Below are 230,686 nucleotides of genomic sequence, written 5' to 3' on the forward strand. Positions count from 1 at the left end.
ACGCGCTCCCAATTCGGTTGCACTTTGCAGTGCACCTTTGTAACGGGAATAAGTGCGTTGGGTTTCATCGGTGATGTTAAGACCTTCAGCAAAAATAGAGAATTGCTCATTAATGTTATAGCTGATGTTCAGATCAACCTGACTGTATTCTTCATTGAACTCTGGGTTCAAGTGTTGACGGTTAGTGTTGATCAGGAACGAATCACGCCAGTTGTATGCCAAACGAATCTGGAACGAGTCTGTTTCATAAAAAGCAACTACGTTCATAGTATCGCTAAGGCCAGTTAAGGCGAATTGTGAGTCAAATTCAGTTACGTCGTATTCAGCATCGCTGTCTACGATGGTGTAGTTGAACTGACCACCGAAACCACTTTCAAGCGTGTGTTGAACAGCGAATTCCAAACCTTTGATTTCAGCACTTCTCTCGTTAACAGGCTTGGTAACGTTGAACTGGATCAATGGATCAGCAGACACTGAGTTAATACGGCTCACGCCATCGGTTGTCTCTGGATAGTTAGCCAAAATGTACTGACGAATTTGCTCGTTGTCAGTAATGCCTGCATCTCTTGCTGCCTGAGCACGAGGACCTGCGGATGGATTACGCAGATCAAACAATGTCTCAGTGGTAGTGGTTATACCAACAAAATTATCAACATCTTTCTGGAAAGCACTCAATGAAACATAACTTGCGTCACCGTAGTACCACTCAACCGAAAGGTCGTAGTTTGTTGATTCATGAGGCAACAAAGTTGGATCACCACGGCTCGCATCACCTTCAGTGTTACGAATAGTGCCCAAAGCTACGCCGCCAGAAATATCATTGTAGTTGGCACGTGCGATTGTCTCACTGATCGAACCTCTAACAATCACATCATTTTCAAACTTCAAACTGATATCAAAGTTTGGCAATACATGATCGTAGCTAGCTTCGTAGTTTGTGAACTCAAATACACCGGGAGTTGATACTGTCGCAAATTCGTTAGCACCGGTCCAAGCAATGCCAGTGTAGGCAGGCACTTTTGCACTGGAGACAACATCGGTCTCTTCGTAACGAACGCCCACGCTACCGTCAGCAACAGCAAAGCCTAAATCGTACTCATAATTAACTTGTGCAAAAACACTGGTATAAGTTTCTTCTGTAGCCTGATCGGTAGTCCAGTTATTGGTTACACAGAAACGATCTTCACAAGGCCAAACGGCAGGATTCACCGGGTTGTTTGAATTGATTGGTGCTTGTACTGCTACAACATCGTCAGCTGCATCTTGGAAAGAGAAGATGAAACCGCGATCAAATTGGGCAAAGGTATTTCCAAACGCATCAACACCTGAGCCGGGGGCAGCATCAAAATCACCGGTGATGCTACGAGCGGTAAAAATCTCATCGCGATGATCAGCGGGATTACCATTCGCCTGAGCCCAGTTGTCGCGCTGAGCAACCATCAAACCACGGTGAATATTGTTGTCGGTTTTACCAACACCAAAGTCGATGCTCTTGATCAAGCCATCATCAAATTTGTAGTTACCAGACAACTGTGTTTGCTGAATATCGTTCTCGAAAATACTGTTGCGCAGAGAACTACCGGTAGGCTGCAGACTAGCAGCAGTGAAGCTGGAGCCATCCAGATAGGTGCCTGGGTTTGCACGTGAAAGCACACCTAATGCTGCGAAATCCTGACTGAAGTCAACGGTTGCACCCATACGCTGGGTGTAATCTGCAGCTTGGATTACGTTGTTGTTACCGTAGGGGCTATCCGCTTTCGATTCTGCATCAGAATCATGGAAGTCCAGGGTCAGGGTCAGGTTGTCAGTTGCTTCCCACTCAACATTCAAACCAACCGAATTATTTTCATTAATTTGTGCGAAGTTACCTACACCAAATACGGTGTCATCGCCGCCCGCATGGGTAAACACAATTGGGTAGTAAACGTTTTTGCCAGTTGCATTATTTTTGCCACCCAACGCCCATTTTGACGTAGTGCCATTCACTCTTTCGCCTTCCCAGAACCAAACGTTAGTGGTGTTTGTTTGAGAGGCAATATCCATATCAGAGTAGGTGTAATCCAATGTCGCCTTGAGTGTATCGATTGGCTGATATTGGAAAACTACCTGAGCGTTGTTGCGCTCACGACGGAATTCGGTGAAGTTGTATTCGATATTTTGTGGGCGCAGGAATTGGTCGCCATCTTGAACAGTGGTAGAGCCTGCGGTGTCAAAGCCACCGAACCAACCGTCACGTTGCGCTGTGCCTTGGGTGTGCCAACCGTCTGGAACAGAAACCTGACGATATCCACCTTCACGCACTTGGTTACTTACAGAGACAGCTACACCAATGGTGTCATCTGCAAATGTTTGGCTGTAAAGACCTGAAATTTCAGGTGTCAGATCTGAGTCTGTGCTGGACTGGTCATAAACGCCTTTAACACCCGCAGTGAATTTCAAACCTGGTGCATCGAGTGGGCGAGTAGTTTTTACATTGACAGTTGCACCCATACCGCCAGTTGCGATGGTAGCGCGCGAGGTTTTGTATACGTCAACACCCGCAATTCCTTCAGAGGCTATGTTGGCAAAATCAAAGGAGCGCGATGCGTTAACCGCTGTACCTTGAAGGCCTGATGTAGGCATCTGGCGACCATTCAAAGTAACCAGGTTGAAATCCGGACCAAGACCACGCACAGTAATCTTTGAACCTTCACCGTTACTACGGTCAATGGATACGCCAGTTACACGCTGCAATGACTCGGCAAGGTTGGTATCAGGGAACTTACCGATGTCTTCGGCATTGATCGAATCTACAACACCCTGTGACTCGCGCTTGATATCCATTGCACGTTGCAAACTAGCCTTAATGCCAGTTACGACAACTTCTTCTACAACACCTTCTTGTGCAAAGGCGATTCCTGAAACACCCATCATCGCCGAAGCAACCGCAGTAGCCACTAACTTTTTCTTGAAGCTGGCCGATTGGTTTATTGTTTGTGTTTTGCTCATGGAGGACTCCATCTATTTTATTGGTATCGATTGGTTGTGCTATCAGCAGCGCCTCTCAACGCTCTTTTGTGCTGTCACAACTCGTTTTCTAGCGAATTCATAATCAGGCTTGCAGATATAGGTGTCGTCCCACCTTGGCAAAATATGAAACCTGACTCATTTCACTTTCAGCTGCACCCAGTGAGACTATTAAAAAATCATTAATTTCAATAAGTTAACTATAAAAAACGAGGCAAAAATGGGTGTGTATTTTCTTCCCAAAAGGAAAAGTGGAACCCAAAAATCAGGAAGTGAGATGTGTTGAAAATAAAGGTGAGATGGGTAGTAAATAAAAGCGGGACACTTTTTTCATTGATTTTGATGCCATCCATAAGTCAGCCCGTAATTACTTAGGCGACAAGACAAGTTCAAGGCAAAAGAATCCGATTGCCTAAAAAAGCAGCACAAATAAACCGGGGCAGAAAAGTGGGGTAAGTTAACGAAGCAGTAAGGGCGTGTCTTTACATTGCCCTGCAGCAGAGAGATAAGGACTTATCAGGCAAAACAGGCGGCGCTGGCGCAATGCCAATAACTCCAGATCTTGCGCGTGATAATGATCGAACAGCGCATCAAAACGGCCATTTTGCATGAGTTTTGCCAAACCCAGCTCCAGACGCTGTGCCAACTCCGGCGTTTTTTTACTGATCTGTAAGTAGATTGGATAGTCGTAATAAATCAGAAGCTTCTGCTCCATTTCCAAAAAGGGGTAGCTGGCCTTTTTCTCTCGCCAGGTGAATGCCACCTCATCGGCACCCAGCGGCAAACATTGGTAGCGCTTAACCGCGAGCATGTCGAAAAGTGCTTCAAAACTGGGACCTTGGCGAACCTCTACCGCATTTGCGCGGTAGATATCCACATCAGACCAATTCAGCCCCTGGCCAATGACCAGCTCTTCCAAGCGCTTGACCTCGGTGGGAAAGTTGTCGGGATTGATCAGGCAGATACGGTAGCCGAGCAGGCCTTTGAGTATGTCGACCGGGATGGAGATAACGTCGGCGCTGGCAATAACGGTTCCGGGAGAGGCCCAGGTTAAATTGAGTACGGTTCCCTCGGAAATTAATAAGGCTTGGCGTTTGGCGCTGGGTTCAGCATCAAAGGGAATAATCCGGTAGTCGCCATATTCGGCGCGGGTGATCTCCAGCAGTTCATGGATCAACTGGAACTTGTAGGCGTGGCGGGCATCTTTTATGCCCCGGTCGTAATAGCGCACCTCCATCACCGGGCTGCTACCAAATGGCTGTTGCTGAGCGCCGGATTGCGCCAACAAAGGGCCAGCAAACCCTAGCAAAAGGCCACAAACCAACCGCAAGATGCTTACCAGCCGTGAAGGATACATACCAACCTCGTGTTTACTACCTTAAGTCTAGTGTACCTGTTGCACTCCAGCGGACCTATTAGCCAACAGCGTAAACCCGGCTGATGAACCTCAGGTTAATCATTTTCAGGATAAAAAAAGGGGGCCGAAGCCCCCGCAAATGAGGAGTCAAACTCCTCCGCAGCACGAGAGTTATAGGGATTTCAAAAAGGCCTGTACGGCGGCTTTTTGGGTAGCTGAAAGCGCGTTGTAACTGGCACGTGAGTTGGCACCTTCACCACCGTGCCATTGAATGGCCTCTTCAATAGTGCGGGCGCGGCCATCGTGCAGGTAGCTTTCTTTGGGTACACAGACTTCCTGACCATCCAAACCAAAGGCGGGTGCATTGCCGCGCAAGCCGGTTACACCGCCGGTCACACAGGCCGATACACCCAAGCCCCAGAGCGGTGCAGTGCGCCATTCAGCGCCGGTCGCTTCGCCTTCACCCAGGCTATCTGCCATTTCTGGCCCCAAATCGTGCAGCAACAAGTCGGTGTAAGGCTGGATCACCTGATTGCGTAACTCGGCAAACGGCGCGTAAGGGCTGGTGGTAAAGCTGGGGGTATGGCAACCCTGACAGCCGATTGATGCAAACAGCGCCTTGCCTTGGATCACTTCAGGCTTGTTGTAGTCGCGCTGGCCGCGCACCCCCAACAGGGCGACATATTTCACCAGGTTGTCCAGGTGTTGGTTGGCGAGTTCAGAACCGCTTGGGCCACAGTTAGTCTGGCTGGAACCACAATCGGGGTTAGGCATAACACTGGTCATCACCCCCATATCGGTATTAAACGCGGCAGCGATTTGATGTTTGAGGCTGCCAGTCGCGGCTTTATAACCAAAGCGGCCCAAGCGGGTTTCGTTGGTCACAGGGTCAATCACTCGCTGGGCTTTGCCGGAGATACCATCGTTATTGCTGTCGTTAGGATCTTCATTGGCGAGAATGGCAGACTCGGGAATCGCCTCCAGCAAACCCATGCCCACTAGCTGCGGCGCTAAACGGGCAGAGAAGGTTTCCGGTTGCACACCGCTGAACTGATAGTTGGGCTTGCGCAGGCCGTTAGTTTCTGTCCAAGACGAGATCACCGCAGCACCTTCGCTGGTGGCACCGCTATTGGCCTCAGGCTGCAACACGCTACCCATCAAGGGGTGCGGATTACCCTGTGCATCACCTACTTTGAACACCCACAAATCCAGTGACTGACCGATGGCTGCTACTTCAGCGCGACCATTGCGCTCATGGCAATCGGCGCAGCGGTCGTTGATGTAGCGGGTGCCTGCTTTGCCAACCATTTCGGTAAATACACCGTTTTCGAAGTTTTCGTCATGTGTACCATCAACAAACGAGGTGTGATGCACGCGGCGCCCCAGCACAAAGGGCTGGCCATTTTCATAACCCAGGTTAGTGGCCATTTGTTGGAAGTGACCATCGGGCTCTGCCGTCATCTGCACGTGCAGGGTGGTATCGCCGCCCAAACGGGCACTCACTGGCAGCGGGATAGAATCGCGCTGCTTGAACAGACCACCGACAAAGGCATTGCGGTCGGTAACATCCCAAGGCACCAAGCCCTGGCCGACGATATAGAGGTAAGTAGTGCCATAGTAGTTGTCGCGGCCGCGCAATACTCCGCCTTTATCAAGGAATTGGCTGATCTCGAACTCCATTTGGTCGCCAATCTGGATGGCACGACCTTCACGGCAGTTCCAGCTGTCCTCTTTGTAATAGTGGAAGCGGCTGTCACCGGGCACGTTGACCCTGTCCATCACCCCGTTGCCACAATATTCGGCGAGGGTATTACGGCCAACGTACCACCAGCGGTTTTCTGCCTGGGCATTGTCCAACAGGCCCTCAGCGCGCACCTTCATCACGATTTTGGTGCCGCCTTTAGCAACATAATCGATGATTTCAACAGCCGCTGTACGCTGTTCCCAGTAGAAGGTCAGGTAGTGATCGTAGGCTTGGAAATGATTTTCCTTGGCGTGACGGTCGCGACCGCGGTCACTAAAGCGGGTCACAAGGGCATCGCCACGGTCATACTGAATAACCGGTTCAAGCGCCGTATTTTGATCAAATAAAGGCGTGATATTACCCAGCGCAACACTACTGGTCACACTGCTGGAGCTGCTGGCTACCGGGCTGGAACTGGGCGTGCTGCTGGAACTTGGAGCAACACTTGAACTGGGTACACTGCTTGAGCTGGGCGCTATGCTGCTGGAGCTGGGAGGCGTGCTACTGGGCTGGGAAGATGAACTGGGCGCAGCAAAGGTGTAGCTGGCCAGCGCCGTTTCACGCGCAAAACCTGCTGCTGTATCCCAGTAGGTGCAGCGATAACTAATCTGGTTGCCTGCACTCAGGCCATTGATCACGTAGCTGTTGTTGCCGCCAGATTGATTCATGCTCACATTGAGCTGACCACCACCGTTTACTGAGTAGTGCAGTGTCGCCCAGCTGCTGCTGGTGAGGTTAACGGTTGCGCTACCGGGGCCAGTTTGTTGGATCTGGCACAGGCTGTTGGCGATGGAACTGCTGGAAGCCACACTGGCACTGGATGGCGCCACTGAGCTAGAGGGAGCCACCGAACTTGAAGGCGCTACCGAGCTGGACGGCGCCACAGAACTGGGGGCCGATGAACTGGCCACTGAAGGCACAGAACTGGAAGACAAACTGCCCAGAGTATAAGTAGCCCAGGGCGATTCCACGGCAAAACTGCCATTGAAATAGGTAAACCGGTATTGGATGGTCGCACCCGCCGGCAAGTTGGACAGGTTGACGACTTTCCGGCCATCCTGCGCGCTCATGGCCACATTCAGCTGACCACCGCCGTTAATAATGTAATGGGCATCGGCCCAGTGAGTGGTATTGACGTAAAGCTGGGCCGAGGTGGCTCCTGTCTGGTTTATACCGGTCACACTCGCAACCGATGCAGTACTACTGGAAGACATTGTCTGTGCCAATACCGAAGGTGCAAAACCGGTAGCACAGGTCACTGTTGCCACCAGCGCCAACCCACCTAGCGACAAGCGGCTGCGATTCAATAATGCATTGTTCATAAATTACCCCAGTGCCTTATTAGTTATTTACAGGGAGTGTTGTTAACAGCAACAGCGGCACTGCGATCAAACCACCACTGAGACTGTTTTCACACTTTCATGCTATCAGCGATTTTTTTACTGTCGTCTCAGTCAACGCGGGATCAGCCCATGGGACTGACTTGCCTGGAGGGAGTGTGTAGATTTTTTAAAATTAACTTGTTTATCAATAAGTTAATAACCTGGGTAGCGTTACCAATAGTGTGTAATTACCACCCAGTGCTAAAAGTGGAACCTGGTTTCAAGGCATGAAAATCATCATTTGAGACTGAATCGAAAAGTCGAACCCATAAAAAAAGCGACCCGCAGGTCGCTTTTTTTGCTGTTTTGAGCTGGATTCAAACAATCACGCCTTGGCGCGTTCTTCCAGAATCGCAACCGCTGGCAACACCTTGCCTTCTACGAACTCAAGGAAAGCACCACCGCCGGTAGACACGTAAGACACCTTGTCAGCCAGGTGCCACTTGTCGATAGCGGCCAAGGTATCGCCACCGCCGGCAACCGAGAAAGCGTCGCTTTCGGCGATAGCACGGGCAACCACTTCGGTGCCTTTAGCAAAGGCGTCAAATTCGAACACACCACAAGGGCCGTTCCACAGGACAGTTTTAGCGTTTTTGATGATCTCGGCAACACGCGCGGCGGTTTCAGGGCCGTAATCCACAATCTCTTCGTCAGCCTGGATTTCGTTAACTTTCTTGGCCACACACACAGAGTTGTGGTTCCACTCTTTAAAGCCTTCTTTAGTCACACGCACGTCAGTGGCAAATACCACTTCAGTTTGCGCGCGCAGGCGCTGGGCTTCAGGAATCAGGTCTTTTTCGTACAGCGAGTTGCCCACTTCGTTACCGGCTGAGGCTACGAAGGTATTGGAAATGCCGCCGCCAACGACCAGCACATCGGCAATTTTGGATACTGCATCCAACACACTCAGTTTGGTGGACACTTTTGAACCACCCACAATCGCAACCAATGGACGCGCTGGGTTATCCAACACTTTGGCCAACGCTTCCAGCTCAGCTGCCAGCAATGGGCCAGCGCAGGCGATAGGGGCGAATTTGGCCACGCCGTGAGTGGAGGCTTGGGCGCGGTGCGCGGTGCCAAAGGCATCCATCACAAACACATCGCACAGCGCTGCCATTTTTTGCGACAGGTCGTCGGCATTTTTGCCTTCGCCCACATTGAAGCGAACGTTCTCCAGCAACACCAGGTCGCCTTCCATCTCGAATCCATCAACCCAATCTTTGACCAGCGGAACAGCACGACCGAGTTTCTCGCTCAGGTATTTAGCTACCGGCGCCAGTGACGCTGACTCATCGTAAACGCCTTCATCAGGGCGCCCGAGGTGCGACATCACCATCACTTTTGCACCCGCCGCCAATGCCGCCTTAATAGTAGGGATAGAGGCGTCGATACGCACCGCGCTGGTGATACGGCCATCTTCCAGCGGCACGTTCAAGTCCTGGCGAATCAATACACGTTTACCAGCGAGATCCTGATCTTTCATCAATTTAACAGTCATGCTTTTCACCTTTTAGAAAGGGCTCCGAATAAAAACCAATGCCATTGTAATCCGATTTACCGCCTGTTTTGCCAATGGGCAAGGCAAAACAAAACACCCGACTCGCGCCGGGTGTTTGTGTGCTTTTAGTCTTCCAACAGTTCTTCTACGGTACTCACGATGTTATCAACCGTGAAGCCGAAGTGTTCGAGCAGTTTATTGCCGGGGGCTGATTCACCGAAGCTGGTCATACCCACGATGCGGCCGTCGAAGCCGACGTATTTGTACCAGTAGTCGGCGTGGGCAGTTTCAACCGCAACACGTGCGCCAACGCTGATCGGCAATACCGATTCTTTGTAGGCCACGTCCTGCTGATCAAACACAGAAGTAGAAGGCATAGAAACCACACGCACGTTGCGGCCTTTGGCTTTCAGTGCTTCGGCTGCTTTTACAGTCACGCCCACTTCTGAACCTGTGGCGATCAAAATAGCTTCTGGCTCGCCCACAGAATCAACCAATACATAACCACCTTTGGCGATGTTGGCGACTTGCTCGGGAGTGCGCGCAAAGAAATCCAGGTTTTGACGGCTGAATACCAAGGCGGCTGGGCCGTCTTTACGCTCAACCGCGGCTTTCCAGGCAACCACAGATTCAGTGCTGTCAGCTGGGCGCCAGGTTTCCAGATTAGGGGTCAGACGCAAAGTGCCCAATACTTCGATTGGCTGGTGGGTTGGGCCGTCTTCACCTTGACCGATGGAGTCGTGGGTGTACACAAACACGTTGCGCAGTTTCATCAGCGCCGACATACGCACCGCGTTGGCCGCGTATTGTTGGAACATCAGGAAGGTCGCGCCGTAGGGGATAAAACCACCGTGGGCCGACACGCCGTTCATGATCGCGCTCATACCAAATTCGCGCACGCCGTAATACACATAGTTACCGCTCGCATCGCCTGCTTCTACGCCCTTGGATTTTTTCACCAAGGTCAGGTTGGAACCGGCGAGGTCAGCGGAACCGCCGAGGATTTCGGGCAGCCACTCAACAAATGCCGCGATAGTGTTTTGTGAGGCTTTACGGCTGGCGATCTTCTCGCCTTTGGCTTGAGTCTCAGCGATAAAGGCTTCAGCTTTGGCAGCAAAGTCAGCTGGCAAGTCGCCTTTGATCACACGGCGTTCAAACTCGGCACCCAGTTCTGGGTAAGCCGCTTTATAAGCAGCCAGTTTTTCGCTCCAGGCTTTTTCTGCCGCTGCACCTTTGGCTTTAGCATCCCAACCTTCGTATACATCGGCTGGAACCACAAAGGGCTCGTATTCCCAGTTAAGGGTTTTACGCACCAGCGCCACTTCTTCCAGACCAAGGGGTGAGCCGTGGCAGTCGTGTGAGGCTTGTTTGTTAGGAGAACCGAAACCGATGATGGTTTTGGTAACGATGAGGGTTGGCTTGCTGGTTTCAGCGCGCGCCGCTTCGATGGCGGCTTTAATCGCTGCTGCATCGTGGCCATCAACCGCCGGGATTACATGCCAGCCGTAAGATTCAAAACGCTTGGGTGTGTCATCGGTAAACCAGCCTTCAACGTGACCATCGATAGAGATACCGTTGTCATCATAGAAGGCAATCAGTTTGCCCAAGCCCAAAGTACCGGCCAAAGAGCAGGCCTCGTGGGAAACACCTTCCATCATGCAGCCATCGCCCAGGAAGCAGTAGGTGAAGTGGTTAACCAGCTCATGGCCATCGCGGTTGAATTGTGCGGCCAGCACTTTCTCGGCCAGCGCCATACCAACGGCGTTAGCAATACCCTGACCCAAGGGGCCAGTCGTGGTTTCAACACCGGGGGTATAACCGCGCTCCGGGTGACCGGGGGTGTTGGAGTGCAATTGGCGGAATTGCTGCAAGTCTTCCATGGAAACGGCATAACCGCTCAGGTGCAACAGGGAGTAAATCAACATGGAGCCGTGACCGTTGGACAATACAAAACGGTCGCGATCAGCCCACTCGGGGTTTTGTGGGTTGTGTTTTAAAAAGTCATTCCAGAGAACTTCGGCGATATCCGCCATGCCCATAGGGGCGCCAGGGTGACCTGAGTTAGCTTTTTGAACGGCATCCATCGAAAGGACACGGATGGCATTGGCAAGGTGTTGGCGAGTTGGCATGAAACTCAAGGCTCCTTAGGTATAAGTTGATTGCTGTTGTAGGTGGATGCATCTCTGCCGCCTGTGCGGATCAGAGCACCCCGGGGTTGCAAAGCACTAATGGGCTAATGCCACTTATTTACTGGCCTCTGATGGGCTTTTGTGTCGTTGGGTTCCAGCCGCCGTCGCTGGGAGCAAGCCTTTTGGGGAAAACAAAAGCCCGCTGACAAAATGGGCAAGCATTTTCGCCCAGCAAGCGCTGCCCGTAAAGGAATAACCGAAGGCATAGGTGTATTTAATCGATAAAAACTGTCAATAAAGATCTAAAAAACCACTGCTTAGTACAAATCCTACCAAAAGGCGCCAACACCTATATCAAAATATTTTGATATAGGTTTTTCAGGCTGCTAGACTGCACAGCATTCACCCGCCACAGAACCGACTATGAACCAATCCCTGCAAGGCACCGCTGACGACCTCCCTCTGCTCACCGATATGGTCGAGCTGGAAACACCGCTCAGCCCCCTCGCCAACCTGCTCAAAGCAGCAGGCGACCCTCTGCGCCTGGAAATTCTGCGGGTGCTGCGCCAGGACTCTTTTGGTGTACTTGAACTCTGCCGGATTTTTGCGCTCAAGCAGTCGGGCATGAGCCACCATTTAAAAGTCCTCGCCAATGCCGGCCTGCTCAGTTCGCGGCGCGAAGCCAATTCTATTTTTTATCGCCGCGCTTATTTATCGCCTGACCACCCCTTTGCCGCCTTGCAGCAACAATTATTTGCAACGGTGGATAAATTAGCGATTGCCGAGCATTTGCGTGAGCCAATTCGTGAATTACAGCTGGAGCGCAGCCAGGCCGCACAAACCTTTTTCAGTGAAAACGCCGATAAATTTCGCGCGCAACAGGATTTAATTGCCAGCTACCCTGTGTACGCCGAGCAGATGACACAACTGCTTAACAACACAGCACTGCGCGATAAAAAATTAGCGCTGGAAGTCGGCCCGGGCGAAGGCGAATTTCTCGCGATTCTCGCGCAGCAATTTAATCAGGTAGTTGCCTTGGATAACGCGGCCAATATGCTCGACAAAGCACGCGCCTTTGCTCGCGAAAAAAATCTGCGCAATATCGAATTTATTCATGGCGATACCCAAAGTTTGCAAAATCACAAAGTATTGGCCGACTGCATACTGGTCAACATGGTGCTGCACCACACGCCTTCGCCAGCCGATATTTTTCAGGATTTAAGCACAGCACTCGCACCCGGTGGTGCATTACTGATCTGCGACCTGTGCCGTCACGAACAAGCTTGGGCGCGCGAAGCCTGCGGCGATTTATGGCAGGGCTTTGAGCCAGAAGATTTTTCCCGCTGGGCGCAGGCAGCAAACTTAGAGGAAGGGCAAAGCGTTTATTTTGCATTACGCAACGGCTTCCAGATTCAATTGCGCCAATTTTTTAAACCGGCGAATTTTTAAAACATTAACCCCAACCTGACCCTCCCCTTAAAAAGAGGGAGGGAATAAATCGCACTCCGAATTAATTTGGGAGTCGCGCTCCTCCCCCTGACAAGGGGGAGGCTGGGAGGGGGTAAAAATTTCATTTTCACAAAGGAAAACACCATGTCTGAATATTCAGTTTTTACTTCCGAATCGGTATCCGAAGGGCATCCCGATAAATTAGCCGATCAAATTTCCGATGCGGTGTTGGATGCAATTTTAAAAGATGACCCCAACGCCCGCGTTGCGGTAGAAACGCTGGTAAAAACCGGCATGGCGATAGTTGCCGGTGAAGTGCGCACGTCAACTTATGTAGATCTGGAAGATTTAATTCGCCAAGTCATTTTGGATATTGGCTACAACTCCAGCGATGTCGGTTTTGATGGCGCGAGCTGCGCTGTATTAAATGCAATCGGCAAACAATCCGCAGATATCGCTATGGGTGTGGATGAAGCTGACGATAAAGATTTGGGCGCAGGCGATCAGGGCTTGATGTTTGGTTTTGCGACCAATGAAACTCCCGTATTAATGCCGGCCCCCATTTATTACGCGCACCGTTTGGTAGAAAAACAAGCGCAACTGCGCAAGAGCGGCGAACTGCCTTGGTTGCGCCCCGATGCCAAAAGCCAGGTGACACTGCGCTACGAAAACGGCAAGCCCGTTGCCGTGGATGCGGTTGTACTTTCCACCCAGCACAGCCCCAGTGTTCAACAAAAAGAAATTCACGAAGCGGTGCGCGAATTAATTATTAAAAACGTACTACCTGCTGAGTGGCTGCACAGTGGAACCCAGTATCACATCAACCCTACCGGCCAATTTATTATTGGCGGCCCCGTGGGTGACTGTGGTTTAACTGGCCGCAAAATTATTGTGGACACTTACGGCGGCATGGCGCGTCACGGTGGCGGCGCTTTCTCAGGTAAAGATCCATCCAAAGTCGACCGCTCTGCGGCTTACGCAGGTCGCTATGTTGCTAAAAATATTGTGGCAGCGGGCTTGGCAGACAAGTGTGAAATTCAAGTGAGTTATGCAATTGGTGTCGCAGAACCTACCTCTATTTCTATCAACACTTTTGGCACCGGCAAAATCGCTGATAGCGCCATTATTGATTTGATTCGCGAACACTTTGATTTGCGCCCGCGCGGTTTAATTCAAATGCTGGATTTGAAACGCCCGATTTATCGCCAGACTGCAGCCTATGGTCACTTCGGCCGCGAGCTTCCCGATTTCACCTGGGAAAAAACGGATAAAGCTGAGGCGTTGAAGAAAGCGCTTTAAAACATTTAACCCCACCCTAACCCTCCCCTTAAAAAGAGGAGGGGATAAAGCAGCTCCGAATTAAATAGGGAGTAAAGCTCCTCCCCCTTGCAAAGGGGGAGGCTGGGAGGGGGTAAAAAATTCATTTTCAAAACAGGATTCCATTATGAGCTTCACTGATTACAAAGTTGCCGACATGTCCCTCGCCGCTTGGGGCCGCAAAGAAATTGAAATCGCCGAAGGTGAAATGCCGGCGCTGATGGCGCTGCGTCGCAAATATGCCGCGAGCAAACCATTGGCCGATGCAAAAATTATTGGCTGCATTCACATGACCATTCAAACCGCAGTGTTGATTGAAACACTGGTGGATTTGGGTGCAGAAGTGCGCTGGTCGTCGTGCAATATTTTCTCCACACAAGATCACGCTGCCGCCGCGATTGCAGCCGCAGGCATTCCAGTATTTGCGTGGAAAGGTGAAACCGAAGAGGAATTCTGGTGGTGCATTGAGCAAACCATTTTGAAAGATGGCAAGCCTTGGGAAGCCAACATGATTTTGGATGACGGTGGCGATGTAACCCAAATCGTGCACGAGAAATATCCGCAGATGCTCGACAAAATCCACGGTATTTCCGAAGAGACCACCACTGGTGTGCATCGCTTGCTCGACATGCTGAAAAAAGGCCAATTGAAAGTGCCCGCGATCAACGTCAACGATGCGGTCACCAAAAGTAAAAACGACAACAAATACGGCTGTCGCCACAGCTTGAGCGATGCAATCAAACGCGGCACCGATCACTTGCTGATGGGCAAAAAAGCCTTGGTAGTGGGTTACGGCGATGTGGGTAAAGGCTCAGCGGCTTCACTGCGTCAGGAAGGCATGATTGTTAAAGTCACTGAAATCGATCCTATCTGCGCCATGCAAGCTTGTATGGATGGTTTTGAAGTGGTATCGCCCTACAATGACGGCATTAACACCGGCAAATTTGAAGATATTAACCACGCCGTGCTGGGCACTACTGACTTGGTAGTCACAACAACCGGTAACGTCAACGTGTGCGATTCCGCCATGCTGCGCGCGCTGAAACGCAATGCAGTGGTGTGTAACATCGGCCACTTCGACAGCGAAATTGATACGGCGTTTATGCGTAAAAACTGGGAATGGGAAGAAATCAAACCCCAGGTACACAAGGTGTATCGCGATAAAGCCACTAACGATCATTTGATTATTTTGTCGGAAGGCCGCTTGGTGAACCTGGGCAATGCAACCGGTCACCCATCGCGCATTATGGACGGCTCTTTCGCCAACCAGGTACTCGCGCAAATTTATTTGTATGAGCGTAAATTTGCCAACCTGCCCGCCGAGCAAAAAGCAGAACACTTGTATGTGCGTGTACTGCCGAAAAAACTCGACGAAGAAGTGGCTAAAGACATGGTGGAAGGTTTCGGCGGTGTTATCACCAAACTCACCGCACAACAGGCTGAATATATCGGCGTAGAAATTGACGGCCCCTTTAAGCCGGAATCTTACAAGTATTAATTAACACCAAACCCCACCCTAACCCTCCCCTTAAAAAAGGGAGGGAATAAATGCAACTCCGAATTAAACAGGGAGTAAGGCTCCTCCCCTTTTTCAAGGGGCAGGCTGGGTGGGGGTAACAACAGGAAATATCATGAACGACTCACAACCGCGTTTAAGTTTTGAATTCTTTCCGCCAAAAACGCCGGAAGGAAAAGAAAAACTGATTAAAGTACGCGACCAATTAAATGAATTTGCGCCCGACTTTTTTTCGGTCACCTATGGCGCTGGCGGCTCCACGCGCGACAATACCAAGGGGCTAATTACCCAATTTAAAAATGACGGTATTGCTGTGGCGCCACATCTGTCGTTTGGTGGGGACGATGAAACCACCATCAAAAGTTTGCTTGAAGAATACCAAGCGGCTGGCGTTGATCGCATAGTGGCGCTGCGTGGTGATATGCCCTCTGGCGTTGGTGGTGCTTATCAATTGGTGTATGCCAATCAGCTGGTCGCTTTTATTCGCGAACACTTTGGCAATCAATTTCACTTGGAAGTAGCCGCCTACCCGGAGATTCATCCGCAAGCAAAAAGTTATAGCGATGACATTCGCTACCTGAAAGGAAAATTTGATGCGGGAGCCGACAGTGCCATCACCCAATACTTTTTTAACCCCGACGCTTATTTTTATTTTGTTGATGAGTGCCAAAAAATAGGTATCACCCAGCCGATTTACCCCGGCATTATGCCCATCCTCAACTATAAAAACTTAACCCGTTTTTCCGACACCTGCGGCGCTGAAATCCCGCGCTGGTTGCGCAAAGCGCTGGAAAACTTCGGTGATGATGAAGCCAGCCTGCGCGCTTTTGGTGTGGAACTGGTCACTGATCTGTGCGACACACTGCTGGAAAACGGTGCGCCCGGTTTGCATTTTTACACCATGAATCAAACCGAACCTACCGCTGAAATTGTGCGCAATTTAGGCCTGGTGAGTGAATAGTTTTTCATGCAATGAGATTCAAACAAATCATTGAAAATAAAAAAGGGGCGCTATAAATAGCGCCCCCTTTTTTTACAATCGGACTATCAGCTCAATGAGCCTTGGTCATCGTCAAAAGGAAGGGATTCGGTAAGCACCGGTGCAGTTTCAGCAGCTGGCGAGGCTTCCACAGATACCGCCTCGGCGACAACTGGCGCTTCAACATCAGCAATCACTTCAGCCACTTCCACAGCCAGTGTTTCTTGTACAACCGGTTCACGGGTCGCTACCGGTGCCGCTACAACTTCGCTGGCAGATTTTGCCGCAGCTTTTTTAGGTGCAGGCTTTTTAACGGCTGATTTTTTTGGTGCAGCGGCTGTTTTTTTGGCTGCAACTTTAGCTTCAGCAGCAACTTCGGAAACGGGAGCTTTTGTGGGCTTGGCTGCTTTTGGTTTTTTAGCTGCTTTATCAACCTTAACAGCGCTCTCTTTTTCTACCTTTGCCGCTTTTTCTACTTTTGCAACTTTTTTTGCTTTAGCCGCGGGCTTCTCCGCTTTCACCTTGACTGGTTTTTCTACGGCTTCAGCAGATTTAGCAGGTGATTTTTTGGCTTTTTTGACTTTTCCTTTGCCCTTATTGCTCGCCGCCAACTCTTTAGCAACTTCTTTTGCGGCTTGTTGCGCAGCGTTTAATGCAGCCAATACTTGTTGGGCATTGGTTAACTCACTGGCTGCAGCAGTCTGATCTTTTTTGGCTTGTGACAGGCGCGCTTTTGCCGCGGCAGTGGTTACACCTTTGGCAGTAATATCAGCCACTTTTTTCTTGGCAGAGGCTACTGCCTTTTGCGCTGAACCAACCGCCTTTTGCGCAACTGCAAGTTCTTGTGCCCGGGCTTTTTCCAAAGCAGCACTGACTTTGGCGATTTGTTGTTCCAATTCAACAACGGAAACTTTGGGTTTTGAAGAGGCGGCCATAAAACAATACCTGTGTGAAAAAGCGTTGGAAGTGATAATTGGAATTGCATCGCCAATAGCGAATGCTGTGTGCGAATTGTAGCTTTGCCTCATTGAAAAGTGTATTCCTGCCCGCAAAGATCACTCGCCTGCCAGGCGGAACTTTACATTGGCCGCAGAGTCAGAGGCTGTCTGTTGCGACGAGCAGCAAGTTGGCCCAGTGCAAATGCGTAACAGTGCAGTGTTTGGCATGGTAGCAGCGCGCAAACAACGCTAAAAACACGCACATTTGATCAGACTTGGTATAACATTGCCCCCTGTTCTGGGGCTGCGCAGGCTGTCGGCTAGGAAGAGGCGAGGCAGGCAAACCAAGAGCCCGCTTCATACAGACAACAAATACAAATCTACGATTACAAAATAAGGTGCATTATGTTTAACAAACGTTTATTGGTTGTTGGCCTGATGGCTGCTACCGCAGGCTTGATTGGTTGCAATAAAGAAGAGACCAAAGTAGTAGATGACAGCGCCAAGCTGACTAGCCTGGAACAAAAAGCTAACTACATCATCGGTCAGAACCTGGCCAAAAACCTGCAAAACGGCGGTTTGGCAATTGAGCCAGATTCACTGGCATTAGCATTGGCAGACGTTCGCGATGGCAAACCTTCTCGCATCAGCGAAGAAGATATGCAGAAGATCATGCAAGAAGTTCAACAAAAAGCCATGGCTAAACAAGAAGAAGAGCAAAAGAAACTGAGCGAAAAAAATATTGCTGATGGCAAAAAATTCCTCGATGAAAACAAAGCGAAAGAAGGTGTAACCACCACCGAAAGCGGCCTGCAATACAAAGTGATTACCGAAGGTAAAGGCGACAAGCCAAAAGCTACCGACGTAGTGACTGTTCACTACACCGGCAAGCTGATCGATGGCACCGAGTTTGATAGCTCGGTAAAAAATGGCCAACCAGCGACCTTCCCTCTGGACGGCGTAATTCCTGGCTGGACCGAAGCACTGCAGTTAATGCCAAAAGGCTCCAAGTGGGAGATCGCAATCCCGTCTGAGCTGGCTTACGGTGCTGGCGGCCAAGGCCCAATCCCACCATCATCAGTGCTGGTATTTGAAGTTGAACTGCTGGATATCAAAGCGCCAGAAGCAGCAGCTGAATAATATTGCGGGAGTGAATCCCGATCATAAAAAAACCGCCAACTGGCGGTTTTTTTATGGGTGGTGAAAACACACAGGTGATTAATTCACCAGATCTTTATGCGATGTATGCAATACCGAAATTAAACGATCCTCTGCACTGAAGCGCACTTCCAACACTTCACCCAATTGCGACAAATCTTCGGTGAGTGTTGCCAAGTCATCGGTCTCCAAATATTTATCATTGAAGTCCAACAATTCTTCGGTGGTTTTATCCACAACATCATAAAGCTTGCCAGCTTCTTGCAGGGCATCGGCATCGTCAAACTCACGGCCTTCTTTAATCAGTTGGTCATAAACTTCAAAGTGGCCGGCTGAAACATAATCCACCAGAATTTGGCAAAAACTGCGAAGTTTTTCGCCGCGCTGCAGGTCGCTTAAATCCTGATCCAGACCACTCAGGGCACAGTACTGAACCAGCATTTGCTGACGCTCTTCCAACCAGCGATCAATGATTTCGCTGACACCACCCCAGCGCTCTTTAGCAGTTTTGCAATTTTCTAACATCAGTCATTCCTGTCCATTTTCGAAGAAGGTATGGCCTTTTCGCCAAGGCCGCGATTCTGTCGGCCACAATAGGCCATCTGGCGCATCAGGGCAAGACCGGTCAGCGGGCTTTACGCCCACTGGGTGCGCACCCGGCGCAATGCTTGATACAGATTAACGCCAGCCAGTGCGATAAACGCCATCAAGGTCCAGGCTGCCAGGCTCAGGCCCAGGATTTTATCCACGTGCGCGCAGTTACCATCCCCCTGCAGCAATAGTTTGAGTGCATCCATAAAGGGGAAAACCTCAAACATATAAGCCAAACCCGGGCCACAGGCTGGCACCTGATCCGCCGGCAAGCTCTGCAACCAGAGTTGACGACCGGCAAAACAGGCCCCCAACAGCGCACTGACAACACCGGCAAGGGCATAGGCGCGACGCCCACCATTCGCGGGATTATGAATTGCCGCGATCAACGCCAGCAGGCCGGTCAGTACTACAAAACCGCGCTGGGTAATACACAGCGAACAGGGCACCATCTTCATCACATGTTCCATATAGGCCGCCGCTAACATCATGGCGGTGCAGGCAATAAAAATGAGCAGGTTTATTTGACGCACACTGAATGACATGAATATTCCTTAAGGTGAAAAGTGAAGAAGGCAGTAGTGGATTTGCTATTGGAATAATTGACCTATGGTAAGCAATTATGCGCGCACTGGGCCAGCCTTTTAGCCAGGGACGCGGATTATTGCACACCGGCTTGATGCAGTTGGACTAGTGAATAGTCTATGCTGTGGTGCATAAACCATTGCACCGCTTGGCGCCAGAGTTTGAGCGACAAAGCCAGCTGAAGTTCACAGGGGAGAGAGTATGAAATGCGGTAAATACAGCCTGCTTTTACAATTTGGCAAGGGCTTGGGGCTGGCATTAGTCATGGCTGTGGCACAGCCCGCTCTGGCAGCAGGCGGTGGTGCCGCCAAAGGCGCTCCAGAGGGTATTAATTACATTCCCATTAGCCCGCCACTGGTGGTGAATTACGGCGGCCCCGGCAAGGCGCGCTACATAAAAGCTGAACTCTCGGTGCGCAGTGAAAATGCCACCGATGCCAATCTGGTGACTCATCACTTGCCGCTGATTCGCGATCGCCTGGTCAGTATTTTGAGCGCCCAGAGTGATGCGATAGTGAGCAGCGCCGAGGGTAAGGAATATCTGCGCCGCTATGCACTAGCGGAAATAAACAAAGCACTGTTGCAGGTTCAAGGTTTGCCGATTACCGAAACGGCTGTTGCGGGTACAGGTGCATCACCACAACCAGCATCGGCGCCGACATCTACAGCATCCACAGCAACAACATCCACACCACCATCAACAGCTGCGGCGCCAGCAGCTACCCCAGCAGCGCCAGAAGCAAGCACTGCCAGCCAGTTACCCGAGGTAATTGCGATTAAAGGCCCGGCGTCAGACCTGTATTTCAATAATTTCGTTGTGCAGAAATAAACCCAACACTCGCCACCAAGATCGCCGCCGCGCTTTCATAAGCGGAGGCTATGTCACTCAGCCTGCGCAGCGGCAGCCGCGATACTGGGCGTAATAGTTTTCCAAATACTCAGCAAACCCGAGTGACTGATCTGCCTCCAGCGCTGCTTGCGCTTGCAATGAGGTTTGGCTCATCTGCGCAAATTCCGCTTGCTGTTGAGCACTCAGGGGGCGCTGGGCAAAGTAGGCGCGCTGTTGTTCCGCAAGCGCGAGGGTGTGAGCGTAAAAACTCTGGCCTGCGGCGGTCATATCGCGCAGCACCTGCGCCGAGGGCGTCAACTCAGGGTTATGGATTTTTGCCTGCTGCTGCTCCACCGCCTGCAGATGCGCACTGCCGCCCTTGGCCTGATCCAGTAACCGCGCCGCCGCCATACTGCCCTGCAAAATTTCCCCGGCCCACTCGCGCATCGCAACCTCACCTTCACCGCGCAGCAAATGCAGCGCCGGGTCGCGGCCGGTATTAACGATACGCTTCTGGTTCTCCTGCCCCTGATAAAACTCGCGCTCATCCGTCGGCGGGCTGTCGCTGAGCAGGCAGTACAGCAGGAATGCATCCATCACCTGCATTTGCGTTTGGGTAATACCCAGCGGCTCATAGGGGTTTAAATCCACGCAGCGCACTTCCACATACTCCACACCGCGCAAACGCAGGGCTTGCAGTGCGGTTTCGCCGCGCCCGGTGGTGCGCTTGGGGCGAATACTGGAGTAAAACTCGTTTTCGATTTGCAGCAGGCTGGTGTTGAGCTGTTGATAATTGCCCTGGGCATCCTTCACCCCGATCTGCTCATAGGCGGGGTAACTTTGGGTTATGCCGCCGCAGAGGGTGGCAAGGTAATCGCTCAGGTTGTTGTAATTCACCACCAGGCTTTTTTGCGCATCGCTCTGGTAACCCAAATCGCCCATGCGCAATGAAGTGGCATAGGGTAAATACATGGTGTGTTCGGCCGCGGGGAAAGGCTGGAGTTTGTGGTTGCGATTTTTCACAAAACAGGAGCTGACCGCCGGCGATGCACCAAACAGATAAATCAGCAGCCAGAAATTGCGGCGGAAATTGCGAATCAAACCAAAATAGCGCTGGGTTTTAAAATCCTGCAGCGGCTGCTGATCGCCACTTTGCTGCTGCAGTGCCAACCAAAACCCATCGGGCAGGCTGAAGTTGTAATGGATACCGGCGATAGTTTGCATGGAGCGGCCATAGCGATGCCCCAACCCCACGCGATACACGGTTTTCATGGTGCCGGAGTTGGAACTGCCGTAACGGGCCACGGGGATTTGCGCATCGCCACCCAGGGTGCACGGCATGCTGGCCGGCCAGAGTCGCTCCTGATTTGCCGCCAAATGCTGGTAGGTAAAACGATGAATGTCATCCAGCTGCGCCAACAGGGGTTCCACATCTGCAAACGGCTCGGTGATAAATTCCAGCAGCGCTTCGCTGTAATCGGTGGTGATGTGCGGGTGAGTCAGTGCCGAGCCCAACGCGCGCGGGTGATCGCTCTGCGCCAAAGTGCCTTGCGGCGTTACCCGCAGGCTCTCTTTTTCCAGGCCGCGCAAAATTCCGCGCAGGCTGGCGTTAGCGGCTGGCTCGGCAAAGGCGCGGAGCAGTTCGGTGGATAATCCGGGAACCTGGGACAATTTGGAATCCTTGGGCGACAAGCGCAATGGTGCAGCAATAAAAAAAGCCGCCGCAGCGGCTAACCTAATCAGTGTAGAACAGACGGGCAGCGTGCCAGTTACTGCGGCGCCTGCGCGGCCTCGCCTGCGGGTGAGTCAGCATGCGCCTGCGCCGCTTCCGCCTCAAGCGTGGCCAACAGATCTTTACCCAACTTGGGCAGCGGCTCGGGCAGTATCTCCGGGTCAATCAGCGGCAGGCCTTTTTCATTGACGGCACAGGCCACCAGTTTGATGCGCTGGGTGTAATCCTTGGAACTGGCCTCTACCATCTGGTTGATGGCCTCATCTTTATGGGGCGATTTGAACAGGGCGTTCAAATCGCGACCATCCAACCAGTTATTTTGTTTACCCAGAAAAAGCTTGTGCTGGTTTTGCAGAATAAATAACTCGCTCATAGGCCTTACCATCAAAAAACGAAGTGCAGAATGGAGGCCAATGTTGGGGTTGCCGGTGCGAGTTTCAAGGCTTTATTTGGCCACCACCTCCACCCAATAACCTTTGCCCTTGGCCTGGATTTTTTCGTTGTACATGGCGCTTGCGCTCCAGCCCGGCAAATAAAATTTACCGGCATAACTCGCATTTAAAATAACGCGCAGGGTGACGCTGGTTTGATTGCGCTCCTGGTAGCGATAATTCCAGTAGTAGTCGCGCCACAAACTGAAATACCCCAGTACGCGGTCATCGCGGATGTCCAGATAATCTATGCCTTTTGGCAGTTGCGTACCCTCAAGGCGCTCGTTGCGGATTTGCCAGCCGCTGGGCACCACAGCAGTGAGCGCAATATTTTCAATTTGGTTGCTGAGCAGTTTATCGAACTCACCTGTCACCGTAATTTCCGCAACAAAATCCGTGCCCTGTGGCAGCTGTGCAACATCCAGCGGAGTATTGTCGAGCGTTAAAAAATTCACCGCCAAGGTGAGGCCATTGCTGCTTGCCGCCTCGCGCAAATTGGCCGGTGTACCGCGATTGCTCACCAACACACGAATTGGTTTGTCGTTATCATTGCGCACGGAAACCTGTGGCGAATCCAACTCGCGGCGAAATACAGCGCTGTTACTGCCCTGTGTGATCCAGTCTGTTTCGTCAGCTTGTTGATAAGAAAATTTAACGCCGTTGCTGCTGTGATTGGCGCTGGCAAATTCACTCATAGCTAAAAGCGCCCAGGCGATACTCTGGGTTGAATACCAGTTGTCACTGGATAATTCGGTAGCCATCTGCTCCGCGACTTGCCAGGTAATTTCCTGATCCGCTTTCAGGCTCACCAATGCCGCGAGCAATAACCCGCGGTCGCGCATCGCCGAACCGTAGGTGTAGCCCCAGTCTTTATACTCAGGCACGGCGGTTACAATTTCGCCCATCACATCCTGCGCAGCATCTTTTAAACCCAGGTGCTGGTATGCCATGGCCAATAACCAACGCGCCGGCAAGCTGTAACCCTGTGTGAGCTGCGAATTATTTTTTTGCATTTCACGCAGGCGATTCATCGCCGGCACTTCTGCGGCATCGGCGAGTGCCAGGGTGTATAGACGATAGGCGAGCACCATATCGTCGTAATCATTGCTGCGCTGGGGATTGCGCGCTGCACTGCGCTGGTAATTAATCCAATTGCTGAGCAGCGTTTGCGGCACGGAGTAACCCGCGCGTTTGGCCTCCACTAAAAAATGCCCGGCGTAACTGGACGCCCAGTCGTTAACGTAACCATCACCCGACCAATAACTAAAACCGCCGCTGGCATGTTGAAAGTATTGCAAACGTTTAATACCGGCGTTGATATTGTTATCGACAGTCGCTTTTTGCGCATCGCTCAAATTCACTAACTGCGCCAAACGCAATTGCGGGAATACCGATGAAGTCACCTGCTCCAAACAGCCGTGTGGATAGCTGATTAAATAATCCAGGCGCTGTTCCAGATTCAGCGGTGGCAAGCTGCTCACTTCCAAATGCGCTGTGTTAGTTCCAATCATGCCGTGGGCTTGCAAGGTGGATTGCCAGGACTCGCCCGGCTGCAATAATTTGCTCTGCCAAATACTGGAGGGCGGGTTGGCTGCGCGCGAATCAATATAAATTTCCTGGCTCGCCGTTTCATTGCCAGCACGCGCGGTAACTTTCACCCACCCCTTGCCAAGGCGATCGTTAACCCTGAGTTGCAAATTGGCAATCGCATCACCCGGCTCATTAAAATTCAGGGTTGCGGTGGATTTTTCCACGGTAAATATTTCATTGGTTTCAACCGAGATATTTACCTCGTTAATCGCCTTTTCACTGACAAATACATTTACCGGTAAATTCACCAACTCACCCGGGCCGAGCAGCCGCGGCAAAGTGGCAAAAAGTGTGACCGGCTGGGTGACAGTTACGGTTTTTTCCACACTGCCATAAGCGGTTGTGACAAGGCTGTCGCTATTATTGGCTGCAGTGGCACCTGCAACCAGCATCACTCGCACCGCACCCATATAAGGCGGCAAGGTAATTTTATGCTCGCGGCTTTCACCGGCGTTTAATGCAAAGGCACCGAGGAATTTCACCACCGGCGGGAAGCGGCGCTCGCGGCGTTTACGTTCGGCTTCGAGCGCTGCATCCGAGCCACCAATCGCCAAGACTCGCTCAAGGGATGCACCATAAGCACCAACAACCTGATCGAATAAATCCCAGGTGCGCACCCCGAGTGCTTCGCGCTGATAAAAATAATCGTGCGCATCCGGCGCGCGGAAGTTGGTAAGCCCAAGCAAACCTTCATCCACCATCGCCAGAGTATAGGTCATGGCGCGCTGATTTTTTTCACTCACTTTTAGCGTAAATTCAGTTTCCGGCCGAACTTTTTCGGGCACATCCAGCTGCGGTTGCAAACGGGTTGCCGGGTCTTCCACTAATAACGGCACTATGCCGTACAAACGCATGGGCGCTTCAGCAACACGCTCCTGATGTGGCAACAGCAGTGCCACCTGCGCATAGACATTGGGCGCCATAGCAGCGCTGATGGGAATTTCTATTTCGTTTTGCCCGGCTTGCAAATCCAGCCAGCGCGACTCCAACACCCGCGTACCATTTTCAATACTGAGCAGTACGCGGCCTTCACGCGCTTTTGGCAAACGCACCTTGGCAATATCACCCGGCTGATATTTTTCTTTATCGGCCGAGAGCATGAGCTGCGTGGCAGAATCTGCACTCGCGGCGGAATCATAACTCCACCCCAAATAAACAACCTTGCCCGCACAGTGAGCCTGCGCAGCACTGCTGTCACAGACACGAATCAGGTGGCGACCCCATTCATATTTATTTTTTTCCAGTTTCCAATTGATGCGGCCATTTTCATCACTCAGCAGCGTTTCACTGTGCACCGGGCGATGACTGCTATTAGAAAAATATTCCGCGAGGTTTTCGCTATTTTCATCCCACCACCAGCGCCAGCCAATTTCATACACTTCCAAATCTACCTTGCGCGCAGCAGCGGCCTTACCCTCATCATTCAAGGTTTGGATTAACACCGGGTGATCCACATCGCGACCAATAGCATCCATATAACCATCGCCTTTAGGAATATTAATGCCCACCCAACTTTCAAAAGGCAGCAATTCATAAGGGCGCAAAATAGTGCTGAAATTACCGCTCTCTTCAAACACGCGGGTGACAAAGGTAGCGGTGAGTTTACCGGGTGGTGGTGAAGACAAACTCACATTGAGCGGAAAGCTGGCATTGCCGGTTTCGTCCAGTTTTCCATCAAATACTTTTTGTGCGCTGCCGGCAAAACTGCGCGCCGGATCGTCAAAGGTAAATTGTTCAAACCCCTCAAAGCGGGTTTCGCGGCTGCTGAGTTTTAATTCTGAATCTGCTTTTAAATTTTTAGCCGTAGCGCCCTGCAACCACTGCGCAAAAAGTGCTACCTGTGCCGGCATGCTGCGCAAGCGCAGCGGTGTTTCGCTGGGCGTTAAATCCACTTTCAAACGATTGGGCACCACCATTTCTACTTTGATAATTTTATCGAAATAGCGATTGCCCACATGCACTACGGCGCGGTAGTTACCGGTGGGTGCAGTCTCCTCGGTTTTTAACGCGAAGGTATAAAAATTATTGACCGGCTGCACATTGGTTTGGCTCAGCACTTTTTTGCCGCTGGGATCAAATAAATCCAGGGTGACCGGGTGATTGGCCGGTAATTTTTGGGTTTTGTCTTCCAGAATAAAACTGAGGAAAATATCATCGCCGGGGCGCCACACATCGCGCTCGCCATACACAAAACCTTTAAGTCCCGCTTTGATGTGTTCACCGCTCACATCAAATTGATTGGTCGGCAGGGCTTCACTGCTGCGCAAACGCAAATAACCGCGCTGCGTTTGGTGTTTCGCTTCCAAATAAAACGCAACGCCATCGGTGTTTAGTTGCAACATACCGTATTGGTCACTGGTGCCCTGCGCAATCGGCTGACGCTGGTAGTTGTACGCAATTATTTCCGCACCCGCGAGCGGCTTGGCGGAATTTAATTCAGTAGTGATGACATGCAACTGATTGGCGCTGCCGCGTTTGGCGAGCATACCAATATTGGACACAATAAAATTGCGCGCTGACGCTATGTTGTCACCGTAGTAGTAATAGGTGTCGTCGCAAGGATTATTGCGTTCGCTGTAATTGTAATAACCCTGGGATTGATAATATTGTTGATACCAGGCCGGTTCCTCGGCGCGCTCGTAGTAACTTTCGCCATCGGCATCCTCCGGCATTTTTGTCACCGGCTCTGTGGGGCGGGTTTGCGCGCAGGTGTAAATGGAATTGCTGCGATCAATGCGCAATTCCAAACGAATTAAACCGTCCGGGTGCTGCGCCATCAGCTCGGATAATTCCAACTGAAACCGCTGGGCGCCGGTGCGTGGAATATCGGGCAGCTGATAGGTTTTGCGCCACAAATAGCGACCGGTATCGGTTGCTGCGGCGGCCGCGGTAAGCGAATAATCCTGCAAGTATTGGCCGATGTTATTAGCAAACACTTTAAAGGCGGTTACTTGTACCGAATCTACACCAGCCGCTTCAAAAGGTACGGAAATTTGACTGGCAGGCGGCAAAATACTGCTGCTGCCCACAAACCGCACCAGTGGTTTTACCAAATCCAAAACAATTTTTTGTTCGTAGTCGCTACCTAAACTTTGCTGTGTTTGATTATTAATACTGCCGCTGATTTTTAGATTGAGTTCGCCGCTCTCCAATTTATCGGGAGTGTAACGCAGCAAACTGCCGTCAATAACTACACTCACTGGTTTGCCTTCCAGAGTGACCAAACCGCTGAGATTTTGGTTGCTGTCGAGCAGATCGGAGAATTGAATTTCAATCGCGGTATTGGGTGTGCGAATAATCTGAACGCCGGTCACCTGAAAACTTTTACGCGCAGGAATTTCCAACTCGCGCGCACCTTTATCACTGGAACCCAAGGCCTCGCCATCCCAGCTCAGGGTGAGTTTGCCCTGGCGGTCGCCGCGCTCAATCCGGGTGACTAAAAAACGATGGGTTTTGCGATCAGTGTCCTGCGTCCAGACTAAATCCACAGGGCGATCATCCGCCGCAATTTGCAGGATTTTTTTCACGCTGTTTAATTCAGCGGTATCAGCCGTGGTTAATACCCCGGTTAATTGCATGAGATTTTCGTCATCCGCCATTACGGCAAGACCGTCCACACGCAAATCAAAATCCTGTTTAATGGTCTGCACTTCAAATTCAAAATCGCCCAGCGATTTATCAATTGCCTGCAGCTCGTCAGGATGTAAGCGAAAACGGATTTTGCTATCGCTGGGCAAACGCTCAACCGGTTGGATGCGCAATTCACTGGTGGAAATAAACACCAAATTTACCGGCGTTTTTATATCCAGCGTCAGCAATTTATCAGAAAAAGCGCTGTTCACTTGCGCCTCATCCACCACGGGATGAGTAAAACGAATATAGAGCGGAGCTTCAGTCGCCACCCAGCGCTTGGGGTAATCGGCAATATGGTTGTCCCATGCGGGCGCCGCTTTTTCACTCGCAGCTGTCCCTGCCTTGGGCGTAGCTTCACGCTCGGGCGCAGGCTTATCACAGCCGGCGAGCATAAGGTTCATCAACACGACAACAAACCATAAAGACCAATGAACGCGCATAATATTTCCCTGTTTAGTTTGATGAATGGAAGCCAGCTTTACATAGCTGGTCGGGTCACGGTTTACAGCTCCGCATAGATAATTAGTATCGCTGTTGGTACTTTTCTTTGTCTCAGCACTGCCGAGACAATTGGTAACTTAAAAACAATCATTCTTTTGGTTTCTTCAATTCTTTATTTTTCGCTGACTCAATTTGCTGAATGCTGTGATCCGGCACAGGAAGTTTTTCCGGCATGGTTCCGCCCAGTTCATCAATAGTCTGGCGAACTTTGTGCCCGACTTCGAAATGGGTTTTGTTGGCCAGTGTTTTGTTGCTTACCTTATCACGCCGAAGTTTTTCTTCAGTTTGCGTGGCGCGGAACAGATTGGCAGCGAGTTCCGTACTGCCCATGTGGTCTAGAATCTTCTGGCTTTTTTTCAGGCCTTTTTGCGCGTGGATATCCTTGGCACCAAGGCCGCCGTACAACCCTTTGTAACCATGATCTTGAAAAATGGCGTAATCCAAGGGGGAGTTCACCCCCGCATCTTTTGCAGCCGCTGCCAGATGTTTGTTGTGCGCGGCGAGTTCATGGCGGATGGCGAGGCGTTTTTCATCTTCGGAAAGTTGTGCGAATTTTTTATCATCCGCCAATTCCTGCCGACGAGTTTGCAGGGCGAAATAGGTTTGCCCTTGGGCGATAACCGGCTTGGACGGATCGCCATTCTGCACGATCAGGTAACAGGCATAGCGGGACAGGCGCACGTCCTCGACCTCACGTCTTGCGCCGGAGCCAATTTCGACCATTTTGCTGATATCAGCAAAATGGTCTGTTACCGATTTGCCAGCCTGCTGACAAGCGACTCGCGCTTTGTCCACAACCTGCGCGAAGTTGCGCCACTGCAAGTACTCCAGCAATGGTGCAAGCTCCCGTGCCGACCAGTATTCATTGCCATCAGCATCTAGATGACGGATTCCATCGAAGGTGGTTTGATGTTGGTCGCTCACGTTTTTTTCAGTCATGTTTACTCTCCTTGTTAGCTAAAGGCTGGGGGATGCTGCGGCAAGGCATCCAAACGGGGTATTGTTGCAGGATCACTGTGCGCTGTTGTGGGTTAGCGAGAGGTTGGCCGGTCATTATTTTGAATGCTAGTTAGTCGGCGTTAATTACAAAAGTAACAATCTATCAGTTTAAGGAATGGCGCACGAGATTTAAAAAAATGGCGAATGCGTTATCACACATTCGCCATAGAGTAAGAATAGAACTTACAGATTTATTGCTTCACACAATCCACAAAGTAATCTTTTTTGCCATCCACTTCGCGTTTCACCAAGCCGTGAACGTCGGTTTCAAAGCCGGGGAATTTCTCGTTGAAATCGCGCGCGAACTTCAAATAATCCACGATGGTTTTATTGAAGCGCTCGCCCGGAATCAACAGCGGAATGCCTGGCGGGTAAGGTGTTAACAAAATTGACGTGATGCGGCCTTCCAATTCGTTGATAGGCACACGCTCGATTTCGCGGTGCGCCATTTTGGCGAAGGCATCGGAGGGTTTCATCGCCGGTTGCATATCGGACAAATACATCTCAGTGGTCAGGCGCGCAACGTCGTAGGCTTTGTAGAAGTCGTGAATCTGCTGGCACAAATCGCGCAGGCCCATGCGCTCATAGCGCGGGTTGGCTTGCGCAAACTCGGGCATGATGCGCCACATAGGTTGGTTTTTGTCGTAGTCGTCTTTGAATTGTTGCAGCGCGGCTACCAGGGTATTCCAGCGGCCTTTGGTGATGCCGATGGTGAACATAATGAAGAAGGAATAGAGGCCGCACTTCTCGATAATAACGCCGTTTTCGGCAAGGTATTTGGTGACGATAGACGCCGGAATACCGGTTTCGCTGAATTGGCCATTCACCGATAAACCGGGGTTAACAATGGTGGCTTTGATCGGGTCGAGCATGTTGAAGTTGGGCGCGAGTTTGCCGAAACCGTGCCAGTTGTCGTCGCTGCGCAGTACCCAGTCTTCGCGCGAGCCAACGCCGTCTTCGGCAAATTCATCGGGGCCCCAGACCTGGAACCACCAATCCTGACCCCATTCGGCGTCCACTTTTTTCATGGCGCGACGGAAATCCAGCGCTTCCAGAATCGACTCTTCTACCAAGGCCTGACCACCTGGCGCTTCCATCATGGCCGCCGCCACATCGCAGGAGGCGATGATGGAATACTGCGGCGAGGTAGAAGTGTGCATCAAGTAGGCCTCATTAAAGGCGTCCTGATCCAGTTTCACTTTTTCTGATTCACGCACCAATACCTGCGAGGCTTGCGACAAACCGGCCAGTAGCTTGTGGGTGGATTGAGTAGAGAAAATCATCGACTCTTTGGCGCGCGGGCGGTCTTTGCCAATCGCGTGCATGTCTTTATAGAAGCTGTGGAAGGTGGCGTGGGGCAGCCAGGCTTCGTCAAAGTGCAGGGTATCAATCTTGCCATCCAGCATGTCTTTGATGGTCTCTACGTTGTAGAGCACGCCGTCGTAAGTGGACTGGGTGATGGTAAGAATGCGCGGTTTTTTATTGGCCGCCTCGCGCGCAAAGGGGTTGGCTTCGATTTTGCGGGCGATGCTCTCGGGGGTAAATTCCTCCAGCGGAATCGGGCCGATAATGCCGAAGTGGTTGCGCGTGGGCATAAGGAATACCGGAATCGCGCCGCACATAATGATCGAGTGCAAAATGGATTTATGGCAGTTGCGATCCACCACCACAATATCGCCCGGCGCGACCGTGGAGTGCCAGACCATTTTGTTGGAGGTGGAGGTGCCGTTGGTCACAAAGTAGCAGTGGTCGGCGTTAAAAATACGCGCAGCATTGCGCTCGGAAGCGGCGACCGGGCCAGTGTGATCGAGCAGCTGACCCAATTCTTCCACCGCGTTACACACGTCGGCACGCAGCATGCGCTCGCCGAAAAACTGGTGGAACATCTGGCCAATGGGCGATTTCAAAAAGGCCACGCCGCCGGAGTGACCGGGGCAGTGCCAGGAGTAGGAGCCGTCCTGCGCGTAGTGCACCAGCGCGCGGAAGAAGGGCGGTGCCAAACCATCCAGATAGGATTGGGCTTCGCGAATAATATGGCGCGCCACAAATTCGGGCGTGTCCTCAAACATGTGAATAAAGCCGTGCAGCTCGCGCAAAATATCGTTGGGAATATGGCGCGAGGTGCGGGTCTCACCGTAGAGGTAAATGGGGATATCCGCATTTTTGTAGCGAATTTCTTCCACAAAGGCGCGCAGGGCTTTAAGGGCGTGATCAGTTTCTTCAAGCGAACCTGAGCCAAACTCTTCGTCGTCGATGGACAAAATAAAGGCCGAGGCGCGCGATTGCTGCTGCGCAAATTGCGACAGGTCACCGTAGCTGGTAACGCCTAGCACCTCCCAGTTTTCTTGCTCAATCGCATTGGCGAGTGCACGAATGCCTGAACCCGAGGTGTTCTCGGAGCGAAAGTCTTCGTCGATGATGACGATGGGAAAGCGAAATTTCATGGAGTCTCCATAAAAAGGTATAAGGCTGGAATTTCACTTGCTGGCGAGACGCCTCTGGGTGGTGCTTTAGCTAACAAGAGCTTGGGTTATGTCGTCTGGATAACCGACGGCATCAGGCTGGTTGCGTGGCACTTCAGCCGGCCGGCGCGCCTGAGGGGCTAACCGAGAAAACCGGACGAGAGTTGAAGCCATTTGGCCGCGCATTGCCCGGTGCCGCGTGTAGTGCTAAACCGGCGCAACTGCGGCGGCGATTGTAAAACACTTAAACCGATTCAAACACCCATTTATTACAATCACCCGCGAGCCCGGCCGGATTAGTCGCTGGACTTTGCATCCTGCGGCGGATTGTCGGTGTTATGTTTGGGCACATTGTCGGTGTTATGTTTGGGCAGATTGTCGGTGCTGTGTTCGAGCGCATCGGCCGCGATAAGTGCCAGCGCCGCCGGCATGGCTTGATCGATCAGCACCTGCTCCTGCGCCGTGGGCACTTTGTAACCGCGCGGCCAGACACCATCCAGATAATCCCAACCATAACCCCAGCGGTAATGGTTCATCCAATAAGGGCTGCCGCCCCAGCGCACATTGGTGTAAATGTACTTGGCCATGCCCGGCCCCTGGGCCTGTTTCACGCAGGCGAGAATATCCTCATCCGCTTTTTTCCGATCTGCCTTGCTGCCGCCCAGCCAATAAGCCAGGTCGTGAGCGACGCAGCAGTGCCGCCATAAATTGGGCTGTTCGGGCGTACCGTCAATCCACAGCGAGCAGCCATCGGTAGTAAAGGGTTTAAGCTCGCTGGCGTGCAGCAGACTGGAACAGCCGGCAGTGGCGACAAACAGGGCGGTAAGCAAAAACAGGCGCATGGGAAATTCCTTGCTGGGCATAATCAATACCAAAATGCCGGCGATTTTAACCGGCAGCCGCGGAAACTCTATTACTTTTTAGCCGCGCGATATGGCCTCGCCCACCGCGCCCAATGCCAGTACAATGCTGGCCACTTTGCTACCTTCTACCCAGCACTTTTGCTGCCTATGCCCGCCCCATGGGTTATGGGACACCAGCCTTGGAACCTGCTATGAACGAGAAAAAAACCACCCATTTTGGCTTTCAACAAGTTCCGGTCGAGGAAAAGGCCGAGCGGGTCGCCGAGGTGTTCCACTCGGTCGCCGCCAAATACGACCTGATGAATGACTTGATGTCAGGCGGCATCCATCGCCTGTGGAAGCGTTTTACCATCGAAGCTTCCGGCGTGCGCGCCGGCCACAAGGTGCTGGACATTGCCGGCGGCACCGGCGATTTGAGCTATCAATTCGCCAAGCTGGTGGGCGACCAAGGGCAGGTAGTGCTGGCCGATATCAACGCCTCCATGTTAGGTGTTGGGCGCGACCGCCTGACGGATCGCGGCATTGCCGGCAATATCAACTTCGCCCAGTGCGATGCCCAATACCTGCCCTTCCCCGACAACACCTTCGACTGCATTACCATCGCCTTTGGCCTGCGCAATGTCACCGACAAAGACCTCGCACTGCGCTCCATGCTGCGCGTGCTCAAACCTGGCGGGCGTTTGCTGGTGCTGGAATTCTCCAAACCGCAGAGCGACATTCTCAGCAAAATTTACGACACCTATTCGTTCAAGGTGCTGCCGTTTATGGGCAAGCTGGTGACCAACGACGCCGAGAGCTATCGCTACCTTGCCGAATCCATTCGCATGCACCCGGATCAACAAACCCTGCAAACCATGATGGATGAGGCCGGTTTTGTGCGCACCGAATTCCACAATATGACCGGCGGCATAGTGGCGCTGCACAAGGGCATCAAACCCTAATGGCCAATACAATTACCCTCGCCGCACTCGCCAGCGCGGAAAAAATGTTCAACGCCGCGCTGCGCTACGACCCGGCCACCCGCCTTGGCCTTGCCCGACTGGAAGGCAAAATTATTGCGCTGCACATCACCGCCCCCGCGCTCAATTTTTTTGTGATGCCGATGGATGACGAATTGCGCCTGATGAGCCATTGGGATGGCGCTGTGGATACCCGCATCAACGGTTCACTGCTCGCGCTTATGCAACTGGCACAGACTGAAACCCACAACTTAAAACACAGCGGCGTCACGGTGATGGGGGATTTGCAACTGCTCGCGGAGCTGCAGCGCTTGCTGAAAAATCTGGATATCGACTGGGAAGAAATGCTCAGCCAATTCACCGGCGATGTGATTGGTCACCAAAGCGCAGAATTATTGCGCGCGCAACTGGGCTGGGTAAAAGATCGCGCCCGCAACAGCCAGCGCCTGACACGCGAATTTCTCACCGAAGAATTACAGGCCTTGCCCGCCAAAGCCGAGCTTGAAAATTTTTATCAGCAGGTGGATGAACTGCGCTTGGCGGTGGATCGCGCCGCGGCGCGCGTAGAAATCTTGCTGCGCAAAAACGATCATTTACAGAAAAACCATTAAAGAGAAATCGAATCCGTGATTGTTTTTTTTCGCCTCTTAAAAATCCTGCGCGTATTTGCCCGCTATCGCCTCGATCAATTACTGCCCGCCAACTTGCCATTCGCCGCGCAGCTGTTGCTGGTGTTGTTTAAACTCTTCCCCACGCCGCGCAACGCCAAGGGCGAAGCCATGACGCGCGGTGAATGCCTGCGCCGCGCCTGCGAAGATTTGGGGCCGATTTTTGTTAAATTTGGCCAGCTGTTATCAACGCGCCCCGATCTGGTTCCCGCCGATATAGTGCTGGAACTCAATCACCTGCAAGACAATGTTGCGCCGTTTGCGCCTGAGGAATTCCAGCGCCTAGTGGAGTCATCGCTGGGCGCAAAAATCAGTGACATTTTTGCCAGTTACGATGCCGCGCCGCTCGCTTCCGCTTCCATTGCACAGGTGCATACCGCGGTGCTCAACAATGGCCGCGAGGTGGTAATTAAAGTCGTGCGCCCCGGCATTGAGCGGGTGATTGAGCAGGATATTCAACTGCTGTTATTGGTCGCGCGCTGGGTAGAAAAAAATACCCTGGATGGCAAGCGCCTGCATCCGGTGGAAATTGTGCAGGATTACCGCACCACCATTTTTGACGAACTGGATTTACAGCGTGAAGGCGCCAATGCCTCACAACTGCGCCGCAATTTTTCCGCCTCGCCCCTGCTGTATGTGCCGGAAATTTATTGGGACTACAGCCGCAGCAATGTGCTGGTGATGGAGCGCATTTACGGCATTCCCGTTACCGATGTTGCCGCGCTCACAGCACAGGGCACCGACATGAAAAAACTCGCCGAACGCGGCGTAGAGATTTTTTTCACCCAAGTGTTTGAGCACAACTTCTTCCATGCCGATATGCACCCCGGCAATATTTTTGTGTCCCGCAACAATCCACAATTGCCGCAATACATTGCGGTCGACATGGCAATTGTCGGCTCGCTCACGCGCGAGGATCAATACTATTTAGCGCGCAACCTGCTCGCCATGTTTCGCCGCGATTACCGTTTGGTGGCAGAGCTACATGTGCAAAGCGGCTGGGTGCCAAGCAGCGTGCGAGTAGAGGAGTTGGAAGCGGCGATTCGCACGGTATGCGAGCCGATTTTTGAAAAACCGCTCAAAGAAATTTCCTTTGCCAATGTGCTGCTGAGTTTGTTCCGCACGGCGCGCCGCTTTGATATGGAAGTACAGCCACAACTGGTACTGCTGCAAAAAACCCTGCTCAACATTGAAGGGCTGGGGCGCCAGTTATACCCGGATCTGGATTTGTGGGTGACCGCCCATCCATTCTTGGAGCGCTGGTTAAAAAACCGTTTCCACCCCAAATCGCTCTGGGGCGAATTTAAACGCTATGCCCCCGAATGGATGGAAAAATTCCCACAGGTGCCGGATCTCATTTTTAACAGCTTGCAACAGCTACCAATCATCAGCCAAAAGCTGGATGCACTGGAGCACGACATTCACCACAACCGCCTGCATAAACAGCGCGGCCGCCGCAAATTGATTGCGCTCCTGGCCTTTGGTGCGGCGGGTTATTTCCTCTATAAGGACACCCAAGGTTCTGCAGTGCTGTTGGATTGGTTGGCAACCGATGTATCGCCAGCAACTATTGCACTCGCTGCGATTGGCTTGGTAGCGCTCTGGTTCAGACGATAATTGCAGCGCACGCACACTGGACAATCACTGGATGATATTGAAACTAGCCAGCGCTTTGGTAAAACAGGCTTAATCGATAGGTTTTAACAACCGGGCTTGGTAAAACAAGCCCTTGCATTATATCCGCAATATTTTTTATACCATTTTTTCTAAACAAAACTTCATAAAGCCCGCGTAGCTATTCTGAATCCTTCTGTTATTATCGATTATCAACAATAGCGATAGTGAAGGATTTCATTGTTATGTCGAGCGCGACGCGTATTCTGTTGGTTGATGACACTCCCGAAAATCTGGATGTGCTGAGCGGCATTCTGGAGGATCTGGATTGTCAGCTTATAGTAGCAACATCCGGGGAGCGCGCCCTGGAGTTGGCCACTCGCCGCCTGCCCGATTTAATCCTGCTCGATGTGATGATGCCTGACATCAACGGCTTTGATGTTTGCACTCGCCTCAAGGGCGAATTGAGCACTACCGAAATTCCCATTATTTTTGTCACCGCCCGTACCGACGATATTAGCCAGGGGTTTCGTGTGGGCGGCGCTGATTACATTACCAAACCAATTAATGCCGACGAAGTGCGCGCGCGCGTGCGCCACCAGCTAGAGCGTCAGGCCATGCTGGCGGAACTAAAATCCTTTAACCGCGAACTGGAAACCAAAGTGCGCGAACGCACCTCGGAACTCACCATCGCCAACCGCCAATTGCGCGAAGAAATTAATGAGCGGCGCTACATGCAAGACCGCTTGAATTACCTCGCCACCCACGATTTTGTCACCCGCCTGCACAACCGCAACGCACTTGAATCTTTTGTCTCTGAATTACTCGCGCGCATTCAAGTACAGGATGTTAACGCCTCGTTTTTAATGATCGACATCGACCGGTTTCGCGTGGTTAATGAAAGTTGCGGCAGCATCGCCGGCGACGAACTGCTGCGCCAGTTTGCCGACAGCATCAGCGGTTTGTTGAGCCGCAATGATTTTTTTGCGCGCTTGGGTGGCGACAGGTTTGCGGTAGTCACTTATTGCGAAGAGGGCGATAAAGGCGAGGCCTTGGCGCAAACTATTTTAACGCACCTGCGGGATTTCAAATTCCAATGGGAGGATCGCCAATTCACCCTCGCTGCATCCATCGCCACTGTGCCGCTAGCGCGCACCATGGTGAGTTACGATCAGGTATTACTCGCGGCGGACGAAGTTATTTTTGTCGCCAAACAAGAAGCGCGCGGCGGTATTTACACCTATGCCGATGCCGCCAAACGCAGCAACTTGCACAAAGATAATATCAACTGGGCCTCGCGCCTGGTGGATGCCATCCACAGCCAGGCCTTCCGCGCCTACTTTCAAATGATTGAATATTTTCCGGTAGCCCAGGAAGCGGCAGCCCCCTGTTACCGGCTCGAAGTGTTGATGCGTTTGTGGGATGCAGAACATCAGCGCATGGTATCGCCCGGCGAATTTATTGGCCCGGCAGAGCGGCTGCACTTAATTCCAGAACTGGATAAATGGATTCTAAATGCCACCCTCGCCTTTTTTGATCAGCACCGCGATTTGCTGGAAAAAATGGATATGGTGTCTATTAATATTTCGGCCTTCTCTATTCGCGAAACCCATTTCGCCACCACCATCACCAACAGTTTTGCGCAATATAATTTACCGCCCCAAAAATTTTGTTTTGAGCTGACCGAAACCCAAGCCATTGTGAATGTGGATGCCGCGCGGCATTTCATGCAATTGCTGCGCAATTTTGGTTGCCACTTTGCGCTGGATGATTTTGGCAGCGGGTTTGCCTCTTACGCTTACCTGCATCAACTGTCATTCGACAAAATAAAAATCGACGGTATTTTTGTGCGCGATATGGATACCGATGCCTCCCACTATGCGATGGTGAAATCCATTGTGGAAATGGCCGTGTCACTCGATAAAGAAGTGATTGCCGAATTTGTGGAAACCCCTGAGGTCGCCAACAAATTGTATGCGCTGGGTGTGCGCTGGGGGCAGGGCTATCACCACCACCGGCCACAGGCGTTAACTCACCAGTCGCTGGAAAAATTACTGCAACTGAACACCGGGCAGCATAATTAATCTTTCAGGAATCGCACCGGTGAGTTTTAACACTCGAAAAAAAATATACCTGTTACTTAAACTGCCCGCACTCAACCTGCTATTTGCGCTGGGTTATTTTTTGCTGGCGCAGTTTGGCAGCGCCTGGAGTTCACTCACCGCACAAGTTTCACTGATCTGGCCCGCCGCGGGTTTTGCACTCTTTGGTGTGCTGGTCTTTGGGCTGCGTGTTGCGCCGGGTTTATTTGCCGGGGCACTTGCCGCTAATCTGGTAACCCATCTTTATCCTGCATTTGGTTTGGGCATCACCAGCTGGTCAGCTGGTATTGTGGTGAGCGCCGCAATGTTGGCACAAACCATTGTGATCGCCCGCCTCAATCAAGGCATTTTGAATAGAAACCTGCTGGTGAATTTACCGCGCACCCTGGGTTTTATTGGCAGCGTATTTGGCGGTGCCTTGATCGCGCCATCACTGGGCATAGCCACCTTTGCTTATCTGGAATTAGTGCCGGATGGCGAACAAGCCAAAGCCTGGGCGTTTTGGTGGATGGGCGACAGCATAGGCATGCTCACATTCACGGCATTACTGGCCTGGCTATTAATTCCGCGCGTGCGCCATAACCTGCATGCCCAGGCATTTTTATTATTGTGTGTCGGCGTTGGGCTGGTATTTTTTTTAGTCTCGGCGCTGGGGTATATCCAACATTCAGAGGCGCAGCGTCTGGCCGACGCGGTTAAATCAATGACCCTGAATCACCCTGTTGATTCACGCCCCTGGTACATTCCCAGCTTGTTACAACTTTCTGCCCTGGCGATAGGTTTAACCCTGATAGGTTTGCTGTCTGCGTATATTCGCACCCGTCAACAACACGATGAATTGCTCAGGGAAAACCAGCGCAAACTGGAAGAGGAAATTCTTTCGCACACCCAGGCACTGCGCAAAGCCAATGACTGGCTGCTCAATGAAGTGGTACAGCGGCAGCAAACACAGGAGCAATTGCAGGAGTCGCAACAAGCCCTGCGCGCTCGCGAGCAACACCTGCGCAGCCTGCTGGATAATATTCCCGATCCGGTGTGGTTTAAAAATTTGCAGGGCGTTTACATCAGCTGTAATAAAGCCTTTGCCAAAATATTGGAACTGACTGAAGCGGAAATTGTTGGCAAAAGTGAAGAGCAACTGGTGAACCCCGAGCTAGCCGCGCTGTTTCAAAAAAATGATCAAGCCACATTACAAAGCGACTCATCCCACCGCTATGAACAACTGATTGTTATCAACAACGAACACCGCTATTTACTCGACACCATTAAAGTTGCATTGCACAACGACAAAGGTGAAGTCGCAGGCATATTGGGTATAGGCCGCGACATTTCCGCACAGAAAGACGCCGAGCGCCAATTATCCCTCGCCAAAGAAGCGGCCGAAGAAGCAACACGTGCAAAGAGTCGTTTCCTTGCCAATATGAGCCATGAAATTCGCACGCCATTAAATGCCGTGTTGGGTTATACGCAATTATTAATGCGCGACCAAAGTATTACTGGCACCCAGCGCGAGCGCCTGCAATTAATTCTGGTATCCAGCCAACGGTTGTTAGGCCTGATTAATGATGTCCTGGATTTATCCAAAATCGAATCCGGTGTGCTCAATTTACGTAAGGAATATTTTGATTTGCACCAGGAAGTCGCCGATATCCAAACCATTATGGCGGAGCGCGCCGACAGCAAAGGGCTGCAGTTGATTACGCAAGTGGATTTGCCCAGCCCTTATATTGTTAAAGGAGACCGACAAAAAATTGGGCAGATTTTATTAAACCTGTTGGGCAACGCCATTAAATTTACCCCGCAAGGCAGCGTGAGTTTGTACGTTGCCAATTTACAAGGTGAAGTGGAATTTGTAATTGGCGATACCGGCCCGGGCATTTCCGAACAGGAATTGGCTGATTTATTTGCCGCCTTTAAACAAGGCCAAGCCGGTGAAGATGTTGGCGGCACGGGGCTGGGTTTAACCCTGTCGCGCCATTTGGCCGAAGGCATGGGCGGCAGCCTGCACCTTTCCAGTGTGCTTGGGCAAGGCACACTCGCGCATTTGCGCCTGCCGTTGGTGAGTGAAAATATTGTGCTTGATACCCGGCAGCAGCCCAAGGCAACACGCATGGAGGAAAACTGCCACATTAAAGCACTGGTAGTGGAAGATGATTTTGCCAGCTGTGAAATTTTAATGGACTTGCTGCAACAACTTGGCTGCGACACCTATGCGGCGCACGATGGGCGCGAAGGTTTGGCCATGTGCAAGGCGCACCAGTTCGATATTATTTTTACCGACATCCGCATGCCGGGTATGAATGGCCTGGAAATGTTCCGCCAGCTGCGCGCAGGCGATAACTACCAACAGACGCCGATTGTGGCAGTCTCCGCCTCCAGTCTTGAACATGAGCGCAGTTATTATCTGGCGCAGGGGTTTCAGGAATTTATCGGTAAACCCTATGCTTTTGACGATATAGTAAAAGCCTTGCGTCAATTTACCGCAGCGCGTTTTACCGATGACGCAGAGGTAAAATTGGCAGGTGAAAATCACCCGGCGCTGAGTCTGTTACAACAGCCGGATTTGGCGGCACACAGCAATTTACTGACGGAATTAAATAAAGCTGCCGCCAGTGGCGATATGGCTAAATGCAAACAAATTATGGCGGAATTCAGCGCTGAAAATATTGGCGCACAGCGCCATCAACAATTATCAACAGCGCTGCGGCAATACGATTTGGAGCGGGTAGAAACACTGATCAATACCTGGCTGATTAGTAGCAGCCAGAATTAACACGCAAACAGATTATTCAATCACCGCGCCCCAGCCATCGGATGTTCCACCCAAGGGGCCAGCCAATGCCTGCAAATGCGCCTGGATACGTTGAATCTCAGTATATTCCGGCACCATCTTGATAAAAGCCACCACTGCCCAGTAGGGCCAGGAATCTTCGTTCTCTGGTGTCATCGCCTCGCCTTCTTCCAAATCACCTTCATCATAAAGTGCATGAGCGGTATAACCGGCGGCTTTTAATGCCTGTTCAATTGTCAGTGCGGCAGCTTCGTCGGGGCAGTGCACACCAAACTCCAAATCCATCGGCTGGCTCAAATCTATGCCGTGTTCGTGCAACATTTGCAGCAGGCCGCCATCGTCATCGTTAGGAAAGTTCATACAAAACTCCGCAGTAAAAAAATAGAAAGGGATGAAACTGAATAGTGCGAAAAAAATTTATTCTGCGCTGAGCATAAAAGTCACAGGGCCGTCGTTCACCAGAGCCACTTTCATATCAGCAGCAAAAATGCCGGCGGCTACCGGTTGATGTCGCACACGTAATTGTTCAACAAAATAATCATAGAGTTGTTGCGCCTGAGCGGGTGGTGCCGCCGAGGAAAAACTCGGGCGCAAACCTTTGTTGGTATCGGCCGCCAGGGTAAATTGCGAGACCACTAAAATACCGCCGCCAATTTGTTGCACACTGCAATTCATTTTATTGTTGTCATCGGCAAACATTCGATAGGCGAGGATTTTATCGATCAACTTGTCTGCGGTGGCAGTGCCATCATTTTTTTGAATACCGAGCAGCAGCAAAATTCCCTGCCCGATTTCGCCGACGACATTGTTATCCACTGTTACCGATGCTTCGCTCACGCGCTGTAACAAACCCAACATAAATTTTATTCAATTCTCTGGTTGCTGATTGCAGCAAGGGATAAACACCATCGCCACTAACAATAACGGAGCCACAGGGCTCCGTTAGGGGTGCGCTATAACATTATTATCACGCGAGACGATCACTGGTATTGAGCAGCTTTTTAGCCAGGTCATCCGTTGCACGAATGAGTGCGTCAACAATACCCGGTTCACGCGAGGCGTGGCCAGCTTCGCGGATAATGTGCAGCTCTGACCCTGGCCAGGCTTTATGCAGCGCATAGGCGTTGTCCAGCGGGCAGATCACATCGTAACGCCCATGCACAATGGTGCCGGGAATGCCGGCCAGCTTGTGGGCATCGCGCAGAATTTGGTTGTGCTCCAAAAAGGCATTATTAACAAAATAGTGCGCCTCAATGCGCGCCAAGGAGAGTGCGCGGTGCGGCTCAGTGAAGGAGTCCACCACATCCTGACAAGGTTTTAGGGTAGCAGTGCGCCCCTCCCAGCCCGCCCAGGTTTTGGCGGCCGACATTTGCTGGATTTGGTTTTCTCCAATCAACTGGCGATAGTAGGCGCCCATCATATCGCTGCGTTCCGCTTCAGGAATTTGTGCGACAAAATCTTCCCAGAAATCGGGAAATAAACGGCTGGCACCCTCCTGATAAAACCATAATAAATCTTCGCGACGACATAAAAAGATGCCGCGCAAAATCAAACCCAATACGCGCTCAGGGTAGGTTTGGGCATAGACCAAACTCAGGGTTGAACCCCAGGAACCGCCAAACAATACCCACTTGTCGATACCCAGGGTTTGGCGGATAACTTCGATATCCTCTACCAACTTTTGGGTGGTGTTATTTTCCAGCTCGGCGTGGGGGCGCGAGCGGCCGGCACCGCGCTGATCAAACAATACAATGCGATACACTTCCGGATCAAAAAAGCGGCGGTCGTATTTACCGCAGCCAGCACCCGGGCCGCCATGTACAAACAAGACCGGTATTCCATCGGGGTTGCCCGATTCATCAACATACAGTTCGTGGGGAGCTTCTACGGCAATTTGGTGACGTTGGTAGGGTTTGATCTCGGGATAAAAAATCTGCATAAACTGGCCTTGTTTGAAACAGTATTGGGGGCATTCACAGCGGTGTTGAATTCCCCTAAAGGTAGCACATCCCCCTGTTAAACCCGAATCTTTTCTCTGTGCGCTGAACCGGTTAACGCACTTAACAAAGCTTTATTTGCCGCGCCAATACGCGCTTGTTAACCTGATGCAAACTAATTAGAGGAGAGAAGCATGTCGATATTTCCACAACTGCGCAGATTGGGTTTATGGGTATGCCTGGCGGCGAGCCCACTGGTCAACGCCGAGACCCTAGAGATCAAAACCCAAACCGGTTCGCTGCAGGTAAAAACCATTGCAGAAGGTTTGCAAAATGTATGGAGCATGGCGTTCCTGCCCGATGGCCGCATGCTAGTTACCGAGCGCCCCGGCCGCATGCGTATTGTGAGCCCGGACGGCAAAGTGGGTGCACCACTGGCCGGGCTGCCGGCGATAGTCGCCCAAGGTCAAGGCGGATTATTGGATGTAGTACTCGCGCCGGACTTTGCCACCAGCAAACGTGTTTATTTCAGCTACTCCGAACCCGGTGAAGGTGGCAATAGCACAGCGGTGAGCTACGCCACGCTCACCGATACCAAGCTGGAAAATGTCACGCGCGTGTTCAGCCAACAACCAAAAATAGATTCCAGCGCCCACTTTGGTTCGCGCTTGGTGTGGGCGCCAGATGGCACCCTGTTTATTACCCTTGGTGATCGCTACAGCGAAAAAGACAAAGCGCAAACGCTGGATAACCATCAGGGCAAAGTTGTGCGCATTAATGCCGACGGCACAGTGCCAAGCGACAACCCCTATGTAAAAACTGCCGGAGCACTGCCAGAAATTTGGTCCTTTGGTCATCGCAATGTGCAGGGCGCCGCTATCAACCCTCTAACCAAAAAACTTTGGACTGGCGAACATGGCCCCCAGGGTGGCGACGAACTGAACATTGATGAAGCGGGCAAAAACTACGGCTGGCCAGTGATTACCTACGGTGAAAATTACGGCGGCGGAAAAATTGGCGAAGGCACACACAAAGAAGGCATGGAGCAACCGCTGTACAAATGGGTGCCCTCCATTGCAACAGCCGGTTTTATTTTTTACACCGGCGATAAATTCCCGCAGTGGAAAAATAATATTTTACTCGCCAGCCTGCGTGAACAGACATTGGTACGCTTAACACTGGACGGCGACAAAGTGACTGGCGAAGAGCGACTCTTGAAAAAAGAATTAGGCCAACGCTATCGCTCGGTTATTCAAGGGCCGGACGGTTTGGTGTATTTGGTCACCGATGAAAGCAAAGGCAAAATTCTGCAGATTTCACCCAAATAGTTTCAACGCAGAATTATTTACGTGATGATTAACTCCCGCTGCGGCGGGAGTTTTTATTGGTGGACTAGCAGCCAACATGAACGACGATCTCTATCTTTTTGTCTACGGCACTTTGCGCCGCGCTTGCGCTACTGGCGCGCACCAGACCTATCTGGCCGGCGCTCAATTTATCGATACCGCAAAGGTCGAGGGCAATTTATATCGCGTCAGCTATTACCCCGCGCTGGTGTTAACTAACGCAGGTAGAATGGTAACCGGTGAAGTCTATCGGCTGGCTTGCGCCGCACAATTGGAGGCCTTGGACATCTATGAAGAGTGCACTTTTCCCGCGCTACCCGCGCAAGAATATCAGCGAATATCCATTCCGCTGATCACTGACAAGGGAATAAAGATTAACGCCTGGATCTACGCCTACCAGCGCAATTGCGAGCAGCTGGAACTCATTAGCAGTGGAGATTTTTTAAACCCTTGATGAGTGGATTTCCAAAATCGAAGTTAGGTTAATCATCAGTATCAAATGGCAAGGCAAGCTCGGTTTTTTGTGCAGGCTCACTGCCAATCATTTCATCATAGGGTGATTGCATCACCAACCAACCGCGGGTGTAACCCAAATCTTTTAGGGCTTGTTGCGCGCGAAACAAACTGGGAAATTTAGCCACCTTGCCTTCGGGGTTGCGCAACAGCTGTGCTGCTTCCGTTGAACCTACCGGCTCTTGGGTAATGCCCGCATGGTAATGTGCACAATCGCTGTAACTGAAAATTAATGCGCGTCCGGTGGCCATGTTTACCTCACTTTTTGAGCAGTTGTTTCAGGGATTTGCGCCACGGCGCAAGCATAATTTTTACAGTAACGCTTATCTGCCCAGCGGCGATAAATTGCATCCACCAGCGATGACCAAATACGCCAGCGCAGTGGTTTGAACAAAAATCCAAATGGCGTAAATGACCAGGCCGCTACATTCGCATCTACACCCAAAAGCCAGCTGCCATCGGGTTTTAGCAAATGCAAATCGCGCAACAGCTTTTCGCGCTCAGCGTCATCCAGTTGCGGCAGACTGTGAATGTCCACCAGTGTTAATCCAGCGCGGTTGTAGTTGCGTAAAAGAGCCATTTCCCTTGCGCATAACGGACAGCGGCCATCATAAAAGAGCTGGGCGGTTTGGATGGGCATGGGAAATGGCATAGCAGTTAAACCTCGTCTGATAACATGGATCGCATTTAACAACGCGGCAACTATAATCACCCCAGGCAAGTGCAAGGCCATGTTGTAATTGCAATCCACCCTATTATTACGCAAAGGCTGCGGAGGGCGATCAGCACTTGCCCTTGGCAATGCCAGCCGCTATGTTGCGCCCTGTTCGCTAGGGTCACCCGCGCGCCATGCGCTTTTTGGAGAATCACAATGAGCCAGTATCGGGCACTGAATTACGACATAGACCCAGTTTTTCACGCCGCCAACAAACCCCAACCCAAGGTGGGCATTCTGTTGGCCAACCTCGGCACCCCCGATGCGCCAACCACACCGGCACTGCGCCGTTACCTGGCGGAATTTTTGGCAGACCCGCGCGTCATTGAAATTCCGCGAGTGATTTGGCTGTTGATTTTGCACGGTATTATTTTGCGCGTGCGCCCCAGAAAATCGGCTGCACTTTATAAAAGCGTGTGGACGAGCGAAGGCTCGCCGCTGCTGGCCATTAGTAAACAGCAGCAAGCGGCCATACAAAACGAACTGGGCGATGGTTACAGCGTAAAACTGGGCATGCGCTACGGTAACCCATCGATTGCAAGCGCCTTGCGCGAATTACAAAAGGAAGCGGTGCGCAAAATTATTGTACTGCCACTCTACCCACAGTACGCAGGCCCAACCACCGGTTCTACCTTTGATGCGGTGGCGACAGAATTAAAAAACTGGCGCTGGGTGCCGGAATTACATTTTATTAATAATTATTGCGACCAGCCGCTGTACGTTGAAGCGCTCGCCAATTCGGTGCGTGAGCACATCGAAAAAAATGGTTTGCCGCAAAAAATTATTTTTTCTTACCACGGTATGCCCAAGCGCTATTTGACCTCGGGTGATCCCTACTTTTGTTTGTGCCAAAAAACCACGCGCTTGGTGCAGGAAAAGTTGGGGCTGGATAAAAATATTTGCCTCACCAGTTTTCAATCGCGCTTTGGCCGCGAGGAGTGGTTAAAGCCCTATACCGATGAAATACTGGAGCAACTGCCTAAAGACGGCATTAAAGATATTGCGATTTTATCGCCCGCGTTTAGCGCTGACTGTTTGGAAACCCTGGAAGAATTGGCAGTGGAAAATCGCCACGCCTTTTTGGAAGCTGGTGGCGAAAAATATGCGTATATTGCCGCGCTGAATGATCGCCCTGATCATATTCGCGCGCTGGCGGCGCTGTTAAAACAACACAGCTAAAGGTTTGTTTAACGCGTAAAACGCAATTCACAACAAGGCGACAGCCATGTCGCCTTAAGCAAAAACCGTTACCAGCATTTGTACCGATAAACCTACCAGCAATACCGCAAATAATTTTTTTAATAAGGCGATAGGCAGGCGATGCGCGAGTTTTGCACCCAAGGGCGCGGTGATAAAACTCATCGCCGCCATAGCAACCACTGCCGGCCAAAATACATAACCCAGGGTATAGGCCGGTAGATTTTCCACACTCAATCCATTCACCACATAACCCGCCGCACCCGAAAGTGCGATAGGCAAACCCACGGCGGCCGAAGTGCCAATCGCCACCGGCAAACTCACATTGCACCAGACCAGAAATGGCACAGTCAGTGTGCCGCCGCCAATCGCCACTAACGCAGAAATGGCGCCTATGCCGGTACCGGTTGCACTCAGCCCCGTGAAAGCAGGTAATTGTCGCGAGGGTTTGGGTTTGCGGTTCAGCACCATTTGCAGCGCGACAAAGGCCATAAAACAGGAGAAAAAAATCGCCAGCGGCGCGGCCGATAAATAACTCGCCAAAAAGGTGCCCGCAAAGGTTCCCAGCAAAATTCCCGGGGTAATTTTTATCACCACCGGCCAGATAACCGCCTGATGTTTGTGGTGGGTTAATAAACTGGCAATCGCGGTGGGAACAATCGCTGCCATAGAAGTGGCGAGCGCCATATGCAGAATATATTCAGAGGGAAATTGCTGCTGCACAAATAACAGCGTGAGCATCGGCACCATGATGCCACCGCCGCCAATGCCAAAAAGCCCAGCAAAAAAACCAGTGAATGCGCCTAGCGCGAGCAGTGAAATAATAAAATAAATATCCATAGTTCTTTGGTTCAGCAGATTGCGTGCGCAGGCGCTTCGCTAGCGCGTTGCCCGACACGCCGTAAATACATCCCTGTAGGCTTGTCGTCGCCATCCATGGCTCCGACAGTCGGGCAACGCGCTAGCGAAACACCTTGTGAGTTCAATGCAAATTTCGCGGTTTAAAAACAAAAATCCCCGTTGTTTTCACTTCGGGGATTTTGTTTTGCACCGCTAAGCGTACAAATTATTTGTTAGCGCGTTTACGCTCGTTTTCGGTGAGCAGTTTTTTGCGCAGACGAATAGATTGCGGTGTTACTTCTACCAGTTCGTCGTCTTCAATAAATTCCAGCGCCTGCTCCAGGGTGTGACGGATGGGCGGTGACAGGGTCAGCGCATCGTCAGTACCAGAAGCACGAACGTTGGTTAATTGTTTGGCCTTGGTTGGATTTACTACCAGGTCGTTAGAGCGTGAGTGAATCCCCACGATCTGGCCTTCGTAAACTTCCACACCGGCGCCGAGGAACAAACGACCGCGGTCTTGCAGCGGGTGCAAACCATAGGCGAGGGTTTTGCCCTTCACCATGGATACCAATACACCGTTCTGGCGCTTGGCCACTTCGCCTTCTTTTACCGGACCGTAGTGGTCAAAAATACTGGTCATGATGCCGGAACCCGAGGTCATGGTCAGGAACTGGCCACGGAAACCAATCAAACCGCGCGATGGGCACAGGAATTCCAACTTGATACGGCCTTTGCCATCCGGCTCCATGTTGGTCAACTCGCCTTTGCGCAGGCCGAGTTCTTCCATCACTTTACCCTGATGCTCTTCTTCAACGTCGATCACCACTTGCTCAAAGGGCTCGTGCACTACACCGTCCACGATTTTTTGAACCACTTCGGGGCGCGATACACCCAGCTCGTAGCCTTCGCGACGCATGTTTTCAATCAGTACCGACAGGTGCAATTCACCACGGCCAGACACGATAAATTTGTCCGGCGAATCGCCTTGTTGTACACGCAGTGCTACGTTAGCAATCAGCTCTTGTTCCAAGCGGTCTTTAATGTTGCGACTGGTAACGTACTTGCCTTCTTTACCGGCGAAAGGAGAGTCGTTGACCTGGAAGGTCATGCTCACGGTTGGCTCGTCGATAGAGAGTGCAGGCAGCGGCTCAATGTGATCGGGGCTGCAGAGGGTGTCGGAAATACCGAGTTTATCCACACCGGTAATACAGACGATATCGCCCGCGTAAGCTTTGTCGGTTTCGATACGTTGCAGGCCGTGATAGCCCATCACTTGCAGTACTTTGGCTTTGCGCTGGTTGCCTTCATGGTCAACCACAACCACTTGCTGGTTGGGTGAGAGGCTGCCGCGGGTGATACGGCCAATACCGATAACACCGACATAGCTGTTGTAGTCCAGTGCAGAAATTTGCATTTGGAAAGGGCCATCCAGATCAACTTTGGGCGGCTGAACCTTGTCCACAATCATCTGGAACAGCGGGGTCATATCTTCAGCGATATTGTCCGGGTCCAGACCAGCAACACCGTTTAATGCCGAGGCGTAAACGATGGGGAAATCCAGCTGCTCTTCGGTGGCACCCAAACGGTCAAACAGGTCGAATACCTGGTCGATTACCCACTCAGGGCGCGCACCGGGGCGGTCGATTTTGTTGATCACAACGATAGGGTTCAAACCCTGTTCAAACGCCTTGGAGGTTACAAAACGGGTTTGGGGCATAGGGCCGCCAACGGCATCCACAATCAGCAATACCGAGTCCACCATGGACAATACACGCTCCACCTCGCCGCCAAAGTCGGCGTGTCCGGGGGTGTCTACTATGTTAATGCGGTAGTCGTTCCACTTGATGGCGGTGTTTTTCGCCAGAATGGTAATGCCGCGTTCGCGTTCCTGGTCGTTGCTGTCCATGATCAGATCGCCGCTGTCATCGCGACGATCAAGGGTGCCGGATTGGCGCAACAACTGGTCAACCATGGACGTTTTACCGTGGTCAACGTGGGCGATAATCGCGATGTTACGCAGTTTTTCGATTGCTGAATTGTCTGTCACTATGGAAATACTCTTGGGTGGGTGCCTATTACTATTAAAAGGCAAAGTTTGAAAGCGCAAAAGGGCGCGCATTATACCTATCTCGGTGTGACACGGATATGACCGGCAAGCGGGAATTGGTGATTTTTTGGACTATTTTAAGTCGCAGCCAAGTTGTTACAGCCCTCGGTCAGGCTGGTTTTAGCCAATAAGATTGCTACTTTTGGCGCCGGCAACCTGTTTGATAGTCAGCGCAATGGCAGCCGAGCCGTAGAGCTGAATCAAAAACACCCCCACAAAAACCCACAAGCTGGCAGCCACACTGCTGACGGGAAAAAAGGGGTTTATGCTGCCCAAGGCGGCAATATTTTCCAGCGCAATCGTCAGCAGTGGGTGGATAAAAAAGATGGGAAAACTTAGCTCCGCCAGCCAGCATAAATGCCGTTGCAGCCGGGGGTGAATGTGGCGGCAGACAGCAAGCATGGCAACGCAGCCAAACAATACTTGGATAAATTGGAAATCGACCCCCGCGAAACTAAAGGCGGCTTTGTGATAGTTACCAAGGTGCGGCCACACATAGGTCTGCAATATCGCGGTAAGCGCAACTACTAACAGCCCCGCAATCATTAACGGCCAGTGCAGTGCCTGCCATTTTTTTTCATAAAGCGAAAATAATATCCCCAGCAAATAATAAGGCGTGTAATACACCAGCGACTGGAAAAAGTGAGTGTTGGATTCAGGGCGATGCATAAACACTGCAATCAGCGAAAAAATACCCAATACCAACAGTTGAATCCATGCCGGGAGGCGGATGTAGAACAGGTGCAAAGGTGAGCACAAAAAAGTGAGAAAAATAAACGGGATATACCAGTGCGGATAAAGCACATAACCATTGCGCAGGGTGTACCAGATATTCAACAGGTTTTGCTGCCAACCCAAACCATCTAACCACCAGCCCAGTGCACGCAGCGCCAGAGCAAAACATGAAATAACCGCAAAAGGAATTAACAGCGACTGGGCTTTTTTGCGGATGAATTGCGAGTAATTAAAACGCGGATAAAAAATGCGATGAAAGAAAAAACCGGAGATAAAAACAAACAAGCCGGTGCCACCGCGCAACAAGTTTTCCAGTAGCGCCGGGAACAGCGGCTGCGACAGAAAAATCGAATGCCCCAGCACAATCATGGCAATCGCCAGACCGCGCAGGTAATCAAATTCTACTATCCGCTCCTTCGCTGCCGCCGCTGGTTGCGCCATTAAATGGCACAGGCGCTCGGTCGCTCTGGGCGATAGACACCCACATTCAAGTGCCCCTCTGCTTTGAGGTTAGCGGCGTGCAGTTGGCTCATCACCCCTTTTTGGCAATAGAGGAAATACAGGGTATTGCCATCCAATTGCGCAAATTGTTTGTTGAGTGAATAAAAGGGAATCAGGCGAACATCAACAGCGGTGATGGTTAATGGATTAGCTTCCTGCTCGTCAGGGTGGCGAATATCAATCACTACCGCCGGCGCATTCACCTCACTAACCACAGGCACCGACAAATCTGCATCCAGCTCATCGACAATTTCATCAATATTCTGCGCATGGCGCTCGTTGATCGCCCGCTCCAGGACCGTCATATCAAAGCGGCCCTCTTCGAATTCCACCTTATGCAACTTGGCGCGCGTGGTGGGGTTTACCGAAATCACGCCGCAATATTCCGGCATACTCGCCGCAAAGGTTTCGGTGCCGATTTTGCGCGAGATATCAATAATCTCGCCCTTATCCATAGTGGCCAGCGGGCGCAATACGACAGTGTCTATCGCGCGGTCGATGGCGTTGAGGTTCACCAGCGTTTGGCTGGATACCTGGGCCACACTCTCGCCCGTCACCAATGCGGGAATTTCCAGTGACTCGGCGACCTTTTCAGCGGCACGCAGCATCATGCGCTTAAGCACCACCCCCATGTAGGCGTTATCCACCTTTTCCAAAATTTCACGCACTACATCTTCAAAGGGTACAGTTACAAACTTTACGCGATGGGAGGCGCCGTATTTGTTCCACAGGTAATAAGCCACTTCTTTAACGCCGATCTCATGGGCGCGGCCGCCAAGGTTAAAAAAGCAGTAGTGGGCGCGCAGGCCGCGCTTGATGCACAAATAAGTAGAAACCGTAGAGTCAAAACCGCCGGAGATCAGCGACAACACCGGGTCTTGCGCGCCGAGCGGGTAGCCGCCCAACCCCTGAATCTTGTTGGTGAGCACCCAGAGGCGATCCTGCCTGATTTCCATACGCACTGTGACATCCGGCTTATGCAGCGCGACTGCCTTGGCTTCTGAATGCTGCAGTAAGCCGCCGCCGACGTATTGCTCCACATCCACCGAACTGAAAGCGTGTTTACCCACGCGCTTGGCGCGCACACAAAAGGTTTTACCGGCCAGCGGCTCGCGCCAATGGCGCAGGGTGTGCTGGAAAATGGAATCCAAATCGCCCAGCGGGTAGTCGTGGATCAAGGAAAAATTAGCGATGCCCGGCGTGCGCGCCAGCACATCGGAGACCTGTGCAGTCACCTGTGCATCCGCCTCGGGGCAGCGAATTTCGATTTTCTCCCAATCGCGCTGCACATCAATTTCTACCCCGATATTGGCCAGCAACAGGCGCAAATTGTCGCGCAGCTGTTTGATAAAACGCTTACGCACCGGAGGACTTTTAATGATGATTTCGGGGAAAACTTTGACTACAAAATGCATGGAAGGCGCGCCTGAAACTATGCAGCGGTGATCTGCTGGCTAAAAAGGCGGCGATTATAAGACAGCTACTTTGTTTTGAGCCAATAGCTTTTTACGACGCAAAATGCCTATGGATCACTAAAAAGGTTGGATTTAGCTATGAAACCAACAAATAGTATTACACCCCCTAAATTATGCGCAGAAATAACGCCAACAGACTAAGCCACTGCTATAACCATTCATCAATAGCTTCATTTCAACCATCTGCGGGGCGGATCATCATGTTTTTGCGGCAAATCAATATAGGGCAGCGCCTGTTTCTGGGCTTTGGCATTTTGGCATTAGTGATGCTGTCACAGGGCATATTCAGCATCAATAAGATGTCAGGCATGCATGACTCTACCGAGGAAATCACCAAAAACTGGATTCCATCACTCAATGCCATTAGCGATATGAATCTGTCGCTGATGCGCTATCGGGTCAATGCCATACGGCTGGTGGTAGATACTGCACCTGCCGCCGTTGCGCGCAGCGAAGCGAACCTGCTAGCGCGAAAAGCCGAAACCGACAAAGCGTTTGATACCTACCGGAATTTGATCACCGAACCGGAAGAAAGGCGCCTGTTCGATGAGCTTGAATCGGTTGAAAAACAGTACATCCAAGGCTCACTGCAGGCACTGGCCGCCATGAAGGCCGGCAATCAGACTGAGGCTCTGCATATCATTGAAGAGAGCATGAACCCTTTGGCTGACCGTATGACGCAAGCACTGCTGGAGTTAGGCAAAGTCAACCGCGATGGCGCCGATGCATCAGCCAAAGAATCCCAGGCCACTTACGAACTCAGCAAAACCATGGGTATTGCCAGCATTCTGATTGCACTGGCAATCACTGCAATACTCGCCACGAGCATCACCCGCAGCATTACCTTTCCATTACAGCAAGCCGTGAGTGCTACCGAGACTATCGCGGGCGGTAAACTTACCCAACAGATTCACTTTGATGGCAATGACGAGCCGGCAAGATTACTTGCCTCAGTCGCCTTGATGCAGGACAACCTGCGCAGCACCATCACCCAGATAGGTAATTCATCAGTCCAGCTGGCGTCTGCGAGTGAAGAGTTAAGCTCGGTGGCGGAGGAATCCTCGCGCAACCTGCAACGCCAGAATGACGAAATCCAACAAGCGGCTTCCGCCGTCACCGAAATGAGCGCCGCCGTAGATGAAGTGGCGCGCAATGCAGTCAGTACCGCTGAAGCGTCCAACGATTCCTCTCGTCTGGCGCACGAAGGGCGCGACAAAGTGATGCATACAGTGGCGGCACTTAAGTCCATGACTGAAGAATTTACCCGCACCTCAGCCCAAATCGGCGGCTTGGCTGAACAATCCAAAGATATAGGCAAGGTGCTGGATGTGATTCGCGCTATCGCTGAACAAACCAATTTGCTGGCGCTCAATGCCGCCATTGAAGCAGCACGCGCCGGAGAAGCAGGGCGCGGTTTTGCGGTAGTTGCCGATGAGGTACGCGCCTTGGCGCATCGCACTCAGGTTTCCACCCAAGAAATTGAACAGATGATCAGCAAAGTTCAGGGAGGCACAGCAGCGGCAGTGGATTCAATGAAGGGCAGCGTTGAACACGCCGGCAAAACACTCACCGTAGCGGAACAAGCCGGTGTAGCACTGGAGCAGATATATCAAAAAGCCGGACAAATCAGCGAGCGCAACCTGCTGATTGCCAGCGCCTCCGAAGAGCAGGCAGCGGTAGCGCGGGAAGTGGATCGCAACATAGTGAACATCAGCGATTTATCCACCCAGTCGGCCGCAGGGGCAAATCAAACCAGCGCGGCCACCTATGAGCTGGCACGACTGGCAACCGATTTAAATACGCTGGTATCGCGCTTTGTAATTTAAAACCAGCACACTCACCACTCGCTGAATTACCTCCAAACAAAAGCCCCCGTCACCGCAGTGACGGGGGCTTTTTGCATTCAACTACTTGTATTCAACTACAGGGATCAGCTACTTGGAGCGGAAGATAATTTCTTTCATCTTCTGCAGCTTGGGCGCCACCACCGGCACCGTCAGCATGGTACTGGCCACCGCCATAATCAGCAGGGCAGTAAAGGTTTCGTTGGTGATGATCTGCTTATCGAGCAACACATTAGCGAAGATGATCATGATCAGCGCCTTGGTTTGCAGCAGCCAACCAATGATAGAGGCCTCGCCTTTTTCCCACTTGAGGATTTTGCCCGCCAGATGCACCCCTGCCAACTTGCCGGAGACTGATGCGACCAACAAAATCGCCGCCGCCACAAATACCGCCGTACCACCTACATCCCAGTTGGTGCGCAAGCCGGTACTGAGGAAGAACACCGGCATGATGATCATCAATACAAAATGGCGCAGCTTGTCCATATCCTCCTGATTGAACCACTCGGCATCCATTACCGCGCCCGCGAGGAATGCACCCACCATGTAATGCAGGCCAGCCCAATCAGCCGCTAAACCGCAAATCGCCAGCCAGATAAACCCGGCGTACCAACGATCCTTTTCCTGAATAGCCACCATCAACTTACGGAAAAGGTAGGCCAGCACAGCAAAACCAAGCAGGAACATACCCTGACGCCCCACACGCTCCCAATCCAGCAGGATCAACGCCAGCACACCCCAAATGGCAATATCATCAAGGCTGGCGTAGCGCAGGATTCGCTGGCCTATCGGCTGGCGCAAAATTTCCAGCTTCTCCATCAACAAAATCAAGATAGGCAAAGCGGTCACTGCACAGGCCATGCCCACCCCCAGAATAAACTGCCAGGTCATGCCCTTGGCACCTATCCAACCACCGCTGTAGGCCATCATCGCCACTGCCGCACCGCAGCCAAATAACAGCGGTGTACCCAGCGCCAAACCTGCGGTAATACTGCTCTCGCGCTTGTAGGCCCAGGCTTTTTTAAGATCCAGCTCGATACCAGCGATCCAGACAAAAATCATCACCGCCCACCAGGCAATGCCGTTGAGTGATTTGATCACATCGGGCGTGAATACAAAGGTGTAGTACTCAGGGAAAACCTTGCCCAGAACGCCCGGCCCCAAGACTATGCCCATGATGATTTGCACCACCACCAGCGGCGCCCAATAATCGGTGCGCCCCAAACGCCAAATCAAATAAGGGATTGTAAAAATGATCACCATAGCGATCAGGAAGATTTCGGTTGTTGTCATTGCATGCATAACTGACCTGTTATTGTTGTAGAGTAAAAAGTGGATAGCGATACGCCAGCCTGAATCCGGGCGATCAAACGCGGCGCAGGCTACAAGGGAAGCAAAACACAAGCGAGACAATCTTGATAAATATTGGCTATCGCTTTTTGGAGCAAAACCAAATGGCCAAAATTACCGCCACTGTGATCTGCTGTACAGATGGGCAATGGGCGTCATCATTTGGTGCACACAGGAGATGTTTTCACCGACGCCAGCGGCCATTCTTGGTGCTAAGATGGCAGGGAAAATCGCAGTAAAACTAAAATGCACACAAAGAGTGCATTTTAGAAAAATTACGCACCTTATTGGTGCTTTTGCAGCTATTTAACGGCGCCGCATTCGGTGGAAAGCCTTATTTTTACTGGTCTGTTGCTATTTTATTTAAATGGCATATATTTTGCCCCTTTTCTGACACCCTAGTCTTGTCACGCTCCCCTAAATGAGTCGCGAGTCGGATGAAGTGGGGAAAAATTTCAGGTAGACGGCCACTGGCCGGTTACCTAAGTGGTTATAACTTTCACAATCCGTAGCCTTCGGGCTATCACACTTGGAGGCATTCAATGTCTAAGACTTTAGACCTGATCAAAGAACACGAAGCTCGCTGGATTGATTTGCGCTTCACCGATTTCAAAGGTAAAGAGCAACACGTAACTTTCCCTGCTCACGTGGTAAACGACAGTTTCTTCGTTGACGGTAAAATGTTCGACGGTTCTTCTATCGCTGGCTGGAAAGGCATTAACGACTCAGACATGATCCTGATGCCAGACGATTCAACTGCCGTTCTCGATCCTTTCTACGACGAAGCAACCATCAACATTCGTTGTAACATCGTTGAACCAGCCACCATGCAAGGTTACGACCGCGACCCACGCTCTATCGGTCTGCGCGCTGAAGAGTACCTGAAGTCTACTGGTCTGGGCGACGTAGCTCTGTTTGGTCCAGAACCAGAATTCTTCATCTTCGACAGCGTTCACTTCCACAGCTCAATGGGCGGCGCTTTCTACAAAATCAAATCTGAAGAAGCAGCTTGGTCATCAGGTGACGACGTTGAAGGTAAACACGGCCACGCTCCACGCGTAAAAGGCGGTTACTTCCCCGTTGCGCCAGTAGACTCACTGCACGACATCCGTGGCGCTATGTGTAACGCCATGGAAGCTATGGGCCTGGAAATTGAAATCCATCACCACGAAGTAGCTAACGCTGGCCAGTGTGAAATCGGCGTAGGCGCTAACACCCTGGTTAAGAAAGCGGACGAAGTACAAATCCTCAAGTACTGCGTACACAACGTTGCTCACCAATACGGTAAAACCGCGACCTTTATGCCGAAGCCTCTGATCGGTGATAACGGTTCAGGTATGCACGTTCACCAGTCTTTCTCCAAGAACGGCAAAAACCAATTTGCTGGCGACGCTTATGCTGGCCTGTCTGAAACTGCCCTGTACTACATCGGCGGTATCATCAAGCACGCTAAAGCATTGAACGCTTTCTGTAACGCCTCTACCAACTCCTACAAGCGTTTGGTTCCAGGCTTCGAAGCTCCAGTAATGCTGGCTTACTCTGCACGCAACCGCTCTGCGTCTATCCGTATTCCTTACACCGTTGGTGAGAAGGCAAAACGTATTGAAACCCGCTTCCCAGACCCAACTGCCAACCCATACCTGTGCTTCGCTTCCTTGCTGATGGCCGGTATCGATGGTGTTCTGAACAAGATCCACCCGGGTGAAGCAGCCACCAAAGACCTGTACGACCTGGAGCCGGAAGAAGAAGCCGAGATTCCACAAGTCTGTGCTTCTTTGGAAGAGGCTCTGGCTAACCTGGAAGCTGACCACGAGTTCCTGTTGGCTGGCGGCGTGTTCTCTAAAGACTTCATCGATGCTTACATCACCCTGAAGAAAGAAGAGATCCAACGCGTTAACATGACTCCGCACCCAGTAGAATTTGAACTTTACTACTCTGTGTAAGCCGTGCTGATAGCCAGTGCCTGGCGCTGGCGATCTGTGAAAAAGCCCGCACCCGCAAGGGGGCGGGCTTTTTCTTTGGGCGGCGCACGGGTAACCTAGACTTGAACTTGTCGATTGGGAGATTGAGATGCGCTTTTACTGGCTGCTGTTGATATTGCTTACCCCCCTTGCCACCGCAGAGGTATACAAAACCGTCGATAAGGATGGGCGCACAATTTACACCGACAAGCCCACCTCCGATAAGGCCGAGAAAGTCGAACTGCGCGAAATCAATACAGTGCCCGGCGCACCACCTTTGCCAGAATCCGCTCCCGCCACTTCTTTTGAATCGCGGCCAGCACAGGTGGATTACCAAATCCAGATTATTAGCCCCCGCAGCGATGTCACCATCCCTGTCGGTCAACGCGATCTGGCCATAGCTGCCAGTGTGAACCCGCCGCTCCGCGAGGATCATTTGCTGGTTTATTTTATGAACGGCGAGCTATTGGAAGAAACCACCCTCAATAACGTGATTGTGAAAGATGTACCGCGCGGCACTCACACCCTGGTAGTCGAAGCCATAGATGCCAATGGGCAATCATTGGGCACATCAGCCCCGGTAATAGTTAACGTAATCCGCCCGGTCATTAAAAAGAATGCCCCACCAAAGCCCACACCAAAATAGATGCACCATTTTGGTGCTATGATCTTTCTGCTATTCCCCATTATGGATAGTTTTTGCGGCTAAATTCGCGGAATCAGGCCTGTTGCTGACTTGGTTTGCTTTTTGCAGTAGCCCAATTGCCCATTGTCAGGGCGTTCAGGAGAGCAGAAGCTGGTGAACCCGCACAACATCTATAAACCTATTTTGGACAGTCTCAGCACCGCCATTATTCTGGTAGATGTAGACCTGCTGATTTGCCACATGAACCCCGCTGCCGAGGCGCTGCTCGCCATGAGCTGCGAGAGCAATACCGGCGAGCCTATTACCTATTTTTTCCATGAGTCCGAAGATACTGACCGTCAATTGAAGATGGCGGCAACCCAGGCCAATCACTACACCAAACGCCATGCTGAATGGCGCTTGCTCAGCGGTGGCTCAGTCACCGTGGACTATACGGTTACGCCTTTTGGCAATCATGATGGGCTGATCATCGAGATCCAGCCGATTGACCGCCTGCTGCGCATCAGCCGCGAGGAGATGCTCACCTCCTCCCACGAAACCAGCCGCAACCTGATCCGCGGCATGGCGCATGAGATCAAAAATCCGCTCGGCGGTATTCGCGGCGCGGCGCAACTTCTGGCGCGCGAGCTACCCAACAGCGGCCTGGCTGAATACACCAGCATCATCATCGATGAAGCGGATCGCCTGCGCAATTTGGTGGACCGCATGCTCGGCCCCAACCAGTTGCCCAAGTGGCAGTCGCTCAATATCCACGAAGCCATAGAGCGCGTCGCCAACATCATCAAAGCCGAAAGCGAAGATGCGATCAAAATCGTGCGCGATTACGACCCCAGCATTCCCGAGCTGCAAGGCGATAAGGAGATGCTGATCCAGGCGCTGCTCAACATAGTGCGCAACGCTATGCAGGCACTGACTGAGGCCCAAGTGGATAACGGTGTAATCCAGCTGCGCACCCGCATCCAACGCCAATACACCATTGGCCGCAAACACCATCCACTGATTTGCCGCATCGACATTATCGATAACGGCCCAGGCATTCCCGATCACATGATCGAAAACATTTTCTACCCGATGATTTCCGGTCGCGCGGAAGGCACCGGCTTGGGTTTAACCATTTCGCAACACCTCATTCATCAGCACCATGGCCTCATCGAGTGCCATAGCGAGCCGGGCAATACCCGCTTCTCGCTTTACTTACCTATGGAAACCTACCATGCAGAAGTCTAATAAAGTCTGGATTATTGATGACGACCGCTCGATCCGCTGGGTATTAGAGAAAGCCCTGCAACAAGCGCACATAGAAACGCGCCTGTTTGAGTCGGTGGATAGCGCAATGGGCCAGCTTAATCGCGATACCCCCGATGCAATCATTAGCGATATCCGCATGCCCGGTACCGATGGTTTGACATTGCTGGGGAACCTGCACGCCACCCATCCGCAGATACCTATTATTATCATGACCGCCCACTCGGATCTGGACAGCGCGGTAGCTGCCTACCAAGGTGGTGCCTTTGAGTATTTGCCGAAACCCTTTGATGTGGATGATGCAGTTGCCGTCACCCAGCGCGCGCTGGCCCACGCCCAGGAACAAAAGTCCGACCATGGCGCCGAAACCGCACTGGAGAGCAACACCGAAATCATCGGTGAAGCACCGGCGATGCAAGAGGTGTTTCGCGCAATTGGCCGCTTGTCGCAATCCAACATTACGGTGTTGATCAATGGCCAGTCGGGTACTGGTAAAGAGCTGGTCGCCCGCGCCCTGCACCGCCACAGCCCACGCCGCAACGCCCCCTTTATCGCCCTGAATATGGCAGCGATTCCCAAGGATCTGATGGAATCCGAACTGTTTGGCCATGAAAAGGGCGCGTTTACCGGCGCCGCGGCCCAACGTCAGGGGCGCTTTGAGCAAGCTAACGGCGGTTCGCTGTTCCTGGATGAAATTGGCGATATGCCCGCCGAAACCCAAACCCGCCTGCTGCGGGTATTAGCCGACGGCGAGTTCTATCGTGTTGGCGGCCATACTCCGGTGAAAGTCGATGTGCGCATCATCGCGGCCACCCACCAAAATCTGGAAACCCTGGTGGCGGAAAACCGCTTCCGAGAAGACTTGTTCCACCGCCTCAATGTGATTCGCATCCATATCCCCAAACTGGCCAACCGCCGCGAGGATATCCCCAAACTGGCGCGCTTCTTCCTGCACAAGGCGGCGACTGAACTGAACGTAGACCCCAAAGTACTGCTGCCGGAGACCGAGGAGTACTTCTGCACCCTGCAATGGCCGGGCAACGTGCGCCAGTTGGAAAACACCTGCCGCTGGATTACCGTCATGGCATCCGGGCGCGAAGTGCATATAGAAGACTTGCCGCCAGAATTGCTGGATAACAAAGAGGTATCCACTCCCGCCGACGACTGGGAGAAAGCCTTGCGCCACTGGGCAGACCAAGCCTTGGCGCGCGGCCAACACCAACTGCTCAGCGAAGCAGTTCCCACCTTTGAACGGGCATTAATCGAAACCGCTTTAAAAAGTACTGCCGGACGCAAACGCGATGCCGCCAACCTGCTCGGCTGGGGGCGCAATACCCTCACCCGCAAGCTCAAAGAATTGGGCATGGCGGGTGGCAATGACCCGGATGGTGACGGCGAAGACTAATCGCTGCTAAGCCGCCAAATCCTCTGGCGCCATTTGGCGCCAGAATCATTATCTATTTTTAACTCTCCCGCACCGCGCAGCTTGTCCAAGCTGTGTCTATACTCATTTCATTCGTCACTGTTGCATTCTTGGGCACAGATAAACCACTCAAGATTCCAGGCCGGATGCCGCAATAGTGATTAAGCACAACAATTACACAAAGGCTCACACAACAATAAGCGCTACAAACCGAATCCTTTCGGGGGGAACCATGGTACAAAAATCCTTACTTACCAAATTAATGATCTTTTTATTCCTGGCGATGACTGCCATAGCCCTGCTGGTCGCCTTTGTTAACGACCGCATTGCCGCCAACGACTTGCAACACAAACTGGAAGCCGAAACCATTGCCATGCAGGAGCTGACCAATAGCTCCATTCTGGAGGCGGTGTTCGCTTATGACTTCCAACAAGTAGAGGCAATCGCCAAATCCTTGGTTAATACCTCGTTAGTCACCTCCGTCAACGTGGTTGACCACCGCGGTAAATCGCTCGCCAAAGCCAGCGATGACGACAACAGTAAAGATCAAATCGAGCGCAAGGCCATCCCCATTGTGTACGGTGGCAATACCATCGGCAGCTACGATATTTCATTCAGCACCCAAACCATGAGTGATGCATTGAGCGATCAGCGCCAAACCAATTTCCTGACCGTACTGGCCCTGCTCGCCGCAAGTTTGCTGACGGTTTATTTCCTGATCCGCAGCATGGTATTGGCACCGGTTGATGAAGTGACCCGCTCCCTGTCCAGTATTGCCGATGGTGGCGGCGACCTGACACGCCGCCTGCCAACCCATAGCGGCAATGAGATTGCCGCCCTGGCACACAACTTTAACCGTGTGATGGAGCACATCGCCGACATCATCCGCAATGTGGTGCAGGTAAACGACAAGGTGCGCGCCAATGTGAATACCATGAGCCGCGCTACCGAAAGTACCGTTAACTCAACCTCTCAACAGCTGCGTGAAATTGAATTGGTGGCCACAGCGGTAGAAGAACTCTCTGCCTCTGCCACCGAAATCGCCCGCCATGCCGGTGAAACTGCCGAGCGCACCAACGCCACCAGTATTTTGGCGGAAGAGGGCAACACCATCGTTAATCTGTCACTGGAAAATGTAAATCGCCTGACCGGTCAAATTGAATCCACCGCCCAGAAAATTCAGGTGCTGAAAAACAACTCGGTGAATATCGGCTCGGTAATGGAAGTGATCCGCACCATTGCCGAACAAACCAACCTGCTCGCACTGAACGCGGCGATTGAAGCAGCGCGCGCCGGTGAACAGGGCCGAGGTTTTGCGGTAGTGGCAGACGAAGTGCGCTCACTCGCGCAAAAAACCCGCTCGTCTACCGAAGAAATTGAATCCATTATTGTGCAGCTGCAACGCGCCGCCGATGAAGCTCACCAAGCCATGCACACCAGCACCACTTCGGCGCGCGAGACTATCGATATCGCCTCCAAAGTGGGTGAAGCACTGGGTAAAATCCGCGCGAATATCGGCACCATTAACGATATGAACCACCAGATCGCCACAGCATCACATCAACAAAGTTCGGTGGCTAATGAGGTGAGTAAAAACATCACCGCTATCCATGGCTTGTCCGAGAACGTGGTGGAGAATGCCCAAGTGGTTAACCACAGTGGCAGCCAGTTGATCAACGAAACTGGCGAGCTGAAAAAACAAATCGACAGTTTCAAAGTCTAGTTTTAACGACTCAACTGCACTATCCAAAACGGCACTTTCGAGTGCCGTTTTGCATTTGGATATACAGCAAGCAAACTCATGACTGTTATAAGCTAATAAAAAAACAGTATTTTTGAAAACCAAACGCCACTACTAAGATGCGCCAGTCAGTCATTACCGCACACAAACACAAACACAAACACAAACACAAACACAAACACAAACACAAACACAAACAATGAATGGATATGCACCATGGCAAATCTTCAAGCTGAAGGTGAACAACACCTCAGCGAAATAATTGATGAAATAAAAAAACAGTTGGCGCAATTGGAATATGGGTCGCTAGAGATACAAGTTCACAATGGTCAGGTTGTACAAATTGAACGCCGCGAAAAAAGACGCTGGGAAAAAACTCCCAGCGCTCGTTAACCTTAGGGCTGTTAATGAATTTCTTTTTAAAAACACATAAAAATGGTAACTGCAACCAAGTGGTTATTTGTTAAAACGTCGCGATAAAACACGGGAGTTATCTTGTATGTCAGATCAATGGAAATTTGAAACACAATCCGTCCACGCCGGTTACACGCCAGACCCAACAACAAAATCGGTCGCCGTGCCTATTTACCAAACTGTTGCCTACGCCTTTGATAGCGCACAACACGGTGCCGATTTATTTGATTTAAAAGTGGCGGGCAATATCTACACCCGGATTATGAACCCCACCAACGACGTGTTGGAAAAACGCGTTGCCGCGCTGGAAGGCGGCATTGCCGCACTGGCATTGGCATCGGGCCAGGCGGCGGTCACCTATGCGATACAAACCATCGCCGAAGCGGGCGACAATATTGTTTCCTCCACTGCACTTTATGGCGGCACTTACAATTTATTTGCGCACACACTGCCACAATACGGGATTAGCACCCGTTTTGCAGATCACACTAATCCGGATAGTTTTGAATCGCTGATTGATGAGCGCACCAAAGCGGTATTTGTGGAGTCACTCGGCAACCCACAGGGTAATGTCACCGATATTGCACGCATCGCCGAAATTGCCCATCGCCACGGTGTGCCATTAATTGTGGATAACACCGTTGCAACACCTTATTTGTTGCGCCCTATCGAACACGGTGCCGATATAGTTGTGCATTCATTAACAAAATATTTGGGCGGCCACGGCAATAGCATTGGCGGTGCGATTGTGGATTCAGGAAAATTCCCTTGGGCACAACACAAAGCGCGTTTCAAACGCCTCAATGAACCCGATGTGAGTTATCACGGCGTGGTTTATACCGAGGCCTTGGGCGCTGCGGCCTATATTGGCCGCGCACGCGTAGTGCCACTGCGCAATACCGGCGCGGCACTCTCGCCGTTCAATGCTTTTTTAATTTTGCAGGGTATAGAAACACTCGCCTTGCGCATGGATCGCATCAACAGCAACACACAGGCGATTGCTGAATATTTACAAAAACACAGCAAAGTCAGCTGGGTGAATTATGCGGGCTTGCCCGATAACGTTTATCACCCACTGGCGCAAAAATACCTTGGCGGAAAAGCCTCCGGCTTGCTCACCTTCGGTTTAAAAGCTGACGATGGCCGCGAAGCCGGCGCACGCTTTTTGGATGCACTGCAACTCTTCACCCGCCTTGTGAATATTGGCGATGCAAAATCACTCGCCACCCACCCGGCGTCCACCACCCATCGCCAATTATCGCCAGAGGAATTGAAAAAATCCGGCGTAGGTTTGGACACAGTGCGGTTATCGGTTGGTATAGAACATATCGATGATTTACTTGCTGACCTGGAGCAAGCGCTGGCAGCGGTGTAATCACCGAGCTGTTAAACAGAAAGTTATAAGCACATAAAAACTTAGTATTTCCCTCAAGGATGAGGGCTGGATAGGATGCCGCCACTTAACCAAAAAGCCCCGACGGCCAACCACCAGACAACTGGAAACTCCATGAAAATCCGCGATCTCGATTACTCCGACAGCCCCGTCAATCAGGAACACCAAGCGCTGGGGCTACCTCCGGTTGAACAAATCCCGCTGCACCCGGTGATTCGCGCAGCGGTGGTGTTTGCCTCTTTTACCCTTATCGCTTTGGTCGTGCTCGGGCTGACCCAATTATTTGGCGGCAGCTGGGAGCAGGGCCTGGGCACCATTGAAACTACCCTGAACGATTCCATGTTTTGGAATGCGTTACTGGTGGGCCTTATTGCGCAAATTATCGATGGCGCCCTGGGCATGGCTTACGGTTTAACCTCCACCAGTTTTTTATTGGCCACTGGCGCATCGCCAGCACTCGCGACAGCATCGGTGCATATGGCAGAAGTATTTACCACGGGTATTTCGGGAATCTCCCACGCCAAATTTGGCAATGTCGATAAAAAATTATTTTTGCGTTTATTAATTCCGGGAATCATTGGCGGTTTACTTGGCGCCGTATTGGTCACACAAATTGATGGCGAAATTCTCAAGCCGTTCATCACTGTGTATTTATTGTTGATGGGCGTTTATGTGTTGAGCAAAGCATTTCGCAAACACATTAAAACCCGCAGCGGCGAACCCAAACACGTAGCAAAACTGGCACTGCTGGGCGGTTTTGTGGATACCTCGGGCGGCGGCGGTTGGGGCCCGGTAGTTACCACCACACTGGTTGGCACTGGTCATGACCCGCGCACCACTATCGGCTCGGTAAATTTTGCCGAATTCTTTTTAACACTCAGCAGCGCCGCATCTTTATTTATTTTGGTCGATGAAACGATTTGGCATGTAGTGGCCGGGCTGATTATCGGTGGATTATTCGCCGCCCCATTTGCCGCTTACGCGTGCAAAAAGTTTTCAACCAGAACCTTGCTGATTCTGGTCGGCTTATTAATCAGCGCCATCTCGCTGTTCAACTTGTACAAAGCCCTGCTTGCGTAATCGGGTTCAATCAGCCTGTTTAAAGGGCAATAAGGTCGCGGCTTCGGCCGCGTATTGGGTGATGCCCGCTGCTTCCTGTTGTAAAAATTGCGCAATCGCCGCGCGAAAACCCGGCTCGGCTACCCAGTGGTTGGAGTAGGTAAAACGCGGCGCAAATCCACGCGGGATTTTATGCTCGCCCTGGGCACCACCATCAAATCGCGCCAGTTGTTGGGCGATGGCGTAATCAATGCCCTGGTAGTAACAGGTTTCAAAGTGCAGGAACTGGTATTCCTCAAAACAGCCCCAGTAACGCCCATAAAGGCACTGGCTATCGCGCACAAACAGCGAGGCCGCGATGATGGCCTGCGCTGGATCATCGGCTTTTACGGCACAAATCATCACTAACTGATCGCCCATGGTCGCACCCAGCAGCTGGAAAAAATCGGCCGACAAATAGCCCTTGTGGCCACTGCGTTTGAGGTAGGTGGTGCGATAGAGTGCATAAAAGGTCTGCCAATCCTCAGGCTCAAGTTGGCGGCCGGTTTTCACCACAAACGTAAAACCCTGCTCGCTCACCTGCCGGCGCTCCTTGAGGATATTTTTGCGCTTGCGTGAATTCATGCTCGCCGCAAAATCGGCAAAATCCCGGTAGCCCCTGTTTTCCCAGTGAAACTGACAGCCCAACCGCTGGAGCGCACCCTGCTGATGCAAGCAGTCACTCAGTGTTTTATCGGGGAACAGGCAGTGCCAGCCCGACCAGCCCTGCGCCAGGCTCTCACGCCCGAGCGCTGCACTGATCTGCGGCAATATATCCGCCATCGCCACGCCCTGCGCCATCAACAAACGCGGCCCATAACAAGGGCTGAAGGGTATGGCGCAAATCCACTTGGGATAGTAATCCAACCCATGGCGGCGATAGGCGTCTGCCCAGGCCCAATCAAACACATATTCGCCGTAAGAATGGTGTTTGATGTAGCCGGGCATAACTGCAATCAACTGACCGGCGGCTTCCACCAACAGGTGATAAGGCTGCCAGCCGCTCTGCCCGGTGGTACAGCCGCTTAGCTCCAGCGCCGCCAGAAACTCATGGCGGATAAAGGGGTAATCGGCCGGGCACAGGGCATTCCAGGCCGCCGGTTCAAGCGACAAAATCGAAGAGGTAAAACGAATCTGCACCGCGGTCAATCTCCAAGTAAGAGCTGGTGAACATATCGCTAAAACACAAGCGCCGCAAATCGCCAACCGCCGCGAGCGCCGCCCGGTAAAGTTAAGCAACCACAAAGGGGCTTGCTGGTCTTTGTAACAGTGAGTGCAGTAGAATCCGCGCTCCCTGGTTACTATTGGTTTTTCAATGCCTGCTTCAGAACCCGACCCCAGTCAGTTATGGCGGAGTCACCTACTTTTACGCTCGCGGTTATTACGCGCAGATTGTGCCACCGGTTTATTTGCCCAGCCGTTAAGGAGACCAGACCATGGAATGGATGGCTGATCCCGGCGCATGGCTCGGGCTACTGACGCTAGTTGTTCTGGAAATCGTGCTGGGGATCGACAACCTGATCTTTATTGCGATACTCGCCAACAAACTCCCCCCACACCAGCGCGACAAGGCGCGGGTCATCGGCCTGAGTCTGGCCCTGTTGATGCGCCTGCTGCTGTTGCTCGGCATCTCCTGGCTGGTAACACTCACCGCGCCGCTGTTCAGCATTTTTGACAAATCCCTGTCCGGGCGCGATTTGATCCTGCTGCTGGGCGGTATTTTCCTGCTGTTCAAAGCCACGGTGGAAATCCATGAGCGACTGGAGGGCAAAGCGATCAACCCGCGCAAAAGCCAGGTACACGCCGCTTTTTGGGCCGTGGTGGCGCAGATTATCGTGCTGGATGCCGTCTTTTCGCTGGACGCCGTGATCACCGCCGTGGGCATGGTGGAACATGTGGAAGTGATGATGATCGCCGTGATCATCGCCATGATCATTATGATAGTGGCGAGCAAGGCGCTCACCGATTTTGTGAACCGCCACCCCACAGTGGTTATGCTCTGCCTGGGTTTCCTGTTAATGATTGGTTTTAGCCTGGTCGCCGAGGGCGCAGGTTTCCATATCCCCAAAGGCTACCTCTACGGCGCTATCGCCTTCTCCATTTTGATTGAGATATTCAACCAACTGGCGCGCTCCAACCGCACTCGTCACTTGATTGGCGAGCGCCCACTGCGCGACCGCACCGCCGAGGCAGTACTCAAGCTGCTGGGCGGCCGCAGCGATGCCGACGAGGTGGGTGAAGATATTGCCGGCATGACCGCCGCGCGCGGTGAAGATGACGCCTTTGAGCACAGTGAACGCAGCATGATTCGCAGCGTGTTACAGCTTTCGGATCGCCCGATTCAAACACTGATGACACCGCGCCCGGACATTATCTGGGTGGATACCAGCGCCAGTCCGGCGGAGCTGTTGGAGACCTTAAAATCCACCCCGCAAACCCGGTTACTGGTCGCACGCGACGAATTGGATAACCTGCTCGGGGTAGTGCAAAGCCGCGACCTGCTCACTGCCGCGCTGGATAACCAACCGCTGGATTTAGCCAAACTCGCGCTCTCCCCACTCGCCGTACCAGAAGGCACCAGCGCGCTCAAGGTGTTGGAAATGCTGCGTCAGGAACCGCTACCGCTGGCGATAGTGATCGATGAATACGGCAGCATCAAAGGCTTGGTCACCACCGGCGACCTGCTGGCCGCGATTGCCGGCGAACTGGCCGATACCAACGACCAACCACTCGCCATCAACCGCGACAACAGCTGGTGGTTTGACGGCAGTATCGCCCTGGAACAGGTAGAGGAATTGCTGCAGATAAAACTGGAGCGCGGCGATGGCGATTATTTCACCCTCGCCGGCCTGCTGTTGGAACAGCTGCAGCACGTGCCGGTAATCGATGAATTTATTGCCCTTGCCGGCTACCAATTCCAAATTAAAAACATGGAGGGCCGCCGCATTTTGCAGGTCTGTGCCACGCCCTTGACCGAGGAAAAAAGCCTCCCGGACAACGGGTTTTAACCTGGAAATCACTGCGCTGGCACGATGAAACAGATGTCAGTTTCCGAGACCCAGCGCACTGATTCAACCACCCAAGCCATGAATAATGCCGCCACCCAAAGAGCGCAGTCACTGATTCAGTTGTTATTCATTTGCGCCGACTAGTATCCCCACTTGAAGACCTAACAGGAGAATTTTTATGAAATCATCAATCAAAAAGATGGGTATTTTAATCGCAGCCGCCGGCTTATTCGGCAGTGTAAACGCCATGGCGAATTCACCGCTGAGTTACAACTACGGCGCGCTGCAATTTGTTAATCAGGACGTGGATGACTACGACTGTAATCAAGATGGTTTGCGTGTAAGCGGCAGCCTGGAATTAAACAGCGATTTCTTTGCAGTAGGCTCGTTCAGCGATTTGAGTGATGGCCGCTGTGGCTCTGATGCACTGAGCATAGGTATTGGCTATCACACCCTGTTTGGCGCCGATTCAAGTCTGTACGGCACTTTGAGTGCAGAAAATATCGATGTCGATTATGGCGATAGCGATACCGGTTTGATAGCAGCTGTAGGTTTACGCGGTTTCATCGACCACAAAGTAGAAGCCAAAGTGCAGCTCGCGCATCACACCGCATTTGATGGCAACACGGTACTGAGCGGCGGCATAGCCTACTGGTTTGCCAACAGATTCGCCGCAACCGCCGATGTAGGTTTGGGCACAGAATCGTCTGAAATCGGTTTGGGCGTGCGCATGAATTTTTAATTATTGCGCAGCAAAAAAAACCGGCACAAGTTGCCGGTTTTTTTGCGCTGGATCATTGGCTCGCCGCTTCCAATTCCTCACTGATCAGCAGCCAATTTTCTTCCGTCTCCTCCAGCTGCGTTTGCAGTTTGGCCTGCTCGGCAATTAGCTCCTGCAATTTGGTTTTATTTTTTTCTTCGTAAATGGCCGGGTCGCCTAATTGGGTTTCAATATCACCCAGACGCACCTGCAATTTTTCCAGCTGGGTTTCCAGGGATTTTAATTTGTTGGTGAGCGGTTTTAATTGCGCGCGCTGCGCGGCCGATTGCTGGCGCTGGGCTTTTTTATCGACTTTTATTTCACTGTCGGCGCCCGCGACGGCTAGTTTTTCCAGTGCAGATTTTTCTGCGGCGGCCGCTTTTATTTTTTGCTGCTGCATCCACTGGTAGTAGTCTTCCAAATCGCCATCAAATTCTTCTACTTTGCCATCGGCCACCAGCAAGAATTCATTCACGGTATTGCGCAATAAATGGCGGTCGTGCGAGACCACAATCACCGCGCCTTCAAATTCCTGCAGCGCCATGGTGAGCGCGTGGCGCATTTCCAAATCCAAATGGTTGGTGGGTTCGTCCAGCAACAACACGTTAGGTTTTTCCCAGGCGATAATCGCCAAGGCCAAGCGCGCTTTTTCACCGCCAGAAAAATGGGTGATAGGTTCAAAGGCGCGGTCGCCGTGGAAATCAAAACTGCCGAGGAAATCGCGAATTTCCTGCTCGCGCGCTTGCGGCGATAGCCGCTGAATATGCAGCGCCGCCGAGGCATTCATATCCAGCGCTTCCAATTGGTGTTGCGCAAAATAACCGAGTTTAAAATGTTCGCCATTGGTGCGCTCACCACCGAGCAGCGGCAGCGAACCGGCGAGGGTTTTTACCAAACTGGATTTACCCGCGCCGTTGGGGCCAAGCAAACCCACGCGGGTTTCAGCGCGAATCGCCAGCTCCACATTATTCAAAATCACCCTATCGCCCTGCTCAGCGGTTTTATAACCTATGGCGCCACGGGTGATGTGTACCAGTGGCACAGACATTTTGTCGTGACATTGAAAAGTGAAGGTAAAAGGTGAGTCGATATGCGCGGGCGCAATTTTTTCCATGCGCTCCAATTCTTTAATGCGGCTCTGCGCCTGACGCGCTTTGGTGGCTTGCGCGCGGAAGCGGCGAATATAACTCTCCACGTGGGCGATACGCGCCTGCTGCTTTTCATAACTCACTTGTTGCTGCGCAAGTTTTTCGGCGCGCTGGCGTTCGTAAGCAGAATAGTTACCGCTGTAGTTATCCAGTTTTTGGCGCTCGATGCACACGATGCGATCCACAATATTGTCGAGAAAATCGCGGTCGTGGGAGATGATAATCAGCGTGCCAGGGTAGCGTTTTAACCAGTCCTCCAGCCACAGGGTTGCATCCAAATCCAGGTGGTTGGTGGGTTCGTCCAGCAACAGCAAATCCGAGGGGCACATGAGCGCTTGCGCGAGGTTCAAACGAATACGCCAGCCGCCGGAAAAATCGCTCACCGGGCGCTGGTCATCGCCCGCCGCAAAACCCAAACCATTGAGCAATTGCTGCGCGCGCGAAGGCGCGGTGTAAGCGTGGATGTTTTCCATGTCGCTGTACAAATGCGCAAGCTGTTCGCCATTGTGTTCGGGATCTTGCAGGGCGGTCGCAATGTCCTGCTCCAGCCGGCGCAATTCGCTGTCGCCATCCAGCACATAATCCAGCGCGCTGCGGCTGGTGTGGCCAACCTCTTGCGCCATGTGGGCGATGCGCCACTGCTTGGGGATATCCACCGAGCCGGTATCGCTCTGTAATTGCCCCAGCAGCAGTTGGAATAAGGTGGATTTGCCTGTGCCATTGGCGCCGATTAAACCGACTTTCTGGCCAGGGTAAATAGTGAGGTCGGCAGCATCCAACAGGAACTTGGTGCCGCGCTGTACGGAGACGTTTTGTAATTGAATCATGGCGCGCATTCTAGCAGACTTGGCCCAATGCCCCGCTAGCGGATTCACTCATGCCCACCCCTGCCACTCTCGCTTCCCTGTGGGATTTCTCCCTCGCCCTTTATGCCCAACCGGGGGTCGCCGAGGCCTGTTTACGCCTGCAGGACGAGCAGGGCATTAATGTCAATTTGCTGCTTTGGTGCGTGTGGCTGGAGTGCAAAGGCTTGGCTCTGGATACCACAAGGCTGCAAGACGCCGAGCGGCGCATTCGCGGTTGGGATCATCATTATGTGGTGCCACTGCGCCATTTGCGCCGGCGCTTGAAAGCCGAGTTTGGCACCGGCGACACCGCCATCGACGCATTGCGCAAACAGATCCAACAGGCGGAACTGGCCGCCGAGCAGCAAGTGCAATGGCAATTGCAAGCACTGACACAGCAGTGGATGGAGCAAACGCAGGCAGGTGAAGCAGCCCCAACAGCGGTGGATTCCGGGGCGATGGACGGCAAGAATTTGCGCCGCTATTTGGATAATGCCGGGGTCAATCGCGGCGCCATCGATTCGCTACTTCAGTGTTTGACGGGCGCTTTGCGCAACATTTGATCCAACTGATCCACCAGCTCGCACCAGTCGGAGTCTTGCTGCCAGCTCTCCTGTAGAAAAGCTCGTTGGGCGGGGGTCCAAAAACTGGCGTCAGCGAGGCGCACCTCGGGTGGCAGGGGGTGATGCTGGATAAACTGCGCTATCTGCGCGTAGTCAGATTCAAGGCCCAATTGGGAAAAAAGTTCCGGCATGCCCATGGGTTGTGGGTTCATAAAACGTCCTCCGTGTTTGTTACTCATTAGTATGAGGCTCCTTCTGCCTGATCGTTCAATTGTTTTTTCATAAAAAAAGAGGCGCAGAGAGCGCCTCTTTTGATGCCAGGGTTTAACCAGCTGCCAAGGCCGCTTTTTGTAGGGCGTGGAGTTCGGCAATCGCTTTTTTGCCCAGGCTCAACATAGCGGCAAACTCTGCCTCGCTAAAAGGCTCAGCCTCGGCGGTGCCTTGAATTTCGATAATACCGCCATCGTCACCCAGCACCAGGTTCATGTCGGTATCGGCCGCTGAGTCTTCCGGGTAGTCCAAATCCACCACCGGCACACCTTGGTAAATACCCACTGAAATGGAGGCGATACCGCGCTTGAGCGGCTCGCCGGTCACCTTGCCCTGCGCCTTGAGGAAGCTGATCGCGTCCGCCAGCGCCACCCAGGCACCAGTGATGGACGCGGTGCGCGTGCCGCCATCGGCCTGAATCACATCGCAGTCGATGTGGATGGTATTTTCACCCAGCGCGGTTAAATCCACCGCCGCACGCAACGAGCGGCCAATCAAACGCTGGATTTCCACCGTGCGCCCCTGCTGTTTACCGCGCGCTGCTTCACGATCCATGCGGGTACCGGTCGAGCGCGGCAACATACCGTATTCAGCAGTGAGCCAACCCTGCCCCTGACCGCGTAGAAACGGGGGAACCGAATTCACCACACTGGCGGTACAAATCACTTTGGTATCGCCAAACTCCACCAGCACCGAACCTTCGGCGTGTTTGGTGTAGCGACGGGTGATACGGACGGGGCGTAATTGGTCGGGTGTGCGACCGCTAGGGCGTTGCATGGCTTGATCCTTACTGCAAAAAACAGATGGTAAAAGGAAGGGCGGGCAGCTGTGATAAGATCCCGCATCGGTTAATGACTATTAATTCACGCGGGAACTCTACCAGCTACAGGGCCGACAAGACCAGCGTTGATCGCGCTCCCCAACCCTGTACCCGCGCCTAGAGAGGAACAACTATGCCACGCAGTATGACCGGATTTGCCCGCCGCGAAGCCAAACTCCCCTGGGGCACCCTGGTGTGGGAAATCCGCAGCGTCAACCATCGCTACCTGGAACCCAACTTTCGCCTGCCGGAAGACTTCCGCGAAATCGAACCCGCCCTGCGCGATGCCATGCGCAAAGCCCTGCAGCGCGGCAAGGTGGAAGCCAGCCTCAATGTGCACTGGGAACAGGAAGGCGAGAGCGAATTGGGCGTCAACCTCGCCAAAGTCGCGCAGCTCACCAAAGCCGCCAGCCAAATCAACCAACTGCTGGGCGCCGACGCAGCCCCCGTCAACGCATTGGAAATTTTGCGCTGGCCGGGCGTGATTCAAAAACAGGAACTCGACCGCGATGCCCTGCATCAAGCGGCGCTGGAATTATTCGATAGCGCGCTGGACGGCCTGATTGAACACCGCAGCCGCGAAGGCGCCGAACTGGAGCAGCTGATCCTCAGCCGACTCGACAGCGTCTCGGCACAAGTCGTCAAAGTGCGCGCACGCATGCCCGAAATCCTCGCCGCCCAGCGCGACAAACTGCAGGCCAAACTCAGCGCGCTGCAAGTGGAACTCGACCCGGAGCGTCTGGAGCAGGAAATCGTCCTGCTCGCGCAAAAAGCCGATGTCGACGAAGAACTGGATCGCCTAGACACTCACGTCATCGAAGTCAAACGCAGCTTAAAACAAACCGATTCTCTAGGCCGCCGGTTGGATTTTCTAATGCAAGAACTCAACCGCGAAGCCAATACGCTCTCGTCAAAAAGCATTGTGAGCGATACCACCCAAGCCGCCGTGGAATTAAAAGTGCTGATTGAGCAGATGCGGGAGCAAATTCAGAATATTGAGTGATATTTCACTCACTTCCTGCAAATAGGGCGCAAACATAATTCGTGCTAACAGCAGGCTATTTGCGCACACCAAAAACGAGAGTAACCTATGCATATATTTATATTTACATAGGTTTATCTCATATGTCCGCACCTCAAACATCCCCCTCTTTGACCAGTGGAAAAGTCCACACAACTGGCGAGCTTATTAGCCAGATAGGGTTGAGTCATGCCCAAGCTTTTAGGGTACTGCAGCGCTGGCAGCAAGAGGGCTTTGTGGTGAAGGTTGGGCGCGGGCTCTACCAGTTGGCGGAAGACAACCAGCACCAGAACCCTTGGCTCGCTGCGCAGCATCTGGTGCCTAATGGGGTGATCTGCCTTGTATCGGCGCTGGCTTTTCACGAGTTGGGCACCCAATCGCCACCAGCGGTATGGGTGGCGGTTGCAAGTAATGCCTGGCGCAAGCAGAGCGATTATCCGCCCCTTGAGTGGGTTCACATGGGGGAGGAAACGCTAAACAGCGGGGTGGAAGTGCATGCGGTGGAGGGCGGTGAGTTGCGTGTGTTCTCCGTTGAAAAAACCATCGCAGATTGCTTCAAGTTCCGTAACCGTGTTGGGTTGGATGTCGCGCTGGAAGCCTTGAAAGATGCCTGGGCTAGTAACCGACTGGATCTTGCCGAGTTAGACGCAATGGCCAACATTTGCAGGGTGCAAAAGGTGCTAAAGCCTTATGTTGAGGCATTGATCGTATGACCGAAAATATTGGCAATCTGGCTGCCTCTATTCGGCAAAAACTGCTTAATTTTTCCAAGGCAAACAACGAACCCTTTCAACAGGTATTGGTCAATTTTGCGCTTGAGAGGCTGCTCTATCGACTTTCCATCTCAGACTATTCTGATCGATTCGTGCTTAAAGGTGCGTTGCTGTTCAGGCTCTGGTTTGATTTGCCCCAGCGACCTACGCGAGATATAGATTTCCTTGGTTTTGGTGAGGCCAACCCCGAGCAAATCAAAATTATTTTTGCGACGTTAGCAGAAGCGAATGTGGAGGACGGCCTGATTTTTTCAGCTGAATCCATCACTGCAGAACCGATCAGAAAAGCCGCCGGTTATCCGGGAATTCGTGTTCAATTACAAGCGAGCCTGGATAACGCCCGCATACCTATCCAGTGCGACATTGGATTCGGTGATGCGATAACGCCCCCAGCAGTTTCCAGCGAATTTCCAACACTATTGGATCTGCCTGCGCCTGTATTGCGCGTCTATCCGTTAGAGACAGTGGTAGCGGAAAAGCTGGAGGCAATGGTTAAGTTGGCCAGCTTCAATACCCGCTTGAAAGATTATTTTGATTTGTGGGTGTTATCGACAGCGGAGCAAATCGACCATGCCGTTTTACCAAAGGCGATTGCTGCTACCTTCGAGCGACGGCAAACATCGGTGCCCGTTACAATTCCAATCGGGCTCACTGAGGGTTATGCAACTGAAAAGGCACAACAATGGAATGCGTTTCTGAAACGAAGCCAACTGGAAGCGCCACCGTTAGCTGAAGTAGTTAAGGAATTGTCAGCCATTTATTGGCCGTTGCTGGAAAAATCTAATCACCATTAATTTTGTGGCAAAAAGAATTTTTAACAACAACGGGAGCACTTGGCTCCCGTTGTTGTTTTTGGCGCTGCTGCAGCCTGAGTTAAGGCAGAGCGCGGTAGACAAAGTTGCGGAATTTCACCTTGCCAGTACCCGCGGCGTAAAGCGCCGGGCGCAGGCTCATAAAGCCGTAGGCGACATTGTGATGAAAGCCGGAGACTTCCATTTGGGTGTCGTATTTGCGCCAGCTTTTGCCTTGGTCGGTGCTGTAGTGGATGGTCACTATGTGGCGATTGTTGGTCAGGCGCAGGCGGAATTTATTGCCGGCCGGGCGCGCGCTGTAGCGCTGGTCCATGCCGTAGCGATGCAGCCAAAAACCCTGCGGCGCTATGCCGACACCGGCGTAGAGTTTGTCGTTGTAGAACACCATGGCACCGGCAACCGCACCTTCCTCCAGCTCTATATCCACCTCAAACTGGTAGGCCTGATTGCCCTGCACAAAGGTCATGGGCGATGAGTTGCTGGGCGATGTGCCTTTGGGGCTAAGCTCCAGATAGGGCCCTTGCGCATCGCGACCATAGTTCAGGCGCTGGTTTTCGCTCTGGTCGCCGCGATAAAAACTCCACTGCAGGCCAAATTTATTGCTGCTGAAGTCGTCCGACAGCGGGCTGCCGTGTTTGCTCGCCTTGCCGCCTTTGGGTTTGGGGATTGGCTCGCCCACGTCAAAGCCCTTGGAGCGGAACCAGCCGTCATCCGTCCACTCGATAGGCTCCAGCAGGGTTTGGCGGCCCAGGGTGTGGAAGCCGTTTTCGTAGCCGTGGTACATCATGTACCAGTCGCCGGCGGTGGGGCCTTGCACTAGCGTGGCGTGGCCGCGCGACCACCATTTTTCCGCGGCGGATTCAGTGCGGATAATCGGGTTGTTCGGGTCGTTCTCCCAAGGGCCGTGTACCGATTTGGCGCGCGCTGCAATCACCATATGGCCGGTTGGCGGGCCGGCGGTGCCACCCACGGCGGTGACCATGTAGAAGTAGTCGCCGTATTTCAGCATTTTGGGGCCTTCCTGGGCGTAGCTTTCCACGTCCCATTCCTCGGGATATTTCCAGCCGTCATAGACATGCTTCATCTCGCCCACCAGGCTCAGGCCATCATCGGCCAATTGCACGTAATCGCCGTGGGAGAAAAACAAATAGCGCTTGCCGTCTTCACCCACCAAATGGCCGGGGTCGATACGGTCGGGGTATTTGCGCTGCTGGTTGGCAAGGCGCGGGTTAAGGTCGATGGGTTCCGACCAGGGGCCGCGAATATCATCGGCCCAGACCACATAGTTAGAGTTGTGGCCGGGCAATTTGGCGGGGATGTACACATAGTAGCGGCCATTATGTTTGGTCAGCTCCGGCGCCCAAATGCTGCCGATATATTTGCTCAATGCCGGGCCAATCGGCTGCCAGTTGACCAGATCCTGGGAGTGCCAAATGGTCAGGGCGGGGTAGCTTTCAAAGGTGGAGAAGACCATGTAGTAGTCATCGCCATCTTTGAGAATACTGGGGTCGGGGCGGTCGCCGGCGACAATCGGGTTGAGGTAAGTGCCGTCACCCAAATCGCCCTGGCGCTGGCCTTCGTAAGTAGTTGCCCAGGTTTGGCAGTGGCGCAAAAAGCTATTGCCCAGGTAATCGACACAGTCGGCGTTCCCGGTATTCGCGTCCGCCTGGGGTTTGGGTTGTGGCGGCGTACAGCCAGCGGCTGCCAACGCGAGCGCGCCCCAGGCCAGCAGCCGTGACAGCTGGCGCAGTAATAGTGGTTGCATATCTCGTCCTCTGTTGAATCCTTTGGTGTTATTGATTCATGTTGTTTTTGTTGTTGTGGTTGATGTTATTGCCGAGAAAATCTGCATTCACCCTGCCTGAACGACTAATCCATATTGCGCGGCACCAGTGTCATGCTGGCGATATGGCGCGCCGGCTGGCCCTCGCCGTTAATTAATTGCGCCATTTCGCTAAACGCCTGTTCGATCATAAAGCGGTAGTCCTGACGCACCGAGCACACCGGGTTGCGCAAAAAATCGAGCATGCTGTGATCGTCAAAGGTCGCCAGCACCATCGCCTCGGGCGCGCCGCCCAAGCGTTGTTTGAGCGCTTGCATCGCGCCTTCAAATAGCGGGATGGACGAACACACCAGCACCTTCGGCAGTGGCTGGCCGCTGTCGATCAGCTCGCCCATGGCCCGCTCGCCCTCGTGGAAATCATTGTGCGCCACATGTACTTCGCGGCGCTGGCTCAGGCCAAGGTCATCCAGCGCGGCATTCAAACCGGCCAGCCGCTGGCCAATGGAGGGCATTCCCACGTTGCCCGCAAACAGCAAAAAATCTGGCTGTTTGTCGCCGCGCGCCGCGCAAAAGCTGTGTAGGCGCTGCGCCAGTTGGTAACCGCTCTGGCGGTTATCGGTCACTACCACCGCATAGTCATCGCCGCCAAAGTCGCGGTCGAGCAATACCAGCCGCTGTTTTAATTGCGCCGCGGCGAGCGCCGGCATACTGGCATTGGCGGGCACCAGAAACAGGCCATCCACATTGCGCTCGCGAAATTGTTTGATCAGCGCCTGCTGGGTGTCCGGGTTGTCGTAACAGCAGGAGATCCACAGCTGTAAACCCGCCTCACGGCAGCGAATTTCCAGCAACTCCGCCAATTGGGCAAAAAAGTGGTTGGATAAGCGCGGGATAATCAGCCCCAGGGCATCGCTGCGCTGCAGCCGTAAACTGCGCGCCACATGGTTGATTTCATAGCCGTGCTGCGCGGTGTAGTCGCGCACCCGCGCCTCGGTTTTGGCGCTGATACGATACTGGCGCGCCTTGCCCAGCAGCACCAAACGCACCGTAGTAATGGACAGCCCCAGCTCCTCGGCAATTGCTTCGATTGTCTTGGCCATGTAGTGACATACCCTCTGTTATTATTAAATTGCCTTTGCTAACTCGAATTTGCAAGCAATAAATTCACGCAAACCCCAGCTTGTATTCAAAAATACCCTATGCTAATTTTTCAAGCTAACTCGAATAAGCCCAGCGGTGAATAGCCATGAACAATAACAAGATCCTGCCAGCAAAAGATATCGGGAACAGCCAGGGCGACAGCTCCACGCTGGATCGCCGCCAATTGCTCAAAGCCGGGGCGCTGGGGTCGCTGTTACTGGCCGGCGCCAGCCGCGTTTATGGCGCGAGCGATGAATACCCCTTGGCGAGTACCCGCAGCGGCAAAATTCGCGGCACCAGCCAGCAGGGAATTAAGGTATTTCGCGGCATTCCCTACGGTGGCGATACCGCCAAAACCCGTTTTGCACCGGCCAGCCCCGAACTGCCCTGGGAAGGCGTGCGCGATGCGCTGGACTACGGCGCCGCCGCCCCCCAGCGCGGCAAGGAAGAGCCAACCGCTGAAGACTGCCTGTTCCTGAATGTCTGGACTCCCGCGCTGCGCGATGGCAAACGCCGGCCCATATTGGTTTATATCCACGGCGGCGGTTACGACAACGGCTCAGGCTCCAGCGGTTTGTACGACGGCACCAACCTCTGTTTGCGCGGCGATCTGGTCGTCATCACCCTCAACCACCGCCTCAACGCCTTTGGCTATTTGTATTTGGCCCAACTGGAAGCGCGCGCACTGGGCAGCCGCGAATTTGCCGCCTCGGGCAATGTCGGCCAGTGGGATTTGATCCAGGCGCTGCAGTGGGTCAAACAACATGCCGCTGAATTTGGGGGCGATGCCGATAACATCACCCTGTTTGGCCAATCGGGTGGCGGCGCCAAAATCGCCAGCTTGATGGCAACGCCCGCCGCCGCAGGCCTGTTCCACCGCGTTTTCACCATGAGCGGCCAGCAGGTCACCGCCGCCGGGCCGCGCGCCGCCACCCAGCGAGCGCAACTCTTGTTGGACACGCTCAAGCTCTCGCCCAAACAACTGGCGCAGCTGAAAACCCTGCCGATGGAGGCGATTATCGCCGCCACACAAGACACCAAAGACCCCTCGCGCATTGAAAATAATCGCCTGTATTTTGGCCCAGTACTGGACAACCACCTGCTGCACCAACACCCCTTTTACCCCGAAGCGCCGGCCCAATCGCGCCGGATTCCCATGGTGATTGGCAATACCAAAGACGAAACCCGCGCCTTTTTGGGCGGCGATCCCAAAAACCACAACCTGAGCTGGGAAGAACTGCCCGCAAGGTTGGAGCTGAGCCAGTATTCCGATGTAAACCCGCAGGTGGTAATCGACACCTATCGCCAGCTTTACCCGCACTACACACCCTCGCAGGTATTTTTTGCGGCGACTACCGCCGGCCGCTCCTGGCCCGGCGCGATCCAGGAAGCCGAAGCCCGCGCGCGCCAGGGTGCACCGGCCTATGTATACCAATTCGACTGGGGTTCACCGCTGGATGACGGCAAATGGGGCGCGTTTCACTCGATTGATATCGCCATGGTATTCGACACCATTCACCACCCGCAGGCCCGCACCGGCACCTCGCCCGCCGCGCAAAAGGTGGCCGACCAAATGAGCGAGGCATTAATCGCCTTCGCCAGGACCGGCAACCCCAACCACAAAGGCATACCGCGCTGGAAACCCTACAGCCTGGAAAAGCGCGAGACGCTGGTGGTCAATGAAAAATCCCAACTGGTAAATGACCCGCGCGGTGGCGAGCGCAAACTCTACGCCCAAGTGCCGTTTGTGCAGCGGGGGACTTTTTAATTAACCCCCTCCCGGCCTCCTCCTTCAAAAGGGGATGGGATAAGAGCGACCCCACCCTAGCCCTCCCCTTGTCAGGGGAGGGGACTGGAGCTTCGCACAAGTTTTATCGCACTGGGAGTCAGCCCCTCCCCCTGGAACAGGGGGAGGTTGGGAGGGGGGCGCTCTTACTCCTCCCCCTTTTGAAGGGGGAGGCTGGGAGGGGGTTTATAGTCAATTGACATATTTGTCAGATAGAGAAATATTATGCCGCGCAGGCCCAGCCTGTTGCTCGCCCATAATAATTTTCTAACGAGGCTTATATGTTCAAACATTCCCCCCTGAAAACCCTTATCGCCCTTGCCAGCGCCAGCCTGCTCTCCATCGCCGCCGACGCGCAGCAGCTCAACCCCAACTATTTTTATCTGGTCAAAGGCGAGCTGATTGACCGCAGTATTTCCCTGGGCGACCCCACTAACTGGAGCACCGGCATAACAGGGCGGGAGGGCAAATCGGCAGGCGGCAAAGTCGAGGTAGCGCCCACTAGTTTTAAAGGTGAAGGCGATGCCATCCAAATCACTTGGGTACCGCGCAAAAAAATGCAGGGCAACTTTGGGCTTTACGGCAACCCGGTTGATTTATCCAAATTCAAAGACAGCGCGTCACTCACCATCGATATGCGCGTGGATGTAAAACCCGACAAAAACGTCAACATCGGCCTGGACTGCGGCTACCCCTGCCGCGCGGATTTATCCATCAACCAAATGATTAAATCCATGCCCAAAGGCGAATGGTTCAGCTTGCCGCTACCGCTCAACTGCTTTAAAAGCGACAACTTCGATTTAAGCAAAATCAACGGCCCGTTCAGCATCGCCACCGACGGCAAATTCACGGTGAGCATCACCAATATTCGCCTGGAAAAATTGCCCGAGGGCGAGAAGGGGTGTGTGGAGGAGTAAGGGTTGCTGCGTATCCCCTCAAGTAGAAGGGATACGCAAAACGATTTTTATTCGGACTGCGCTATTGTCCAGATCCGCATCAGCGGCAAATCAGCTTTAATTTCATCATCCAATTTTTCGTAAACCAAAAATAATTGCTCCAATAATTCTTTTTGACTCCACAAACGCACGCGAAAAAAGCTGGATGCCAATTCTTTTTGCACATTTGACCTGTAACCACCCCAAGCAACAAACAAACCTTGGGTTGCGTTGAACTTGGTCATAGCACCCATCAACTTATCAACCGTGGGGCGATCCACCAATCCATCGCCAGATTTCACTTCCACACAAATTCGCTGATTACCAAAACCCATAGGGCCATCGCCCGCCAGAATATCTACCCCACCATCTGCACCTTCAGGACTTTGCCAACAGGTATAGCCTTGCGCTTGCAGTATCGCAGTCACTAATCGGGTAAGTTGATGCCCTTTAAATTTACGCTCAATCAATTTCACAATTTGCGAGCGCCCCAGCTCCTCCAGGTCGGTATCAACCTGCTCGTCAGTCGCGTCCAACTCATTGGATTCGTTTGTATGGGCAATAAGATCCTTAACCGATTCCGCTTTCCATTCGTTTGTTTCCATTTGTGCTAAACGCATTTCAGCGTTATTACGAGTAATGCGGCACACGGTGAGAAATGCACCAAAGCTATACAGCAAATCCTGCGAAAAGTGCGAGCGCGGCACAGCCTCAGTCAACCATTCCACACTGCGCCAGTGATAGAAAGGGTTAGCGGCATCCGCTTGGTGATGATAGCCAGAGGTGATTTTTCCGATATAAATTACCGGCTGAAGTTTGGAGGGCAATATGATGCGATCCCCCACTTTCATGTCGTGAGCGAAAGGCCAGATTTGACTGGCGTGATTCACCAACTTTCTGGGTTTGGCCTCTGCATCCAAACCGCTCAGTGTTTCGATCAATGCATCGCGCGCTGGTAATTTATCCAACGGGCTATTTAAATAATCCCAGGTTAAATAGATGCGATTTTCCTGCAGGAATTTTTGTTCGTATTCGCCGTGAGAACCGGCGCGGATTAACCAGACAGCCATATGATTCCCTATCCCAAAAAATAGTCCAGTTCATCTTTATAGGGCATCGCAGAGTCATATAACTGATGGTACCCCTTTCCAACAGCCCCCATAAATTGAATTAATGTTGGCGGATTGTTTCCGATTGAGAGAATATGATCACGAGCAATTCCAGGGTAAGGATCAATATAAATAATTTCCTTGATGCCTAATTGATAGGCTTTTTTTGCACAAAGCTCACATGGACTTGCTGTTGTATAGAGCTTTCCTCCCTTAATTCCAACTCCACCATATTTTGCCAATTGCAAAAATGCACTTTCTTCCGCATGTAAAGATCTGGTATGTACTTGATTCGACTTTCTATCAATACTGTTCTTTAAATCTTTAAAACAATAAGATAGATTTCTTCCACCTAATGACTTTGAGCTTGCAATAATATTTGAATATTTTTTATTTGCTGCATCGATAAATTTTTCATCATTTCTTTCGTACTCGCTATAAACCACAGGATCAAAGGTATTTAAAAGACCTTCAACCGAGCGCAGGGCACATGGGACTTGCCCTGCAGCCACGTCATTCCAACCAATAGCTTTTATAGAGTTTTCCTCATCTGTAATTGCTGCCCCAACCTTTCTTGAAATACAGCCAGAATTTGACTTTGCTGTATACGCAATTTGCATTACACGCTCCATGGATGTAGGGCTCACAAGCCCGGGATGCAGCATCAGTGCAAAGTACCAAATTAGTTGTGCCTTAAGCACGTTATTGTTTTTTAACTCATTTCTTGGATTAAAAATATGAATATCTGATATTTCAATACATCGTTTTACATTTTGGCCAATAAAATCATTATAAGTAGAGTCAATCTTCTTATCACCCGACTCAATTTCTTCGATATCGGATAGTTGATCAATAGTAAATTTTCTAATTCGCTGCAAATATTCATCACGATCTTTGGCTGGCGCATTAATAGAAACCAAATAAAATGCAGAATATCTATCTCTGAAAAAACGTGCCTCATATGGATTTCTTATTGCATCAATAACGACAAATGCCTTGTCTTCTATTTTCCTTATAATTTTAATTACTCTATTTATAGTTTCAGGAAGATGGAAGACACTGCTAGGATCGAAATTCTCCGCATTATAAGTCGCAGAAATCTTCCCCAGTTTTCTTATAGAAACCCCTGCAGCTTGATATGTAGAAACATATAAGTCACGCTTAAAAACCTGAAGCTCTTTTTTAAAATCTTCAGTAAATTTTCTAACAAGCTTTAGATATCTATTGAATAACTCAATCTTGTCAATTTCGATAACTTCAGAATTGCTGTGGTCAAGCAAATAATTTTGAAATTGCTTGAACTTGCCTATGAAATTTTTAGAAAAAACACCTTCATCAATTAATTTTTTCAGCCCTGTTTTATCAACCTCTCCTCTTGAGCTTACAGTAATAAAATCAACGACTTCATCACTGCTCATTCGAAGCAAATAAGCCGATATAAGATCACTTACTTTTATCGAATAAAAAGGCTTCCAATTCTCTACCGCATATTTTTTAACGATATTATATCGATACCGACTTAACCCAGAGTACAAATGTTCCCCGTTATAGGTTATATCTGATTCATCAGGAAAGCTGGGGGTCTTATTCTCCAAAAAATTTGCAGCAGTTGTACATCCAGAACCAGTTCGACCAGTCAGACCAATCAAAATAAACTTACTTCTTTCCAAAAATAATTTAGATAGGGATTCATCTCTTAACATAATTATTCCATGCCTTTTATTTTTACTAAAAATTGCTTAGCAACACCATAATGCCGCCACTATAAGCTATAGAATAGAAAAAATTTATAGCTTTAAATTCTCAACCTCTGCTTTTACTTCAATGCTGCTTCGCAGCTCCCCCATCTTAATCTTCTCCAACAATGCTGCCGAATTTTCCCCCGAAATTAATTCCGAATTCTGCGCGCGCCAGTAAGCGGTGAGTTCGCTGCGAAAGGCTTTGGCTAAAACACTTTGGGTTAAATAGTTCACTATCCGAATAGTGCTGCCTTTTTTATGAGACTATTAGTATTCAGCAAACTGATTACTGTCTTGCGTCATTAACTGAATCAGCTTTGGATGTACAAAAAGCTTTTCCTTACCCGCTGGAAACTCGTACAGAACACCTATGTCGCAGAGCTGTTTTAAATACACCGATGCTGTTTGGCGTTTGGCGATATTACGACTGACCAAATCGCCTATCCGACAATAGGGCTGCTCAAAAATAACGGCCACTAATTCGTGTGTGTACACCTTTGGCAGAGAATCGCGAATATAGTTAGTGGTGTGTTCCAACAGTTGGCGTACCGCACCAATTTTTGCAGTAGTCCATGTCGCAGTGCTTTCTACCGCCTTTAGCATATAGAGAATCCAAGGCTCCCATTGTTGGGTTTGGCTCACGCCCAACAACAAGCGGTAGTAGTCTTGCCGGTTTTTCATGATGTAACGGCTTAAATAAAGAATGGGTGAACTTAATAAGCCCTGCTCAACCAAATATAGAATATTAATCACGCGCCCCGTGCGACCATTGCCGTCAATAAATGGGTGAATCGCCTCAAACTGATAGTGCGCTATTGCCATTTTAATCAGCGGATCAATGTCATCTTCTTGGTGTAAAAACATTACCCAGTTACTGAGCAAATCGCGGATGACGGTTTCTCCCACGGGGGGCGTGTAAATAGTTTCACCTGTGGCTTGATTACGCAGCGCTGTACCCGAAACTTTGCGCACATCCATCTGGCTGGCCTTGATGGTGCTGCAAATATCCAAGGCTGTAGTTACACAAAGTGGCCGCTTGGTTAATTGATAAAACCCTTCGCGTAATGCAGTGCGATAACGCAGCGCTTCTTTAGTCATTGTGTCTGCGTGACTGTCCTCTTCGGCGAATTGAAAGAGCTTGTCGGAGGTAGTAACAATATTTTCTATTTCCGAACTGTCTTTTGCTTCTAATAGGGGAATCAGGTTGATTAGCAGCCCCTGATTAGGCAATAGCTCGCCAGCCTGCTTCAACTCAGCCAATGCTGCCCGCGCGGGAATGCAGGCTTTTAGCAGACTAAGCGTTTCATGCGCTTCCGTAGGAGGTGGTAGCAGTGGTAGTTCGTTGTAAGGGCGGTCAGCTTGCCATGTCATGTTTATACATCTCCATTTTTCCCACATATTGTCAGCTTATAGCGATGGTATCGACATATAAACACAATATGTCGATATTTACCTATTTTATCGACACGAAAAGCGGGTATGTATAAAAAAGTGGTGTTTTGTGTATATGAATCATCCTCTCAACCGCTTAAGTCGTTGCACGGCGGCTAAAGTAGGCGTGAGCTTAGAGAATTTGCTTAAGCCATAAAAAAAGAGGCCACTGCGGCCTCTTTTTTTGTGCGCGGTGTAAATGCGCAAGGAAGAATAATTCACGTGAATTATTTTTTAATACCTTCCACATGCAATTCCAATTTCACGGTTTGTGAGGCTGGGCCTAAATCCATTTTGATATTGAAATCTTTCATGTTGATTTCGGTTTCGCCTTCAAAACCGGCGCGGTAGCCGCCCCATGGGTCTTTACCTTCTCCGACTTTGTCGACTTCGATGGTGATGCTTTTGGTCACACCATTCAGGGTCAGGTCACCGATGATGTCGAATTCGTCTTTATCATCGCCATCCACTTTAATTTGTTTGCTCACAAAGGTGGCTTTGGGGAATTTTTCCACGTTGAGGAAATCCGGGCTGCGCAGGTGTTTGTCGCGCTCGGCGTGGTTGGAGTTAACACTGGTGGTGTCGATGGTGACATTGATAGTGCTGGCTTCGGGTTTGGCTGGGTCGTAAGTGAATTCGCCAGAGAAGTTATCGAAACGACCGGTCAACCAGCTGTAGCCCAAATGCTTAACTGCAAAGTTAATGGAGGCGTGGGCGCCTTTGGTGTCGATTTCATAGGTGTCTGCCAAGGCGGGCAGGCTCATTACACCAATGCTGGAAACAGCAAGCGCAAGCAGGGATTTTTTTAACATAGTAAAACTCCTTTAGGGTTAAACGGTTGTTGAGCAATAGTTAATAAATGATTTAGTCACGCAGTGTTGCAAAATTATTTTTTCACCGGCTTGAGCATGCGCACCAGGGTGCGGTCGCGTATTACAAAGTGATGCAACAGCGCACCACCAACGTGTAATACCACCAATCCGATAATGCCCCAGGCAAAATATTCGTGTAACTCGCCCACTAGATCCACTTGGCTGGCACTGAGTTCGGCGATTGACGGGAAATAAATCCAATCAAACAAACTGGCGGGTTTGCCCTCTGCGGTGGTGATGAAGTAGCCGGTAATCAACACCACAAAAATTGCCAGGTAGAGCGCCCATTTGACCAGTTTGGCGGCCATGAGTTGCGCGGGTTTATCACCCAGTGCAACCGGTGTGGGGTTGAGCAGGCGCCAGATAACACGCACCAGCATCAGCAGCAGCACAATCAACCCGAGGCTGATGTGCAGCGCGGGGCCTTTGTGATACCAGTCGTCGTAATAACCCAGCCCGGTCATGTAGATACCCAAGCCAAATAAAAACAGTATCAGCAGGGCGCTGGACCAGTGGAGCAAAATGGCAATCAAGCCGTAACCGGTGGAAGAATCCTTGAGCATAGGTGCCTCTGGCAGGAGCTTTATTAGCTAGTGCTTTTATTCAAGATAACAGTAAGTCTGGTGAATTACAGTAGCACTCAGTCTAGCCCTGCTGTGTGCACTTGGCGCGAGAGCCTTGTGTAAATCCCGCTTTACACTGAAAAATAGTTACCTATCAATGGGATAGAAGATTTTTGGGCAATTATGCAAAAACTGCAAAAGCCAAATAGATCAGTTTTTTCGTTGCTTATGATTGGAATTTCAGGGGATTTAATCGGGTTTTTACGTGCTTTTGAGCACCGGGCGCTTCTGCCCCTGCTCGTCGATAGCGACATAAATGTACTCGCCCTGGGTGACTTGCAGGATTTTGTGGGTGAGGAAATCCTTGATCCAGACTTCCACTTTGACGCGGATGGAGGTGTTGCCGATACGCAGGGTGCTGGTGTAACAGCTGATGATGGCGCCCACCGGCACCGGGCGCATAAATACCATGCTGCCCACCGCGACAGTGGCAACTCGCCCATGGGCCACTTCGTTGGCGTGAATGGCGCCGGCTATATCCATTTGCGCCATGACCCAGCCGCCAAAAATATCGCCAAAGGGGTTGGTATCGGCGGGCATGGTGATGGTTTGCAGGGTGAGGGTGCCGGTGGGCTGGGAGGCGCCAGAGGGGGAGGCAGTGTGCATCAATTCAACTCCAATTCAATTCATCGCCAGCAGGATTGGCTGAGTATAGCCGGCCAATCCCGCCCATGAGTGAAGGCGATGCACTGGGCAAAAGCCTAGAGCTGCTGTGGCAGCCAGGTTACTAAGCCCGGCCAGAGCGCCATCACACACAAGAGCAATAATTGCAGCGCGATAAAAGGAATTACCCCGCGATAGATTTGGCTGGTGGGAATAGTTGCCGGTGCCACGCCGCGCAAATAAAACAGCGCAAAACCAAAGGGCGGGGTGAGGAAAGAGGTTTGCAAATTCACGGCGATCATGATGCCGAGCCAGATAGGGTCCACCCCCATGGCGAGCAACACCGGTGCAACAATCGGGACGACAACAAAAATAATCTCAATAAAATCGAGAATAAAACCCAGCACAAACATGACCAACATCACCAGAAATACCGCGGTAAAAACACCGCCGGGCAGCTGGCTAAAAAATTCATGCACCAGTTCCTCGCCACCAAAACCGCGAAACACCAGTGAAAATAACGAGGCGCCGATCAGGATCATAAAAATCATGGCGCTGATTTGCAAAGTGCTGCGGCTAACTTCACGCAGGCGCTGTAAACAAAATTGTTTTTTAGCCATAGCCAATAAACAAGCGCCCAAGGCGCCAACACCGGCCGCTTCGGTGGGTGTTGCAGCGCCAACCAAAATTGAACCCAGCACCAAGCCAATTAACAACAACACTGGCAACAAACTTAGCAGCACCCGCAGCAGGGAAACCTGCTCCTCCTGCTCGTCAATCACAACACGCGGAATAATGCTTGGGCGCAGCCAGGCGGTGAAAAAAACATAGGCGATATATAGCGCGACCAAAGCCAGGCCGGGGATCAAGGCAGCGACAAACAAATCGCCCACGGAAATGGTTTTGGGGTTGAACACGCCCAGGGTTAGCTGCGCTTGCTGATAGGCGCTGGAGAGTACATCGCCAAGTAATACCAGCGCGATGGAGGGCGGAATGATTTGCCCGAGGGTGCCGGTGGCGCAAATAGTGCCGCAGGCAAAACTGGGCGCGTAGCCGCGCTTGAGCATCAGCGGCAGTGACATCAGCCCCATAGTCACTACCGTTGCACCAACAATTCCGGTACTGGCCGCCAGCATGGTTCCCACCAGCACCACAGAAATCCCCAAACCACCGGGTAAACGCCCGCAGGCTTTACTCATGTTTTCCAGCAGATCCTCGGCGAGGCGGGATTTTTCCAACACCGTGCCCATAAACACAAACAACGGCACCGCCACTAAGGTGTAGTTATTCATAATGCCGTAGAGGCGCGCGGGAAAACTTTTTAATAAATTCGCATCAAACACACCGCCCGCAATGCCTAACCCGGCAAAGGCAAGTGCAACACCGGCCAGGGTAAATGCCACTGGGTAGCCGAACATCAAAAATACACAAATGGCTACAAACATTAGCAGCGGAATTAATTCAATCAGCATGATGATTGCTCCCCGCTGGCGGGTGCGAGATTCATCAACACCGCTAAATTGCGCAACAGTTCTGCGATGGCCTGCAGGCTCACACTCAGCGCCATCACCGGCAATAAGGTTTTTAATAAATACACACCGCCGATACCACCGGAATCGGTAGAGCCTTCGCCAATTCGCCAGCTTTCACGCACAAAATCGAGGCTGCCCCAACCAATAAACACCATCACCGGCAAGGTGAATAACAGGCTACCCAAAACCTCCACCCAGGCGCGCGCTGCGGGCGACATTTTTTTGTGCAGTATATCCACCCGCACATGGCCATCCTGTTTCAGGGTGTAAGCCGCGCCCAACATAAACACTGCGGCGTGCATGTAGGTCACAGACTCCTGCAACGCGACCGATCCAATACCAAACAGGTGGCGCAAACCGACCACAATAGCGGTAACTACCACCATAATGCCGGTGAGCCAGGCGGTGGTGGTGCCGGTGATCTGGGTGAGGGAATCGAGCAGGCGAATAAACCAGAGAATTTTTGGTTGCGCAGCAGCTGGCTGCGCAGAAACGGGGGCGATGGTCATGATGGAATTTGTTATCAGAATTGTGTGGCGGCGATTATACGCAAGACATCAGACGCTGCGGCGGTTATTGCGGTCGACACTTCCCTGTTTCGACCGCCGCTCTGGATATGGAACAGCGTAAAACTATCTACTGTAATTTACCCAGCTGCCCTTTGGCTGCTTCGCCAATCTCACCGCCACCCTGGGCCGCTTGTTGGAAGTATTGCGCGGCCTGATTGCGATTACCCTTGGCCAAGGCAACTTCACCCAAATAATAAGTAGCGATTTGGGTGGGCAAGTAGCGCTGGCTAGTGAGCAGGTCTTTTTCTGCCATGTCGTTTTTACCCAATTGTTTGTAGGCGATGCCGCGGAACACATAGGGTTTGAAATATTGCGGGTTGGCCTGGATAGCGCGATCCAACGCCACTACCGCTTCGCTGTCTTTTTTCTGTTGCAGCAGCAGCTGGCCTTTCATCTCCCAGAATAAATTTTCTTTGGGCTGCTGGGCGATGGATTGCTCCACGTAACTCATGGCATCGATATATTTTTTCTCGCTCGCCAGTTTTTGCGCTTTTTGGTAGTTCTCGTAGGCTTTTTTGTCTTTATTCACCTGCGCCATGGCTCGCTGGAATTGGGCTTTATTGCGCACGCCACCCGGATACTTCGCCGCATTAGCGCGATTCTTGGCAACACGCTCCTGTGAGGGCGGGTGACTGGCAAACAACCCCTCAATAAAACCGGAATTGCGCCCTTCCGATAACTTCACAAAGATTTCCTGCAATTCCACGGCGGCTTGGGCGTCGTAGCCGGCTTTGGCCATATATTTCATGCCTACCTCATCGGACTCCAATTCATGATTGCGGCCATACTTGGCCTGCCAGGCTTGGGCGCCCACAGCCATTGCACCCATGCCCAACGCACCGTATTCCGGTTTTTTCTCAGCAATCGCCACGCCGGCAATTAATACCCCGGCGCCCATCAGCACATTCTGGGTCTGTTGTTGCGCGCTGTGGCGAGCGGCGGCGTGCACAATTTCATGGCCTAATACAGCGGCTAATTGGGCTTCATCCTCAAGGTACACCAAGAGGCCACGGTTGATGGCTAATTTGCCACCGGGCATAGCCCAGGCGTTGGGCACATCGTTATTGAGTACGACAAACTCATAGGGCAGGTTGGGGCGATCACTGACCGCCGCGAGCTTTTTACCCACCTGTTGTACATAGGCTGTTAGCCCTGGGTCCACCACATACTGGCCGCCCTGCGCCTGCTGACCGGGGCCATAATTTTGCGTGCCAGTGGCGATCTCCTGTTCCGGCGACATAATGGACAGCTGGCTCTTCCCCGTTACCGGGTTGGTAACACAGCCAGTCATCAGCATGCTGAAGCTGGCCAACGCAAGTAATTTAGCGATCAATTTCATAGTGGGACTCCTTGTGTCTGAGCTGGGTATAATGCCACATCTATTTTGACGAAAAGACCTAAATACAAGGTGAATCCGTGTCTAAAAAATCTTTACAAGTGATTGAGCTTTTTGCTGGCCTGGGCGCCGATGGCAAGCCCATTGTCGAGCAACTCCATGTGCGTGAACTGGAGGACGGCAACTTCCAACTGGTGCAATCGCCCGCTTTTGCCAAAGGCCTGGCGAGTGGCGATGTGGTAAAAATGCTGCGCGATACCCGCGAGTTTGACCTGGTGCAGCGCAGTGGCAACCTGAGTATCCGCGTCTTTAGCCGCAGCGATATCCAAGCGCTGGCCGACCTGCTCACCCCCGAGCTGGAGAAGCTGGGCGGTGAACTGGATCGCGAAACCCCGCGTATGCTGGTCTATTCGATCCATGTCAGCTGCGGGTTCAGTGCGATAGAAAATATCCTCAATGAATTTGTTGGCCGCGATGGCCAAAGCGCCTGGATGTACGGCAATGTCTACGACCCGACGGACGGCCAAACACCGCTCAACTGGTGGCAGGATCTGCTTAAACCCGAATAGCCCTTTCCTTTTGATGTGATACCCCGCGCCTATGTTGCATGTTATTTCCCCGGCTAAAACCCTGGACTTTGAAACCCCACCAGCCACCGCTGTCCACAGCCAGCCGCAGTTTCTGGAGCACTCGCAGGCGTTGATCAATGACCTGCGCCTCTTGCCGCCAGCGCAGGTGTCCAAGCTGATGTCCATCAGCGAAAAGCTGGGGCAGTTAAATGCGCAGCGCTTTTTGGAGTGGCAACCGCCCTTTACGCCAGCCAACGCCAAACAGGCGCTGCTCGCGTTTAAGGGCGATGTTTACACGGGTATGGCGGCGGAAACCTATGGGCCAGCGGATTTTGAGTTTGCCCAGCAGCACCTGCGCATTTTGAGCGGCCTGTACGGCCTGCTACGGCCGCTGGATTTGATCCAGCCCTACCGCTTGGAAATGGGCACCGCCTTTGCCAACCCGCGCGGCAAAAACCTGTACCAGTTTTGGGGCGATATCATCACCGACCAGCTCAATGCCGAGCTGGAGCAACAGCGCGAGCGGGTGCTGGTGAACCTGGCCTCCACCGAGTACTGGGGCGCGGTAAATACCAAAAAATTACACGCCGAGGTGATTACCCCGGTATTCAAAGACCAGAAAAACGGCCAGTACAAGATCATCAGCTTTTTTGCCAAAAAAGCGCGCGGCATGATGAGCGCCTACATAGTGCAAAACCAGCTCAGCGATGTAGAGCAACTGAAAAGTTTTGACACCGCCGGTTATGCCTTTAACAAGGCCATGTCGTCGCCACAGGAATGGGTATTCACCCGCGCGGAATCCCCTTGAGCCGCCGCAAACCCGAACAATTTCCATACAAATTGACTAAAAAACCAGTTTTCTGACGCCAGAATTTCGACTATTCTCTGCCGATGCCAAAATCAGGAGCTTGGCATACCTCTTCTAATAACCCGATAGGATATCGCCCATGAGCCTGAGCAACGTCTACCTCGATCATGTGATCGCCCGTTTGTCGCGGGTGACCGAGGTAGCTTATCGCCGCATTTTTAATGGCGCGGCGATTTACCACCATGGGGTTCAATTTGCGCTGGCGGTGAACGACCAGCTCTATTTCCGCGCCGATGAAATGTCCCGTGCCCTGTTTCAACAGCGGGGCATGCACTCGCTACAGCCGCGCGGTGTCAGCCTGCAGTCAGACTTTTTCCAACTGCCCAATCAGCTACTGGATACCCCAGATGAGCTGCGCTATTGGGTGCGTATTGCCGTTGAAGCGTCCAGCGCCGATTACCCGGTGGAAGAGGAAGAAACCAGTGTTATCAGCCTACCACCGCGCCGGGCGCGCGCCTGATTTAGCGCGCCAGCTGCAAGCGCGATAATTCTGGTCTAGGCTCTAGGGATAACAGCTTGGGAGCAGGCAATGGCGATACGAATTCTAGTGGTGGACGATGCCACGTTTATCCGCGACATGATCAAAAAACAGCTGCGCGACAAAATCCCGGGCGTAGAGATTATCGACGCGCCCGATGGTAACCGCGCGCTGTCGCAAATGAAAAACCAGACGGTGGATATGATCCTCTCGGACTGGGAAATGCCCAATATGACCGGCGCCGAATTACTCACCGCCGTGCGCGCCATGCCCAACGGGGGCGACATCCCCTTCATTATGATTTCCAGCCGCGGCGACCGCGACCATATAGTGAAGGCGATTCATTTGGGCGTTTCTGACTACCTGTCCAAACCCTTTTCCGCAGAAGAACTGCTGAAAAAAGTCTTCAAACAACTCAAAGCCGCCGGCAAAACCCCGGTCGCCAGCGCACGTAGCGCCAGTACCCAGGGCATAGCCTTCGCCTCAGTCGATGTATTAACCGGCGGCGCCAAACCCGCTCCCAAACCCGCCGCGCCCGCCGCCAACCCTTTTGCCAACAACAGCGCCAGCGCGCTGGGCGCCAAACCCGCGGTGCAGGCAGTGGCGCCGGCCAAAACCGTCAAGGGCAAAGCGCAGCTGCGTTTTTCCAATAACCGTACCTTTGGGGTAGTAATCCGCGAAATGTCACTGCAATTAATGAGCGGTTTAATGCAGCGCAATGATGACTTGCCGGGGCTATTTGAGCAGGCGGTGGTGGATATAGAAACCGGTGACGGCGACAGCCTCGCGCGCGTGAATGGCTATGTGCACAGCCTGCAAGCAGGTGAGGGCAGGCCGGATACCAACGTGGTGAAAATCGTGATTCGCTTTGTGGATAACGATGCCGAAAAGTTTGAGACGCTGTCCAAATACATAGCGCAGATGTAGGCTTTGCCGCGCCAAGCTCAACAAATATCAGCCCGCCATCAACAAACGCCGCCCGGCTAACTATACTCAAGCCATTCGCTGATGCTCACCCTTGGCGCTACAGGTTGCTTTCATGGTTGGTTCCACCGTTTTTTCCCGTCACTCCTTCTGCGGTTTGCTGCTGAGCGGGCTGTTAGCCGCTGGCACCCAAGCCGCTCCCGATCACAGCCTTTCCGGATTTGCCACCCTGGGCTTGGTCTCCAGCACCAATGACACTCTGGTATTCCGCCGCGATGTCTCCCAGGACGATGGCAGTTATGACAATTCCATCGAATGGCAGACCGACAGCCTGGCTGGTGCCCAGTGGCAGACGCGCTGGAGCCAGCAGTGGGATACCAAGGTGCAATTGGTCGCCAAAGAGCGCTTTAACAAGGGCTTGGATGAAACCGTCGAGTGGGCCTTTGTGGGCTATCACCCACGCGAGCGGCTGGATGTGCGCCTGGGGCGTTTAGGCGCCGATATTTTTACCCTCTCCGATTATCGCCAAGTGGGTTACGCCTACCCCTGGGCGCGCCCGCCGCAGGATTTTTATGGGCTTTTATCGATTTTTCATTTGGACGGTGCAGACATCACCCAGAGTTTTACGTTGGGTGATACCGACCTGAGCATCAAAGGCTTTTACGGCAATCACGATCAAAAATTCCCGGTCGGCCTACGCTCATCCGGGCATAGCCGGCTCAATTTTGACACTGGCGGCCTCAGCCTCACCGCCGAACGTGGCTTTTGGAAACTGCGCTACACCTACGCCAATGTGAAGGTTAAAAACGATGCCACCGGCGGCCTGGTGCGAGCGCTGGAGCGCGCCCTGCCCTACTGGCCGGAGGCCGCTACCCTGGCCGGTTTGAGTGAAACCCATGAGCGTGACTTTAGCTATCACTCGCTGGGTGTTATTTACGACAACAATCACTGGTGGCTGCGCGGGGAGTTTAGCCATCTGGAGAGTGACGTAGGCCTGGTGCCACAGAGTGAGCGCGCCTACCTGAGCCTCGGCAAGCAGTTTGACGACCTGACCCTCTACCTTCTGGGCGGCTACTCCAAACCGCGCCGCGCCCTGATTCAAGTGCAGGCGCCCCAGAACCTGCCCAGCCCGCTGGCCGAACAGCTGGCACAGTTGGCATTAGTCACACGCAGCAGCCTCAATGGGGTGCGCATAGATCAATCCAGCCTGGGCGCCGGTATCCGCTGGGATTTCGCCCCCAAAATGGCGCTTAAATTGCAGATCGAAGAATTCCAAATCGATGCCAATGGCACCAACCTGTGGTTGCGGGTCGACTCCAGCCAGACAGTGCGGGAAAACCAGCACAGCAGGGTAACCAGCCTCACCTGGGATATGTTGTTTTGATGCGCAAATTACTGCCCATACTACTGCTGTGGCTACCAACCAGCGCCTTCGCGGCTGAGATACTGGTGGTAGTGCATGCCAGCAACCCGCTGACCCAGCTGCAGCCCAAGCAGGTGGTGGATTTGTTTATGGGGCGCACCGCCTCTTTCCCCGGCGGCACGCCAGCGCGCACCCTGGATTGGAATGCCGGCTCGCCGCTGCGTGAAAGTTTCTATAAAGCGCTCACGGGAAAAAGTGAAGCGCAGGTGGATGCCTACTGGGCCACGCTGATCTTTGCCGGGCGGATGTCGCCCCCCAAACAATTTCCCGACGCCAAGAGCATTATTGCCGCCGTCGCCAAAGACCCCAACGCCATTGCCTATGTGCCTACCCAGCAACTGCCCAAAGGCGTAAAAGTGGTGATGCAGCTCGGGGGTGGGTCATGAACCTGCGCAGCCTGCATATCAAAGTCTCGGTGAGTGTGGCCGCCGCCGCTATGGTGGTGGTCGCGCTCTCGGCGCAATTCTTTTACCAACGCAGTTATGAAAAATCCTTTGCCGACAGCCAGCGCTCGGTGCGCCAGCTGCTGGAAACCGTGCAGGCCACCGCCGCCATCGCCGCCTATGTGGGCAACCGCGAACTGGCCCAGCAGGTAGTCACCGGCCTCACCCAAAACGACATAGTGGTAGGCGCGCGCATTCAAGCCGAAAACGAAGTGCTGGGGCGCGATGGCAAAAGCGCGGACGATGTTCGCCAGAGTCTGGTCGCCGTTACCCTTTACGCGCCTTTTGATGAAGAAGAAACCGTAGGCACACTGGCCGTAGTACCCAACGGCCCGCTGATAGAAGCCCGCGCGCGCGACTCCGCCATGGCCACCGCCATAGGCTTGGCAGCACAGGCGGCTGTGGTCGCCCTGCTGGTGTTGATTCTGGTCTATTGGCTGATGACTCGCCCGCTGGCGCAACTCTCGGGGCGCTTGCATCGCATCACCCCGGGCGATGGCGGACGGGTAGAGGTGGCCGGCCGGCATAACGGCGATGAAATTGGCCAGCTCAGTGGCGACATCAACGCGCTGCTGCACACCGTAGAAGCCATGCTGGAAGAGGAGCGGCAACTGCGTCACCGGGTGGAACAACTGGAAACCCGCTTTCGCGGCATTTTTGAGGACAGCAGTGCCGGTATCTTTTTGGTGCGCGAAAACGGCCAGCTTATTACCGCCAACCCCGCTTTTTTCCGGCTTACCGGATTTGATGAAACACAGGCGGCGAACAGCCGCCAAACCAGCCTATTGGAACCCGTATTTCTGGATGCACTGGAGGCCGGCTCACTGATCCAACTCGCCGCCCTCACCGGTCGCCCCCACTCAGCCGACCTGCGTTTGCGCCGGGCCACTGGCGATGGCCGCGAGCGCTGGGTGCACTGTATTTTTTCACCGGCGAGCAAGACCCAGCAGACCGCCACGGTGGAAGGTGTGATTTACGACGTCACCGAGCGCAAGTACGCCGAGCAGCGCTCGCGCGAACTGGCCGAAACCGACACCCTGACCGGGCTGCGCAATCGCCAATCAATAGAGGACGCCCTGCACCGCTTGATCAACCAGCGCGGCGTGAGCGATACCCGGTTTGCGGTACTGCTGATCGACCTCGACCGCTTTAAATTTATCAACGACAACTACGGCCACGATGCCGGCGACCGGGTATTAGTGGCCATTGCCCAGCGCCTGCGCAAACTGGTGCGCGACTCCGACCTGGTCGCCCGCATTGGCGGCGATGAATTCCTGCTAGTGCTCAACCACGCCGGCAACCTGCAAATGGTGCAGCGTATTGCGCAAAAAATTCTGGATGCCCAGCAAGCGCCTATCGAAGTCCAAGCCGGGGTGCTGGAGACTATCGGCATGAGCATTGGTATTGCGCTCTACCCCGAACACGGCGACAACCCGCTCAGCCTGCGCAAACACGCCGACCAGGCCATGTATCAGGTCAAACACAGCGGCAAAAACCGTTTTGCCATTTACGACCCGGCCCACAACCAGCCCACCAGCCACCTTGAAACCAACCGCTAACCCTGCGCCGGGCGCGGTGATAATAGAGCAAATAAATACGACAAAATGTAAACGATTACATTTTTATTGATGGCATATTTGAAACGTTTACACACAAAAAAGCCTTAATTTTAGGATTAAAAACCCAATAAAAGCCCATTTCAGACAAAATATTTACTTTTGTTGCTTGCCCGTTTTCATCGGCCTGTGTAGCATTTTCCCTATCAACCACAACCATTCGACTGCCCTGGCTCTTGCCGGCAGGCAGCGTTTTTGAGTCATCACCATGAAACAGCGTAAACCTATAGTTATTGCCAACTGGAAGCTCAATGGCGGCCTGGATCTTATCTGCACCTCGGTAGCCTCCTTTATTGGCAAACACTTTGCTGCGCAAATTGCTATCTGCCCACCCTATTTGTACATGCGCGACATGCTCACCTTTTTGCAGTACTCGGAATTGCAAATTGGCAGCCAGAACGTGAGCCGCTATGAGTCGGGCGCCTATACCGGGGAAACCTCGGCGCAAATGCTCAAACAGGCCGGCTGCTCACTCTGCCTGATCGGCCACTCGGAGCGCCGCGCCATGTTTGCGGAGAATAACGAGGGCTGCAAAATCAAGGTGAATACCGCGCTCAGCCACGGCTTGTTACCGGTGTTGTGCGTGGGCGAAAACAAAGCCGAGCGCGAGGCCAATATCACCGAACAAGTGCTATTCAAACAATTGAGCGAAGGTCTGGGCGGTTTGGATCTGGCCGGTAGGGATTTATGCATCGCCTACGAACCGGTGTGGGCGATTGGCACGGGCCTCGCGGCAACGCCTGCTATAGCTCAAGCGGTACACCAATTTATTCGCGCCGAAGTGACCCGCCTGTTTGACAGTGAAGTCGCAAACCGCGTGCGCATTTTGTACGGCGGCAGCGTAACCAAAGCCAACGCCACTGAATTATTGCAGCAGCCGGATATAGACGGTTTGCTGGTGGGTGGCGCGAGTCTGGACCCGGGCCATTTCCTGGCAATTTGTGAACAGGCCTCGGACCTGGCAGAGCCGCATTAACTGTCGGCTCGCGTTTTTGCCAAGGCTGGCAGCAGGCGTATTTTTACAAACAATATTTCAACACCATTAACCAAAACATTTAGAAGAAAATTAAAAAAACAATCGGCGGCAATTTCGGTCATCCACAATCAACCACCCTCTGCGGGATAATTTCGGGAATTTGTGATGAACACTCTTGCCAATCTTGTTGCCCCCGGCGTTGCGACCGGCGACGCTCTCAATCAATTATTTGCTGCCGCCAAAGCGGGCGGTTTTGCCTACCCGGCGGTAAATGTCTGTAACACCAACACCATTAACGCCACGCTGGAAGCGGCGCGCAAAGTTAACTCCCCGGTAATTGTGCAGCTGTCACAGGGCGGTTCGGCATTTTTTATTGGCAAAAGCATCAAGCTCGATGGTCAGGGCAGCTCCATTTTGGGCTCCATCGCCGCCGCAAAATATGTGCATGCGGTTGCCGAAGCCTATGGTGTGCCGGTGATTTTGCACACGGATCACGCCGCCAAAAAACTCCTGCCCTGGATCGATGGTTTACTCGATGCCAGCGAAGCCCACTTTGCGCAAACCGGTAAACCCCTGTTCAGCTCGCACATGATCGATTTGTCAGAAGAGAGCCTGCAGGAAAATATCGAAATTTCTGCCAAATATTTAGCGCGCATGAAAAAAATCGACGTAACGCTGGAAATAGAATTGGGTTGCACCGGCGGTGAAGAGGATGGCGTGGACAACAGCCATCTGGATAATTCTGCGCTTTATACCCAGCCGGAAGATGTCGCCTACGCTTACGAAACACTCAGCGCGATTAGCGAGAAATTCACCATCGCCGCCTCCTTCGGTAATGTGCACGGTGTTTACAAACCCGGCAACGTGCAACTCACGCCGTCGATTTTGAAAAATTCGCAGCAATTTGTCAGCGAAAAATTTGCACTGCCCCACAACAGTTTGAATTTTGTATTCCACGGTGGCTCGGGTTCCGCGGCGAGTGAAATTGCCGAGGCGATCAGTTACGGCGTGGTAAAAATGAATATAGACACAGATACCCAATGGGCCTTTTGGCAGGGCACAATGGATTATTACAAAACCAACCAAGCCTATTTACAGGGCCAAATCGGCAACCCCGAGGGCGATGAAAAACCCAACAAAAAATTCTACGACCCACGGGTGTGGTTGCGCCAAAGTGAAGACTATATGGTGCAGCGTTTGCAGCAATCCTTTGCCGATTTAAATTGTATCAACCGTTACGTTTAACCCTCTTGCATTGGCCGGCACGCGTGCGCCGGCCAATGCTGCAAAAAATGGCGACAGGTAATTGCATGAAAAATTTATTCAGTGTGCTGCGCAGTGATGAAGTCAACGATGAACTTCTGCGCGTCATAGAAACTATTGTCGATGCCAGCAAAGAAATTGCTTTCCGCGTGCGCCAGGGAGCACTGGCGGGCGTGCTGGGTTCAACACAAGACGAAAATATTCAAGGCGAAACCCAAAAGCATTTGGATATTATTTCCAATCAATTGCTGAAAGATTTATTGCTCGCCAACAGCGCCGTGGCCGCTATCGCCTCGGAAGAGGAAGACACAGTAGTCGCCGGCCATGAGGCGGGAAAATACCTGGTGGCATTTGATCCGCTGGATGGCTCATCCAACATCGACATCAACGGCCAGATTGGCACTATCTTCAGTATTTATAGCGCGCTGGATTTAATTCCGCATCACAGCGAATTGCAATTCCAGCAGCAGGGCCAACAACAAGTTTGCGCCGGTTATGTGTTCTACGGGCCATCCACTTTATTAGCAATCACCACCGGCAAGGGCACACGCTGTTTTACTCTGGATTCAACCCAGGGCAATTTTTTACTCACCGCCGACAAAATCCAAATCGCTGCCGATACCCAGGAATTTGCGATCAATATGAGCAACGCGCGTTTCTGGAATCAAGCTATGCGCGCTTACATTGATGATTTGGTATTAGGCGAAACCGGCCCGCGCGCAAAACGTTTTAATATGCGCTGGAATGCGGCGATGGTGGGTGATGTGCACAGGGTATTAACGCGCAGCGGAATTTTTCTCTACCCCTCAGACACCCGCAACGCCAAACAGCCGGCCAAATTGCGTTTACTCTACGAAGCCAATCCAATGGCAATGCTGATTGAAAATGCCGGCGGTAAAGCCTGTAGCGAAACCCAGCGCATTTTGGATATACAACCGCAGCAATTACACGAGCGCGTCGCAGTGATCCTTGGCTCGGCCAATGAAGTGGATGAATGTTTGAATTATTTGCGCCGCTAATCAGCGGCGCTGTTCAAAGCGCAAGACTTTAGCAGCGCTCATTACACGATTAGCCAGCGCATTTTGCTGCTCGGCACTTTCCGCCAGGCGAGTGATGGCAATATCCGTTTCATTAATACCGGTGATCAATTGAATCAAACGCCCGCGCATGGATTGCGCGCGCTGGCTTTCATCCTGCGCACTGTTATTAATGCGTTGGGTCAGCACACTGGCCTCTGCGACTGCCGCTTCAATATTGTTGAGTGAATCCTGGGTGGCGCGGGTTTCCAGCAAACAATTCTGCGCACTTTCCTGTTCGGCATTAAGCCCCTGCGAAATCTGGCTCACCGAATTGCGCAATTGATCAATCATTTTTTTAATTTCGCCCGTCGCACTTTGTGTATCAAACGACAGCCGACGCACCTCTTCTGCCACTACCGCAAAACCGCGCCCATGTTCACCGGCGCGCGCCGCTTCAATCGCCGCATTCAGCGCCAGCAAATTGGTTTGTTCCGCCACACTTTGAATGGTGTCCAACACTGTGCCTATGTTGTCGGTAGCGCTGCGCAATTCCGCTAAAGTGGAGCAGGAGTGGCTCACCTGTTGTGCAAGAATTTGCACCTGCTCATCCACACCGGCTACACGTGCGCGACCTTCACTGGCCAATTGCGCGGCCTGCTGCACCTGTTGGCTGACCAGATGTAACCCCTGGGTCATTTGCGCTAGCGATTTCACCACGGCGTCAGTCTCTGCGCCGACGTGATTCATTTCGTGGCGCTGGCGCGCGGTTTCATCGCGGCATTGGCGCGTGGTAGTGACATTATCCAGCGCGCCCTGCAAACTTTGTTCGCTGGAACTGTTCACCTGCAGCATCACAGTATTTAATTCACTGAATAAATAATTTAACGAGCGGCCAATATCGCCCAGCTCATCTTTGCGCGATGCAGGGAAATTGCTGAGCAGGTTTTTATCCTGCGCCGATTGTTTAATCGCCGCCGCCAGGTGTTTTAATGGCTCACCAATATGCTGCGCAAATAAATAAGCGACCAGCGCCGCCAGCGCGGTGAGCACCAAAATCGCAATGGCCACACTGCGCCACAAGGTGCTGCGCAAACTGGCGAGTGGCGCAAATACTTCATCCGGATTTTGCTGGGCAACCAGTGCAAATGTTTGTTCACCCAATTGCAGCGGCTGCCAACTACTCAATACCGGGCGATCAAGATAATCGCGGCTCATACCACTACCAGTGCGCCCTGCCAAAGCTTGCGCTACCGCCTCGGTATGCGGGGAAAAAGTGCCTGTGGTTTTTTGCAGGCGCTCAACACCTGCCGCCGCATCGCGCTTATTGGCTGCTTGCAGCTGCGTTAGAAAATCCGTTGGCGCTTCCAACATAGGCCGCAATTCGGTGAGCAACAACCCCTCACTATTGGTGATATAGACATCGCCCGTTTTACCTAAACCCAAACTGATCCAATTGCGCTGCGCATTAATTATATTGCTCAGTTGCTGCGCCGGAATTTCCACCACTAAAAACCCCACGGGTTTATCCGGGCTTTGCACCGCGTGAAATACCGGCAGCCCCATGTAAGCAACCTGTTGGTTAAAACGCGCCGGGTTAGCGTAAAAACTTGAGAGCAAAACTTTATCTTTATCCGTGTTTTGTAACTGCGCACTTAACTGCGCCAGTGGCGATTGCGCAAAAGGTCCATTGATTAATGAGCTTCCCAACAAGGGGCTTTTATTCACCGAATAAATCACCGTTTGACTTTGTGCATCTATCAACAGCAAATCGCTAAAACCAAAACGTTGGCTTAAATCGCGAAAGCTGCTGTGGTAACGGCGATGTTGTTGACCGTAAATACTCGCATCACCCGCATCATCCAGCAGCGCTAATTGGCTAACATCCGCCGTATTTTTTTGCAGGTAATAATGTTGGATCAGCAGCGCTTCCTGCGAGAATTTTTCCAGCCAGGCACGGCTATCAATAATGTCGCCATTGGTTTGTGCGCGGTGATAAGGAAGGTATGTATTGTGGTACCACTGCTGCAATTCGCCGCGCAATTCTTCAGCGGCGCGACTGGGCACTTCGTAACGGTAGGAAGCAAAGGGGCGAACAAAACCGTAAATCGCCTCCTGCGTCATACGCCCATGGGCGAGTGCCAATAATAATTCTTTGTAATTGGAAAATTGCGCACTAACCGCCTGCGCACGCCCCGCCGCCAGCGCCTGGAACTGCTGCTCCAAATTGTGTGACAAAGCGCGATTGGATTCTTTAACCGCCAGCCAACCAGTGGTGCCGGCTGCCAGCAATACCGCAACACCAGTCAACAACATGGCGCCCAGCATTAAACGGGAGGAGATTTTCATAAACACACGCAGCATGGTTAATACACTGACAATCTAGGCGGTGTTTATGACAGTTTAATTACATTTGCATGACAGGGCTGATCAAAGGCTTACAGAACGAGCAAAATATAGGGCGCTATAAATTGCGCCCCTACCTAACGACGATACAATAATTTCAGGGCTGCCAATCACCCAATATTTTTTTGCGCGTGTATGCCTCTGCTTCTGTTGCATTTAATTGGCGGCGCTTGTTATTGAGCGCTGCGCCGGGGCCGCTGGAGTTGTATTCAAAAAAGCGGGCGTCTTGCGGGAGAAAATCTTTTTTGCTGCCGTCTTTGGCGGTGCCGCTCATGGAATACCAGCCGTCGGTAGTGATATGCGCATCCATCCAGCTATTGATAAATACCGTTTTGCCAATGGCATTGGGGTCGGCGTAGCGGCCATCGGCAAATTGGGTGGTGGGGTGCCAGGGGCGGCCGAGGGGGACGGAATTATCTGGCACTGATGCGGCGCGGGTGAGTTTGCAGTTAATAAATGTCAGGCCATAAACATCATTAATATTGGTGGAAGGTGCGGTGACATAACCGTGGGGCATACTTGCGCGGCCGCGTGCCAGGGTTTTTATTTCCGAATCGGTAAACAGTGCATTGCCCCGGCCAAAAATAAAATCCACGTTGCCGGCGATCAAACTCTTATCGAACCAGCTGCGGCCGCTGTTAACGTAAAGCGTGTCCTGATACCCCAGGAGTTTTACCTCGCGCGCGATAAATTTATCGCTGCCCATATCAAGAAATAAGGCTACCGCCTGGGTATTGCCAACACGTTCAGTGGCGCCCGGTTCCAGCGCATCGTTGCGCAAAAAATCAAATGAATTTTCCACCGTTAATTGTTGCAACAATACACCGGTTGCACGCACGGTGACTGTAGCCGAGCCGGAGGTGCCCCAAATTTGGCCTTTAGTGGCTCCCGCAAAACTGGCCTGTTGGCCGGCGTAGGCGTCGTAATGCAAACGCGTGGTATTTTTGTCGGCGCCGATTAAATGAATATTAGGTTTGGCGATAATTATTTTTTCGTAATACTCACCGGCGTGAATAAAAATGCGATAGGGCTTGGTTGAATCACCCGGCGCGGCTTCCAGTGCAGCGGCAATGCTGGTGAAATGATTGGCTGCCGTTGATTCTGTTTGGCTGACTACCGCCTCGTAACGCGGCGATGATTGATTGGCACAGGCCGTGATAAATAGGCTAAAAAATATAATCGCCAGAATAGAATAGTGTCGATAAAAAATCATAGCGCGATACCACTGTAGGGGCGCAATGTGTTGCGCCCGATTTAATTGAAACGGTTTATTGCAGGCTATTTATTACAAGCTGTTTATCAAAAAACAAAATATTGGGCGCAATAAATTGCGCCCCCACAAATAGGCCATTGTAATTATTCAAATGCATCCTGCACCGAGGCCAATATCCCCTTGGCGTAAAAGCGCTCCAGCCACCCGGTGGTAGTCGCAATAAAACGCGGCTCGTTTACCAGGTCGCTGCCAAACACTTTTTCAATGCTGACCACGGCTTTTACCATAGCGGCAGGATTGCCCTGGTTGACATCGCAAGCGGCGCGCAATTCTTTGGCGAGCGGATCAGACACTTCAATCGCGTTGCCTTTTTCATCCACACCCGAGACGTAACGAATCCAGGCGGCGACACCCAAACACAAAATATCGATATGGCCTTTGCCCGCCAATTGTTCGCGCAGGGTTTCCAATAAACGCTGCGGCAATTTTTGTGAACCGTCCATGGCGATTTGCCAGGTGCGGTGTTTAAGCGCTTTATTGGAGAAACGGTCGCGCAATTGTTGTTTATAGGCTTCTATATCAAAACCCGCGGGTGCACTCACGGTTTCACCCGCTTCGCGCGCCATATAAGTTTTTACCAAATTCACAAACGCGGGCTGCTCCATCACTTCACTGATGTATTGGAAGCCGGAGAGATAACCGGTATAGGCCATGGTGGAGTGGGCGCCGTTTAATAAACGCAGTTTAATTTTTTCAAACACGCGCACATCGTCAACCAACAACACGCCAACTTTGTCCCACTCAGGGCGACCATCGGCAAATTTATCTTCCACCACCCATTGCGAAAAAGGTTCGCACACCACCATGGCTTCATCGCGCAGGTTGAGGCGCTGCTCTATATCACGGCGGTCGTCATCGGTTGTGGCAGGCACTATGCGGTCGATCATAGTGCAGGGGAAAGTGGCGTGGGTTTTTATCCACTGTGCCAATTCGGTTGAAATTTTTTCAGCAAATTGCACAACCACTTTTTCCAGCACTTCGCCGTTATTGGGCAGGTTATCGCAGCTTAACAAGGTGAAGGCTTTTTGTTGTTTTTCAAAGCGCTGTTTTAATGCCGCCACCAAAAAACCTATGGCTGATACGGGTTTATCCAAATGTTCCAGGTCGTGAATAATATCCGGGTGATTCAGATTTAAATTGCCGCTGGCTGGATCGTGGCAATAGCCTTTTTCCGTTACTGTGAGTGAAACAATTTTAATAGTAGTGTCTGCCATTTGCGCCACCAGCGCGGCGGGATTTTCGGGGCCGACCAGCGTGTCCAGCACGGCGCCAATCAATTGCAATTTTTCGCCTTCACCGGAGCGCTCCACCAAGGTGTACAAACAATCCTGTGGCACCAATTGATCGCGCACCGCAGGCGAGCGCAAGCTACTGCCGATAATGCCCCAGTTGCCACCAAACTTATTTAATACCGCTTCGGTATAAAACGCTTGATGCGCACGGTGAAAAGCACCTATACCCAAATGCACTATGCCGGGTTTTAGTTGGCTGCGATCATAATTGGGCAGCACTACATCTTTGGGTAATTCAGCAATAACAGCACTTTTTAAACGATTCATTCTCACATCCAATTCAATGTAAATTAAAAAATATAACTAAAAATAATACCGCGTTAATTAATCACGGCTGATTGTGTCGCTAGCGAATAATCAGTCAACAAATGTGTGTTGTTAGCGCTACAAGGGTGATATATTTTGTGTTCAATTTTGTTGTGGAAAATTTAAAATTTTCATTCCTGTTTACAAAATTATTCGATCACCTTTATTTTCCTTTCCAATAACATCCGGAATTATCAAATGGCACACATAGCAGCAATTGGCGAAGTCATGGTGGAGCTGGCTCCATTCCCTACCGCCGACAGCAATGGGCGCGAAATTATGGCCTTATCTTTTGCTGGCGATACCTACAACACTTCGGTGTATATGGCGCGCCTGGGTTTAACAACCGATTACGTCACCCAACTGGGTGAAGACCCTTACAGCGCGCAAATTATGCAGCGCATGGCCAACGAAAATATTGGCACCGGCATGATCAAACAACTGCCGGGGCGCTCACCGGGTTTGTACATTATTCGCAATACGCCCGATGGCGAACGCGAATTCTTTTACTGGCGCAAAGAGGCACCCGCGCGTGAATTATTTAATTCGCAAGAAGCGGCTGACCAACTCTGCCAAAAACTGGTGCACTGCAACTGCGTTTACCTGAGCGGTATTACGCTTGCGATCATCGGCGAAAAATCGCGTGAATTTTTGTACAACAGTTTGCACAAACTGCGTCAGCAAGATGTGATAGTGGCGTTTGATAGCAACTATCGCCCGCGTTTGTGGCGCGATAAAAGCGAAGCGCAACAAGCTATGCTCGCGATTATGGAATACACCGATATTGCACTGCTGACACTGGACGACGAACAATTGCTTTGGGGCGATGACTCAGTGGAAGGCTGCAAACAGCGCTACGCCAATTATTCACTCAGTGAGCTGGTGTTAAAACGCGGCGCCGATGACGCCATCATTATTACGCCGACTGAAGAGCTGCGCGTTCCGGTGCCGCCGGTGCAGGGTGTGATCGACACTACCGGTGCTGGCGATACCTTTAATGCCGGTTATTTAGCGGGCCGCTTGCTGGGCAAATCCTTGGTGGATTCGGCCAAGCAGGGCATTCGCTGCGCCGGCATTATTATTCGCCATCGCGGGGCGATTATTGATAAGGCTGTTTTTGATAAAGAACTTGGCGCTTAGGCCGTAAACCCCACCCTGGCCCTCCCCTTCACAAGGGGAGGGAATAATTACCCCACCCTAGCCCTCACTTTAAAAAGCAGAGGAATAATTACCCCACCCTAACCCTCCCCTTAAAAAGGAGAGGGGATGGTTCCTCCCCCCTGACAAAGGGGGAGGTTAGGAGGGGGTTTGGCACTTCAGCATTTTATTGCCGCGCTTGCACAACTGAATTGCCAGCCCCCATGGGTCGCGCATCATGACTAAATGCGAGCCATCTTTAATATGTACTTCTTCCGCAAAACTCGCGCCCGCAGCTTCTAGCTGCGCACGTTTTTCTACCGGGTTTTCACACACAAATGCCAAGTGCACCAGCAGTGGATTCATCTGCGCGTAGTCCGGCACTTGATCCGGCGGATTGTTGTAAATTTCCAACATCACATCGCCGCTCTCATCACCCAAAAAATGGGTGTTAGGGCCGCCCTCCAATTTGCGCACAATAGTTAAACCCATATTGGCGACATACCAGGCCGCCATAGCAACCGGGTCTTTTACATTCAACGCAAAATGTTCGATCTTCATAAGCAAAATTCTATCGCCCTAAGGCTCCACACTGATTCAATAAAAACCCACAAACCTAATCAGCCAATTAAAAAAGAGTGCCGCAAGGGCACTCAATAAGGGCTTACACAATATTTTTTACAATGGTCTCTACCATTTTTTTGGCATCGCCAAATAACATCATGGTGTTATCGCGGTGGAACAATTCGTTTTCCACACCGGAATAACCCGAGGCCATGGAGCGCTTCACAAACAATACGGTGCGCGCCTTTTCCACTTCCAAAATGGGCATACCAAAAATCGGGCTTTGCGGATTGGTTTTAGCCGCTGGATTGGTGACATCGTTAGCGCCAATCACAAAGGCCACATCGGCGGTTTGGAATTCATTGTTGATGTCTTCCAATTCAAAAACTTCGTCGTAAGGGACGTTGGCTTCGGCGAGCAATACGTTCATATGGCCCGGCATACGCCCGGCAACCGGGTGAATAGCGTAGCTGATTTTGACCCCGGCTTTTTTCAGCTCTTCGCACATTTCACGCAGTGCATGTTGCGCTTGTGCCACTGCCATGCCGTAACCGGGCACAATAATTACTGAGCCGGCATTTTTCATAATAAACGCGGCATCTTCGGCGCTACCTTGTTTTACCGGGCGATCATCGCCACCGGAAGCTGCGGCGGCAGCAGAAGAATCCGCACCAAAACCACCGAGAATCACATTAAAAAATGAACGATTCATGCCTTTGCACATGATATAGGAGAGAATCGCACCTGACGAGCCGACTAGTGCACCAGTTACGATTAACGCATCATTATGCAGGGTAAAACCAATACCCGCTGCGGCCCAACCGGAATAGGAATTGAGCATGGATACCACCACCGGCATATCGGCGCCGCCAATAGGAATAATCAGCAATACACCAATCACAAATGCCAGCGCGGTCATACCCCAAAATACCCAGGGCGATTGATCGACACAGAAATAACCGATTAAACCCAGAATCGCCGCACCGAGAATCGCATTAATAAAATGCTGGCCGGCAAATACAATGGGTTTACCCGACACCAACCCCTGCAGCTTGGTAAAGGCAATCACCGAACCGGAAAACGTAATTGCACCAATCACTACACCCAGGCCCATTTCAATTTTGCTGGCGATAAAAATTTCACCCGCCGCATTCACAATGCCAAAGGCTTGCGGGTTGCTAAAGGCTGCACCGGCCACCAATACCGCCGCCATACCCACCAAGCTGTGAAACGCAGCCACTAATTGCGGCATAGCCGTCATAGCGATGTTGCGCGCAATAAAAATACCGATCACTGCACCTATCGCCAGCGCAATAACAATCCAACCGTAAGAGGTAACCGCCGGGCTTAATACAGTCGTGACTACCGCGATAAACATGCCGAGCATGCCAAACAAATTGCCTTTGCGTGACGATTCCGGTGATGACAAACCGCGCAGCGCCATAATAAACAGCACCGCAGCCACCAAATACGCCAGCGAGGTGAGATTTTCGTGAAGGCTGGACATAATTATTTCTCCCCTGCTTTATTTTTCTTTTTGTACATGGCGAGCATGCGATGGGTGACGGTGAAGCCGCCAAAAATATTGATTGCCGCCAGCACCATGGCGCAAAAGCCCAGCACCTTGGACAAACTCATGCCTTCAGGCCCAACCGCAATCAGCGCGCCCACAATAATCACGCTGGAGATGGCATTAGTGACCGCCATTAATGGCGTATGCAGTGCGGGCGTTACACTCCACACCACGTAGTAGCCCACAAAAATGGCCAATACAAAAATCGATAATTGTGAAACAAAATTAGCTTCCATGATGATCTCCCGTTAGGCGGCACTGGCCGGCTTGAAGTTGGGGTGAACTATCTGGCCATCGCGCGTGAGCACCGTGGCCGCGATGATTTCGTCTTGCCAATTCACAGCAAACTTTTTATCGGCATCGATCATGGGCGTTACAAAATTCAAAATATTTTTGGCGTAGAGTGCACTGGCGTCGGCCGACAAGCGACTGGGAATATTAAATAAACCAATAATTGTCACGCCGTTGACTTCAACAACTTCGCCGGGTTTGGTGAGGGTGCAATTGCCGCCTTGCTCTGCCGCCAAATCCACAATGACTGAGCCGGGGCGCATGGAGTGCACCATCTCATCATTAATTAACGTGGGCGCTTTGCGGCCGGGAATTAACGCAGTGCAAATGGCGATGTCTTGTTTTTTTAAGGTTTCAGCCACCAATTCCGCTTGGCGGCGCTTGTAGTCGTCGCTCATTTCTTTGGCGTAGCCGCCGGCGGTTTCTGCGGTTTTTACTTCCTCGCTTTCCACCATCACAAATTTTCCCCCCAGGCTTTCCACCTGTTCTTTGGAGGCGGCGCGCACATCGGTTGCCGACACAATCGCGCCCAACCGTTTGGCGGTGGCAATCGCCTGCAAACCGGCAACACCTGCACCGAGCACCATCACGCGCGCGGGCGCAATAGTACCGGCGGCGGTCATCATCATTGGCATAGCGCGGTCGTACACATTAATCGCTTCCAACACCGCGCGATAACCGGCGAGGTTGGATTGCGAGCTGAGTACATCCATGGATTGCGCGCGGGTAATACGCGGCACAAATTCGAGGGTCAGCGCGGTGATGCCAGCATCGGCATAGTGTTGAATCGCCGAAGGTTCAGAGTAAGGTGCAAGCATGGCAATTAACACGGTGCCGCGTTTGATCAGCGCCAACTCGTTAACCTCGCCTTCGCCCTCAAGAAGAGGGCGCTGCACTTTTAATACTATGTCGGCGCTACCGAGCAATTCGGCGAGGTTGTCGCTAATGCTTGCACCAGCCTCGACATAAGACTCGTTGCTAATCCGGCTGTTAATGCCTGCATCTTTTTCGACACAAACCTCAAAACCCAAGGCAATAAATTTTTTAACGGTATCGGGGGTTGCCGCAACACGCCGCTCGTGCGCGCGCCGCTCTTTGGTGATGGCTATTTTCATGGTTGATGTCTCGTTGGTGGTGGCAAATGTTTGGCAGCACTCCACCGCCATGCAGCAGAGTCTGTCGTTTGTTATAAAACCTTTGCAGGCCCCGTCATTTGCTTTCTAGTTTTTTAATTTTTTGTTTTTCGCTCTTATCCCACCTCCTTTTCAAGGGGGGCAGGGGGGGGTGTTAAACCACCGCACCAATCTTCCAGGGAATAAATTCGTTATCGCCATAGCCCAGTAATTCACTTTTGGTTTTTTTACCGGAGGCGACCGCTAAAATTTCTTCAAAAATTTCCTGACCAGATTGCTCAAGGGTGAGTTCACCATCCACCACTTTGCCGCAATTTAAATCCATGTCCTCTTTCATGTGTTCATAGATTTTGCTGTTGGTAGCCAGTTTCATACTCGGTGCCGGTTTACAGCCAAAAGCTGAACCGCGGCCGGTGGTGAAACATAAAATTTGCGCGCCTGAAGCCACCTGACCAGTCGCCGATACCGGGTCATAACCGGGGCTGTCCATAAACACAAAACCTTTGGTGGTAATTTCCTCGGCGTAGAGGAATACATCGGTCAGGTTAGTGGAGCCACTTTTGGCCTGGGCACCCAAGGATTTTTCAATAATGGTGGTGAGGCCGCCGGCTTTGTTGCCGGGCGAGGGGTTGTTGTTCAATTCAAAATCGTTGCGTGCGGTGTAGTCCTTCCACCATTCGATGCGATCCAATAATTTTTGTGCAATTTCCGGTGATTGCGCGCGACGCGTTAATAAATGTTCAGCGCCAAAAATTTCTGGCGTTTCCGACAATATTACTGTCCCGCCGTGACGCACCAGAATATCGCCGGCAATACCCAGCGCCGGGTTAGCAGTTACACCGGAGAGCGCATCGGAACCGCCGCATTGCAAGCCGATCACCAATTCGCTGGCGGGCACTGTCTCGCGCTGGCAGGCATTCACCAGCGGCAACATAGCGCGCAGGGTTTCAATACCTTTTTCAATCGCGATGCGTGTGCCGCCCACATCCTGAATAGTGAAGGCGGTAAAGGTTTTGGAGTCGGCCAGGCCGCACTCTTCCATCACGCGTTGTATCTGCATGGTTTCGCAGCCCAGGCCCACCATCATCACACCGCCAAAATTGGGGTGGCGCGCGTAACCGTTAAAGGTGCGACGCAGGGTTTCATAGCCCTCACCATCGGAGCGCATACCGCAGCCGCTGTCGTGGGTCATAGCCACTACGCCATCGATATTGGGGAAATTATTCAACTCGCCCGAGAAAGTGAAATGCTGGGCGATAGCTTTAGCTACAGTCGCGGAGCAGTTCACCGTGGTCAGAATGCCAACATAATTGCGGGTGCCCACTTTGCCATTAATACGCTTGTAACCTTCAAAGGTCGCGCGCTGCTCCGCAGGTACAAATTCGGTGGGTTTTGCCTCTTTGCCAAAACCATAATCTTTTTCCCAGTCACCCATCACGCAGTTGTGCACATGCACATGCTCGCCGGGGGCTATGTCCTGGTTGGCAAAACCTATGGTCTGGCCGTATTTAAGAATGGCATCACCCTTGGCAATGGCGCGTATGGCGACTTTATGCATAGCCGGGATATCGCTGCGCAGGGTGACATCCTTCTCCACAAACAACACACCAGCGGGCAGCGCTACCTTGCAGATTCCGACGTTATCACTGTCATGCAACACAATAATGCTATTCACGCTGATCTCTCTCTTGTTGATGGGGCGGGTTTATCGGGCACTCAACTATCCGAATCCGAATATCTGAATAAAAGTGTAGTTCGCCTGGGGGACTTCGATTGCCAACCTTGGGAAGGTCCAACCCTGTGTAAGAGGCTGGAGGGCTGATTTTTGCCCCTTGGTAACTGACCGGGAAAACTCGCCCAAAAAAAAGGCGCCTTGCGGCGCCTCAAAATCGGCAATGGTATTCGGTCAATACCGGGATCAAATTTACCCCTCAAAAAAACCCTCGGCAACCGCCCAAAACCCGCTTAAAACCGCAATGTAACCGATGTCACTTGCCATCAAAAACAGATTTAGCCTGTTACACAAAGCAACGGGCGCCATTAAATGACAAAATAACAAATAAACACAATTATTTAGGATAAAAATACTTTTCGATAAATTAATTATTTTTTAAATTATTTTTATTGAAAGTGATGTGTATACGTTTACAAATCAATGATTGTTTAAATGTAAACGTATACATTACACAAAGTGGGAAAAAAATACTCAAAAATGGCTTTTAAAGCATTTTTTGGGTGACTTGGGTTGCAATTCTCAAACCTGACATACAGAATGATTTTCACTCGATATGAGGATAAACATCTTTTTACAGCTACCGCAGTGGCAGATAACACGAGAGCAACCACCAGTGACTGACTATTGCCCCCAATACCCGGGACGCCGCCGTTTCCTCAGCCAGAGCCTGACGGGACTCGCCGGTGCCGCCACATTGACCAGCCTACCGGCCTGTACCCGCACTGCACCCGCCGCATCCGGGTTTGCGGACGACGCCTGGAGCAAAGCCGAACAGATTCGCGCCCAGACAGTAGTGCCGCAATTCCCTGCCAAGGTTTTTGACCTGCGCGACTTTGGCGCCAAAGCCGATGGCAAAACCGACAACACCGCCATTTTTGCCGCCGCTATCAAAGCCTGTCATGGCGCCGGTGGCGGCCAGGTATTAGTGCCTGCGGGCAACTACCTGAGCGGCCCGATTCACCTGTTATCCAACGTGAACCTGCACCTGGCTGAAGGCGCGCGCATCCTGTTTAGCACTGACTCCAAAGCCTATCTGCCGGCGGTATTTACCCGCTGGGAGGGCATGGAACTCATGGGTTACTCGCCGCTTATCTATGCCTACGGCCAAACCAATATCGCCATTACCGGTAAAGGCACGCTGGACGGCCAAGCCAACCGCACTACCTGGTGGCCCTGGAAAGGCGGCGCCTGGAAGGGCGGCACCGACTGGAGCGTGCCCGGCTTCCCCACCCAGGACGCAGCGCGCGACAAGTTGATGCAGGACATGGAGCAGGGTGTGCCGGTTGCCGAGCGCCTCTACGCCGAAGGCGCCAATTTGCGCCCGCCGTTTATCCAACCCTACGCCTGTAAAAACGTATTGATTGAAGGCGTGACTATTACCAACGCGCCCTTTTGGTTAATCAACCCGGTGCTCTGCGAAAACGTCACGGTAGATAGCGTGAGCTGCATTAGCCACGGCCCCAATTCCGATGGCTGCGACCCGGAATCCTGCAAAAACGTGGTAATCAAAAATTGTTTATTTGATACCGGCGACGACTGCATCGCGATTAAATCCGGCCGCAACGCCGATGGCCGCCGCTTGAACACACCCACTGAAAATATTGTGATCAGCCACTGCAAAATGCGCGAAGGTCACGGCGGTGTGGTGATTGGCAGCGAAATTTCCGGCGGTGTGCGCAATGTTTTTGTTGAGCAGTGCGAAATGAGCAGCCCGCATTTGGATCGCGGTATTCGCATTAAAACCAATTCCGTGCGCGGCGGTGTGATTGAAAACTTTTTCATTCGCGACATCACTATCGGCGAAGTCACCACCGCAATTGTTATCGACTTTGATTACGAAGAAGGTGACGCCGGCAAATTTACCCCGACAGTGCGCAATATCGATATCCGCAATTTGCTCTGCAATAACGCCAAAAAAGTATTCCAGGTGCGCGGCTACAAACGCTCGCCTATTCAAAACCTGCAGTTAACCAATTGTCATTTCAAACAAGTGGATGACATAGGAATGCTGGAGCAAGTAGAAAATTTTTCCGCCACCAATGTCACCATCAAAGGTGTGGAATTCAAGGTGTAACCCGCGCTGCCAACACCAACGGGATAGCGCAGTAAACGCCGGAGTAACTCCGGCAAAAAAATTCCAAATATAAGCAGATGTCTCGCTTGTAGGCCAAAAGCCCGGGAGAAAAAGATCTGTGATGTTTGTGAAGGTAAGCGGCACTTTTTGAGTGTCGACATAGATCGTTAGCTTAATGTTTTTAAATCACAATAAAGATGGGGAAAATAGCTATGAGAAAATTTACACTCAATCCACTCGTGTTGGCCATGGCGGCCTGTGTGATTGCGCCCACTACCGCAATTGCGCAGGACGATGCCAACCTTGAAGAGGTTGTGGTTACTGGCAGCTACGCCCAGAGCTTGAGAAATGCCCTGAACGTAAAGCGTGAATCAACCACTATCGTCGACTCTGTTTTCGCAGAAGATGTGGGTAAATTCCCAGATCAAAACCTCACAGAATCATTAGGTCGCATTCCTGGTGTTGCAGTAGCAACCGACGATGGTGAAGGTCGTACCATCACCGTGCGCGGCTTGGGTGATGCATTCACTATGGTTACCGTAAATGGCATGCCGGGCCAATCCCTTGCTGCAGGTTCAGGCAGTGTGCGCACCAGCCGCGCGTTTGACTTCAACGTATTCGCTTCAGAATTGTTTAGCCGTTTGGATGTTTATAAATCCACCTCGGCACAATTGGAGGATGGCTCGCTGGGCGCGACAGTAGCGCTGAGCACTGGTCGCCCTTTCGACTACGACTCATTTACCGCCGTAGCGAATGCTGAAGCGGGTTACTATGATGGCTCAGGCAAAACTGTTCCGCGCGTATCTGGCCTGATTAGCACCAGCAATGACACCGTTGGTTTCCTTGCGTCTATTGCCTACTCGGAAAAAGAGGCCCCCGTTCTGGGTGGCGAAACTGGTCGCTGGGCACAACAAGGTGCTAGTAACAATATTTTTAGCTGCACCAGTTGTTCACCTGCTGAACTGGCGGAAGTAAGAAGTTCATGGGCGCCGCGTATTCCACGTTATGCGGACAAAACTAACAGTCAGGAACGCTTGGGTGTAACCTCTAGCTTCCAGTGGCAAATCGCTGATGCAAGTTTGTTAACTATCGACGGGCTCTACTCAAAAATTGATGTGGCGCGCGATGAACCGTTCATGGAAGCCATTTCATTAGCTCGTACCGGTGGCACTGGTATCAATCAGATGAACGTGATTGATTACACCCTTGACTCCAACATGACCATGGTAACTGCCGAGATCGAAAATGCGGATTTCCGCTCCGAGGCATTTACTGCAAATTGGGATTCAGAATTCACTCAGCTTTCAGCGGAATTGAAACACGAGTTCACGGATGGTTTCCGCATGAATGTCTTGGCAGGTATGACCGAATCCAAGCTAAAAAATAACGAAATTACTGTCATTTACGAACACTATAGCAGCAACGACAACCGTAAAGAGCTGGCGGCTGCCTACGCTGACCCAAGTGATACAGTGTTCTGGGATTTCACCAACATGAAATCACCTGTGTTGAGCTACAGTTTCGACACCACTAACCCAGCCAACTGGGAACTTTCCGAATACCGTGATCGTCTCACCGACGCCACCTCCAACACCGATATGTTCCGTGTGGATTTCGAATACGATTTGGCTGAAGGCTTTACTGCAAAAGCAGGTGTAACACAAAAATCCTACGGTTATGAAATTGATGGCGTTCAGGCTGACAAAACTTTCACCAACGCCGACACTACCGATGGCACCAACGATGGCGTTGCTTGCGGTATTTCAGCCGCTGTAACAGCGGACGATGGTTCAGTTGTAACCGCTGGTGGTCAAACTTTCTTTATCCCTGACTTCAACCGTCGCAATGAATTCCTCGCCACTGATTGTTGGTCCTATGCATTAGTTGCAGGTAGTACTCGTGAAGTTGAAGAAGATGTACTGGGTTATTTTGTTCAATTGAACATGGATACCGAATTATTCGGCAATCGTTTGCGTGGTGATATCGGTGTGCGTGAAGCCCAAACCGATCTGACCACATCTGGCATCACTGCTGTAGACGGTGTTGTCACACCGCTCACAGTTGAGCATGACTACAACGACACACTGCCATCCATGACCTTGGCTTATAACCTGACTGAAGATCTGGTATTGCGTGCTGCAGCAGCCAAAGTATTGGCCCGCCCTGAACTGACCGACCTTAACCCAGGTGGTTCGGTAACCATCTTTGGAACACAACCAGCAGTATCTTATGGTAACCCACTGATCGAGCCTTTCCGTGCGGATTCTTTTGACTTGGGCTTGGAGTGGTACTACGCCGAGGATGCAATGACTGGTCTGACGCTCTTCCAAAAAGATGTTGAATCCTTCCCAACATCGGATGTTGATTTTATCCAGTGGTCTGAGCTTGGCTTGCCAGATAGTTTGTTGGGCGCACAAGCTGACCAACTTCGCGATCAGAATTTCCGCGTAAGCCGTCGTATCAACGGTGGTGGTGCCATGATTAACGGTGCCGAGCTTTCATGGCAGCAGCAACTGTCATTCCTGCCCGGCCCTGATTGGGTGCGCGGATTTGGTTTCCAAGCAAACTACACTTACGTAGATGCCGAAACCAACGCGGGCGATCCAATGCCAAATGTCTCTGAAAATTCTTACAACTTCACCTTGTATTGGGAAGGCGAGAAATTCCAGGCACGTATCAGCAACGCGTACCGCGGCGAATACTTAAGCAACTTGGGAACAGTAGCTAACCCATGGCAAGATCGCGTAGTTGACGATAGCAATATCGTTGGTGTGTCAGCTAGCTATGACCTCACTGAGCAGTTAAAAATCACGTTTAAAGGCATCAACATCTTTGATGAACCGCAACATGAATATGAAACTTCCGGTGTGGCGCGTATGGTTCGTAACCACTCAACAGGTGCGAGCTACTTCGTAGGCGCAAGCTACAAGTTTTAATTGATCATCGATGCAGTACCACAGGGATGCCAGGCAACTGGCATCCCTATTTAGTTATCGGCGGGGTGGATTTTTTACCGCGCTTCAACGCAAAAAAACGATGTGATTCGTCAAACTAAAATCACGACGAAATAACGCGACAAGAGGTATGTAACGTGAGTTTATTGTTTAAACCTGGAGTAATTTACAGCGGTATTTTTCTGGCAGCACTAATGGGATGCTCACCGGAAAAAACCACCGAACAACAAACCAAGGCTACAACACCTGTTGCGCAACCTGACGTGAAAGATACCCTTGTTGCCACGGCAGAAATCAGCAATGCCAATAACTTTGCATTGCAGCAAGAGCCGATTTATTTTTCATTTTATGACCTGGGTATAAACGCCAGCGAAGCGGCAACACTTGCCGTGCTTCAGGGCGATCAACCCCAGGCTTCACAAAGCGTCGATACCGATGGTGACGGCGCGCTGGACAGCTTGTTATTAGCGGCCGATTTTGCACCCGCCGAGCGCAAAAATTTTGTTATTTCCAACGATCCTGCCATTGCCAAACCCGCGCTGAAAAAACAAACCCAGGCGGAAATTTCCATCAAAGAAGGTGGAGAGTGGAATGGCAAAGTTTACGAAGGTGGCAGTTTTAAAAATGTGGATAGCGTAACGCCACCGCCACAATATACCGATCACTCCTATTGGATTCGCTACGAAGGCCCCGGCATAGAGTCGGATAAAGTGGCCTATCGCGTGTATCTGGATTGGCGCAACGGTTTTGATATTTTTGGTAAAAAAGTTAACGACGTTGTGCTGCAAAATGTCGGGCAGGACGGTTATGACTCCTACCATGAAAATGCCGACTGGGGTGTGGATGTTTTAAAAGTCGGTAAATCACTCGGCATGGGTGGATTTGGTTTTTGGAATGGCAAAAATGTCGAGCTGGTTTCACAAACCGATGGCCGCTCCGCCACAATCACCAACAATGGCGATATTTATTCCGGCTTTAAAATTAACTACAACGGCTGGCAAGTTAACAACCAAAAATTGGATATGACCGCGCATTTTTCCATGACGGCGGGCAGCCGCTTGGTGAAAGTTAACCTGAGTAAAACCCAGCGTTTACCGAACATGGCAATCGGTTTGGTAAAACACCCGGGCACCACCTTGATTGAAGGCAATCAAAACATCAGTGGTTATGCCTGGACTTATGTGGCCAGCTGGGGCAAACAAAGTTTGAGCGGCCCGGATGATCATTTAGGCATGGCGATTATTTTCCGCCGCGATGATCGCGCTGAACAAACACAAGATGAAACCTCTTATGTTTCCGTCATGAAAGACAAAGGCGGCCAATTGGAATACTACTTCCTCGCCGCTTGGGAACATGAATTGGATGGCGTAAAAACCGAAGCGGATTTTAAAGCCTATTTGGATCGCGAAGTATTGCGTTTAACCAAAGAACCGCGCGTGCGTTTTGAATCTGCACTCAGTGCTAAAGCCAAACAGTCACCGCTGACGGCTGAGTCTGCGCTGCAGTGGAGCAAGGCCTTGGCTGACTCGGAACTCGCGCGCAAAACCCTGAAATATCACTATCAAGGTTGGGATGAAAATCGTCGCCGCCCGTCCAAATTTGAATACGATATTGTTGGTATGCAAATTATGGCGCTGCAAAAATTAAACGAGGTAAGCCCCGACCAGCGTTATGTGGATGCCGCCGAAACAGTCACCGGTAGTTTTGTTGCCGAGGATGGTCACATCCATACCTTTGAACCGGATTTATTCAGTATCGATTTAACCAAACCCGGCGATGTGTTGATTCTGTTGGAGCAGCGCACCGGAGCCGAAAAATATCGCAAAGCGGTGGATTTTTTGCGTGAGAATTTAAAGCGTCACCCGCGCACCAGTGGCGGCGCTTTTTGGCATCGCGCCACCTACCCCAACCAGCTGTGGCTGGACGGTGTGTACATGGGCATGCCGTTCCTGGCGCAGTACGCCGCTACCTATGAAAGCGGTGCACAGCAGCACGAAAGTTTTAAAGAAGCCGTACATGAATTTGTGATTGCCCGCGAGCAGCTGCGCAACCCGGAAACCGGTTTGTACTACCACGCCTGGGATGAATCCAAACAAGCTGCTTGGGCTAACAAAGAAACCGGCCAGGCCTCACAATATTGGCTGCGCGGTTTGGGTTGGTACGCCATGGCACTGGTGGATGTATTGGATTATTTGCCTGAATCCGAAACTGAATTGCGCAAAACCCTGATCGATATCACCCAGGAATTGGCCGCCGATTTACTGCGCTACCAAGATGCAGAAACTGGCACCTGGTGGCAAATTCTGGATAAACCCGGCGCTATTGCCAACTATCGCGAATCCAGCGGCAGCGCGATGTTCACTTACTTTTATGCCAAGGCGATAAATAAAGGTTATTTGCCGGAATCCTATCGCGCGGCCACAATTAAAGCCTATGAAGGTTTGATCAATGAATTTGTCACAGTACACAGCGATGGCAAAATCAGTATGAACGACCAGTGTCTGGTTGCCGGTTTGGGTTTTGGCCGCGATGGCAGTTACGATTACTACATGACTGAACGTATTTTCTCCAACGATGCCAAGGGCAATGTACCGTTTATTATTGCCGGTATCGAAATGCACAAATTACTTAAACAATAATTTAAAAATTACTTAAAAAAATAATTATCCGCGTGCGCCTGTGGGTTATACACAGGCGTGCGCACTGCTTCTATAGAGTGGATTACCATCAACCTGTGTTGCGCCTGCGCGCAGCAGCCAAGAGACGAAGGTTTTTATTATGAAAGTGTTAGAAGAGCGTTTTGCCGTCCATCAGGACGACTACAAACATTACGACACCGAAAAACTGCGCAAACATTTTTTAGTCGAGAATATTTTTACCCCTGACCAAGTGGAATTCACCTACACCCACTACGAGCGTTTGATGGTGGGCGGTGTTATGCCGGTAAACAAAGCCGTGCAACTGGAAACCTACTACCAATTAAAATCCGACTATTTTTTAGCGCGCCGCGAGTTGGGCGCAATTAATATCGGCGGTAGCGGTAAAGTTTCGGTAGACGGTGAAGTATTTGCGATAGACACCAAAGAAGCACTTTATATTGGCCGTGGCGCTAAAGAAGTGATTTTTAGCAGTGACGACGCCAGCAATCCCGCCAAGTTCTATTTGAATTCAACGCCCGCGCATCAAACCTACCCCACTAAAAAAGTGAATAAGGAAAACAGCAAAGTGCTGCACATGGGTGCGGGCGATACTTGTAACGAGCGCGATATTTATCAACTAATGATCAGCTCGGTATTGGATACCTGCCAATTACAAATGGGCATGACTGAATTAAAACCCGGCAGCATTTGGAACACTATGCCTATGCATACCCACAGCCGCCGGATGGAAGCCTATTTTTATTTCAACATTCCGCAAGATCACGCGGTTTGCCATTTTATGGGCCCGGCCGATGAAACCCGTCACCTGTGGATTGGCAATGAGCAAGCGGTAGTTTCGCCGCCCTGGTCTATGCACTCGGGCGTGGGCACCGCCAACTACACTTTTATCTGGGGCATGGCGGGGGAGAACATGGACTACACTGACATGGATTTCCACAAGCCCAGCGAATTGAAATAATTTTTTGAGAGAAAAACATGAATCATCCATTATTTGATTTAACCGGCAAAATCGCGCTGGTTACTGGCGCTACCCACGGCTTGGGTATGGCCATGGCCAGCGGCCTTGCCAGTGCCGGTGCAACCTTGATTATTAACGGCAATTCCTCGCAAGAAAAAATCGACAACGCCGTCAACGAATATCGCGCTAAAGGTTTTAAAGCATTTGGTTACAAATTTAATGTGACCAATGAAGACGAAGTGATTGCCGCTGTTGATCAAATTGAAAAAGATCACGGCCCGATTGATATTTTGATTAACAACGCCGGCATTATTAAACGCACACCACTGCTGGAAATGACGCTGGAAGATTTTGAAGAAGTCATCAAAATCGATTTGACCGGTGTATTCACCATGACCCGCCCGGTTGCACGCAAAATGGTGGAACGTCGTCAGGGCAAAATTATTAATATTTGTTCGATGATGAGCGAACTCGGCCGCAATTCTGTTGGCGCTTACGCGGCAGCAAAAGGCGGTTTGAAAATGCTCACCAAAAACATGGCCACCGAATGGGCCAAATACAACGTGCAAGTAAACGGCATCGGCCCAGGTTATTTTGCCACCAGCCAAACCGAACCCATTCGCGTAGACGGCCACCCCTTTAACGATTTTATTATCAGCCGCACCCCGGCCGGCAAATGGGGCGACCCGGATGACCTGCAAGGCGCCACCATTTTCCTCGCCTCCAAAGCGAGCGATTTTGTTACCGGCCAAATCGTGTACGTGGATGGCGGCATCCTCGCCACCATCGGCAAACCAAGTAACGAAGCTTAACCCTCCGTACAAAATCAGGATGAACTACCCCTTTTATCCTGATTCCTCCCGCAACAGCCGCCCCACAAGGGCGGCTGTTTTTTTATTGCACTGCTAATTTTTTATGCAAAGGATTATTAAAAGTAAAAGGGATTCGCTAAAAACCCCTGAAATGCTACCTTTATAGAACGTGCGCCCCCAGTGCAACCACCGCTGGCACGTTTATAACACCGGTTTTCGCATGGATGAATACTATTTCAAATATCAGCGACATCCGCCTGACGCGAACAAGCCGTTATCTCATTTCTGGTTCGTTGAATAGGTCATACCCACTATGAACAATAAACTTGCTCTACGCGCACTCCTGCCCGGTGCGCTCTTGCTCTCGCTGTTGGCGGGTTGCGACTCCAAAAAAACCGAGGCACCGCCTGCTGCCACTGATGCGCCTGCCGCCCAAGCCAGCAAGGTGGAATGGCCGGCTATTACTAGCGCGGTGAAAAAAGATCCGGCGGTGGAAGCCCGTATTGAGGAACTCCTGGCGCGCATGACACTGGAAGAGAAAATCGGCCAGTTGATCCAGCCAGAGATCAAATTCCTCACCCCTGAAGATGTCACCAAATACCATGTAGGCTCTGTGCTCAACGGCGGTGGCAGCACCCCCGGCAGCAACAAATACGCCACTATGGAAGACTGGGTGAAGCTGGCAGACAGCTATTACAACGCCTCGGTGGATAAATCCAACGGCCGTATTGGTATCCCGATTATGTGGGGCACCGATGCCGTACACGGTTTGGGTAACGTGATTGGCGCCACCCTGTTCCCCCACAATATCGCCCTGGGTGCCACCAATAACCCCGAGCTGCTGAAAGAAATTGGCCGCGTGACTGCGATTGAAATCGCCGTGACTGGTCTGGACTGGGACTTCTCGCCCACCGTTGCGGTTGCGCGTGATGACCGCTGGGGCCGCACCTATGAAAGCTGGTCGGAAGACCCACAAATCGTTGGCGACTTTGCCGGCAAAATGGTGGAAGGCTTGCAAGGTGAGGGCGGCAGCGAAAACTTCCTTACCAATAACCACGTGATTGCCACTGCCAAACACTTTATCGGCGATGGCGGCACCTTAAACGGTGTTGACCGCGGCCCAACCCAAGGCGATGAACAACACCTGCGCGACATCCACGGCGCCGGTTACTTCAGTGCGCTGGAGTCTGGTGTGCAGGCGGTGATGGCCTCCTTCACCAGCTGGGATGGCACCCGTATGCACGGCCACAAATACCTGCTGACCGATGTACTCAAAGGCCAAATGGGCTTTGATGGTCTGGTGGTGGGCGACTGGAGTGGTCACAGCTTTATTCCCGGTTGTACCGCGGTGGACTGCCCTGAGTCATTAATGGCCGGCCTGGACATTTACATGGTTCCCGAGCCCAACTGGAAAGACCTGTACAACAACCTGCTCGCACAAGCCAAATCCGGCGAAGTCACTGCCGAGCGTTTGGATGATGCCGTGCGCCGTATCCTGCGCGTGAAAATCCGCGCCGGCCTGTTTGAAAAAGGCGCTCCATCTACCCGCCCACTGGCTGGCAAAAAAGAACTGCTCGGCGCTCCTGAGCATCGCGCAGTTGCCCGTCAAGCAGTGCGTGAATCGCTGGTAATGCTGAAAAACAAAAACAACCTGCTGCCACTGGCGCGCAATCAAAAAGTACTGGTTGCCGGCGATGGCGCTGACAATATTGGTAAACAAAGCGGCGGCTGGTCAGTCACCTGGCAGGGCACCGGCAACGTGAACAGCGATTTCCCCGGCGGCACTTCAGTTTATGCCGGCATTAAAGAAGTCGTGGATGCCGCTGGCGGCAAAACCACACTGAGTGTGGATGGTTCCTACAGCGAGAAACCGGACGTGGCCATTGTGGTATTCGGTGAAGACCCCTACGCCGAAATGCAAGGCGACGTGGGCATGCTGGCCTACAAACCACGCAACCCTGTGGATTGGGAACTGCTGAAAAAATTGCGCAGCGATGGCATTCCAGTGGTGTCGCTGTTTATCACTGGTCGCCCACTCTGGGTTAACCGCGAGCTGAATGCTTCTGACGCGTTTGTCGCTATTTGGCAGCCAGGCACTGAAGGTGCCGGTGTTGCTGACGTGATCTTTAAAAATGCCGCTGGCGAAATCAATCACGACATGAAAGGTCGCCTGAGCTTCTCCTGGCCAAAACACCCTGACCAAACCCCGCTCAACAAGGGTGATGCCAATTACGACCCACTGTTCGCCTACGGTTACGGCATGAGCTATGCCGACAAAAACACTCTGGGTGATGACCTGCCAGAAGACGGCCCCAAAGCTGCCGAAGCCATGGACGTGATGGAGATTTTCAACCGTCGCCCGATGGACCCATGGCAATTGGAAATCATTGGCTTCCAGAACGATCAAATGCCAATGAACAGCAACACTGTTAAAGCCTCCTCGTTGATGATCCAAGCAGTAGACCGCGATGTGCAGGAAGATGCGCGCCGCGTAGTCTGGAACGGTAGCGGTCAAGGCCAGGTTGCGCTCTCTGTAGGCAACCGTCAGGACTTTATCAACTACGTGAATAGCGATTCCGCACTGGTATTTGATATCAAAGTTGACGCTGCCCCGAGCGCCACCAGCTACCTGCGTTTGGGCTGTGGCTCCTACTGCGCATCGGACATCGACCTGACTGAAAAACTCAAAGGGTTTGCCGGTCAAGGTTGGCAGACAGTGACAGTGCCGTTCAGCTGCTACCCCAACTCAGGCGCCAACTTCGGTGTTGCCCAACCACCAGCAGAGTTCTGGACCCAAGTCCTGGCACCTTTCTCGCTGGTCACTAGCGGCACCCTGGATATCACCTTTGCCAAGGTCAGCGTAGTAAAAGGCGCAGGTAAAGATGTAGCCTGTCCTTAATTAGGATTGATTAGCCCCTAAACAAAAACCCCCGCATGGCAACATGCGGGGTTTTTTGTTGTGTAGCGACTGAATCCTGCGAATTAGAAACTCGCTCTAACCCCCAGTGCGTAGCGGCCTACACCTTCGCCGACGTAGAACATGTGGTTCTGCTCGCGGCCGTGCATGCGGGCGCCTTCTTCGGTGACGTTGATGCCTTCGAGGAAGATGCTGACGTTTTCGCTCAGGTCGTAGCTCATGGAGATATCGATTTGTGAGTAGTCCTCCACCACCACCGGCTCGTTACTGGTGCTGGTGTAGAAGTATTGGAAGCCACGCACAAATGAATCGCGCCAGTTGTAGGCGATACGAATCTGGAAGGGGCCATTTTCATAGAAGCCCACCAGGTTGGCAGAATCGCTCACGCCGACCACCGCATCTGCAGTGGGTATCTCGCCCAACGGGGTGTCAAAGTCATATTCCGGGTCAGCAAATACGAAGGTGGCGTTGGCAATAACACCAAAACCGGTATCGCCAAAGATGTGCTGGCCACCCACTTCAACACCGCTGACTTTTTTAGTGTCCAGGTTGCGCGGGCGACGCATTTCGTAAATCACATCCTGACCGGTAGCCGGGTCGATCACACCGTTAATGGTCTCGGGCACACCTTCAGTGACCACAAAGTTGTCGATGGATTTGGTGAAGCCGCCGATGGACACGTAATCAAAGTCATTGATGTACCACTCCGCCGACAGATCGAAGTTATCCGACATAAAGGGTTCGAGGTTGGGGTTGCCCGCACTGCCTACACCGGTTTGGCCTTGGCGCACATCACCCAGGGTACGCGCAGATTTCATGTCATTCAGCTCGGGGCGAGTAATGGTGCGCGAGGCGCCAAAACGCAGCACAACATCCTCTAGCAAGTCGTATTTCAGCGACAGATTAGGCAGGAACACATCGTAGCCATCGCCATCGGTGAAGGGCACGCTGTCGCCATAAACACGGGTATAAGACTCACCCGCCACCGGTGGCGGGGTCAGCGATACCAGGGTTTGCTCCAGCGAGGTTGAATCGATGGCGGTGTCTTCATAGCGGGTGCCAGCAACCACTGTCAGGTCGCGACCATTGAGGTCAAAGGACTTGGTCGCCTCCACATACACCGCCGTAGTCTGCTCGTTGATTTCCGACCAGTTGGGCTGGCGAATCAGGGTGGAGTTGGTAGCATCCTTCTGCGCGGCGGTAGCGCCAGCATCCTGCTGGGCATAGGCGGTCCAGTCATTAAACGCCAGCGGGTCAAAGGCGAAGTAGGCCAGGTCACCCATAATCGCGTGGTTCATGGTTTTCACCGCATAACCGGCGTTTTGGGCATCCGCCACCGAGCGATAAATGCTGGTGGCCGGGTCGCTGCCTACCAGGTTGTATTTACCTTGCAACACACCGCCGGCTTTCGCCATGTACTGCTCGATGGTTTTGGTCTGGTCGGTAAACATCAGGCCGGCTTTTACCGTCAGGCTGTCGCCGGCAAAGGTGTAATCCAGACGAGACTGGTCGATTTCGTCAGTGCGTGGGTCGGAGTAGCCGTCGTATTGCCAAATGCGGGCATTGGCGAGGGAGATGTCAGTGTTGTTGTAATAGTGGCTAGCCACGTCGTCGCGAATTTCAAAGGTAAAGGACAGCGGCGATGCCTGCAGGTCGGAGCGGCTGATGTTGGCTTGTTTATCCGGCTGGGCTTCGGCTTTGGACTGGCTGTAACCAAATACCAGTTTGGAGCTGTCGGTGATGTCCCAATCCACCTCCAGGCCCGTGCTTAACCCGGTTTCCTGGGTAACAGGGTTGTTCACAAAGAAGTCCAAACCGGCGTTGGTCACGGTGCGATTAATGATGGTGGCGTTGTCGTCGATCTCGTACTGCTCATTGTTGCCATAGCCGTACCAAGCCGCGCTTTCGTACTCCATGCCTTCCTGTTGCAAGTCGGAATATTGCGCATCCAAAGTGATCGCCAGGTTATCGGCTGGTTTGTATTCAAATACCAGGCTGCCGTTTAAGCGCTCGCGCTCAAACTCCTGACGTTTGATCGCGGTTTGGGTAGGGTAGAAATCCACGTTTTGTGGATTGCCTTGGGCATCGGGCAATACCAGATAAGTGCCTTTGGTGGCGGGGCGACGCGAGCGCCAATCCCAGCGGCGCTGCTCTACCGAATCACTTTGGTATTGGCGCTCCTGAAAGCTGACTGCCGCCAGAACACCAAAATTGTCATTAAAAGTCGTACTCGCCAGGGCGGAAATGGACGGGGTAATGTCGTCGATATTGGATTCATTCAAACCCTTCACCGAACCCGCAAACTTGGTGCCCAGGTCCAAGGGCTTGGCGGTTTTCACATTGATGGTGGCGCCGATACCGCCGGATTGGGTAGTGGCGGTAGAGGTTTTGTACACCTCCACACCGCTCACCATTTCCGCTGCCAGGGTGTCAAAGTTGAAACCGCGGCTGGCGTTGGCATTGGGCATCTGGCGGCCATTCAGCAGCACGGTATTGAACTGTGGGCCAAGGCCGCGCACAGTCACTTGGCGGCCTTCACCGCCGCTGCGGTCAATCGACACACCGGTAATACGCTGCAGCGATTCGGCGAGGTTGGTATCGGGGAACTTGCCTATGTCTTCCGAGCTAATCGCATCCACCACGCCGTTGGAATCGCGCTTGGTATCCAGTGCGCTTTTTAAACTCGCTTTGTAGCCGGTGACCACAATTTCCTCCAACGCCGGCTCTTGTGCCTGGGCGCTGGCCGCTATTGCCAGGCTGAGCAGACTTAGGCTGAACATTGGTCTTGTATATTTATTCATAAGCTTCCCCGTGATGTTGATCGGCCCGCCATGACACGCGCCGATGTGACTGATGTTATTTTTGTACACTTGTATACATGTGTATTAGTCACAAATACTATTCCTTGTATGCTAGTGGGTCAATAGAGTCGGCAGGAAATCAGCCCTTAGGTTTAGGTCAGGTGTGGAGCGACAACGAGAGTAATGCAGCTGTTATTGCAGGGGGCGCGACAGAAGGGATATGTATAAATAGATAAAAAAATAGATAGAAATAAAAAACCCTTGTGGGAATAGCCCACAAGGGTTGATCAGTCGATTGAACAGAGTCAGGTGATCACTCTGTGCCTAAAATGTTAATGCGACGATTTGCAATAATGATGCACAAATTCGTGATGCATCGGTAACTTTGCTACTACCTCTGCAATTTTGGTGCGAATATTAGTCAGGTGCCCTACCATTTCATCATCAGGCATAGTCTGAAATATCGAATGATAATGCTGTGGCATAAGACCTTGACCCAGCATAACGTGCAACCAGGAATCACGCCTGAACAATTCTCGACTGTCCTGATAAGACAGCGCATGCTCCTTAAATAATTCAAGCCGATGGGACAATGAATCCGGAACACTCATATTTTTACAATAGCGCCAGAACTCACTGTCTTCACGTGAAGTAACGTGATAGTGCAAGATAATAAAATCGCGAATATTTTCCAGTTCCGCTATTAATTGTTGATTGTATTCTTTGATAACGGATTCCGTTATGCCATTAAAGGGGAACATGCTCATTAGCCGGACAACACCGATCATAAACAGGTAAATACTGGTTGATTCCAGCGGCTCGACAAATCCACTCGAAAGCCCCAAGGCAACACAATTTTGATTCCAAAAAACCTTGCGCCGCCCGGTTCTATATTTAATGACTCTGGGCTCTGTTAACACCTTTCCTCTAACATTATTTAAAAGATGTGCTTTTGCTTGGTCGTCAGACATAAAGTCACTGCAAAACACATTTCCATTACCAACGCGATGCTGAAGCGGAATATGCCACTGCCAACCGGCCTGATGTGCAGTACAGGTGACATAAGGTTTGGGCGGTTCTACCGACTCGGTTTGTATCGCAATAGCACTGTTACAGGGCAGCCAGTGCGACCAATCTTCATAAGGTGTGTTTAAGGTTTTATCTATCAACAGGCCGGTAAAGCCGGTGCAATCGATAAATAAATCACCTTCAATAAGCTCGCCCGACTCTAATAAAAGCGCTTTGATATCGCCATCAGGGTGCTGCTGCACCTGCTGAATTTTTCCTTCAATACGCTTGGCACCATGCTTTTCACTAAATTGACGTAAAAATTGTGCGTAGCGGGTAGCATCAAGATGATAGGCATAATTGATGGTCCCGGTTTTTGACGTAGCAAACTTATTTGCTTTAGCCGCCTGCACCTCCAAACTATATTCACCAAATTCGGCGTTTATACCTTTGCTTTTTGCATGCAACCAAAAATGTTGAAAATCAGCGAGGTAACTACCCTGGCCGGTTGAGCCAAACGGGTGAATATATTCATCGCCAATTTGGCCCCAATTTTTAAACGAAATCCCCAGCTTGAATACCGCTTCGGTCGCGCGCATAAACTCTTGTTCATCAATCCCTAGCAATGAGTGAAATGTCCTCATCGGCGGAATAGTGGCTTCGCCCACACCAACGGTCCCAATTTGATCAGACTCAACCAGCACCACATCCAGGAGTTTCCCCAGTTGCTTGGACAGCGCGGCGGCGGCAACCCAACCTGCAGTACCACCACCCGCAATTACTACTTTTTTTACACTATTATTTTTCATCGCCACAGCTCGTCAATTAATCGCGTTCGTCGATATATTTGCAGATAGATAAAACGTTTAACGGTTAAGTTTATTCAGCAACATTGCACGCAGCATTTTACTTTTTGCCAAATCCATTTCGCCTAAATACCCTCGCGCTGGCTCCGGCAAATGTTCAGCAGCTTGTTCTGCATCGCCAAAAATGTAGTAGTCAAAAATGTGTTTCCATCCCAGTTTTTCGTGCTCTGGTTTGTCGCGCAAACTCAATAACGCGTGATACAACACGTTGGTAGCAGCACCCATGTATTTTGGTGAATTACTCCACCAGTAATTTACCAACACATTAAAAGCACTCAGCGCTTCAACCTGGTGCCACCACATACTGGGTAAATAAAGTGCGTCCCCTGCTTCCAACTCGGCAATTTGGCCGTGTTTTATAGCATCAGCAAATTTGGGGTATAAATTGAAATCGGGATTATTGAAATCCACCATGCTTAACACTTGGCCGCCGGGTGTTGGCGATAAAGGCCCAGGATAAAGATTGGCAATTTGATCTGGCGGGAAAAGTGTAAACCGACGCTTGCCAACCACACAGCAGGCAAGATTGTCAGAGGTATCGTAGTGACAGCAAGCTGTGGTGCGATTACCAATCCAGATGCTGATGCGCAAATCTTCAAGCGGAACTATCGATTCAGGCCGCGGAATAGCAATATCATTCTCGCGCCTGAAATCCGGAAAATGGGTATCAATAATATTGGATGCTATGTAATAAGCGCTGGGGTTTTCTTTATCAAAATTTTCCTGAATCAAATCCAGCACTTCATCCACCCGCATGGTACGGGAATCATAATTTAGCTGGGTGCGTTCTTCGTTGTAAAAGAAACGACCTTTGATATCGGGCGACCCAATACAAGCCGTGGAAGGGGCTCCGTTATAGTGCGACTTTAAATAGTGAATTGCATGGCTATCTGATTGTCGCCCTTGTTCAGCAAGTTTCCAGTGATTGACTAAACCCTTAATAACAACCGGCTCTTTGGATGAAAAAATGGCTTCATCCAAAGCCCGGTTTTGGTAATCAGTAATAACTTTTGTTCTAGCGGTAATCATTGGCATAATATTTTTCACGCTGAATGTTTAGGCTATTCTGACAAGCTTACTTTTTCTGATTTTTGATTTCTGTCAATCTTCGAATGTTTGTCATTGAGCTGATTACTGCATAGGCGAGCGGCAAAAATCCGAACTTGTTCAATTTTTCCAATGGCTCACCACCCAGTGCCATCAACTTTTCTTCATTAACAGTGAAGTTACCCACCAAACGCTGTTTCTCACCATTATGTAAATCGATTTCTATATCGACAGGCTCAATTAAATCAAGCTCGGTAAACGCATTGAACATTGCATCTTGCAGCGCAATGCCCTGGTGAATAATTTTCAAAATACTGGCAATGTGCTCCAGATAAGGGCCGTTACCACCATGCTCCAAAAACAATGGATAGCCGTTTTCACTGTTCGCTTTTGGATGATCCAAATCGATATGGATGACGGGCACTTTATTCTTGTCAGCATCGGACTGGAAGCCAATCAGGAACGGACCTCGCGCAATCACTGCAGGAATATAATACGCATCCCACCCTGCTTTTACGGCCGGATTTAAAAACAGGTTTTCACCCTGGCTCAACCCCAACAACACGGTTGCGTGAAATTTTTGTGTTTCAGGATTTTTCCTGAACAGAATTGGATATTCTTTTTGCAGTTCAATAAATTCGGTAGGAAAAGCTAATGCGCTACTGACATTATCACCAAATTCAGCGCCGAAGCGGGTAACTACTTTTAAATCCTGATGTGCCAGGTTATTCAACAATACTGTGTTTGTCATTGCTTGATGTCCAGACCTTTAAAAACCTTGGGTATTGGTAAAATTTTATCTGTTTTTGATGTGGCGCTTGTAAGTAAAGCATACCTGAGAATACAGAAACCTTTCAGAGGAAATTAAAAAAGCCAGAAGAAATTAAAAAGCTGACGGAAATTAAAAAGCCGCTTTTCAGCGGCTTTTTAACTCATCAGCGATAAGATATTTAATTGAATCTCGCGATTTAATTAAAAGGTATAGCGCGCACCAAGTTGATAGCGTGCACCCAGGTCGTACATATCCCACATCATCGCTTTGTTACGACCGTGTGAACGGCTGTCTTCACCAGTAATGTTGATACCTTCTAAAGACACAGTCAGTGCATCAGTCACCGAGTAACTCAAGTTAAGATCGATTTGAGAGTATGCCTCAATATAACGTGGATTATTGAAACCACCTCTGTTTGTCTCATTCAAGAACTCGTCACGCCAGTTATATGCAATACGCGCCTGGAAGCGGTCGTTTTCGTATATACCTGACAGGTTTGCAGTATCACTCAAGCCAACCAACGCAAATTGAGACACATCTGGCGACCCCAGGTTATCGAAGCCTACGTCACCGCGTACCAGAGTGTAGTTAGCCTGAACACCAAAACCGGTATCGCCGAAGAAGTGCTGCACGGCGAGTTCAAGACCGTGGATTTTAGCTTCGCGCCCGTTGTTTGGCGTATTGGTTCTAAAAACGGCCAAGGGATCAGTTGCATTGTCGTAAATATCCCAATCCTTTTGAGCGAGGATGAACTGATCTTGCGCACTCGTTCCTGTGTAGGCAGTGTTACCAAATTCAGCCACCCAAGCTGGATTGAGACCGCCGCCAGGTAAAACGACAAACTCGTTGTATGCCGTCTGGCTGAACAGGGAAACATCGCTAATGGCGATTCCAGCGGCTTCCAACTGAGCTGCTGCCGCCTCTACGCGAGGTCCGTTAGTCGAGTTGCGAATACCTAGCCACTCGCGGTCTATTGATTCAGAACCAAGAAAGTTCTTCACATTTTTTTCAAAGAAACCAATGGAAGCGTAGCTACCCTCATCGTAATACCACTCAACAGAGAGATCGAAGTTAGTTGACTCCAAAGGTAACAAGCCAGGGTTTGATGCACTTGCTGTGGGAATATTACCCAAATAGGTAGCGCCACCACCGCTACCGAAATTGGACGCAGACGCCCCCAGAGAACTCAAGCCCGCTCTGGCAATGGTTTTGCTGAACGAGAAACGGCTGACTATGTCATCGGTCACATTCAAGGTTAAATCCATGCTAGGCAGCAGATTGTCATAGCTGGCTTTGGCAGAAACCAACGTTTGTGGCTTGGTGTCATCAACGTTGATAGATACGTCGTTGTCGCTCTCCCAGCGGTAGAAGTAAGCGGAGGACAGCGAGCTTGAATCTACATCGGTGGTCTCATAGCGCAAACCGGTCAAAATGCTGAACGGCATATTCCCTACATTACCTTCCAAGCCAATCTGGAAGTAAGCGGACTGCATGTCTTCTACCACAATGTTATGGGCAGACTGCTTCATTGCTGGAGGCAAAATGCTGCTGTAACGGGGAATCTGCAAGGCAGCTTCGTACAGGTCAGCGGCGTTGGCAATAAAGCCGTAACCACCCGCTCTTGGAGAGAAGTCGTCGAACTCACCCTGAAGATCAAAAGGACGAACCAGACTGCCAAACTCACCAGGGTAGTTACCATCCCAGTTGCCCAGAGAAATGTTTCCTGTGGCATATCGGCGGGTATTAGATTCCATTTCGCGGGACTCTATACCGAAATCAAAGTGACCGTTGTCAAGATCGTAACGACCATCAAGTTTAATCTGGGTAACAGACGATAACTGATCTGCTTGATCCATGTTGAGCATGGTTGAACTGATATCGCTTGGATCAACCATGCCATTGCGTACCCAAGGTGACGCAGCTTCAACTGAGTCAGGTCTAACGCGGCGTGAATCGTCATATACGTTCAGATAGGTGGGGAAGTACCCGCCAAAAAACCACTCCCGCTCTACAACAACAGGCGCGGCGAGTGCCATACGGATTTGGCCGGTACCATGCGGGCCAGTGCCACGGCTGTGCATTTCTGAATCATGTACGTCCAGGTTGAACGAGAGGGCATCAGTCACCTGATAAGCCAGGTTTACGCCGACAGAATCGAGGGTATTGGTTTGCTCTCTCCACTGTTGTTCAAAACCTTCATCAATCGCATTCCCGTATGCCTCTTTGGCATAGATCATGGTGGCGATCTCCTGGTTGTCAAACTCAACGGCCTGAATATTGCCGCCTTGTTGCATCCAGTTGCCGGCTTGACCCAAGTGCGACTTGATTTCATTTTCCGCAAAGGTGTAATCCACGGTAGCGGTAAAATCGTCTGTAGGTGCAAACTGAAGCGTTAACTGTGCGTTGTCGCGCGTACGTTGAGTGTCGATAAACTCATAGCGCAGGTCATAAAAGCGCGAGTAGAGTTGGCCTTCATCCGGTGCATTTGTAACCTGGGCATTAGCGTTGTTCCAGGCTCTTTGGGGTGTATTAACGCTGTCCCACTCGTAGATACCCCAATCGTTGACTGTGGCGCCGGTTGCTCCTGAATCACGCTGCTGATGGCTAGCACTCAGACCAACACCAAAGGTTGAATCGTCATTAGACCAGCTAAACAAGCCTGAGGCCTCAGGTGTTACGTCATCGCCAGCGCGGTTAGTGGTGTCCATAACGGCTTTGACGCCAGCACTTGCTACCAAGCCTGGGTTATCCAGTGGTTTGGCCGTTTTAACGTTGACGGTCGCGCCTATACCACCGGTAGTGATATTCGCTTTACCTGTTTTGAAGACCTCTACGCCGCTAATACCTTCTGAAGCCAGGTTTGCAAAGTCAAACGCCCTGGAATCACCACCACCACCGTTATTGGTTGATGCCGCCGGCATAGTACGGCCATTCAGGGTGATCATGTTGTTGTCTGGGCCAAAGCCACGCACAGTGATTTGTGAACCTTCACCGTTTGAACGGCTGATAGATACACCAGTGATGCGCTGCAAAGATTCTGCAAGGTTGGTATCGGGGAATTTACCAATGTCTTCTGAACTGATGGCGTCAACAACACCAGCGGAATTGCGCTTGGTGTCCATTGAGCGCTCAAGTGACGCACGAATACCGGTAACCATTACTTCTTCAACGGTATCTTGCTGTTGCGCCACGGCGAAATTAGCTACACCACCGAGCATGGTGGAAGCAATCGCTGAAGCGATGAGTTTTTTGTTAAACCGTGCTTTTGTGTTCATGGAGTAAAGCTCCTGGGAATTGTTATCGATTATGAAAGCCCGAGGATGTAGTCAGCTTTGGACATTCCCCTGCCGAGGGGGCCGGCCATCACTCTGGTGGCAACTCATCCTTTTCTCGTATATCACCATCCACAGGCATGGGGTCTTGCAGCTAGTAAGACTAGATCAGCAAAACGCACACCGCGACTTGAATGGTTGGATACAAGTATCATATGTTCATTATGACAACAACCTTCGCACACAAAAGACTATAAGTTTTATTTGGACTTGTTACGGTAATACACAGGAGCGTCAGTAAGTGGGTATAAATTGAAAAGGAAATGTGAAGCAATCGCGGGGAAATGGCGCGCACAATTGCGTGCGCGCACAAATTATTTATCGGATTTATCTGCAGAAAAAGGAAGGATATTAATAACTTGTACCGCGGTTTTTTCAGCCTCCGTTTGATTTACACGCGTCTCCAATTCACGCGCACCATATTTAAAAATCATTTCATCCTTAAAACCACAGGCGACACATTCGCGGTAATCTTTTCCCGCTTCGCTGTAGACCACCAGCTTGTCCATTTCTGAACAGCGCGGGCACACGGCGCCCGCGACAAAACGACGTTGACTGCTGTAAGCCATTAGGCTGCCTCCCCGGAGAAATCCACCACAGTAATACCTGAATGACGCAAAAGCGCATCGATTTTTGGTTCGCGCCCGCGGAAATTTTTAAATAATTCCATCGGCGCTTTGCTGCCACCCTGTTGCAAAATTTCTTGCAGGAAACTTGCGCCGGTATGGGCATTAAAAATGCCTTCCTCCTCAAAGCGCGAGTAGGCATCGGCGGATAAAACTTCGGCCCATTTGTAGCTGTAATAACCCGCGGCATAACCACCCGCAAAAATATGGCTGAAACTATTTTCAAAGCGATTGAATGCAGGCGGTTTGATAACCGCGACTTGATCGCGCACCTGGTTTAATACTGTTTGTGCGGACTGCGGCGCGGCCGGGTTGTACTCGGCGTGCAAGCGGAAATCAAACAATGAAAATTCCAGCTGGCGAATCATTTGCAAACCGGATTGGAAATTTTTAGCAGCGAGCATTTTTTCCAGCAAATGTTGCGGCAGTGGCTCACCGGTTTCATAGTGACCGGAAATTAATGGAATCGCCTCCGGTTCCCAACACCAGTTCTCCATAAATTGGCTGGGCAATTCCACCGCGTCCCACGCCACGCCGTTAATACCGCTCACTGCCGCCACGTCAATTTGCGTGAGCATGTGATGCAAACCGTGGCCAAATTCGTGGAATAAGGTGGTCACTTCATCGTGGGTTAACAGCGATGGTGTGCTGCCTACTGGTGGAGTGAAATTACAGGTTAAAAAGGCCACCGGTAATTGCACGCCCTGTTCGGTGGTGCGCCGCACGCGGCAATCCGCCATCCAGGCGCCGCCGCGTTTTTTATCGCGCGCAAATAAATCCAAATAAAAACTCGCTAGCTGCTCGCCATTTTTTTCTATGTGATAAAAACGCACGTCAGGGTGATAAGTATCAAAGGCAGCAACTGGTTTGACATCTATGCCAAATAAACGACGAACGATTTCAAACATACCGGCGATAACTTTTTCGGCGGGGAAATAAGGGCGCAATTCTTCTTGCGCTACTGCGTATTTTTCCACGCGCAATTTTTCGCTGTAGTAAGTAGTGTCCCAGGCTTGTAAATCACTGCAACCTTGCGCGGCGGCAAAAGCGCGCAACTCGGCGTAATCGCGCTCGGCAAAAGGTTTGGATTTCGCCGCCAACTCATTTAAAAACTGGATAACCTGCGCGGTTGATTCCGCCATTTTGCTGGCCAGTGAACGCTCGGCGTAATTGGCAAAACCCAGCAATTGGGCAAGCTCATGGCGCAGCGCCAAAGTCTCGGCAATGATCGCGCTATTGTCCCACTCGGCGGCGGATGAACCGTCCGCTTTTTTCCCGGCAGCAGACGCGCGCGTGACATAAGCGGTATAAATTTCTTCGCGTAACGCGCGACTATCGGCGTACATAATCACCGCGTAGTAAGAGGGAAAATCGAGCGTGATTACATAACCCGGAAGATTTTTTTGCGCGGCGGTTTGCGCCGCTTGTGCAAGTGCCGATTCAGGCAAACCCGCCAATGCGCTCGCCTCATCAAATTGTTTAAACCAGGCTTGGGTCGCATCCAATACATTGTTGGAAAATTGCGTGGCAAGTTCGGACAGGCGCTGTTGAATCGCGGCAAAACGTTGTTTATCGCTGTCACTCAGGGCGACGCCACCCAAACGAAAATCGCGCAGGGCATTATTAATCGCCTGCTGCTGTGCTTGATTTAATTGCGCAAAATCCGCACTGGCCGCGAGTTGTTGATAGGCCTGGTAGAGTGCTTCGTTTTGGCTGAACTCGGTGGAGTATTCGGTGAGCAGTGCGACACTTTCGGTGTAGGCCGCGCGCAGTTCATCGCTATTGGCAACGGCATTTAAATGACTGACCGGCGCCCAGGCCTGATCGAGTTTATCGCCCTGGGTTTCCAGTGGCGCCACCAGGCTCGACCAGCTTGGCCCGCGACCTGATTCATTGAGGCTGGTTAATAAGGCTTGTAATTGGGCGCGGCCTTCCGCAACCAGCGTCTTAATAGCGGGAGTGACATGCTCCGCCTTGATCGCACTGAACGGCGGTAACAAATGTGAGGCTAACAGGGGGTTAGTCATGCAATGGCTCCGGAAACAAAATCGGCGGGGGTTTGGCGTATCATACACCCATTAAATACAGCTATTTTCAGGAGCATAACTATGGGCGCGATAAGATCTTTCCAAGGCCACACACCGCAATTGGGCAGCCGCGTGATGGTGGATGAATCCGCCGTGGTGATCGGCGATGTGACCCTGGGCGATGACAGCTCGGTGTGGCCCTGTGTGGTGATTCGCGGCGATATGCACCGCATTCGCATCGGCGCGCGCACCAGTGTGCAGGACGGCTCGGTGCTGCACATCACCCACGCCAGCGACTACAACCCCGCCGGCCACCCGCTCACCATTGGCGACGAGGTGACTGTTGGCCATTCCGTGTGCCTGCATGGCTGCACCATCGGCAACCGCGTTTTAATCGGTATAGGTTCAACCATCCTCGATGGCGCCGTGGTGGAAGATGAAGTGGTCATCGGCGCCGGTTCACTGGTGCCACCGGGCAAGCACCTGGAGTCGGGTTTTATGTACATGGGCTCGCCCGTGAAACAGATCCGCCCGCTGAAGGAATCCGAGCGCAGCTTCTTTAGCTACTCGGCCAATAATTACGTGAAATTAAAAGATGCCTACCTCAAGGAAACCCAATGAGCCTTTCATCACCCGTTTATACGCTGCCGATTACTGCCAGCAGCGACCGTTTTCCGGTGCATAAAATTATTTGCATCGGCCGCAACTACGCCGAGCACGCCCGCGAAATGGGCCATGACCCCGAGCGCGAGCCACCGTTTTTCTTTTTTAAACCGCAAACGGCGCTGGCGCAAAATGGCAGCGATTTTATCTACCCGCATTTTTCCAATCAGGTGGAACATGAAATTGAATTAGTGGTGGCGATTGGTAAATCCGGCGCCAACATCGCACTCGCTGACGCGGGTGATTATGTGTTTGGGTTTGCGGTGGGTTTGGATATGACCTGTCGCGACCGCCAGAAAGAGGCCAAACAGCTGGGCCGCCCCTGGGAACTGGCCAAAGGTTTTGATGGCTCCGCACCTTGCACTGCCATCCAACCAGGCTCTTTGGCAGATTTGGAAAATTACGGCGATTTGGTGTTAACGCGCAATGGTGAAACAGTGCAACGCGGCAACTGGCGCGAGATGGTCTGGTCGGTGCCGGAACTGATTGTGCAGGTATCGCGCTATTTCAAACTGGAAGCGGGTGATTTGATTTTCACCGGCACACCCGCGGGGGTAGGGCCAGTGCAACCGGGCGATGAATTGATTGCCCGGTTGGACGGTTTTGCGGAGCCACTCCAGCTGCCGGTCAGGCGCCCTCCCGACCAATAAAAATCACTTGCACCACTGAGAATCAAAGATCGAGTGATTGATATTCTCAATTGAGCCTGAAGTTCTGTGGGTGCTAGACTCGGCGCCCATTGTTTCTTTTTGGAGCTCGCTTATGTCACTGATCCGCACTGCGCGCCAACTGGGTTTACTGGCAGCCCTGACGCTTTCGCCACTGCTAAACGCCGCCACCCCCAAGGCTGAAGTAAACCTCTATACCACCCGCGAGCCGGCGCTGATCGAACCGCTGTTAAAAGCATTCAGCGACAGCAGTGGCATCAAAGTGAATACCCTGTTTTTGAAAGATGGCTTGGCAGAACGTGTCGCCAGCGAGGGCGAACGCTCGCCTGCCGACCTGTTGATGGCGGTGGACTTTGGCAACCTGACCGATCTGGTTGATAAAGGTGTCACCCAGCCCCTGCAATCGGCGCTGCTGGAAAAAACCATCGCCGCGCCACTACGCGATGCCAATGGCCATTGGTTTGCGCTGTCCATGCGCGCACGCACGCTTTATGTCGCCAAAGAGCTGGATTTGTCCGCCATCAGCTATGAGCAATTGGCATCGCCCGAATGGAAAGGCAAGGTGTGCATTCGCTCTGGCCAACACCCATACAACACCGCGCTGATCGCCCATATGATCGCTAAACATGGTGAGGCCAAAGCCGAAACCTGGCTGCGCGGCCTGAAAGCCAACCTCGCCCAGCGCCCCGGTGGCGGCGACCGCGATGTGGCGCGGGATATTTTGGGTGGCCTGTGTGATGTTGGGCTGGCTAACAGCTATTACCTCGGCCTGATGCGCAGCGGCGCGGGCGGCGCGGATCAGCAAAAATGGGGCGATGGCATTAACGCCCTGTTGCCGGTGTTTGAAGGCGGCGGCACCCATGTGAATGTGTCGGGCGCCGCGCTGGCCAAACACTCACCCAATAAAGCGCATGCCATCAAACTGCTGGAGTTTTTGGTATCGCCCGAAGCCCAGGCGATTTATGCCCAGGCCAACTACGAGTATCCGGTCAATCCGGTGGCGACACTTAATCCCATTATTGCGGCGCTGGGTGAACTCAAGGTGGATTCCACTTCCCTCGCGGATATTTCCAAACACCGCAAAGCCGCCAGCCTGTTGGTAGATAAGGTCGGTTTCGACCTTTGACCCACACGCGCTTATCGACTTAGTAAATGCGCCTTAACCACGGTTGGTGGCTGGTATCCGGGCTGGTAGCACTGTTGGTGCTACTGCCGGTACTGAGTATTGCGGGTCACGCGCTCGAGGGCTCGGGCGAACTATGGCCGCATTTGCGCGCCTATGTGCTGCCCCAAGCGCTGGGCCAAACCTTGCTACTGCTGGCCGGTGTGGGAGCACTGGTGATTCTACTCGGCACCGGCAGCGCCTGGCTGGTGACCTCCTACGAATTTCCCGGTCGCCGCCTGCTCAGCTGGGCGCTGTTGCTGCCCTTGGCGGTGCCGACTTATATAGTCGCCTATGTTTACCTCGATCTACTCCACCCGATTGGCGACCTGCAAACCTGGCTGCGCGAATTGTTGGGTTATAGCAGCCCGCGCGAATTCCGCCTGCCGGATATCCGCTCCCTTGGCGGTTGCATGCTGCTGCTGGGGCTAGTGCTTTTCCCCTATGTTTACCTGCCCACACGCGCGCTGTTTATGATGCAGGCGGCCGGGCTGTTGGATGCTGCCGCCAGTTTGGGCGCGGGGCCGGGGCGCCGCTTTTTCCGTATCGCCCTGCCACTGGCGCGCCCGGCAATTGCGGTGGGTGCCAGCCTCGCCCTCATGGAGGCGATTAACGATATAGGCGCGGCCGAACTACTGGGTGTTCGCACCTTAACCGTGTCGGTTTACTCTACCTGGGTCAACCGCTCCAGCCTCGCTGGCGCCGCGCAAATCGCCTTGTTTATGCTGTTGCTGGTGCTCAGCCTGATCGCCCTTGAGCGCTGGGCGCGTCGCCACAGCCACTATGCCAGCAGCGCACGGCAGAATCGCACCCTCACCCCGCGCCCGGTATCTGGCTGGGGCTGGCTGTTGGTGATCATCGCCTGGCTCGCCGTCACCCTCGGCTTTTTGGTGCCCGCTGGTCATTTAGTTAGCGCCAGTCTGGAGCGCTGGAACGCGGTGGGGTGGGATGCAAGCCTGCTCGATAAAACCCTCACCACCCTGACCTTCGCCAGCATCGCCACCCTGATGGCCGCGCTCCTGGCTTTTCTGTTGGTGTACAGCCTGCGTCTGGCAAGGGCCGCGCCGGGCATGCGTGTATTGGTGCGCATCGCCAGTCTGGGTTACGCGGTGCCCGGTACGGTATTGGCGATTGGCCTGCTCGGGCCGTTGGGCTGGCTGGATGCAACACTCGATAGTCAGGCGCAGCAGCTATTCGGTATCTCTACCGGATTACTCTTATCCGGCACTGGTGTCGCCTTGGTCTATGCCTATGTGGCGCGTTTTCTGGCGATAGGTACGGGCAGTGTGGAGGCGGGTTTTCACAAGATTCCCTATTCACTCGACGATGCCGCGCGTTCGCTGGGCACCGGCGCCAGCCTGCGCGCGCGGCTGATTCACTGGCCCTTGGCCCGCCCGGCACTGGCAGCCGCCATGCTGCTGATTTTTGTTGATTGTATGAAAGAACTGCCGGCCAGCTTGCTGCTGCGTCCACTGAATGTGGAGACGCTCGCCACCCATTTGTACGGCGAAGCCTCGCGCGGCAGCTATGAAAGTGGCGCCATGGCGGCGCTGTTAATCGTACTTGCCGGAGTGCTGCCGATTGTTTTGTTGTCGCGCTACGGCATGAAACAGGCATCCCACTGACCTGACCCGCTAACCCTGATTGTTAGCCATTTGTATGAGCCATTTTGTATGAGCAATGCCCATCACCTGAGCCTGAGCGGAATAGCGCACCAGTTTGGCGAGCAGAGTGTTTTGCGCGATATCCAGCTGCAGGTAAATGCGGGCGAAATTCTCTGCCTTGCCGGGCCCTCCGGCTGCGGCAAAAGCACCTTGCTGCGCCTGATCGCCGGCTTGGAACAACTGCAAACGGGCGAGATCCGGCTGGATAACGAACTGATTGCCAGCCCCGCGCGCCAGCAACTGCCGGAACAGCGCGATATAGGCTTGGTGTTTCAGGATTTTGCGCTCTTTCCGCATTTGTCACTGCTCGACAACGTCGCCTTTGGCCTGCACCAACTGCCCAAACCGGCGCGCCCGGCACAGGCACTGGCGATGCTGGAGCGGGTGGGCCTGAGCGCACGTGCGCAAGAATTGCCCCATGTGCTCTCCGGCGGCCAGCAGCAGCGTGTGGCACTGGCGCGCGCGCTGGCGCCACAGCCGCGCCTGCTACTGCTCGATGAACCCTTTTCCAATCTGGATATACGCCTGCGCCACCGCCTGCGCAGCGAAACTTTGCACCTGCTCAAGGCCAGCGGCACCACCAGCATCATGGTCACCCACGACCCCGAAGAGGCTATGTTTATGGCCGACCGCATCGCGCTGATGCAACAGGGGAAAATCCTGCAGATAGGGACTCCGAGCGAGATTTACCACCACCCGGTCAGCCCCTTTGCCGCCGAATTTTTTGGCGATATCAACCGCCTTGAGGCGCAGGTAGATGGGGGATTAGTTGTAACGCCTTTTGGTGCCATCACCGCACCGGCCTTAGCCGAGGGAAGCCGCGCGCAGATTCTGATTCGCCCCGAATCGCTGCAACTCGCTCCTGCCAACAGCGCCGGCGCTCAAGCCGTAAGATTGCAGGAGGCCCATATGCTCGGCGCCACAAGCCTTGCCAGCCTGTGCATCAATCATGGCGGGCAAGAGGTGGAGCTACAAATGCAAATGCCCAGCCATCAACTGGCCGGGCTGGGGGATCAATACTGGATAAGCCTGGATAGGCGCGGGGTATTTGTGTTTGCTGCCGGGGATTAAACAATCACGGCAAATCAAACACCAAAGCCTTTACCGCTTGCTGCTGGGCAACCATTAGCAGGTTACCAATGCCTTCGATTTTTGCACCATCGCCCGGCTCAAGGGTTTCGCCCTCAATCGCCAGCTCGCCGCTAATCAGGTGCACGTAGTATTTACGCGCCGTAGAAGCAGGCAATTCAGCAGTGGTGTCGGCATCGAGCAAAAGTTGATACAAGCGCGCATCCTGCTTGATCACCAAACTGCCCGCCTCACCATCGGGGCTTACTGCCAGGGTAAGGCCCTGCTCGCGACCAAAGGCTTTTTGCTGGTAGCCCGGCGCTTTATCCACCACATTGGGTTCAATCCAAATCTGCAGGAAATGCAGCGGTTTGCTGGCCGATGGGTTGAATTCACTGTGACGGATACCGCTGCCGGCAGACATCAACTGGAATTCACCCGGTGGCAGGGTGGCGACATTACCCTCGCTGTCTTTATGGGCGATTTCGCCCTCCAACACATAGCTGATGATTTCCATATTGCTGTGACCGTGGGTGGCAAATCCACCGCCCGGCGCCACTTGGTCATCGTTGATAACCCGCAGCGCGGAAAAACCCATGTGGCGCGGATCGTAATAACTGCCAAAGGAAAAACTGTGTTTGCTATCCAGCCAGCCAAAATTGGCACCACCACGGTCCTGGCTGCGTCTGATACTGATCATAAATACCTCCACTTGCTGGCCATGCCGGGCATAGTTGCAGCATTTTCTATGGGTCTCATCGGATGTGAGGCGCCCGGTTTTTAGCGGGCGCCTGGGCAATGTTGCAGGCCTTGGTGTACTCAGGCTTTGGCAATCAGGCGGTCAATACTGAAACGACCGGCCCCGGAAATCAGCAAGGAGACTGAGCCGGCAAGCAGCGCCAAACCAAATTCGTAACCGTTGTTGCTCATAAACAGACCGTTGCTGAGATGCACGGTCACAATCGCCACCAACATGGTTACTGCCAAGACCAGTGCCGCCGGGCGAACCAGCAGGCCGATGAGCAGGGCCAAGCCGCCAAAAAATTCAGCTGAACCTGACAAGGCCGCCATCAACACCCCGGGGCCAAGGCCGATGGATTCCATCCACTGGCCAGTACCCGCCAAACCGTAACCCCCAAACCAGCCAAACAATTTCTGCGCGCCGTGAGCGGCAAAAATAATCCCCAGGGGCAGGCGCAGGGCGAGGGCAGAGAAGGAATCGTTAGTGACAAGAATTTTATTAATGGCGCTCATGGTTAACTCCAAAAAACTGTGTGAGTAGGTTTGGTGCGCGGCAAGCTTCTACCATCGCCCCAGTTGCAGCCAGAATAAGGTTAAATAATTAGATTAAAAATAGCTAAAAACTGCTTATTATGATCGCATTTTTAGATTATAGAATTGCCAGCTCAAAGCCACTGCAGGCTGAGCCAGATGATCAAGGTATAGCGCAGCGCCTTGCCCAGTGCTACCAACAGCAGGAAGAGCGGGAACTTCACCCGCATCACCCCCGCAAGCAGGGTTAGTGGGTCACCCACCACTGGCAGCCAGGCAAACAATAGTGAGTAAATCCCGTAGCGCTGGAACTGCCGCTGGGCGAGCGCCAGTTGCGGCGCGGAGACAGGAAACCATTTCCGATTCTGGAAACGCAGGCATTGCCTGCCAAGGTACCAATTAATACAAGAACCCAGGGTATTGCCAGAGGTCGCAACCAGCCCCAACAACAGCGGCGCGTAGCCCTGCTGCAATAGCGTGATTAACAAAGCCTCCGAGGAGAGAGGAAAGAAAGTCGCGGCGATAAGTGCGGTAACAAATAAACTGGCATAAACCATCGCTGCACTAACCATAGCGGCACTGACCATGGCGGCACTGTACCCGCCTGAAGAAATATTTAATTGGTGTTATTGCGAATCAACAGCACACGGCGCTGCGGTTCCTGCAACACCTCGCTGCCATATTTGAAATTGGGCATGCTAAAAAACAAATTATCAAATGAGCCATCGGCTTGCGCCAAACGCAAACCGCGTTCAATGCGCTCCGCCAGCGCCAGGTTATTTTTATTTACAAAAAAACAGTAGCGCACCGGGCGATCATATTTGAGCAACAAATGCCCTTCCTGAATTAACCCCAATGAAGAAAAATTGATGATATCACTTTGAATTTCATGCAGACCGCGCGAAAAAAAATCAAACCGGTGCTTGGCGAGCATTTTAAACAGGCCGCCATAATTAGCGCCGTAAACCAGTGAAAAACCGTTGTCTTTAAGGATGATGCCATCGGTCCAGTAGGGTCCGGTGCCGGTTTTAAACTGGCGCAATTGGGCAAGGCTGGTCACTGTGGCAAATTGCGCCTGTTTATCGCGATGAATCAAAAGCGCGCGGTAATTATTCAGGCCTTTTAATAAATCCACATCAATAACACGCAGCTTTTCCGCACGCTCGCGCGTCACCGATGCCCACATGGCATCTATCCCTGTGCCGGCAATTAACATCGCACGGTCGCGCTCAATACCACCGCCGTGATCGTGAAATGCCAATTCAAATTCGCCATCGGTAGCACGGGTTTTTTCCAATGCCAAGCGCAACAAATTGACGTAATAGTAGTAAGGCTCATTGGGCTTGGCGATACCGCTGCCGGGCACCACTACCTTGAGTGGAGTCGGGTGTGATTGCGCTGCAATTTCTGCAGCCAGTGCAGGCGCAATAAAAAATAAATTCGCCAGCAGCAACAACACAATCGCCAAATAACGGCAGCGCCGGCATTTAAAGCCAGCGTGCACCAGTGCGTTGTTGATTGTCATGGCCGCCGGCACGATTTATTTTTTCTCGGTCAATTGCCGGCGCAACGCGGTAATCACCGGAATAACTTCAGGGCGAATTTGTCGCCACAAATAAAAGGCTTCTGCCGCCTGTCCAATTAACATACCCAAACCATCGGCGATCTGTGCTGCGCCATGTTGTTTGGCCCAGGTTAAAAAAATAGTTGGTTCAGCACCATACATCATGTCGTAACAACAGGCGTTGGCGGCGAGCAGATCATCCGGCAGCGGTGGCAGTTCGCCTTGCATGCTCGCGGAAGTGCCGTTAATCACCAAGTCAAAATGATCGCCCTGCAACTGCGCAAAACTTTTTGCGCGTATATCGCCCAGGTCGAGAAAATTTTTGGCCAGCTCTTCTGCTTTTTCCGGCGTGCGATTGGCAATCACTACTTGCCCGGGTTTTTCCTCCAACAGCGGTTGCAAAATGCCGCGCACAGCGCCGCCGGCGCCCAGAATTAATACGCGCTTGCCTTCCAATTCCCAACCCAGGTTGTGCATATCGTGGATCATGCCTATACCGTCGGTGTTATCGCCGAGGATGCTGCCATCGCTGAGTTTTGCCAGGGTATTAACGGCGCCGGCGCGCTCTGCACGCGCCGTGCGTTTTTGCGCAAAGGCAAAGGCATTTAATTTAAATGGCACCGTGATATTTAAACCTTTTCCACCTTGCGTAAAAAATTCCTGCGCAGCCAGTTCAAATTCGCCTTCATTCACTAACTGTTTGTTGTAGTGCATATCCTGCCCGGTTTGCTCGGCAAACTGGCGATGGATAACCGGGGATTTACTGTGATTAATCGGGTTGCCAAATACAGCGTATAAATCAGTCATGAGTCGTCCAAAAAATTATTCGATGGTTATCAAACTAGTTTATTTTTATTTCAACCAATCGCGATGGGGGAGAAACTTTTCATAGAGTTCCGCTTCAGCACTGCCGGCTTCCGGTTGCCAGTTATATTCCCAGCGCACCAGTGGCGGCAGCGACATTAAGATGGATTCGGTACGCCCGCCGGTTTGCAATCCAAACAAAGTGCCGCGGTCATACACCAGATTAAATTCCACATAGCGGCCACGACGGTAGAGTTGGAAATCGCGCTCGCGTTCCGTAAACGGCTGATGTTTACGTGCATTTACAATCGGTACATACGCCGGCAAGTAGCTGTCGCCCACGGCGCGCATCACCTCAAAACTGTGGGCAAAACTTTCATGGTTGTAATCGTCAAAAAACAAACCACCCACACCGCGCGCTTCACCGCGATGTTTAAGAAAAAAGTAATCGTCACACCATTTTTTGAATCTGGGGTAAAGCTGTTCACCCAGAGGATCGCAGGCGTTTTTGGCGGTTTGATGCCAGTGCTTCACATCGGTTTCGTTACCGTAGTATGGCGTTAAATCGTAACCACCACCAAACCACCACACAGGTTCGGCGCCCTCTTTTTCAGCGATAAAAAAGCGCACATTGGCATGGCTGGTTGGCACAAAAGGGTTGTGCGGATGAATCACCAGCGACACCCCCATAGCTTCAAATGCGCGGCCCGCAAGCTCAGGGCGATGCGCCGTAGCCGACGCGGGCATTTGGGTGCCGTACACATGGGAGAAATTCACCCCACCTTTTTCAATCACCCTGCCGTTAGTGATTACCCGTGAGCGACCACCACCGCCCTCGGCCCTATCCCAGCTGTCTTCAATAAAATCGGCACCGCCATCCTCGGCGGCAAGTGCAGCGCAAATGCGATCTTGCAGATCCAACAAATAGGCTTTAACCGCCGCCTTGTCGGGGCCGGATGATTGGCTTATGGGGGAGTGACTCATAGAGATCCTCGCAAAATGGAGCGACTGGCACAGGCGAGGCGCAGACAGTCGACGCTAAAAACCACAGGTTCAGCGGGCGCAAGCCCGAAGGGCCCGCCATTCTACGCGCTAGCGCATAAAAGTGGGCGGAGCTTGTCGCTCATTTGCACTGAAGGGGCATTTTTGGACTAACTGGGACGAACCACATCGCCCGTTAACAAATCGCGAATTTCGGAAGGATTTTTACGTTTGCCGACTGTACCAGTAGTGATAGCCGCCAATTGGTTGCCAAAATAGCGATGCACCTGATGAGCATCCCGCGCCGGTTCCCGGCCTTGCGGGTTGCAAGAGGTGGAAACAATCGGGCCGCCAAACGCGCGCGACAGGCCGGCAGCGACCGGATGATCGGTCACCCGCAAAGCCACACTGGTGAAGTTTCCGCTGATCCAGTAAGGCACCAAACCATTATTGGGCACTAACCAAGTGACGGGGCCGGGCCAGGTGTTCTTTAACTTTTGACGCTGCAGGTCGTTAAGATGATCAATAAAGGGGTCAAACATGTGGATATTTGCCGCTAGCAGTATCAAACCCTTTTGTACCGGGCGATCTTTCAAGGCGAGCAACTCAGTCACCGCCAACTCATCAAACGGATTACAGCCCAACCCCCATACCGCCTCGGTTGGATAAGCAACAACACCCCCCAAACGCATTTGGCGAGCAGCGAATTGAATACGGGGCTGGCGCGACCAATCGAGCATAAAATTTACCTGTACAGAGAACAACTTGGGCACGAATCTACCCCAGCCTCGCGCCAAGCTCAACCAAAAGCGCATTGACGGGATGGTTTAACAACGCTGGTAAGACGCCCCCACTTGCTGAACCAAACCTTTAATTTCCAAGCCAATCAGCGCCGCCGACAGAGCACCGACCTCCTCCCCAATACGCTCAGCCAGCAGATCCAAGGGCAAAGGATCATAACCCAAGGCGTTTAATAACAGCTCCTCCTCTGCGCTCAGCGGATCCTGAACTGCTGGGCTATGGCTGTTATTTGCGGTGCCAGCAGCAGGCTGGGTGGCTTGTTGACCACTGAACAGATCATCCTGAAGCTGGCTCTCCTGCAACTCCTGCCGCTTGTAACTGATCAGGCCAGACAATTGATCGACTATATCCTGCGCCGTCTCCACCAGTGTTGCGCCCTGGCGAATCAATTGATGGCAACCACGCGCCAGGGGGTTGTGGATGGAACCGGGAATCGCAAACACCTCGCGGTTGTGCTGCAAGGCATAGGCCGCGGTGATGAGCGAACCACTTTGCACGGCCGCCTCCACCACCAAAGTGCCACCACTCAAGCCGCTAATAATGCGGTTGCGCTGGGGAAAATGACTTGCATGGGAAGATGTGCCCAGCGGAAATTCACTCACCAGCGCACCACCGGCATCGACAATAGTTTGGGCAAGCTGGTGATGGCGCGATGGATAGACACGGTCGATGCCTGTGCCCATCACCGCAATGGTAATCCCTCCGACCGACAGCGCGCCGCGATGCGCCGCTGCATCTATTCCCAGCGCTAAACCACTGGTGATGGCCAGACCACATCCGGCCAAATAAGCGGCGAATCGCTCAGCATTCTCATTGCCACCTCCGCTCGGGCTGCGGCTGCCGACCATTGCCAATTGCGGCAGGCTCAAGCAGTCAGGATTACCGCGCACAAATAACATAGGTGGAGGTTTGGGAATTTCACGTAACAGCCGCGGGTAGCGCGAGTCATCAAACAGCAGGCACTGCACCTGCGGATGTTTATCCAGATAAGCAAGATCGGCCGCCAGCTGACGTCCCGAGTGGCTGTTTTGGGGATTAGCTTGGTACGCGGCAAGGGCATCAATCGCCGGACGCTTGAAGTAGGGTTCCAGACTTCTTGCCGGCAACTCAAGCAATTCCTGAGGGCTGGGGAAGATTTCCATCAACTGCCAGTAACTGGCGGTTCCGGTATCGGGCAGACGTAACAAAAGCAGGTGGGCAGCAAGCGGGGAGAGCATGGCATCATCCTTGATGGTGCTGCTCCGGGCGGAGCAGCGATAGAGTTGCAGAGAGTTAGGGGTTGCGCACCTTGTCTTTGATTGCCAGTGGGCGATCCGACTCAAGTACCAGCGCGAAACTCATTTTTTCAAAGGTGCGGAATACCATCAACAAGCCAGCGCGCTCATCGGGCAGCGCTACTTTGCCGCCGCGCACACGGTCATTCACTATCTCACCGGCGCGATAAATAGCCATCACATTGCCGATTTGCAGACCTTCGCGCTCACCCTTGTTGATCATCACCACGTTGAATTTGCCGACCTGGGTTACGCCACCTTCAACGGCAATAATCTGGGCTTCAATATCCACATCCGGCGCACTGGGGTAGAAGATGGAATCTACGGAGCGGTCTTCACTGGGCAGTAGATGATCGCCAGGGCGCACCTCTTCATAAGTACGCAACACATCCAGACTGGCAATATCGCCATCCATTTTACTGACTGACACGCTGCCAATACCCTGAGCGTGAACGCCCAATACTTCTTTGGTCACTGGGTCCCTGAACAGCTGACCTTTGCGGAACACACCGTAGTTGGAGTAATTGGCATCAAAACTACCGCGCGCATAAGCGCGGTCATCGGCACCTACAATCAAGCGCTGCTGCTGGCCCGCCAGCATATAGGGCGATGCCTCAAGCACACCGGGTTCTACAATGCGGCTGCGAGACAAAAAGGCATCTATACGATCCAGTGGAATGGCGGTAATGGCTTCATCTACGTTCTGCACGCGAATGCTTGGGCTGAGCTTGGTGGTATCACCTGCGCCCGGCACCATTTTCAGGGTGCGTTCAAGCGTTAAACGCGGTTGACCGTCCAGGTAAATAAGTTTGATGAGATCACCGGGGAAAATAAGGTGAGGGTTCTCGATTTGCGGATTGACATGCCAAATTTCTGGCCACATCCAGGGGCTGTTCAAAAAGGTGCCGGAAATATCCCAGAGGGTATCGCCCTTTTTAACGGTATATTCGTCGGGATGACCCGTTTTAAGCAGTGCATCATCAGCCCAGGAGAAAAAGCTGATCAGGGAGGCGGCCGCAACGGCCAGTAATATTTTTTTCATAGAAACCGATCCTGTTTTATTCGGTCCTGAGGCAGATAGACGTATAATAATAAGTTAAAGTCCATGCTGTTTCCGTGTGCACCGCATAAATCCTGTGCGATCATCATGTTAGCAGCGGTTATTACCTTTTTACTAGAAGTTTGTCACAAACACTATGGCCTTGTTACCTATCCTTGAATTTCCCGACCCGCGCCTGCGCACTGTCGCCAAACCCGTCACAGAAGTGGACGATAATATCCGCAAACTGGTCGAAGACATGTTTGAAACCATGTACGACGCGCCCGGTATTGGCTTGGCTGCATCGCAAGTTAATGTGCATAAACGCGTAGTAGTTATAGACGTCAGCGAGGACAAATCCCAGCCGCTGGTATTTATTAACCCCGAGATTGAAGTGCTCGATCCGGAGTTGAGCGAATACGACGAAGGTTGCCTCTCAGTGCCCGGCTTTTATGAAACCGTGGTGCGCCCCAATCATATCCGCGTCAAGGCATTGGATCGCAACGGCAAACCCTTTGAAATAGAACCTCAGGGCTTGCTCGCTGTGTGCATCCAACACGAGTTGGATCATTTGAACGGCAAGTTGTTTGTGGATCACATCTCGCCCTTCAAACGCAGCCGTATTCGCTCCAAACTGGAAAAGAAACACAAGGCAGAAGCGCGTTAAGGCGCTTGCGGCTTTAACAAGGCGCTTTGTGGCGCCTTTTTTATTGGCCGGGCGTTATAGCGCACCACCGAATCAGATAAAGGTTTTTGCATGAGCCAAGGTTTACGCATCGTTTTTGCCGGCACACCCGAGTTTGCCGCCGAGCATTTAAAAGCACTACTGGGCAGTCGCCATCAAGTCATCGCGGTTTACTCCCAGCCGGATCGCCCCGCCGGACGCGGTAAAAAGCTCAGCGCCAGCCCGGTCAAAGAAGTCGCCCTCGCCCATGATATTCCGGTGTATCAGCCGCTCAACTTCAAAAGCCCCGAAGCCATCGCCGAACTGGCGTCACTGGATGCCGACCTGATGGTAGTGGTCGCCTATGGTCTAATCCTGCCCAAAGCCGTACTCGAGACACCGCGCCTTGGCTGCATTAACGTGCATGCTTCCATACTGCCACGCTGGCGCGGCGCGGCGCCCATCCAACGGGCGATAGAAGCGGGCGACAGCGAAACCGGCGTCACCATTATGCAAATGGATGTTGGCTTGGATACGGGCGATATGCTGATCAAAGCATTTTGCCCCATTTTAGCCGACGATACCGCCGCAACCCTGCACGATAAGCTCATCACTATTGGCACGCCAGCACTGCTGCAAGCGCTTGATGGCATACAAACTGGCAGCATCACCCATGAGCCACAAGACGACAGCCTGAGCAACTACGCTCCCAAACTCACTAAAGAAGAAGCAGCGCTGAATTGGCAACTTTCAGCCGCAGAACTGGAACGCAAAGTGCGCGCGTTCAACCCCTTTCCGGTCGCGCATACCAAACTGGCGGGGGCGGCAGATAACCAGCGCATTCGGGTATGGGCCGCCACGACCTCAGACTCTACTAATACAGCGACACCGGGAGTGATCACTCGCATTGATGAGCGCGGCCTCTGGGTTGCCTGCGCCCAAGGCCAGTTGGTACTGGAGCAATTACAGCTACCGGGCAAAAAGGCGCTAAAGGTGGATGAAATACTGCGCGGCCACCCGGATCTTTTCAGGGTAGGTCAGCAGCTGGAGCAACCCGCATGTTAAGGGTGCGCGCCGCCGCGACCCAGGTGATCGCACAAATCCTGCAAGCCAAAGGCTCGCTTTCCAGCCTGTTACCGGCGATTTCACTGAAAATCGCCGAGAATGACCGCGCCTTACTGCAAGAACTGTGTTTTGGCACCTGTCGCTACTACCCCCAGCTACAGGCCTATACCGAATGCCTGCTAGACAAACCCCTCCGCGCCAAAGACAGCGATGTGCAAGCCTTATTGCTGCTCGGCCTGTACCAACTGCTGCACACCCGCATCCCCGATCACGCCGCTATTGGCGAAACGGTGGAAGTCACACGGGCGATTAACAAACCCTGGGCAACCAAGCTGGTCAATGGGGTATTGCGCAGTTTTCAGCGTGATCACCGCAAAATAGACGAACTTCTCGCGCAAAATAGTGCTTTTCAAACCAATCATCCGGCGTGGATGCAGGCCATGCTAGCCAAATGCTGGCCCGAACAGCTGGAGCAGCTGATCGCCGCCAATAACCAGCACCCGCCGTTTAGCCTGCGCTTGAACATCCAAAAAATCAGCCGCGATGCCTATTTGCAGCTATTACAGGCACAAGGCATAGCGGCCAAAGCCACCACTTTCAGCCCCTACGGCATTACGCTTGAGCAGGCCTGCGACCCACGCCAACTGCCACATTTTGCCGAGGGCTGGCTCAGCGTGCAGGACGAAGCCGCACAGTTAAGCGCCGATTTGCTGGAGTTAGCACCCAACTTAAGGGTTTTGGATGCCTGCAGCGCACCCGGCGGTAAAACCGGCCACCTGCTGGAGCGTGAGCCCAGCCTGCAGGTTACAGCGCTGGATGCCGATGAGCGCCGCCTGACGCGGGTGCGCGAGAACCTGAATCGCCTGGGCGTGAGCGCAAAAGTGATCTGCGGCGATGGCACCCAGCCCAACACTTGGTGGGACGGCGAACAGTTTGATCGCATCCTGCTGGATGCGCCCTGTTCCGCCACCGGCATAGTGCGCCGCCACCCCGACATTAAAGTGCTGCGCACCCCCGAGGAGCTGGACAAACTCGGCGAGCTACAACAGCTACTCCTCAAAAACCTCTGGCCACTGCTCAAGCCAGGCGGCGTGTTGCTTTACGCCACCTGTTCGGTGATGCCCAAAGAAAATACCCGCGTAGTGGAGGCGTTTTTAGCGCGCCAGCAGGATGCCCACTGCGACTCGCTCGAGGCCGACTGGGGCATAAGCCAGCCCTGTGGCCGCCAGCTGCTGCCACAAGTAAACGGCCACGATGGTTTTTATTATGCACGGCTGCGCAAAAGCCTCTAGGCTTGGCAAAAGCCTTATCCAGCCCGATAGCGACCCAGGACTTTTATGAAAATCATTATTCTCGGCGCCGGCCAGGTCGGCGGTAGCCTGGCGGAACATTTGGCCAGCGAATCCAATGACATCACCGTGGTGGATACCGACGAAGCGCGCCTGCGCGAACTGCGCGACCGCTTGGATATCAGCGTGATTACCGGCGAAGCCTCACACCCCGATGTACTTGAACAAGCCGGCCTTGAAGATGCCGATATGCTGGTGGCAGTTACCAGCGACGACGAAATCAACATGACCGCTTGTACCGTCGCCGAACACTTGTTTCACACCCCCACCAAAATCGCGCGGGTGCGCGCCACCGCCTACCTCACCCATCGCCAACTGTTTGATAACAAAGCGATTCCGATTGACGTACTCATCAGCCCCGAACAGCTGGTATCGGAATATATTTTCCGTTTGATTGAACAGCCGGGCGCCCTGCAGGTGTTGGATTTCGCCGGCGGCAAGGTTCAGCTGGTGGCAGTAAAGGCCTACCACGGCGGGCCACTGGTCGGTCAGGAGTTGCGCTTTTTGCGCGAGCACATGCCCTCGGTGGATACGCGCGTCGCCGCAATTTATCGCCGCAACCGCGCCATAGTGCCCACTGGTACCACCGTGATTGAAGCGGACGACGAGGTGTTTTTTATCGCCGCCAAAGCCGATATTCGCGCGGTCATGAGCGAGCTGCGCCGCCTGGAAGTGGCTTACAAACGCGTCACCATCGCTGGCGGCGGCAACATTGGCCTGCGCCTCGCCAAAATGCTGGAAGGCCGCTACAACGTGCGGGTGATTGAATTTAACAAGCAGCGCTGTATTCGCCTGTCGGAACAGTTGGAGCGGGCGATTGTGATTCAGGGCAGCGCCTCGGACAAAGACCTGCTGCTGGAAGAAAGCATTGAGGATACCGATGTCTTCCTCGCACTCACCAATGACGACGAGGCCAATATCATGTCCTCCATGCTCGCCAAACGCCTGGGCGCGCGCAAGGTAATGACACTCATCAATAACCCCGCCTATGTGGATGTAGTACAAGGTGGCGATATAGACATCGCCATTTCACCGCAAACCACCACCATTGGCAGCCTGCTCACCCACGTGCGCCGTGGCGATATAGTGAATGTTCACTCACTGCGGCGCGGCGCGGCGGAAGCGATAGAAATCATCGCCCACGGTGACGCCAAATCCTCCAAGGTGGTGGGCAAGGCGCTGGAAGACATAGACCTGCCCGAGGGCGCCAACATTGGCGCGATTGTGCGCCAGGGGCCGGACGGCGATGAAGTGGTGATCGCCCACGACGATGTAGTGGTGCAATCCGGCGACCATGTGATTGTGTTTTTGCTGCAAAAGAAACATATCCGCGACGTGGAAAAACTCTTCCAGGTTGGTTTCAGTTTCTTCTAACTCTACCCAAACCCATTAATTCATAAGGAGCCCACACCATGACCGCCATCAAAACCCAACTCCTCGTACTCGGCAGTGGCCCCGGCGGTTACTCCGCCGCCTTTCGCGCTGCGGATCTCGGCCTGGATGTCACCCTGGTAGAGCGCTACCCGAGCCTCGGCGGGGTCTGTTTGAACGTGGGCTGCATTCCTTCCAAGGCACTGCTGCACGTCGCTGAAGTGATTAACGAGACCAAACACGCCGACAGCCTCGGGCTCAGTATCGGCTCGGTCAGCCACGACCTGGACAAGGTTCGCGCCTACAAGGATTCGGTCGTGAGCAAGCTGGTTTCCGGTGTGGGCGCCATGGCCAAGGGGCGTAAGGTACGGGTGGTGGAGGGCTACGGCAGCTTTACCAGCGCCAATCAATTGCAAGTCGTAAAGGGCGATGAAACCACGCTGATCGATTTCGAACAGGCCATCATCGCTGCCGGTTCACGCAGCGTGAAACTGCCGTTTATCCCCGAAGATCCGCGCATTTTCGACTCAACCGGCGCCCTTGAGCTGCGCTCGGTGCCAGCGCGCCTGCTGGTCATTGGCGGCGGTATTATCGGCCTGGAAATGGCCACCGTGTATGAAGCCCTGGGCAGTAAAGTGACGGTGGTAGAGTTTGCCGACCAACTGGTGCCCGCTGCCGATAAAGACCTGGTGGCGGTCTACAGCAAATACAACAAAGACAAGTTTGAAGTACTGCTCTCCACCAAAGTGGAAGCGGTAACCGCCAAACCCGAAGCTATTGAAGTGGCCTTCAGCGGCGCCAACGCCCCGGCTGAAGCGCGCCAATTTGATGCAGTTCTGGTCGCCGTAGGCCGGGTGCCCAACGGCAAGCTGATCGGTGCCGACAAAGCCGGCGTGCATGTCGACGAACGCGGTTTTATCCCCACCAACCAATACCTGCAAACCAACGTGCCGCACATCTACGCGATTGGCGACATTATTGGCCAGCCCATGCTCGCCCATAAAGCCACCCACGAAGGTCACGCCGCCGCCGAAGGTGTCGCCGGCCACCCACATGCATTTGCGCCCATGGCCATACCCTCTATCGCCTATACCAACCCCGAAATCGCCTGGGTTGGCCTGACCGAAAAAGAAGCCAAACAAAAAGGGCTGGATTACAAAACCGCCGTATTCCCCTGGAGCGCCAGCGGCCGCGCCATCGCCTCAGACCGCAGCGAAGGCAAAACCAAGCTGATTTATGACGCCAAAACGGACCGCCTGCTCGGCGCCGGATTAGTGGGAGTACATGCGGGGGAATTGTTGGGCGAACTGACGCTGGCGCTGGAATTTGGCGCGAGCGTGGAAGATATCGCCCTCACCATCCACGCTCATCCGACTCTACACGAGTCCGTCGGTTTGGCGGCGGAATTGGGTGCCGGCACGATTACCGATTTGCCCAACCCCAAGGCGAGTTTGAAAAAGTAAACCGCGCAAAAAATCAAAAGGCCGATTAGCAAAGCTAGTCGGCCTTTTATGTCACAACAACCGCACTAGTTTACCGCTACAGGCTGCCCCGCTTTTGCAGGTAAACATCGGTCTAGAAATGTATCCATCGCACGGAAAGTATCCATACGATTTTTTTCGTTCGACAAATAATGATCTTCACTCGGCAACTCTAAAAAGGTCACCTCTTTGTTGGCTTTTTGTAGCGCATCGCGCATTTGGTAGCTGTGTTTAATTTCAACCTGACGATCATCCGTACCGTGAATTAGCAACACAGGCGCTTTGATTTTATCGGCAAAATTAACCGGTGAAATTGCCTTAAGCGTTGAATTATCATTACCGATCTGCTCGTCAATCGCGTTGTAACTCAACCAAAAAGCACGACGATCTTTAACCAAGTCATACACATTGCTCACACCATTAACACTAATGGCGCAGCGATAAAAATCTGGCGTTTTCACCACCCCCATCAAGGCAGCATAACCACCATAACTTCCGCCCACTATGCCAATCGCATTGGGGTCAGCAATGCCATCGGCAATTAATTTACGTGCGCCATCTTCAATATCATTCTGCATTTCCTTGCCCCAGCTTTTAAAGCCAGCATTTCTATGCTCTATACCATGACCATCAGAGCCGCGGAAATTCATTTGCAATACGGCATAACCTTTATTGGCAAAAAATTGTGCCCAGTAATCAAACACACCAGTGTCTCGCGCATGGGGGCCACCATGCGGAAACATTAAGGTTGGAAGATTTTTTGCTGATTTATCGTTTGGCAGCGTTAAAAAGGCTTCGATTTTCACACCATCTCGCGCTAGGTATTCAATTCGCTCAGTTTTGCTAAGTAGTTCAGGCAATAGCTTTTTATAGCCATAAGCTACTGCATCCAGTTTTAACGGATTCATGCTGCCCAGATAATAAGTACCGGAGTCAGTACTGTTAGAAGAAAATACTAAAAACTTATTTAAATCGTTAGTCATGGAATAAATATAATTGCGATGCCCGGGAATAGCTTTATCTATTTTTGCCTGTAGATTCTGCATATTCTTGTCAAAGAAACGCGTCCCTCCATCTGCTGATGCACCGACACCAATGACCTCACCCGTTACCGGTGAAAATACTAAATTCCCTTTTACATCATAATGTGGGTCGGACAATACAAGTTCACGCTTCAATGCAGGATCTTTCAAATTCACTTTAAAAATAGCCTGGCGTGATTGATGGTAGGCGCGAATATAAAATTCATTGGGGTCTTTACCAAACCCCAAAGGATCTACCTGTGCGTCAGAAAATATTTTGTAAGTCCACAACGCTTGCCATTTTTTTGAATCCAGATCGTAAACCATGATGGAGACCTGATCGCCTTCGACTTTGGTGCCCACCCGAACACGATGCTGCTGATCAGTCATCCAATCACCGATATTGGATTTGTGGGAATGATAGATGGTTGCGCGCTGATTCTTGATATTAACTTTGTAAACCACCAATCCGCTCATGAACCCAATATCCATACCTGGAAACGCCATCAATAGATGATCCGGGTCATCATATAAACTATCAACCACCCAATCGCGTACCGACGGAGTGATCTTGTAACGCTGCAGGAATTTTTTGCTAATTGGCTGACTCACTTTTTCTGATTCAGTATCAATCAATAGCAAATCATGGTCGCGCGTTTTAAAACGCACAGCACTCATACCAATCCAGGTATCTCGCTCAGAGGGTGTAAAGGTAGAAACCATTAAGGTTGTATCGTCTTTCCAGCCAATCCATTTAAAAAAGAATTTAGAATTATCCGTAAACAATACAATTTTGCTTTTTTGGGTTGCCATGTCCATTACTTGCACGGCAACACCTTGTGTATCGCCAACGCTCACGCGAACGGTGGAGGCTAGTTTTTTGCCGGAGGGCGATAAAACCAAATTGCTGACATCGGGTAATTGAGCAAAATCCTCAGTGGTCAGTTTTGAAATAGCAAAGCAAGTCGCTGAGAAGACAAGTGATATAAAACAAAAAAATGAAAGGAGAATATTGTGGTGTGGTTTGCGAAAGATTTTCATAGCCATTCCTTTTTACCTTGGCGGTTATTTTTTGAGATGAAATCACGCTCAAATGAGGCACTGTTCCAAATGCGCAGATGAAATTAATCTACTTATAGTCAATCAGCAAGTATTTATTTCAGGCAAAAAAATACCCGGCAAGCCGGGCATTTTTATCAATGAAATTTGAATTAAATAACCATAATCCCATCCGCCTCAATCAGCGAGGCACGCGGTAATTGGTTGATGCCGATAGCGGCGCGAGCGGGGTAGGGCTGCTGGAAGTATTGACCCATCACTTCATTCACAATCGGGAAATTGGCGAGGTCGGTGAGGTAGATGTTGAGTTTCACCACGTCTTTCAAACTACCACCGGCGGCTTCACACACGGCTTGCAGGTTTTTAAACACCTGATGCGCCTGCACCGCAAAATCGCCCTCCACTAATTGCATGGTTTTAGGGTCAAGCGGAATCTGGCCAGAGAGGTAGACGGTGTTATTTACCTTTACCGCTTGTGAATAGGTGCCTATAGCGGCGGGAGCGTTATCGCTGTGGATAATGGCTTTATTGGTCATGGGAAAACCTTATGGTGGATGATTAATTCTTGGCGCGATTCACGCGAATCACAAAACTCAGGGTGCGTATGCGGCGCATGATATTGGCGAGGTGAATACGGTTGTGCACGCCGATGCACAAATGGATAACGCTGTTGTGGGCGTCGCGCTCATGCACGTTGATGTGTTCAATGCTGGCGCCCTGTTCGGTAATGCGGGTGGCGAGGGTGGCGATAATGCCGCGCTCGCTTTCCACTTCAACGCGCACATCCACCAAAAACTCACCGCTGACATTAGCCGCCCAATTCACCTGGCTGATTTTGTCGGGGTAGTTGCGGATTTCAGCAATATTGCGGCAGGTGTCCTGATGGATCACCAAGCCTTTGCCGGAACTGATATGGCCGATGATCGGGTCGCCGGGAATGGGGCGACAGCAGCGCGCAAAGCTGATCATCATGCCTTCGGCGGAGTCGATGGTAATGGCTGAATTGAGGCTGCCGCTGCGCGGTTTTAATTCGGCATCCGGCTGCAATAATTTCACCAGCGGGTAGACCAGCTTGTTGCCGAGGCCAATCTCCTCAAAAAGTTTCTCCATACTTTCCAGCTGGGCGCCGGCGAGCAGTTTGTGTTGCAGCTCCTCGGGCAAATGCTCCAGATCCAACTGGATTTCACCCAAGGCGCGACTGAGCATGCGCTTGCCCAGGGTCACAGATTGGTGATGGCGCTGGTGTTTTAAGTAGTGGCGAATCGCTGAGCGCGCCTTGGCCGACACCGCAAAATTCAACCAACTGGGGTTGGGCTGGGCGCCCTGGGCGGTGATGATCGCCACTTTTTGGCCGGATTGCAGCGGCTGTGACAGTGGCGCCATACGGTCGTTGATGCGGCAGGCAACGCAGGTGTTACCAATATCCGTGTGCACGGCGTAGGCAAAATCGACGGGGGTGGCGCCGGTGGGCAACTCCACAATCTTGCCCTTGGGCGTAAAGACATACACCTCGTCCGGGAAGAGGTCGATCTTTACGTTTTCAATAAATTCGAGGGAGTTACCCGCATTTTTTTGCATTTCCAACAGGCCTTGCACCCACTGGCGCGCGCGGCTGTGGCTGGCGTTGACCGGCTCATCGCTGTTGGACTTATAAAGGAAATGGGCGGCAATGCCACTATTGGCCATTTCATCCATTTCCTTGGTGCGGATTTGCACTTCAATCGGCACGCCGTGCATGCCCACCAGCACCGTGTGCAGCGATTGGTAGCCGTTGGTTTTGGGGATGGCGATGTAATCCTTGAACTCGCCGGCAACCGGTTTATAGAGGTTGTGCACCACGCCCAACACGCGATAACAGGTGTCCACCGAATCCACAATAATGCGGAAGGCGTAGACATCCATAATCTCTTTGAAGAACTTTTTCTTCTGACGCATCTTTTCGTAGATGCTAAACAGGTGTTTTTCCCGCCCTATGACAATCGAGGTAATGTTCTCTTTGGCCAAGCGCTTTTCAAACGAGGTCTGGATTTGCTCCACCAGCTCTTTGCGGTTGCCGCGTGCGGTTTTGAGCGCAGCTTGCAGGCGCGTGGCGCGCAGCGGGTGCATACAGAAGAAGCTGCGATCTTCCAGCTCCAGACGCACTTCGTTCATGCCCAGGCGATGGGCAATGGGCGCATAGATCTCCAGGGTTTCTTTGGCGATACGGCGTTTTTTATCCGGCGGCATAGCGCCGAGGGTGCGCATGTTGTGCAAGCGGTCGGCGAGTTTGACCAGAATCACCCGCAGGTCATTGGCCATCGCCAACGCCATTTTCTGGAAGTTTTCGGCCTGCTTTTCGGCGTGGGATTCAAACTCGATTTGGGTCAGCTTGGAAACGCCATCGACCAAGTCCGCCACCGCATCGCCAAACTGGCCGGCAATGGCTTTTTTGCTGATACCCGTGTCTTCAATCACATCGTGCAACATGGCGGCCATCAGGCTTTGATGATCCATGTGCATGGTCGCCAGAATATCGGCAACCGCGAGGGGGTGGGTGATGTAGGCTTCGCCGCTGCGACGTTTTTGGCCGTCGTGGGCTTGTTCGGCGTAGAAGTAGGCGCGCTTCACCAAATTGATTTGGGAAGGTTCCAGATAAGACGATAGCCGGTGGCTTAAGGCCTCTATGGTTTGCACGCCCTTCTCCAGACAGGATTGCCGCTCAGGGGTAGAGCGGCGACTGGCACAATCAATACTTAGATGTCGTTCTCGTACACACGTTCTGGCTTAGGTTGTGGCAGTGTGTCTTTTTCCAACAGGATGCTGGCATCCACAAAACCTTCTTCGATCTCGCGCAGGGCGATCACGGTAGGCTTGTCGTTTTCTGGCGCAACGTGGGGCTCTTTGCCACCAATGGCCAATTGACGCGCGCGCTTGCTGCCAACCATAACCAGTTCAAAACGGTTATCAACGTGATCCAAACAATCTTCAACGGTAATACGTGCCATAACTTTGTGTGCTCTATCAAAACGCTGGGTAAACGCAGCTGGGCTGCAGTCCGGTCGGCTATTATGCGTCAGCGGTGGTGACTATGCCAACCGCGGCTGGGCAAAATTACATCAATACTAGGCCAATAGCTCCCTTAGCAACTGGCTATGGCGCTCGGTTTGGCGCGCCAGGCGTATGTGCTGACTGGTCACCAACGCCTGAAACTGCGCCAGCGCGAGCGTGAAATCGTCATTGATAATTAAATAATCCGCCTCAGGGTAGTGCGACATTTCACTGATCGCCTCGCTCATGCGCGCCTCTATCACACTTTCATCATCTTGCCCGCGACCAGTTAAACGTTGGCGTAAACAGGCGAGTGAGGGCGGGAGAATAAACAAGCTGACGGTATCCGGCAGCAACTTGCGCACCTGACGCGCGCCCTGCCAATCAATTTCCAGAATGACATCTATGCCTGCGTTAAGTGTATCCACCACCCATTTTTGGGAAGTGCCATAGAGGTTGCTAAATACCCGCGCATGCTCCAGAAACTCGCCGCGCTCCAGCATGGCTTCAAAGGTAGCGTGATCGACAAAGTGATAGTTCACACCATCCACCTCTCCCGGGCGCATAGGGCGTGTGGTGTGGGATACCGACACACAGACTTCCGGATTGGATTTCACCAGTGCGCTCACCAAACTGGTTTTGCCCGCACCCGAGGGCGCGGAAACGGTATAAAGCGTGCCGAGGTTGGCCATAAGAGAACCTGTTAACAGTAGGTAAATAGGAAGCTAAAACGATAGGGCAAATTATGGCACAGGCCGGCAGGAAAGCGCGCCGCGTGAACACTCCTAAGCCGCAACTGTGGCATAGTAAGCACTCCCGCCATTCATTTCCGCAGGCGCTCTATGCTACGTCAATTACTGTCCATCACCCAAACTGCAGAACGCTTGCGGGTACGCCCCGAGTACATTCATGCCCTGGTTGCCAAAAAACGCCTGGAATTTATTCACGGCGAGCAATTGGATGCCGCACAGGTAGAGCGACTTGCACTGCTCATGGACAAATTGCGCAAAAATGGCATAGCTACATTAGTGGAGATTTGTGCGCAAGATCATCCAACCGGATAATTCTCATCGATATTACATTTCGATGACACTAGAATACGTCTCTTGGATTTAGTGATCAGGAGAGGCCGACTGCAATGCAGGAATCAAATGTTTCATCTAATCAAATAAATCGATTCACCCAAACTTTGGTCATTCTCTGCGCGCTCGCGCTCGCCTACCTTCTTGTGAAAAAAGACAAACCAGCGCCACAATTTCATCATGTCAATTTTGGTAACGAGGCCCAACTTGTGAGCGTTACGCCGCACACACCCAGGCTGGTTACAGGTCAAACTATCCGATTTTCAGTACAGTGGAAATTCTCGTCGCCACTGCCTGAATCACATCTCATTGCTTATCATGTTCGCAACCAACAGCATCAACTCACACCATTAGATACCCGCACCATTCAAGCATCTGGTTTGGCGTACAGCCATACGCCACCACAAGGAATTATCTTTGAGGATCATTTGAGCATACCTACAACAGCAGATATGCCTGAAGGCATATATGAAGTGGTTACATTTATTTATCCCATCGGGGACTATCCACTCAATCCGACACTGGGCTCTGCAATTTACAATGCTCAAAGAGTATTGTTTAACGTGGAAATAACCAAATAATCAATATGGAAAATTCTGGAAAAAATTATCCAATAACACCTATTTTATCTATTTCCACAGTTGTGATTGCTGGGCTGATACTAAGTCAAATAGTAGCGCTTATTGCAAACACAAGTGAAGCTAATCAGTTTAGCTTTTATTGTATCGTTGCCGTTTTTTACCCTCTGGCATTTTGGTGTTTTGGAATACAGTTTCAGCCGACTATTTTCATATTCAACGCTTGTCACTCCCTCAAAAAGCTATCGATAAATAGCGTAATTTATTTGGGATTAACAATACTATTGTCAAAACATAGCTTTGCTTACAATTTCTCTGATTTAAAAACCTACACAGGGCCATTATTTTTTTTATTTGCATATAACTACTGCATACTGGCAAGTATTATTGAAAAGCTAATACCTGCCTTTACGATCAAAATCTTATTCTATTTATTTATTACACTGGCAGGACTTTACTGGCTACCTTATTTCTTAAAACCAATCCCTTTCCTATACCTGTTTTTTTTACTCGGTTTAAAAGGAATAAGGCCGACATTCCTAACAAAAAATACACTGCATATTAGAAACGAAATACTGATAGCCTTGTTTTTTTTAGCGCTCATCATTAACTACTTTGGCTCATCAATAATACTCATAGCAGGAGAAGGCAGCTGGTGGCGCTATTTGTTAGCTGTGATTGCTTCAACATTTATTTCTATCCTCCTCAAAACATCATTGGCAAACTTAATAGGCCATTGGTGGATGGATTGGGTTAGCTGGATCAGTGCATCAAAGCGGAAAGAAGAATTCAAAATCTTCTTAGACAAGAGCTCCCAACGACCAATCACCGGAAGAGTGTTGAAAGCCTCATTAGTTGTTATCTCTATTGCAGCTACATTTATTCTTTCAACTTTCATAAACTTAATCTTTTTTGAACTACCGCTACGCGATTGGAATGTTCAAACAACCACCATGTGGTATGAACAGTCCATTTCTTTTGCAAGCATTGGCATTTTTTTAATTGCGGCTATTTATTATTTATTGCGTATTTTTCTTAGCCGCAGCGCCAGCCTTGTAATATTATTTTTACCGATGTTATTGCTCGCGATAACAAACCAATTAAAAATTAATTTTTTAAATTCCCCTTTGCTGCCGAATGACTTTTATCTCATCAACCAAGCATTAGGGTCATTGGGATTTATTGTGGGGCAAGGCACTGCTCTTGGCATCCTCCTCTTATCGCTTTGCGCAGCGATAAGCATGCTAATTTTCTTCATTCGCCACTGGAGAAAGTTTGTAAATAAAAATAAAGGGGCCGCAGCCAGGGGAATGATTTCCGCTCTTCTACTCATTATTTTCATATATAGCCCAGCGCAATTAGTCAGCAGTGAAAAAATGCCCAATATCTGGGAATTGTCAGATGCACTTCAACTATACCAATACACTGGTTTCTTTGGTGGATTCATATACAACCACAAAAACTTTAAAGTCACTAAACCCGGTGGTTTTGAACCCGGTTCGATAGCAAGACTTACAACGGAATTAGCGTTAGCTGATGATTTGAAGAAAGCGAAAAAAAGTGATGCCGCAAAACCTCATGTAATTGTTATACAGTCTGAAGCCTACTGGGATCCAGGACTGCTCAGCCCGGGTTTATACCCAGAAGGTTCGCCGGGCAAGCTGGAATCCATCTGCGAAGCTAAAATAAATAACACACACTTTTGTGCAACGGGTTATCTTTCCGTACCATCATTTGGTGGCATTACTGCGAATGCGGAATATGAAGTGTTAACCGGGATTGCAATCAGTTTATTTCCTTCTGGCGCTGTTCCCTTCAATCACTTTATTCAAAAGAAACAACCCAGCATTACCTGGCGTTTTCGCCAGGCTGGATATAAAACGGTGGGATTACACCCCCACGAAGGATGGTTTTGGAATCGCAACAACGTCTATCCTAGATTAGGATTCCAATATTTTTACGATATTGAATACTTTGCTGATGCGGATAAAAATGGACTGTATGTATCAGATGATGCTATCAATCAGGCGATTGTAAAAAATATTACAGAGGCAAGCGAACCAATTTTTTTATTCTCTGTTTCCATGGCCAATCATGCGCCGTTTAATGATGACCGTTATGAAAAACTCAGCCCGGTTAAGATTAACTGGGACGCTGTACCTAATTTGTCGCCTGAAGAGTATAAGACACTTGCTACATTCTCTATTGGCGTAAGGGAGAGCAGGCGTGCCTTACAGGAATTGATTGCCAATTACAGCTCACCAAAATCGCCCCCGGTAATTATTCTTTTTTATGGTGATCATCTACCAATTCTTGGGGGAGATTTCCGAATTTATGAAGAGACAGGGTACAAACCTTCAGGTGAATCAATCCACTACAGGGAAATGTTTTCCACTCCTTATTTAATTTGGAGCAATCAGGAATTACATACCACTAATTGGCCACATTTCATTTCCGCACCTCTGCTAGGACAACAGCTAGCCAGCGCAGCTGGCTTGGGCAAGCCAATTTTGGAATCGCTATTAAATGAGCTTCAAACTGCACCTGGATTCAGGCACCCTCCTTATTCCATATTACAGCAGGGCAATCAGTTACCCGATCCTTCGGCTCGCCAGGAAAAGTTGCTTCAGCTTTACAGGCACCTTTTCTTCGATACTATTTTAGCTGATCAGCAGTACTTACATTATTTTGGTGTTGAAACGTTACACAGCCAACCGCAAAAGACATCAAATTAAATCTGAATTATTTCTGCGCAGGTAATAGCTGCTCGCGCACCTCATAATAAGCCTGCTCGGAAATTTTTTGGTAATCACCAGCATCCTCCATAAAGGCTTTGTAGGATTCATAGACCTTTTTGAATTGCGGGTCTTTGGCGGCTTGCTCAACGTATACTTGCTGCGTGATTTTATAAAAATGCTGCAACACTTCATCCGGCAATTTACGGATTTGCACACCCTGTTTATCCACCAATTCTTTTAACGCGCGGCTATTGTTAGCGGTATAGCTGTCAAACATATCCTGACTCATGGCGCGCGCAGCGTAAGTCACAATCGCCTGTAAATCCGCAGGTAAACTTTCAAAAGCTGTTTTGTTGATAATCAACTCCATGGATGGCCCCGGCTCGTGCCAACCAGGGTAGTAGTAATATTTGGCAATTTGCTGGAAACCAAAGGCCAAATCATTTTCCGGCCCAACCCATTCGGCCGCATCGATCACGCCGGTTTGCAAGGAAGTGTAGAGTTCACCGCCCGGGATATTCACTGAAGTGCCGCCAGCTAAATTAAACACTTCACCGGCCAAACCGGGAATGCGCATTTTCAAGCCGCGTAAATCCGCGACGGAATTTATTTCGCGATTAAACCAGCCCGCCATTTGTACGCCGGTATTGCCGGCAGGAAAGGGAATTAAATTAAAGGGCGCATAGATTTCCCGCCATAATTCCAAACCGCCGCCGTGGTTGATCCAGCCATACAATTCCTGCGCATTCATACCAAAAGGTACAGAGGTAAAAAATTGTGCGGCTGGCACCTTACCGCGCCAGAAATAACTGCCTGAATGGCCCATCTCGACACTGCCGGATGAGACCGCATCAAACACCCCCATTGCCGGCACTAACTCATTGGCGCCATAGACATGGATTTGCAAACGCCCACCTGACATTTCCTTGATGACTCGCGCTAAATTTTCAGCGCCCACCCCCAAACCGGGGGTATTTTTGGGCCAGGATGTCACCATTTTCCAATGATAAGTTTGTGCGGAAACAACAGATGAATTCTGTTCACCGGCGACTGATGGCTCAACAGATTTTTTTGGTTTGGATTTTTCCAATACCAATGCGGCAAATACAGCCACCAAAGCAGCCAGCAATATAACGACAACCAGCGGATACCAATTTATTGTTTTTGTGTTCATAAACTCTTCGCTTTGTTGAATTAAAAAGATTAAAGCCCCGTGAGCTTCGCATACTGCATCACCAGGCGCTTAATACCGGCTTCGGCGAATTTAATTTGAATCACCGCGTTGGGGCCGGAGCCTTCGAATTGCAAAATTACGCCTTCGCCAAACATAGGGTGGCTGACGCGCTGGCCGAGGCGGAAGCCGGTGCTTTCGCCGGTGTCGTACATGGGTTGGCGTTTGCTGGTTTGGGTGAGCGGGCGATTCAAGCTGACCGGACGGGTAACGGCGGTTTTTAAGCGCACTTCCTCAATACAGTCTTCGGGAATTTCTTTTACAAAACGGGACACCGCATTAAAGGTTTCATTGCCATACAAGCGACGGGTTTCAGCATAGCTGATAAATAATTTTTCCATCGCGCGGGTGATACCCACGTAGCAGAGACGGCGCTCCTCCTCCAAACGATCCGGGTCGTCCGCCGACATTTTGTGGGGGAATAAGCCCTCCTCTACGCCCGCCAAAAACACCAGCGGAAATTCCAAACCTTTGGCCGAGTGCAGCGTCATTAATTGCACTGCATCTTCAAATTCATCGGCTTGGGTTTCACCGGCATCGAGTGCGGCGGTATCCAAAAATTGTTGCAGCGGCGAGAGCTCTTCGTTTTCTTCTTCGGCTTCAAAGGCGCGGCAGGCGGTAATTAATTCCTGCAAGTTTTCGCCGCGCGCCTGACCTTTTTCGCCTTTTTCATTTTGATGGAATAGCAGCAGACCCGTATCTTCTATCACCATTTTAGCGATGCTATCCAAACCCGGCGTATCGCCCCGTACATCAATTGCACTGGCATCCTGGGCGAGTTTTTCAATGAGGTTTAAAAAGGATTGCACCGCATTACCGGCGCGTGCCGTGAGCACTTTTTTGGCGAGCATTTGCTCCGCCGCTGACCAGAGCGAACAGCCCTGCTCGCGCGCAAACAGGCGAATGTCGTCCACTGTTTTGCCGCCAATACCGCGTGTTGGGGTATTGATAACCCGCTCAAAACCGGCGTCGTCGTGACGATTGCTAATCAAGCGCATATAGGCGATGGCGTTTTTAATTTCCAGGCGATCATAAAAGCGCTGGCCGCCGTAAATGCGGTAGGGAATGGCCTCGCGCAGCAGCGCCTCTTCCAACACCCGCGACTGGGCGTTGGAGCGGTACAAAATCGCCATGCTTTTTTTCGGGTTGCCTTTGCGTGCCCAATCCTGAATTCGCTCGACAATAAAACGCGCTTCGTCCTGTTCGTTGTAGGCGGCGTAGAGGGAAATAGGATCGCCCTTGTCGCCTTGCGTCCACAGCTCTTTACCGAGGCGGCCGTAGTTGTGTTTGATCACCGCGTTGGCGGCTTTGAGAATATTGCCGGTGGAACGGTAATTTTGTTCGAGGCGATAAATGTGGGTGTCGGCAAAATCCTGCGAGAAGCGCTGGATATTTTCGATTTTGGCGCCGCGCCAACCGTAAATGGATTGATCGTCATCGCCCACCGCCGTCACGCATGATTCTTTACCCGCCAGCATACGCAACCAGGCGTATTGCACTGAGTTGGTGTCCTGGAATTCGTCCACCAAAATAAACGGGAAGCGCTGGCGATAGTGCTCAAGGATGTGCGGTTTGTTGAGCCAGAGTTCGTGGGCGCGCAGCAGGATTTCGGCAAAATCCACCATGCCACCGCGCTGGCAATCCTCTTCATAGGCGCGATAAATCTGCAGCATGGTGCGCACAAAGGGGTCGGCGGTTTCCTGAATATGGCGGGAGCGCAGGCCTTCGTCTTTCTGCGCGTTGATATACCACTGCGCCTGTTTGTGCGGCCATTGGTTTTCGTCCAGGTTGAGCGCCTGATAAATGCGCTTGATTAAGCGCAGCTGGTCGTCGCTGTCCAGAATCTGGAAATTTTGCGGCAGGTTGGCGTCCTGCCAGTGGGCTTTGAGCAGGCGATGCGCCAAACCGTGGAAGGTGCCTACCCACATGGCGCGGCTGTTGATGTATTGATTGTTCTGGCTAAAGAGTTCATCCAAACGGCTGCGCATTTCGCGCGCGGCTTTGTTGGTAAAGGTCACCGCCATAATGGAATAGGGCGACATCTGCTCCACCTGGATCAGCCAGGCAATACGGTGTACCAGTACGCGGGTTTTACCACTGCCGGCGCCTGCGAGAATCAGCTGGTTGGTAGCGGGGGCCGAGACGGCTTCGCGCTGTTCGTTGTTGAGGTGATCGAGGAGGAGGGAAACGTCCATAACCTGAGCCAGTTAATGCATGAGAGGGCAATTTTACTGGCTAGATATACATATGACTATCTTTGTTTTAGGCAAATACCGGAATCGCGGTGAGCAGGCACTGTTCACTTGTTGTTGAGCTTCCTGGCTCGCACCAAAAGCACCGCAAGCAGGACAGCAAGCAATAGCATCAAGGGCAGGGATTCAGTGTCGTAGCCGCCAGCTTGGTGGGGCTGGATAACATAAAAACCCGGGTACGGGCTCGCGGGTTTCGCACTTGTCTCAGCCTCGGCAATCCCGGAGGTGGTGGCAACTTCTGCGGCAAAGGAGGCGCCATTGGCCGTTAACAACTCCAACTGCGGCATGGAAAAACAATCCACCTTGCTGTCTTGTTGAGTCCCGTGCGAGCAGTCAGCATAAACCGCATAAACACTGGTGGAACTCAGCGCGATGAAGCTAAACACTGCAAACACGCCAAAACGCCGTAGTGCGATAAAAAACGCCAGAAAATAATGCTGGTGAGTCATGAGCTTGCTCCCGCTGCCGCGCTGTATCAGTGAATGTAGCAGCTCAAACAAGTGACGCAAGTCACATTTTTTTAGCGCCTGGGCTTCAGTTTTTTGCGCGGAATGTGAATTTAGATGCCAAGCTATTGATTTTGTTAGGCCCGCTGCACAAGGCTCCCAAAAAAACCTTATGCCCGGCTATAAGCAAAGGGATACAAAGAAAAAAAAGATCCTGCGAGAGCCAGACGGCATTTATACAAACCAGGGTAACAGCGATAAAAAAACCGCCGTGGGAAGCGGCGGTTTTTGATGGTCCTGCCTTTGATGGCCTTGACTACCGATTTTTTAAATCTGGTTAACACGCGCCCGTGACAAGCCGAGGAATGCCAAACCTATCAGCATCAGCACTATAGATCCGGTATCGGGAACACGGGTTACCGCACCGCGAACGTAGTAGCTGATATGGGAAACCTCCTTGATTTTACTGTCAGGGTTAAAATCAAACTCAGGCTCCCGGAAAGGAGACTCCCATGTACCACTGGAGGCACCATTGGCTGCCAGATAGCCGAGTAGCGTAGTGTCCTTACCGTCCTTGAATACCAGTAGGAGATTGCTGTAGTCATCCCAAATACTGGGGTCTACGGCCCAATTACCACTCTGGCCTGCGTTGCTGCCCATCTCATCCTTGTCTAAAAATACCCAGTCACTGAACCCAAAAAACTGTTCAGCGTTCACCGTCATTGGGTTGGTGTTGAGGAAGTCCTGGGTTGCACTGCTTTTTTCACAATCTACCGTATTGGAAACCAGTGTTAGGCTCGTGGGATGACAATCAACCACTCCCGCCTGTACGCTGCCACACACCAATACCCCCAACAGAGCCACTACCGCAAAAGGTAAAGCCAAAAAGCGATTCCAAGTGTTCATGATGAAAATCCTTCCGTTAGTTGATAAAACGCCAGTCTAATTGTGACCAATCTCACACTTTGGTTTAGCAATTTACGCGCCACGCAAAACACGCGGCTTAACTAATTTTCAACTAATTGAATAACAAGGACTTTTTCTGCCGACTGAAAATAAATGAGTATTTAGGCGACAAATGCGATAGGAAAATCGACGCCATCGAAGGTTGTAAAAATCACCTCGATTAGCATCAAAAAGGATTAAAAAACGTTTTGAGAGAGAAGACCTATAAGCACTTTTGGCTTTAGTACCAAAGCGACTCAAAAAGCTAACATCAGCGATGATCGGCCCCCTGACAGGCTGCGTAGCGGTGAAACGAAACTGTAAAGAACCCCGACACCAGCATCTGCCAGAACTTTTGTTTTTCCACGGATTGGCTTACCAAAAACCGTTGGGCAGCTCGCCTTTGCGCAACAGCGCGGCGATATCCATGCTCAGCGCAACGCCTGCATGCACCAGCACCCCACCCCAAATAGAGCGCGACTGCAAGGCAAGTATGCCGAGGAACAGCCCAAATAATATGGCGCCCGTGGCTTCCAGCCAGAGCTTGGGGAAATGGATCATCAGGTAAGGCACACACATCACCCAAATCGCATTGGCACCCAGTGCCGGGCGCAGGGCATTGAGCATAAAACCGCGGAAAAAGAACTCCAGAAACACAAATTGGCTGATGTACAGCAGCTCCCACAGTAGCAAATCCAGCCAGCTGCGCCCGGCCAGGGAATAAAAAGGGTAATGGTTGACAAAGTCCTCGCCAAAACTAACCAGCACCACAAACACCAAAATGGGCGAAAGCAACAGCAGATAACCACGCCAGTGTTCAGTCACCTGATTCCAGCGCCAGCCGAAATCCAGCATCCGCTCCTTGAATAACAAGCGAATCACCAGCCAGGGGATAAGGATAAACGTCAGCAAGTGACAGCCAGTCCACCAGACATAACCGGCCATTTCCAACCAACCACTCACCTGCAAACGATTCAGGTAATAGCCGCTATCCTGCTGCTGCCACTGCCCAAGGTAAGCCAACAGCGCATGCAAGTTAGTGGAGTAGCGGCCGTAGTTGAGGATCAGCAGGCTGATACAGACAGTCGCCAAGACCACAAACACCCGGCGCAGGGCCGCAGGGCGACTCAGGCGATAGGAGGGCGACTCAGAATCTATGGCATCCAGCGCGCGCAAGATACGGCGCGGGTGTAAGGCGGCTAGTGCCATAAATTGCACTCCTGCGGCCTGATGAACCGCATCTGGTTATTGTTTCTCTGGTTATTGTTTTTTAGCCTTGCGCGCCGCTTGCTGGGCGCGCTCATGCATATCCAAAAATTTAAAAATAACGTCGCGCGCCAGGCGGGTTTCCGAATTGCTCAGGAACACCATGCCGATTTGCAGATCACGGTTGAACACCATCTCGGTGCGAAAGCCTTTTACATGGCCGCCGTGATGTACAAAGTTTTTGTTGCGGCCGTAATCAAATACCCGCCAACCCAAACCATAGGCGGTGTTGCCTACCGCTTTGCGCACGCCGTAATAATTCTGCTCAGGGGTATTTTTGGTGACTCGCGATTGAATAGGGTTAAGCACTGCCAAGGGCAGGGCATCCTGGCGCCGCCCGATTTGCCCGAGCAAAAATTTGGACATATCCACAATACTGGCGTTTACCCCGGCGGCTGGCGCCACCTTATACCAGTTGCCCACCACCGCGGTTGGCACCCAGCGGTTGCCATTGGCAATGTGCGGCGCGGCGCGGTTGGGCGAGGCGTTGTAACTGCCTAATCCATAGGAAGCGGAGCGCATACCCAAAGGCTCAAATACCTTTTTAATGACATAAGACTCAAAACTCATGCCTGACTTTTGTTTGATCATATCCCCGGCGAGGCTGTAAGCCACATTCTGGTAGGCGTAACACTTACCCGGCGGACAGACAAAATTCACATAGCGCAGGCGACTCACCACATCGGCATAGTTCATGTTCTGGTCGATGTAGTGACTGTAGGTGTGACGCGGCAAGCCCGAGGATTGGCTAAGCGCATGGCGCAGGGTCAACTGTTTGCCGTATTTGGCGTTTTTAAAGGCGACCTTGGGCAATACCGATGTGATGGTGCTATCCCAACTCAGGCCACCTTCGTTCACCAGCACACTCGCGGCTGTGGATGCGACCGGTTTGGACAGGGATGCAAGGCGGAAAACCGTATCGGGTGTGACTTTTTCGCGTGTACCCGCCCGGCGCACCCCGTAGCCCTGCAGGGATTTAATCTGCCCGCCCGACACCACCACTATGGCCACACCGGGCACAAAGGGCGCGATTTTCTTGGCTACATAATCCTCAAACTCGGCCACAAACGCTTCTGGATGCCCAACCGGATAGCGCTGCGCTTTGATGGCTGCAGTGGTGATCACAGGGATAGCAGCCACCGGCGGTGCTGCTACAGCGGGCGCCGCGGTTTTTGCCGCAGGCTTGGCTTGGGCTTTAGCCGATGCGGCACTGGTCGCTGCCTTGGCCGATGTCGCCGCCACTTTGGGCGCGGCTGTCTGTCTGGCTGCCGGCGCAACCGGCGATGCCCCGGGTATGGCGGCTATGGAAGCCGCTGTCGATGAAGCTGCCGCTAGCACCTCAGGTTTGGGTGCCAGTTGGCTGGCGGGTTGCACAGCGGCTGCCAGGCTGGAGCTGGCCGATGAGACGGCTACCGCGGCGGCGGGCGCAACTGTCTGGGTAAATTGGGTGGTCTGCAAGCGGTGGGGAGAGGCTTCAGCGGCAGCAGGTGCACTGGAGGCCGCCGTGTCAGCCGACGACTGCTGCTGTTGGAATGGCAGGGCGATAGGCACAGTCACCCGCTTGACCGGCTCTGCCGCCGCACAGGGAGCAAAACACAGCCAGGCTGCAGCTAACAGCGGTAGACCATGGGCGAAACGCAAACTGCCAAAACCGTTTTTTATCGATAACAACATACGCCGTCGGGCAACTCAGATTAGGGTAATCCACATGCAACAACGCCACTCCCCTTGACTCTCACCCTGCCGGCATCGGCCGCAGGTGTGAAGGTACAAGACCTGGAGAGTGGCGTTATCCGTCCTTTGACCTATGCAGTAACTACAAAGTTTTATTGGCAAACACTTATTACCCACCGGGGTATTACAAGGTCTTTATGTACTCAACCAGATCCCAGCGCTGCTCCGCCGTCAGCGGCTCCAACTTTTTGCCATTGACCGCAGGTGCCCGGGCAGTACCGTATTCGTGACCTATGTTCAGGTCGCCGCGTTTATCCGCTTTGAATTCAAAACCGGGATAACCCTCAGCGCGCAGGCCGACTCTCACCGGGTCAAACTCGCGACTGCCCACCATAAATTGCGCTGGGCGGTATTCACCGGTATCGGGATCACCGGGGCGTTTTATCGGCAATAGCAAATCGTAAATGCTGGGCACTGAACCATTGTGTAAATAGGGTGCAGTGGCCCAGATGCCGTTCAGCGCCCGCGCCTTATAGGATAGCAGCGACTGATAGGGTGCCGCGGTGGTATCGGGCAGGTAGTCGCCGGATTTTACACTGGCTTTAATTTCATTATCAAAGAAGGATTTAGCCATCAGGTAGAGCCAGTCCAGGGTGCGGCGCGGCAGCCATTTATCCGGGTCAGGCTCGGTGGCTACTTCACCCATGGTGGCAGCGGTGAGGATTTGCACAACCGGCGCCCTGTCCTTAATCACCAGCGAGCCCACACTTTCACTTTGATAGGTGTTTTTGAAGTTGCCCGAATACCCGGCGTAATTCACGCTGTTTTCCGCCATGGCGCGGTCAGTGCCCACCAGATCAATACTGGACATATTGGCCACCAGAATGCGATCCCAATCGGTGCGATCCACTACCTCGTGGCAGCTTTCGCAGTACTCCGCATAGACTTTGCGGCCGCGGCGCACCTTGGCGTAGTCGATGCGCCACTCGGGCATAGCCTCAAAAATGGCATTGGCTTTTTGCTGCTCGGGGTTGTTGGTGCGCGTTTGGATGCTCGGCCACACCGGTGAAGTCAGGCTTTTCAGGTGCGATTCCAGGCGCGATAAATTCACCAGATCGATGGAGGAGGTGAAATCGATTTGGTAGCTCTTGCTGCTCTGGCCGGTGAGCAGGGAGGAGAGGCTCCAGCCGCGCTTGTGCGCAGTCCAGTCCAGAATGCCGAAAACGCCGATCACCTCGCCGGTGTTGCGCCCCAGTGGCCCCATGCCGGCATTGCTGGCCAAGCCGTTCCATTGCACATAGTCGGATTGCGCTATATCCCACAGGAAGGGGTAACTGACGGGCGCGTTGGGCTCGTTAAAAATCATCGCTTTGACCCGCTCCATATCCTCCAGCCCCAAACCGGGGAAGCCCTCTTCGGTGGACATCAGCCGCTCGATGATTTTGGCGAACTGCAAATCGCCAATAATGGTTTCGCTGATGTTCAGCAGTACTTTGTCCACCTGCGCCAGGGTCAGCAGGTTGGTATCGCCATCGGCTTTGGTGGCACTGAGCAGCACATCGCGCAGCTGGCGGCGACTGATCACATGTTCAAGCACACGGTTGTAAATGCGCCCAAAGGCATCCAGACGGGCATAGCCATACTCAACCTGCGAGTGGTTGATGGTGTTGTAGAGGTTGATTTTGCGCGTCCAGCGTTTCAGGTCGCTTTGCACATCTTCCGCGCGGCTGTAACTGTTGTTGAGCGCCAGCACACTGCTCACAAAACGCTGGTTTTTTTCGCTGTCAGTCAGGGTGCGCATCATGCTTTTTTCCAGCGCGGTGAGGAAACCCACCATATCCGCCATCGCCGGGCCACCGTCGATACGGATCGCTGTGCCCTTGTAATTCACCTGCCCGGTATGACAGGCCGCACAGGTAAAACCTATGTAATCCTTGCCCTTGTAGCCTTCTTTGACGAACCCGACCGGCAGGCCGTCGGGGTTAAAAAAGGTGGGCTTTTGCGGCAGGTAGCGGTATTGATCGATCAGGCTATTGGCGCGGAAGGGCTCGTTGACTTCCGCCTGCTCCAGGGCGATAAAAAAATCGTAGGGAATCAGCGCCGACCCCTGGGTGGTGTTGTAAAACCAGAGGCTATCGTTAGCGCTCCAGCCCTGATCCAGATAAATCGGCGTGGAGTAATTTTCGCCAAAGGCCCCCTTGTCGATGGCGAGTGCACCGCGCGCCGGGTCGTCATCCCACTTTTGGTAGAGCTTGCCAATGGCCAGGGTGATGGCCATAAAAATCCCGACCAGGAGTAGAAGTTTGATCAGCCGGCGCAGGTTTTTGCGGTTAAACAGGTTATGCAGGGCGCTGAGCGTGGTTGAGCCCATGGGTAAACTCCTCTTTGGCGATTGTCCTATCGTTTGTTCATATTATTGCTTATGGCCGGGGCAGAGCCGGAGCCCCGGATGTGCTGGCGCTAAAGATACTACCGCGCGCCTGATTGCCCAAATTATTATTTAGATGCCAGAGGCAGGCGAGCTGCAATGTCCTGCAACGTCTTGCAGAGTCCGGTGGGGCGAAGCTTGCAACGGCAGGGCACTGGCATTAGTGTAGCCGCGAGTTTTTTGGCTGCTGTTTATTTACTAACCAGCGCATCCCTTTACTATCTGCGAGTTACTACCTGCGAGGATTTGTATCATGAAAAAATTGTCTCTGTTGGCTGTTGTTACCCTGGTTGGCCTGACCAGCGCCTGTACCTGGGTAAAAGTGAATGAACAGGGCAGCAATGTCGCCGTTGCTAACGCCGCCAATGTACGCAACTGCGAAAAAGTGCGCACCGTCAACGTAAAAGTAAAAGACAACTTTGTCGGCTCCATGAAACGCGACCCTAACAAAGTAGCCACTGAATTGACCAACATGGCGCGCAACGAAGCCAGCGCCTTTGGCGGCGATACTATTGTTCCCGCCAGCCTGGTCAACGACGGCCGCCAGAGCTTTGATGTCTATCGCTGCAACTAAGTAGCAACTCTGTTACTAGCAGCACAGCCAGTAGCGACCCGGCTGCTCACCGGCCGGAACCGTCAAACCCCCTGGGTTTGACGGTTGCCTACCGCACCAAACTATCCTCCCGCTCCCACTCCCCCGGATTTCCCCCTCAACAAACAATTTACCTTTTGTTAATCAGCTCGCTTCCCGCTAATTCCCCCGCATCCAACAGCAGCCTGCCCGCGCAAAACTTTGCTAGTGTTAGCTATACCAACCGCTGTCTTATTTTTGTCACATAACTGACATAATCTGATGAGATCTTTTTGGCGCCATATGAATCGGGTTACGAGGTACAAGGTGGATAACGCCTATTTCAATCGCGAGCTGAGCCTGCTCGAATTCAACAAACGGGTTTTACATCAAGCCTATAACCGCAGTTTGCCGCTGCTGGAACGGCTGCGTTTCTTGTGTATTTTTTCCACCAACCTCGATGAGTTTTTTGAAGTGCGGGTGGGCGGTTTGGTGGAGATTCTCGAACTCAACGCGCCGCCAACCCAAGGGCCGGATGGCCTGACGCAAATGCAGACCCTGAATGAAATTTCGCTGCGCGCGCATCAATTGGTGGATGAACAGTACCGCATACTCAACGATGAAGTAGTCCCGCTGCTGCGCGAAAACCATATCCGCATCCTGCGCCGCGATGAGTGGAACCAGGAGCAAATCCTCTATTTAAAACAAGTATTTCTCTCTGAAGTCTTGCCCGTACTCAGCCCCATTGGGTTAGACCCGGCGCACCCTTTTCCGCGCATTTTGAACAAGAGTTTGAATTTTATTGTGCGGCTGGATGGCAAAGATGCCTTTGGCCGCAATTCCGGCCGCGCGATTGTGCAGGTGCCGCGCTCGCTGCCACATCTGATTGAATTGCCCAAAGAACTGGCCGAGGGCGGCCGCGCGTTTGTGTTTGTCTCCTCCATCATCCATTTTTTTATGGGCGAGATTTTTGTCGGCATGACGGTGGTGGAAAGTTACCAATTCCGCCTCACCCGCAACTCGGACATTTTCCTCGACGAAGAGGAGACTGACGACCTGTTGCGCGCGGTGCAAGGTGAACTCGCCTATCGCCAATATGGCGATGAGGTGCGCCTGGAAATCGCCGACACTTGCCCCGCGGAACTGGAACAATTTTTATTGCAGCGCTGTGAAATTAAAGAGCGCGATTTGTATCGCATTAACGGCCCGGTCAACCTCAACCGCTTTGCCGATTTATTTGAATTAATTAAAACGCCGGATTACTACTTCAAACCTTTTGTGCAGGCTATGCCCAAGCTGCCCAAACGCAGCAACTCTTATTTTGAAGTGCTGCAAAAACAGGATTTACTGCTGCACCACCCCTTTGACTCCTTCCAGTGTGTGGTGGATTTTTTGCGCGAAGCTGCCGCTGACCCCAACGTGCTCGCCATCAAACAAACGCTCTACCGCACCGGCTCCAATTCACCAATTGTGGATGCATTAGTCGCCGCCGCCAAAGCTGGCAAAGAAGTGACGGCGATTGTGGAATTGCGCGCGCGTTTTGATGAAGAGCAAAACGTCGCCCTCGCCGAGCGCCTGCAGCGTTTTGGTATTCACGTGATTTACGGTGTGGTGGGTTTTAAAACCCACGCCAAAATGATTTTGGTGGCGCGCCGCGAAAATGCCAAGCTGCGTTACTACGTGCATTTGGGCACCGGCAACTATCACCCGCGCACCAGTAAAATTTACACCGACTATGGCCTGCTCACCTGCGACAAAGAATTGGGTGAGGATGTCTATCGCGTATTTTTGCAACTATCCAGCATGGGCAAAGCCTCCAAAATGGATTCGCTGCTCTACGCGCCCTTCACCCTGCACAAGGGCATGGTGCGGCGTATTCGCATCGAAAAAGAAAACGCCGAGCAGGGTAAACCGGCGCATATCATTGCCAAAATGAATTCGCTCTACGACGAAGAGCTGGTTAACGAACTCTATGCGGCATCGCAGGCTGGGGTAAAAATCGATTTGATTGTGCGCGGCGTGTGCCAACTGCGCCCCGGGGTAAAAGGCCTGTCAGAAAATATTCAAGTGCGCTCCATTATCGGCCGTTTTTTGGAACACCATCGCGTGTTTTATTTTGAAAATAACGGCAACCCGGAACTCTACTGCTCCAGCGCCGACTGGATGGTGCGCAACATGTTCCACCGGGTAGAAACCTGCTTCCCCATCAAACACAAAAAAATCCGTGACCGTATTTTGGAAGACCTGGATTTATACCTGCGCGACAACACCCACGCCTGGATTCTGCAGCCGGACGGCAGTTACCTGCCCAGCCAACCCAAGCAGGATGAAGAGGCGATTGATGCGCAAGCGATTTTGTTGGAGCGCTGGTCGGCGCATATCGGCAGCTGATCGCTGTGCGGTTCACAATTTGAACAATTACTGGCGCTGAAAATCGGTTCAGCGTCAGCCTCGCATTCCAAATAAATCCTATTTATATAATCTCGACAGGCCAGTTAGGCACTCACCCTAATAATCAATAATGTCGAGATCACGTCTATGGAACCATTGCAATTGGCAGCGTCCGCCGGGCGCAAGCTGCCCAAACCCCTGCTTCATGTCCTTTGCGCCGGCCTGATGGGCCTTATGGCAGCACCGCTGTTTGCCGCGCGCCAAGCGGAATATCTGGATCGCGGTGTTGTCGCCCTGCCGGCCGGCAACGGTATTTTTATCAGCTGGCGCCTGCTGGGCAACGACCCGGCCAATATAGGTTTTAACGTCTATCGCAACGGCAGCAAAATCACCGCCAGCCCCATTACCAACAGCACCAATTATGTGGATAGCAGCGGCACTACCAGTGCGGCCTACACTATTCGTCCGGTGATTAACGGGGTCGAATATGCAGCAAACGTCGCCAAAGCTACTTGGTCAGACCCCTATTTGGCAGTAAACCTGAATCGCCCCAATGGCGGCACTACACCCAGCGGTGAGGCTTACAGCTATTCCCCCAACGACCTGAGCGTGGGTGACCTGAATGGCGATGGCCAGTATGAAATTGTGGTCAAGTGGGACCCATCCAACGCCAAGGACAACTCCCAAAGCGGCTATACCGGCAATGTGTTTATCGATGCCTACACCCTGAACGGCACCCAGTTGTGGCGCATCGACCTGGGCAAAAACATTCGCGCCGGCGCCCACTACACCCAATTTATGGTGTACGACCTGGACGGTGACGGCAAAGCCGAAGTGGCATTGAAAACTGCGCCCGGCACCCGCGATGCCGCAGGCTTAGTACTGGGCGGCAGCAACGCCAATACCGACTACCGCAACAGCAGCGGTTATATCCTCAGCGGCCCTGAATACCTCACCATCTTCAACGGCCAAACCGGTGTTGCTATGGCAACGACGGATTACTTGCCCGCACGCGGCACAGTCAGCAGTTGGGGGGATAATTACGGCAACCGCGTAGATCGCTTCCTCGCCGGCATCGCCTATGTAGATGGCACCCGCCCCAGCCTGATTATGGCGCGCGGCTACTACACCCGCGCCGTAGTGGTTGCCTGGGATTGGAGCAACGGCCAGTTAACACGCCGCTGGACCTTCGACAGCAATAGCAGCGGCAATGGCGCAGCGGCTGGCCAAGGCGCCCATTCACTCACGGTGGGGGATGTCGATCAGGACGGCAGGGATGAAATTGTCTATGGCGCAGCCACCATCAACGACAATGGCAGCCTGCTCTATTCCACCGGCCTGGGCCACGGCGATGCGCTGCATTTAAGCGATTTCCTGCCCAGCCGCCCCGGTTTGGAAGTGTTTATGGTGCATGAATCGCCCTCCAGCTACGGCAGCCACGGGGTGGAAATGCACGATGCCAAAACCGGCCAGATTATCTGGAGTGTTCAGGGCGGTGGCGACATAGGCCGCGGGGTGATCATGGATATTGACCCGCGCACCCCCGGTGCAGAAAGCTGGAGCAGCGTGACCGGTGTCACCTCGGCCACCGGCGGCTCAATCACCAGCAGCAAACCCGCCTCCATTAACTTTGCAGCCTGGTGGGACGGCGACCTGCTGCGCGAACAACTCAATAACACCATGATCGACAAGTGGAACTACAGCAATAACACCAGTTCGCGCCTGCTCACCGCCTACAACTACGGCGCCGCCTCCAACAACAGCACCAAAGCCACACCGGGGCTCTCCGCCGACATTCTGGGTGACTGGCGCGAGGAGGTGATCTGGCGCCATGAAAACAATAGCCAATTGCTGATCTTCTCCACCAACATTATCAGCCCCCACAAGCTGCGCACACTGATGCACGACAGCCAGTACCGCACCGCCATCGCCTGGCAAAACGTGGGTTACAACCAGCCTCCGCACCCCGGCTTTTTCCTCGGCGAGGGCATGGCGACACCTGCAGCACCGGATGTGTATTTTGCCGGCAGCAACCCCAATGGTGGCGCACTGGGCAGCAGCGCTCCGGCCAGCTCCAGCCGCGCCGCCTCAAGTATCGCGTCAAGCCTTGCCTCCAGCATCACCGCAAGCACGGCTTCAAGCCAGGCAGTCAGCTCAGTGGCCAACACCGGCAGCAAGTGCAGTTACACGGTCACCAACAACTGGGGTTCCGGTTTTACCGGCAGCATCCGCATTACCAACACTGGCAGCAGCACCATCACCCATTGGAATGTGAATTGGACTTACAGCGGCACCACCCGCATCACCAACAGCTGGAATGCCACCCTCAGCGGCAACAACCCATACTCCGCAACTCCCGCCGGTTGGAACAACCAAATCCAACCCGGACAATCTGTAGAGTTTGGCTTTCAGGGAACCCATTCAGGCACCGCAGAAATTCCTGCGGTGACGGGTGCGGTGTGTAATTGATGATGGGTTTTTATTAAAGAAGAGTGCATCTCCATCCAAAAATAAAAAACGGCCGCTGAAACAATCAGCGGCCGTTTTTTATTGTGAAGTTTTATTTTTCACGTTTAAGCAAAACACTTAAAAAAATTAATGGCCCGCTATTTCCAAGCGATAGCCAATATCACCCAAATGGCGCTGCTCGGTTTCCAAATCCGCTTGGGTTAGTGGGTGTTGTTGCAGCCAGGTTTGCGGCAACAATAAATGTATTTTTTTATGCTCCACCTGCAAGGCAATTTCTGGCAGGCCGTCTTTTATGCGGCCGCGGTGAAAAATGGCGGCCAGGCGCAATAAAATGGCGAGGTGAACCAAATCATTATTATCGAGTGGAAAATTTTTTGCGGGGAAACGTTTGCGATGGGCGAGCACCAAAGCGGCGAGCTGTGATTGTTCCGCGCGCGAGCAGCCGGCGAGATCCACGTTTTGCACTATATAGGCCGAGTGTTTGTGGTAATCGTTGTGCGCTATATCCAAACCCACTTGATACAAACGCGCGGCCCAACCCAATAATTTATTGGCATCGCGCGCGGTTAACTGCCAGGCACTTGCGACCTGCGCCAATAAATGCAGCGCGGTCTGCTCCACGGCAGCGGCTTTTTCCATGTTGACATGAAAGCGCTGGGCGAGGGCGTCCACACTGGCTTGACGAATATCGTGATTTTCCAAACGGCCTTTTTGATCAAACAACAAACCTTCGCGCAGCGCCCAATCCGCAGCGATCATTTCTTTTAATTGCAGGGCTTCAAACAGCGCGCGCAATACTATGGCGCCGCCTAAAAAAACCGGTTTGCGATCATCGGATAAACCGGGCATATCCAGATCCAATTTTCCCTGATCCAAATAGCGCGCAATAATTTTATCGAGCGATGCTGCGGTAATAATGCCATCGCTCCAGGCATTGGCTTCACAGACTTTGGCAACGGCTTTGATACTGCCCGAGGCGCCGAGCACTTGCTGCCAACCGCGCTCGATAAATTCATCTTTGACTGGCTGCAATTCTTGCAAGCAGGCAATCAGCGCTTTGGTGACGGCTTTTTCACTCACCTTGCCATCGCTAAAAAATTGTTTGGTGATGGCGACACAACCCATGTTCAAACTTTCCTTGAGTCTGGGCGTCATGCCCTCGCCCAAAATAACTTCGGTGCTGCCGCCGCCTATGTCCATCACAATGCGGTTGCCCTGGGTAGGCGCTATGGCTTGGGCGACGCCCAAATAAATCAAACGCGCCTCTTCATCGCCGGAAATAATTTCTACCGGATGCCCCAAACGCGCTTCGGCGGCGGCGATAAATTCACCGGCATCGTTAATGCTGCGCAGGGTTTTAGTGCCCACAATACGCACGCTGCGCGAGGGATAAGCGCGCAGGCATTCACCAAAACGCTCAAGGCAAGCAAGGGCGCGCTCGCTGGCGTCTCTGCTTAAACTGCCGTCGGCCTGCAAGCCAAACCCCAAACGCACCGGCTCGCGCAAACGGTCGAGCAGGGTGAGTTGGCCGTTGTCCCAACGCGCCACAATCATGTGAAAACTGTTGGAGCCCAAATCAACGGCAGCTATGTGACTGGCAGCCGCTTCAGGGCTGGAAGACAAATTAAACATGAGGCATCCCCTTGTCTGCATCCGGGGTCAATGTGAAGGTTCATCGCAGGTTACAATTTTCCGCAGCGCATTCCCAGTAGTTGGTGGCGATGAAAAAACGCGCGCAATAAAAAAGGCAATCACCGGTGTGATTGCCTTTTTTATTGCCAAGCGAAGAAATTAATTCAGCGCTTCGCTCGGTGTTGCCTGAGCTTGTTGCTGCTGGGCTTGCGCCTGTTGCTGCGCAGCGGTAACCGCTTGCACAAACACCGCATCAAAATTAATGGGTGGCAGCATTAAGGGTGGGAAGCTGCCGCGACCGAGAATGCCATCTACCGCTTCGCGCGCGTAGGGGAACAAAATTTGTGGGCAAGCGGTGTTGATCAATTGGGTCACAGCCGGGCCTTCAATGCCAGAAATTGCAAACAGGCCGGCTTGTTTTACTTCTACCAAAAATACCGCGCGATCTTCCAGGCGCGCGGTAATGGTGAGTAACAACACCACTTCAAACAGACCATCTTCAATGGGGTTGGCCTGAATGTTCAGATCTTGTTGGATATTGGGTTTGTAGGCTTTGGTAAATGCCTCCGGACCCATAGGTGTTTCAAACGAAATATCTTTTAGGTAGATACGTTGAATGGCAAATACCGGGCCTTTTGCGCCCTCTGCTGCAGCTTGTTGATTATTTTCAGACATAGTGAACTCGACTTGGTGGTATTAATATTTACGTTTTAACTAAAAATGCTTGCGCTTAATCACGCTTGGGCGAGGAGCGCATCCAGTTTGCCGGCCTTGTCCAGCGCCCAGAGATCAGTGAATCCACCGACGTGAAATTCGCCAATCCAAATTTGCGGCACAGTGCGCTGGCCACTTTTTTCCATCATTTCCTGACGCAACTGGGGTTGGCTGTCCACGCGAATTTCTTCCACCGCCACACCTTTTTGCGCCAATAATTTTTTGGCGTTCACACAGTAGGGGCATACTGCTGTGGTGTACATAATCACTTGGGCCATAACAACTCCGCTTGCTCGCTGAAAATAAATGGCAAAGGCTTATTTACCTTTTACCAGCGGTAGGCTTTGCGCCTGCCACTCGGCAATACCGCCGCCTAAACGGCGCACATCAAAACCTTCTTTACCAAGAAAACGACCGACAGCGCCGGCGTGCTGGCCAAGTTTGTCTACCAGCACTATGGTTTTGTCTTTGTAGGCGGCAATCTCGGTGGATTCCTTGCTGAGTTTGGCGTAGGGCACGTTGATCGCACCAACTATGTGCCCCGCTTTGAATTCAGCGCTATCGCGCAGATCCACCAACACTGCCGACCCCTGGTTGACCAGACGCGTGACCTCATGGGGCGATACCGGACGGCCACTTTTGATGCGATCACGCCATACGTAGAGATAAATCAGCACAATCAGGGTGGTGACCAGCAGCCACTCTTGGGTAATAAATACAATAAAGTCCACAGTACTCTGCCTTTTACTTGCTTTTGGATAGGTTTTGTTGCGCGACCGTCACAACGAAGTGGGGGCGTACCCGGGGATTTCAATACAGGTTCAGCACTGAACAACCACCGGCACGGGCACACAGTCGCACAGGCGGCGACAAGGCGCCGGAGTATACACGATTGACCGGCGGTTAGCCGTTGCATCCAGCCGGCAATAACAAAGGCCGGCGCGGGTTATAGCCAAATTGTAAGCCCGGGATAGCATGTTTTTGCATAGAGTTAACACGCCCAACCCGCTAGAATACGCTCCATTAACGCACCGGTTACAAGGGTGCGCCGCCCGATACTGCGATGGAGCACCTCCGCCCTGTTGTATTGACCCATTCCTGTTCATCCGACCCGTGGAACTGATTTATGAGCGCTAAAAAACCTGTCGTGTTGTTGATTCTCGATGGCTACGGTTACTCTGAAAAAACCAAGTACAACGCCATAGCGGCGGCGCACAAGCCGGTTTTTGACAAACTCTGGGCCAACAACCCCAAAAGCCTGATTGAAACCTCCGGTATGGCGGTAGGCCTGCCGGAAGGCCAAATGGGCAACAGCGAAGTTGGCCATATGACCCTGGGCGCCGGCCGCGTGGTCTACCAAAGTTTTACGCGCATCAACAAAGCCATTAGCGATGGCGATTTTTTTACCAACCCGGTTTATGTCGAAGCCATAGACTCGGCGATCAAAAATGATAAAGCGGTGCACATTCTCGGCCTGCTCTCCGAAGGTGGCGTACACAGCCACGAAGACCACATCTACGCCATGATGCGTATGGCGGTGCAACGCGGGGCGCAAAAAGTTTATTTGCACGCCTTTTTGGATGGCCGCGATACCGCCCCGCGCAGCGCAGAAAAATCGCTGCAAAAAGCCCAGGATTTATTCGCCCAGCTGGGTGCTGGTCGCATAGCATCGATTGTGGGCCGCTACTTTGCGCTGGACCGCGACAATCGCTGGGATCGCGTTAAAGCGGCTTACGATGTGATGGTCACTGGCGATGCCGAATACGATGCACTCACCGCAGTTGAAGGTTTAAAAGCCGCTTACGAGCGCGGCGAAAATGACGAGTTTGTCAAAGCGACCGTGATCTGCGCCGAAGAGGAAGAAGTGGCCACTATTAATGATGGCGACTCGGTGATTTTTATGAATTTCCGCCCCGACCGCGCGCGCGAAATTACCAATGCCCTGATCGGCGAAGACTTCACCGGTTTTGAGCGCGAGCTGCACCCGAACATCGCCCACTTTGTGCAAACCACCGAGTACGCTTCCAGCATCAAGGCACCTATCGCCTTCCCGCCGGAAGACCTGACCAACTCCTTTGGCGATTACATCGCCCAATTGGGCAAAACCCAGTTGCGCATCGCCGAAACGGAAAAATATGCCCACGTCACCTTCTTCTTTAACAGCGGCAATGAAGTGGTGTACCCAGGCGAAGATCGTATTCTGGTTCCCTCACCGCAGGTGGCAACCTATGACCTGCAACCGGAAATGAATGCGCCTATAGTGACCGACAAACTGGTAGAGGCGATAGAATCCGGCAAATACGATGCAATTATTTGCAACTACGCCAACTGCGATATGGTCGGTCACTCCGGCATTATGGAAGCAGCCACCAAAGCCGTAGAAGCAGTGGATGTGTGTTTGGGAAGAGTATTAGCTGCAGTGGACAAAGTAGGCGGTGAAGCCCTGATCACAGCAGACCACGGCAATGTGGAAGAGATGTTTGACGAAGAAACAGGTCAGCCACACACCCAGCACTCCACCTTGCCAGTGCCATTTATTTTCCACAGCCATCGCAAAGGCACCATTGCTCCCGGCGGCTCACTGGCAGATGTTGCACCTACCATGTTGCATTTGATGGGCTTGCCACAACCCAAAGAAATGACCGGTCGCAATTTGATTACGCTGGTTTAATTTGCCGCCCTCTCCTGCAGGCAGCGTGCCCGCCCTGCAGGAGTAATCAAACCCGGTGATGGGTACAGCCAAGCTTCACCTACCCTACCTTTACGCATTCAGATAAAAAATATGAGTCGACTTTTTGCATTCACCAAAACTCTCGCACTCAATAGCGCGCTGTGTCTGGCGCTGATGTTTGCCGGCTATGCCCAAGCCGACGAAAAAGCCGAGATGGCAAAACTACAGAAGGAAATTGAAGCGCTGCAGCAAGAGTTAAAAAAAGTGCAGGGCACACGCTCGAGTTTGCAAAAAGACTTGGAAAAATCCGAGCAAGAAATCAATAAACTCCAGCAAAAAGCCGATGACATCAATAAAGAGTTGAAGCAGCAAAACAACGAGCTAAACCAGCTGAAAAATGAGCGCAGCCAGTTAGAGCAAGCAAAAAAAAAACAGCAGGGTGAAATAGCCGAACAAATGCGCGCGGCGCAAAAACTGGGTGAGCAGAGCGAAATCAAAGTGCTGCTGAATCAGGAATCGCCCGACCAGTTGTCGCGCATCATGAAATATCACAGCTATTTTATGGAAGCGCATAACCGCAAGATGCAGGGTTTCATGGAAACTATTGCGCGCATTGATGCACTAACACCAGAGATCGAAAAAAAAACCCTGGAATTGGGGGCCATGCAAGCGCAACTGGATGAACAGCGCCAGCAATTAAAGAGCCGGCAGAACGAACGTCAGCAGGCGCTGGCTAAAGTGAATAGCCAGTTCAAGGACAAAAACCAGCAACTTAAACAACTGAGTGAAGACCGCCGCCGCCTGCAGGCTCTGCTGGAACGTGTCACCCAAAAAGTGGCGACTAGCGGCGCCGTTAATTCACCCGCCTATGTACCTTTACCCGCCGGAGGGGAGAAGTTTTCCCAGCGCAAAGGGCGTTTGCCCTGGCCGACCCAAGGCAGCCTGATCCATCGTTTTGGCAGTGCTCGTATCGCGGGGCAGATTAATTGGAGCGGGGCATATATAGCTGCACCTCTGGGCAACCAAGTGGTTGCGGTACACCATGGGCGCGTGGTGTTTGCCGATTATTTTGGCGGCCATGGGCTGCTGGTGATTGTCGACCACGGCGAAGGCTACCTGAGCCTTTACGCCCACAATCAGCGGCTGCTTAAAAAAGCCGGTGAACCGGTGCGGGCGGGGGAAGCTATTGCCAGTGTGGGTAATTCCGGCGGCCAGAGCAGCACCGGCTTATACTTTGAAATTCGCCACCAGGGGCGGCCGATAGATCCAGGCGCTTGGCTGGCGCGCGGTTAACAATTAAGGTTTGTTATTGCGGTGTTGATATTTTTGTGGGGCAGCTGTCATTTCAACTGGATTTGGCTTAGTGTGCGCCCCCGATTAAAGATAGATTTGGCTTAATTGCCATCGGAGCTTTCATGTTTTGCGCGGCTTTTCCCCGGTTTCCCGCTAGCTTTCGCCAGACTTTCGCTGGCCTTTTGGTCTTGCTGCCCAGCCTTGCATGGGCAGATGAAACACCAACCGCCACCACAGGCCTCCTGCCGCTGGAGGAACTGCGCACCTTCACCCGCGTTTACGACCATGTCCGCAGTGGTTATGTCGATGACATCAGCGATGCCCAACTGCTGGAGTACGCGATTAAAGGCATGATCGCCGAACTTGACCCTCACTCGGCCTATCTGGACAAAGAGGCATTTGCCGATTTACAAGCCTCTACCTCCGGTGAATTTGGCGGCGTGGGCCTGGAAGTCAGTATCGATGACGGCTATGTCAAAGTGGTTACACCTATCGATGGCAGCCCCTCTGCCAATGCGGGTATTTTGGCGGGTGACATAGTCGTGCGTATCGACGACAAACCCGTCAAAGGCATGGATTTGAACAAAGCCGTGAACCTGATGCGCGGCCCCAAAAACAGCCCTATCAAAATCACCGTGATGCGCGATGGCGTAGATCAACCTATCGATTTCAATTTGTTGCGCGACCTTATCAAGGTCCAAAGTGTGCGCACCCGCCTGCTGGAACAGGACTATTTCTATATCCGTATCGCCCAATTCCAATTGGATACGGGCAAGGAAATGAGTAAAAAAATCCAGGACCAATTGAAAAAACAACCAGAAACCAAAGGCATCATTCTCGACCTGCGCAATAACCCCGGCGGGGTTTTGCAGTCCTCCGTAGAAGTGGTAGACGCCTTTTTGGATGGTGGCCTGGTGGTGTACACCCAAGGCCGGTTGGACAATAGCAATATCAGCTACAACGCCGAACAGGGCGATATCACCAGCGGCCTCCCCCTGATAGTGCTGATCAACGACGGCTCGGCTTCAGCCTCGGAAATCGTCGCCGGCGCCCTGCAGGATCACAAGCGCGGCATCATTATGGGCACACGCAGTTTTGGCAAAGGCTCGGTGCAATCTGTTATTCCCATCAGCAATGACCGCGCCGTGAAGCTCACTACCGCGCTTTATTACACCCCCAATGGCCGCTCTATCCAGGCCCAGGGTATAGCGCCCGATGTAGAAGTGGAGCGGGTGCAAGTGGCGGCGATTGCGCAAAATCCAGCCGTAACCGAGGCAGATCTTGCCGGCCACCTGGGCAATAGCAAGGGCGGCAAAGAGAGCAACAGTAAGGATCGCGCCACGCGCCGCATTACCAGCGCCGAGCTATTGCAGGAAGACAACCAGCTGCATGAGGCGCTCAACCTGCTCAAAGGTCTGAATATCTTCTTGCAAAACTCACCCTTGGCCAGCAGCCAGGAAGCAGTTCCCGAGATAGCGCCGGATATTGTCCTGCAACCAGAAACCGACAATCCGGCAGCTTCGCACTGAACTTATGAGCAGGCCAAGAGCCACTTGGCTAAGTCATCTATTGGTTTTGCTGTTGGCTGGCGCAGCGCCCCTCTGCAGCGCCGCCCCAGCCAGCTCCCCGGGTAAAACAAGCGCCCAGCCAGCACAGCTGGCGATTATTATCGATGACCTGGGTTACAACCTCAGCATGGGGCGACGCACCCTTGACTTGCCCGGTGCCATCACCGTTGCCGTTTTACCCTTCACACCCCACGGGCGGGAACTGGCCGCCTATGCCCATCGCCGGGGTAAAGAGATCATGCTGCACGCGCCCATGAGCAACCATCACCAGTACCCCTTGGGGCGCGGCGGCCTGCGCAGCGGTATGGATAAACACGAATTTCTTGCCGTGCTGCGCCATAACCTCGCCGAGATACCCTATGTGCAAGGAGTAAATAACCACATGGGCAGTCAGCTCACTGAACAAGCTGAACCCATGAGCTGGCTGATGGCGGAACTCAAACACCGCCGGCTGTACTTTGTAGATAGTCGAACCAGTGCCCAAACCCAAGCCCTGAATCAGGCCCAAGCCATAGGCTTACCAAGCCTCAAGCGCGATGTATTTTTGGACGACAAACGCGATCAACAACTCATCCACCAACAGCTCTTACGGGCACTGGAAAAAGCGCAACAACAGGGTCTTGCTGTCGCGATTGGCCACCCTTATCCGGAAACACTCAGGGTACTCGAACAACTGCCCGCATTACTCGATAGCTACCAGGTCGAACTGGTCGCAGTATCTGCTCTTATGCCTAAACCAACACTGCTGGACATATTGCCGACCAAGGAGAGCCGCTGTCTGGCGCCCCCGATGGGACTCTGGCCAAGGGTCTGGGCGCCAATAGATCCTTTTGACTCTATCCCCCCACTGTGGGAACATTGACGAATTAGGCGCCAAGTTGATTAAATCCTGGTAGTTCTAAGAGGGATGCATAAGCAGACCAACTAAATCTAGCGATGAGCTTTAGTTGCTGTCTATAATCATGCTGGGCGATTAATGAACAGTCCGCACAGGGAAATCTAAACGCAGAGCGCAGCGAGGAATTTATATGGCAACATTAAACAGAGCTGGCGAGCAAGGCAGTGTGCCTTCACGTCAAGGCCGCTACATACAGAAAGATGGCTACTGGTACTACACCACCCGTGAAGGCGTGGATATAGGGCCATTTGATAGCCGCACCGATGCCGAAGTAGGCGTGGGTGAATTTATCGAATTTATTCAGGCTTCAGAACCAAAGGTTTCCGATGTCCTAAAACAGTACCGCGCGGCCTAGATGCTGACGATTTACCTTTTCTAGGTCGCTTCCATTAAAAAAGGGCACCCATTGGTGCCCTTTTTTTGGTTCAGCAAGTTGTTGGATTGTCTCCTACAACCGCACTTCAATCCCCCGCTCACGCATATATTCCTTGGCTTGCTGCAAGGTGTATTCACGGAAGTGAAAAATACTGGCGGCCAAGACTGCATCGGCACGCCCCTGGGTGACGCCATCCACCAGATGCTGCAAGTTGCCCACCCCTCCAGAAGCGATAACAGGCACAGGGACAGCATCGCTAATCGCGCGGGTAACGCCCAGGTCATAACCTTTTTTGGTTCCATCGCCGTCCATGCTGGTGAGCAGGATTTCGCCGGCACCATAAGCTGCCATCTTGGCTGCCCACTCTACGGCATCTATACCTGTGGGTTTACGGCCGCCGTGGGTGAATATCTCCCAGCGAGGCACTTCACCCTCCTGGCTAACTTTTTTGGCATCAATCGCTACCACAATGCACTGGGCACCAAACCGGTCAGAGGCCGCTTTAACAAAATCCGGGTTGAATACTGCGGCCGAGTTGATGCTTACCTTATCGGCACCGGCATTGAGCATAGTGCGGATGTCTTCCACAGTGCGAATACCACCACCCACAGTCAGCGGGATAAACACTTCGCTGGCGATCTTTTCCACAGTATGGACTGTAGTTGCACGACCTTCATGGGTGGCGGTGATATCCAAAAAGGTGATCTCATCCGCCCCTTCCTGGTTGTAGCGCTTGGCAATTTCTACCGGATCACCCGCATCGCGGATATCCAGAAATTGCACACCTTTGACCACACGGCCATTATCGACATCGAGGCAGGGGATTATGCGTTTTGCAAGAGCCATAAAATTCTCAAGAATAGCGTTAACAAGGCGCCATTTTAGCCTGTATTCCACCTCTGGCGGGAACTAATAGCACTGTGTGAAGTGCGTCACATTATATAAATAATATATATAGGGAAGTTCACCTTAATAGCTTTTAATGTCGATTAAACTTACATCAGCAATTACCAAAAAATAATAACCCATTGATATTTATAGATATTTAAATAATGGCGCGAAAATTGTAAATGTGTCGCCCGATATCTCCACGATGGAGAGTCGTCTAACTTAAAACTATTGTTGTAAAGGAAAATCCATGAAAAAGATTACTGCTCTGGCGGCGGCTGCGCTCCTGTCATTCACTGGCTACGCCAACGCTGGCTTGTTCCACTTTACCGGTGAGATCGAGAACCACAACGACGTTATCTACACCTATTTCACTGTTGGTGCGGATGCCACTGATGTGCGTGTTTGGACTGATTCATTCCAAGGTGGCGTAAACTTCGACCCTATCACCGCACTGTGGAAAGCAGATGGCACACTGATCGGTCAAAACGACGACAATTCAAGCATCAACCCATCTACCCAAACTATTTATGATTCAGGTTTGTGGTTCAACAGCCTGGCCGCTGGCGATTACATTTTCACTGTAGCCACTTACAACAACTGGGCTGCTGGCTCTACCCTGGATGCCGGTTTTGTCTTTGACAACCAAACTCCTATCGCTCTGGAGAACTGGAATCAACCAGCCAATCATATCAACATGGGCAACTACTGGAGCCTGTGGTTGGACGGTGTTGACGCGGCAAGCAACCCGACTTCTGTATCAGAACCTGCACCGCTGGCCTTGTTGGGCCTGGCTCTCCTCGGTCTTGGCTGGAGAAGAGCGCGCAAAGCCTAATTAGCTTTCAGCGCATAAAAAAAGCCCCAACGCAGTGATGTGTTGGGGCTTTTTTTATGCGACTTTGCCAACGTTAATTAGCGAGCATCACAATAAGCCTGGGCTTCCGCCATGCTCAGGGTACCTTCATAAATAGCGCGGCCGGTAATAGCACCACAGATACCTTTATGGGCTTCGGCTTTAAGCGCGATGATATCGTCCATATTGGTAATACCCCCGGAGGCGATCACCGGAATGCTGGACGCCTGCGCCATAGCCACAGTTGCCTGCACATTGACTCCCTGCATCATGCCGTCGCGGGCGATGTCGGTGTAGACAATGCTGCTTACGCCGTCTTGCTCAAAACGCTTGGCCAGCTCAGATGCCTGCACATTGGATACTTCCGCCCAGCCGTCGGTGGCGACCCAGCCGTCTTTGGCGTCCAGACCAACAATGATATGACCGGGAAATTGTTTGCACATATCGGTCACAAACTGCGGCTCTTTTACCGCTTTAGTGCCGATAATCACGTACTGCACGCCCGCATTCAGGTAGTACTCAATAGTTTCCGCGCTGCGAATACCGCCGCCAATCTGGATCGGCAGATTCGGGTGGGCTTTGGCGATGGCCGTTACCACGCCGCCATTCACCGGCTTGCCTTCAAAAGCGCCGTTCAAGTCCACCAGGTGCAAACGGCGACAGCCTTGTTGTACCCATTGTGCGGCCATAGCCACGGGATCGTCAGAGAATACCGTGGAATCGTCCATCAAACCCTGGCGCAAGCGCACGCATTGGCCGTCTTTTAAATCAATTGCGGGGATAATTAACATTGATCAATCTCGATTAAACAGAAATGTAGGTTGGGCAGTTATGCCCAACGTGGGTGGCGGCAGTAACGATGTTGGGCATTGTTGCCCAACCTACGCCTTGCCATCCCACTGTAAAAAATTCTTCAGCAGCTGCAAGCCAGCGGTATGGCTCTTTTCCGGGTGGAATTGCACGGCAAACAAATTGCCCTGCACCAGCGCCGCATGAAAGGGCACACCATAATCGCAAGTTGCCGCAACTTGGGTGGTATCGTCGGCCAAAATATAAAAACTGTGCACGAAGTAGAAGCGTGAATCCTGGGTTATACCAGCCCACAGGGGATGATTGTTGTGGTGCACCTGATTCCAGCCCATATGCGGCACTTTTAAGTGATTTCCCGCTGCATCCTGATGGTTTTCGCCGAAGAAGCGCACGTTTCCGCGCAGTATGCCGATGCAATCCACACCGCCATTTTCTTCGCTGTGATCCATCAGCGCCTGCATGCCCACACAAATACCCAGCACCGGTTTACCGGTGGCGATTTGTTCGCGCAGCAACTTATCGAAACCGAGGCGTTTGATTTCCGCCATGCAGTCGCGAATAGCGCCCACACCGGGGAATACCACGCGGTCAGCAGCAGCGACCACCGCCGGATCTGCAGTGACTACAACATGTTGTTCGGGTGCGACATGGCTCAGGGCGCTGGCTACCGAGTGGAGGTTGCCCATGCCGTAGTCGATAACGGCGACCGTCTGTTTAGCACTGGCCATGACTCAGAGGCTACCTTTGGTGGAGGGCATAATGCCTTCCATGCGCGGATCTTTCTCCAAGGCCATGCGCAGGGCGCGGCCGAAGGCTTTGAACACGGTTTCGATCTGGTGGTGGGCGTTGTGGCCGCGCAGGTTGTCCACGTGCAGGGTGACCCCGGCGTGATTGACGAAGCCCTGGAAAAACTCCCAGAACAGCTCTACATCAAATTGACCGATACGTTTTTGGGTAAAGGGAATTTGCATTACCAGACCGGGGCGGCCGGAGAAGTCAATCACCACCCGCGACAGCGCTTCATCCAGTGGTACATAGGCGTGACCGTAACGACGTATACCTTTTTTGTCGCCCACGGCTTTGGCAACCGCCTGGCCGATGGTGATACCTATATCTTCCACTGAGTGGTGATCGTCGATATGGGTGTCACCGTCACAGGTGACGTCCAGATCAATCATGCCGTGGCGGGCGATCTGGTCCATCATGTGTTCAAGGAAGGGAACACCGGTGTTGAATACACCTTTGCCGGCGCCATCCAGGTTCAGGCTGACGCTGATTTTTGTTTCCAGGGTGTTGCGGGTGACCTGGGCAATACGGTCTGACATAAGAAGACTCACAGGCTGATACATAATATGCCGGAAAGTATATAGATTCAGGGCGCCAAATTCACGGAAAGCGATGCTATAAGCGCGATTGTTAAGTGGATGTACAGTTTCGACAGCCTAGATTAATCAAAATACCTCGCGGAATAACGCCAGACTTTTATCTCTTTTTATTAACCCATGAATGGACAATCACTATGAAAAGCTCACTGTCTCACGCCCGGCGCATAGCCTTTGCAACCAGTTTGATGTTTGCCAGCCTGGCTTCTTTCGCCGCATCACCCAACAGCCAGTCCAACACAGCCATCACCGGCTGGAGCTGGTCGGGCCATATAGACCACGTAAATTTTGATGAAGCAGCAGCGGCGTCACAGGGCATTGAAGACACTGCAACGGCCGTGGGCGGCGCTGCGGAGTACTATTCCAGCAATAGCGAAAATACCCTTAGTCTGGGTATCAATGTGCTGTTTTATCGCGACAACGCAGCCTTCGGCCAATACGTGGAGGATTACTGGGGTGACGATGTGGACTATGAGGAATCTGACGCCAATGCCTTTATGCTATTTGCCGAATATGGCCCCAAGTATCGCTTTGGTCAGGACAACATGACCTTTGTGACCCTGCGTGGCGGTGTTAGCGGCATTCTCGCTTCCGAGCGCAGCATCAGTAATTGCAGCGATTGCTACTCGGAAGATATTGAGATCGATGGAGGCCTGTATGGCGTAATTGGTATTGGCCAAACCCTGGGGCGCCTGGATCTGGGATTGCAATTCCAGCAGTATTTTACCGGCGATCTGGACAATAGCCTGCGCTTGAAGCTTTCAGGTGCATTTTAAGTGCCCACCTAAATCAATGGGTTACCTGAGCACTCCAAAGGTGTTCAGGTAATTTTGGGCAATTCCGATAATTCTTATAAAAACACGTTATTAAGAGTCACTTGCATTTGCACTGCCATGGTTTACTTTTAAATCGCCACTCGTTGAAGTAGGCGCCGCGAAGGACAATGAATGTGATTACCTATAACCAATATACAGGCGCTATGAATGACCCACTAAACCCCATTCGCCAACTTATACGCCAGGCGCAGGAACAGGATTCCGCCTCGGGCAAGCTGTTGGAGTTCGTGGAGTGTCGCAAGGGGCATTTACATAACGCGATTAAATTACCCGCTGACAAGGCCAGTAAAAAACTCGCCGATTTTGTCGTGCGCTACATTAAACATGTGCCTGATTTTATCGATGCGATCCGCAGCATGGCGCAGGAAGCCGGTATTTATGAAGATGTGAAACCGCTGCTGAAAATTGCCAGCGACTACTTTTTATCGCCCCCCTCCATTGTTGACCCCCACAGCCAGCTGCAAGCATTGCTGGATGAAGCCTACCTTGCGCACAGGTTGCTGGAAGAGGTGAATGATCGCTTTATGGCCAAGAGCGGCATTCCTCTCGCGCCGATGGACATGACCATGGCCAATGTTATCGCCCATGAATTGATTGGCGAGCCGTTTGCGAACGAGCTGGATCAGGCAGTGCTGTTTTCCGCAGAACTATTGCTGGATGAGCAGGGCTTTAATAGCCAGCATTTGGAGGATTATGTGCTCACCCACAAAACCAACGGCTGGCAACAGGAGCTGGAGCGCTGGCCTTGTTTGGTGGAGGATTTATCAATCAGTGTGGAGTTTGATACTGAAGACGACCAAAGTGCGACCCGTCACTAGACGGGATCGACTTCGGCGTTGAGCTTCATATTGTGAAAGCGCGATTCATCAATCATGCCTTCGCTTTTGGCAACTATAACGGAAACAACGGCATCGCCATTGACGTTAACGGCGGTGCGCACCATATCCAACAAACGATCAACCCCGATAATCAGGGCTATGCCTTCAACCGGTACACCTACTGATTGCAGCACCATCGCCAGCATCACCAAGCCCACACTGGGCACACCCGCCGTCCCCACAGAAGCGAGTGTTGCGGTGAGTATGACCGTCAAATAACCGGCCGCACCAATCTCAATCCCGTAGACCTGGGCGATAAAAATGGTAGCTACACCCTGCATAATGGCCGTGCCGTCCATATTAATGGTGGCACCCAATGGCACAGCAAAGCTGCTGATTTTATTGTCTACACCCAGGTCGTGCTCGACCGTGCGCATAGTCACCGGCAAGGTGGCGTTGCTGGATGCGGTACTAAATGCAAACACCGCCACCTTCCACATTTTTTTGAAAAATATAACCGGGCTCAAACCAGTAAAGAGTTTTAGCAGGCTGCCATAAACAACCAGACCGTGCAGCAGGAGCACAAAAAGCACGGTGAAGAAATATTTAGCCAGATCGGCAATCGCCGAAAAACCGATGCTCGCAAACAGTTTGGCCAGCAAACAAAACACGCCATAGGGCGCAAGCTGCATCAGCAATAACATCATTTTGAGCACCACTTCGTTCAGCTGCTCAAAAAAGGTTTTCATGCTGCTGCCCACTTCACCGCCAGTGCGTGAGATGGCAATGCCAAACAAAATCGAAAATACAATCACCTGCAGCATATTGCCTTCGGCCATAGCCTGCACCGGATTGCTGGGAAAGATATTGATAAAGGTCTCTTTGACCGAGGGCGATGCGGGCGTGGTGTAATTAGCCAGCGGGGCCATATCAACTCCCGCACCCGGCTGCACTAAAGCTGCCACCCCCATAGCCAGCCCAATCGCCAATGCGGTAGTGAACATGTAAAACAGCAGGGTTTTAGTCGCCAGGGGGCCCATACGACTATGGCCGCCCAATGCCATAGCGCCGCAGACCAGCGACACAAATACCAGAGGCACTACCAACAGTTTTAACGAGGCAACAAATATTTGGCCAACGGCATCAAGAACACCGTCGATGACAACCGTTTGCAACCAGACACCCAAGGGCGTGGCGGGTAAATTACTCGCTTCATCGACAACGATTAACAGATTGAAACCTATGCCTACCGCTATACCCAACAGCATGCCAAGCAGGATCTTATTGGTCAGGGACATAGGTGAACCTCGGGGAAATTATTTTTAAAAGAGGACAAACCACTGCGGCGCACGGGCGCCGCAGGGTGGGAAGTGGCTTATTCGTTAACGGCGTCTTTAAGCGCTTTACCGGCCTTGAAGGTGACCGTTTTACTGGCGGCGATTTGAATAGTCGCGCCGGTCTGTGGATTGCGGCCTTCGCGGGCAGCGCGCTCACTGACATTGAAGGTACCAAAACCTAACAGGGCGACAGATTCACCGCGCGCCAGGGCGTTAGTGATTTGCTCAACAAAAGCCGAAACCACCAAATCTGCTTTATTTACCCCCAGGTCAGTATTGTTTGCCAGGGCAACAACTATATCGGTCTTGTGCATAATGCTTCTCCTTTCATGTGTTAAGCCGCGAGTGTACCTGCTTGCGGCCTGTTGCGGCAGGCTTGACGCGGGTTTTTCCGCACCGCAAATAGACCGAGCTGCTAAACTGCGCCGGCTTACCGCAGGCAGAGGAGATCATTTTGCCCCGTGTTACTGCTTCCACCCGATTGCATTCCCCCTGGCGCCCACGCCATCAATTGCCACTCAGGAATCGCCCTTCACCCTGCCTGCACAGCTGGCTGGATGATGAAGGCTCATTGACCGCGCGTTTGGTCGGGCTCAGCAAGGGCCAGTTTCAGGTTGAGGTGCTGCGCCAGCAACTCGCCTTACCCAGCCGCGATGAGCAGCAAGCCTTGGGCATGAAACGCCCCGCTCGCGCCCTGATTCGCGAGGTAATCCTGCGCGGCCACCACCAACCCTGGGTGTTCGCCCGCAGTGTACTGCCGCTCTCCAGCCTCAGCGGCAAGCTGCGCCATTTGCGCAAACAGCGCAATCGGCCCTTGGGGGCATTTTTGTTCAGTCAGCCACAACTGGTGCGCAGCCCCATTGCGGTGGCGAGCTTTAATGCTGATGATGCGTACCTACCACCCGGGATCGCCTGTTCCACTCCGCTCTGGGGGCGCCGTTCGGTATTTGCACTGGATGGCAAACCGCTGCTGGTCAGTGAAGTTTTTTTGCCCGCTTTTTGCGATCAATTACGCTCCAACGATTCCCGATCACCAATCACAACAGACTGATATCGGCCTATGAACAGCCCTAAATCTTCCCGCCGGCCCACCAAAGCCGCCCCAGCCCAGCCAGTTGATAAAGCGGCGCTTGCGGCCAAACCGATGCAGCCCCAAAAGAACCGCACTAAAGTCGTTAAAAGTCGCGAAATTGGCGGCCTTGTCGCCAAAATCCAGCAAAAGGCACCAATTTACTGGCGCCTGATGCGCATGGATCGCCCCATAGGAACGCTGCTACTGCTCTGGCCGACCTTGTGGAGCCTGTGGCTGGCTGCCAAGGGTATGCCGCGTTTGGAAAACCTGGTGATTTTTACCCTGGGTGTGATTGTGATGCGCTCTGCCGGCTGTGTGATCAACGACTTTGCCGACCGCAAGATTGACGGCAGTGTGCAGCGCACCAAAAACCGTCCGCTGGCAACGGGCGCAGTGTCCAGCCGCGAGGCGTTTGGTTTGTTTATCGGCCTGTGTTTGGTCGCATTTGCACTGGTATTAATGACTGACCCGCTCACCATCAAACTGTCGGTTGGCGGCCTGCTGCTCGCCTTTTGCTACCCCTTTATGAAGCGTCACACCCACCTGCCACAGGTGGTGTTAGGGGCTGCATTTGCCTGGGGCATCCCCATGGCGTTTGCCGCCGAAGCGGGCGCGCTGCATGAAAATATCTGGCTGGTGTATTTGGCGGTAGTGCTCTGGACGGTTGCCTACGACACCTTTTACGCCATGGTGGACAGGGATGACGACCTGAAAATCGGGGTTAAATCCACTGCGATTTTATTTGGAGAACAGGATCGTTTGATGACCGGCATACTGCAGGGTTTAACTCTGTATGCGCTGCTACTGGTGGGCAATCGTTTTGAGCTGGGACTCTACTATTATTTGGGTTTGGCGGTAGCGGCAGCGCTGTTTATCTATCAACAATGGCTGATTCGCTTTCGCAACCGCGATGCCTGCTTCAAGGCCTTTTTAAATAACAACTGGGTTGGTGTTGCAATATTTGCCGGTTTGGTCGCCGATTATTCGCTGAAATAAACCGCTCAGGGGCTCGACGCTGGAATTTTCAGACTTGTCATAAATATGTAACACTGAGCTTATTAAATAAGCTGCAACAATAGCTTCATGAACCGTGAAGCCTACCGTAGCTTTATTAGGCAGAAGATTATGACTGGTCGCAAAATCCTTATCGTCGACGATGAATCCGCTATTCGCGATATGTTGCGTGTAGCGCTGGAAATGGCTGAATACCAGGTGCTGGAAGCCAGCAATGCGCAAGACGCCCACGGCCTGATTATCGATGAAAAACCCGACCTGATTCTGCTGGATTGGATGATGCCCGGCACCAGTGGTATCGAACTGGCGCGCCGCCTCAAGCGCGATGAAGTCACCGCCAATACCCCCATCATCATGCTCACCGCCAAAGGCGAGGAAGATAACAAGATCCAGGGCTTGGAAGTAGGCGCCGACGATTACATCACCAAACCCTTCTCCCCGCGTGAGCTGGTCGCCCGTTTAAAGGCGGTACTGCGCCGCGCCGACCCGCAGATTACCGCCGCGCCGATTACCGTGCAGGGCCTGTGCCTTGACCCTGCAAGCCACCGGGTCACCATCAATGACCAGTCTGTGGATATGGGCCCTACCGAATACCGCTTGCTGGAGTTTTTTCTCACCCACCAGGAAAGAGCCTATACTCGCAGCCAATTGCTGGATCACGTCTGGGGCGGCAATGTCTATGTGGAGGAGCGCACGGTGGACGTGCATATCCGCCGCCTGCGCAAAGCCCTGACCATCGACGGTCACGAAGACCTGATCCAGACTGTGCGCGGAACAGGCTATCGTTTTTCTACTCGCATCGAAGCCTGATTGTATCAAGTTGCAAGTTTTCGGGAGCGGGCAAGCCTGAGCGACAATCGGAGACAGGATGTCGACGATTAGCCCCCATGGATGGGTTTATGGCGTGTCGCGCAGGCTTGCCCGCTACCGAAAACGGATCGACACTGAGAGGCACTCTTGTTAAAAGGTTTTAGCGCTGAGCTGCAGCGCATTCTGATTATTCTCGCCATCTGCAGCCTGATTGGGTTTTTTAGCGACAATTACGCCCTGTGGATGTTGCTGGGCTGCGGCGTTTACATCCTGTGGATGCTCTGGCAAATGCGTCGCCTTAACCAATGGCTGCTCAAGCGCGAGAGCGAACACCCACCCGAAGCCAGCGGTATTTGGGGGCAGGTGTTCGACAATATCTACCAGCTGCAGCGCGACCAACGCATCGAAAAAGACAACCTGCAAGCCGTTATCAAACGCATCCAGGAAATCAGCTCCGCACTCAAAGACGGCCTGATTATTTTGGACGCGCGCGGTTGCCTGGATTTTTGGAACCCCGCAGCGCACCGCATGCTCGCGCTCAATACCAAAGACCAGGGCCAATCGGTGATCAACTTTATCCGCCACCCCAAGTTTGTCGCCTACTTTGAAGAGGGTAATTACGGCGAGCCGCTGGAAATTCCATCGCCGCGTTTTTCCTCCAAACACTTGCAGTTCCAAATCACGCCCTTCGGCAAAATGGAGCGTTTGATTGTGGTGCGCGATGTCACCCAGCTGCACAATCTGGAAAAAATGCGCCAGGATTTTATCGCCAACGTCTCCCACGAATTGCGCACGCCACTCACCGTGATTAACGGTTATGTAGAAACCCTCGCCGATAACAACACTACGCCGAGCTGGAATAAACCCCTGCAACAAATGCTGCAGCAGGCCAAACGTATGTCGCTGCTGATTAACGATTTACTGGTGCTGTCCAAACTGGAAACCACCGAGGCAGGGCACAACCACAAACCCATTAATATTGAACAGCTGTTGGCCGTTGTTAAAAGCGAGGCCGATGTGCTGGGCAAGGAGAAAAACCAACAGCTCACCCTGGTGTGTAACAACACCACCAAACCCCTGCTACTGCAGGGCAATGAAAAGGAATTGCACAGCGCCTTTTCCAATCTGGTGATTAACGCCATCAAATACACCCAAGCCGAGGGGCGGATCAGTATCTTGCTGTGGCAGGATCAAAAACACGTCTATGTATCGGTCAGCGATAACGGCCCGGGCATAGAGGCCCAGCATATTCCGCGCCTGACCGAGCGTTTTTATCGCGTGGATGCCAGCCGCAATAGCGGCACTGGCGGCACTGGTTTGGGCCTTGCCATAGTTAAACACGTATTGATGCGCCACTACGCCGAATTAAAAATCACCAGTGAACCGGGTAAAGGCAGTATGTTTATTTGTGTTTTTGCGCTGCCGCAATAAACCTGCAGCGCACTTTTTGTGACTGGCTTCTGCATATAACCAAAATTCGAACCTGCTACCCAAAGTCCTACCGTTTTGACCAAAAGTCGGACTCGTCAAATACAACGTTGTCATTTTAGACTCGCTGCTGTTGCATCGTTTTGCATTGCCTGTGCGCATGCAGATGCACTGATGTTGCCGCGCCACCCGAGTGGCACCGGTATCACCTTTAATCCCAGCAGGAGACCTAGAGTGAACAAGATCAATAAGTGGCACTCACATCTCAACCTGAAAAGTTGTGGTGTATCCGCCCTAATCATCAGCCTCAGTTCGTTGTTTGCCGTCAGCCAAGCCAATGCTCACGGTTTTGTGTCATCGCCCAAAAGCCGTGTGATCCAATGTAAGGAAAACGGTATCGAAAACCCCACCCACCCGGCATGTATCGCCGCCAAAGCAGCGGGTAACGGCGGTTTGTATACGCCGCAGGAAGTGGCCGTGGGCGGTGTGCGCGATAACCATGAGTTTTTTATCCCGGACGGCCGCCTCTGTAGCGCCAACCGCGCCAACCTGTTTGGTATGGATTTGGCCCGCACTGACTGGCCAGCCACCAATGTGTCTGCCGGCCCGCTGCAATTTGTATGGACCAATACCGCGGCGCACAAAACCATGTACTTCCGCTATTACATCACCCGCGAAGGTTACAACCACGCCCAACCGCTGCGCTGGTCTGACCTCGAGTTAATTTACGATTCTGGCAAAGAGCCAGCTGAAGCGACTTCACTGCACACTGTGCCCATGCCACCGCGCACCGGTCGCCATATTGTGTACAGCATTTGGCAGCGCGACTGGGAATTGGATGCAGCCGAAGGTTTCTACCAATGTATCGATGTGAACTATGGTGGCAGCAGCAACTCCTCAGCAGCGTCCTCTACGCCGAGTTCTGTACCCAGCTCATCCGTTGGGTCAGTGGCCAGCTCATCGCTCGCCTCCAGTGTGTCAAACAACACCTGTGCCGGTCTGGGGATTTGGAATCCAACCATCGCCTACCAAAACCCAACCCAAATCCAACACAACGGCAGACGCTATCAGGCTAACTATTGGACCCAGGGCAATAACCCCGCAACCAACAATGGCCAATACAACTTCTGGCTGGATTTGGGCGCCTGTGTTGGCGGTGTGACCTCGTCATCCTCTTCAGTGGCGTCAGTTGCACCCAGCTCTTCCAGCGTCAGCAGCCAAGCGGCATCTTCATCTTCAGTCGCAACCGGCAACTGCAGCTCACCGGCCTACGTTAATGGCGCCACCTACACCACCGGTGCCTTGGTACAAAACGGCGGCAGTGAATACAGCTGTACCGTGGCTGGCTGGTGTACTGTCGGCGGGCCTTACGCACCGGGCACTGGCTGGGCCTGGCAAAATGCCTGGTCGCTGGTTCGCAGCTGTCAATAACAGCGTCGCCGCTGTCGATAACAGCAGCTAGCGCCAGCCGGAAACGTCCTGCAAGTCTGTTCCGGCTGGTGCGGTAAATAAAGCAAAACGGCCACTGTCTCCAGTGGCCGTTTTGTTTGGGTTAACCGGCTATTGCTCGCTATTTGATTCGCTCTGGAACTGCAAACGCGCCAGTTGCTGATAGAGTTCGCTGTGGGCAAGCAGCTCATTGTGGGTGCCGGTGGCGACAATACGCCCCGCTTGTAACACCAGTATGCGATCCGCATTCACCACGGTGGAGAGGCGATGGGCAATCATAATGGTGGTGCGATTTTGCATCAGTCGCTCCAATGCCTGCTGCACCATCTGTTCACTGTTGGAATCCAAGGCACTGGTCGCCTCATCCAATAATAAAATCGGACGATCCGCCAATATCGCCCTGGCAATGGCGATACGCTGCTTCTGACCGCCGGATAAACGCAGGCCACGCTCACCCAAATCGGTATCCAGCCCCTCGGGCAACTGCTGGATAAACTCCATCGCAAAGGCTGCTTCGCAGGCGGCAATCACCTGTTCATCACTCGCCTCAGGCCGGGCATAACGCAGGTTATCGCGCACACTGGCGGCAAAAATCACCGGATCTTGGGGCACCAGGGCGATGCGCGCACGCAGCGCTTGCAGGTCAGCGGCTTTAAGGTCAACACCATCGAGCAGCACACTGCCACCAAGAGGATCGTAAAAGCGCTGCAACAATTGGAATAAGGTGCTTTTGCCCGCTCCCGAAGGCCCCACCAGCGCCACTTTTTCACCCGGATTTACGCGCAGATTAAACCCCTTGAAGATCGGTGTATCCGGGCGCGATGGATAGGCGAAATAGACATCGCGCAGCTCCACCAAGCCGGCCGCTGGCGGCAAAGGTATTGGATGAGCAGGCAGCGGCAGGCTAGACTGGGTGGTCAATAACTCCACCAATCGCTCAGTCGCACCGGCAGCGCGCTGCAAGTCGCCAATCACTTCCGAGATAGTGCCCATAGCGCTGGCGACAATCACCGCGTAAAAGATAGAAGCTGAAAGTTCACCGGCACTGATACGCCCGGCCAACACATCATGGCCGCCCACCCATAAAATCAGCGCCACTGCACTAAATACCAAGGTAATCACCGCCACTACCAGAAACGCCCGCTGTTGCACACGCTTGATGCCGGTGGCGAAGGTTGCCTCCACTCGCTGGTTGAAAGCCGCGGCCGCGGCCGACTCATGGCCATAGGCCTGCACCGTGCGGATTTCGTGGATCACCTCGTCGGTATAGGCGCCTACATGGGCAACCGAATCCTGACTGGCGCGCGCAAGGGTTCGCACCCGGCGACCAAAGGCGATAATGGGCACCAAAACAAAGGGAATCGCCACCAATACCAGCGCGGTCAGCTTGAGGCTGGTAACCGCCAACATCACCAATCCCCCCAGCAACAAAAGTGCATTGCGCAGCGCCATAGATACGCTGGAGCCAATAACGGTTTCCAATTGTGTGGTGTCGTTGGTGAGGCGTGAAAGCACATCGCCCGTGCGATTTTGCTCAAAAAAAACCGGTGACAAACTCAACAGGTGGGCAAACACCCGGCGGCGCAAATCGGCGGTGATGCGCTCACCCAACCAGGAAACCAGATAAAACCGCGCATAGGTGGCGAGCGACATAAGCACAATTACCAACAGCAGCCCCAGTAACGCCAGATTCAGGAGTTCCGGGCTACCCGCGACAAACCCTTTGTCGATCACCTGCTTCAGGCCCTGCCCAATCAGCAATACACAGCCGGCGGCAACCACCAGGGCAACCAAAGCCGCTGCGATACGGGCTTTATAGGGGCTGAGCAAGTCCAGCAAAATCTGGCGACGCGTTAAACCGGGCATAGGAGTTTCCTGCGGCAGGGACGGATCAGCAGGATGTTGGGGAGGGCAACGCAAAAACAAGCAATCGGGTCAGGCTGATGACCTTTGTCAGCCATCAAACAACCTGCAACATGGGAGAAAATCAGTAATCTGCAGGCAATAAAAAAGGCGAGATTTGCATCTCGCCTTTTTAATCACACTTCTAAATCCGTAAGGAATTAGATAGCGGTGATGTTTTCAGCCTGTGGGCCTTTTTGGCCTTGGGTCACAGTGAAGCTAACTTTTTGGCCTTCAGCCAGGGTTTTGAAGCCTGAACCAGAAATAGCAGAGAAGTGAGCGAAAACATCTGGACCAGATTCTTGTTCGATGAAACCGAAACCTTTAGCTTCGTTGAACCATTTTACAGTGCCAGTAGTAGTTTTAGACATAGTGTTACCTATTAATACAAAAGTAAGGATTACCCCGAGGGGCGATTGTGCTGGAAATGTGGGAATTACTTATGTAAACAGGCCAAAATTCTATTACTGGAACTTCGAAATGTGGTGCATAAATATTAGACGTACTTTCAAGCTGGAACCCAGTCTACACGCGTTTCCACCAAAGTCAATGATTTAACTTTTGCCGGGCAAACACTGCGGATTTGCCGCCAAGGCTATACTGCGCAGCTGAATTTACCGGAGGATTTTATGCAAAGAGCACGAGTGAAAAAAACATTCTTCGCCGCCATAGCAACAATGCTTAGCACTGCGCTAATGGCGCAAACCAACAGCTTTACCCTGAGCGATTGGCCCGCCACCGCCGCACCACTCAAACCCACCTATGTCAAAGCCATCATGGAACAGGCGGGTATTCACGGCGTAACCTTCACCCGCGATGCCAGCTTCTATGTGAGCGAATTGGATAAATTTGCCCAGCTCGCACAAGACAAGAATTATCGCCCCTACCTGAAAACCCCGGTTGCACAAAACCTCGCAACCCTTGCGGTAGTGCACTGCGATTGGCACAACGGTGTCGCGCCCCGGGACTTTGCGCAAAAGTATTTAGGCAAGGAACAGTTAGCGCTGTTGCAGTCTCATTACCCCGATGCCATTGCCAAATTGCAAAACAATTGTGAATGATGGCGGTGATTGATCGAAAAATTGGTTGAATCTGTTTTATGGTGCAGGCTCTTAATGAAGAGCCTCGCACATTAGTATGTGATGAGTTTTCAGAGGTAGCGAAACGCATCCAGCTTATGACCCGTGAATCCCACCCTTATTTAATTGTGCTGCTCGCCGCAGTTATTGCCACCACGCCCCTGGCGGTAGACATGTACCTGCCCGCCATGCCCAACATTGCCACTGATTTGCAGACTCATATAGGCACAGTGCAACAATCGCTGAGTATTTTTCTCGCGGCCTACGGTATTGGCATGCTGTTGTTTGGCCCGCTGGCTGATTTACTCGGGCGCCGGCCCCTGGCTATTTTTGGTTTGACCGGTTTTACACTCAGCAGTATTGGCTTGGCACTGGTGCAAGACGCGCAACTTTTTTTAATCCTGCGCGCAACCCAGGCATTTTGCGGAGCTGCTGCAACCGTTGTTGTGCCGGGGCTGGTGCGACAGTTGTATCAAGAGCATACCGCCAAGGGCATGTCTTATTTATCCATGATGATGATGTTGGCCCCGCTGCTCGCACCGGGCATTGGCAGTGTGGTGTTATGGTTTAGCGATTGGCGCAGCATTTTTATATTGCTCGCGTTATATGGCGTTATGATTTTTGCGCTGGTGTGGAAATGGTTACCGGAAATAAATAAACCCATTGCTACCCTGGAGGACACCGATAAGGGATTTTTTAGCGGTTATAAAATCGTATTTTCCCATCGTCAGGCGCGCCCGATGATCATGAGCATGATGTTTGGCTCATTCGCCTTTTTTTGTTTTATCACTGCCGTTTCGTTTGTTTACATTAATTATTTTGGTGTGAGCGAACAAACCTTCAGCCTGCTCTTTGGCGCCAATGTTATTTGTTTGATTGCCGCCAATTTTATTAACAGCCGCTGGGTGACGCGGTTGGGTTCACTGCGGATGTTGCGCGGCGCTTTAGCCGTTGCATTAATCAGCGCCGGCACATTGTGCGCCGTCAGTTATTTTGAATTGGGTTTAATTTGGACTGTGCTGAGTATCGCGCCCTTGATGGGTGCGCTGACCATTATGTCCACCAATGCCGACGCCATAGTGTTAATGAAATTTCCGCATCACTCAGGTACAGCAACCGCCGTGACCGGGACCCTGCGTTTTGGCAGCGGCGCTTTTGCCGGCCCACTACTCGCTTATTTTTATACCGGCACCGCCATGCCGTTTGCATTATTGATGTTGGGCGGCGTAAGCGCTGTTGGTATTTGCCAACTGTGGTATTGGTTAATCGAATAAACCCGTCGCACACAACTCGCGAGACATTAATCGGCTTTGTTTGATACCTATCAATAGCTCATCGCTACCAGGCTTTATGCTAGCGCGTTTTGTATTCAGGACGCAGCAGCATGAACCAGGCACTCACGCGACACGACAAAGCCCATTTTCTTTACAACCACAATGGCCATCAATGTATTCAGTTTTCTGATTTGGTGGTAGGCGAGGGCATACAAGCCAACCAATTTTTAATTATCGATAACAACCGCGCCGCATTGATTGATCCCGGCGGCGACTTAACTTACACGCCGCTGAATATCGAATTGGGTAAACGGGTAAAAACCCATCAGCTGGATTATATTTTTGCCTCGCACCAGGACCCGGATATTATTGCCTCACTGCCGCGCTGGATGATGTACACCCAATGTCAGGTCGTTACCTCCAAACTCTGGTCGCGTTTTTTACCGCACTTGGCATCGCAATATATTACCCAGCAACTCAGCCAAAATTTGGAGGAGCGTATTATCGCCATGCCTGACAAGGGTGGTGCTATTGCATTTGGCAACAGCGAAATTATTGTGTTGCCCGCGCACTTTTTACATTCGGTGGGCAATTTCCAGTTTTACGATCCCGTCAGCAAAATTTTATTCAGTGGCGATATGGGGGCATCGTTAATTGAAGAACACGCCGAGCAGCCTATTGCTGATTTTGATGCGCATATTCCGCATATGCTGGGCTTTCACCAGCGCTACATGGCAAGCAATAAAGCCTGTCGTTTATGGGCCAATATGGTTCGCGAAATGGATGTGGAAATGATAGTGCCGCAGCACGGCAGCCCTTTTGTCGGGCGCGCCATGGTGCAGCGCTTTTTGGATTGGATTAGCAATTTATCCTGCGGTATCGATTTGATGAATCAACAACATTTTGATGCCCAGCGCGCCGGTTATAAAAAGCCTGTCTGATGAATATATTACTCAAGACAAATAACTACCGCCGCGTGATAGGACTTCCAGTACACCGGGATTACATATGAGCGCAGCTGTTTGGGCAAATGGATATGGCTGGGAGCGCCTTCAATCATTACCGGCACCGAAATCATAAATTCATGGCCAAAACTGCTGCGCGCGTTGCCGGAAATGGTATTGGCAACTTCGCCGACCAAATCAAAAATATGTTCGTTGCTGGTATCCAACTCGCCGATGCTCAGCAGCAAATGTTTTAATAAAATTCGCGGCGCGGTGAAATATACGCAGCCGCGATAAGGCCCGGAGATACCAATAATACCGGTGACATCATAAGCCGCCGGATTCTGGTTTTCTGCCAAATAGGGCGTGCCTACTTTTACATCTTTATCATTGGTGTGCTGAAAATAACGCACTACACCATCAATAAATACTTGCAGTGTTTGTTCAGACATTTATTGATCCTTAATCCTGGGTTAACTCGGTCAACGCATCCAGCAATTGTTCTTCCGTAAAGGGTTTACATAAAAAACCGCGCGCGCCTTTTTTTAACGCATCTATACCCGTGGCTTTATCGCTGAGTGCGGATATCACCAAAATTCGCACAGCGGGATCAACGGCAACCAGCTGTTGGATGCAAGCAATGCCATCCATTTCCGGCATGGTTAAATCCATAGTCACCAATTGCGGGCGGGTTTGTTTGAATAACTCCAGCGCCTGCAAACCATTCGCGGCAGAAGCGACAACAGTAAATTGGTCGCTGTCATTACAGCGTTCAATTTTGCGCCGGATAATATTGGAATCATCAACAATCATCAGTGACAGCATAGGCCGATCCTTTTGTAGCACTGGTTGGGATTTCTGTAGTGCGTGGAATAATTGGCAGGCTAATCACAAACCGGCAGAATTCGCCGGCGCGACTGGCCACAGTAATTTTGCCGCGCTGGCCAATCACGTGTTGCATCACCGCTTCCATACCTATGCCGCGCCCCGCATCTTTGGTCAGCTCCTGCGCGGTGCTAAACCCGGCCTGAAAAATTAATCCGAGCAATTGTTTATTACTCCAGGATTCAATTTCCTGCTCCGACCATTTGCCCGAGCCAAGTGCTTTTTCGCGAATGGCCTGATAATCCAGTCCCTTGCCATCATCACTCACAGTTAATTCCATTTCAGTGTCCGAGAGTTTTGCAAGGCGCAGATCAATACGCCCAATGGGTGATTTTTCGCTAAGGCGGCGTTCCTCGGGTGTCTCTATGCCGTGCACCACCGCATTGCGCAGCAGTTGAATACAAATTTCTTTCAGCTGTTGTTCGCACTCGGGCGCCAAATCAATTTCACTTAACCCACTGCTGACCAAGCGCAATTGTTTACCGTTGCGCAGCGCCAGGTTTTGCACAAAATCCGACAGATGTTCCCAACCATCGCTGCGGCGATTGCCCTTAATAATCTGGCTGGATAAAACCCGCGGCGCGCTGTTCCCCACCAGCGCAAATTGGCCCAACTTTTCAGTTAATAATTGCACCTGCTGGGTGTAACTGATGAGATTCTCCAATTGCACGGTAAAACCCAAATAATCATTGCCGCTTAATTCAGGTTTGGTGCGCAGTTGCGCCAATGTATCTTCCATGGCGTGGGCAGTATTTTCAAAAAATTCCAGCTTGAGCGATGCGGCCTCACCTTTAAAATTGTGGATTTCCCGAAAAATATTCACGGCTTTATCGCGCACCGCAGTCGCACTTTTGGCGGGCTGGCGCAAAATACTGTTGATGCGATTAAAACACTGGAAACTATTATGGATAAATTCTTTGAGTAATTCAGGGTGGGTATGCAGCAAACTGGTGAGCATCTCCAATTGCGATTCATTGTGTTTGCGGCTTTCGTTTAATTCGCGCGCTAATTTTACTTGGGCCGAGATATCCAATACTGTCACCAGCACATGGGAAATTTCCCGCTCTTGATAAGCGCGCGCAAAGGTGAACTGTAAATGTTTAGTGAGAAAGCCGCCGTTGGCTTGGGCGATGTTAACTTCTACCTCACTGAGCGGATTTAAATCGCCAATGAGTTTTTCTTTTATTTTTGGGTCAAATAATAGCTCGATAAAACCGCGCGCGGTTTCAGCGTCTTTTTCGCTAATCATATTTTCCAGTAGCGTTTGGAAAGATTTACCGGCAAACGATTGATTGCCCAGGACTTCGCTTAATTTTGCAGAGTGCTGCTCACCAATAATCAGTTGGTGATCAATCAGAAAAAGGCCTTCGTTAACAGTTTGTAAAATCTCGTTAGTTTCACGCCGCGCTTTTTCGATCACCGCATCGCTGTCGCGCAACTGGCGAATAAAATGCAGCAAAATAAACAGGAAGTTGATTACCGCCAGGCTGATGCCAATGGTTTGAATCAAGCGCAAACGTTTGGCTTTGGACGCTGCCACCTGCTCCAGGCTGATGGTTAAGTCATTCATGGAGGCGAGTATGGGTAAATTGTGCAACCGCGCCATAGCCACTGCTGCTGCAAGCGCCGTTTGTGAGTCACCGGTTAATTCACCGGTGTTAGCTGAACGGCTGGCAATAAAATTATCTACCGCTATTTTATAAGGCCGCCACAATTGTTCGGTATTGTGCAAGGCATCGCGTCCGGCGCGATTAGTAACGGCGTCCAGCATTACCATTTCTTTTCCGGCGCCGCGCACACTGCCACCTTGGCTAAACGCTTGCAGGGTTTCATCAAACAGCGATTTACTTAATAACAATTCATCGTAAGCGGCTTGAAACGCAGCGGGATCGTCGCGCGCGCTGTCCAACACTAACAAACTTTTAGCCATACGCTGCGACAACATGCGCTGGCGCCCCGCGAGGTTTACGCCAACGGCATCGTCCGCAATCTCAAACGACACATAAAAATTGAGCATTAACACTGAGGCATCGAGCAATAAAAATAATGCTACAGAAATAAGAATGCCGCGATATTTACCGAACTCGAATTGAAACCTTGTCGACATAAGTCACGCCCTTATGACAATAAATTGCCGCAACCGACACCATTAAATAAACAGTCAGGGTTGCGATTGGGCGATCCGAATTTTGCCCTTGACTACTCCCAGTGCAGTTACACACCTGGGCTAAGCCATAGCGAAACTTGTGCCAAGTAAAAATTTGGCGTGAAGGAGGGAAAAATGTTTTATTTTGGTGCTGAAAAACCCACAGCTTTTAAAAATAGCAACCCAAGCGATGCACAGATTGCACAGCCGCTGGTGCAAATTGGCAGCGCAGCGCACCGCTTTGGATCTTTTTAGTGGTTATTGAATGGGCGTTAATTTTCATCCTGTAATTGCAGCGCCCACATCTGCGCATAACGGCCTTGCTGTTCAAGCAATTGATTGTGGGTTCCCTGTTCGATGACACGGCCTTTATCCATCACCACAATAGTGTCGGCATCCACCACCGTGGAAAGGCGATGGGCAATTACCAGCGTAGTGTGGCCGCTGGCAACTTCGCGCATGGCTTCCAAAATAGCGTTTTCCGATTGTGAATCCAGCGCACTGGTGGCTTCATCAAAAATTAAAATCGGTGCGCCTTTTAATAAAACCCGCGCAATCGCAATACGCTGTTTTTCGCCGCCGGATACTTTCAAACCGCGCTCACCCACCAGGGTTTTATCACCCTCCGGCAAACTGTTAATAAAATTATCCAAATGCGCCATGCGAATAGCGCGGGCAATTTGTTCATCGCTTGCCTGCGGATTACCGTAGGCAATATTGTCGCGAATGCTGGTGTTAAACAGCACTGTGTCCTGCGGCACTATGGCGATGGCGCGGCGCAAACTATCCAGCGTGACGGTGCGAATGTCTTGCCCGTCAATCAAAATCTGGCCGGCGTTAATATCGTAAAAGCGATAGAGCAAACGCGCGAGGGTACTTTTACCGGCGCCGGATGAACCCACAATTGCCACCTTGCTACCTGCGGCTATCTGCAAGTTGAAATCCTGCAAAATAGGGCGCTCGGGGTGATAACCAAAATGAATATTTTGCCAAAGGATTTCTCCGCGACTGATCTGCAGGGGTGGCGCGCCATCAGCGTCTTTAATACTCGCGTCGCGTTTTAACAGCGCCAACATATTTTCCAGGTCAGTCAGTGAGCGGCGAATTTCGCGGTAGACAAAACCCAAAAAATTGAGCGGGATAAATAGCTGGATCATATAGGCATTGATCATCGCCAAATCACCCAGCGTCATTTCCTTGTTCATCACACTGTCCGCTGCCATCCACATCATGGCGGTAATGGCGAGCGCAATAATTAATGCCTGACCGGAATTGAGTGCGAGCAGGGACATGCGGTTTTTCAGTTTGGCCTGTTCCCAGTTGGCGAGGAATTTATCGTAGGTGTCAGCTTCGTATTGTTCGTTATTAAAATATTTCACCGTTTCATAGTTGAGCAGCGAATCGATTGCGCGGGTGCTGGTGGAGGAATCCGCTTGATTGGCCTCGCGCACAAATTTATTGCGCCACTCGGTGGTGAGAATGGTAAAGACTACGTAGAGCACCACGGCAATCAGGGTAATCAGCGCGTACCAAATAGAAAACGCGGCGGCAAAAATAATCGCCACCATTAAAATTTCAAACAGGGTGGGCACTATGTTGAACATTAAAAAGCGCATCAAAAAACTGATGCCATTGGTGCCGCGTTCAATATCGCGGCTAATGCCGCCGGTGGCGCGATCCAAATGAAATGCCAATTCGAGTGAATGCAGGTGTTTGAATACCCGCAAACCTATTTTGCGCATGGCATGTTCGGTGACGCGGCTAAACAGCGCGTCGCGCAGTTCACCAAAAAACACGCTGCCAAAACGCAGCGCGCCATAAAATAAAATAAAAAATGCGGGGAAAATAATCGGCGCGGCGAGGCTGGCATCCACGCCATCGATAATATGTTTTAACGCCCAGGGCATCACCAGGGTTGCGCCCTTGGCAGCAAGCAGGGCCAATACCGCTAACAGCACACGGCCTTTAAATTCCCACAAATAGGGCACAAGGTAGGCCATGCTCTGGCGCAAATTAACCTTGGCACTGGCTGTTCGGGGTTCCTGATTGGGGTGGGCCGAGAGGCCCGAGGAGTGCATACCGCGCATAGCTGTCATCTTCAGGGCTGGATAAATGTCGCCCTTAATTTCACAACTAAGCGGCGCTGTTGGCCGGTAAGTGTATAACAACCGCAAGGCCGCCGAGCGAACTCTGTTGCAAGCCCAGCTTGCCGCCGCAGTGTTCCACTATATCGCGCACTATGCCCAGGCCCAGGCCGTGGCCTTGCACCTGTTCGTCCATACGTGTGCCGCGACTTAACACCTGCTCGCGTCCGGCTGCATCAATACCGGGGCCATCATCTTCCACGCGGATTTCAAAACCCGCTTGCGGCTGATGAGATGGGGAGATGCTCACCTGCACCTGGTGTTGCGCCCATTTGCAGGCGTTATCCAATAAGTTGCCCAGCAGCTCCAGAATATCTTCGCGATCCCAGGGCAAACGCAAATCCGCCGCCGCTGACCAGTGGATGTGCAAGTCGCGGCGATGAATTAATTGCAGGGTGGCGATTAAATCCGGCAGTTCGCTCGCGCAGTGAAAATGCGCACCGGGCAAGGCCTCGCCCGCGAGCCGCGCACGCGCCAGTTCGCGACTAATGCGCTCCTGCATATGCTGTAATTGCTGGCGAAAATTTTCGCGCAGTTCCGGGTGTGAATTTAATTCACTGCGATTGGCGAGGCTAAATAAAATGGCCAGCGGTGTTTTTAACGCGTGCCCCAAATTGCCCAGCGCATTGCGCGAGCGTTTGAGGCGATCCTCGGTGTGATGGCTTAACCGATTTAATTGTTCTACCAGCGGTTTTAATTCACTGGGCACATTGGTTTCCAGCGTGCTGCGTTCACCCTGTTGCAGTTGTGCAATTTGCCGACGCAGGCTTTCCAGCGGGCGCAGCGAATGCGCGACTAACCAGCGCTGTAACAACACCAGTAATACCAGCGCCGCTATGCCTAAACCGGCGCCCATGTATTGTAGGCGGCGAAAGTTATCCAGCAGCGGGGTGTAATCCTGTGCGACCTGAATAACGATGGTTTTTCCAAAGCGACGAAATTGCGCGCGGTGAATTAACAATTGCTGTTGTTGCGGGCCATCGTAAAGCACACCGGGATCTGGCGCTTGTGTGAGTGAGAGCGGGTGATCCCAGAGTGAGCGGGAGCGCCACTGCTGGCCGTTAAAATCGATCACAAAATACCAGCCGGAAAACGGCCGATGATAAACACTGCCCAAGCGCTGCTGATCCAATTCAATACCATTGGGCCCGCGCACCAGTGCGGCTAACAGTGTTTCACTTTGGGTTTGCAACTGGCCGGTAAAATAACGGCGCAAACCCTGATCAAAAATCCACAGGCCGAGCTGGGCGAATATTAAACCTACCAGCAATAACAAGCTGATCAAACCCAACCCCAAACGCTGTTGTATAGAATTCAGCAGCGGCGTTAACCTGAGCTTTTTTAGCAAAGATGTCATGCATTTGGCTCCACCAAACGATAACCCTGGCCGCGGCGCGTTTCTATTGCCGCTTTGCCCAACTTTGCGCGCAGGTGATTGATGTGCACTTCAATCACGTTGGAGTCGCGTTCGCTTTCGCCATCGTACAAATGATCGTGCAATTGTGTTTTGGAAATAATTTTTCCCGCGTTCAACATTAAATAACGCAACAAACTGAATTCAGCGGCGGTGAGTTGAAATGATTCACCATTTTTAATCACCTGTTGCTGGGCTTCATCCAATTGCAAACCGGCCGCGCTTAATTGCGCCTGATTCACTTGCCCGTGCGCGCGGCGCAATAACGCCTGAATACGCAGCTGCAATTCTTCCGGGTGAAAGGGTTTGGTGAGGTAATCGTCGGCGCCCGCTTTTAAACCCTCAATACGCTCGGCCCAGTGATCGCGCGCGGTGAGAATTAACACCGGATGCTGCACCCGGGCAGCGCGCCATTCGCGCAATACGTCAAGGCCGGATTTGCCCGGCAAACCTAAATCCAGCACCACCAAGTCATAGGGTTCGGTTGCGCCCTGGTAAGCTGCATCGCGGCCATCGGCAAGCCAATCCACGGCGTAGCCTGCACGTTTTAAATCCGCCGTTAATTCATCGGCGAGGCTGACGTTATCTTCTACGATAAGAATTCGCATCAGTCCTCCTCTTCGTCTTTTAATACATCACCGCTTGCGGCGGCTATTTCCAACTCGCGCACCGTACCCTGAGACGTAATTAATTCCACTTCGTAAATATAAATATCGTCTTCCTCTTCCAGCTCAACCTCCAACAACCGCGAGCCGGGGTGACGCGCCGCAATAATGGCGAGCACATTTTCCAGCGGCAAAATGCGCCCCGCCTCGCGCAGACGCAGGGCTTCATCCTGACTCAGGTCACCGGCCTTCACACTGAAGGTAAAGGCCAGTAAAACCAGATAAATCAGCGGGCGAATCAAGGGGCGCATTGCATACCTTTTGGCAGTAAAGTTACCGATTAGTCATCTTGCTGGTTTTTCAGGATTTCGCCGGTATTGGCATCCAGCTCTATATCCCATTCAAAACCCTGTGCATCGCGCAGTTCAATTTGATACACGTAGCGACCCCATTGGTTTTCCAGCTCAGTGTCCTGTACCTGGGCACCCGGGTGCTGGGCCAATGCCAGGGCGTTGAGTTTGTCGAACGCCTGAATGCTGCCAGCATCACGCAATTTAATAGCCTCATCAAGGCTTACATCTTTGGCTTGCACCAGCGCGGCAGCAGAAATTAACGCAGTAAACAGCAGGGTAGAGTTGATCAGTTTCATGGTTTTGTACCTCTATGTTAGTTCAAGTTAGAGCGTGAAAGGCTTGTGCCTGTGTCGACGAAACCAGAATAGGAAATGCCGCTTAAATGAACCTTAATTTTGCCGCCGGGCGTTTTTACCGCCGCGCGCTGGGCCGGAATTGATGCCCAGGCTGTGATTGACGTCCAAATAGGGCTTATGGATACTGCACCCACGCCGTAGCACATCACTTGTTTTCTGGAACCGCGCGCGAGCCCAAGGCTCATGGAACCCGGCACAAGGACATTGCCTGCGCGTGCTTTTTCAATAATTACATCAAGGATTCAAGTATGTTTCTGCGCACCTGCTTTGCAGCCCCCCTGCGAGTGAGCGTCTTGCTGGCATTGATCGCCTGCAGTCTAACTCCCGCCTTAGTACACGCCACTAAAACCCAGCATCAACCCCTGCCGCTGGAAGTGTTTTACAAAGACGCCATGATCGAGGACATAGAGCTATCTCCCGATGGCACCCATCTTCTGGCCTTAAAAAATGTAGGTGGCGATACAGTGGTGATGGTGATTGACCTGACCACGGGCAAAACTTTTTACCCCGCCAAAACCGACAATGAAGAATTCAAATTCAACTGGGTGAGCTGGGCCAATAACGACCGCATTTTGATGAGCCTGCGCTTTGATAGCCGCATGCAAAACGGCGTGAAATACATGCAGACACGCCTGCTGGCGACCGATGCCAAAAAGCCCAGCAAGATGATTACCCTGGTCAAACCCGACGACGATGCACCCTATGGCTGGGTCAGCCAGTATCAGGACAATGTCATCAGTTATTTGCCCGATGACCCCGAGCATGTGCTGATCAGTGTGGATCGCGAACTGCCACTGCATCAAACCGTATACAAAGCCAATGTGTACACCGGTCGCCTGACACGCGTGAAAAAACACTCCGGCTCAGTGCGCTCCTGGTTTGCTGACCGCCAGGGCAATGTGCGCATCGGTGAACACTACGACGATAAAAGCCGCAAAGTCACCTACAAAATTTTGGACAGCGCTACTGACAAGTGGATAGTGGCCTGGGAATATGTGGTGTTGGATGAGCCGGATATCAGCATTGCCGGTTTTGGCAGCAACCCCAACGAACTTTATATTTTTGCCGACCATGAAGGCCGCCAGGCGCTTTATAAGGTAGACCTGTCCAAACCCGGCTTCCCGCGCGAATTAATGCTGAGTGACGACAGCTATGATGTCAGTGGTCGCCTGATTTATTCCCACGCCCATAAAGAAGTGGTTGGCCTTTACTACAACGATGGCAGTTCACGCAGTGTGTTCTGGAATAAAGAGTTCCAAGCCTTCCAGGGCGGTTTGGATAAAGCCCTGCCCGACACCCGCAACTACATAGTCAATATGAGTGCGGATGCGCGTAAATACGTGCTCTACACCACTAACGCCACCAACCCCGGCACCTACATGTACGGCGACCGCGATGCCAAAACCCTCACGCATTTGGCCAATCGCTATCCTGAACTGACCGAGGATGTGCTCATCGAAAAAGAAACCCGCCGCTACAAAGCGCGCGATGGTTTGGAGCTGGAAGGCTTTTTATCGCTGCCCAAAACCTTTGCCAATAAACCCACTGCCACCATCATCCTGCCCCACGGCGGCCCCATGAGTGAGGACGGTAAAGAATTTGATATGTTCTCCACCTTTATGGCCAACCGCGGCTACGTGGTATTCCAACCCAACTTCCGCGGCTCCTCGGGGTACGGCCACGATTTTATGATGCAAGCCGTAGGTGGTTACGGCCTGGAAATGCAGGACGACCTGGAAGACGCGGTGAAATATTTGGTGGATGAAAAAATTGCCGATTCCAAAAAAGTCTGCATTGTGGGCGCCAGTTACGGTGGCTACGCCGCGCTGATGGGCGCCACCAAAACCCCCGATCTGTTCCAGTGTGCGGTGAGTTTTGCCGGCATGTCTGACTTGGTAAAAATGAGCAACCGGTTCCGCTACTTCACCAATAAAAACACAGCGCGCAAACAATTTGGTGAAGACAAAAGCCAGCTCAAAGAAACCTCGCCAGTCAACATGGCTGAACGGGTGAAAATTCCAATCCTGCTCATTCATGGCGACGACGACACCTCAGTACCGGTTGAGCAAAGCCGCGTGATGGCGCGCGCGCTGAAAAAACACGGCAAACCCCATGAATACATCGAACTGGAAGAGGGCACTCACTATCTGGATTACCTGCCCCATCGCCAGCAGACCTTTGAAGCCATGGAAAAGTTTTTACAAACCCATTTAAAAATTTAACGGCCATTCACGCGCTGTTTCAGCAGAGCCGCCCTGCCACCAGCAGGGCGGCTTTTTTTTGGGGATGAGTGATATCATATGACCACATTTTGCCGAACCGGATTCCAATGAAACTACCTGCACGCCTTGCATCCCTGGTCAACGATGGCTTGATCGATGAAGTTTATTACGCCTTGATGAGCGGCAAAGAAGCCCAAGTGTTTGTGGTGCGCGCCAACGACGAAATACGCTGCGCCAAGGTCTATAAAGAGGCCAATAAACGCAGCTTCAAACAAGCCGTGCAATACCAGGAGGGGCGCACCGTGCGCAACTCGCGCCGCGCCCGCGCCATGGCCAAAGGCACACGCTACGGCCAAAAAGAAGCCGAAGAGGCTTGGCTCAATGCCGAAGTGGAAGCGCTCTACCGCCTCGCCGAGGCCGGTGTGCGTGTCCCCAAACCCTACTGGTTTGTGGATGGTGTACTGGTGATGGAATTGGTGGTGGATGAAGACGGCGAACCGGCGCCGCGTTTGGATAATGTTGCCTTCGACCCGGAAACCGCGCGCGCATACCACGCGCAAATGATGCGCGAAATTGTGCGCATGCTCTGCGCCGGCCTGGTTCACGGCGACCTGTCAGAATTTAACGTGTTAGTGGATCACTCAGGCCCGGTAGTCATCGACCTGCCGCAAGCCGTGAATGCCGCCGGCAATAACAGCGCGCAAATGATGCTCACCCGCGACGTCAATAATATGCGCGACTATTTCGGCCAATACGCGCCGGATTTATTAGTCACCCACTACGCCGAAGAAATTTGGGATTTATACCAACACGGCAATTTACACCCCGACAGCCCCCTCACCGGCGAATTCGCCCAGAGCAACGTCGAAGCCGACCTCGCCACCATGATGCGCATCATCGAACACGCCAAAGAAGAAGAGGAAGAGCGCAAAGAACGCGAGCGCATGGCGCGGGATGGGGAGTTTTAATTCAATCGCAGCATTAACGTCAGTGGGTGAATTGGCGAAACACTAAAACCATAATATTCGTAAAATTGTTTGGCCTTTTCATTTAACGCATGTACCAACAAAGCTCTGACACCCGCATTTTGCGCAACCGAAAGCGCGCGCTTAACTGCATCCTGCAATAAGCCAGCACCCAGCTTCATACCTTGGGCGCGGCCATCTACTGCCAAACGCGCCAGCACCAAAACGGGGATGGGATCGGGCATGTTGCGTTTTACTGATCCGGTTGCCAGTTGGTGCGCAACAGCACCTGCCGCCAGCGCGTAATAGCCGCGCACCTGGTTTGCCTCATCAACCACCACAAAGGTTCTGCTGGCACCACTCGCCTGATTCACCAATGCACGGCGTTTAAGCCAATCATCCAAACTGGCCTCACCGCAATCGAATTCACTGATGATGTGAGATGCAAGCAGAGGTTGTGGGGCAGTCAAAATCAAACCCATTACTCGCCCTTGTCCCAAGGAGCTTTTACTGCCATAAGTCGCTCCAAACCTTGGTTAGCCTGTAATGGCGCATCCAATAGGGCAGCAAATTGCTGCATTTTGTCAGCATCCAAGCTGAAAAATACCTGATCCAGCAACACCGCCTGAGCCCGCTCACAAGCGGCTTCCAACATAAAATCAGATCGGTTTTTACCCAACAACCTGGCCGCCTGATCAATCAGATCACGCTGCTCAGGCAAAGCACGCAGGTTAATCGCCGCAGCTCGCATACGCCCCCCTTATGTATACACAATAGCTACACAATTTACTCTTTGTGTATCGGTTGTCAATACAAGAACTTAGCTCAAATCGTTGGGCTTTTAGCCTCAAGGCAAAAAAACTTTGCAACTACGTAGATCTTCGTATATTTTGATACGAAACATTTCGTAGATATATTTAATTTTTCAGGTGACGCAATGACCACTCCAACTCCCGCCGAACTGGAAATTTTGCAAGTACTTTGGCAATGCGGCGAAGCCAAAGTACAAACCGTAAATGACAAACTTAGCGAACTAAAACCGGTTGGTTACACCACCACCTTAAAAACCATGCAGATCATGGAGCAAAAAGGTTTATTGGGGCGAAGAAAAGATGGCAAAAGCCATATCTATTTTCCGCTGAGTGCGCAAACTGAAACCCAAAGCTCTCTGCTGGATAAATTACTACACAGCGCTTTTAGTGGCTCCAAATCCCAACTGGTTATGCAATTGCTGGGCAATAAAAAAACATCCAAAAAAGAATTGGATGAGATTAAAGCCTTCCTCGATAAGATGGGGAAATAGCTATGTCGTGGTTAAGGGAATTTTTGCGTTTATCCACCCTTATCATTTCCCCTTGTGTGATTGGTCATTTAAAGCCGGTCGTTTTGCTGCCTGCCGGCATTTTTTTGCAAATGAACCAGCAGCAAGTAGAAGCAATTTTGCTACATGAACTAGCCCATGTACGGCGACAGGATTTTCTTGTCGGCCTGCTACAGGCGCTGCTCAAAAACCTGTTCTTTTTTAACCCTTTTGTATATTGGATTTGTAACCAAATCGATAAGGAGCGTGAGTATGCCTGTGATGATTTTGCCCTAACCATAACTAATGACCCAATGCTTTTCGCCAATACACTCAAGGAATTTGCAGATATGAATATTCATCAATCCAATGCCATGCGCATTACTGGTAAAAAAATATTATTAGCAAGAATCACTCGTTTGTTTAGAAAGCAGAAACCAGCGGCAGCGCTAGAAAAGAGCTTGCTGACCAGTATTTTTATCGGCCTTTCAAGTTTAACAATTGCGCTCTGTGTCAATGCAGAAACTGACAAGCTGAACAGAAAAAAAATATCAATTGATGTCGCTAATGTCGATGCGCAAACGGTTTTAAATGAAATAAACCAGCGCTGTGGTACAACACAAACTCTGACCACGGGTTCGAATGAAAAATTGACTCTGGTACTGGAAGACGTTTCTTGTAAAGATGCACTGCAATTAGTGATTGATTTTGCCTCCGGATCTGCAGAAACAGAGGCGCTTAGCGAAAAGAGGTAAGTATGAAGCTGGATTTTATCGATAAACTCTTTGCTGGTTTTGGCATGGCGGATACTAGTTGGGGCGGGAGTGTGAAAATATTTTCACTGGTATTTCTCACTTTTTTGGTGAGTTTTATCGTTGCAAAAATATTTGATCAGCTGCAAAAGCACTTCACTAGAACCAATAATTTATGGGATGACACACTGCTCTGGGCCGCGCGCAAACCCATCAGCATGATGATTTGGATTGGCGGCTTATCGCTTTCGGCCGCTATGGCAGACAAGGTGGCGGACACCGAGTTTTACAGTTTTGCCGAGCCTGTTGCCCGCTTGGGTTTAATTGTGATGATCGCCTGGTTTATTGTGCGTTTGATTGGCGGCGCCGAGCGGATTGTTGTCTCGCCGGAAAAAATGAAAGAGCCCATGGACCCAACCACTGTATCGGCCATGAGCAAATTATTGCGCGGCTCGGTATTGGTAACCGCCACCCTGGTGATTTTGCAATCCATGGGCTACAGCATTTCCGGTGTGTTGGCCTTTGGCGGTATTGGCGGTATTGCGATTGGTTTTGCTGCAAAAGATTTGCTGGCGAATTTTTTTGGCGGCCTGATGATTTATCTGGATCGCCCGTTTAGCGTGGGCGATTGGGTGCGCTCGCCTGATAAAGAAATTGAGGGCACAGTGGAAAAAATTGGTTGGCGGCTCACCACCATTCGCACTTTTGATAAACGCCCGCTCTATGTTCCCAATGGCACCTTTGCCACCATTTCACTGGAAAATCCTTCGCGTATGAGCCACAGGCGTATTCATGAAGTGATTGGCATTCGCTATGAAGATGCGCATTTGATGGACGCAATAGTGGCAGAAGTAAAACAAATGCTAATTGCCGATGACGAAATTGATACCGAACAAACGACGATTGTTAACTTCAATAAATTTAATGCGTCGTCACTGGATTTTTTTATTTACGCCTTCACCAAAACCACCAACTGGATTCACTATCACCAGGTGAAACAGCAGGTTTTGCTCAAGGTATATGACATTATCAGCAAACAGGGCGCGGCAATTGCGCTGCCTACACAAACCCTGCATCACAGCGCACTATCGCCCATGGAAGTAAGGCCAGCAGACCAACAAGCCGGCAATTAAGTTTTAAAGGGAATGGAAGAATAACAGCGAGGTTTTGCATCGCCCCTGCTCCGGCAACGCGGAGCAGGGATGAATAAAGCGGAATCTGCCGCGGCAGAAATGAAAGACTTAAACGTTGGCGCCTACACCAAACAGGCTGCGGTAAAGCACACCCATCGCGATAAACGCAAACGGCAACATCCAGATCAAACCTATGCCCAGTGGCAACATGGCAAGCAGGAACAACACCAGCATTACCAAATACAAACCAAAAACTGCAAACCATTGACGTGAAATGGTTTTGCGCGACGTTTCCAGCGCTTCCCAAATGCCCATATTTTTTTCCAGCATTAAAGGCAGTGCCAGTGAATAGGCCACTATCAAATAAATACCGGGGATAACCAGTAATACCAAGCCAATCATAATCAGCAGGGTCATAACCACGTAGAGGAAAAATATTTTTAACAATTTGGAGTAGTAATCAAACACCATAAAAGCATTGGTTGCAGCACCAACACTGCGTTTGATTCCCAACATGGAAAACGCGGCAGAGAGCGGGTAGGTAACCAGGCTGATAATAATCTGGCCAATCACAATCATGACTACCGAATCTTTGCCGATCAATTCAAAGGGCAGCGACACCGCAATCATAATGCCGATGTAAATTAAAATAGCGCCCCACATGGTGGCTTTAAAACCACTGGTTAACTGCCAGGCCTCTTTGAAAATGCCACCTATATCCCAATCGGGATTGGTGTTGTATTGCACCGATTGCGGCTCTTGCAGGTTGCTTTGCGGGGTTTGGTAGGGGTTTGCGTCAGTCATATCCTTGCTCCTGTTTATTAGATTGACGCGCCAATTAATCATTAATACCGCGCTTCGTCAATCTGTGCATTGTTGCTTTGCGAGTAGATCTATTTATTTATCGCCATAAGCGGCAATTCAATGCAGGCACAACAACCGCCGCCGGGCCTATTTTTCAAGCTGAGGTAGCCCTGGTGCGCTTCAATAATTTGCCGGCACAATACCAAACCAATACCAGAGCCCTGTTTTTTGGTGCTGTAAAACGGCACAAATAAATTATCGGGATTACTAATACCGCTGCCCTGATCGCAAATATTCAAGGTAAAAAACTGGCGACCAAGCGCCCAGTGAATTTGGATAAGGCCATCGGAGTTGCCCAGCGCATTGGCTTCAAGGCCATTTTTGATGAGATTAATCAGCACCTGTTCAAACTGTACCGGATCAAGCTGCAATAGCAGATCGCCCTGGGTTTCAATCACAATACTGGCGCGATTAAACAGTGCCGCCACTTTTTCAATCAGGGTGCGCAGCGATACCGGCTGAACAACCGGCTCGGGCAAGCGCGCAAGTTGTTTATAACTGTCCACAAATTGGCTCAAGCCAATTGCGCGCTCGCCGATAATATCCAAACCTTCGTGCAAGCTGGCGCTGATGGTTTCACTGTCGCCCTGACGCTCCAGCAAACGTTTTAACGTTTGGCTGATTGATGCAATCGGCGAGAGGGAATTATTGATTTCATGGCTAATCACCCGCACCAGACTTTGCCAGGCCTTACGCTCTTCGCTGCGCAATAAATGACCAATATCCGTAATAAATAATAATTTGTGCTGCTGCCCGGCTTCGCGAAATTCCTCCACATAGACAGTAAAACGCCCCTGCCGGTAACCCAGCGACAGCTCTACCACTTGCTGACAACCGCTAGTGAGTTCGCGCACAAATTCGAGCTGTTGCAATAGCGCTTGTTGACTGTGTGATTGTTGATTATGCGATTGTTCAATTTGCAATAACTGCATAGCCGCGGGATTGGCAAAGCGGATTTCATTGGTCTGGGTGAGCGCAACAATGGCGACATCAATATGGTCGATAATCGTGCGCAGCAGCAATTGACTCTCTACCGACTGCCAGCGCTCATGACTTAAACGCTGCGCCAAACCATTAATAGCCTCTACCACTTCATTAAATGCACCGCCCTGTTTATGGCTGCGCGCGCGCAAGCTGTAATCACCCTGAATTAGCGCTTCCAATAAATTACTGATACTGCGAAATTGGTAGGATATTTTTTGATAAATAAAATAACTGCTGTACAAAATAATCAAACTACCGATTAACCCTGTCAGCAATATCAGCCAAATAGAAATCCGGGCATAGGCCATCACCCACAATAACAGCAAGAGTAATGGCACCCAGGCCAGTAACAGCAGCTGAATTAACCCGGCTTCAAATATCTGATGCCTGCGCATATCAAGTTTTTAATTTTTCCAAGCGGCGATAAAACGCGCTGCGGCTAAAGCCAAGCGACTCGGCCGCTTTAGTTGCATCGCCATTAAAATAGGCCAACCGCTGGGTAACCAAGGCCATTTCAATTTCTTCCATGGTGCGCAGATCCGGCACTTCAGGGGCGGTTGCACATGAACTTGTTGATGCCAGTGGCAGTGTTTCAATCAGCTCAGGAGCGCCACTTAATCCAAGGTCACTGCTATAAATCTGTTCCCGTTTAGACAAAATTTGCGCGCGCTCCATCACATGCGCCAATTCGCGCACATTGCCCGGCCAGGGGTAGGCCTGCAGCAAGGCTTGCGCTTCCGCCGTCAAGGTAAGTGCCGGGCGTGCATATTTTTTTGCCGCTTTCGCCAGAAAGCTATTGGCCAGCGGAATAATGTCCTCCGGCCGTTGTCGCAGCGGTGGGATTTCTATGACCAGGGTATTGATGCGATAGAGCAGATCCTTGCGGAATTTTCCCTCGTTAACGGCAACTGCAAGATCGCAATTGGTGGCCGTAATCAAACGAAAATCGGTGTGCTGGGTTTTGCTGGAACCCACTTTTTCAAACTGTTTTTCCTCCAGTACACGCAGGAGTTTTCCCTGTTGGGAATAAGGAGTATTGGCAATTTCATCAAGGAATAAACTGCCTTCATCTGCCAATTCAAAACGACCGATGCGCGTAGTTTTGGCATCGGTAAACGAGCCTTTCACATGGCCAAACATTTCACTTTCAAACAGGGTTTCGCTCACCGCGCCCATATTGACTGAAATGAGTTCGGCTTGGCTGCGCGGCGATAGCTGGTGCAAGTAGCGCGCAAACATACTTTTGCCGGTGCCGTTTTCGCCGGTGAACATTACGCTGGCATCGCTGTTGGCAACATGGGCAATAGTTTGCAGCAGTTCAAGGGTCAGGGGCGATTGCGCCACTATTGCATCATTGCGGTTTGCTTCCTCGCGCAGCAATTGATTTTGCTGGCGCAATTTCTGCGCTTGTTTTTGCGCAGCAACCAACTGACTTTGGCTGTTAATGATGCTGAGCAAGCGCTCATTTTCCCAAGGCTTTTGAATAAAATCATTGGCGCCCTGTTTAATGCTGTTAACCGCGACCTCGATAGTGCCCCAGCCCGTCATGACGACAACAGGCACTAACTCGTCTAATTGGCGAATTGCACGAATCAGCGCTAGCCCTTCCTCACCCGAAGTGGTATCGGTGGAGTAATTTAAATCCATCAAAATACAAGCTACATCTTCGCGCTTGAGCACCGCGAGCGCCTGCTCTGGCGAGGTCATGGCAAGCGGAATATAACCTTCCGCGCGCAGTAACATGCACAGCGCAGAGAGCACACCATCGTCGTCATCGACAACAAGAATTGTTTTTTTCATTCAAGATCCACAGAAAAAAACCGGCAACTGACCCTATGCCGGCCGCACAGGTTTATTCATTTGACTTTATACCGGCTTCAAAGCGCTTGGCAAATTCGGCATTGGCTTGGTAATCCTCGGCCTGGATTTGTTGCACCAGTTGTGTGTATTTTTCGGTATTGCCTTTGGCCTTATAGGCCTTGGCCAAACTCCAGGTAGACCAAAAATAATGTTGATCCTGGGGGTCGGTATTTTTGCGTTTGTATTCTTCTATCAATGCAATGCTTGCATTTACATCCTGTTTTTCTGCCAGGATAATTTCCCCCAACTGCAACAGGCTGTCGTTAACATACCATTGGTTTGCAGCAGTGACCGGTTGGTTGCGCAGTGCTTCAAACAGGGGTTTGGCTTTGGCAAGTTGTTGTTTGTCGCGATAAAAACGTGCCAATTCATAATGATTGCGCGCCGATGCAAACGGCTGTTGGCTCAACTTATCTGCCAGCGCCATAGCACCCGCCGGGTCGCCCTCTTTTTCATGTAAAAATACCCGGTAGGTATTTGCATCTTCAGCGGAAATTTTATCCAGCCTTGCTAATAATTCCCTGCCTTTTTTACTGGAGCCGCCGGCAAAACCCGGTGCTTCAAAATAAAAACGCATTGCAGCCACTAGCGCATCGGCATTATCGGGAAATTGTTCTACTGCTGCCTCGTACTGCGCAATACATTTTTTAGCCAACGCCAAGGCGGAAAACATGGATGCCTGTTGCGCCTGATTGCAATAGGCATCACCCGACAAAATCAATTCCTCCGCGCTGGTTGGCGGCGGTTTTAATGCCGTTTCATCGGCCAATACATAATAAGAAGAGCAGATGGCAGTCAGCAGCAATGCACTGCAAACCATAAAAATAAATAGCCGCACTGAGGCATTATTTTGTTTCATTTTTACACTATTCCCTTGTTTGATATTTAGATATACCGATCAACAACACGCCGATTTTGACTATCGGCTTAGCATTTGATTCAGTGCTCGCCTGAAAATTATTTCACTCATAACGCAAGGCATCGGCAGGCTCCAATTGCAGTGCGCGCCGGGTGGGAAGATAAGTCGCCAGAAGCACCACCGCCGCAATAATGCTCACCATTAGCAAAACAATAAACAATAAATCGCCGGCGCCAATGCCAATTACATGAGCCATAGCAAACGCCATGGCACAACCTGCTGCGACACCGGGTATACCGCCCCACAAAAGTTGTTTGCCACCCGCCCATAAAAATTGCCGCGCGATTTGTTGATCCTGTGCGCCCAGTGCGCGTTTCACACCAATTTCCTGGGTGCGCTGGCTAATGGTATTGGCCATCACACCGTAAATTCCTGTACCGGCAAGCACTACTGCCGCTATGCCGAAAATCATAAAAATCGTGCTGATAAAACGTATAGGCGCACCATTGCGTTGTTTTTTGGTGGCGTAGTCTTCTATCTGGAAGAGTGACAATTCCGGGTCAATAGCAGCCACCGCATTGCGCAGGGTGCGTATTGCGCTGGGGCGATCTGTTTTTATTTCGATGGCGATACTGAAATCATTTCTTGGCGCCTGGCTGTAAGGGCGAAATACACTGGGCATTTTTCCCGATTCGCTATTGGCATCGCCATAGAGCGTATGTTTCACCACACCGACAATCGTCAGCCATTGATCTGCATGGCTAACCGCATCGAGCACACGCAAACGTTTACCCAGTGCGGATTCGCCGGGAAAATGGGCAGCGGCAAAACTATCAGTCACTACCACGGTTCGTTTACCCCAGCCATCGTCACTGCTATCAAGATAGCGCCCTGCCGTCAGGGTTACGCCAAGTTTTTCCAAGGTGCCGGGTGTAACCGAAACATAATTAATTTTTGGGTAAGCACTTTCCTGCACATGGGAATAATCTTTTCCCTCCAGGGCAATGCTGGGTGTCCAACCCCAATCGGCGGGAAACATGGTGGCAATTAACACCTTGCCAAGACCGGGGCTATTTTCCAATTGTGCGACCAGTGCATTCACAAATTGCGTTTTTTGCTCCGGGGTTTGATAGTGAACATCGCGCAGCAATGTGCGCGCGGTTAATAAGTTATCGCTCTTTACCCCAAAATCAGTGACGGTTGCGCGATAAGCGCCCACTACCATAGTCGCCGCCGCAATCAATACCGTCATCGACAAAAATATTTCACTGATCACCAAGATCCGGTTGAGGCGCCCGGATTTTTTCCCCAGCGCACCGCGCGTGCCATCGCGCAGCACCGCATTAAAATCGGCGCCGGAATTTTTCCATGCCGGCAATAAACCCGTTGCCAAAATAGTCGCCAATACAAAACCGAAAAATATTTTTAGCGTGTAAGCATCAATGCCAAAATCCCACCAGAACGCCGGCTTGTCGGTAAAAAACGTAGCCACAGTGGCAGCGGTCACTTGTAAACCCCAGGCGAGTACCAACAGGCCGATTAAACCACCGAGGCTGCAAATAATTGCACTCTCCCACAACATCTGGCTGATTAAACGTGCACGGGGTGCGCCCAAGGCAACGCGAACGGCCGTTTCTTTATTGCGTTCAATCGCGCGTGAGTACAATAAATTGCCTACGTTGATTGACGCCAACAATAAAATTAATAGCGCGGCGATTTGCATGGAGTAAATTACTTGAATGCCATCGCCCTCGGCGCCGCGCTGGAAATCATTCACATAGAGACTCAAACCTTTATTGCTCTGCGGGTAGCGGCTGGCAATGCGCTGCATAATCACCGCCAGTTCGCGATTAACATCCGCTTGCGTCACATTGTTTTCCAACAGGGCGGCAATAGACGGTTTGTCGCCACTGCCGCGCGCTGTGTTAGTGGCACTTTGGCGCAGCGGCAGCCACACATCGTTATTACTCGGAAACCAATAATCCTGCGGCATAACGCCAATAATTCTATGGGGTGTGCCATCGATACGCAGGCTTTGGTCGATAATATTTTCATCGCCGCCAAATTGGGTGCGCCAGACTTCATAACCTATGACCACAACATCTTCCGCGCCCGGCTGATTATCCTGCTGGTTAAATTCGCGCCCGAGTAGCGGAGCAGTGCGTGTAAGCTGGAAAATACCCGGCTCGGTTTTTACAGCGCGATAACGCCGCGCGCCCTCGCGCCCGATGGCATTTATGTTGAGTTCTCTATAGGCAGAAAATAATTCCACGCCCCGTAGTGTATTTTTTATTTCAGCGTAATCATGCAGTTCAATGTTATCGCGGGCTTCTACTCCATCTTGTGTTACATGAAAGCGCACCAGACGATCACTGTCCTTAAACGGCAGGTCTTTAAAAATCATGGTATTAAACATGGAAAACAAAAATACACTCAGCCCGACTCCCACCGCCATCACCGAAGTTGTAAGCAGGGTGAAGCCCGGTTTTTTTGCCAATAACCGCAGTGCGTATTGAATGTCCTTGATAAAATACATACTCACATCCCTGGATTTTTTAGGGTTTTGTCAGAAACAACACGGCCATCGAGCACATCAATTTTGCGCTGGCTGCGCTCAGCGGAGCGCGGGTCGTGGGTAACCATACAAATAGTGGCGCCTTCGGCGTGCAACTTATCGAGCAAATCCATCACCGCTTCCGCATTTTTGGTGTCCAGATTTCCGGTGGGTTCGTCAGCTAATAAAATCGAAGGGCGCCCGGCAATAGCGCGCGCAACCGCCACACGCTGCTGTTGGCCACCGGATAATTGCGCGGGAAAGTGCCTGCTGCGGTGCGCCATATCCACTTTTGCGAGAGCATCTTTCACTAATTGTTTGCGCTGGCTTTTGCTTAAATCACGGCGATAGGTGAGCGGCAGCTCTACGTTTTCTTCCACATCCAGATCGCTGATCAAATTAAAGGATTGGAAAATAAAACCAATTTCCTGATTGCGAATGCGTGCGCGCTCGCGCCGCGAAATAGTGGACACCTCTTTGCCCGCGAGCCTGTATGTGCCAGCACTCGCGCTATCCAATAAACCCAGCAGTGATAAGAGCGTGGATTTGCCACAACCGGAAGGCCCGGCGATGGACACATATTCACCTTTATTAATCCTGAGTGAAATATCACTCAGCGCATGGGTTGCCACCTCTTCGGTGAGAAATATTTTTTGCAGGTTTTCCAGTGTTATTAATGGATTATTCATGGCGTGAACCTATTGCTGTAGTTGCAGCTGGCAAAACCGCAGCGGTTTTGGTTGTTGATGTGTATTGGTGTTTGGTTTGATCCAGCGGCAAATATTTGCGCCGCAGTTTGCGTGCAATAGGTTTTTCAATCAGGTAGGTGCTGCAAATGCCCAGCACAATCGCACCTGCCAAGGCCCATAAAAATTGGTGTTGGCCCGCATCGGGGTTAAACATAATCACGGCGCCGCACATCATCATGACAACATTTTGCCAGATAAAAATAGAAAAGCCGGTTTCACCCAGAAAGCCCATAAACGGCAGCGAAAATACCCGTGCCGCAAAACCTTTACCGCGGGCCAGATCGACAATAATGATCATGTACAGCGGCATCATCAGCCCATGGCGCATAAAAAATTTAAACGGTTCGGCAATTTCCTGGGTAGCCGCGATTACTATCACAGCCACCAGCGCGACATCACCCCAGGCAAACCAACTCGGGTTTTTATTGCTATCAATAGTGTTCGCGCGTGTTATTCCCACCACCCGGGTTAATAAAATACCTGCCACAAAATGTGCTACC

At 51.8% G+C, this 230,686-nt stretch carries 192 protein-coding genes (2 of these 192 running past the window's edge); 87 read left to right on the forward strand and 105 right to left on the reverse strand.

Features of this window, described 5'->3' with window-relative positions; genetic code table 11:
* From ACFODX_RS02895 to tkt, 5 genes are all read right to left on the reverse strand, one after another.
* A protein-coding gene (locus ACFODX_RS02895) for a TonB-dependent receptor (protein ID WP_378115873.1) crosses the window boundary here: on the reverse strand, window positions 1-2,988 show its 5' portion. Its footprint begins 30 nt before the window's first position; the window shows 2,988 of its 3,018 coding nt (coding positions 1-2,988); the start codon lies at window positions 2,986-2,988; its stop codon lies off the left edge, out of view.
* A gap of 475 nt (window positions 2,989-3,463) precedes the next feature.
* Window positions 3,464-4,363: a hypothetical protein gene (locus tag ACFODX_RS02900; RefSeq protein ID WP_378115875.1), complete on the reverse strand. Its 900-nt coding sequence runs from the start codon at window positions 4,361-4,363 to the stop codon at window positions 3,464-3,466.
* Window positions 4,364-4,534: 171 nt separating this feature from the next.
* Window positions 4,535-7,429, reverse strand: coding sequence for a di-heme oxidoredictase family protein (locus tag ACFODX_RS02905; protein ID WP_378115877.1), 2,895 nt, complete (start codon window positions 7,427-7,429; stop codon window positions 4,535-4,537).
* Window positions 7,430-7,814: 385 nt separating this feature from the next.
* The gene (locus ACFODX_RS02910; protein WP_378115879.1) at window positions 7,815-8,987 is read right to left on the reverse strand and encodes a phosphoglycerate kinase; all 1,173 of its coding nucleotides are present in this window, start codon (window positions 8,985-8,987) and stop codon (window positions 7,815-7,817) included.
* Window positions 8,988-9,112: 125 nt separating this feature from the next.
* Window positions 9,113-11,116: a transketolase gene (gene tkt / locus ACFODX_RS02915; RefSeq protein WP_378115881.1), complete on the reverse strand. Its 2,004-nt coding sequence runs from the start codon at window positions 11,114-11,116 to the stop codon at window positions 9,113-9,115.
* 423 nt (window positions 11,117-11,539) lie between these two features.
* Between tkt and ACFODX_RS02920 the strand changes: the two genes are divergently transcribed.
* From ACFODX_RS02920 to metF, 4 genes are all read left to right on the forward strand, one after another.
* Window positions 11,540-12,565, forward strand: a complete 1,026-nt coding sequence (locus ACFODX_RS02920) for a metalloregulator ArsR/SmtB family transcription factor (protein WP_378115883.1) — start codon at window positions 11,540-11,542, stop codon at window positions 12,563-12,565.
* 144 nt (window positions 12,566-12,709) lie between these two features.
* The gene (gene metK / locus ACFODX_RS02925; RefSeq protein ID WP_378115885.1) at window positions 12,710-13,864 is read left to right on the forward strand and encodes a methionine adenosyltransferase; all 1,155 of its coding nucleotides are present in this window, start codon (window positions 12,710-12,712) and stop codon (window positions 13,862-13,864) included.
* A gap of 145 nt (window positions 13,865-14,009) precedes the next feature.
* Complete coding sequence (gene ahcY / locus ACFODX_RS02930) at window positions 14,010-15,380, forward strand: adenosylhomocysteinase (protein ID WP_378115887.1); 1,371 nt, start codon at window positions 14,010-14,012, stop codon at window positions 15,378-15,380.
* A gap of 133 nt (window positions 15,381-15,513) precedes the next feature.
* Window positions 15,514-16,359, forward strand: coding sequence for a methylenetetrahydrofolate reductase [NAD(P)H] (metF, locus tag ACFODX_RS02935; RefSeq protein WP_378115889.1), 846 nt, complete (start codon window positions 15,514-15,516; stop codon window positions 16,357-16,359).
* An 86-nt stretch (window positions 16,360-16,445) separates the two neighbouring features.
* On the opposite strand, the gene ACFODX_RS02940 is transcribed toward metF, so the two are convergent.
* Window positions 16,446-17,312, reverse strand: a complete 867-nt coding sequence (locus ACFODX_RS02940) for a hypothetical protein (protein WP_378115891.1) — start codon at window positions 17,310-17,312, stop codon at window positions 16,446-16,448.
* 408 nt (window positions 17,313-17,720) lie between these two features.
* On the opposite strand from ACFODX_RS02940, the gene ACFODX_RS02945 reads away from it, so the two are divergent.
* Complete coding sequence (locus ACFODX_RS02945) at window positions 17,721-18,455, forward strand: FKBP-type peptidyl-prolyl cis-trans isomerase (RefSeq protein ID WP_378115893.1); 735 nt, start codon at window positions 17,721-17,723, stop codon at window positions 18,453-18,455.
* Between the two features lie 78 nt (window positions 18,456-18,533).
* Here ACFODX_RS02945 and rsd read toward each other — a convergent pair whose 3' ends face one another.
* Window positions 18,534-18,998 (reverse strand): sigma D regulator, encoded by a 465-nt coding sequence (gene rsd / locus ACFODX_RS02950; RefSeq protein WP_378115895.1) that lies wholly within the window; start codon window positions 18,996-18,998, stop codon window positions 18,534-18,536.
* Window positions 18,999-19,108: 110 nt separating this feature from the next.
* Window positions 19,109-19,609: a disulfide bond formation protein B gene (locus ACFODX_RS02955; RefSeq protein WP_378115897.1), complete on the reverse strand. Its 501-nt coding sequence runs from the start codon at window positions 19,607-19,609 to the stop codon at window positions 19,109-19,111.
* Window positions 19,610-19,850: 241 nt separating this feature from the next.
* Between ACFODX_RS02955 and ACFODX_RS02960 the strand changes: the two genes are divergently transcribed.
* Complete coding sequence (locus ACFODX_RS02960) at window positions 19,851-20,477, forward strand: flagellar basal body-associated FliL family protein (RefSeq protein WP_378115899.1); 627 nt, start codon at window positions 19,851-19,853, stop codon at window positions 20,475-20,477.
* Between the two features lie 57 nt (window positions 20,478-20,534).
* Here the strand turns inward: ACFODX_RS02960 and gshA are convergent, their stop codons facing one another.
* The 6 genes from gshA to ACFODX_RS02990 all read right to left on the reverse strand — a co-directional run bounded on the left by gshA (window position 20,535) and on the right by ACFODX_RS02990 (window position 32,667).
* Entirely contained in the window at window positions 20,535-22,148 is a 1,614-nt protein-coding gene (gene gshA, locus ACFODX_RS02965; RefSeq protein WP_378115901.1) for a glutamate--cysteine ligase, read from the reverse strand.
* Window positions 22,149-22,246: 98 nt separating this feature from the next.
* Window positions 22,247-22,582 carry a hypothetical protein gene (locus ACFODX_RS02970; RefSeq protein WP_378115903.1) on the reverse strand — a complete coding sequence of 112 codons (336 nt, stop codon included), beginning with the start codon at window positions 22,580-22,582 and terminating at the stop codon, window positions 22,247-22,249.
* Window positions 22,583-22,654: 72 nt separating this feature from the next.
* Window positions 22,655-28,303, reverse strand: a complete 5,649-nt coding sequence (locus ACFODX_RS02975) for an alpha-2-macroglobulin family protein (RefSeq protein ID WP_378115905.1) — start codon at window positions 28,301-28,303, stop codon at window positions 22,655-22,657.
* A gap of 148 nt (window positions 28,304-28,451) precedes the next feature.
* Window positions 28,452-29,303: a DNA damage-inducible protein D gene (dinD, locus tag ACFODX_RS02980; RefSeq protein ID WP_378115907.1), complete on the reverse strand. Its 852-nt coding sequence runs from the start codon at window positions 29,301-29,303 to the stop codon at window positions 28,452-28,454.
* A 251-nt stretch (window positions 29,304-29,554) separates the two neighbouring features.
* Window positions 29,555-31,807, reverse strand: a complete 2,253-nt coding sequence (locus ACFODX_RS02985; RefSeq protein ID WP_378115909.1) for an Orn/Lys/Arg family decarboxylase — start codon at window positions 31,805-31,807, stop codon at window positions 29,555-29,557.
* Window positions 31,808-32,121: 314 nt separating this feature from the next.
* Window positions 32,122-32,667, reverse strand: coding sequence for a helicase (locus tag ACFODX_RS02990; protein ID WP_378115911.1), 546 nt, complete (start codon window positions 32,665-32,667; stop codon window positions 32,122-32,124).
* A gap of 212 nt (window positions 32,668-32,879) precedes the next feature.
* Between ACFODX_RS02990 and ubiE the strand changes: the two genes are divergently transcribed.
* The 5 genes from ubiE to ACFODX_RS03015 all read left to right on the forward strand — a co-directional run bounded on the left by ubiE (window position 32,880) and on the right by ACFODX_RS03015 (window position 40,804).
* Window positions 32,880-33,629 carry a bifunctional demethylmenaquinone methyltransferase/2-methoxy-6-polyprenyl-1,4-benzoquinol methylase UbiE gene (gene ubiE / locus ACFODX_RS02995; protein WP_378115913.1) on the forward strand — a complete coding sequence of 250 codons (750 nt, stop codon included), beginning with the start codon at window positions 32,880-32,882 and terminating at the stop codon, window positions 33,627-33,629.
* Window positions 33,629-34,258, forward strand: coding sequence for a ubiquinone biosynthesis accessory factor UbiJ (locus tag ACFODX_RS03000; protein WP_378115915.1), 630 nt, complete (start codon window positions 33,629-33,631; stop codon window positions 34,256-34,258). Before ubiE ends, ACFODX_RS03000 begins: the two co-directional genes overlap by 1 nt.
* A gap of 15 nt (window positions 34,259-34,273) precedes the next feature.
* On the forward strand, window positions 34,274-35,932 hold the full coding sequence (ubiB, locus tag ACFODX_RS03005; protein WP_378115917.1) for a ubiquinone biosynthesis regulatory protein kinase UbiB: 1,659 nt from the start codon (window positions 34,274-34,276) through the stop codon (window positions 35,930-35,932).
* Window positions 35,933-36,174: 242 nt separating this feature from the next.
* The gene (locus tag ACFODX_RS03010) at window positions 36,175-38,013 is read left to right on the forward strand and encodes a putative bifunctional diguanylate cyclase/phosphodiesterase (RefSeq protein WP_378115919.1); all 1,839 of its coding nucleotides are present in this window, start codon (window positions 36,175-36,177) and stop codon (window positions 38,011-38,013) included.
* A 19-nt stretch (window positions 38,014-38,032) separates the two neighbouring features.
* Complete coding sequence (locus ACFODX_RS03015) at window positions 38,033-40,804, forward strand: response regulator (RefSeq protein ID WP_378115921.1); 2,772 nt, start codon at window positions 38,033-38,035, stop codon at window positions 40,802-40,804.
* 12 nt (window positions 40,805-40,816) lie between these two features.
* Here the strand turns inward: ACFODX_RS03015 and ACFODX_RS03020 are convergent, their stop codons facing one another.
* The 3 genes from ACFODX_RS03020 to pip form a co-directional block, all read right to left on the reverse strand.
* Window positions 40,817-41,182 (reverse strand): ribonuclease E inhibitor RraB, encoded by a 366-nt coding sequence (locus ACFODX_RS03020; protein ID WP_378115923.1) that lies wholly within the window; start codon window positions 41,180-41,182, stop codon window positions 40,817-40,819.
* 57 nt (window positions 41,183-41,239) lie between these two features.
* The gene (gene dtd / locus ACFODX_RS03025) at window positions 41,240-41,680 is read right to left on the reverse strand and encodes a D-aminoacyl-tRNA deacylase (protein ID WP_378115925.1); all 441 of its coding nucleotides are present in this window, start codon (window positions 41,678-41,680) and stop codon (window positions 41,240-41,242) included.
* A gap of 109 nt (window positions 41,681-41,789) precedes the next feature.
* The gene (gene pip, locus ACFODX_RS03030) at window positions 41,790-42,761 is read right to left on the reverse strand and encodes a prolyl aminopeptidase (protein WP_378115927.1); all 972 of its coding nucleotides are present in this window, start codon (window positions 42,759-42,761) and stop codon (window positions 41,790-41,792) included.
* Window positions 42,762-42,953: 192 nt separating this feature from the next.
* On the opposite strand from pip, the gene ACFODX_RS03035 reads away from it, so the two are divergent.
* A complete protein-coding gene (locus ACFODX_RS03035) occupies window positions 42,954-44,087 on the forward strand; it encodes a PQQ-dependent sugar dehydrogenase (RefSeq protein WP_378115929.1) in 1,134 nt (377 codons plus the stop codon).
* Window positions 44,088-44,163: 76 nt separating this feature from the next.
* On the forward strand, window positions 44,164-44,559 hold the full coding sequence (locus ACFODX_RS03040) for a gamma-glutamylcyclotransferase family protein (protein ID WP_378115931.1): 396 nt from the start codon (window positions 44,164-44,166) through the stop codon (window positions 44,557-44,559).
* A gap of 28 nt (window positions 44,560-44,587) precedes the next feature.
* Here ACFODX_RS03040 and ACFODX_RS03045 read toward each other — a convergent pair whose 3' ends face one another.
* Window positions 44,588-44,869, reverse strand: coding sequence for a DUF6482 family protein (locus ACFODX_RS03045; RefSeq protein WP_378115933.1), 282 nt, complete (start codon window positions 44,867-44,869; stop codon window positions 44,588-44,590).
* 2 nt (window positions 44,870-44,871) lie between these two features.
* Window positions 44,872-45,270 carry a thiol-disulfide oxidoreductase DCC family protein gene (locus ACFODX_RS03050; RefSeq protein WP_378115935.1) on the reverse strand — a complete coding sequence of 133 codons (399 nt, stop codon included), beginning with the start codon at window positions 45,268-45,270 and terminating at the stop codon, window positions 44,872-44,874.
* A 219-nt stretch (window positions 45,271-45,489) separates the two neighbouring features.
* On the opposite strand from ACFODX_RS03050, the gene hemH reads away from it, so the two are divergent.
* A complete protein-coding gene (gene hemH / locus ACFODX_RS03055; RefSeq protein ID WP_378115937.1) occupies window positions 45,490-46,512 on the forward strand; it encodes a ferrochelatase in 1,023 nt (340 codons plus the stop codon).
* 54 nt (window positions 46,513-46,566) lie between these two features.
* On the opposite strand, the gene ACFODX_RS03060 is transcribed toward hemH, so the two are convergent.
* The 4 genes from ACFODX_RS03060 to thiI all read right to left on the reverse strand — a co-directional run bounded on the left by ACFODX_RS03060 (window position 46,567) and on the right by thiI (window position 52,131).
* Window positions 46,567-47,370, reverse strand: a complete 804-nt coding sequence (locus tag ACFODX_RS03060) for a sulfite exporter TauE/SafE family protein (RefSeq protein ID WP_378115939.1) — start codon at window positions 47,368-47,370, stop codon at window positions 46,567-46,569.
* A gap of 226 nt (window positions 47,371-47,596) precedes the next feature.
* Window positions 47,597-49,420, reverse strand: a complete 1,824-nt coding sequence (gene typA / locus ACFODX_RS03065; RefSeq protein WP_378115941.1) for a translational GTPase TypA — start codon at window positions 49,418-49,420, stop codon at window positions 47,597-47,599.
* A gap of 180 nt (window positions 49,421-49,600) precedes the next feature.
* Window positions 49,601-50,656, reverse strand: a complete 1,056-nt coding sequence (locus ACFODX_RS03070) for an acyltransferase family protein (protein WP_378115944.1) — start codon at window positions 50,654-50,656, stop codon at window positions 49,601-49,603.
* A complete protein-coding gene (thiI, locus tag ACFODX_RS03075; RefSeq protein ID WP_378115946.1) occupies window positions 50,656-52,131 on the reverse strand; it encodes a tRNA uracil 4-sulfurtransferase ThiI in 1,476 nt (491 codons plus the stop codon). Before thiI ends, ACFODX_RS03070 begins: the two co-directional genes overlap by 1 nt.
* 260 nt (window positions 52,132-52,391) lie before the next feature.
* Here thiI and ACFODX_RS03080 point away from each other — a divergent pair, with 260 nt between their 5' ends.
* Entirely contained in the window at window positions 52,392-54,017 is a 1,626-nt protein-coding gene (locus ACFODX_RS03080; RefSeq protein ID WP_378115949.1) for a methyl-accepting chemotaxis protein, read from the forward strand.
* Window positions 54,018-54,125: 108 nt separating this feature from the next.
* Here ACFODX_RS03080 and ACFODX_RS03085 read toward each other — a convergent pair whose 3' ends face one another.
* Window positions 54,126-55,328, reverse strand: coding sequence for a cation:proton antiporter (locus ACFODX_RS03085; protein WP_378115951.1), 1,203 nt, complete (start codon window positions 55,326-55,328; stop codon window positions 54,126-54,128).
* 205 nt (window positions 55,329-55,533) lie between these two features.
* Here ACFODX_RS03085 and ACFODX_RS03090 point away from each other — a divergent pair, with 205 nt between their 5' ends.
* The 9 genes from ACFODX_RS03090 (at window position 55,534) to ACFODX_RS03130 (ending at window position 65,288) form a co-directional block, all read left to right on the forward strand.
* Complete coding sequence (locus tag ACFODX_RS03090) at window positions 55,534-55,695, forward strand: hypothetical protein (RefSeq protein ID WP_378115953.1); 162 nt, start codon at window positions 55,534-55,536, stop codon at window positions 55,693-55,695.
* 232 nt (window positions 55,696-55,927) lie between these two features.
* On the forward strand, window positions 55,928-57,328 hold the full coding sequence (glnA, locus tag ACFODX_RS03095) for a type I glutamate--ammonia ligase (RefSeq protein ID WP_378115955.1): 1,401 nt from the start codon (window positions 55,928-55,930) through the stop codon (window positions 57,326-57,328).
* 127 nt (window positions 57,329-57,455) lie between these two features.
* Window positions 57,456-57,992, forward strand: a complete 537-nt coding sequence (locus tag ACFODX_RS03100) for a DUF4124 domain-containing protein (RefSeq protein WP_378115957.1) — start codon at window positions 57,456-57,458, stop codon at window positions 57,990-57,992.
* Between the two features lie 153 nt (window positions 57,993-58,145).
* Complete coding sequence (gene glnL / locus ACFODX_RS03105) at window positions 58,146-59,219, forward strand: nitrogen regulation protein NR(II) (protein WP_378115959.1); 1,074 nt, start codon at window positions 58,146-58,148, stop codon at window positions 59,217-59,219.
* Window positions 59,206-60,642 (forward strand): nitrogen regulation protein NR(I), encoded by a 1,437-nt coding sequence (gene ntrC / locus ACFODX_RS03110; protein WP_324257046.1) that lies wholly within the window; start codon window positions 59,206-59,208, stop codon window positions 60,640-60,642. Before glnL ends, ntrC begins: the two co-directional genes overlap by 14 nt.
* A 250-nt stretch (window positions 60,643-60,892) precedes the next feature.
* Window positions 60,893-62,383: a methyl-accepting chemotaxis protein gene (locus ACFODX_RS03115; RefSeq protein ID WP_378115962.1), complete on the forward strand. Its 1,491-nt coding sequence runs from the start codon at window positions 60,893-60,895 to the stop codon at window positions 62,381-62,383.
* Between the two features lie 234 nt (window positions 62,384-62,617).
* On the forward strand, window positions 62,618-62,794 hold the full coding sequence (locus ACFODX_RS03120; protein WP_378115964.1) for a YezD family protein: 177 nt from the start codon (window positions 62,618-62,620) through the stop codon (window positions 62,792-62,794).
* A 106-nt stretch (window positions 62,795-62,900) separates the two neighbouring features.
* Window positions 62,901-64,190, forward strand: coding sequence for an O-acetylhomoserine aminocarboxypropyltransferase/cysteine synthase family protein (locus ACFODX_RS03125; RefSeq protein WP_378115966.1), 1,290 nt, complete (start codon window positions 62,901-62,903; stop codon window positions 64,188-64,190).
* Window positions 64,191-64,322: 132 nt separating this feature from the next.
* Window positions 64,323-65,288 carry a sulfite exporter TauE/SafE family protein gene (locus ACFODX_RS03130; protein ID WP_378115968.1) on the forward strand — a complete coding sequence of 322 codons (966 nt, stop codon included), beginning with the start codon at window positions 64,323-64,325 and terminating at the stop codon, window positions 65,286-65,288.
* A gap of 6 nt (window positions 65,289-65,294) precedes the next feature.
* On the opposite strand, the gene ACFODX_RS03135 is transcribed toward ACFODX_RS03130, so the two are convergent.
* Window positions 65,295-66,446, reverse strand: coding sequence for a GNAT family N-acetyltransferase (locus ACFODX_RS03135; RefSeq protein WP_378115970.1), 1,152 nt, complete (start codon window positions 66,444-66,446; stop codon window positions 65,295-65,297).
* A gap of 296 nt (window positions 66,447-66,742) precedes the next feature.
* Between ACFODX_RS03135 and ACFODX_RS03140 the strand changes: the two genes are divergently transcribed.
* The gene (locus ACFODX_RS03140) at window positions 66,743-68,314 is read left to right on the forward strand and encodes a TerC family protein (protein WP_378115972.1); all 1,572 of its coding nucleotides are present in this window, start codon (window positions 66,743-66,745) and stop codon (window positions 68,312-68,314) included.
* Between the two features lie 178 nt (window positions 68,315-68,492).
* Window positions 68,493-69,056 (forward strand): hypothetical protein, encoded by a 564-nt coding sequence (locus ACFODX_RS03145; protein ID WP_378115974.1) that lies wholly within the window; start codon window positions 68,493-68,495, stop codon window positions 69,054-69,056.
* 52 nt (window positions 69,057-69,108) lie between these two features.
* Here the strand turns inward: ACFODX_RS03145 and ACFODX_RS03150 are convergent, their stop codons facing one another.
* Window positions 69,109-71,049 (reverse strand): ATP-binding cassette domain-containing protein, encoded by a 1,941-nt coding sequence (locus ACFODX_RS03150; protein ID WP_378115976.1) that lies wholly within the window; start codon window positions 71,047-71,049, stop codon window positions 69,109-69,111.
* Between the two features lie 50 nt (window positions 71,050-71,099).
* On the opposite strand from ACFODX_RS03150, the gene ACFODX_RS03155 reads away from it, so the two are divergent.
* Window positions 71,100-71,630 (forward strand): TIGR02444 family protein, encoded by a 531-nt coding sequence (locus ACFODX_RS03155; RefSeq protein WP_378115978.1) that lies wholly within the window; start codon window positions 71,100-71,102, stop codon window positions 71,628-71,630.
* Here ACFODX_RS03155 and ACFODX_RS03160 read toward each other — a convergent pair.
* Both ACFODX_RS03160 and rph read right to left on the reverse strand, forming a co-directional pair.
* On the reverse strand, window positions 71,597-71,869 hold the full coding sequence (locus tag ACFODX_RS03160; RefSeq protein WP_378115980.1) for a DUF2789 domain-containing protein: 273 nt from the start codon (window positions 71,867-71,869) through the stop codon (window positions 71,597-71,599). The genes ACFODX_RS03155 and ACFODX_RS03160 overlap by 34 nt on opposite strands.
* A gap of 85 nt (window positions 71,870-71,954) precedes the next feature.
* Window positions 71,955-72,677 carry a ribonuclease PH gene (rph, locus tag ACFODX_RS03165; RefSeq protein WP_378115982.1) on the reverse strand — a complete coding sequence of 241 codons (723 nt, stop codon included), beginning with the start codon at window positions 72,675-72,677 and terminating at the stop codon, window positions 71,955-71,957.
* Window positions 72,678-72,853: 176 nt separating this feature from the next.
* Here rph and ACFODX_RS03170 point away from each other — a divergent pair, with 176 nt between their 5' ends.
* The 3 genes from ACFODX_RS03170 (at window position 72,854) to ACFODX_RS03180 (ending at window position 75,308) form a co-directional block, all read left to right on the forward strand.
* Window positions 72,854-73,723 carry a YicC/YloC family endoribonuclease gene (locus tag ACFODX_RS03170; RefSeq protein WP_378115985.1) on the forward strand — a complete coding sequence of 290 codons (870 nt, stop codon included), beginning with the start codon at window positions 72,854-72,856 and terminating at the stop codon, window positions 73,721-73,723.
* 122 nt (window positions 73,724-73,845) lie between these two features.
* Window positions 73,846-74,454: a type IV toxin-antitoxin system AbiEi family antitoxin domain-containing protein gene (locus ACFODX_RS03175; RefSeq protein ID WP_378115987.1), complete on the forward strand. Its 609-nt coding sequence runs from the start codon at window positions 73,846-73,848 to the stop codon at window positions 74,452-74,454.
* A complete protein-coding gene (locus ACFODX_RS03180; RefSeq protein WP_378115989.1) occupies window positions 74,451-75,308 on the forward strand; it encodes a nucleotidyl transferase AbiEii/AbiGii toxin family protein in 858 nt (285 codons plus the stop codon). The genes ACFODX_RS03175 and ACFODX_RS03180 overlap by 4 nt, the downstream gene beginning before the upstream one ends.
* 79 nt (window positions 75,309-75,387) lie before the next feature.
* Here ACFODX_RS03180 and ACFODX_RS03185 read toward each other — a convergent pair whose 3' ends face one another.
* Entirely contained in the window at window positions 75,388-77,091 is a 1,704-nt protein-coding gene (locus ACFODX_RS03185) for a family 43 glycosylhydrolase (protein ID WP_378115991.1), read from the reverse strand.
* A gap of 104 nt (window positions 77,092-77,195) precedes the next feature.
* Window positions 77,196-78,209, reverse strand: a complete 1,014-nt coding sequence (locus ACFODX_RS03190; RefSeq protein WP_378115993.1) for a LacI family DNA-binding transcriptional regulator — start codon at window positions 78,207-78,209, stop codon at window positions 77,196-77,198.
* Window positions 78,210-78,355: 146 nt separating this feature from the next.
* Between ACFODX_RS03190 and ACFODX_RS03195 the strand changes: the two genes are divergently transcribed.
* Together ACFODX_RS03195 and ACFODX_RS03200 are read left to right on the forward strand one after the other, a co-directional pair.
* Entirely contained in the window at window positions 78,356-80,017 is a 1,662-nt protein-coding gene (locus ACFODX_RS03195) for a carboxylesterase/lipase family protein (RefSeq protein ID WP_378115995.1), read from the forward strand.
* 299 nt (window positions 80,018-80,316) lie between these two features.
* Window positions 80,317-80,952 (forward strand): putative glycoside hydrolase, encoded by a 636-nt coding sequence (locus tag ACFODX_RS03200; RefSeq protein ID WP_378115997.1) that lies wholly within the window; start codon window positions 80,317-80,319, stop codon window positions 80,950-80,952.
* Window positions 80,953-80,999: 47 nt separating this feature from the next.
* On the opposite strand, the gene ACFODX_RS03205 is transcribed toward ACFODX_RS03200, so the two are convergent.
* From ACFODX_RS03205 to ACFODX_RS03245, 9 genes are all read right to left on the reverse strand, one after another.
* Entirely contained in the window at window positions 81,000-82,040 is a 1,041-nt protein-coding gene (locus ACFODX_RS03205) for a restriction endonuclease (protein WP_378115999.1), read from the reverse strand.
* Between the two features lie 8 nt (window positions 82,041-82,048).
* Window positions 82,049-83,782: an anti-phage dCTP deaminase gene (locus ACFODX_RS03210; protein WP_378116002.1), complete on the reverse strand. Its 1,734-nt coding sequence runs from the start codon at window positions 83,780-83,782 to the stop codon at window positions 82,049-82,051.
* A 303-nt stretch (window positions 83,783-84,085) separates the two neighbouring features.
* Entirely contained in the window at window positions 84,086-85,189 is a 1,104-nt protein-coding gene (gene fic, locus ACFODX_RS03215) for a protein adenylyltransferase Fic (RefSeq protein ID WP_378116004.1), read from the reverse strand.
* Window positions 85,190-85,476: 287 nt separating this feature from the next.
* Window positions 85,477-86,061 carry a YceI family protein gene (locus ACFODX_RS03220; protein ID WP_378116006.1) on the reverse strand — a complete coding sequence of 195 codons (585 nt, stop codon included), beginning with the start codon at window positions 86,059-86,061 and terminating at the stop codon, window positions 85,477-85,479.
* Window positions 86,062-86,135: 74 nt separating this feature from the next.
* The gene (locus ACFODX_RS03225; protein ID WP_378116008.1) at window positions 86,136-86,684 is read right to left on the reverse strand and encodes a cytochrome b; all 549 of its coding nucleotides are present in this window, start codon (window positions 86,682-86,684) and stop codon (window positions 86,136-86,138) included.
* 261 nt (window positions 86,685-86,945) lie between these two features.
* Window positions 86,946-87,350, reverse strand: coding sequence for an acyl-CoA thioesterase (locus ACFODX_RS03230; RefSeq protein WP_378116010.1), 405 nt, complete (start codon window positions 87,348-87,350; stop codon window positions 86,946-86,948).
* A 95-nt stretch (window positions 87,351-87,445) separates the two neighbouring features.
* Entirely contained in the window at window positions 87,446-88,819 is a 1,374-nt protein-coding gene (locus tag ACFODX_RS03235; RefSeq protein ID WP_378116012.1) for a TRAP transporter large permease, read from the reverse strand.
* Window positions 88,813-89,388, reverse strand: a complete 576-nt coding sequence (locus ACFODX_RS03240; RefSeq protein WP_378116014.1) for a TRAP transporter small permease subunit — start codon at window positions 89,386-89,388, stop codon at window positions 88,813-88,815. The genes ACFODX_RS03235 and ACFODX_RS03240 overlap by 7 nt, the downstream gene beginning before the upstream one ends.
* A 127-nt stretch (window positions 89,389-89,515) precedes the next feature.
* Window positions 89,516-90,787, reverse strand: a complete 1,272-nt coding sequence (locus tag ACFODX_RS03245) for a M48 family metalloprotease (protein ID WP_378116016.1) — start codon at window positions 90,785-90,787, stop codon at window positions 89,516-89,518.
* Window positions 90,788-90,864: 77 nt separating this feature from the next.
* Between ACFODX_RS03245 and ACFODX_RS03250 the strand changes: the two genes are divergently transcribed.
* From ACFODX_RS03250 to ACFODX_RS03280, 7 genes are all read left to right on the forward strand, one after another.
* Window positions 90,865-91,353 carry a DUF4265 domain-containing protein gene (locus ACFODX_RS03250; protein WP_378116018.1) on the forward strand — a complete coding sequence of 163 codons (489 nt, stop codon included), beginning with the start codon at window positions 90,865-90,867 and terminating at the stop codon, window positions 91,351-91,353.
* A 31-nt stretch (window positions 91,354-91,384) separates the two neighbouring features.
* Window positions 91,385-92,161, forward strand: a complete 777-nt coding sequence (gene yaaA / locus ACFODX_RS03255) for a peroxide stress protein YaaA (RefSeq protein ID WP_378116020.1) — start codon at window positions 91,385-91,387, stop codon at window positions 92,159-92,161.
* A gap of 139 nt (window positions 92,162-92,300) precedes the next feature.
* On the forward strand, window positions 92,301-92,681 hold the full coding sequence (locus tag ACFODX_RS03260; RefSeq protein WP_378116022.1) for a TfoX/Sxy family protein: 381 nt from the start codon (window positions 92,301-92,303) through the stop codon (window positions 92,679-92,681).
* 69 nt (window positions 92,682-92,750) lie between these two features.
* Window positions 92,751-93,626 carry a response regulator gene (locus tag ACFODX_RS03265; RefSeq protein WP_378116024.1) on the forward strand — a complete coding sequence of 292 codons (876 nt, stop codon included), beginning with the start codon at window positions 92,751-92,753 and terminating at the stop codon, window positions 93,624-93,626.
* A 112-nt stretch (window positions 93,627-93,738) separates the two neighbouring features.
* Window positions 93,739-95,007 (forward strand): hypothetical protein, encoded by a 1,269-nt coding sequence (locus tag ACFODX_RS03270; protein ID WP_378116026.1) that lies wholly within the window; start codon window positions 93,739-93,741, stop codon window positions 95,005-95,007.
* Window positions 95,007-95,432 carry a hypothetical protein gene (locus ACFODX_RS03275; RefSeq protein WP_378116948.1) on the forward strand — a complete coding sequence of 142 codons (426 nt, stop codon included), beginning with the start codon at window positions 95,007-95,009 and terminating at the stop codon, window positions 95,430-95,432. Before ACFODX_RS03270 ends, ACFODX_RS03275 begins: the two co-directional genes overlap by 1 nt.
* Entirely contained in the window at window positions 95,429-97,048 is a 1,620-nt protein-coding gene (locus ACFODX_RS03280; protein WP_378116028.1) for a diguanylate cyclase domain-containing protein, read from the forward strand. Before ACFODX_RS03275 ends, ACFODX_RS03280 begins: the two co-directional genes overlap by 4 nt.
* Window positions 97,049-97,103: 55 nt before the next feature.
* On the opposite strand, the gene ACFODX_RS03285 is transcribed toward ACFODX_RS03280, so the two are convergent.
* Window positions 97,104-97,265, reverse strand: coding sequence for a hypothetical protein (locus tag ACFODX_RS03285; RefSeq protein ID WP_378116030.1), 162 nt, complete (start codon window positions 97,263-97,265; stop codon window positions 97,104-97,106).
* Window positions 97,266-97,313: 48 nt separating this feature from the next.
* On the opposite strand from ACFODX_RS03285, the gene tpiA reads away from it, so the two are divergent.
* The 3 genes from tpiA to ACFODX_RS03300 all read left to right on the forward strand — a co-directional run bounded on the left by tpiA (window position 97,314) and on the right by ACFODX_RS03300 (window position 100,363).
* The gene (tpiA, locus tag ACFODX_RS03290) at window positions 97,314-98,081 is read left to right on the forward strand and encodes a triose-phosphate isomerase (RefSeq protein ID WP_378116032.1); all 768 of its coding nucleotides are present in this window, start codon (window positions 97,314-97,316) and stop codon (window positions 98,079-98,081) included.
* Window positions 98,082-98,246: 165 nt separating this feature from the next.
* Window positions 98,247-99,326, forward strand: a complete 1,080-nt coding sequence (gene fbaA / locus ACFODX_RS03295) for a class II fructose-bisphosphate aldolase (protein WP_378116034.1) — start codon at window positions 98,247-98,249, stop codon at window positions 99,324-99,326.
* A gap of 65 nt (window positions 99,327-99,391) precedes the next feature.
* Entirely contained in the window at window positions 99,392-100,363 is a 972-nt protein-coding gene (locus tag ACFODX_RS03300; RefSeq protein WP_378116036.1) for a class 1 fructose-bisphosphatase, read from the forward strand.
* On the opposite strand, the gene ACFODX_RS03305 is transcribed toward ACFODX_RS03300, so the two are convergent.
* From ACFODX_RS03305 to ACFODX_RS03315, 3 genes are all read right to left on the reverse strand, one after another.
* A complete protein-coding gene (locus tag ACFODX_RS03305) occupies window positions 100,364-102,709 on the reverse strand; it encodes a methyl-accepting chemotaxis protein (protein ID WP_378116038.1) in 2,346 nt (781 codons plus the stop codon). It abuts the gene before it with no gap.
* Window positions 102,710-102,863: 154 nt separating this feature from the next.
* Window positions 102,864-103,979, reverse strand: coding sequence for a pectinesterase family protein (locus ACFODX_RS03310; RefSeq protein ID WP_378116040.1), 1,116 nt, complete (start codon window positions 103,977-103,979; stop codon window positions 102,864-102,866).
* A 143-nt stretch (window positions 103,980-104,122) separates the two neighbouring features.
* Window positions 104,123-105,598: a mannitol dehydrogenase family protein gene (locus ACFODX_RS03315; RefSeq protein WP_378116042.1), complete on the reverse strand. Its 1,476-nt coding sequence runs from the start codon at window positions 105,596-105,598 to the stop codon at window positions 104,123-104,125.
* Window positions 105,599-105,835: 237 nt separating this feature from the next.
* Between ACFODX_RS03315 and ACFODX_RS03320 the strand changes: the two genes are divergently transcribed.
* On the forward strand, window positions 105,836-106,777 hold the full coding sequence (locus ACFODX_RS03320; RefSeq protein ID WP_378116044.1) for a sugar kinase: 942 nt from the start codon (window positions 105,836-105,838) through the stop codon (window positions 106,775-106,777).
* 156 nt (window positions 106,778-106,933) lie between these two features.
* On the opposite strand, the gene ACFODX_RS03325 is transcribed toward ACFODX_RS03320, so the two are convergent.
* The 5 genes from ACFODX_RS03325 to ACFODX_RS03345 all read right to left on the reverse strand — a co-directional run bounded on the left by ACFODX_RS03325 (window position 106,934) and on the right by ACFODX_RS03345 (window position 112,010).
* The gene (locus ACFODX_RS03325; protein WP_378116046.1) at window positions 106,934-107,335 is read right to left on the reverse strand and encodes a VOC family protein; all 402 of its coding nucleotides are present in this window, start codon (window positions 107,333-107,335) and stop codon (window positions 106,934-106,936) included.
* Window positions 107,336-107,438: 103 nt separating this feature from the next.
* Window positions 107,439-108,845, reverse strand: coding sequence for an NAD(P)(+) transhydrogenase (Re/Si-specific) subunit beta (locus ACFODX_RS03330; protein ID WP_378116048.1), 1,407 nt, complete (start codon window positions 108,843-108,845; stop codon window positions 107,439-107,441).
* 2 nt (window positions 108,846-108,847) lie between these two features.
* Window positions 108,848-109,147: an NAD(P) transhydrogenase subunit alpha gene (locus tag ACFODX_RS03335; RefSeq protein ID WP_078044297.1), complete on the reverse strand. Its 300-nt coding sequence runs from the start codon at window positions 109,145-109,147 to the stop codon at window positions 108,848-108,850.
* Window positions 109,148-109,159: 12 nt separating this feature from the next.
* Window positions 109,160-110,317, reverse strand: a complete 1,158-nt coding sequence (locus tag ACFODX_RS03340) for a Re/Si-specific NAD(P)(+) transhydrogenase subunit alpha (RefSeq protein ID WP_378116051.1) — start codon at window positions 110,315-110,317, stop codon at window positions 109,160-109,162.
* A gap of 172 nt (window positions 110,318-110,489) precedes the next feature.
* Window positions 110,490-112,010, reverse strand: a complete 1,521-nt coding sequence (locus ACFODX_RS03345) for a UxaA family hydrolase (RefSeq protein WP_378116053.1) — start codon at window positions 112,008-112,010, stop codon at window positions 110,490-110,492.
* A gap of 613 nt (window positions 112,011-112,623) precedes the next feature.
* Here ACFODX_RS03345 and ACFODX_RS03350 point away from each other — a divergent pair.
* The 6 genes from ACFODX_RS03350 (at window position 112,624) to ACFODX_RS03375 (ending at window position 124,427) form a co-directional block, all read left to right on the forward strand.
* Window positions 112,624-114,144, forward strand: coding sequence for a glycoside hydrolase family 28 protein (locus ACFODX_RS03350; RefSeq protein WP_378116055.1), 1,521 nt, complete (start codon window positions 112,624-112,626; stop codon window positions 114,142-114,144).
* Window positions 114,145-114,356: 212 nt separating this feature from the next.
* Window positions 114,357-117,080 carry a TonB-dependent receptor gene (locus tag ACFODX_RS03355; protein ID WP_378116057.1) on the forward strand — a complete coding sequence of 908 codons (2,724 nt, stop codon included), beginning with the start codon at window positions 114,357-114,359 and terminating at the stop codon, window positions 117,078-117,080.
* A gap of 212 nt (window positions 117,081-117,292) precedes the next feature.
* Window positions 117,293-119,737 carry a DUF4861 family protein gene (locus tag ACFODX_RS03360; protein WP_449245023.1) on the forward strand — a complete coding sequence of 815 codons (2,445 nt, stop codon included), beginning with the start codon at window positions 117,293-117,295 and terminating at the stop codon, window positions 119,735-119,737.
* Window positions 119,738-119,876: 139 nt separating this feature from the next.
* Window positions 119,877-120,716 carry a 5-dehydro-4-deoxy-D-glucuronate isomerase gene (gene kduI / locus ACFODX_RS03365; protein WP_378116060.1) on the forward strand — a complete coding sequence of 280 codons (840 nt, stop codon included), beginning with the start codon at window positions 119,877-119,879 and terminating at the stop codon, window positions 120,714-120,716.
* Between the two features lie 17 nt (window positions 120,717-120,733).
* A complete protein-coding gene (locus ACFODX_RS03370; protein ID WP_324257097.1) occupies window positions 120,734-121,528 on the forward strand; it encodes a gluconate 5-dehydrogenase in 795 nt (264 codons plus the stop codon).
* A gap of 313 nt (window positions 121,529-121,841) precedes the next feature.
* A complete protein-coding gene (locus tag ACFODX_RS03375; RefSeq protein WP_378116062.1) occupies window positions 121,842-124,427 on the forward strand; it encodes a glycoside hydrolase family 3 protein in 2,586 nt (861 codons plus the stop codon).
* Between the two features lie 83 nt (window positions 124,428-124,510).
* Here the strand turns inward: ACFODX_RS03375 and ACFODX_RS03380 are convergent, their stop codons facing one another.
* The 7 genes from ACFODX_RS03380 to prlC form a co-directional block, all read right to left on the reverse strand.
* Entirely contained in the window at window positions 124,511-127,246 is a 2,736-nt protein-coding gene (locus ACFODX_RS03380) for a TonB-dependent receptor (RefSeq protein ID WP_378116064.1), read from the reverse strand.
* A gap of 332 nt (window positions 127,247-127,578) precedes the next feature.
* The gene (locus ACFODX_RS03385) at window positions 127,579-129,063 is read right to left on the reverse strand and encodes a tryptophan halogenase family protein (RefSeq protein ID WP_378116066.1); all 1,485 of its coding nucleotides are present in this window, start codon (window positions 129,061-129,063) and stop codon (window positions 127,579-127,581) included.
* Window positions 129,064-129,120: 57 nt separating this feature from the next.
* On the reverse strand, window positions 129,121-130,155 hold the full coding sequence (locus ACFODX_RS03390) for a cupin-like domain-containing protein (protein ID WP_378116068.1): 1,035 nt from the start codon (window positions 130,153-130,155) through the stop codon (window positions 129,121-129,123).
* Between the two features lie 40 nt (window positions 130,156-130,195).
* Complete coding sequence (locus ACFODX_RS03395; RefSeq protein WP_378116070.1) at window positions 130,196-130,918, reverse strand: SapC family protein; 723 nt, start codon at window positions 130,916-130,918, stop codon at window positions 130,196-130,198.
* Window positions 130,919-131,139: 221 nt separating this feature from the next.
* Window positions 131,140-134,214, reverse strand: coding sequence for a TonB-dependent receptor (locus ACFODX_RS03400; protein WP_378116072.1), 3,075 nt, complete (start codon window positions 134,212-134,214; stop codon window positions 131,140-131,142).
* 371 nt (window positions 134,215-134,585) lie between these two features.
* A complete protein-coding gene (locus ACFODX_RS03405; RefSeq protein ID WP_378116074.1) occupies window positions 134,586-134,840 on the reverse strand; it encodes a YheV family putative zinc ribbon protein in 255 nt (84 codons plus the stop codon).
* Window positions 134,840-136,924 (reverse strand): oligopeptidase A, encoded by a 2,085-nt coding sequence (prlC, locus tag ACFODX_RS03410; protein WP_378116076.1) that lies wholly within the window; start codon window positions 136,922-136,924, stop codon window positions 134,840-134,842. The genes ACFODX_RS03405 and prlC overlap by 1 nt, the downstream gene beginning before the upstream one ends.
* An 81-nt stretch (window positions 136,925-137,005) precedes the next feature.
* Here prlC and ACFODX_RS03415 point away from each other — a divergent pair, with 81 nt between their 5' ends.
* The 5 genes from ACFODX_RS03415 (at window position 137,006) to ACFODX_RS03435 (ending at window position 142,152) form a co-directional block, all read left to right on the forward strand.
* Window positions 137,006-137,545 carry a gamma carbonic anhydrase family protein gene (locus ACFODX_RS03415; protein ID WP_378116078.1) on the forward strand — a complete coding sequence of 180 codons (540 nt, stop codon included), beginning with the start codon at window positions 137,006-137,008 and terminating at the stop codon, window positions 137,543-137,545.
* Window positions 137,542-138,237, forward strand: coding sequence for a fumarylacetoacetate hydrolase family protein (locus tag ACFODX_RS03420; RefSeq protein ID WP_378116080.1), 696 nt, complete (start codon window positions 137,542-137,544; stop codon window positions 138,235-138,237). Before ACFODX_RS03415 ends, ACFODX_RS03420 begins: the two co-directional genes overlap by 4 nt.
* Before the next feature lie 112 nt (window positions 138,238-138,349).
* Complete coding sequence (locus tag ACFODX_RS03425) at window positions 138,350-139,381, forward strand: extracellular solute-binding protein (protein ID WP_378116082.1); 1,032 nt, start codon at window positions 138,350-138,352, stop codon at window positions 139,379-139,381.
* A gap of 26 nt (window positions 139,382-139,407) precedes the next feature.
* Window positions 139,408-141,042 carry an ABC transporter permease gene (locus ACFODX_RS03430; RefSeq protein WP_378116084.1) on the forward strand — a complete coding sequence of 545 codons (1,635 nt, stop codon included), beginning with the start codon at window positions 139,408-139,410 and terminating at the stop codon, window positions 141,040-141,042.
* Window positions 141,043-141,090: 48 nt separating this feature from the next.
* Window positions 141,091-142,152 carry an ABC transporter ATP-binding protein gene (locus ACFODX_RS03435; RefSeq protein ID WP_378116086.1) on the forward strand — a complete coding sequence of 354 codons (1,062 nt, stop codon included), beginning with the start codon at window positions 141,091-141,093 and terminating at the stop codon, window positions 142,150-142,152.
* 4 nt (window positions 142,153-142,156) lie between these two features.
* On the opposite strand, the gene ACFODX_RS03440 is transcribed toward ACFODX_RS03435, so the two are convergent.
* The 9 genes from ACFODX_RS03440 to ACFODX_RS03480 form a co-directional block, all read right to left on the reverse strand.
* Window positions 142,157-142,849, reverse strand: coding sequence for a pirin family protein (locus tag ACFODX_RS03440; RefSeq protein WP_378116089.1), 693 nt, complete (start codon window positions 142,847-142,849; stop codon window positions 142,157-142,159).
* Window positions 142,850-142,968: 119 nt separating this feature from the next.
* Window positions 142,969-143,403 (reverse strand): DoxX family protein, encoded by a 435-nt coding sequence (locus tag ACFODX_RS03445; RefSeq protein ID WP_378116091.1) that lies wholly within the window; start codon window positions 143,401-143,403, stop codon window positions 142,969-142,971.
* 152 nt (window positions 143,404-143,555) lie between these two features.
* Window positions 143,556-144,008 (reverse strand): YqaA family protein, encoded by a 453-nt coding sequence (locus ACFODX_RS03450; protein WP_378116093.1) that lies wholly within the window; start codon window positions 144,006-144,008, stop codon window positions 143,556-143,558.
* Between the two features lie 29 nt (window positions 144,009-144,037).
* The gene (locus ACFODX_RS03455; protein ID WP_378116095.1) at window positions 144,038-144,946 is read right to left on the reverse strand and encodes a hypothetical protein; all 909 of its coding nucleotides are present in this window, start codon (window positions 144,944-144,946) and stop codon (window positions 144,038-144,040) included.
* Between the two features lie 15 nt (window positions 144,947-144,961).
* On the reverse strand, window positions 144,962-145,792 hold the full coding sequence (gene aroE, locus ACFODX_RS03460; protein ID WP_378116097.1) for a shikimate dehydrogenase: 831 nt from the start codon (window positions 145,790-145,792) through the stop codon (window positions 144,962-144,964).
* Between the two features lie 45 nt (window positions 145,793-145,837).
* Window positions 145,838-146,773, reverse strand: coding sequence for an oxygen-dependent coproporphyrinogen oxidase (gene hemF, locus ACFODX_RS03465; protein WP_378116099.1), 936 nt, complete (start codon window positions 146,771-146,773; stop codon window positions 145,838-145,840).
* A 167-nt stretch (window positions 146,774-146,940) separates the two neighbouring features.
* Window positions 146,941-147,510, reverse strand: a complete 570-nt coding sequence (locus ACFODX_RS03470) for a Sua5/YciO/YrdC/YwlC family protein (RefSeq protein ID WP_378116101.1) — start codon at window positions 147,508-147,510, stop codon at window positions 146,941-146,943.
* Window positions 147,511-147,597: 87 nt separating this feature from the next.
* On the reverse strand, window positions 147,598-148,788 hold the full coding sequence (gene dprA, locus ACFODX_RS03475; RefSeq protein WP_378116103.1) for a DNA-processing protein DprA: 1,191 nt from the start codon (window positions 148,786-148,788) through the stop codon (window positions 147,598-147,600).
* Window positions 148,789-148,843: 55 nt separating this feature from the next.
* Window positions 148,844-149,887, reverse strand: a complete 1,044-nt coding sequence (locus ACFODX_RS03480) for a LysM peptidoglycan-binding domain-containing protein (protein WP_378116105.1) — start codon at window positions 149,885-149,887, stop codon at window positions 148,844-148,846.
* 154 nt (window positions 149,888-150,041) lie between these two features.
* Between ACFODX_RS03480 and def the strand changes: the two genes are divergently transcribed.
* The 5 genes from def (at window position 150,042) to lpdA (ending at window position 155,796) form a co-directional block, all read left to right on the forward strand.
* Window positions 150,042-150,551 (forward strand): peptide deformylase, encoded by a 510-nt coding sequence (def, locus tag ACFODX_RS03485; RefSeq protein ID WP_378116107.1) that lies wholly within the window; start codon window positions 150,042-150,044, stop codon window positions 150,549-150,551.
* A gap of 90 nt (window positions 150,552-150,641) precedes the next feature.
* Window positions 150,642-151,613, forward strand: a complete 972-nt coding sequence (gene fmt, locus ACFODX_RS03490; protein WP_378116109.1) for a methionyl-tRNA formyltransferase — start codon at window positions 150,642-150,644, stop codon at window positions 151,611-151,613.
* Complete coding sequence (gene rsmB, locus ACFODX_RS03495; protein ID WP_378116111.1) at window positions 151,607-152,905, forward strand: 16S rRNA (cytosine(967)-C(5))-methyltransferase RsmB; 1,299 nt, start codon at window positions 151,607-151,609, stop codon at window positions 152,903-152,905. Before fmt ends, rsmB begins: the two co-directional genes overlap by 7 nt.
* 45 nt (window positions 152,906-152,950) lie before the next feature.
* The gene (gene trkA / locus ACFODX_RS03500) at window positions 152,951-154,336 is read left to right on the forward strand and encodes a Trk system potassium transporter TrkA (protein ID WP_378116113.1); all 1,386 of its coding nucleotides are present in this window, start codon (window positions 152,951-152,953) and stop codon (window positions 154,334-154,336) included.
* 38 nt (window positions 154,337-154,374) lie between these two features.
* Window positions 154,375-155,796: a dihydrolipoyl dehydrogenase gene (gene lpdA / locus ACFODX_RS03505; protein ID WP_378116115.1), complete on the forward strand. Its 1,422-nt coding sequence runs from the start codon at window positions 154,375-154,377 to the stop codon at window positions 155,794-155,796.
* A gap of 65 nt (window positions 155,797-155,861) precedes the next feature.
* On the opposite strand, the gene ACFODX_RS03510 is transcribed toward lpdA, so the two are convergent.
* The 5 genes from ACFODX_RS03510 to gmk all read right to left on the reverse strand — a co-directional run bounded on the left by ACFODX_RS03510 (window position 155,862) and on the right by gmk (window position 161,614).
* Window positions 155,862-157,877 (reverse strand): alpha/beta hydrolase family protein, encoded by a 2,016-nt coding sequence (locus ACFODX_RS03510; RefSeq protein ID WP_378116117.1) that lies wholly within the window; start codon window positions 157,875-157,877, stop codon window positions 155,862-155,864.
* A gap of 170 nt (window positions 157,878-158,047) precedes the next feature.
* Window positions 158,048-158,431, reverse strand: a complete 384-nt coding sequence (locus ACFODX_RS03515) for a RidA family protein (protein ID WP_378116119.1) — start codon at window positions 158,429-158,431, stop codon at window positions 158,048-158,050.
* Between the two features lie 22 nt (window positions 158,432-158,453).
* The gene (locus ACFODX_RS03520) at window positions 158,454-160,568 is read right to left on the reverse strand and encodes a RelA/SpoT family protein (RefSeq protein WP_378116121.1); all 2,115 of its coding nucleotides are present in this window, start codon (window positions 160,566-160,568) and stop codon (window positions 158,454-158,456) included.
* 59 nt (window positions 160,569-160,627) lie between these two features.
* On the reverse strand, window positions 160,628-160,879 hold the full coding sequence (gene rpoZ, locus ACFODX_RS03525) for a DNA-directed RNA polymerase subunit omega (protein ID WP_324257128.1): 252 nt from the start codon (window positions 160,877-160,879) through the stop codon (window positions 160,628-160,630).
* A gap of 117 nt (window positions 160,880-160,996) precedes the next feature.
* Window positions 160,997-161,614: a guanylate kinase gene (gene gmk, locus ACFODX_RS03530; protein ID WP_378116124.1), complete on the reverse strand. Its 618-nt coding sequence runs from the start codon at window positions 161,612-161,614 to the stop codon at window positions 160,997-160,999.
* Window positions 161,615-161,764: 150 nt separating this feature from the next.
* On the opposite strand from gmk, the gene ACFODX_RS03535 reads away from it, so the two are divergent.
* The 3 genes from ACFODX_RS03535 (at window position 161,765) to ACFODX_RS03545 (ending at window position 165,317) form a co-directional block, all read left to right on the forward strand.
* A complete protein-coding gene (locus ACFODX_RS03535) occupies window positions 161,765-161,986 on the forward strand; it encodes a hypothetical protein (protein WP_378116126.1) in 222 nt (73 codons plus the stop codon).
* Window positions 161,987-162,060: 74 nt separating this feature from the next.
* Window positions 162,061-162,585: a hypothetical protein gene (locus tag ACFODX_RS03540; RefSeq protein ID WP_378116128.1), complete on the forward strand. Its 525-nt coding sequence runs from the start codon at window positions 162,061-162,063 to the stop codon at window positions 162,583-162,585.
* A gap of 5 nt (window positions 162,586-162,590) precedes the next feature.
* Window positions 162,591-165,317, forward strand: a complete 2,727-nt coding sequence (locus ACFODX_RS03545) for an LTA synthase family protein (protein ID WP_378116130.1) — start codon at window positions 162,591-162,593, stop codon at window positions 165,315-165,317.
* Window positions 165,318-165,324: 7 nt separating this feature from the next.
* On the opposite strand, the gene ACFODX_RS03550 is transcribed toward ACFODX_RS03545, so the two are convergent.
* The 3 genes from ACFODX_RS03550 to ACFODX_RS03560 all read right to left on the reverse strand — a co-directional run bounded on the left by ACFODX_RS03550 (window position 165,325) and on the right by ACFODX_RS03560 (window position 169,252).
* Window positions 165,325-166,494 carry a TRAP transporter substrate-binding protein gene (locus tag ACFODX_RS03550; protein WP_378116132.1) on the reverse strand — a complete coding sequence of 390 codons (1,170 nt, stop codon included), beginning with the start codon at window positions 166,492-166,494 and terminating at the stop codon, window positions 165,325-165,327.
* A gap of 29 nt (window positions 166,495-166,523) precedes the next feature.
* Window positions 166,524-168,746, reverse strand: coding sequence for a DNA helicase II (gene uvrD, locus ACFODX_RS03555; protein ID WP_378116133.1), 2,223 nt, complete (start codon window positions 168,744-168,746; stop codon window positions 166,524-166,526).
* A 104-nt stretch (window positions 168,747-168,850) separates the two neighbouring features.
* A complete protein-coding gene (locus tag ACFODX_RS03560) occupies window positions 168,851-169,252 on the reverse strand; it encodes a hypothetical protein (protein WP_378116135.1) in 402 nt (133 codons plus the stop codon).
* Window positions 169,253-169,281: 29 nt separating this feature from the next.
* Here ACFODX_RS03560 and ACFODX_RS03565 point away from each other — a divergent pair, with 29 nt between their 5' ends.
* Window positions 169,282-169,590: a hypothetical protein gene (locus ACFODX_RS03565; protein ID WP_378116137.1), complete on the forward strand. Its 309-nt coding sequence runs from the start codon at window positions 169,282-169,284 to the stop codon at window positions 169,588-169,590.
* Here ACFODX_RS03565 and ACFODX_RS03570 read toward each other — a convergent pair.
* The 4 genes from ACFODX_RS03570 to ACFODX_RS03585 form a co-directional block, all read right to left on the reverse strand.
* The gene (locus tag ACFODX_RS03570) at window positions 169,577-170,155 is read right to left on the reverse strand and encodes a hypothetical protein (protein WP_378116139.1); all 579 of its coding nucleotides are present in this window, start codon (window positions 170,153-170,155) and stop codon (window positions 169,577-169,579) included. The two genes, ACFODX_RS03565 and ACFODX_RS03570, sit on opposite strands and share 14 nt — an antisense overlap.
* A gap of 414 nt (window positions 170,156-170,569) precedes the next feature.
* Complete coding sequence (locus ACFODX_RS03575) at window positions 170,570-171,403, reverse strand: CPBP family intramembrane glutamic endopeptidase (protein WP_378116141.1); 834 nt, start codon at window positions 171,401-171,403, stop codon at window positions 170,570-170,572.
* A 51-nt stretch (window positions 171,404-171,454) separates the two neighbouring features.
* Complete coding sequence (locus ACFODX_RS03580; protein WP_378116143.1) at window positions 171,455-173,134, reverse strand: serine hydrolase domain-containing protein; 1,680 nt, start codon at window positions 173,132-173,134, stop codon at window positions 171,455-171,457.
* A gap of 184 nt (window positions 173,135-173,318) precedes the next feature.
* Window positions 173,319-175,505, reverse strand: coding sequence for a di-heme-cytochrome C peroxidase (locus ACFODX_RS03585; protein ID WP_378116145.1), 2,187 nt, complete (start codon window positions 175,503-175,505; stop codon window positions 173,319-173,321).
* 310 nt (window positions 175,506-175,815) lie between these two features.
* Between ACFODX_RS03585 and ACFODX_RS03590 the strand changes: the two genes are divergently transcribed.
* The 3 genes from ACFODX_RS03590 to ACFODX_RS03600 all read left to right on the forward strand — a co-directional run bounded on the left by ACFODX_RS03590 (window position 175,816) and on the right by ACFODX_RS03600 (window position 180,993).
* Entirely contained in the window at window positions 175,816-176,136 is a 321-nt protein-coding gene (locus ACFODX_RS03590; RefSeq protein WP_378116147.1) for a DUF4156 domain-containing protein, read from the forward strand.
* Between the two features lie 300 nt (window positions 176,137-176,436).
* A complete protein-coding gene (gene ppk1 / locus ACFODX_RS03595; RefSeq protein ID WP_378116149.1) occupies window positions 176,437-178,524 on the forward strand; it encodes a polyphosphate kinase 1 in 2,088 nt (695 codons plus the stop codon).
* A gap of 147 nt (window positions 178,525-178,671) precedes the next feature.
* Complete coding sequence (locus ACFODX_RS03600; protein ID WP_378116151.1) at window positions 178,672-180,993, forward strand: rhamnogalacturonan lyase family protein; 2,322 nt, start codon at window positions 178,672-178,674, stop codon at window positions 180,991-180,993.
* A gap of 126 nt (window positions 180,994-181,119) precedes the next feature.
* On the opposite strand, the gene ACFODX_RS03605 is transcribed toward ACFODX_RS03600, so the two are convergent.
* From ACFODX_RS03605 to ACFODX_RS03620, 4 genes are all read right to left on the reverse strand, one after another.
* Window positions 181,120-182,625, reverse strand: a complete 1,506-nt coding sequence (locus ACFODX_RS03605) for a Ppx/GppA phosphatase family protein (protein ID WP_378116153.1) — start codon at window positions 182,623-182,625, stop codon at window positions 181,120-181,122.
* 159 nt (window positions 182,626-182,784) lie between these two features.
* Window positions 182,785-183,300 (reverse strand): protein-export chaperone SecB, encoded by a 516-nt coding sequence (secB, locus tag ACFODX_RS03610; protein WP_378116155.1) that lies wholly within the window; start codon window positions 183,298-183,300, stop codon window positions 182,785-182,787.
* A 59-nt stretch (window positions 183,301-183,359) separates the two neighbouring features.
* Window positions 183,360-183,617, reverse strand: coding sequence for a glutaredoxin 3 (gene grxC / locus ACFODX_RS03615; RefSeq protein WP_324257144.1), 258 nt, complete (start codon window positions 183,615-183,617; stop codon window positions 183,360-183,362).
* A gap of 39 nt (window positions 183,618-183,656) precedes the next feature.
* Window positions 183,657-184,070, reverse strand: coding sequence for a rhodanese-like domain-containing protein (locus ACFODX_RS03620; protein ID WP_378116158.1), 414 nt, complete (start codon window positions 184,068-184,070; stop codon window positions 183,657-183,659).
* Between the two features lie 395 nt (window positions 184,071-184,465).
* Between ACFODX_RS03620 and gpmI the strand changes: the two genes are divergently transcribed.
* The 5 genes from gpmI to ACFODX_RS03645 all read left to right on the forward strand — a co-directional run bounded on the left by gpmI (window position 184,466) and on the right by ACFODX_RS03645 (window position 190,124).
* On the forward strand, window positions 184,466-186,010 hold the full coding sequence (gene gpmI / locus ACFODX_RS03625) for a 2,3-bisphosphoglycerate-independent phosphoglycerate mutase (protein WP_378116160.1): 1,545 nt from the start codon (window positions 184,466-184,468) through the stop codon (window positions 186,008-186,010).
* 111 nt (window positions 186,011-186,121) lie between these two features.
* On the forward strand, window positions 186,122-187,303 hold the full coding sequence (locus ACFODX_RS03630) for a murein hydrolase activator EnvC family protein (RefSeq protein WP_378116162.1): 1,182 nt from the start codon (window positions 186,122-186,124) through the stop codon (window positions 187,301-187,303).
* A gap of 122 nt (window positions 187,304-187,425) precedes the next feature.
* On the forward strand, window positions 187,426-188,832 hold the full coding sequence (locus ACFODX_RS03635) for a S41 family peptidase (RefSeq protein ID WP_378116164.1): 1,407 nt from the start codon (window positions 187,426-187,428) through the stop codon (window positions 188,830-188,832).
* A gap of 4 nt (window positions 188,833-188,836) precedes the next feature.
* Complete coding sequence (locus ACFODX_RS03640) at window positions 188,837-189,733, forward strand: divergent polysaccharide deacetylase family protein (protein WP_378116166.1); 897 nt, start codon at window positions 188,837-188,839, stop codon at window positions 189,731-189,733.
* Between the two features lie 166 nt (window positions 189,734-189,899).
* Window positions 189,900-190,124, forward strand: coding sequence for a DUF6316 family protein (locus ACFODX_RS03645; protein WP_324257150.1), 225 nt, complete (start codon window positions 189,900-189,902; stop codon window positions 190,122-190,124).
* Window positions 190,125-190,217: 93 nt separating this feature from the next.
* Here the strand turns inward: ACFODX_RS03645 and hisF are convergent, their stop codons facing one another.
* Window positions 190,218-190,991 (reverse strand): imidazole glycerol phosphate synthase subunit HisF, encoded by a 774-nt coding sequence (gene hisF, locus ACFODX_RS03650; RefSeq protein WP_378116168.1) that lies wholly within the window; start codon window positions 190,989-190,991, stop codon window positions 190,218-190,220.
* A 292-nt stretch (window positions 190,992-191,283) separates the two neighbouring features.
* Between hisF and ACFODX_RS03655 the strand changes: the two genes are divergently transcribed.
* Window positions 191,284-191,868 (forward strand): DVUA0089 family protein, encoded by a 585-nt coding sequence (locus ACFODX_RS03655; RefSeq protein ID WP_378116170.1) that lies wholly within the window; start codon window positions 191,284-191,286, stop codon window positions 191,866-191,868.
* A 77-nt stretch (window positions 191,869-191,945) separates the two neighbouring features.
* On the opposite strand, the gene hisA is transcribed toward ACFODX_RS03655, so the two are convergent.
* The 3 genes from hisA to hisB form a co-directional block, all read right to left on the reverse strand.
* Entirely contained in the window at window positions 191,946-192,677 is a 732-nt protein-coding gene (hisA, locus tag ACFODX_RS03660; RefSeq protein ID WP_378116172.1) for a 1-(5-phosphoribosyl)-5-[(5-phosphoribosylamino)methylideneamino]imidazole-4-carboxamide isomerase, read from the reverse strand.
* A gap of 90 nt (window positions 192,678-192,767) precedes the next feature.
* Entirely contained in the window at window positions 192,768-193,424 is a 657-nt protein-coding gene (hisH, locus tag ACFODX_RS03665) for an imidazole glycerol phosphate synthase subunit HisH (protein ID WP_378116174.1), read from the reverse strand.
* A 3-nt stretch (window positions 193,425-193,427) separates the two neighbouring features.
* A complete protein-coding gene (gene hisB / locus ACFODX_RS03670) occupies window positions 193,428-194,021 on the reverse strand; it encodes an imidazoleglycerol-phosphate dehydratase HisB (protein ID WP_378116176.1) in 594 nt (197 codons plus the stop codon).
* Window positions 194,022-194,215: 194 nt separating this feature from the next.
* Here hisB and ACFODX_RS03675 point away from each other — a divergent pair, with 194 nt between their 5' ends.
* A complete protein-coding gene (locus ACFODX_RS03675; RefSeq protein WP_378116178.1) occupies window positions 194,216-194,854 on the forward strand; it encodes a hypothetical protein in 639 nt (212 codons plus the stop codon).
* Between the two features lie 203 nt (window positions 194,855-195,057).
* A complete protein-coding gene (locus tag ACFODX_RS03680) occupies window positions 195,058-195,732 on the forward strand; it encodes a hypothetical protein (RefSeq protein ID WP_378116180.1) in 675 nt (224 codons plus the stop codon).
* On the opposite strand, the gene ACFODX_RS03685 is transcribed toward ACFODX_RS03680, so the two are convergent.
* Window positions 195,729-197,030 carry a dicarboxylate/amino acid:cation symporter gene (locus ACFODX_RS03685; protein ID WP_378116182.1) on the reverse strand — a complete coding sequence of 434 codons (1,302 nt, stop codon included), beginning with the start codon at window positions 197,028-197,030 and terminating at the stop codon, window positions 195,729-195,731. The two genes, ACFODX_RS03680 and ACFODX_RS03685, sit on opposite strands and share 4 nt — an antisense overlap.
* Window positions 197,031-197,107: 77 nt before the next feature.
* Complete coding sequence (locus ACFODX_RS03690; protein ID WP_324257159.1) at window positions 197,108-197,383, reverse strand: HU family DNA-binding protein; 276 nt, start codon at window positions 197,381-197,383, stop codon at window positions 197,108-197,110.
* 140 nt (window positions 197,384-197,523) lie between these two features.
* Here ACFODX_RS03690 and ACFODX_RS03695 point away from each other — a divergent pair, with 140 nt between their 5' ends.
* The 5 genes from ACFODX_RS03695 (at window position 197,524) to ACFODX_RS03715 (ending at window position 202,824) form a co-directional block, all read left to right on the forward strand.
* Window positions 197,524-198,120 carry a chorismate--pyruvate lyase family protein gene (locus ACFODX_RS03695; protein ID WP_378116185.1) on the forward strand — a complete coding sequence of 199 codons (597 nt, stop codon included), beginning with the start codon at window positions 197,524-197,526 and terminating at the stop codon, window positions 198,118-198,120.
* A 93-nt stretch (window positions 198,121-198,213) separates the two neighbouring features.
* The gene (gene ubiA / locus ACFODX_RS03700; protein ID WP_378116950.1) at window positions 198,214-199,137 is read left to right on the forward strand and encodes a 4-hydroxybenzoate octaprenyltransferase; all 924 of its coding nucleotides are present in this window, start codon (window positions 198,214-198,216) and stop codon (window positions 199,135-199,137) included.
* Between the two features lie 129 nt (window positions 199,138-199,266).
* The gene (phoB, locus tag ACFODX_RS03705) at window positions 199,267-199,965 is read left to right on the forward strand and encodes a phosphate regulon transcriptional regulator PhoB (RefSeq protein ID WP_324257162.1); all 699 of its coding nucleotides are present in this window, start codon (window positions 199,267-199,269) and stop codon (window positions 199,963-199,965) included.
* 147 nt (window positions 199,966-200,112) lie between these two features.
* Window positions 200,113-201,396: a phosphate regulon sensor histidine kinase PhoR gene (gene phoR, locus ACFODX_RS03710; protein WP_378116187.1), complete on the forward strand. Its 1,284-nt coding sequence runs from the start codon at window positions 200,113-200,115 to the stop codon at window positions 201,394-201,396.
* A gap of 231 nt (window positions 201,397-201,627) precedes the next feature.
* Window positions 201,628-202,824, forward strand: coding sequence for a lytic polysaccharide monooxygenase (locus tag ACFODX_RS03715; RefSeq protein ID WP_378116189.1), 1,197 nt, complete (start codon window positions 201,628-201,630; stop codon window positions 202,822-202,824).
* Window positions 202,825-202,953: 129 nt separating this feature from the next.
* On the opposite strand, the gene ACFODX_RS03720 is transcribed toward ACFODX_RS03715, so the two are convergent.
* The gene (locus tag ACFODX_RS03720) at window positions 202,954-204,708 is read right to left on the reverse strand and encodes an ABC transporter transmembrane domain-containing protein (protein ID WP_378116191.1); all 1,755 of its coding nucleotides are present in this window, start codon (window positions 204,706-204,708) and stop codon (window positions 202,954-202,956) included.
* 197 nt (window positions 204,709-204,905) lie between these two features.
* A complete protein-coding gene (locus ACFODX_RS03725; protein ID WP_007638858.1) occupies window positions 204,906-205,115 on the reverse strand; it encodes a cold-shock protein in 210 nt (69 codons plus the stop codon).
* Window positions 205,116-205,373: 258 nt separating this feature from the next.
* Between ACFODX_RS03725 and ACFODX_RS03730 the strand changes: the two genes are divergently transcribed.
* From ACFODX_RS03730 to ACFODX_RS03740, 3 genes are all read left to right on the forward strand, one after another.
* The gene (locus ACFODX_RS03730; RefSeq protein ID WP_378116194.1) at window positions 205,374-205,805 is read left to right on the forward strand and encodes a hypothetical protein; all 432 of its coding nucleotides are present in this window, start codon (window positions 205,374-205,376) and stop codon (window positions 205,803-205,805) included.
* A gap of 116 nt (window positions 205,806-205,921) precedes the next feature.
* Window positions 205,922-207,097: a Bcr/CflA family efflux MFS transporter gene (locus ACFODX_RS03735; RefSeq protein ID WP_378116195.1), complete on the forward strand. Its 1,176-nt coding sequence runs from the start codon at window positions 205,922-205,924 to the stop codon at window positions 207,095-207,097.
* 110 nt (window positions 207,098-207,207) lie between these two features.
* Entirely contained in the window at window positions 207,208-208,038 is an 831-nt protein-coding gene (locus ACFODX_RS03740) for an MBL fold metallo-hydrolase (protein WP_378116197.1), read from the forward strand.
* A gap of 8 nt (window positions 208,039-208,046) precedes the next feature.
* Here the strand turns inward: ACFODX_RS03740 and ACFODX_RS03745 are convergent, their stop codons facing one another.
* The 8 genes from ACFODX_RS03745 to ACFODX_RS03780 all read right to left on the reverse strand — a co-directional run bounded on the left by ACFODX_RS03745 (window position 208,047) and on the right by ACFODX_RS03780 (window position 215,884).
* The gene (locus ACFODX_RS03745; protein WP_378116199.1) at window positions 208,047-208,493 is read right to left on the reverse strand and encodes a chemotaxis protein CheX; all 447 of its coding nucleotides are present in this window, start codon (window positions 208,491-208,493) and stop codon (window positions 208,047-208,049) included.
* 10 nt (window positions 208,494-208,503) lie between these two features.
* Window positions 208,504-208,866 (reverse strand): response regulator, encoded by a 363-nt coding sequence (locus ACFODX_RS03750; protein WP_378116201.1) that lies wholly within the window; start codon window positions 208,864-208,866, stop codon window positions 208,504-208,506.
* Window positions 208,844-211,033 carry an ATP-binding protein gene (locus tag ACFODX_RS03755; protein ID WP_378116203.1) on the reverse strand — a complete coding sequence of 730 codons (2,190 nt, stop codon included), beginning with the start codon at window positions 211,031-211,033 and terminating at the stop codon, window positions 208,844-208,846. The genes ACFODX_RS03750 and ACFODX_RS03755 overlap by 23 nt, the downstream gene beginning before the upstream one ends.
* Before the next feature lie 311 nt (window positions 211,034-211,344).
* Window positions 211,345-213,159 (reverse strand): ABCB family ABC transporter ATP-binding protein/permease, encoded by a 1,815-nt coding sequence (locus ACFODX_RS03760; protein WP_378116952.1) that lies wholly within the window; start codon window positions 213,157-213,159, stop codon window positions 211,345-211,347.
* A 46-nt stretch (window positions 213,160-213,205) separates the two neighbouring features.
* The gene (locus ACFODX_RS03765) at window positions 213,206-214,573 is read right to left on the reverse strand and encodes a sensor histidine kinase (protein ID WP_378116205.1); all 1,368 of its coding nucleotides are present in this window, start codon (window positions 214,571-214,573) and stop codon (window positions 213,206-213,208) included.
* Window positions 214,570-215,238 carry a response regulator transcription factor gene (locus ACFODX_RS03770; RefSeq protein WP_324257173.1) on the reverse strand — a complete coding sequence of 223 codons (669 nt, stop codon included), beginning with the start codon at window positions 215,236-215,238 and terminating at the stop codon, window positions 214,570-214,572. Before ACFODX_RS03770 ends, ACFODX_RS03765 begins: the two co-directional genes overlap by 4 nt.
* The gene (locus tag ACFODX_RS03775) at window positions 215,238-215,546 is read right to left on the reverse strand and encodes a PepSY domain-containing protein (RefSeq protein WP_324257174.1); all 309 of its coding nucleotides are present in this window, start codon (window positions 215,544-215,546) and stop codon (window positions 215,238-215,240) included. The genes ACFODX_RS03770 and ACFODX_RS03775 overlap by 1 nt, the downstream gene beginning before the upstream one ends.
* 29 nt (window positions 215,547-215,575) lie before the next feature.
* The gene (locus ACFODX_RS03780) at window positions 215,576-215,884 is read right to left on the reverse strand and encodes a PepSY domain-containing protein (RefSeq protein ID WP_324257175.1); all 309 of its coding nucleotides are present in this window, start codon (window positions 215,882-215,884) and stop codon (window positions 215,576-215,578) included.
* A 308-nt stretch (window positions 215,885-216,192) separates the two neighbouring features.
* On the opposite strand from ACFODX_RS03780, the gene ACFODX_RS03785 reads away from it, so the two are divergent.
* Both ACFODX_RS03785 and ACFODX_RS03790 read left to right on the forward strand, forming a co-directional pair.
* Window positions 216,193-218,166 (forward strand): alpha/beta hydrolase family protein, encoded by a 1,974-nt coding sequence (locus ACFODX_RS03785; protein WP_378116209.1) that lies wholly within the window; start codon window positions 216,193-216,195, stop codon window positions 218,164-218,166.
* Window positions 218,167-218,273: 107 nt separating this feature from the next.
* Window positions 218,274-219,134, forward strand: coding sequence for a PA4780 family RIO1-like protein kinase (locus ACFODX_RS03790; protein WP_378116211.1), 861 nt, complete (start codon window positions 218,274-218,276; stop codon window positions 219,132-219,134).
* On the opposite strand, the gene ACFODX_RS03795 is transcribed toward ACFODX_RS03790, so the two are convergent.
* Both ACFODX_RS03795 and ACFODX_RS03800 read right to left on the reverse strand, forming a co-directional pair.
* On the reverse strand, window positions 219,131-219,613 hold the full coding sequence (locus ACFODX_RS03795; protein ID WP_378116213.1) for a GNAT family N-acetyltransferase: 483 nt from the start codon (window positions 219,611-219,613) through the stop codon (window positions 219,131-219,133). The two genes, ACFODX_RS03790 and ACFODX_RS03795, sit on opposite strands and share 4 nt — an antisense overlap.
* The gene (locus tag ACFODX_RS03800) at window positions 219,613-219,882 is read right to left on the reverse strand and encodes a type II toxin-antitoxin system TacA family antitoxin (RefSeq protein WP_378116215.1); all 270 of its coding nucleotides are present in this window, start codon (window positions 219,880-219,882) and stop codon (window positions 219,613-219,615) included. Before ACFODX_RS03800 ends, ACFODX_RS03795 begins: the two co-directional genes overlap by 1 nt.
* Before the next feature lie 186 nt (window positions 219,883-220,068).
* On the opposite strand from ACFODX_RS03800, the gene ACFODX_RS03805 reads away from it, so the two are divergent.
* Genes ACFODX_RS03805 through ACFODX_RS03815 form a run of 3 tightly spaced genes read left to right on the forward strand, consistent with a single transcriptional unit; the run spans window position 220,069 to window position 222,316 of the window.
* Window positions 220,069-220,434: a BlaI/MecI/CopY family transcriptional regulator gene (locus ACFODX_RS03805; protein ID WP_378116217.1), complete on the forward strand. Its 366-nt coding sequence runs from the start codon at window positions 220,069-220,071 to the stop codon at window positions 220,432-220,434.
* A gap of 2 nt (window positions 220,435-220,436) precedes the next feature.
* Window positions 220,437-221,186: a M56 family metallopeptidase gene (locus tag ACFODX_RS03810; RefSeq protein ID WP_378116219.1), complete on the forward strand. Its 750-nt coding sequence runs from the start codon at window positions 220,437-220,439 to the stop codon at window positions 221,184-221,186.
* 8 nt (window positions 221,187-221,194) lie between these two features.
* Window positions 221,195-222,316 carry a mechanosensitive ion channel family protein gene (locus ACFODX_RS03815; RefSeq protein ID WP_378116954.1) on the forward strand — a complete coding sequence of 374 codons (1,122 nt, stop codon included), beginning with the start codon at window positions 221,195-221,197 and terminating at the stop codon, window positions 222,314-222,316.
* A gap of 108 nt (window positions 222,317-222,424) precedes the next feature.
* Here the strand turns inward: ACFODX_RS03815 and ACFODX_RS03820 are convergent, their stop codons facing one another.
* The 7 genes from ACFODX_RS03820 to ACFODX_RS03850 all read right to left on the reverse strand — a co-directional run.
* Window positions 222,425-223,120, reverse strand: coding sequence for a hypothetical protein (locus tag ACFODX_RS03820; RefSeq protein ID WP_378116221.1), 696 nt, complete (start codon window positions 223,118-223,120; stop codon window positions 222,425-222,427).
* Window positions 223,121-223,209: 89 nt separating this feature from the next.
* Window positions 223,210-224,559 (reverse strand): sensor histidine kinase, encoded by a 1,350-nt coding sequence (locus ACFODX_RS03825; RefSeq protein WP_378116223.1) that lies wholly within the window; start codon window positions 224,557-224,559, stop codon window positions 223,210-223,212.
* A 1-nt stretch (window position 224,560) separates the two neighbouring features.
* Window positions 224,561-225,964 carry a sigma-54-dependent transcriptional regulator gene (locus ACFODX_RS03830; RefSeq protein WP_378116225.1) on the reverse strand — a complete coding sequence of 468 codons (1,404 nt, stop codon included), beginning with the start codon at window positions 225,962-225,964 and terminating at the stop codon, window positions 224,561-224,563.
* A 52-nt stretch (window positions 225,965-226,016) separates the two neighbouring features.
* Window positions 226,017-226,883: a tetratricopeptide repeat protein gene (locus ACFODX_RS03835; protein ID WP_378116227.1), complete on the reverse strand. Its 867-nt coding sequence runs from the start codon at window positions 226,881-226,883 to the stop codon at window positions 226,017-226,019.
* Between the two features lie 103 nt (window positions 226,884-226,986).
* Window positions 226,987-229,419, reverse strand: coding sequence for an ADOP family duplicated permease (locus tag ACFODX_RS03840; RefSeq protein ID WP_378116229.1), 2,433 nt, complete (start codon window positions 229,417-229,419; stop codon window positions 226,987-226,989).
* A gap of 2 nt (window positions 229,420-229,421) precedes the next feature.
* Window positions 229,422-230,126, reverse strand: a complete 705-nt coding sequence (locus tag ACFODX_RS03845) for an ABC transporter ATP-binding protein (RefSeq protein WP_378116231.1) — start codon at window positions 230,124-230,126, stop codon at window positions 229,422-229,424.
* Window positions 230,119-230,686, reverse strand: the 3' end of a protein-coding gene (locus tag ACFODX_RS03850; RefSeq protein WP_378116233.1) for an acyltransferase family protein. The gene runs 710 nt beyond the window's last position; the window shows 568 of its 1,278 coding nt (coding positions 711-1,278); its start codon lies beyond the right edge, outside the window; the stop codon is at window positions 230,119-230,121. The genes ACFODX_RS03845 and ACFODX_RS03850 overlap by 8 nt, the downstream gene beginning before the upstream one ends.

The sequence above is a fragment of the Cellvibrio fontiphilus genome, from assembly GCF_042646205.1.
Taxonomy (GTDB): Bacteria; Pseudomonadota; Gammaproteobacteria; order Pseudomonadales; family Cellvibrionaceae; genus Cellvibrio; species Cellvibrio fontiphilus_A.

Coding starts and splice junctions, on each gene's coding strand:
- ACFODX_RS02900 (WP_378115875.1), bottom strand. CDS start 4,363: ATGTATCCTTCACGGCTGGTAAGCATCTTGCGGTTGGTTTGTGGCCTT.
- ACFODX_RS02905 (WP_378115877.1), bottom strand. CDS start 7,429: ATGAACAATGCATTATTGAATCGCAGCCGCTTGTCGCTAGGTGGGTTG.
- ACFODX_RS02910 (WP_378115879.1), bottom strand. CDS start 8,987: ATGACTGTTAAATTGATGAAAGATCAGGATCTCGCTGGTAAACGTGTA.
- tkt (WP_378115881.1), bottom strand. CDS start 11,116: ATGCCAACTCGCCAACACCTTGCCAATGCCATCCGTGTCCTTTCGATG.
- ACFODX_RS02920 (WP_378115883.1), top strand. CDS start 11,540: ATGAACCAATCCCTGCAAGGCACCGCTGACGACCTCCCTCTGCTCACC.
- metK (WP_378115885.1), top strand. CDS start 12,710: ATGTCTGAATATTCAGTTTTTACTTCCGAATCGGTATCCGAAGGGCAT.
- ahcY (WP_378115887.1), top strand. CDS start 14,010: ATGAGCTTCACTGATTACAAAGTTGCCGACATGTCCCTCGCCGCTTGG.
- metF (WP_378115889.1), top strand. CDS start 15,514: ATGAACGACTCACAACCGCGTTTAAGTTTTGAATTCTTTCCGCCAAAA.
- ACFODX_RS02940 (WP_378115891.1), bottom strand. CDS start 17,312: ATGGCCGCCTCTTCAAAACCCAAAGTTTCCGTTGTTGAATTGGAACAA.
- ACFODX_RS02945 (WP_378115893.1), top strand. CDS start 17,721: ATGTTTAACAAACGTTTATTGGTTGTTGGCCTGATGGCTGCTACCGCA.
- rsd (WP_378115895.1), bottom strand. CDS start 18,998: ATGTTAGAAAATTGCAAAACTGCTAAAGAGCGCTGGGGTGGTGTCAGC.
- ACFODX_RS02955 (WP_378115897.1), bottom strand. CDS start 19,609: ATGTCATTCAGTGTGCGTCAAATAAACCTGCTCATTTTTATTGCCTGC.
- ACFODX_RS02960 (WP_378115899.1), top strand. CDS start 19,851: ATGAAATGCGGTAAATACAGCCTGCTTTTACAATTTGGCAAGGGCTTG.
- ACFODX_RS02970 (WP_378115903.1), bottom strand. CDS start 22,582: ATGAGCGAGTTATTTATTCTGCAAAACCAGCACAAGCTTTTTCTGGGT.
- ACFODX_RS02975 (WP_378115905.1), bottom strand. CDS start 28,303: ATGCGCGTTCATTGGTCTTTATGGTTTGTTGTCGTGTTGATGAACCTT.
- dinD (WP_378115907.1), bottom strand. CDS start 29,303: ATGACTGAAAAAAACGTGAGCGACCAACATCAAACCACCTTCGATGGA.
- ACFODX_RS02985 (WP_378115909.1), bottom strand. CDS start 31,807: ATGAAATTTCGCTTTCCCATCGTCATCATCGACGAAGACTTTCGCTCC.
- ACFODX_RS02990 (WP_378115911.1), bottom strand. CDS start 32,667: ATGCGCCTGTTTTTGCTTACCGCCCTGTTTGTCGCCACTGCCGGCTGT.
- ubiE (WP_378115913.1), top strand. CDS start 32,880: ATGAACGAGAAAAAAACCACCCATTTTGGCTTTCAACAAGTTCCGGTC.
- ACFODX_RS03000 (WP_378115915.1), top strand. CDS start 33,629: ATGGCCAATACAATTACCCTCGCCGCACTCGCCAGCGCGGAAAAAATG.
- ACFODX_RS03010 (WP_378115919.1), top strand. CDS start 36,175: ATGTCGAGCGCGACGCGTATTCTGTTGGTTGATGACACTCCCGAAAAT.
- ACFODX_RS03020 (WP_378115923.1), bottom strand. CDS start 41,182: ATGAACTTTCCTAACGATGACGATGGCGGCCTGCTGCAAATGTTGCAC.
- dtd (WP_378115925.1), bottom strand. CDS start 41,680: ATGTTGGGTTTGTTACAGCGCGTGAGCGAAGCATCGGTAACAGTGGAT.
- pip (WP_378115927.1), bottom strand. CDS start 42,761: ATGCAGATTTTTTATCCCGAGATCAAACCCTACCAACGTCACCAAATT.
- ACFODX_RS03035 (WP_378115929.1), top strand. CDS start 42,954: ATGTCGATATTTCCACAACTGCGCAGATTGGGTTTATGGGTATGCCTG.
- ACFODX_RS03040 (WP_378115931.1), top strand. CDS start 44,164: ATGAACGACGATCTCTATCTTTTTGTCTACGGCACTTTGCGCCGCGCT.
- ACFODX_RS03045 (WP_378115933.1), bottom strand. CDS start 44,869: ATGGCCACCGGACGCGCATTAATTTTCAGTTACAGCGATTGTGCACAT.
- ACFODX_RS03050 (WP_378115935.1), bottom strand. CDS start 45,270: ATGCCATTTCCCATGCCCATCCAAACCGCCCAGCTCTTTTATGATGGC.
- hemH (WP_378115937.1), top strand. CDS start 45,490: ATGAGCCAGTATCGGGCACTGAATTACGACATAGACCCAGTTTTTCAC.
- ACFODX_RS03060 (WP_378115939.1), bottom strand. CDS start 47,370: ATGGATATTTATTTTATTATTTCACTGCTCGCGCTAGGCGCATTCACT.
- ACFODX_RS03070 (WP_378115944.1), bottom strand. CDS start 50,656: ATGGCGCAACCAGCGGCGGCAGCGAAGGAGCGGATAGTAGAATTTGAT.
- thiI (WP_378115946.1), bottom strand. CDS start 52,131: ATGCATTTTGTAGTCAAAGTTTTCCCCGAAATCATCATTAAAAGTCCT.
- ACFODX_RS03080 (WP_378115949.1), top strand. CDS start 52,392: ATGTTTTTGCGGCAAATCAATATAGGGCAGCGCCTGTTTCTGGGCTTT.
- ACFODX_RS03085 (WP_378115951.1), bottom strand. CDS start 55,328: ATGACAACAACCGAAATCTTCCTGATCGCTATGGTGATCATTTTTACA.
- ACFODX_RS03090 (WP_378115953.1), top strand. CDS start 55,534: ATGGGCGTCATCATTTGGTGCACACAGGAGATGTTTTCACCGACGCCA.
- glnA (WP_378115955.1), top strand. CDS start 55,928: ATGTCTAAGACTTTAGACCTGATCAAAGAACACGAAGCTCGCTGGATT.
- ACFODX_RS03100 (WP_378115957.1), top strand. CDS start 57,456: ATGCGCTTTTACTGGCTGCTGTTGATATTGCTTACCCCCCTTGCCACC.
- ntrC (WP_324257046.1), top strand. CDS start 59,206: ATGCAGAAGTCTAATAAAGTCTGGATTATTGATGACGACCGCTCGATC.
- ACFODX_RS03115 (WP_378115962.1), top strand. CDS start 60,893: ATGGTACAAAAATCCTTACTTACCAAATTAATGATCTTTTTATTCCTG.
- ACFODX_RS03120 (WP_378115964.1), top strand. CDS start 62,618: ATGGCAAATCTTCAAGCTGAAGGTGAACAACACCTCAGCGAAATAATT.
- ACFODX_RS03125 (WP_378115966.1), top strand. CDS start 62,901: ATGTCAGATCAATGGAAATTTGAAACACAATCCGTCCACGCCGGTTAC.
- ACFODX_RS03130 (WP_378115968.1), top strand. CDS start 64,323: ATGAAAATCCGCGATCTCGATTACTCCGACAGCCCCGTCAATCAGGAA.
- ACFODX_RS03140 (WP_378115972.1), top strand. CDS start 66,743: ATGGAATGGATGGCTGATCCCGGCGCATGGCTCGGGCTACTGACGCTA.
- ACFODX_RS03145 (WP_378115974.1), top strand. CDS start 68,493: ATGAAATCATCAATCAAAAAGATGGGTATTTTAATCGCAGCCGCCGGC.
- ACFODX_RS03150 (WP_378115976.1), bottom strand. CDS start 71,049: ATGATTCAATTACAAAACGTCTCCGTACAGCGCGGCACCAAGTTCCTG.
- ACFODX_RS03155 (WP_378115978.1), top strand. CDS start 71,100: ATGCCCACCCCTGCCACTCTCGCTTCCCTGTGGGATTTCTCCCTCGCC.
- ACFODX_RS03160 (WP_378115980.1), bottom strand. CDS start 71,869: ATGAGTAACAAACACGGAGGACGTTTTATGAACCCACAACCCATGGGC.
- rph (WP_378115982.1), bottom strand. CDS start 72,677: ATGCAACGCCCTAGCGGTCGCACACCCGACCAATTACGCCCCGTCCGT.
- ACFODX_RS03170 (WP_378115985.1), top strand. CDS start 72,854: ATGCCACGCAGTATGACCGGATTTGCCCGCCGCGAAGCCAAACTCCCC.
- ACFODX_RS03175 (WP_378115987.1), top strand. CDS start 73,846: ATGTCCGCACCTCAAACATCCCCCTCTTTGACCAGTGGAAAAGTCCAC.
- ACFODX_RS03180 (WP_378115989.1), top strand. CDS start 74,451: ATGACCGAAAATATTGGCAATCTGGCTGCCTCTATTCGGCAAAAACTG.
- ACFODX_RS03185 (WP_378115991.1), bottom strand. CDS start 77,091: ATGCAACCACTATTACTGCGCCAGCTGTCACGGCTGCTGGCCTGGGGC.
- ACFODX_RS03190 (WP_378115993.1), bottom strand. CDS start 78,209: ATGGCCAAGACAATCGAAGCAATTGCCGAGGAGCTGGGGCTGTCCATT.
- ACFODX_RS03195 (WP_378115995.1), top strand. CDS start 78,356: ATGAACAATAACAAGATCCTGCCAGCAAAAGATATCGGGAACAGCCAG.
- ACFODX_RS03200 (WP_378115997.1), top strand. CDS start 80,317: ATGTTCAAACATTCCCCCCTGAAAACCCTTATCGCCCTTGCCAGCGCC.
- ACFODX_RS03205 (WP_378115999.1), bottom strand. CDS start 82,040: ATGGCTGTCTGGTTAATCCGCGCCGGTTCTCACGGCGAATACGAACAA.
- ACFODX_RS03210 (WP_378116002.1), bottom strand. CDS start 83,782: ATGTTAAGAGATGAATCCCTATCTAAATTATTTTTGGAAAGAAGTAAG.
- fic (WP_378116004.1), bottom strand. CDS start 85,189: ATGACATGGCAAGCTGACCGCCCTTACAACGAACTACCACTGCTACCA.
- ACFODX_RS03220 (WP_378116006.1), bottom strand. CDS start 86,061: ATGTTAAAAAAATCCCTGCTTGCGCTTGCTGTTTCCAGCATTGGTGTA.
- ACFODX_RS03225 (WP_378116008.1), bottom strand. CDS start 86,684: ATGCTCAAGGATTCTTCCACCGGTTACGGCTTGATTGCCATTTTGCTC.
- ACFODX_RS03230 (WP_378116010.1), bottom strand. CDS start 87,350: ATGCACACTGCCTCCCCCTCTGGCGCCTCCCAGCCCACCGGCACCCTC.
- ACFODX_RS03235 (WP_378116012.1), bottom strand. CDS start 88,819: ATGCTGATTGAATTAATTCCGCTGCTAATGTTTGTAGCCATTTGTGTA.
- ACFODX_RS03240 (WP_378116014.1), bottom strand. CDS start 89,388: ATGACCATCGCCCCCGTTTCTGCGCAGCCAGCTGCTGCGCAACCAAAA.
- ACFODX_RS03245 (WP_378116016.1), bottom strand. CDS start 90,787: ATGAAATTGATCGCTAAATTACTTGCGTTGGCCAGCTTCAGCATGCTG.
- yaaA (WP_378116020.1), top strand. CDS start 91,385: ATGTTGCATGTTATTTCCCCGGCTAAAACCCTGGACTTTGAAACCCCA.
- ACFODX_RS03260 (WP_378116022.1), top strand. CDS start 92,301: ATGAGCCTGAGCAACGTCTACCTCGATCATGTGATCGCCCGTTTGTCG.
- ACFODX_RS03265 (WP_378116024.1), top strand. CDS start 92,751: ATGGCGATACGAATTCTAGTGGTGGACGATGCCACGTTTATCCGCGAC.
- ACFODX_RS03270 (WP_378116026.1), top strand. CDS start 93,739: ATGGTTGGTTCCACCGTTTTTTCCCGTCACTCCTTCTGCGGTTTGCTG.
- ACFODX_RS03275 (WP_378116948.1), top strand. CDS start 95,007: ATGCGCAAATTACTGCCCATACTACTGCTGTGGCTACCAACCAGCGCC.
- ACFODX_RS03280 (WP_378116028.1), top strand. CDS start 95,429: ATGAACCTGCGCAGCCTGCATATCAAAGTCTCGGTGAGTGTGGCCGCC.
- ACFODX_RS03285 (WP_378116030.1), bottom strand. CDS start 97,265: ATGGTTGTGGTTGATAGGGAAAATGCTACACAGGCCGATGAAAACGGG.
- tpiA (WP_378116032.1), top strand. CDS start 97,314: ATGAAACAGCGTAAACCTATAGTTATTGCCAACTGGAAGCTCAATGGC.
- fbaA (WP_378116034.1), top strand. CDS start 98,247: ATGAACACTCTTGCCAATCTTGTTGCCCCCGGCGTTGCGACCGGCGAC.
- ACFODX_RS03300 (WP_378116036.1), top strand. CDS start 99,392: ATGAAAAATTTATTCAGTGTGCTGCGCAGTGATGAAGTCAACGATGAA.
- ACFODX_RS03305 (WP_378116038.1), bottom strand. CDS start 102,709: ATGAAAATCTCCTCCCGTTTAATGCTGGGCGCCATGTTGTTGACTGGT.
- ACFODX_RS03310 (WP_378116040.1), bottom strand. CDS start 103,979: ATGATTTTTTATCGACACTATTCTATTCTGGCGATTATATTTTTTAGC.
- ACFODX_RS03315 (WP_378116042.1), bottom strand. CDS start 105,598: ATGAATCGTTTAAAAAGTGCTGTTATTGCTGAATTACCCAAAGATGTA.
- ACFODX_RS03320 (WP_378116044.1), top strand. CDS start 105,836: ATGGCACACATAGCAGCAATTGGCGAAGTCATGGTGGAGCTGGCTCCA.
- ACFODX_RS03325 (WP_378116046.1), bottom strand. CDS start 107,335: ATGAAGATCGAACATTTTGCGTTGAATGTAAAAGACCCGGTTGCTATG.
- ACFODX_RS03330 (WP_378116048.1), bottom strand. CDS start 108,845: ATGTCCAGCCTTCACGAAAATCTCACCTCGCTGGCGTATTTGGTGGCT.
- ACFODX_RS03335 (WP_078044297.1), bottom strand. CDS start 109,147: ATGGAAGCTAATTTTGTTTCACAATTATCGATTTTTGTATTGGCCATT.
- ACFODX_RS03340 (WP_378116051.1), bottom strand. CDS start 110,317: ATGAAAATAGCCATCACCAAAGAGCGGCGCGCGCACGAGCGGCGTGTT.
- ACFODX_RS03350 (WP_378116055.1), top strand. CDS start 112,624: ATGAGGATAAACATCTTTTTACAGCTACCGCAGTGGCAGATAACACGA.
- ACFODX_RS03355 (WP_378116057.1), top strand. CDS start 114,357: ATGAGAAAATTTACACTCAATCCACTCGTGTTGGCCATGGCGGCCTGT.
- ACFODX_RS03360 (WP_449245023.1), top strand. CDS start 117,293: ATGGGATGCTCACCGGAAAAAACCACCGAACAACAAACCAAGGCTACA.
- kduI (WP_378116060.1), top strand. CDS start 119,877: ATGAAAGTGTTAGAAGAGCGTTTTGCCGTCCATCAGGACGACTACAAA.
- ACFODX_RS03370 (WP_324257097.1), top strand. CDS start 120,734: ATGAATCATCCATTATTTGATTTAACCGGCAAAATCGCGCTGGTTACT.
- ACFODX_RS03375 (WP_378116062.1), top strand. CDS start 121,842: ATGAACAATAAACTTGCTCTACGCGCACTCCTGCCCGGTGCGCTCTTG.
- ACFODX_RS03380 (WP_378116064.1), bottom strand. CDS start 127,246: ATGAATAAATATACAAGACCAATGTTCAGCCTAAGTCTGCTCAGCCTG.
- ACFODX_RS03385 (WP_378116066.1), bottom strand. CDS start 129,063: ATGAAAAATAATAGTGTAAAAAAAGTAGTAATTGCGGGTGGTGGTACT.
- ACFODX_RS03390 (WP_378116068.1), bottom strand. CDS start 130,155: ATGCCAATGATTACCGCTAGAACAAAAGTTATTACTGATTACCAAAAC.
- ACFODX_RS03395 (WP_378116070.1), bottom strand. CDS start 130,918: ATGACAAACACAGTATTGTTGAATAACCTGGCACATCAGGATTTAAAA.
- ACFODX_RS03400 (WP_378116072.1), bottom strand. CDS start 134,214: ATGAACACAAAAGCACGGTTTAACAAAAAACTCATCGCTTCAGCGATT.
- ACFODX_RS03405 (WP_378116074.1), bottom strand. CDS start 134,840: ATGGCTTACAGCAGTCAACGTCGTTTTGTCGCGGGCGCCGTGTGCCCG.
- prlC (WP_378116076.1), bottom strand. CDS start 136,924: ATGACTAACCCCCTGTTAGCCTCACATTTGTTACCGCCGTTCAGTGCG.
- ACFODX_RS03415 (WP_378116078.1), top strand. CDS start 137,006: ATGGGCGCGATAAGATCTTTCCAAGGCCACACACCGCAATTGGGCAGC.
- ACFODX_RS03420 (WP_378116080.1), top strand. CDS start 137,542: ATGAGCCTTTCATCACCCGTTTATACGCTGCCGATTACTGCCAGCAGC.
- ACFODX_RS03425 (WP_378116082.1), top strand. CDS start 138,350: ATGTCACTGATCCGCACTGCGCGCCAACTGGGTTTACTGGCAGCCCTG.
- ACFODX_RS03430 (WP_378116084.1), top strand. CDS start 139,408: ATGCGCCTTAACCACGGTTGGTGGCTGGTATCCGGGCTGGTAGCACTG.
- ACFODX_RS03435 (WP_378116086.1), top strand. CDS start 141,091: ATGAGCAATGCCCATCACCTGAGCCTGAGCGGAATAGCGCACCAGTTT.
- ACFODX_RS03440 (WP_378116089.1), bottom strand. CDS start 142,849: ATGATCAGTATCAGACGCAGCCAGGACCGTGGTGGTGCCAATTTTGGC.
- ACFODX_RS03445 (WP_378116091.1), bottom strand. CDS start 143,403: ATGAGCGCCATTAATAAAATTCTTGTCACTAACGATTCCTTCTCTGCC.
- ACFODX_RS03450 (WP_378116093.1), bottom strand. CDS start 144,008: ATGGTCAGTGCCGCTATGGTTAGTGCAGCGATGGTTTATGCCAGTTTA.
- ACFODX_RS03455 (WP_378116095.1), bottom strand. CDS start 144,946: ATGACAATCAACAACGCACTGGTGCACGCTGGCTTTAAATGCCGGCGC.
- aroE (WP_378116097.1), bottom strand. CDS start 145,792: ATGACTGATTTATACGCTGTATTTGGCAACCCGATTAATCACAGTAAA.
- hemF (WP_378116099.1), bottom strand. CDS start 146,773: ATGAGTCACTCCCCCATAAGCCAATCATCCGGCCCCGACAAGGCGGCG.
- ACFODX_RS03470 (WP_378116101.1), bottom strand. CDS start 147,510: ATGCTCGATTGGTCGCGCCAGCCCCGTATTCAATTCGCTGCTCGCCAA.
- dprA (WP_378116103.1), bottom strand. CDS start 148,788: ATGCTCTCCCCGCTTGCTGCCCACCTGCTTTTGTTACGTCTGCCCGAT.
- ACFODX_RS03480 (WP_378116105.1), bottom strand. CDS start 149,887: ATGAAAAAAATATTACTGGCCGTTGCGGCCGCCTCCCTGATCAGCTTT.
- def (WP_378116107.1), top strand. CDS start 150,042: ATGGCCTTGTTACCTATCCTTGAATTTCCCGACCCGCGCCTGCGCACT.
- fmt (WP_378116109.1), top strand. CDS start 150,642: ATGAGCCAAGGTTTACGCATCGTTTTTGCCGGCACACCCGAGTTTGCC.
- rsmB (WP_378116111.1), top strand. CDS start 151,607: ATGTTAAGGGTGCGCGCCGCCGCGACCCAGGTGATCGCACAAATCCTG.
- trkA (WP_378116113.1), top strand. CDS start 152,951: ATGAAAATCATTATTCTCGGCGCCGGCCAGGTCGGCGGTAGCCTGGCG.
- lpdA (WP_378116115.1), top strand. CDS start 154,375: ATGACCGCCATCAAAACCCAACTCCTCGTACTCGGCAGTGGCCCCGGC.
- ACFODX_RS03510 (WP_378116117.1), bottom strand. CDS start 157,877: ATGAAAATCTTTCGCAAACCACACCACAATATTCTCCTTTCATTTTTT.
- ACFODX_RS03515 (WP_378116119.1), bottom strand. CDS start 158,431: ATGACCAATAAAGCCATTATCCACAGCGATAACGCTCCCGCCGCTATA.
- rpoZ (WP_324257128.1), bottom strand. CDS start 160,879: ATGGCACGTATTACCGTTGAAGATTGTTTGGATCACGTTGATAACCGT.
- gmk (WP_378116124.1), bottom strand. CDS start 161,614: ATGGCCAACCTCGGCACGCTTTATACCGTTTCCGCGCCCTCGGGTGCG.
- ACFODX_RS03535 (WP_378116126.1), top strand. CDS start 161,765: ATGCTACGTCAATTACTGTCCATCACCCAAACTGCAGAACGCTTGCGG.
- ACFODX_RS03540 (WP_378116128.1), top strand. CDS start 162,061: ATGCAGGAATCAAATGTTTCATCTAATCAAATAAATCGATTCACCCAA.
- ACFODX_RS03545 (WP_378116130.1), top strand. CDS start 162,591: ATGGAAAATTCTGGAAAAAATTATCCAATAACACCTATTTTATCTATT.
- ACFODX_RS03550 (WP_378116132.1), bottom strand. CDS start 166,494: ATGAACACAAAAACAATAAATTGGTATCCGCTGGTTGTCGTTATATTG.
- uvrD (WP_378116133.1), bottom strand. CDS start 168,746: ATGGACGTTTCCCTCCTCCTCGATCACCTCAACAACGAACAGCGCGAA.
- ACFODX_RS03560 (WP_378116135.1), bottom strand. CDS start 169,252: ATGACTCACCAGCATTATTTTCTGGCGTTTTTTATCGCACTACGGCGT.
- ACFODX_RS03570 (WP_378116139.1), bottom strand. CDS start 170,155: ATGAACACTTGGAATCGCTTTTTGGCTTTACCTTTTGCGGTAGTGGCT.
- ACFODX_RS03575 (WP_378116141.1), bottom strand. CDS start 171,403: ATGGCACTAGCCGCCTTACACCCGCGCCGTATCTTGCGCGCGCTGGAT.
- ACFODX_RS03580 (WP_378116143.1), bottom strand. CDS start 173,134: ATGTTGTTATCGATAAAAAACGGTTTTGGCAGTTTGCGTTTCGCCCAT.
- ACFODX_RS03585 (WP_378116145.1), bottom strand. CDS start 175,505: ATGGGCTCAACCACGCTCAGCGCCCTGCATAACCTGTTTAACCGCAAA.
- ACFODX_RS03590 (WP_378116147.1), top strand. CDS start 175,816: ATGAAAAAATTGTCTCTGTTGGCTGTTGTTACCCTGGTTGGCCTGACC.
- ppk1 (WP_378116149.1), top strand. CDS start 176,437: ATGAATCGGGTTACGAGGTACAAGGTGGATAACGCCTATTTCAATCGC.
- ACFODX_RS03600 (WP_378116151.1), top strand. CDS start 178,672: ATGGAACCATTGCAATTGGCAGCGTCCGCCGGGCGCAAGCTGCCCAAA.
- ACFODX_RS03605 (WP_378116153.1), bottom strand. CDS start 182,625: ATGTTTAATTTGTCTTCCAGCCCTGAAGCGGCTGCCAGTCACATAGCT.
- secB (WP_378116155.1), bottom strand. CDS start 183,300: ATGTCTGAAAATAATCAACAAGCTGCAGCAGAGGGCGCAAAAGGCCCG.
- grxC (WP_324257144.1), bottom strand. CDS start 183,617: ATGGCCCAAGTGATTATGTACACCACAGCAGTATGCCCCTACTGTGTG.
- gpmI (WP_378116160.1), top strand. CDS start 184,466: ATGAGCGCTAAAAAACCTGTCGTGTTGTTGATTCTCGATGGCTACGGT.
- ACFODX_RS03630 (WP_378116162.1), top strand. CDS start 186,122: ATGAGTCGACTTTTTGCATTCACCAAAACTCTCGCACTCAATAGCGCG.
- ACFODX_RS03635 (WP_378116164.1), top strand. CDS start 187,426: ATGTTTTGCGCGGCTTTTCCCCGGTTTCCCGCTAGCTTTCGCCAGACT.
- ACFODX_RS03640 (WP_378116166.1), top strand. CDS start 188,837: ATGAGCAGGCCAAGAGCCACTTGGCTAAGTCATCTATTGGTTTTGCTG.
- ACFODX_RS03645 (WP_324257150.1), top strand. CDS start 189,900: ATGGCAACATTAAACAGAGCTGGCGAGCAAGGCAGTGTGCCTTCACGT.
- hisF (WP_378116168.1), bottom strand. CDS start 190,991: ATGGCTCTTGCAAAACGCATAATCCCCTGCCTCGATGTCGATAATGGC.
- ACFODX_RS03655 (WP_378116170.1), top strand. CDS start 191,284: ATGAAAAAGATTACTGCTCTGGCGGCGGCTGCGCTCCTGTCATTCACT.
- hisA (WP_378116172.1), bottom strand. CDS start 192,677: ATGTTAATTATCCCCGCAATTGATTTAAAAGACGGCCAATGCGTGCGC.
- hisH (WP_378116174.1), bottom strand. CDS start 193,424: ATGGCCAGTGCTAAACAGACGGTCGCCGTTATCGACTACGGCATGGGC.
- hisB (WP_378116176.1), bottom strand. CDS start 194,021: ATGTCAGACCGTATTGCCCAGGTCACCCGCAACACCCTGGAAACAAAA.
- ACFODX_RS03675 (WP_378116178.1), top strand. CDS start 194,216: ATGAAAAGCTCACTGTCTCACGCCCGGCGCATAGCCTTTGCAACCAGT.
- ACFODX_RS03680 (WP_378116180.1), top strand. CDS start 195,058: ATGAATGACCCACTAAACCCCATTCGCCAACTTATACGCCAGGCGCAG.
- ACFODX_RS03685 (WP_378116182.1), bottom strand. CDS start 197,030: ATGTCCCTGACCAATAAGATCCTGCTTGGCATGCTGTTGGGTATAGCG.
- ACFODX_RS03690 (WP_324257159.1), bottom strand. CDS start 197,383: ATGCACAAGACCGATATAGTTGTTGCCCTGGCAAACAATACTGACCTG.
- ubiA (WP_378116950.1), top strand. CDS start 198,214: ATGCAGCCCCAAAAGAACCGCACTAAAGTCGTTAAAAGTCGCGAAATT.
- phoB (WP_324257162.1), top strand. CDS start 199,267: ATGACTGGTCGCAAAATCCTTATCGTCGACGATGAATCCGCTATTCGC.
- ACFODX_RS03720 (WP_378116191.1), bottom strand. CDS start 204,708: ATGCCCGGTTTAACGCGTCGCCAGATTTTGCTGGACTTGCTCAGCCCC.
- ACFODX_RS03725 (WP_007638858.1), bottom strand. CDS start 205,115: ATGTCTAAAACTACTACTGGCACTGTAAAATGGTTCAACGAAGCTAAA.
- ACFODX_RS03730 (WP_378116194.1), top strand. CDS start 205,374: ATGCAAAGAGCACGAGTGAAAAAAACATTCTTCGCCGCCATAGCAACA.
- ACFODX_RS03735 (WP_378116195.1), top strand. CDS start 205,922: ATGACCCGTGAATCCCACCCTTATTTAATTGTGCTGCTCGCCGCAGTT.
- ACFODX_RS03740 (WP_378116197.1), top strand. CDS start 207,208: ATGAACCAGGCACTCACGCGACACGACAAAGCCCATTTTCTTTACAAC.
- ACFODX_RS03745 (WP_378116199.1), bottom strand. CDS start 208,493: ATGTCTGAACAAACACTGCAAGTATTTATTGATGGTGTAGTGCGTTAT.
- ACFODX_RS03750 (WP_378116201.1), bottom strand. CDS start 208,866: ATGCTGTCACTGATGATTGTTGATGATTCCAATATTATCCGGCGCAAA.
- ACFODX_RS03755 (WP_378116203.1), bottom strand. CDS start 211,033: ATGTCGACAAGGTTTCAATTCGAGTTCGGTAAATATCGCGGCATTCTT.
- ACFODX_RS03760 (WP_378116952.1), bottom strand. CDS start 213,159: ATGCGCGGTATGCACTCCTCGGGCCTCTCGGCCCACCCCAATCAGGAA.
- ACFODX_RS03765 (WP_378116205.1), bottom strand. CDS start 214,573: ATGACATCTTTGCTAAAAAAGCTCAGGTTAACGCCGCTGCTGAATTCT.
- ACFODX_RS03770 (WP_324257173.1), bottom strand. CDS start 215,238: ATGCGAATTCTTATCGTAGAAGATAACGTCAGCCTCGCCGATGAATTA.
- ACFODX_RS03775 (WP_324257174.1), bottom strand. CDS start 215,546: ATGCGCCCCTTGATTCGCCCGCTGATTTATCTGGTTTTACTGGCCTTT.
- ACFODX_RS03780 (WP_324257175.1), bottom strand. CDS start 215,884: ATGAAACTGATCAACTCTACCCTGCTGTTTACTGCGTTAATTTCTGCT.
- ACFODX_RS03785 (WP_378116209.1), top strand. CDS start 216,193: ATGTTTCTGCGCACCTGCTTTGCAGCCCCCCTGCGAGTGAGCGTCTTG.
- ACFODX_RS03790 (WP_378116211.1), top strand. CDS start 218,274: ATGAAACTACCTGCACGCCTTGCATCCCTGGTCAACGATGGCTTGATC.
- ACFODX_RS03795 (WP_378116213.1), bottom strand. CDS start 219,613: ATGGGTTTGATTTTGACTGCCCCACAACCTCTGCTTGCATCTCACATC.
- ACFODX_RS03800 (WP_378116215.1), bottom strand. CDS start 219,882: ATGCGAGCTGCGGCGATTAACCTGCGTGCTTTGCCTGAGCAGCGTGAT.
- ACFODX_RS03805 (WP_378116217.1), top strand. CDS start 220,069: ATGACCACTCCAACTCCCGCCGAACTGGAAATTTTGCAAGTACTTTGG.
- ACFODX_RS03810 (WP_378116219.1), top strand. CDS start 220,437: ATGTCGTGGTTAAGGGAATTTTTGCGTTTATCCACCCTTATCATTTCC.
- ACFODX_RS03820 (WP_378116221.1), bottom strand. CDS start 223,120: ATGACTGACGCAAACCCCTACCAAACCCCGCAAAGCAACCTGCAAGAG.
- ACFODX_RS03825 (WP_378116223.1), bottom strand. CDS start 224,559: ATGCGCAGGCATCAGATATTTGAAGCCGGGTTAATTCAGCTGCTGTTA.
- ACFODX_RS03830 (WP_378116225.1), bottom strand. CDS start 225,964: ATGAAAAAAACAATTCTTGTTGTCGATGACGACGATGGTGTGCTCTCT.
- ACFODX_RS03835 (WP_378116227.1), bottom strand. CDS start 226,883: ATGAAACAAAATAATGCCTCAGTGCGGCTATTTATTTTTATGGTTTGC.
- ACFODX_RS03840 (WP_378116229.1), bottom strand. CDS start 229,419: ATGTATTTTATCAAGGACATTCAATACGCACTGCGGTTATTGGCAAAA.
- ACFODX_RS03845 (WP_378116231.1), bottom strand. CDS start 230,126: ATGAATAATCCATTAATAACACTGGAAAACCTGCAAAAAATATTTCTC.